Source organism: Azospirillum sp. UENF 112521, from assembly GCF_058780665.1.
On sequence record NZ_JBSNCI010000004.1, the window covers coordinates 7,501 to 230,447 of the forward strand.

Annotated in this window: 207 protein-coding genes, 4 tRNA genes, 6 pseudogenes and 1 riboswitch (2 of these 218 only partly in view); of the genes and pseudogenes, 77 read left to right on the top strand and 140 right to left on the bottom strand. The window is 68.2% G+C overall.

Features of this window, described 5'->3' with window-relative positions; translation table 11 throughout:
* Positions 1-3,190, top strand: partial view of an AAA family ATPase gene (locus tag ACWPN8_RS20690; RefSeq protein WP_492242112.1) — the 3' portion only. 596 nt of this gene lie to the left of the window's left edge; the window shows 3,190 of its 3,786 coding nt (coding positions 597-3,786); its start codon lies beyond the left edge, outside the window; its stop codon occupies positions 3,188-3,190.
* Between the two features lie 587 nt (positions 3,191-3,777).
* Positions 3,778-4,545, top strand: a complete 768-nt coding sequence (locus ACWPN8_RS20695; protein WP_492242113.1) for a phage tail protein — start codon at positions 3,778-3,780, stop codon at positions 4,543-4,545.
* Between the two features lie 168 nt (positions 4,546-4,713).
* Here the strand turns inward: ACWPN8_RS20695 and ACWPN8_RS20700 are convergent, their stop codons facing one another.
* From ACWPN8_RS20700 to ACWPN8_RS20760, 13 genes and pseudogenes are all read right to left on the bottom strand, one after another.
* The gene (locus ACWPN8_RS20700) at positions 4,714-5,556 is read right to left on the bottom strand and encodes an AAA family ATPase (protein WP_492242114.1); all 843 of its coding nucleotides are present in this window, start codon (positions 5,554-5,556) and stop codon (positions 4,714-4,716) included.
* A gap of 28 nt (positions 5,557-5,584) precedes the next feature.
* Positions 5,585-5,917: a DHCW motif cupin fold protein gene (locus ACWPN8_RS20705; protein ID WP_492242115.1), complete on the bottom strand. Its 333-nt coding sequence runs from the start codon at positions 5,915-5,917 to the stop codon at positions 5,585-5,587.
* A gap of 73 nt (positions 5,918-5,990) precedes the next feature.
* Positions 5,991-8,661: pseudogene (alaS, locus tag ACWPN8_RS20710) on the bottom strand (alanine--tRNA ligase).
* Positions 8,662-8,845: 184 nt separating this feature from the next.
* Positions 8,846-9,634: a twin-arginine translocase subunit TatC gene (gene tatC, locus ACWPN8_RS20715; RefSeq protein ID WP_492242116.1), complete on the bottom strand. Its 789-nt coding sequence runs from the start codon at positions 9,632-9,634 to the stop codon at positions 8,846-8,848.
* Between the two features lie 15 nt (positions 9,635-9,649).
* Positions 9,650-10,201, bottom strand: coding sequence for a Sec-independent protein translocase protein TatB (gene tatB, locus ACWPN8_RS20720; protein WP_492242117.1), 552 nt, complete (start codon positions 10,199-10,201; stop codon positions 9,650-9,652).
* Positions 10,202-10,276: 75 nt separating this feature from the next.
* Positions 10,277-10,531, bottom strand: coding sequence for a twin-arginine translocase TatA/TatE family subunit (locus ACWPN8_RS20725; protein WP_492242118.1), 255 nt, complete (start codon positions 10,529-10,531; stop codon positions 10,277-10,279).
* Between the two features lie 161 nt (positions 10,532-10,692).
* On the bottom strand, positions 10,693-11,310 hold the full coding sequence (gene scpB, locus ACWPN8_RS20730) for an SMC-Scp complex subunit ScpB (RefSeq protein ID WP_492242119.1): 618 nt from the start codon (positions 11,308-11,310) through the stop codon (positions 10,693-10,695).
* Entirely contained in the window at positions 11,303-12,136 is an 834-nt protein-coding gene (locus ACWPN8_RS20735; protein WP_492242120.1) for a segregation and condensation protein A, read from the bottom strand. Before ACWPN8_RS20735 ends, scpB begins: the two co-directional genes overlap by 8 nt.
* Positions 12,137-12,147: 11 nt before the next feature.
* Positions 12,148-12,825: a site-2 protease family protein gene (locus ACWPN8_RS20740; RefSeq protein ID WP_109449843.1), complete on the bottom strand. Its 678-nt coding sequence runs from the start codon at positions 12,823-12,825 to the stop codon at positions 12,148-12,150.
* 16 nt (positions 12,826-12,841) lie between these two features.
* Complete coding sequence (nagZ, locus tag ACWPN8_RS20745; protein ID WP_492242121.1) at positions 12,842-13,945, bottom strand: beta-N-acetylhexosaminidase; 1,104 nt, start codon at positions 13,943-13,945, stop codon at positions 12,842-12,844.
* Complete coding sequence (locus ACWPN8_RS20750; RefSeq protein ID WP_492242122.1) at positions 13,917-14,990, bottom strand: SPOR domain-containing protein; 1,074 nt, start codon at positions 14,988-14,990, stop codon at positions 13,917-13,919. Before ACWPN8_RS20750 ends, nagZ begins: the two co-directional genes overlap by 29 nt.
* The gene (argS, locus tag ACWPN8_RS20755; protein WP_492242123.1) at positions 14,987-16,747 is read right to left on the bottom strand and encodes an arginine--tRNA ligase; all 1,761 of its coding nucleotides are present in this window, start codon (positions 16,745-16,747) and stop codon (positions 14,987-14,989) included. Before argS ends, ACWPN8_RS20750 begins: the two co-directional genes overlap by 4 nt.
* A 58-nt stretch (positions 16,748-16,805) precedes the next feature.
* Entirely contained in the window at positions 16,806-18,005 is a 1,200-nt protein-coding gene (locus ACWPN8_RS20760; protein ID WP_109449839.1) for a deoxyguanosinetriphosphate triphosphohydrolase, read from the bottom strand.
* A 191-nt stretch (positions 18,006-18,196) separates the two neighbouring features.
* On the opposite strand from ACWPN8_RS20760, the gene erpA reads away from it, so the two are divergent.
* The 4 genes from erpA (at position 18,197) to ACWPN8_RS20780 (ending at position 20,252) form a co-directional block, all read left to right on the top strand.
* Positions 18,197-18,553, top strand: a complete 357-nt coding sequence (erpA, locus tag ACWPN8_RS20765) for an iron-sulfur cluster insertion protein ErpA (protein ID WP_492242124.1) — start codon at positions 18,197-18,199, stop codon at positions 18,551-18,553.
* Positions 18,554-18,615: 62 nt separating this feature from the next.
* The gene (gene xth / locus ACWPN8_RS20770) at positions 18,616-19,389 is read left to right on the top strand and encodes an exodeoxyribonuclease III (protein ID WP_492242125.1); all 774 of its coding nucleotides are present in this window, start codon (positions 18,616-18,618) and stop codon (positions 19,387-19,389) included.
* A gap of 129 nt (positions 19,390-19,518) precedes the next feature.
* A complete protein-coding gene (locus tag ACWPN8_RS20775; RefSeq protein ID WP_492242126.1) occupies positions 19,519-20,091 on the top strand; it encodes a hypothetical protein in 573 nt (190 codons plus the stop codon).
* Between the two features lie 71 nt (positions 20,092-20,162).
* Positions 20,163-20,252, top strand: a tRNA-Ser gene (locus tag ACWPN8_RS20780).
* Between the two features lie 40 nt (positions 20,253-20,292).
* On the opposite strand, the gene ACWPN8_RS20785 is transcribed toward ACWPN8_RS20780, so the two are convergent.
* Together ACWPN8_RS20785 and ACWPN8_RS20790 are read right to left on the bottom strand one after the other, a co-directional pair.
* Positions 20,293-21,063 (bottom strand): DUF8758 domain-containing protein, encoded by a 771-nt coding sequence (locus ACWPN8_RS20785; protein WP_492242127.1) that lies wholly within the window; start codon positions 21,061-21,063, stop codon positions 20,293-20,295.
* A 30-nt stretch (positions 21,064-21,093) separates the two neighbouring features.
* The gene (locus ACWPN8_RS20790) at positions 21,094-21,564 is read right to left on the bottom strand and encodes a DUF488 domain-containing protein (protein ID WP_492242128.1); all 471 of its coding nucleotides are present in this window, start codon (positions 21,562-21,564) and stop codon (positions 21,094-21,096) included.
* 376 nt (positions 21,565-21,940) lie between these two features.
* Between ACWPN8_RS20790 and pepN the strand changes: the two genes are divergently transcribed.
* Positions 21,941-24,598: an aminopeptidase N gene (gene pepN, locus ACWPN8_RS20795; RefSeq protein ID WP_492242129.1), complete on the top strand. Its 2,658-nt coding sequence runs from the start codon at positions 21,941-21,943 to the stop codon at positions 24,596-24,598.
* A gap of 136 nt (positions 24,599-24,734) precedes the next feature.
* Here pepN and ACWPN8_RS20800 read toward each other — a convergent pair whose 3' ends face one another.
* From ACWPN8_RS20800 to ACWPN8_RS20810, 3 genes are all read right to left on the bottom strand, one after another.
* On the bottom strand, positions 24,735-25,115 hold the full coding sequence (locus ACWPN8_RS20800) for a c-type cytochrome (protein WP_109048171.1): 381 nt from the start codon (positions 25,113-25,115) through the stop codon (positions 24,735-24,737).
* A gap of 129 nt (positions 25,116-25,244) precedes the next feature.
* Positions 25,245-25,946: an SRPBCC family protein gene (locus ACWPN8_RS20805; protein ID WP_492242130.1), complete on the bottom strand. Its 702-nt coding sequence runs from the start codon at positions 25,944-25,946 to the stop codon at positions 25,245-25,247.
* Positions 25,947-26,104: 158 nt separating this feature from the next.
* Positions 26,105-26,557 (bottom strand): hypothetical protein, encoded by a 453-nt coding sequence (locus tag ACWPN8_RS20810; RefSeq protein ID WP_109449828.1) that lies wholly within the window; start codon positions 26,555-26,557, stop codon positions 26,105-26,107.
* Between the two features lie 218 nt (positions 26,558-26,775).
* Between ACWPN8_RS20810 and folK the strand changes: the two genes are divergently transcribed.
* From folK to ACWPN8_RS20825, 3 genes are all read left to right on the top strand, one after another.
* Positions 26,776-27,309 carry a 2-amino-4-hydroxy-6-hydroxymethyldihydropteridine diphosphokinase gene (folK, locus tag ACWPN8_RS20815; protein WP_492242131.1) on the top strand — a complete coding sequence of 178 codons (534 nt, stop codon included), beginning with the start codon at positions 26,776-26,778 and terminating at the stop codon, positions 27,307-27,309.
* Positions 27,310-27,399: 90 nt separating this feature from the next.
* Positions 27,400-27,807, top strand: coding sequence for a hypothetical protein (locus ACWPN8_RS20820; RefSeq protein ID WP_492242132.1), 408 nt, complete (start codon positions 27,400-27,402; stop codon positions 27,805-27,807).
* 293 nt (positions 27,808-28,100) lie between these two features.
* Positions 28,101-28,259, top strand: a complete 159-nt coding sequence (locus tag ACWPN8_RS20825; RefSeq protein ID WP_167421726.1) for a hypothetical protein — start codon at positions 28,101-28,103, stop codon at positions 28,257-28,259.
* Positions 28,260-28,407: 148 nt separating this feature from the next.
* On the opposite strand, the gene ACWPN8_RS20830 is transcribed toward ACWPN8_RS20825, so the two are convergent.
* The 5 genes from ACWPN8_RS20830 to ACWPN8_RS20850 form a co-directional block, all read right to left on the bottom strand.
* Positions 28,408-28,788 carry a response regulator gene (locus tag ACWPN8_RS20830; RefSeq protein ID WP_109449822.1) on the bottom strand — a complete coding sequence of 127 codons (381 nt, stop codon included), beginning with the start codon at positions 28,786-28,788 and terminating at the stop codon, positions 28,408-28,410.
* A 14-nt stretch (positions 28,789-28,802) separates the two neighbouring features.
* A complete protein-coding gene (locus ACWPN8_RS20835; protein WP_492242133.1) occupies positions 28,803-31,949 on the bottom strand; it encodes an efflux RND transporter permease subunit in 3,147 nt (1,048 codons plus the stop codon).
* A gap of 6 nt (positions 31,950-31,955) precedes the next feature.
* Positions 31,956-33,107, bottom strand: a complete 1,152-nt coding sequence (locus ACWPN8_RS20840; RefSeq protein ID WP_492242134.1) for an efflux RND transporter periplasmic adaptor subunit — start codon at positions 33,105-33,107, stop codon at positions 31,956-31,958.
* A 103-nt stretch (positions 33,108-33,210) separates the two neighbouring features.
* Positions 33,211-33,582: a hypothetical protein gene (locus tag ACWPN8_RS20845; RefSeq protein WP_492242135.1), complete on the bottom strand. Its 372-nt coding sequence runs from the start codon at positions 33,580-33,582 to the stop codon at positions 33,211-33,213.
* Positions 33,583-33,678: 96 nt separating this feature from the next.
* On the bottom strand, positions 33,679-34,542 hold the full coding sequence (locus ACWPN8_RS20850) for a glycosyltransferase family 2 protein (protein ID WP_492242136.1): 864 nt from the start codon (positions 34,540-34,542) through the stop codon (positions 33,679-33,681).
* Positions 34,543-34,937: 395 nt separating this feature from the next.
* Here ACWPN8_RS20850 and ACWPN8_RS20855 point away from each other — a divergent pair, with 395 nt between their 5' ends.
* Entirely contained in the window at positions 34,938-35,564 is a 627-nt protein-coding gene (locus tag ACWPN8_RS20855; RefSeq protein WP_109048162.1) for an ATP-dependent Clp protease proteolytic subunit, read from the top strand.
* A 137-nt stretch (positions 35,565-35,701) separates the two neighbouring features.
* A complete protein-coding gene (locus tag ACWPN8_RS20860) occupies positions 35,702-36,139 on the top strand; it encodes a PRC-barrel domain-containing protein (RefSeq protein WP_109449816.1) in 438 nt (145 codons plus the stop codon).
* Between the two features lie 71 nt (positions 36,140-36,210).
* On the opposite strand, the gene ACWPN8_RS20865 is transcribed toward ACWPN8_RS20860, so the two are convergent.
* Together ACWPN8_RS20865 and ACWPN8_RS20870 are read right to left on the bottom strand one after the other, a co-directional pair.
* Positions 36,211-36,507, bottom strand: coding sequence for a hypothetical protein (locus ACWPN8_RS20865; protein WP_492242137.1), 297 nt, complete (start codon positions 36,505-36,507; stop codon positions 36,211-36,213).
* Between the two features lie 66 nt (positions 36,508-36,573).
* Entirely contained in the window at positions 36,574-37,734 is a 1,161-nt protein-coding gene (locus tag ACWPN8_RS20870; RefSeq protein WP_109449812.1) for an OpgC family protein, read from the bottom strand.
* Between the two features lie 597 nt (positions 37,735-38,331).
* On the opposite strand from ACWPN8_RS20870, the gene ACWPN8_RS20875 reads away from it, so the two are divergent.
* Entirely contained in the window at positions 38,332-38,784 is a 453-nt protein-coding gene (locus ACWPN8_RS20875) for a hypothetical protein (RefSeq protein WP_492242138.1), read from the top strand.
* The gene (locus ACWPN8_RS20880) at positions 38,768-38,986 is read left to right on the top strand and encodes a peptidoglycan-binding protein (protein ID WP_492242139.1); all 219 of its coding nucleotides are present in this window, start codon (positions 38,768-38,770) and stop codon (positions 38,984-38,986) included. Before ACWPN8_RS20875 ends, ACWPN8_RS20880 begins: the two co-directional genes overlap by 17 nt.
* Before the next feature lie 114 nt (positions 38,987-39,100).
* On the opposite strand, the gene ACWPN8_RS20885 is transcribed toward ACWPN8_RS20880, so the two are convergent.
* The 9 genes from ACWPN8_RS20885 to ACWPN8_RS20925 all read right to left on the bottom strand — a co-directional run bounded on the left by ACWPN8_RS20885 (position 39,101) and on the right by ACWPN8_RS20925 (position 48,616).
* Positions 39,101-39,649 (bottom strand): CBS domain-containing protein, encoded by a 549-nt coding sequence (locus ACWPN8_RS20885; protein ID WP_492242140.1) that lies wholly within the window; start codon positions 39,647-39,649, stop codon positions 39,101-39,103.
* On the bottom strand, positions 39,555-40,943 hold the full coding sequence (locus ACWPN8_RS20890) for a chloride channel protein (protein ID WP_492242141.1): 1,389 nt from the start codon (positions 40,941-40,943) through the stop codon (positions 39,555-39,557). Before ACWPN8_RS20890 ends, ACWPN8_RS20885 begins: the two co-directional genes overlap by 95 nt.
* Positions 40,944-41,004: 61 nt before the next feature.
* Positions 41,005-42,438 carry a hypothetical protein gene (locus tag ACWPN8_RS20895; RefSeq protein ID WP_492242142.1) on the bottom strand — a complete coding sequence of 478 codons (1,434 nt, stop codon included), beginning with the start codon at positions 42,436-42,438 and terminating at the stop codon, positions 41,005-41,007.
* Between the two features lie 126 nt (positions 42,439-42,564).
* Complete coding sequence (locus tag ACWPN8_RS20900) at positions 42,565-43,266, bottom strand: ABC transporter ATP-binding protein (RefSeq protein WP_492242143.1); 702 nt, start codon at positions 43,264-43,266, stop codon at positions 42,565-42,567.
* Positions 43,263-44,987, bottom strand: coding sequence for a branched-chain amino acid ABC transporter ATP-binding protein/permease (locus ACWPN8_RS20905; protein WP_492242144.1), 1,725 nt, complete (start codon positions 44,985-44,987; stop codon positions 43,263-43,265). The genes ACWPN8_RS20900 and ACWPN8_RS20905 overlap by 4 nt, the downstream gene beginning before the upstream one ends.
* The gene (locus ACWPN8_RS20910) at positions 44,980-45,852 is read right to left on the bottom strand and encodes a branched-chain amino acid ABC transporter permease (RefSeq protein WP_492242145.1); all 873 of its coding nucleotides are present in this window, start codon (positions 45,850-45,852) and stop codon (positions 44,980-44,982) included. Before ACWPN8_RS20910 ends, ACWPN8_RS20905 begins: the two co-directional genes overlap by 8 nt.
* Before the next feature lie 4 nt (positions 45,853-45,856).
* Entirely contained in the window at positions 45,857-47,008 is a 1,152-nt protein-coding gene (locus tag ACWPN8_RS20915) for an ABC transporter substrate-binding protein (protein WP_492242146.1), read from the bottom strand.
* 81 nt (positions 47,009-47,089) lie between these two features.
* Positions 47,090-47,204, bottom strand: a riboswitch (TPP riboswitch).
* 33 nt (positions 47,205-47,237) lie between these two features.
* Positions 47,238-48,152 (bottom strand): DMT family transporter, encoded by a 915-nt coding sequence (locus ACWPN8_RS20920; RefSeq protein ID WP_492242147.1) that lies wholly within the window; start codon positions 48,150-48,152, stop codon positions 47,238-47,240.
* A 131-nt stretch (positions 48,153-48,283) separates the two neighbouring features.
* Positions 48,284-48,616, bottom strand: coding sequence for a (2Fe-2S) ferredoxin domain-containing protein (locus ACWPN8_RS20925; RefSeq protein WP_492242148.1), 333 nt, complete (start codon positions 48,614-48,616; stop codon positions 48,284-48,286).
* A gap of 179 nt (positions 48,617-48,795) precedes the next feature.
* On the opposite strand from ACWPN8_RS20925, the gene ACWPN8_RS20930 reads away from it, so the two are divergent.
* From ACWPN8_RS20930 to deoA, 6 genes are read left to right on the top strand one after another with little or no spacing between them, the layout of a single operon-like run.
* Positions 48,796-49,941, top strand: coding sequence for an ABC transporter permease (locus tag ACWPN8_RS20930; RefSeq protein ID WP_492242149.1), 1,146 nt, complete (start codon positions 48,796-48,798; stop codon positions 49,939-49,941).
* Positions 49,942-49,944: 3 nt separating this feature from the next.
* On the top strand, positions 49,945-50,919 hold the full coding sequence (locus ACWPN8_RS20935) for an ABC transporter permease (RefSeq protein WP_109449794.1): 975 nt from the start codon (positions 49,945-49,947) through the stop codon (positions 50,917-50,919).
* Positions 50,920-50,923: 4 nt separating this feature from the next.
* Positions 50,924-51,343 (top strand): cytidine deaminase, encoded by a 420-nt coding sequence (gene cdd, locus ACWPN8_RS20940; RefSeq protein WP_492242150.1) that lies wholly within the window; start codon positions 50,924-50,926, stop codon positions 51,341-51,343.
* 15 nt (positions 51,344-51,358) lie between these two features.
* Positions 51,359-52,192 carry a purine-nucleoside phosphorylase gene (locus ACWPN8_RS20945; protein ID WP_492242151.1) on the top strand — a complete coding sequence of 278 codons (834 nt, stop codon included), beginning with the start codon at positions 51,359-51,361 and terminating at the stop codon, positions 52,190-52,192.
* Positions 52,189-53,028, top strand: a complete 840-nt coding sequence (deoC, locus tag ACWPN8_RS20950) for a deoxyribose-phosphate aldolase (RefSeq protein WP_109449788.1) — start codon at positions 52,189-52,191, stop codon at positions 53,026-53,028. The genes ACWPN8_RS20945 and deoC overlap by 4 nt, the downstream gene beginning before the upstream one ends.
* A gap of 3 nt (positions 53,029-53,031) precedes the next feature.
* On the top strand, positions 53,032-54,351 hold the full coding sequence (gene deoA, locus ACWPN8_RS20955; protein ID WP_109449786.1) for a thymidine phosphorylase: 1,320 nt from the start codon (positions 53,032-53,034) through the stop codon (positions 54,349-54,351).
* A gap of 143 nt (positions 54,352-54,494) precedes the next feature.
* On the opposite strand, the gene ACWPN8_RS20960 is transcribed toward deoA, so the two are convergent.
* Positions 54,495-55,688, bottom strand: a complete 1,194-nt coding sequence (locus ACWPN8_RS20960; protein WP_247873170.1) for a nicotinate phosphoribosyltransferase — start codon at positions 55,686-55,688, stop codon at positions 54,495-54,497.
* Between the two features lie 417 nt (positions 55,689-56,105).
* Here ACWPN8_RS20960 and ACWPN8_RS20965 point away from each other — a divergent pair, with 417 nt between their 5' ends.
* The 4 genes from ACWPN8_RS20965 to ACWPN8_RS20980 all read left to right on the top strand — a co-directional run bounded on the left by ACWPN8_RS20965 (position 56,106) and on the right by ACWPN8_RS20980 (position 59,972).
* Positions 56,106-56,615, top strand: a complete 510-nt coding sequence (locus tag ACWPN8_RS20965; RefSeq protein ID WP_109449784.1) for a flagellar basal body-associated FliL family protein — start codon at positions 56,106-56,108, stop codon at positions 56,613-56,615.
* Positions 56,616-56,747: 132 nt separating this feature from the next.
* Entirely contained in the window at positions 56,748-58,115 is a 1,368-nt protein-coding gene (gene gor, locus ACWPN8_RS20970) for a glutathione-disulfide reductase (protein ID WP_109453064.1), read from the top strand.
* 174 nt (positions 58,116-58,289) lie between these two features.
* Positions 58,290-58,772 carry a hypothetical protein gene (locus ACWPN8_RS20975; RefSeq protein ID WP_109449783.1) on the top strand — a complete coding sequence of 161 codons (483 nt, stop codon included), beginning with the start codon at positions 58,290-58,292 and terminating at the stop codon, positions 58,770-58,772.
* 303 nt (positions 58,773-59,075) lie between these two features.
* Entirely contained in the window at positions 59,076-59,972 is an 897-nt protein-coding gene (locus ACWPN8_RS20980; RefSeq protein WP_109449782.1) for a manganese catalase family protein, read from the top strand.
* A 49-nt stretch (positions 59,973-60,021) separates the two neighbouring features.
* Here the strand turns inward: ACWPN8_RS20980 and ACWPN8_RS20985 are convergent, their stop codons facing one another.
* Both ACWPN8_RS20985 and ACWPN8_RS20990 read right to left on the bottom strand, forming a co-directional pair.
* A complete protein-coding gene (locus tag ACWPN8_RS20985; RefSeq protein ID WP_492242152.1) occupies positions 60,022-61,005 on the bottom strand; it encodes an AmpG family muropeptide MFS transporter in 984 nt (327 codons plus the stop codon).
* A 106-nt stretch (positions 61,006-61,111) separates the two neighbouring features.
* A pseudogene (locus ACWPN8_RS20990) lies at positions 61,112-61,525 on the bottom strand (hypothetical protein); the annotation flags it as partial.
* Between the two features lie 183 nt (positions 61,526-61,708).
* On the opposite strand from ACWPN8_RS20990, the gene ACWPN8_RS20995 reads away from it, so the two are divergent.
* Positions 61,709-63,100: a class II 3-deoxy-7-phosphoheptulonate synthase gene (locus tag ACWPN8_RS20995; protein WP_109449780.1), complete on the top strand. Its 1,392-nt coding sequence runs from the start codon at positions 61,709-61,711 to the stop codon at positions 63,098-63,100.
* 57 nt (positions 63,101-63,157) lie between these two features.
* On the opposite strand, the gene ACWPN8_RS21000 is transcribed toward ACWPN8_RS20995, so the two are convergent.
* The 7 genes from ACWPN8_RS21000 to ACWPN8_RS21030 are packed head-to-tail and all read right to left on the bottom strand — an operon-like array spanning position 63,158 to position 69,894.
* Complete coding sequence (locus ACWPN8_RS21000) at positions 63,158-64,219, bottom strand: ABC transporter substrate-binding protein (RefSeq protein ID WP_492242153.1); 1,062 nt, start codon at positions 64,217-64,219, stop codon at positions 63,158-63,160.
* 45 nt (positions 64,220-64,264) lie between these two features.
* Positions 64,265-65,383, bottom strand: coding sequence for an NAD(P)/FAD-dependent oxidoreductase (locus ACWPN8_RS21005; RefSeq protein WP_492242154.1), 1,119 nt, complete (start codon positions 65,381-65,383; stop codon positions 64,265-64,267).
* The gene (locus ACWPN8_RS21010; protein ID WP_109449776.1) at positions 65,383-66,771 is read right to left on the bottom strand and encodes an FAD-dependent oxidoreductase; all 1,389 of its coding nucleotides are present in this window, start codon (positions 66,769-66,771) and stop codon (positions 65,383-65,385) included. The genes ACWPN8_RS21005 and ACWPN8_RS21010 overlap by 1 nt, the downstream gene beginning before the upstream one ends.
* Positions 66,768-67,058, bottom strand: coding sequence for a (2Fe-2S)-binding protein (locus ACWPN8_RS21015; RefSeq protein WP_492242155.1), 291 nt, complete (start codon positions 67,056-67,058; stop codon positions 66,768-66,770). Before ACWPN8_RS21015 ends, ACWPN8_RS21010 begins: the two co-directional genes overlap by 4 nt.
* 40 nt (positions 67,059-67,098) lie before the next feature.
* Positions 67,099-67,893, bottom strand: coding sequence for an ABC transporter permease (locus ACWPN8_RS21020; RefSeq protein WP_109449772.1), 795 nt, complete (start codon positions 67,891-67,893; stop codon positions 67,099-67,101).
* Positions 67,894-67,897: 4 nt separating this feature from the next.
* Positions 67,898-68,803, bottom strand: a complete 906-nt coding sequence (locus tag ACWPN8_RS21025; RefSeq protein WP_109449769.1) for an ABC transporter permease — start codon at positions 68,801-68,803, stop codon at positions 67,898-67,900.
* Complete coding sequence (locus ACWPN8_RS21030; RefSeq protein ID WP_492242156.1) at positions 68,800-69,894, bottom strand: ABC transporter ATP-binding protein; 1,095 nt, start codon at positions 69,892-69,894, stop codon at positions 68,800-68,802. The genes ACWPN8_RS21025 and ACWPN8_RS21030 overlap by 4 nt, the downstream gene beginning before the upstream one ends.
* A gap of 189 nt (positions 69,895-70,083) precedes the next feature.
* Between ACWPN8_RS21030 and ACWPN8_RS21035 the strand changes: the two genes are divergently transcribed.
* From ACWPN8_RS21035 to ACWPN8_RS21065, 7 genes are all read left to right on the top strand, one after another.
* Positions 70,084-70,971 (top strand): IclR family transcriptional regulator, encoded by an 888-nt coding sequence (locus ACWPN8_RS21035; protein ID WP_199237673.1) that lies wholly within the window; start codon positions 70,084-70,086, stop codon positions 70,969-70,971.
* Positions 70,968-71,147 carry a DUF2256 domain-containing protein gene (locus tag ACWPN8_RS21040; protein ID WP_492242157.1) on the top strand — a complete coding sequence of 60 codons (180 nt, stop codon included), beginning with the start codon at positions 70,968-70,970 and terminating at the stop codon, positions 71,145-71,147. Before ACWPN8_RS21035 ends, ACWPN8_RS21040 begins: the two co-directional genes overlap by 4 nt.
* Positions 71,148-71,434: 287 nt before the next feature.
* Complete coding sequence (locus ACWPN8_RS21045) at positions 71,435-72,460, top strand: BMP family protein (protein ID WP_492242158.1); 1,026 nt, start codon at positions 71,435-71,437, stop codon at positions 72,458-72,460.
* 28 nt (positions 72,461-72,488) lie between these two features.
* Entirely contained in the window at positions 72,489-74,045 is a 1,557-nt protein-coding gene (locus ACWPN8_RS21050) for an ABC transporter ATP-binding protein (RefSeq protein ID WP_492242159.1), read from the top strand.
* Positions 74,035-75,084, top strand: coding sequence for an ABC transporter permease (locus ACWPN8_RS21055; protein ID WP_492242160.1), 1,050 nt, complete (start codon positions 74,035-74,037; stop codon positions 75,082-75,084). The genes ACWPN8_RS21050 and ACWPN8_RS21055 overlap by 11 nt, the downstream gene beginning before the upstream one ends.
* Positions 75,085-75,090: 6 nt before the next feature.
* Positions 75,091-76,014, top strand: coding sequence for an ABC transporter permease (locus ACWPN8_RS21060; protein WP_109449759.1), 924 nt, complete (start codon positions 75,091-75,093; stop codon positions 76,012-76,014).
* On the top strand, positions 76,014-77,294 hold the full coding sequence (locus ACWPN8_RS21065; RefSeq protein ID WP_492242161.1) for an amidohydrolase family protein: 1,281 nt from the start codon (positions 76,014-76,016) through the stop codon (positions 77,292-77,294). Before ACWPN8_RS21060 ends, ACWPN8_RS21065 begins: the two co-directional genes overlap by 1 nt.
* A 64-nt stretch (positions 77,295-77,358) precedes the next feature.
* On the opposite strand, the gene hisC is transcribed toward ACWPN8_RS21065, so the two are convergent.
* Entirely contained in the window at positions 77,359-78,450 is a 1,092-nt protein-coding gene (hisC, locus tag ACWPN8_RS21070; protein WP_492242162.1) for a histidinol-phosphate transaminase, read from the bottom strand.
* Between the two features lie 151 nt (positions 78,451-78,601).
* Positions 78,602-79,498 (bottom strand): chorismate mutase, encoded by an 897-nt coding sequence (pheA, locus tag ACWPN8_RS21075; protein WP_492242163.1) that lies wholly within the window; start codon positions 79,496-79,498, stop codon positions 78,602-78,604.
* A gap of 177 nt (positions 79,499-79,675) precedes the next feature.
* On the opposite strand from pheA, the gene metX reads away from it, so the two are divergent.
* From metX to ACWPN8_RS21095, 4 genes are all read left to right on the top strand, one after another.
* Positions 79,676-80,890 (top strand): homoserine O-acetyltransferase MetX, encoded by a 1,215-nt coding sequence (gene metX, locus ACWPN8_RS21080; RefSeq protein WP_492242164.1) that lies wholly within the window; start codon positions 79,676-79,678, stop codon positions 80,888-80,890.
* Positions 80,891-80,910: 20 nt separating this feature from the next.
* Positions 80,911-81,519, top strand: coding sequence for a methionine biosynthesis protein MetW (gene metW / locus ACWPN8_RS21085; RefSeq protein WP_109449751.1), 609 nt, complete (start codon positions 80,911-80,913; stop codon positions 81,517-81,519).
* A gap of 77 nt (positions 81,520-81,596) precedes the next feature.
* Positions 81,597-81,851, top strand: a complete 255-nt coding sequence (locus tag ACWPN8_RS21090; RefSeq protein WP_109449749.1) for a DUF3072 domain-containing protein — start codon at positions 81,597-81,599, stop codon at positions 81,849-81,851.
* Between the two features lie 220 nt (positions 81,852-82,071).
* Positions 82,072-82,665 (top strand): PRC-barrel domain-containing protein, encoded by a 594-nt coding sequence (locus ACWPN8_RS21095; RefSeq protein WP_492242165.1) that lies wholly within the window; start codon positions 82,072-82,074, stop codon positions 82,663-82,665.
* Between the two features lie 4 nt (positions 82,666-82,669).
* Here ACWPN8_RS21095 and ACWPN8_RS21100 read toward each other — a convergent pair whose 3' ends face one another.
* On the bottom strand, positions 82,670-83,362 hold the full coding sequence (locus ACWPN8_RS21100) for an MFS transporter (protein WP_492242166.1): 693 nt from the start codon (positions 83,360-83,362) through the stop codon (positions 82,670-82,672).
* Positions 83,361-83,918: pseudogene (locus ACWPN8_RS21105) on the bottom strand (MFS transporter); the annotation flags it as partial. The pseudogene ACWPN8_RS21105 and the gene ACWPN8_RS21100, both read right to left, overlap by 2 nt.
* On the opposite strand from ACWPN8_RS21105, the gene ACWPN8_RS21110 reads away from it, so the two are divergent.
* Positions 83,860-83,991 (top strand): hypothetical protein, encoded by a 132-nt coding sequence (locus ACWPN8_RS21110; protein WP_492242167.1) that lies wholly within the window; start codon positions 83,860-83,862, stop codon positions 83,989-83,991. The pseudogene ACWPN8_RS21105 and the gene ACWPN8_RS21110 overlap by 59 nt on opposite strands.
* A gap of 256 nt (positions 83,992-84,247) precedes the next feature.
* Positions 84,248-84,433, top strand: coding sequence for a hypothetical protein (locus ACWPN8_RS21115; protein WP_492242168.1), 186 nt, complete (start codon positions 84,248-84,250; stop codon positions 84,431-84,433).
* A 254-nt stretch (positions 84,434-84,687) separates the two neighbouring features.
* Here the strand turns inward: ACWPN8_RS21115 and cueR are convergent, their stop codons facing one another.
* Both cueR and ACWPN8_RS21125 read right to left on the bottom strand, forming a co-directional pair.
* The gene (cueR, locus tag ACWPN8_RS21120) at positions 84,688-85,086 is read right to left on the bottom strand and encodes a Cu(I)-responsive transcriptional regulator (protein ID WP_492242169.1); all 399 of its coding nucleotides are present in this window, start codon (positions 85,084-85,086) and stop codon (positions 84,688-84,690) included.
* A complete protein-coding gene (locus ACWPN8_RS21125) occupies positions 85,086-87,524 on the bottom strand; it encodes a heavy metal translocating P-type ATPase (protein ID WP_492242170.1) in 2,439 nt (812 codons plus the stop codon). The genes cueR and ACWPN8_RS21125 overlap by 1 nt, the downstream gene beginning before the upstream one ends.
* A 163-nt stretch (positions 87,525-87,687) precedes the next feature.
* Here ACWPN8_RS21125 and ACWPN8_RS21130 point away from each other — a divergent pair, with 163 nt between their 5' ends.
* Together ACWPN8_RS21130 and ACWPN8_RS21135 are read left to right on the top strand one after the other, a co-directional pair.
* Positions 87,688-88,248: a hypothetical protein gene (locus tag ACWPN8_RS21130; protein WP_492242171.1), complete on the top strand. Its 561-nt coding sequence runs from the start codon at positions 87,688-87,690 to the stop codon at positions 88,246-88,248.
* A 73-nt stretch (positions 88,249-88,321) separates the two neighbouring features.
* On the top strand, positions 88,322-88,966 hold the full coding sequence (locus ACWPN8_RS21135) for a trimeric intracellular cation channel family protein (protein ID WP_492242172.1): 645 nt from the start codon (positions 88,322-88,324) through the stop codon (positions 88,964-88,966).
* Between the two features lie 66 nt (positions 88,967-89,032).
* Here the strand turns inward: ACWPN8_RS21135 and ACWPN8_RS21140 are convergent.
* Together ACWPN8_RS21140 and ACWPN8_RS21145 are read right to left on the bottom strand one after the other, a co-directional pair.
* Positions 89,033-89,790, bottom strand: a protein-coding gene (locus ACWPN8_RS21140) for an IS5 family transposase (protein ID WP_492241372.1) whose coding sequence is annotated in 2 segments (ribosomal slippage) — positions 89,033-89,466 and positions 89,466-89,790 — 759 coding nt in all. Because the reading frame shifts where the segments join, the coding sequence is not laid out codon by codon here.
* 184 nt (positions 89,791-89,974) lie between these two features.
* Entirely contained in the window at positions 89,975-91,237 is a 1,263-nt protein-coding gene (locus ACWPN8_RS21145) for an ABC transporter substrate-binding protein (RefSeq protein ID WP_492242173.1), read from the bottom strand.
* A 318-nt stretch (positions 91,238-91,555) separates the two neighbouring features.
* On the opposite strand from ACWPN8_RS21145, the gene ACWPN8_RS21150 reads away from it, so the two are divergent.
* The gene (locus ACWPN8_RS21150) at positions 91,556-92,344 is read left to right on the top strand and encodes a metallophosphoesterase family protein (RefSeq protein ID WP_492242174.1); all 789 of its coding nucleotides are present in this window, start codon (positions 91,556-91,558) and stop codon (positions 92,342-92,344) included.
* 90 nt (positions 92,345-92,434) lie between these two features.
* On the opposite strand, the gene ACWPN8_RS21155 is transcribed toward ACWPN8_RS21150, so the two are convergent.
* From ACWPN8_RS21155 to ACWPN8_RS21165, 3 genes are all read right to left on the bottom strand, one after another.
* Positions 92,435-92,511, bottom strand: a tRNA-Pro gene (locus ACWPN8_RS21155).
* A gap of 235 nt (positions 92,512-92,746) precedes the next feature.
* Positions 92,747-92,823: transfer RNA gene (locus ACWPN8_RS21160), tRNA-Pro, on the bottom strand.
* Between the two features lie 146 nt (positions 92,824-92,969).
* Entirely contained in the window at positions 92,970-93,986 is a 1,017-nt protein-coding gene (locus ACWPN8_RS21165) for a polyprenyl synthetase family protein (protein WP_492242175.1), read from the bottom strand.
* Between the two features lie 117 nt (positions 93,987-94,103).
* On the opposite strand from ACWPN8_RS21165, the gene ACWPN8_RS21170 reads away from it, so the two are divergent.
* The 3 genes from ACWPN8_RS21170 to ACWPN8_RS21180 all read left to right on the top strand — a co-directional run bounded on the left by ACWPN8_RS21170 (position 94,104) and on the right by ACWPN8_RS21180 (position 96,043).
* Positions 94,104-94,310, top strand: coding sequence for a putative signal transducing protein (locus tag ACWPN8_RS21170; RefSeq protein ID WP_109449728.1), 207 nt, complete (start codon positions 94,104-94,106; stop codon positions 94,308-94,310).
* A gap of 44 nt (positions 94,311-94,354) precedes the next feature.
* Complete coding sequence (locus ACWPN8_RS21175; protein WP_492242176.1) at positions 94,355-95,089, top strand: tRNA1(Val) (adenine(37)-N6)-methyltransferase; 735 nt, start codon at positions 94,355-94,357, stop codon at positions 95,087-95,089.
* Positions 95,090-95,152: 63 nt separating this feature from the next.
* Positions 95,153-96,043, top strand: coding sequence for a S49 family peptidase (locus tag ACWPN8_RS21180; RefSeq protein ID WP_109449724.1), 891 nt, complete (start codon positions 95,153-95,155; stop codon positions 96,041-96,043).
* A 13-nt stretch (positions 96,044-96,056) separates the two neighbouring features.
* Here the strand turns inward: ACWPN8_RS21180 and oxlT (ACWPN8_RS21185) are convergent, their stop codons facing one another.
* Positions 96,057-97,352 carry an oxalate/formate MFS antiporter gene (gene oxlT / locus ACWPN8_RS21185; RefSeq protein ID WP_492242177.1) on the bottom strand — a complete coding sequence of 432 codons (1,296 nt, stop codon included), beginning with the start codon at positions 97,350-97,352 and terminating at the stop codon, positions 96,057-96,059.
* A gap of 389 nt (positions 97,353-97,741) precedes the next feature.
* Between oxlT (ACWPN8_RS21185) and ACWPN8_RS21190 the strand changes: the two genes are divergently transcribed.
* The gene (locus ACWPN8_RS21190) at positions 97,742-97,954 is read left to right on the top strand and encodes a hypothetical protein (protein WP_492242178.1); all 213 of its coding nucleotides are present in this window, start codon (positions 97,742-97,744) and stop codon (positions 97,952-97,954) included.
* An 82-nt stretch (positions 97,955-98,036) separates the two neighbouring features.
* Here ACWPN8_RS21190 and ACWPN8_RS21195 read toward each other — a convergent pair whose 3' ends face one another.
* From ACWPN8_RS21195 to ACWPN8_RS21230, 8 genes are all read right to left on the bottom strand, one after another.
* Entirely contained in the window at positions 98,037-98,444 is a 408-nt protein-coding gene (locus tag ACWPN8_RS21195; RefSeq protein ID WP_455183455.1) for a hypothetical protein, read from the bottom strand.
* A 218-nt stretch (positions 98,445-98,662) separates the two neighbouring features.
* Positions 98,663-99,151: a YajQ family cyclic di-GMP-binding protein gene (locus ACWPN8_RS21200; protein WP_098737515.1), complete on the bottom strand. Its 489-nt coding sequence runs from the start codon at positions 99,149-99,151 to the stop codon at positions 98,663-98,665.
* Between the two features lie 111 nt (positions 99,152-99,262).
* Positions 99,263-99,964, bottom strand: coding sequence for a hypothetical protein (locus ACWPN8_RS21205; protein WP_492242179.1), 702 nt, complete (start codon positions 99,962-99,964; stop codon positions 99,263-99,265).
* Between the two features lie 116 nt (positions 99,965-100,080).
* Positions 100,081-101,106: a peptide ABC transporter ATP-binding protein gene (locus tag ACWPN8_RS21210; RefSeq protein ID WP_492242180.1), complete on the bottom strand. Its 1,026-nt coding sequence runs from the start codon at positions 101,104-101,106 to the stop codon at positions 100,081-100,083.
* Positions 101,106-102,095, bottom strand: coding sequence for an ABC transporter ATP-binding protein (locus ACWPN8_RS21215; RefSeq protein WP_098737512.1), 990 nt, complete (start codon positions 102,093-102,095; stop codon positions 101,106-101,108). Before ACWPN8_RS21215 ends, ACWPN8_RS21210 begins: the two co-directional genes overlap by 1 nt.
* A 4-nt stretch (positions 102,096-102,099) precedes the next feature.
* A complete protein-coding gene (locus ACWPN8_RS21220; protein WP_492242181.1) occupies positions 102,100-103,017 on the bottom strand; it encodes an ABC transporter permease subunit in 918 nt (305 codons plus the stop codon).
* Positions 103,018-103,026: 9 nt separating this feature from the next.
* Positions 103,027-104,037 (bottom strand): ABC transporter permease subunit, encoded by a 1,011-nt coding sequence (locus ACWPN8_RS21225; protein ID WP_109050116.1) that lies wholly within the window; start codon positions 104,035-104,037, stop codon positions 103,027-103,029.
* Positions 104,038-104,259: 222 nt separating this feature from the next.
* On the bottom strand, positions 104,260-105,858 hold the full coding sequence (locus tag ACWPN8_RS21230) for an ABC transporter substrate-binding protein (protein WP_109449711.1): 1,599 nt from the start codon (positions 105,856-105,858) through the stop codon (positions 104,260-104,262).
* Between the two features lie 398 nt (positions 105,859-106,256).
* On the opposite strand from ACWPN8_RS21230, the gene ACWPN8_RS21235 reads away from it, so the two are divergent.
* Both ACWPN8_RS21235 and ACWPN8_RS21240 read left to right on the top strand, forming a co-directional pair.
* Complete coding sequence (locus ACWPN8_RS21235) at positions 106,257-107,207, top strand: DMT family transporter (RefSeq protein ID WP_492242182.1); 951 nt, start codon at positions 106,257-106,259, stop codon at positions 107,205-107,207.
* A gap of 86 nt (positions 107,208-107,293) precedes the next feature.
* Positions 107,294-108,157, top strand: a complete 864-nt coding sequence (locus ACWPN8_RS21240; protein ID WP_492242183.1) for a ChbG/HpnK family deacetylase — start codon at positions 107,294-107,296, stop codon at positions 108,155-108,157.
* Between the two features lie 5 nt (positions 108,158-108,162).
* On the opposite strand, the gene ACWPN8_RS21245 is transcribed toward ACWPN8_RS21240, so the two are convergent.
* From ACWPN8_RS21245 to ACWPN8_RS21255, 3 genes are all read right to left on the bottom strand, one after another.
* Entirely contained in the window at positions 108,163-108,627 is a 465-nt protein-coding gene (locus ACWPN8_RS21245; protein WP_492242184.1) for an AMP-binding enzyme, read from the bottom strand.
* Positions 108,552-109,796: an AMP-binding protein gene (locus tag ACWPN8_RS21250; protein ID WP_492242185.1), complete on the bottom strand. Its 1,245-nt coding sequence runs from the start codon at positions 109,794-109,796 to the stop codon at positions 108,552-108,554. The genes ACWPN8_RS21245 and ACWPN8_RS21250 overlap by 76 nt, the downstream gene beginning before the upstream one ends.
* Positions 109,797-110,151: 355 nt before the next feature.
* On the bottom strand, positions 110,152-110,655 hold the full coding sequence (locus ACWPN8_RS21255) for a hypothetical protein (RefSeq protein ID WP_109449707.1): 504 nt from the start codon (positions 110,653-110,655) through the stop codon (positions 110,152-110,154).
* A 947-nt stretch (positions 110,656-111,602) separates the two neighbouring features.
* Here ACWPN8_RS21255 and ACWPN8_RS21260 point away from each other — a divergent pair.
* The gene (locus ACWPN8_RS21260) at positions 111,603-112,406 is read left to right on the top strand and encodes a response regulator (RefSeq protein ID WP_109449705.1); all 804 of its coding nucleotides are present in this window, start codon (positions 111,603-111,605) and stop codon (positions 112,404-112,406) included.
* A gap of 28 nt (positions 112,407-112,434) precedes the next feature.
* Here ACWPN8_RS21260 and purU read toward each other — a convergent pair whose 3' ends face one another.
* Positions 112,435-113,301, bottom strand: a complete 867-nt coding sequence (purU, locus tag ACWPN8_RS21265) for a formyltetrahydrofolate deformylase (protein WP_109449702.1) — start codon at positions 113,299-113,301, stop codon at positions 112,435-112,437.
* A gap of 223 nt (positions 113,302-113,524) precedes the next feature.
* Between purU and ACWPN8_RS21270 the strand changes: the two genes are divergently transcribed.
* On the top strand, positions 113,525-113,911 hold the full coding sequence (locus ACWPN8_RS21270; RefSeq protein ID WP_492242186.1) for a hypothetical protein: 387 nt from the start codon (positions 113,525-113,527) through the stop codon (positions 113,909-113,911).
* 155 nt (positions 113,912-114,066) lie between these two features.
* On the opposite strand, the gene ACWPN8_RS21275 is transcribed toward ACWPN8_RS21270, so the two are convergent.
* Entirely contained in the window at positions 114,067-114,234 is a 168-nt protein-coding gene (locus ACWPN8_RS21275) for a hypothetical protein (RefSeq protein WP_199235334.1), read from the bottom strand.
* A gap of 257 nt (positions 114,235-114,491) precedes the next feature.
* On the opposite strand from ACWPN8_RS21275, the gene ACWPN8_RS21280 reads away from it, so the two are divergent.
* The 3 genes from ACWPN8_RS21280 to ACWPN8_RS21290 all read left to right on the top strand — a co-directional run bounded on the left by ACWPN8_RS21280 (position 114,492) and on the right by ACWPN8_RS21290 (position 117,641).
* Positions 114,492-115,334, top strand: coding sequence for an N-acetylmuramoyl-L-alanine amidase family protein (locus ACWPN8_RS21280; protein WP_492242187.1), 843 nt, complete (start codon positions 114,492-114,494; stop codon positions 115,332-115,334).
* A gap of 222 nt (positions 115,335-115,556) precedes the next feature.
* Positions 115,557-116,162 carry a BON domain-containing protein gene (locus tag ACWPN8_RS21285; RefSeq protein WP_492242188.1) on the top strand — a complete coding sequence of 202 codons (606 nt, stop codon included), beginning with the start codon at positions 115,557-115,559 and terminating at the stop codon, positions 116,160-116,162.
* Positions 116,163-116,174: 12 nt separating this feature from the next.
* On the top strand, positions 116,175-117,641 hold the full coding sequence (locus tag ACWPN8_RS21290; protein WP_492242189.1) for a hypothetical protein: 1,467 nt from the start codon (positions 116,175-116,177) through the stop codon (positions 117,639-117,641).
* A gap of 75 nt (positions 117,642-117,716) precedes the next feature.
* On the opposite strand, the gene ACWPN8_RS21295 is transcribed toward ACWPN8_RS21290, so the two are convergent.
* The 7 genes from ACWPN8_RS21295 to ACWPN8_RS21325 all read right to left on the bottom strand — a co-directional run bounded on the left by ACWPN8_RS21295 (position 117,717) and on the right by ACWPN8_RS21325 (position 126,335).
* Positions 117,717-118,715 (bottom strand): NAD(P)H-quinone oxidoreductase, encoded by a 999-nt coding sequence (locus tag ACWPN8_RS21295; protein WP_492242190.1) that lies wholly within the window; start codon positions 118,713-118,715, stop codon positions 117,717-117,719.
* A 423-nt stretch (positions 118,716-119,138) separates the two neighbouring features.
* Entirely contained in the window at positions 119,139-120,056 is a 918-nt protein-coding gene (locus ACWPN8_RS21300; protein ID WP_098737493.1) for an IclR family transcriptional regulator, read from the bottom strand.
* 124 nt (positions 120,057-120,180) lie between these two features.
* Positions 120,181-121,056 (bottom strand): succinate--CoA ligase subunit alpha, encoded by an 876-nt coding sequence (gene sucD, locus ACWPN8_RS21305; protein ID WP_492242191.1) that lies wholly within the window; start codon positions 121,054-121,056, stop codon positions 120,181-120,183.
* A 1-nt stretch (position 121,057) separates the two neighbouring features.
* Positions 121,058-122,257, bottom strand: coding sequence for an ADP-forming succinate--CoA ligase subunit beta (gene sucC, locus ACWPN8_RS21310; protein ID WP_492242192.1), 1,200 nt, complete (start codon positions 122,255-122,257; stop codon positions 121,058-121,060).
* A 320-nt stretch (positions 122,258-122,577) separates the two neighbouring features.
* The gene (frc, locus tag ACWPN8_RS21315) at positions 122,578-123,792 is read right to left on the bottom strand and encodes a formyl-CoA transferase (protein WP_492242193.1); all 1,215 of its coding nucleotides are present in this window, start codon (positions 123,790-123,792) and stop codon (positions 122,578-122,580) included.
* 46 nt (positions 123,793-123,838) lie between these two features.
* Complete coding sequence (oxc, locus tag ACWPN8_RS21320; protein ID WP_492242194.1) at positions 123,839-125,602, bottom strand: oxalyl-CoA decarboxylase; 1,764 nt, start codon at positions 125,600-125,602, stop codon at positions 123,839-123,841.
* A gap of 43 nt (positions 125,603-125,645) precedes the next feature.
* Complete coding sequence (locus ACWPN8_RS21325; RefSeq protein WP_085083968.1) at positions 125,646-126,335, bottom strand: GntR family transcriptional regulator; 690 nt, start codon at positions 126,333-126,335, stop codon at positions 125,646-125,648.
* Between the two features lie 294 nt (positions 126,336-126,629).
* Here ACWPN8_RS21325 and ACWPN8_RS21330 point away from each other — a divergent pair, with 294 nt between their 5' ends.
* Positions 126,630-127,463 carry an IclR family transcriptional regulator gene (locus ACWPN8_RS21330; RefSeq protein ID WP_109451039.1) on the top strand — a complete coding sequence of 278 codons (834 nt, stop codon included), beginning with the start codon at positions 126,630-126,632 and terminating at the stop codon, positions 127,461-127,463.
* A gap of 3 nt (positions 127,464-127,466) precedes the next feature.
* Here ACWPN8_RS21330 and ACWPN8_RS21335 read toward each other — a convergent pair whose 3' ends face one another.
* From ACWPN8_RS21335 to uraH, 5 genes and pseudogenes are all read right to left on the bottom strand, one after another.
* Positions 127,467-129,182 carry a methyl-accepting chemotaxis protein gene (locus tag ACWPN8_RS21335; protein ID WP_492242195.1) on the bottom strand — a complete coding sequence of 572 codons (1,716 nt, stop codon included), beginning with the start codon at positions 129,180-129,182 and terminating at the stop codon, positions 127,467-127,469.
* A gap of 226 nt (positions 129,183-129,408) precedes the next feature.
* A complete protein-coding gene (locus ACWPN8_RS21340) occupies positions 129,409-129,720 on the bottom strand; it encodes a LysR substrate-binding domain-containing protein (RefSeq protein WP_492242196.1) in 312 nt (103 codons plus the stop codon).
* Positions 129,721-129,841: 121 nt separating this feature from the next.
* Positions 129,842-130,330: pseudogene (locus ACWPN8_RS21345) on the bottom strand (LysR family transcriptional regulator); the annotation flags it as partial.
* A 183-nt stretch (positions 130,331-130,513) separates the two neighbouring features.
* Positions 130,514-132,283: a glyoxylate carboligase gene (gene gcl / locus ACWPN8_RS21350; RefSeq protein ID WP_492242197.1), complete on the bottom strand. Its 1,770-nt coding sequence runs from the start codon at positions 132,281-132,283 to the stop codon at positions 130,514-130,516.
* Positions 132,284-132,406: 123 nt separating this feature from the next.
* Positions 132,407-132,769: a hydroxyisourate hydrolase gene (gene uraH / locus ACWPN8_RS21355; protein WP_492242198.1), complete on the bottom strand. Its 363-nt coding sequence runs from the start codon at positions 132,767-132,769 to the stop codon at positions 132,407-132,409.
* A 184-nt stretch (positions 132,770-132,953) separates the two neighbouring features.
* On the opposite strand from uraH, the gene puuE reads away from it, so the two are divergent.
* Together puuE and uraD are read left to right on the top strand one after the other, a co-directional pair.
* Positions 132,954-133,883: an allantoinase PuuE gene (gene puuE, locus ACWPN8_RS21360; RefSeq protein ID WP_492242199.1), complete on the top strand. Its 930-nt coding sequence runs from the start codon at positions 132,954-132,956 to the stop codon at positions 133,881-133,883.
* An 8-nt stretch (positions 133,884-133,891) separates the two neighbouring features.
* Positions 133,892-134,404, top strand: coding sequence for a 2-oxo-4-hydroxy-4-carboxy-5-ureidoimidazoline decarboxylase (gene uraD, locus ACWPN8_RS21365; protein WP_492242200.1), 513 nt, complete (start codon positions 133,892-133,894; stop codon positions 134,402-134,404).
* A 70-nt stretch (positions 134,405-134,474) separates the two neighbouring features.
* Here the strand turns inward: uraD and ACWPN8_RS21370 are convergent, their stop codons facing one another.
* From ACWPN8_RS21370 to oxlT (ACWPN8_RS21400), 7 genes are all read right to left on the bottom strand, one after another.
* The gene (locus ACWPN8_RS21370) at positions 134,475-135,869 is read right to left on the bottom strand and encodes an NAD(P)(+) transhydrogenase (Re/Si-specific) subunit beta (RefSeq protein ID WP_492242201.1); all 1,395 of its coding nucleotides are present in this window, start codon (positions 135,867-135,869) and stop codon (positions 134,475-134,477) included.
* 4 nt (positions 135,870-135,873) lie between these two features.
* Positions 135,874-136,293, bottom strand: a complete 420-nt coding sequence (locus tag ACWPN8_RS21375) for an NAD(P) transhydrogenase subunit alpha part 2 (RefSeq protein ID WP_042704241.1) — start codon at positions 136,291-136,293, stop codon at positions 135,874-135,876.
* A 13-nt stretch (positions 136,294-136,306) separates the two neighbouring features.
* The gene (locus ACWPN8_RS21380; protein WP_492242202.1) at positions 136,307-137,476 is read right to left on the bottom strand and encodes a Re/Si-specific NAD(P)(+) transhydrogenase subunit alpha; all 1,170 of its coding nucleotides are present in this window, start codon (positions 137,474-137,476) and stop codon (positions 136,307-136,309) included.
* A gap of 140 nt (positions 137,477-137,616) precedes the next feature.
* A complete protein-coding gene (locus ACWPN8_RS21385; RefSeq protein ID WP_109447008.1) occupies positions 137,617-138,114 on the bottom strand; it encodes a CBS domain-containing protein in 498 nt (165 codons plus the stop codon).
* An 88-nt stretch (positions 138,115-138,202) separates the two neighbouring features.
* The gene (locus tag ACWPN8_RS21390) at positions 138,203-139,231 is read right to left on the bottom strand and encodes a 2-dehydropantoate 2-reductase (RefSeq protein WP_109447006.1); all 1,029 of its coding nucleotides are present in this window, start codon (positions 139,229-139,231) and stop codon (positions 138,203-138,205) included.
* A 226-nt stretch (positions 139,232-139,457) separates the two neighbouring features.
* Positions 139,458-140,201: a sulfite exporter TauE/SafE family protein gene (locus ACWPN8_RS21395; RefSeq protein ID WP_492242203.1), complete on the bottom strand. Its 744-nt coding sequence runs from the start codon at positions 140,199-140,201 to the stop codon at positions 139,458-139,460.
* A gap of 287 nt (positions 140,202-140,488) precedes the next feature.
* Complete coding sequence (oxlT, locus tag ACWPN8_RS21400) at positions 140,489-141,793, bottom strand: oxalate/formate MFS antiporter (RefSeq protein ID WP_109447002.1); 1,305 nt, start codon at positions 141,791-141,793, stop codon at positions 140,489-140,491.
* Between the two features lie 475 nt (positions 141,794-142,268).
* Between oxlT (ACWPN8_RS21400) and ACWPN8_RS21405 the strand changes: the two genes are divergently transcribed.
* The gene (locus ACWPN8_RS21405; RefSeq protein ID WP_085084000.1) at positions 142,269-142,712 is read left to right on the top strand and encodes a GNAT family N-acetyltransferase; all 444 of its coding nucleotides are present in this window, start codon (positions 142,269-142,271) and stop codon (positions 142,710-142,712) included.
* An 89-nt stretch (positions 142,713-142,801) separates the two neighbouring features.
* Here ACWPN8_RS21405 and ACWPN8_RS21410 read toward each other — a convergent pair whose 3' ends face one another.
* Positions 142,802-143,023 carry a hypothetical protein gene (locus ACWPN8_RS21410; protein WP_109446998.1) on the bottom strand — a complete coding sequence of 74 codons (222 nt, stop codon included), beginning with the start codon at positions 143,021-143,023 and terminating at the stop codon, positions 142,802-142,804.
* Positions 143,024-143,450: 427 nt separating this feature from the next.
* Here ACWPN8_RS21410 and ACWPN8_RS21415 point away from each other — a divergent pair, with 427 nt between their 5' ends.
* Positions 143,451-143,906 (top strand): CBS domain-containing protein, encoded by a 456-nt coding sequence (locus ACWPN8_RS21415; RefSeq protein ID WP_492242204.1) that lies wholly within the window; start codon positions 143,451-143,453, stop codon positions 143,904-143,906.
* An 81-nt stretch (positions 143,907-143,987) separates the two neighbouring features.
* Entirely contained in the window at positions 143,988-144,917 is a 930-nt protein-coding gene (locus ACWPN8_RS21420) for a histone deacetylase family protein (protein ID WP_492242205.1), read from the top strand.
* A gap of 46 nt (positions 144,918-144,963) precedes the next feature.
* Here the strand turns inward: ACWPN8_RS21420 and ACWPN8_RS21425 are convergent, their stop codons facing one another.
* The 3 genes from ACWPN8_RS21425 to ACWPN8_RS21435 form a co-directional block, all read right to left on the bottom strand.
* On the bottom strand, positions 144,964-146,694 hold the full coding sequence (locus tag ACWPN8_RS21425; protein WP_492242206.1) for a pyruvate, phosphate dikinase: 1,731 nt from the start codon (positions 146,692-146,694) through the stop codon (positions 144,964-144,966).
* Positions 146,691-147,239: an NAD(P)-binding domain-containing protein gene (locus ACWPN8_RS21430; protein ID WP_492242207.1), complete on the bottom strand. Its 549-nt coding sequence runs from the start codon at positions 147,237-147,239 to the stop codon at positions 146,691-146,693. Before ACWPN8_RS21430 ends, ACWPN8_RS21425 begins: the two co-directional genes overlap by 4 nt.
* A gap of 184 nt (positions 147,240-147,423) precedes the next feature.
* Positions 147,424-148,206 carry an NUDIX hydrolase gene (locus ACWPN8_RS21435; RefSeq protein ID WP_492242208.1) on the bottom strand — a complete coding sequence of 261 codons (783 nt, stop codon included), beginning with the start codon at positions 148,204-148,206 and terminating at the stop codon, positions 147,424-147,426.
* Positions 148,207-148,406: 200 nt separating this feature from the next.
* Between ACWPN8_RS21435 and pyk the strand changes: the two genes are divergently transcribed.
* Positions 148,407-149,873, top strand: coding sequence for a pyruvate kinase (gene pyk / locus ACWPN8_RS21440; RefSeq protein WP_492242209.1), 1,467 nt, complete (start codon positions 148,407-148,409; stop codon positions 149,871-149,873).
* 60 nt (positions 149,874-149,933) lie between these two features.
* Here the strand turns inward: pyk and ACWPN8_RS21445 are convergent, their stop codons facing one another.
* Both ACWPN8_RS21445 and ACWPN8_RS21450 read right to left on the bottom strand, forming a co-directional pair.
* Positions 149,934-150,623: a GntR family transcriptional regulator gene (locus tag ACWPN8_RS21445; protein ID WP_109446984.1), complete on the bottom strand. Its 690-nt coding sequence runs from the start codon at positions 150,621-150,623 to the stop codon at positions 149,934-149,936.
* A 154-nt stretch (positions 150,624-150,777) separates the two neighbouring features.
* Entirely contained in the window at positions 150,778-151,422 is a 645-nt protein-coding gene (locus ACWPN8_RS21450) for a thiamine phosphate synthase (protein ID WP_492242210.1), read from the bottom strand.
* A 415-nt stretch (positions 151,423-151,837) separates the two neighbouring features.
* On the opposite strand from ACWPN8_RS21450, the gene oxlT (ACWPN8_RS21455) reads away from it, so the two are divergent.
* Positions 151,838-153,145 carry an oxalate/formate MFS antiporter gene (gene oxlT / locus ACWPN8_RS21455; RefSeq protein WP_492242211.1) on the top strand — a complete coding sequence of 436 codons (1,308 nt, stop codon included), beginning with the start codon at positions 151,838-151,840 and terminating at the stop codon, positions 153,143-153,145.
* Positions 153,146-153,224: 79 nt separating this feature from the next.
* On the opposite strand, the gene ACWPN8_RS21460 is transcribed toward oxlT (ACWPN8_RS21455), so the two are convergent.
* From ACWPN8_RS21460 to ACWPN8_RS21475, 4 genes are all read right to left on the bottom strand, one after another.
* Entirely contained in the window at positions 153,225-153,635 is a 411-nt protein-coding gene (locus tag ACWPN8_RS21460; RefSeq protein ID WP_109446978.1) for a flagellar basal body-associated FliL family protein, read from the bottom strand.
* 203 nt (positions 153,636-153,838) lie between these two features.
* Positions 153,839-154,747, bottom strand: a complete 909-nt coding sequence (gene panC, locus ACWPN8_RS21465; protein ID WP_492242212.1) for a pantoate--beta-alanine ligase — start codon at positions 154,745-154,747, stop codon at positions 153,839-153,841.
* Positions 154,748-154,943: 196 nt separating this feature from the next.
* Positions 154,944-155,108, bottom strand: coding sequence for a sugar tyrosine-protein kinase (locus ACWPN8_RS21470; RefSeq protein WP_098737443.1), 165 nt, complete (start codon positions 155,106-155,108; stop codon positions 154,944-154,946).
* 217 nt (positions 155,109-155,325) lie between these two features.
* Positions 155,326-155,400: transfer RNA gene (locus ACWPN8_RS21475), tRNA-Val, on the bottom strand.
* Between the two features lie 206 nt (positions 155,401-155,606).
* Between ACWPN8_RS21475 and ACWPN8_RS21480 the strand changes: the two genes are divergently transcribed.
* From ACWPN8_RS21480 to glmS, 4 genes are all read left to right on the top strand, one after another.
* Positions 155,607-156,512: a DUF3108 domain-containing protein gene (locus tag ACWPN8_RS21480; RefSeq protein ID WP_492242213.1), complete on the top strand. Its 906-nt coding sequence runs from the start codon at positions 155,607-155,609 to the stop codon at positions 156,510-156,512.
* Positions 156,513-157,226: 714 nt separating this feature from the next.
* Positions 157,227-157,637: a hypothetical protein gene (locus ACWPN8_RS21485; RefSeq protein ID WP_492242214.1), complete on the top strand. Its 411-nt coding sequence runs from the start codon at positions 157,227-157,229 to the stop codon at positions 157,635-157,637.
* Between the two features lie 685 nt (positions 157,638-158,322).
* The gene (gene glmU / locus ACWPN8_RS21490; RefSeq protein ID WP_109446968.1) at positions 158,323-159,675 is read left to right on the top strand and encodes a bifunctional UDP-N-acetylglucosamine diphosphorylase/glucosamine-1-phosphate N-acetyltransferase GlmU; all 1,353 of its coding nucleotides are present in this window, start codon (positions 158,323-158,325) and stop codon (positions 159,673-159,675) included.
* Between the two features lie 65 nt (positions 159,676-159,740).
* Entirely contained in the window at positions 159,741-161,567 is a 1,827-nt protein-coding gene (gene glmS / locus ACWPN8_RS21495) for a glutamine--fructose-6-phosphate transaminase (isomerizing) (RefSeq protein WP_492242215.1), read from the top strand.
* A 242-nt stretch (positions 161,568-161,809) separates the two neighbouring features.
* Here the strand turns inward: glmS and ACWPN8_RS21500 are convergent, their stop codons facing one another.
* The 10 genes from ACWPN8_RS21500 to ACWPN8_RS21545 form a co-directional block, all read right to left on the bottom strand.
* A complete protein-coding gene (locus ACWPN8_RS21500) occupies positions 161,810-162,418 on the bottom strand; it encodes an undecaprenyl-diphosphatase (RefSeq protein WP_492242216.1) in 609 nt (202 codons plus the stop codon).
* Positions 162,419-162,626: 208 nt separating this feature from the next.
* Positions 162,627-164,084, bottom strand: a complete 1,458-nt coding sequence (locus ACWPN8_RS21505) for a serine hydrolase (RefSeq protein ID WP_492242217.1) — start codon at positions 164,082-164,084, stop codon at positions 162,627-162,629.
* 197 nt (positions 164,085-164,281) lie between these two features.
* Positions 164,282-165,388 carry a LacI family DNA-binding transcriptional regulator gene (locus tag ACWPN8_RS21510; protein WP_492242218.1) on the bottom strand — a complete coding sequence of 369 codons (1,107 nt, stop codon included), beginning with the start codon at positions 165,386-165,388 and terminating at the stop codon, positions 164,282-164,284.
* Between the two features lie 43 nt (positions 165,389-165,431).
* A complete protein-coding gene (locus ACWPN8_RS21515) occupies positions 165,432-166,466 on the bottom strand; it encodes a M14 family metallopeptidase (protein ID WP_109446958.1) in 1,035 nt (344 codons plus the stop codon).
* 76 nt (positions 166,467-166,542) lie between these two features.
* Positions 166,543-166,887 carry a RidA family protein gene (locus tag ACWPN8_RS21520; RefSeq protein WP_109046903.1) on the bottom strand — a complete coding sequence of 115 codons (345 nt, stop codon included), beginning with the start codon at positions 166,885-166,887 and terminating at the stop codon, positions 166,543-166,545.
* 34 nt (positions 166,888-166,921) lie between these two features.
* Entirely contained in the window at positions 166,922-167,725 is an 804-nt protein-coding gene (locus ACWPN8_RS21525) for a transporter substrate-binding domain-containing protein (RefSeq protein WP_109446955.1), read from the bottom strand.
* Between the two features lie 81 nt (positions 167,726-167,806).
* Entirely contained in the window at positions 167,807-168,535 is a 729-nt protein-coding gene (locus tag ACWPN8_RS21530; protein ID WP_109446953.1) for an amino acid ABC transporter ATP-binding protein, read from the bottom strand.
* Positions 168,522-169,172 (bottom strand): amino acid ABC transporter permease, encoded by a 651-nt coding sequence (locus ACWPN8_RS21535; protein ID WP_109446951.1) that lies wholly within the window; start codon positions 169,170-169,172, stop codon positions 168,522-168,524. The genes ACWPN8_RS21530 and ACWPN8_RS21535 overlap by 14 nt, the downstream gene beginning before the upstream one ends.
* 14 nt (positions 169,173-169,186) lie before the next feature.
* The gene (locus tag ACWPN8_RS21540) at positions 169,187-169,855 is read right to left on the bottom strand and encodes an amino acid ABC transporter permease (RefSeq protein WP_109446949.1); all 669 of its coding nucleotides are present in this window, start codon (positions 169,853-169,855) and stop codon (positions 169,187-169,189) included.
* 21 nt (positions 169,856-169,876) lie between these two features.
* Positions 169,877-171,178 carry an alanine racemase gene (locus ACWPN8_RS21545; RefSeq protein WP_492242219.1) on the bottom strand — a complete coding sequence of 434 codons (1,302 nt, stop codon included), beginning with the start codon at positions 171,176-171,178 and terminating at the stop codon, positions 169,877-169,879.
* A gap of 233 nt (positions 171,179-171,411) precedes the next feature.
* Here ACWPN8_RS21545 and ACWPN8_RS21550 point away from each other — a divergent pair, with 233 nt between their 5' ends.
* Positions 171,412-172,209, top strand: coding sequence for a phosphodiesterase (locus ACWPN8_RS21550; protein WP_109446945.1), 798 nt, complete (start codon positions 171,412-171,414; stop codon positions 172,207-172,209).
* Between the two features lie 16 nt (positions 172,210-172,225).
* On the opposite strand, the gene ACWPN8_RS21555 is transcribed toward ACWPN8_RS21550, so the two are convergent.
* From ACWPN8_RS21555 to ACWPN8_RS21670, 24 genes and pseudogenes are all read right to left on the bottom strand, one after another.
* Positions 172,226-174,643, bottom strand: a complete 2,418-nt coding sequence (locus ACWPN8_RS21555; RefSeq protein ID WP_492242220.1) for a PAS domain S-box protein — start codon at positions 174,641-174,643, stop codon at positions 172,226-172,228.
* Between the two features lie 332 nt (positions 174,644-174,975).
* Positions 174,976-175,257 (bottom strand): DUF4167 domain-containing protein, encoded by a 282-nt coding sequence (locus tag ACWPN8_RS21560; RefSeq protein ID WP_492242221.1) that lies wholly within the window; start codon positions 175,255-175,257, stop codon positions 174,976-174,978.
* A gap of 124 nt (positions 175,258-175,381) precedes the next feature.
* A complete protein-coding gene (locus ACWPN8_RS21565) occupies positions 175,382-177,148 on the bottom strand; it encodes a nitric oxide reductase activation protein NorD (protein ID WP_492242222.1) in 1,767 nt (588 codons plus the stop codon).
* 41 nt (positions 177,149-177,189) lie between these two features.
* Positions 177,190-177,990, bottom strand: coding sequence for a CbbQ/NirQ/NorQ/GpvN family protein (locus ACWPN8_RS21570; protein ID WP_492242223.1), 801 nt, complete (start codon positions 177,988-177,990; stop codon positions 177,190-177,192).
* 83 nt (positions 177,991-178,073) lie between these two features.
* Positions 178,074-179,114, bottom strand: a complete 1,041-nt coding sequence (locus ACWPN8_RS21575; protein ID WP_492242224.1) for an aliphatic amidase — start codon at positions 179,112-179,114, stop codon at positions 178,074-178,076.
* Positions 179,115-179,229: 115 nt separating this feature from the next.
* On the bottom strand, positions 179,230-179,925 hold the full coding sequence (urtE, locus tag ACWPN8_RS21580) for an urea ABC transporter ATP-binding subunit UrtE (protein ID WP_492242225.1): 696 nt from the start codon (positions 179,923-179,925) through the stop codon (positions 179,230-179,232).
* Positions 179,918-180,667: an urea ABC transporter ATP-binding protein UrtD gene (gene urtD / locus ACWPN8_RS21585; RefSeq protein ID WP_109446932.1), complete on the bottom strand. Its 750-nt coding sequence runs from the start codon at positions 180,665-180,667 to the stop codon at positions 179,918-179,920. Before urtD ends, urtE begins: the two co-directional genes overlap by 8 nt.
* Positions 180,668-180,681: 14 nt before the next feature.
* Positions 180,682-181,818: an urea ABC transporter permease subunit UrtC gene (gene urtC, locus ACWPN8_RS21590; RefSeq protein WP_109446930.1), complete on the bottom strand. Its 1,137-nt coding sequence runs from the start codon at positions 181,816-181,818 to the stop codon at positions 180,682-180,684.
* A gap of 162 nt (positions 181,819-181,980) precedes the next feature.
* A complete protein-coding gene (gene urtB, locus ACWPN8_RS21595; protein ID WP_109446928.1) occupies positions 181,981-182,850 on the bottom strand; it encodes an urea ABC transporter permease subunit UrtB in 870 nt (289 codons plus the stop codon).
* Positions 182,851-182,905: 55 nt separating this feature from the next.
* On the bottom strand, positions 182,906-184,153 hold the full coding sequence (locus tag ACWPN8_RS21600) for a transporter substrate-binding protein (RefSeq protein ID WP_492242226.1): 1,248 nt from the start codon (positions 184,151-184,153) through the stop codon (positions 182,906-182,908).
* Positions 184,154-184,694: 541 nt separating this feature from the next.
* Complete coding sequence (locus ACWPN8_RS21605; protein ID WP_158285391.1) at positions 184,695-185,300, bottom strand: ANTAR domain-containing response regulator; 606 nt, start codon at positions 185,298-185,300, stop codon at positions 184,695-184,697.
* 22 nt (positions 185,301-185,322) lie between these two features.
* The gene (locus ACWPN8_RS21610; protein WP_109452788.1) at positions 185,323-186,492 is read right to left on the bottom strand and encodes a transporter substrate-binding domain-containing protein; all 1,170 of its coding nucleotides are present in this window, start codon (positions 186,490-186,492) and stop codon (positions 185,323-185,325) included.
* Positions 186,493-186,777: 285 nt separating this feature from the next.
* A complete protein-coding gene (locus tag ACWPN8_RS21615) occupies positions 186,778-187,305 on the bottom strand; it encodes a histidine phosphatase family protein (RefSeq protein WP_492242227.1) in 528 nt (175 codons plus the stop codon).
* The gene (gph, locus tag ACWPN8_RS21620) at positions 187,299-187,982 is read right to left on the bottom strand and encodes a phosphoglycolate phosphatase (protein WP_492242228.1); all 684 of its coding nucleotides are present in this window, start codon (positions 187,980-187,982) and stop codon (positions 187,299-187,301) included. The genes ACWPN8_RS21615 and gph overlap by 7 nt, the downstream gene beginning before the upstream one ends.
* Before the next feature lie 12 nt (positions 187,983-187,994).
* A complete protein-coding gene (locus ACWPN8_RS21625) occupies positions 187,995-189,116 on the bottom strand; it encodes an ABC transporter ATP-binding protein (protein WP_492242229.1) in 1,122 nt (373 codons plus the stop codon).
* Positions 189,117-189,130: 14 nt separating this feature from the next.
* Positions 189,131-190,843 (bottom strand): ABC transporter permease, encoded by a 1,713-nt coding sequence (locus ACWPN8_RS21630; protein WP_492242230.1) that lies wholly within the window; start codon positions 190,841-190,843, stop codon positions 189,131-189,133.
* Between the two features lie 87 nt (positions 190,844-190,930).
* On the bottom strand, positions 190,931-192,286 hold the full coding sequence (locus ACWPN8_RS21635) for an extracellular solute-binding protein (RefSeq protein WP_109446914.1): 1,356 nt from the start codon (positions 192,284-192,286) through the stop codon (positions 190,931-190,933).
* 164 nt (positions 192,287-192,450) lie between these two features.
* Complete coding sequence (locus ACWPN8_RS21640) at positions 192,451-193,719, bottom strand: sigma-54-dependent transcriptional regulator (RefSeq protein WP_492242231.1); 1,269 nt, start codon at positions 193,717-193,719, stop codon at positions 192,451-192,453.
* Between the two features lie 99 nt (positions 193,720-193,818).
* Positions 193,819-196,335, bottom strand: coding sequence for an ATP-binding protein (locus ACWPN8_RS21645; protein WP_492242232.1), 2,517 nt, complete (start codon positions 196,333-196,335; stop codon positions 193,819-193,821).
* A complete protein-coding gene (locus ACWPN8_RS21650) occupies positions 196,332-197,738 on the bottom strand; it encodes an ABC transporter substrate-binding protein (RefSeq protein ID WP_492242233.1) in 1,407 nt (468 codons plus the stop codon). Before ACWPN8_RS21650 ends, ACWPN8_RS21645 begins: the two co-directional genes overlap by 4 nt.
* A 91-nt stretch (positions 197,739-197,829) precedes the next feature.
* A complete protein-coding gene (locus ACWPN8_RS21655) occupies positions 197,830-198,330 on the bottom strand; it encodes a thioesterase family protein (protein WP_492242234.1) in 501 nt (166 codons plus the stop codon).
* Positions 198,327-199,836, bottom strand: a pseudogene (locus ACWPN8_RS21660) (malonate--CoA ligase). Before ACWPN8_RS21660 ends, ACWPN8_RS21655 begins: the two are co-directional and overlap by 4 nt.
* Positions 199,837-199,906: 70 nt before the next feature.
* Positions 199,907-200,833: a LysR substrate-binding domain-containing protein gene (locus tag ACWPN8_RS21665; protein WP_492242235.1), complete on the bottom strand. Its 927-nt coding sequence runs from the start codon at positions 200,831-200,833 to the stop codon at positions 199,907-199,909.
* Between the two features lie 122 nt (positions 200,834-200,955).
* Positions 200,956-202,158, bottom strand: a complete 1,203-nt coding sequence (locus ACWPN8_RS21670; RefSeq protein WP_492242236.1) for a CaiB/BaiF CoA transferase family protein — start codon at positions 202,156-202,158, stop codon at positions 200,956-200,958.
* 447 nt (positions 202,159-202,605) lie between these two features.
* On the opposite strand from ACWPN8_RS21670, the gene ACWPN8_RS21675 reads away from it, so the two are divergent.
* From ACWPN8_RS21675 to ACWPN8_RS21710, 8 genes are all read left to right on the top strand, one after another.
* Complete coding sequence (locus tag ACWPN8_RS21675; protein WP_492242237.1) at positions 202,606-203,775, top strand: thiolase C-terminal domain-containing protein; 1,170 nt, start codon at positions 202,606-202,608, stop codon at positions 203,773-203,775.
* A 10-nt stretch (positions 203,776-203,785) separates the two neighbouring features.
* A complete protein-coding gene (locus tag ACWPN8_RS21680; RefSeq protein ID WP_492242238.1) occupies positions 203,786-204,202 on the top strand; it encodes a Zn-ribbon domain-containing OB-fold protein in 417 nt (138 codons plus the stop codon).
* Positions 204,199-204,660, top strand: a complete 462-nt coding sequence (locus tag ACWPN8_RS21685) for a MaoC family dehydratase (RefSeq protein ID WP_492242239.1) — start codon at positions 204,199-204,201, stop codon at positions 204,658-204,660. The genes ACWPN8_RS21680 and ACWPN8_RS21685 overlap by 4 nt, the downstream gene beginning before the upstream one ends.
* 2 nt (positions 204,661-204,662) lie before the next feature.
* Positions 204,663-205,415, top strand: a complete 753-nt coding sequence (locus ACWPN8_RS21690) for an SDR family oxidoreductase (protein WP_492242240.1) — start codon at positions 204,663-204,665, stop codon at positions 205,413-205,415.
* 60 nt (positions 205,416-205,475) lie between these two features.
* A complete protein-coding gene (locus ACWPN8_RS21695; RefSeq protein WP_492242241.1) occupies positions 205,476-206,531 on the top strand; it encodes an ABC transporter substrate-binding protein in 1,056 nt (351 codons plus the stop codon).
* A 117-nt stretch (positions 206,532-206,648) separates the two neighbouring features.
* Positions 206,649-208,415: an ABC transporter permease gene (locus ACWPN8_RS21700; protein WP_492242242.1), complete on the top strand. Its 1,767-nt coding sequence runs from the start codon at positions 206,649-206,651 to the stop codon at positions 208,413-208,415.
* Positions 208,412-209,479, top strand: coding sequence for an ABC transporter ATP-binding protein (locus ACWPN8_RS21705; protein WP_492242243.1), 1,068 nt, complete (start codon positions 208,412-208,414; stop codon positions 209,477-209,479). Before ACWPN8_RS21700 ends, ACWPN8_RS21705 begins: the two co-directional genes overlap by 4 nt.
* A gap of 40 nt (positions 209,480-209,519) precedes the next feature.
* Entirely contained in the window at positions 209,520-210,353 is an 834-nt protein-coding gene (locus ACWPN8_RS21710; RefSeq protein ID WP_492242244.1) for an enoyl-CoA hydratase, read from the top strand.
* 21 nt (positions 210,354-210,374) lie between these two features.
* On the opposite strand, the gene ACWPN8_RS21715 is transcribed toward ACWPN8_RS21710, so the two are convergent.
* Positions 210,375-211,310: an AraC family transcriptional regulator gene (locus ACWPN8_RS21715; protein WP_492242245.1), complete on the bottom strand. Its 936-nt coding sequence runs from the start codon at positions 211,308-211,310 to the stop codon at positions 210,375-210,377.
* A gap of 97 nt (positions 211,311-211,407) precedes the next feature.
* Between ACWPN8_RS21715 and ACWPN8_RS21720 the strand changes: the two genes are divergently transcribed.
* Together ACWPN8_RS21720 and ACWPN8_RS21725 are read left to right on the top strand one after the other, a co-directional pair.
* Entirely contained in the window at positions 211,408-212,157 is a 750-nt protein-coding gene (locus ACWPN8_RS21720) for an SDR family oxidoreductase (RefSeq protein WP_492242246.1), read from the top strand.
* Positions 212,158-212,296: 139 nt separating this feature from the next.
* The gene (locus tag ACWPN8_RS21725; RefSeq protein ID WP_492242247.1) at positions 212,297-212,779 is read left to right on the top strand and encodes a hypothetical protein; all 483 of its coding nucleotides are present in this window, start codon (positions 212,297-212,299) and stop codon (positions 212,777-212,779) included.
* A 41-nt stretch (positions 212,780-212,820) separates the two neighbouring features.
* Here the strand turns inward: ACWPN8_RS21725 and ACWPN8_RS21730 are convergent, their stop codons facing one another.
* The 3 genes from ACWPN8_RS21730 to ACWPN8_RS21740 are packed head-to-tail and all read right to left on the bottom strand — an operon-like array spanning position 212,821 to position 216,079.
* Positions 212,821-213,705, bottom strand: coding sequence for an efflux RND transporter periplasmic adaptor subunit (locus tag ACWPN8_RS21730; protein WP_492242248.1), 885 nt, complete (start codon positions 213,703-213,705; stop codon positions 212,821-212,823).
* Positions 213,702-213,917, bottom strand: coding sequence for a DUF1656 domain-containing protein (locus ACWPN8_RS21735; protein ID WP_492242249.1), 216 nt, complete (start codon positions 213,915-213,917; stop codon positions 213,702-213,704). The genes ACWPN8_RS21730 and ACWPN8_RS21735 overlap by 4 nt, the downstream gene beginning before the upstream one ends.
* A complete protein-coding gene (locus tag ACWPN8_RS21740; RefSeq protein WP_492242250.1) occupies positions 213,914-216,079 on the bottom strand; it encodes an FUSC family protein in 2,166 nt (721 codons plus the stop codon). Before ACWPN8_RS21740 ends, ACWPN8_RS21735 begins: the two co-directional genes overlap by 4 nt.
* Between ACWPN8_RS21740 and ACWPN8_RS21745 the strand changes: the two genes are divergently transcribed.
* Positions 216,065-217,006 carry an AraC family transcriptional regulator gene (locus ACWPN8_RS21745; RefSeq protein ID WP_492242251.1) on the top strand — a complete coding sequence of 314 codons (942 nt, stop codon included), beginning with the start codon at positions 216,065-216,067 and terminating at the stop codon, positions 217,004-217,006. The genes ACWPN8_RS21740 and ACWPN8_RS21745 overlap by 15 nt on opposite strands.
* An 11-nt stretch (positions 217,007-217,017) precedes the next feature.
* Here ACWPN8_RS21745 and ACWPN8_RS21750 read toward each other — a convergent pair whose 3' ends face one another.
* Positions 217,018-218,448 (bottom strand): MATE family efflux transporter, encoded by a 1,431-nt coding sequence (locus ACWPN8_RS21750; protein WP_492242252.1) that lies wholly within the window; start codon positions 218,446-218,448, stop codon positions 217,018-217,020.
* Between the two features lie 53 nt (positions 218,449-218,501).
* Between ACWPN8_RS21750 and ACWPN8_RS21755 the strand changes: the two are divergent.
* Positions 218,502-218,753: pseudogene (locus ACWPN8_RS21755) on the top strand (DUF6537 domain-containing protein); the annotation flags it as partial.
* Positions 218,754-218,802: 49 nt separating this feature from the next.
* Here ACWPN8_RS21755 and ACWPN8_RS21760 read toward each other — a convergent pair.
* The 3 genes from ACWPN8_RS21760 to ACWPN8_RS21770 all read right to left on the bottom strand — a co-directional run.
* Complete coding sequence (locus ACWPN8_RS21760; protein WP_492242253.1) at positions 218,803-219,495, bottom strand: GntR family transcriptional regulator; 693 nt, start codon at positions 219,493-219,495, stop codon at positions 218,803-218,805.
* 121 nt (positions 219,496-219,616) lie between these two features.
* On the bottom strand, positions 219,617-220,345 hold the full coding sequence (locus ACWPN8_RS21765; protein WP_492242254.1) for an amino acid ABC transporter ATP-binding protein: 729 nt from the start codon (positions 220,343-220,345) through the stop codon (positions 219,617-219,619).
* A 60-nt stretch (positions 220,346-220,405) separates the two neighbouring features.
* Positions 220,406-222,947, bottom strand: the 3' portion of a protein-coding gene (locus tag ACWPN8_RS21770) for an FAD-dependent oxidoreductase (RefSeq protein WP_492242255.1). 416 nt of this gene lie beyond the right edge of the window; the window shows 2,542 of its 2,958 coding nt (coding positions 417-2,958); the start codon falls outside the window, past its right edge; the stop codon is at positions 220,406-220,408.

The following is a 222,947-nucleotide window of genomic DNA, read 5'->3' on the forward strand; positions in this document are numbered from 1 at the left end:
GCGCCTGTCGATTGCGGCGCATGAGCGGACGACTGCGGAGAAGCAGGCGCTCGACAGGCTGGTGGCGCAGGGCGGCGGCATCGGGGTGCTGAGCGATGACGACCGGACCGCCCTGCAAGCCGAGGCCGGCGAGGCGGCGGAGGCGGTGCGGAGCGGCGAGCAGGCGTTGGCGCTCGCCCAGGCGGCGCTGGCCTGGCATGAGCGCGACCGCCAGCTCGCGGCGGCGGAAAGCAAGGCGGTCGAGGCCGCAGACGCGGCGGAGCGCGCGTGGAGCGGCGCGGAGGAGCGGCGCGACGCCGCTCTCGCGCTGCGCGGGTTGCAGCCGCTGCGGCCGGTGCTGGCGGACGCCGACCGCGCGCGCGACGAGGCGGCGGAGGCCGCGGCGGCGGTCGAGCGGGCGGAGACGGGCCTGGCCGCGGCACGGCTGGCGGTGGATGAGGCGACCGGCCGCCATGGCGAGGCCCGGCGGCGCTTCGAGGCGGCCTGTGCCGAGCAGGCCAGGGCCGAGCCCGAGCTTGACCGCGCGGCCGACCTTGATGGACGGATCGCAACCCTGACCGGCGAGCAGGGGACCGCCGACGCGGCGGCGAAAATCGCGGTCCAGCGCAGCATCGCGCTGCGGAAGGCCATGCAGGACATCGACGCCACCCTGTCCTCGGCCCGCAGCGATGCCGCAAGGCTGGAGATCTGGCTGCGCGAGCAGGCTGGCTTCGCGGCGGTGGCCGGGCAGTGGGAGCGGTGGGACCGGCTGCTGGCGCGCATCGTCGCCGACGGACGGAGCGGAAAGGCTGCCGCGCAGGAGCGACAACGGCTGGAGCGGGAGCTTGCGGCGACCGAAGCCGCGGCACGCACCGTGGAAGGGCGGCTGGCCGAGGCGCGCGAGCGGTGCCGCTCGTCCGAACAGGCGCTGGACAGCTTGCGCGGCACGGCGGTGCCGTCGCTGGAAGAGGCGCGACAGGCGCGGTCGGAGGCCGGACGCCGCCGTGACGGGCTGCTGGCCCTGTTGGCTACCGGAGAGGCGCGGCAACGGCTGGAAGCCGAGCGCACCGCCGCGGACGGAGAGCGGCTGCGGCTGCTGGGCGAGGCGGAGCGCGACGGAACGGCGGCGCGGGAGCTTGCCGAAAGCCGGGCCGGACGGCAGGCCGCGGTGATGGAGGCGGAGCGTACCCTGCAACGGCTGTTGCTGGCCCAGCGCGAGGATGTCGAAAGCCTGCGCGGCCGGCTGGTCGACGGTGAGCCCTGCCCGGTCTGCGGATCGGCGGATCATCCCTGGGCGGGCGACGGGGCGACTCCGCTGGGCCGGGTGACGCGGGATCAGGAAGCGCATCTCGCCGGATTGCGCGAGGCCCTGGCCGCGACGGTGGCCCGGCATGCGGCACTGGAAGCGGCGGAACTGGCGGCGCGCAAGGGGGCCGAGGCGCTGACCGCGCGGCTGGCGGCAATGGCGCAGGAGGCCGACGGGCTTGAAGCGCGCTGGACAGCACAGGCGTCGGCCATCGATTGGGACACCGGAGGCGGAGCGCTCACCGAAACACACACGGACATCCACACGGACATCCGCGGGCAAGTTGAGGCGGTGGACCGCCGGATGGCCGCCATCGCGCAGGATGAGGAGCGGGCGCTCGACCATCGCCGGCGGCTGGATGCGGCGCAGCTGGAGCATCGGCGGCTGGAAACCGCGGCGGCCGGTCTGGCAAGCGAGTGCGAGGCGACCCGGCAGCGGCTGGCCGACGGCCGGCAGGCCCTGGCCCTGGCGGCGGCGGCGCTGGAGCGGGCGGAGGCCGACCGGGACTCCGCGCTGGCCGAGCTGGCTGACGGCCTGGCGGGAGAGGCCGGGTGGCAGGCACTGCTGGAGCAGGCCCCGGAGGACTACCGGGCCGCTTTGGCAAGGCGGGTGAGCGACCATCGCGAGAAGAGCGACGGGCTGGCCCGTGCCGCCCGCGAGGTCGAGCGCGCGAGCGGCGAACGGGCGGTGCAGAGCGCCGAACTCGAGGCTGCGCAGCGGGCAGAGGATGAGGCGCGCAATCGCGCAGGTGATCTCGCCGGGCGGCTGGCCGAGGCCCGGACGGCGCGCGGCGCGGTGCTGGGCGGACGGCCGGTGTCGGAGGTGCGGACGGCACTGGCCGCACGGAAGCATGAAGCCGAAGCCCTGGTCGAGAAGGCCACGTTCGCCCGGCAGGACGCCATCGCCCGACTGTCGGCCGCGGAGCAGGAGCGGGAAACCCGCGGCGAGGCGGCGAGACGCTGCGCCGACAAGGCCCGGACCGCCGGCGAGCGGCTGGGCCGCGCGGTCGCCGAGCGCAGGGTCGGGCTGGACGAGGTCCGCCGGCTGCTGGCTGCGCCCGAAAGCGAGCTGGAGGCGGAAGAGCTGGCGCTGGCGGTGCTGGAACGGGCGCGCGGCGATGCCGCTCTGGTGGTCGCCGAGCGGCGGCGTCAGCGCGGCGACCACCATGCCGCGGGTCGTCCGGCACAGAGCGTCGAGGAATCCGGGGCTGCGGCGGAGAGCATCCATGCGGTGCTGGAGCGCGACCGCGACCGGCTGGGCTCGGCCCGCGGCCGGCTGGAGGCGGACGATGCCAATCGGCAGCGGCTGACCGGGCTGATGGCGGCTATCGAGGCGCAGCAGGCGCGTTCCGCACTGTGGGGCAAGATGGCGCAGCTGATCGGTTCGTCGACCGGACAGAAGATGCGCAACTTCGCCCAGAGCCTGAGCCTGGACCTGCTGCTGACCCATGCCAATCGGCATCTGGAGGATCTCGCCCGCCGCTATCGGCTGGAACGGGTGACCGGGGCCGATCTGGAAATCCAGGTGGTCGACCGCGAGATGGGCGACGAGCGGCGCGGCGTCCACAGCCTGTCGGGCGGCGAGCTGTTCCTGGTGTCGCTGGCCCTGGCGCTCGGGCTTTCGGCGATGGCGGCGGGCACTGCCGGCGGGATCGGCACGCTGTTCATCGACGAGGGGTTCGGCACGCTGGATCCCGACAGCCTGGACGTGGCGCTGTCCTGCCTGGAAGCCTTGCAGGCCGGCGGGCGTCAGGTCGGCGTCATCAGCCACGTGCCGGCGATGGTCGAGCGCATCGGCACGCAGATCCGCGTGGTGCCGCTGGGCGGCGGGCGCAGCCGGGTGACGGTGCAGTCGGTGGCGGGAGTGGCGCTGGGATTGGCGATTGAGGAGGTGGAGGGGGTTTAAGGCGGAGTGGTCGCAGCGTCGTCCCTCCCTTCGGCGTCCCCTTCCCCTCGACGCGGTGATTTGAAGCGCTTCATCCGTCGCCCAGTGGGCGGGTCGGTTCGCGCGAGGCTTCAGCCCGGTTGTCGAGATAACGGCTTTGCCGATGCCGTCGTCATCCATGCACAGGCGGTGCATGGAAATGTGCGCGCGGCGAGATTCCGTTATTCTTGGCATGGACCGCTCCTCGGCCCGCGTCCGCTCTCGGGGTGCGGACGGGGTCTGTGGACAAGACATCTGTCCCACCCCGTTCTGTGGCGATTGGCGGCTGAGCAGCTCCAATTCGGCTATCGGCACCTGGGTTTCCCGCCGATGCGCGATGAGTTGAAGCTCAATGCCGGGAATGCGGATCCCAGCCTTCGGAATCACAGTCTTTGCGTGCAAAGGTCAGCCCGATGGCGAAGCGGTTCGATTGTGTAAAAATTTGCATTAAAATGTCTTTTTACCACCATCGCGATACATGATAAGATAAGTCCATAAAATAAGGATCGTTTGATCGTATTTTACCCTTGTACCGATATCCAGAACAACCCAGCCATCGGGGGCTCCTTATGCGCAAGACTCTCCTCTACGCCGCCTTTGCGATGACAAGCGGAATGGCACTGTTCAGCACGCCCGCCGCCGCCTGCAACGACGAGTCATACATCGGCACGATCTGCACCTTTGCATTCGACTGGTGCCCTCGCAACTACATCCCTGCCGATGGCCGGACATTGGCGATCCGTGAGTATCAGGCGCTGTTCGCGCTGGTCGGCTTCCGCTACGGCGGCGACAACGCCAATACCTTCGGTATTCCGGACCTGCGCGGCCGCGCCGCAATCGGTTCCGGCACCGGCCCCGGCTTGGTGAACGTTCCCATCGGCGCCAAGATCGGCCAGCAGGAGCTACTGCTGTCGGCGGCGCAGGTCCCGCTGCAACCGCACACCCACACCGCAACCTTCACCGGCACCGGCGGCGGGTCGGGGGGCTCGACCACCGTTCCCTTCACCGGCACCGTCAGCCTGCCCATCACAACCGGCGGCACCCCGGTGTCGGCCCCGACCTCGGGCACCGTCTATCTCGGCGGCACCGTCTTGGACGATGGCGGCAGTGGCATCACGCTGACGGGGCCGTACAACACCACCGGACCTGGCACCGGCGCCAAAGTGGCGGGCACGGCCAGCGGCTCCATCACGGTTCCCAACACCGGCATCACCGGCGGCACGGTGACGGTCGCCCCCGCCGCAGCCGGTGCGACCCAGAAGGTCAGCACCCAATCGCCGGCGATCGGACAAACCGTCTGCATCGTCGCCAACGGCCTGTACCCGAACCGCCCGTAACGGATCCCCGACATGCCCTGCCCGAAGGAATGGGCAGGGCATCGTCCCAGGGATTGCGGGATTCGATCATTGACTTGCGGCCGAAGTCTTCCTTGAGGGCGACGGGATCCGGCATTTCCTGCGGTGCGTCGGCGATCGGGAAGGGCAGTCGAATTTCGAAGGTCCCGGTCAGCGCCCTCGCTTCGCCAGGAATGCAAGCCGCTCCAGCGTGTGAACGTCCTGCTCGTTCTTCAGCAGTGCGCCGCACAGCGGCGGGATCAGCGTGCGGGCGTCCTTGGCGCGCAGGGTATCCGGATCGACATCCTCGACCATCAGCAGCTTGATCCAGTCCAGCAGCTCCGAGGTGGAAGGCTTTTTCTTCAACCCTGGAACCTCGCGCAGGTCATAGAAGAGATTCAGCGCCTCGCGCAGCAGGGCCGCCTTCAGGCCGGGATAATGGACCTCGACGATGCGCTCCATCGTCTCGCGCTCGGGGAAGCGGATATAGTGGAAGAAGCAGCGGCGCAGGAAGGCGTCCGGCAGCTCCTTCTCGTTGTTGGAGGTGACGATGACGATGGGGCGCTTGGCCGCCTTGATCGTCTGCCGGGTCTCGTAGACGTGGAACTCCATGCGGTCGAGTTCCAGCAGCAGGTCGTTGGGGAACTCGATGTCGGCCTTGTCGATCTCGTCGATCAGCAGGACCGGAGGCTCCGGCGCCTCGAAGGCTTCCCACAGCTTGCCGCGGACGATGTAGTTGGCGATGTCATGAACCTTCGCCTCGCCCAGCTGGCTGTCGCGCAGGCGGCTGACCGCGTCGTATTCATAGAGGCCCTGCTGCGCCTTGGTCGTCGACTTGACGTGCCAGGACAGCAGCGGCTTGTTCAGTGCGCGGGCGATCTCCACCGCCAGCACCGTCTTGCCGGTGCCCGGCTCGCCCTTCACCAGAAGCGGCCGCTCCAGTGTTATGGCGGCGTTGACCGCCACCATCAGATCGTCGGTGGCGACATAGCGGTCGGTACCGGTGAAGCGCATGGATTAGGCTCCCTCAAGCGAAGACGTTTCAGTCCACGATAAACAGGGTGGCGCCGATTTCGGTCGAGGAGCGGTGCGGATGGTCGCCGAAATCGGACACCTGATAGCTCATGCCCGCGGTCAGGACGAAGCGGCGGCCATCCTTCAGCTCGGTGATCAGCTCACCGCTGACCACGAACAGCACATGGCCGCGGTCGCACCAATGGTCGGCCAGATAGCCCGGCGTGTATTCGACCAGCCGAACCCGCAGATCCCCGGAATGGAAGCTGCGCCAGCGGGCAAGCCCGGTCTCGCCCGGATGTTCGGTGACGGGAACGGCTGACCAGTCGGTCACGGTGAAGGGAAGAGTCGGAAGTTCCATCGCCGGACCTTTGAAGACGGCACCAACAGAAAAACGGCCCCCGGAGCGAACCGGGGGCCGGGTGTCGATGGGATCAGGAAGCTTTCCTGGCCGCAATCGCCTTTTCGATGGCTTCGATGGCCGCCGGGGCCAGCGAGGCATCGGGGCCACCGGCCTGCGCCATGTCCGGCCGGCCGCCGCCACCCTTGCCGCCCAGCGCCTCGGCACCGACACGGACCAGATCGACGGCGCTGAGCGTCGCGGTCAGGTCGTCGGTCACGCCGATGACGATGGAGGCCTTGCCCTCGTTGGACGCGATCAGCACGACGACGCCCGAGCCGACCTGCTTCTTCAACTCGTCGGCCATCGGCTTGAGGTCCTTGGCCGGCAGGCCTTCGACCACGCGGGCGGCAACCTTGACGCCGGCCACATCCTTGGCCTCGTTGCCGCCGTCGGCCTTGGCGCCGCCTCCCATGGCAACCTGGCGGCGCAGGTCGGCCAGTTCGCGCTCCATCTTGCGGCGTTCCTCGACCAGGGCCGCCACGCGTGTCGGGACCTCGTCGGGCTTGACCTTGAGGACGCTCGCCGCCTCGGTCAGCAGATGGTCGCGCTCGGACAGCCACGCCTTGGCGCCGGTGCCGGTCAGCGCCTCGATGCGGCGGACGCCGGCGGCGACGGCGCCTTCGGAGACGATCTTGAACACGCCGATGTCGCCGGTGCGGCGGACATGGGTGCCACCGCACAGCTCAATGGAGTAGTCGCGGTCCTGCTCGCCATGCGGCCCGCCCATCGAGACGACGCGGACCTCATCGCCGTACTTCTCGCCGAACAGCGCCATGGCGCCCTGGGCGCGGGCCTCGTCCGGGGACATCAGGCGGGTGATGACCTCGCTGTTGGCGAGCACGCGGCGGTTCACCTCGTCCTCGATGGCGGCGATGTCGGCACCGCTCAGGCCGGTCGGCTGGCTGATGTCGAAGCGCAGACGCTCGGGTGCCACCAGCGAGCCCTTCTGGGTGACATGGTCGCCCAGGCGATGGCGCAGCGCCTCGTGCAGCAGGTGGGTGGCGGAGTGGTTGGCGCGGATGGCGGAGCGGCGCTCGGTGTCCACGCGCAGTTCGACCACATCGCCGACCTTGAGCGTGCCCTTGGTGACCGTGCCGATATGGGCCCACACGGCGCCCAGCTTCTTCAGCGTGTCGGACACCGCGACCTCGGCCCCGCCGGCGGAGAAAATCACGCCGGCATCGCCGACCTGACCGCCCGATTCGCCGTAGAAGGGAGTTCTGGTTGACGACGACCAGCACCTGATCGCCGAGATTGGCGGCCTCGACGCGGGCGTCGCCCTTGATAAGGGCGGTCACCTTGCCTTCGGCGACTTCGGTGTCGTAGCCGAAGAACTCGGTGGCGCCCAGCTCGTCCTTGATCTCGTACCACAGCTTCTCGGTGCCGACCTCGCCCGAGCCGGCCCAGGACTCGCGGGCCTTGCGGCGCTGCTCGTCCATCGCCGCCTTGAAGCCGGCCTCGTCGACGCCGCGGCCCTGGCCGCGCAGCACGTCCTGGGTCAGGTCGAGCGGGAAGCCATAGGTGTCGTACAGCTTGAAGGCGACGTCACCGGCCAGCGGCTGGCCTTCGCCCAGATGGCCGACCTCATCCTCCAGCAGGCGCAGGCCGCGTTCCAGCGTCTGCTTGAAGCGGGTCTCTTCCAGCTTCAGCGTCTCGACGATCAGCGCGCGGGCGCGGTTCAGCTCCGGATAGGCATCGCCCATCTGCTGGATCAGCGCCGGGACCAGACGGTGCATCAGCGGCTCGCGCGCGCCGATCATGTGGGCGTGGCGCATGGCGCGGCGCATGATGCGGCGCAGCACATAGCCGCGGCCTTCGTTCGACGGCAGCACGCCGTCGGCGATCAGGAAGGAGGTCGAGCGCAGATGGTCGGCGATGACGCGGTGCGACACGGCATGCGCGCCGTCCGGCGAAGTCTTGGTCGCTTCCGCCGACGCCATGATCAGCGCCCGCATCAGGTCGATGTCGTAATTGTCGTGCTTGCCCTGCAGGACGGCGGCCAGACGCTCCAGCCCCATGCCGGTGTCGATGGACGGCTTGGGCAGCGCCACCAGATTGTCCGGACCCAGCTGTTCATACTGCATGAACACGAGGTTCCAGATCTCGATGAAGCGGTCGCCGTCCTGATCCGGGCTGCCCGGCGGGCCACCGGCAATCGACGGGCCATGGTCGAAGAAGATCTCCGAGCAGGGACCGCAGGGGCCGGTGTCGCCCATGCGCCAGAAATTGTCGTCGGTCGGGATGCGGATGATGCGGTCGTCCGACAGGCCGGCGACCTTGCGCCAGATGCCCGCCGCATCCTCGTCGGAGGTGTGGACCGTCACCAGCAGCTTGTCGGCCGGCAGCCCGTATTCCTTGGTGATCAGGTTCCAGGCGAACGCGATGGCGTCGTCCTTGAAATAATCGCCGAAGGAGAAGTTGCCCAGCATCTCGAAGAAGGTATGGTGCCGCGCGGTGTAGCCGACGTTGTCGAGGTCGTTGTGCTTGCCGCCGGCGCGCACGCATTTCTGCGAGGTGGCCGCGCGCCGGTAAGGCCGCGTCTCGGCACCGGTGAAGACGTTCTTGAACTGGACCATGCCGGCGTTGGTGAACATCAGCGTCGGGTCGTTGCGCGGCACGAGCGGCGACGAATCGACCTTCTGATGGCCCTGCTTGGCGAAGAAATCCAGGAACGTGCGACGGATGTCGTTGGCGGTCTGCATACGGTCAAGGCTCCGGGTGCGCGGCTGAGGCCCTTTTGTTGGCCGAACCGTGCTTTTAGCGCGAGAATGGCGGCATGTCCATGACGGACGGATTATTACCCTAGGTCAAGGCAGGTAATTTGCCAGTGGCGAATCGCCACTGCATGCAGCCACTGGCAAAATGCTGCGGGCGCGTTGCCGCCGGTCACTCGGCTTCCGCGGCGGCCCGTACCTTTTCGATCCGGCGCCCGATGATGATCGCGATCTCGTAGAGCGCGATCAGCGGCAGCGCCAGGCTGACCTGGCTGATGACGTCGGGCGGGGTCAGCACGGCGGCGGCGATGAAGGCGCCGACGATGGCGTAGCGCCGCTTGGACGCCAGGGCGTCGGTGCTGATGATGCCGACGCGGACCAGCAGGGTCAGCAGCACCGGCAGTTGGAAGGCGATGCCGAAGGCGAAGATCAGCGACATCACCAGATGCAGGTATTCGCCGACGCGCGCCTCGAACTCGATGGGCAGGGCGTTGCTGCCGTCCGGGTGGAACTCGAAGCCCAGGAAGAAGCGCCAGGCCATCGGGAAGATGAAGTAATAGACGATGCCGGCGCCGGTCAGAAACATCACCGGGGTGGCGATCAGGAAGGGCAGGAACGCCTTGCGCTCATGCTTGTAGAGGCCGGGCGCCACGAACATCCAGATCTGGCTGGCGATCACCGGGAAGGAGATGAAGCAGCCGGCCCAGAACGCCACCTTCACATAGGTGAAGAAGGCTTCGGTCAGGCCGGTGTAGATCATCCGGCGCCCCTGCCCCGCCAGGATGTCGGCCAGCGGCTGGACCAGGAAATTGTAGATCTTGTCCGACACCGCATAGCACAGCAGGAAGGCGATCAGGATTGCGCCGATTGCCCACATCAGCCGGTTCCGCAGCTCGATCAGATGATCGATCAGCGGCATCTTGCTGTCTTCGAGTTCGTCCTGCTGCGTATCGCCGGTCATGGGCCGTCTTTGTCTTCAGGTCTGCTTGTCGGTCGGCTGGGCTGCGGCCACGGCGTCCGGCCGCGGGGCCGGAGCGGGCTGCGGCACCGGGGCCGGCGGAGCGGATTCGGTGGCGATCGGAGCGATCGTGATCGGCGACGTTGTGATCGGGGATGGCGCGCCGGCCGGCCCCACGCTGTCCGTCACGGCCGGAGCAGCCGGGGATGGAACCGGGGTCGGCGCCTGCGGCAGGTCCGGTTCCGGCGTGCTGCCGGCATGGCCGTTCAGACCCGTGTCGAATTCCTTGGCGTCGAAGGCCTTGCCCACCTCCCCCTTCGGGTCGATGGTGTCCTCCATCATCTTCTTGATGTTCAGGTCGCGGGTCTTCAGCGCTTCCTTGCGAAGCTCGTCCAACTCGGTTTCCCGCATCATGTCGTCGATGTGGGTCTGGAATTCGCGGGCGACGACCCGCGCCTTGCGCACCCATTTGCCGAGCGTGAAGATCGCCTTGGGCAGATCCTTGGGTCCAATGACCACAAGGGCGATGACGGCGATCACCATCAGTTCGGACCAAGCGATGTCGAACATGTTCTTCCGGCTTCACGAATGCGGTGGGCAGGATGGCGTGCGGCGCTCGGGAAGAGACGGCCGCGCGCCTGCCGGTCAGCTGCGGACCGCCTCGTCCTTCTTGGCCACGGCTTCGGCCGTGTTGGCCGGCTGGTTCGGGGCGGGCTGGTTCGGGATGGTCTTGGCGTTGGTGCCCGGAGTTGCATCGTCGCTGTCGTCCTGCAGCCCCGCCTTGAAGGACTTCACGCCCTTGGCGAGATCGCCCATCACCTTCGGCAACTTACCGGCGCCGAACAGCAGAAGAACGATCAGAAGAACGATGATCCAGTGCCAGATGCTGAAAGAACCCATGGCGCGCCTATCACGTTTGAACGGCCTTTGCGGCGGGCCGGCACTATGGCAGAAAGGCCGGGGTGCCGCAACGTTGCCCCCACCATCCTTAACCGGTTGTCATTGAGGTTTCACGGGAATTCGCTCAGGTGCCGGAGAAAAACCAAGCGGTCGCCTGCGGCTTACGTCTCGTCGCCCGTGTCCAGGGCACTGTCGTCGGCCGTCGCCCCCAGACCCAGCAGCACCGGACGGCTGTCGAGCAGGCCGGCGGCGCGCAACTCGTCGACGCTGGGCAGGTCACGCAAGCTCTCCAGCCCGAAATGATCGAGGAAATGGTCGGTGGTGATCCAGGTCAGCGGCCGGCCCGGCGTCTCCCGCCGCTTGCCCGGCCGGATCCAGCCATGCTCCATCAGCAGGTCCAGCGTGCCCTTGCTGGTCGCGACACCGCGGATGGATTCGATCTCGCCGCGGGTCACCGGCTGGTGGTAGGCAATGATCGCCAGCGTCTCGATGGCGGCGCGGGACAGCTTGCGCGACACCTCCTCCTCGCGCCGCAGCTCCGGCGCCAGATCGACCGCGGTGCGGAAGGCCCAGCCGCCGCCGGTGCACACCAGGGTGACGCCGCGCGGGGCGTAATGGGCGCGCAGTTCCTCCAGCAGCAGGCCGACCTCCGGCCCGATGCGGCCGGCCAGCGTCTCCTCGTCCAGCGGCTCGCTTGAGGCGAACAGCAGGGCTTCCAACAGGCGCAGCTTGCCGATGTGGGCCTCCGCCTCCTGGGCGTCGGTGACTTCCTTAATCATGCGATTGCGCTTCTTCCGAAATGTCGCCGTCCTGGGAACCGGCCGCCCGCCCGCGGACATAGAGCGGGGCGAAGGCGCCCTCCTGGCGCAGTTCGACCCGGCCGGCCTTGGCCAGCTCCAGCGTGGCGGCGAAATGTGCGGCGAGCGCCGAACGGGTCAGCAGCCCGCCGCCGCCCTCGCCGCCCGGCAGGAAGCTTGCCAGCGTCGCCCAGTCCGGCATGCGGCCGAGCAGGGATGACAGGCGCCGCACCGCCTCCTCCATCGAATAGAGGCGGACCGGGGCGATGTGCAGGACGCCGGATTCCTTGCGGGCGCGCTGCTGGCCATAGGCGCGCAGCAGGTCGAACAGCGTGACCTCGTAGACCGACTTGCGGCGCAGATCCAAATCCTCCGGCGCGCCTCGCGGATGGATTTCGATGCCCAGCCGTGGACGGGCAAACAGCTTTTCGGCGACGCCCTTCATCGCCTCCAGCCGCTGGAGCTGGAAGGCGAGTGCGGCGGCCATGTCCTCGCCGGACGGTTCCTCCCCCTCCGGCTCGGGCAGCAGCAGCCGCGACTTCAGGTAGGCCAGCCATGCCGCCATCACCAGATAGTCGGCGGCCAGCTCCAGCCTCACCTTCCGCGCCTCCGCCACGAAGCGGAGATACTGGTCGGCCAGTTCCAGGATCGAGATGCGCGTCAGGTCGACCTTCTGGTCGCGCCCCAGCGCCAGCAGCATGTCGAGCGGCCCCTCGAAGCCGTCCAGAACCAGCAACAGCTGTTCGGATGCCGACCCCTCCGCGATTGCTGAGGTGTCGGCCTCACGCCCGGCCAGCAGATCGGCCATCGATTACCCTATCAGTCGTTGCCGGTCAGGACGCGGATGAAATCGATCACCGCATCGACGGGCGGACCCAGCACCCAATGCATGACGCTGAGGTCCATGCCGATCTGGCGCCCCAGCATCGGCAGCAGGAAGAAGGCCGCCATCAGGATCAGCAGACCGACGCGCTCCAGCTTCGCCAGCGGCACCGCCAGGAAATCGGGCAGGATGCCGACCGCGACGCGCCCGCCGTCCAGCGGCGGCAGCGGGATCAGGTTGAACACCATCAGGATGACGTTGACCAGCACCGAGACCTCGGCGGCGGAGCGGATCCACAGCTCGATATAGCTGTTCTCGGGATTGACCAGCCGCCAGATCACCGCCGACGCCACCGCCAGCAGGAAGTTGGTCCCCGGACCGGCCAGCGCCACCCACACCATGTCGCGGCGCGGATGGTCCAGCCGGGCGAAATTGACCGGCACCGGCTTGGCCCAGCCGAAGACGAAGCCGGTGGTGAAATACATCAGCGCCGGCAGCAGCACGGTGCCGAACGGGTCGATGTGGCGGATCGGGTTGAAGGTGACGCGCCCCAGCCGATAGGCGGTGTCGTCACCCAGCCGCCAGGCGACGAAGCCGTGCGCCGCCTCGTGCAGTGTGATGGCGAGGATGGCCGGCAGGGCCACGGCCGTCACCTGGAAGATCCATTCCTCCATCGTCCGCTCCCGTCCGTCAGGTCTCAGCCGTGCCGAGAAGCTCGGCCAGCCGGTTGGTCAATGCAGCGATGTCCGCCGCCTCCGGCGCATGGCGCATCGCGTCCGCCCGCGCCCAGCGCTCCGCCGCCACCCCGCTCAAGAGCGGAACGGCGCCGAGGATCGACCGCATCTCGGCCAGATCGCCGTTGCAGTGGAGCACGACATCCATGCCGGCCGCCAGCACCGCTTCGGCCCGCGTCCTCGGGTCGCCCCGCAACGCGTTCATCGACAAATCGTCGCTGAACAGCAGGCCGGCGAAACCGATGGACGGCCCGCGCACCACTTCGCGCACCACGATGGCCGAGGTGCTGGCCGGGGCGGTCGGGTCGATGGCCTTCAGCACCACATGGGCCACCATCGCCAGCGGCAGGTCGGCCAGCGCGCGGAAGGGGGCGAAGTCGGTGGCCTCCAGCGCCGCGCGGCCGGCCTCGACCACCGGCAGCTCGGCATGGCTGTCGGTGAAGGCGCGGCCATGGCCGGGGATGTGCTTGATCACCGGCAGCACGCCGCCGGCCAGCAGCCCATTGGCGGTGGCGCGGGCGAGGTCGATCACCAAGGCCGGGTCGCGCGAGAAGGCACGGTCGCCGATGATGTCGTGTGCGCCCTCCACCGGAACGTCGCAGACCGGCGCGCAATCCACCGTGATGCCGACCTCCGTCAGCATATGGGCGAGCAGCCGGCCGTTGATCCAGGCTGCTTCATGCCCGGCGGCGGCATCGCGTTCGCCAAGCGCGCCGATCACGCCCATCGGCGGATGGGCCGGCCAGTGCGGCGGGCGCATGCGGGCGACCCGGCCACCCTCCTGGTCGATCAGGACCGGGGCGTCCGCCCGGCCGACGCTGGCGCGCAGATCGTCGACCAGCCGGCGCATCTGGTGGCGGCTGTCGCAATTGCGGCGGAACAGGATGAAGCCGAGCGGATCGGCATCGCGGAAGAAGGCGGCCTCGTCGGCCGTCACCTCCAGCCCGGCGCAGCCGAAGACGACCGCGCGCGGGTGGGAGACCTGGATGGAACTCACCGAATCGGAACCCAAAGAATCAGGGCCGGAAAAATCAGGGACGGACAACCACACACCCCACATTTTGCGCGCGCAGCTGGGCGCAGGCCGACTTGGCCCGCGCCTCGTCGGCGCCGGCGCCCTGCACCCGATAGAAGATGCCCTTCTCGCCCAGATCGACCTTGGCGACCTGCATCGACAACCCGCCGAGCGCGTCGGGGTGACGGCCGGCAAGGCGGCGCCATTCGGCCGCGGCCTCGCCCTCGCTGCGCACCGACGCCAGCTGGACACGCCAGCCGCTGCCGCCGCCGGCCGCAGGAGCGGAGGCGGTTGCGGGAGCGGGCTTCGCCGGCTGGGGAGCGGCCTTGGCCGGAGCGGCCGGCAGGGACGCGGCTTCCAGCTTGGCGATCAGCTGCCCCATCGACGGAGCGGCGTTCTGCTGGGCCGGCGCTGCTGCCGGCGGCGCCGGAGGCTTGGCGACCGACGCGACCTGCTGCTGCGGAGCGGGGGCCGGCTTGGCCGGGGCCTGTTGCGGCTTGGCGGCGACGCTGGGCGGAGTCTGGGCAGCCGGGGCCTGCACCGCCAGGGCCGGAACGGCCGCCGTCGGCGTGGCGGCGGGCAGAGCCGGCACCGGTTCCGGCGCTGCCAGCGGAGCAGCCGCCGCGACAGCCGCGGCGACGCTGTCGCGCGGGACGGTGGCGGTGGAGCCCGGCGGCAGCTGGGCCACCGACGGCACCGAGGGCAGCGGCACCACGGCCGGCATCTGCGGCGTCACCACCGGACGCGGCAGCGGCACCTCCGGCGGCGGCAGCAGCCGCTCCACCTGATTGCCGCGGCCGCCGTCATGGTCGCGCAGCCGCTCATAGGCCAGGATGTCCTGGTGCGGCACCTCCATCCCGCCCGGCTGGTCGGGACGGGCCTTGGACGGGACGGCTTCCGCGGTCAGCAGCGGCGGCCCGTCGCCGGACAGCCGCGACGGGCCGCGCAGCCCGACCACCGCCGCACCGGCGAACGTCACGACGCCGACCACGGCGAAGCCGAGCGCCAGCAGCCCGCGCCTGTTCGCGGACTGTCGGGGCGGCATCCCATAGGGATTGGCCGCGTAGTTGACGTCGCCGTCGTACTTCATGAACGCAATTCCTCCACCGGTTCCACGCCCATCACCGACAGGCCCGAGGCGATGACCGTCGCCACCGCGGCGATCAGCGCCAGACGGGCCGTCGTCAGCTCCGCATCGCCCTCGATCAGGAAGCGCAGCGAGGCATCGTCGCGGCCCCGGTTCCACAGAGCGTGGAAGTCGCTGGCGAGGTCGTAGAGGAAGAAGGCGATGCGGTGCGGCTCATGCGCTTCGGCCGCCGCCTCGACCACGCGCGGCCAGGTGGCCATACGCTTGGCGAGGGCCATCTCCTCTTCGCTGTCCAGCCGGGCGAGGTTGGCCGCGGCGGCGAGCGAGGCCGGCGTCTGGTCCAGCTGCGGCAGGGCGGTCGCGGCATGGCGCAGCACCGAGCGGCAGCGGGCGTGGGCGTACTGCACGTAGAAGACCGGGTTGTCCTTCGACTGCTCCGTCACCTTGGCGAAGTCGAAGTCCAGCGTCTGGTCGTTGCGGCGGGTCAGCATGATGAAGCGGACGACATCCCGGCCGACCTGATCAATGACGTCGCGCAGCGTCACGAAGGTGCCGGCGCGCTTGGACATCTTCACCGGCTGGCCGTTCTGCATCAGATGCACCAGCTGGCACAGCTTCACGTCCAGTGCGGCCTCGCCGCCGGAAATCGCCCGCGTCGCCGCCTGCATGCGCTTGACGTAGCCGCCATGGTCGGCGCCCAGCACGTCGATCAGCGACGCGGCACCGCGCCGGTACTTGTCGTAGTGATAGGCGATGTCGTTGGCGAAATAGGTGAAGGAGCCGTCGGACTTCTTCAGCGGCCGGTCGACGTCGTCGCCGAAGTCGCTGGACTTGAACAGGGTCTGCGGGCGCGGCTCCCAATCGTCGGGCTTCTTGCCCTTCGGCGGCTCCAGCACGCCGGTGTAGATCAGACCGCGTTCCTCCAGCGCCGCCAGCGCCGTCTGGACGGCCCCCGCCGTCACCAGGGCGCGCTCGCTGCTGTAGACGTCCATCGTGACGCCAAGGGCGCCCAGATCCTCGCGGATCCAGCCCATGATCATGCCGATGGCGAAGTCGCGGCAGGCCGGCAGCCATTCGGACTCGTCGGTGCCGACCCAGCGGTTGCCGTCGCGCTCGGCCAGCGCCTGGCCGACCTCCTTCAGGTACTCGCCGGGATAGAGGCCGGCCGGGATCTCGCCGACCTGCTCGCCCAGCACCTCGCGGTAGCGGATGAAGGTGGAGCGGCCCAGCACGTCGACCTGCGCGCCGGCATCGTTGATGTAGTATTCGCGGGTGACGGCATAGCCGGCCTTCTGCAGCAGTGCTGCCAGCGCGTCGCCGAACACGGCGCCGCGGCCATGGGCGGCATGCAGCGGGCCGGTCGGGTTGGCCGACACATACTCCACATTGACCGGAGTCCCGGCTCCCAGCTCGCTGTCGCCATAGGCGGTGCCGGCGGTCAGCACGTCGCGGATGCGGTCACGCCAGACGTCCGGCGTCAGGCGCAGGTTGACGAAGCCCGGACCGGCGATCTCGACCGACGCCACGTCGGCGCGGCCCTTCAGCTTGGCGACCAGCAGCTCCGCCAGGGCGCGCGGCGCCATCTTCGCCGGCTTCGCCAGGATCATCGCGGCGTTGGTGGACAGGTCGCCATGCGAGGCCTCGCGCGGCGGCTCGACCGTCAGACGGCTGCTGTCCAGCCCGGCGGGGATCGCACCCTCGGCGGCCAGCTCTTCCAGCAGCTTGCGAATATCGGTCTCGAAGGCCTTGAAAATATTCATCGTCTCAGGTCGTCTTTTCAGGAGGTCACAGGAGCCTGACGGCTCAGGTCTTCACGGTTCAGGTCTTTACATGCAGGTCGAACAGCCGGTCATGCTCGGCCAACGCGTAGCGGTCGGTCATGCCGGCGATATAGTCGGCCACATGACGGGCGCGCACCGCAAGATCGGCGTCACCCCCATTCTTGGCGATGTCGCGCTGCCATTCGGTCGGCAGGGTGTTGGGCTCGTCCATGAACAGCTGGAACAGGGCGCGCACCACGCGCTTGCACTTGCTCATCTCGCGGTTCACGCGATAGTGCCGGTACATGCGCTGGCGCAGGAAGGCGCGCAAGGGTCGCTGTGCCTCCAGCATCCCGTCGGAGAAGCTGACCATCGCCACCGGCAGGGCGCGCAGTTCGGCCGCACTGCCCGGCCGATGCTCCGCCAGCCGCCGCCGCGTTTCCGTCACCAGATCGACGACCATGGCGTTGATCATCCGCCGGATCGTCTCGTGGATCAGGCGCGAGCGTTCCAGCCCCGGATAGCGGTCGCAGACCTCGCGAACCAGCGGACCGACCAGCGGCAGCTCCGCCACCTCGTCCACCGTGAACAGGCCTGCGCGCAAGCCATCGTCGATGTCGTGGTTGTTGTAGGCGATGTCGTCGGCCAGCGCCGCCACCTGGGCTTCTGCCCCCGGATTGGTGTGCAGTTCCAGATCCCACTCGCCCTGGAAGGCCGCAATCGTCGTCGGCAGGCGGTGACCGGGCAGCAGCGGCAGCAGCGGGCCGTTGTGCTTGACCACGCCCTCCAGCGCTTCCCAGGTCAGGTTCAGCCCGTCGAACTCGGCATAGCGCCGCTCCAGCCGCGTCAGGATGCGCAGGGTCTGGTCGTTGTGGGCGAAACCGCCGAACGGCTCCATGCAGGCGTTCAGCGCCTCTTCCCCGGCATGGCCGAAGGGGGTGTGGCCAAGGTCGTGGGCCAGCGCCACCGCCTCCGCCAGATCCTCGTTCAGCCCCAGCGTCCGGCCGATCGAGCGGGCAATCTGCGCCACCTCCAGGCTGTGGGTCAGCCGGGTGCGGTAATAGTCGCCCTCGTGATAGACGAAGACCTGCGTCTTGTGCTTCAGCCGGCGGAAGGCCCCGGAATGCACGATGCGGTCGCGGTCGCGCTGGAAGCACGAGCGCGTCGGGCTTTCCGGCTCCGCCACCAGCCGCCCGCGCGTGTCCGCCGGGTTGCAGCCATAGGGAGCCAGCCGATCGTGGGAACAGTCCGCCGTCATGGGGCGGACACTACCGGCGGGGAAACGCAGGTGCAACGGCGAAGGCGTGCTATGCCCAGGCGCCCGGCCAGCCGGCGGCGGAGCGTGCCAGATGCGCAACGCTTTGGCGCAAACGTGCCCACACTTTGACGAAGCCGGCGATCCCCCTTACATTTGTGGCAACTCCCGCACCGCACCAGAGGGGCCACCCCATGCCCGACACCGCACTCCCCACCGACACCCGAATCCTCGGCGTCAGCGAAAGTGCTGCCAAGCGCGTCGCCTTCCTGATCGAGCAGGAGGGCAATCCCAACCTGATGCTGCGCCTGACCGTGTCCGGCGGCGGCTGCTCCGGCTTCCAGTACGGCTTCACCTTCGACGAGACCGCGACCGACGAGGACCATGTCTTCGAGAAGGACGGCACCAAGGTGGTCACCGACGACGCCTCGCTCGACCTGCTGGCCGGCGCGACGCTGGATTATGTCGAGGACCTGATGGGCGCCGCCTTCCAGATCAAGAACCCGAACGCCACCGCCTCCTGCGGCTGCGGCAACTCCTTCGCGGTTTAGGGCCGCGGTCTGAGGCCGCCGTCCGACCTCACAGAACCAAGAAAAGAAGGCAGGCCTTTTTCGTGAAGATCGCCACCTGGAACGTCAACTCGGCGAAAGCCCGCCTTCCGCTGATCACCGACTGGCTGCGCACGGCGTCCCCGGACGTCGTGCTCTTCCAGGAAATCAAATGCGAGACCGCCGCCTTCCCGACCGCGGCCTTCGAGGAGCTCGGCTACCACGTCAATGCCGTCGGGCAGAAGGCCTACAACGGCGTCGCTTTGCTGTCGAAGACCCCGGCGGAAGACGTGCTGACCCGCCTGCCGGGCGAGCCGGAGGACGAGCAGGCCCGCTATGTCGAGGCCACCGTGTCCGGCGTGCGCATCGCCTCGCTCTATTTGCCCAACGGCAACCCGGTGCCGGGCGAGAAGTTCGCCTACAAGCTGCGCTGGATGGACCGTCTGTACGACCATGCCAGCACGCTGCTGGCGCAGGAAATCCCGGTGGTGCTGGGCGGCGACTACAACATCATCCCTGAGGCGCGCGACGTCTACTCGCCGCAGGCCTTCGCCGGCGACGCGCTGTTCCGCCCGGAATCCAAGGCCAAGTTCCGCGCCCTGCTGAATCTCGGCCTGACCGAGGCCTACCGCGCCCTGCATGACGACGACCGCGCCTACACCTTCTGGGATTATCAGGCCGGCAGCTGGCCGCGCGACAACGGCCTTCGCATCGACCACTTCCTGCTGTCGCCGCAGGCCGCCGACCGTCTGGCCGGCTGCACCATCGACCGCGGCCCGCGCGGGCTGGAAAAGGCGTCCGACCACACCCCGGTGATCCTGGACCTGCGTGACGCCTGAGCGGCGCGGGTGTGCCGCCTGTATAAAGTCCGTGACAAAAGCATTTTGTTAAAAGTTTCGCTTCTACGATGAACGCGCCGCCCCGTCGAAAGCCGGGCTGGCGCAGTCATCAAGGAGTGTGGAGCGGGCATGGCGTGGAGGCGCGACAACGGTCGGGAGCGGGTGAAGTCTCTGCTGGCGGCATTGGAGCGTCAGGCGACCGAAGCTTCCCAGCTTGCCGAGCGGGCCCAGCGCGACATGGGCGACGACCGCTTCGCCTCCTTCCTCGACTTCCGCCGCAAACTGGAGGAGATCCGCGCCCTGTTCACCCTGACCGAGGAGCATCTCCAGGGGGTGGACGAGTCGCGCCTGACCGACCTGCGCGCCGAGTTCGAGCGGATGGATCTTCTGCTGACCCGCATGCTGGCCCGCGCGATGCGCAATTACTTTTCCAGCATGCGCGAGGACCAGGTCCTGCCCATCGGCGCCCGCGAGCTGTTCGAGCCCGAACTGCGCAGCATCGACCAGACCCGCACCCGCCTGCTGAGCCCCCGCTATGCCGACCGCGTGGCGCCGGAGATTCTCGACGATCTGGACGCCACGGCAGAGCTGATCCGCAAGACGATAGCCCGCGCGCCTGCCCTGCCCGACTTCTCCGACAGTCCCAGCCCGCCGAAACCGACCCGCCGCCTGCGCACGCTGGGCCGCCCGATCCGGAACTGAGGGGCAAAACGCAACAGCTTGCGCGCGACACTTGACCCACCGCGACGCATTCGCTACTCCCGTGGGCCGAGGGAAGAGTGGCCGAGTGGTTTAAGGCAACGGTCTTGAAAACCGTCGTAGGTGTGAGCCTACCGTGGGTTCGAATCCCACCTCTTCCGCCATTGCGCCGGAAAATGAGTATCCAAGAACACCGCACTGCATTCAAAGCAGACTCATTTGCTGTATATCACTTAAACGAATTACACCGTTAATGAGCCAGCGATCTGGATAAACAGAATGCGTCCCCATTGCTAAGAGCATTCCGTCCCGAGGATATATTTCACCAAATGTTTTCTGTATCTTCTCTAGAGTAGATTTTTCCCCGTACTTCCGAGACCAGTTATAATAAGTCGCCTCGAGTTCCCAATCTTGGCATGTTCCGTCACGACTCCCATCATCTGTTCTATATCGATATTTGAAGCGATACGGACAAGGTTCGTACGGGATCAGATCTTTACTATTAAACATATCTTTTTGCGCGCGAAGTTTGTCAAATTTCCCTTTTTCGATAGCTAGTTCCTCGGCAGTCTTTTTCTCATAACGAAAATCTCGAATTTCAGCTTTTAAAAGAGCAAGACTCCTTCCCGCTTCACGTTCACGGTCTAAGCTAGTTATTATCACGCGAGATAGAAATTTTTGACGCTCGGATGGCTTTAAACATCCAACAATAGACAAAGTATCTTGGTCAATCCTGCGTGATTCCAAGCGCCGATCATCATCCGGTAGACGCCAGCGAAAGCGAATTGTATCCCAGCGCGAAAACTTTTTCCCATCCTCTAAGTAACGAAATGAGACTGGATAGAGTCTTAGCCATCGCCCATAAATGTCTAATGCTGCACAGCAGACGGTCTCGCCATGCTTTTGACCGACTTGAGGTGAGGCTTTGATTAAAATAACGGCCTCTGCTTCCCCTGATTTTAAATCACTTTCCATCGTCAGCCTTCCCTAAATAGGACTCGGCTGTTACCTGCCCTCTGGCACTCCAATGTGCTTCAAGGTAAACGCTCCGAGCCTTTTCATCTCACCCGCCACAATGTTCCGGTGGCAGAAGCGGTGGTCCCGCTCGTAGCATAGTAGGCAGGAGATGCTATCGCTCGCAATCTTGATCGCTTCACCCAATGCATTCTGCGCGCTAAGCGTGCCAAGATGTGTTGAGAAGATTGAATGGAACTGTTCATATCGGCCTGCTCTCGCCGCCTCTCGCCCCTCTTTTGGATCTCCGAGAGGGCGTAGGTGAACATATGTCAGCCCTTGATCCACACAGTGTTGTGATAATGCAGACTTCGAGAATCCGCGACGACGGGATACGGGGATATCGCGAATATCAATGACAGTTTGAACGCCAACCTTAAGCAAGGTAGCTATGAAATCATCTACAACCGCACCCTCATAGCCGATCGTAAATAGTGTATTAGCTGTCACTTGCCCCACCATAATGGCCCTACACACTTCGCCGTCGTTACTGCGCGAACGCGCATGATCAAGAAACAGGAAATTTGCCGATATACGTTTTTAGACCAGATTGGGAGTTGGGGGGAATCGTTTTCCATCCATGGATCAACTGCAATACAAACCTGAGGAAATTAACGGTATATGAGCTTCAAAAGCGATATCAGAGCGGACGCGTCAAGCACGCTCCAATCACCAGCCGCTTCCAAACTTCGCTACGCACGCTGCCAGCCAGCCACCCCCATTCCCACCACCTTTCCTACGGAAGACAGCCCGCCCCCGCCTTGCTACAGTCCTTGTCCCTCGGACCTGTCCCGACCGGCTTGATCCGCAAGACAGACACTGACCAGAGACAAGGCACATGGACAAAGGCACGCCGAAGGCCATCCGGCTTCAGGACTATCGCCCGCCGGCGCATCTGATCGACACGGTCGACCTGTTCGTCGACCTGGGCGAGGATGTCACCACCGTCCGCGCGGTGCTCGCGATCCGCCGCAACCCCGACCGGCCGGAGGCGGCGACCGAGCCGCTGTCGCTCGACGGGCAGAGGCTGGATCTGGTGTCGGTGGCGCTGGACGGCCGCATTCTGGGGCCGGACGACTACACCGTCACCCCCGATCACCTGATCGTGCCGGAGGTGCCGGCCAGCTATACGCTGGAAACCATCGTCCGCATCAAGCCGCAGGAGAACACCGCGCTGGAAGGGCTCTACAAGTCCTCCGGCAACTTCTGCACCCAGTGCGAGGCGGAAGGCTTCCGCAAGATCACCTATTTCGCCGACCGGCCGGACGTGATGGCGCGCTACAGCACCACCATCACCGCCGACAAGGCGCGCTATCCGGTGCTGCTGTCCAACGGCAACCTCGCCGAATCCGGCGATCTGGAGGGCGGGCGCCACTGGGCGCGCTGGGAGGATCCCTTCCCCAAGCCCTGCTACCTGTTCGCGCTGGTCGCCGGCAGCCTCGTCCATGGCGAGGACCATTTCCGCACCGCGTCGGGCCGCGATGTGACGCTGCGCATCTATGTCGAGCCGGGGAACGAGGACAAGATCGACCACGCCATGCGCTCGCTGGTCAAGTCGATGCGCTGGGATGAGGAGGTCTATGGGCTGGAATACGACCTCGACATCTTCAACATCGTCGCGGTCGGCGACTTCAACATGGGGGCGATGGAAAACAAGTCGCTCAACGTCTTCAACACCAAATACATCCTGGCCAAGCCGGAAACCGCGACCGACACCGATTTCCTCAACATCGAGGCGGTGGTCGCGCACGAGTATTTCCACAACTGGACCGGCAACCGCGTCACCTGCCGCGACTGGTTCCAGCTGTCGCTGAAGGAAGGGCTGACCGTCTTCCGCGACCAGGAATTCTCGTCCGACATGCATTCGCGCGCGGTGAAGCGCATCGCCGACGTCCAGGGGCTGCGCACCGTGCAGTTCCAGGAGGATGCTGGCGCCATGGCCCATCCGGTGCGCCCGGACAGCTATGTCGAGATCAACAACTTCTACACCCCGACCGTCTACAACAAGGGTGCGGAAGTCATCCGCATGATCCACACCCTGCTGGGGCCGGAAAAGTACCGCAAGGGCACCGACCTCTACTTCCAGCGCCATGACGGGCAGGCGGTCACCTGCGACGATTTCGTCGCCGCCATGGCCGATGCCAGCGGCGTCGACCTGACCCAGTTCCAGCTGTGGTACCGGCAGGCCGGCACGCCGGAACTCGACATCGCCGGCAGCCATGATGCGGCGGCGAAGACCTTCACCCTGACGGTGAAACAGACGGTGCCGCCGACGCCGGGCCAGCCGACCAAGCAGCCGATGCACATCCCGCTGGTCGTCGGCCTGCTCGGGCCCGATGGCCAGGACCTGCCGCTGCGCCTGGACGGCGAGGAGGAGGCCGCCGGCACCAGCCGCATCCTGCACGTCACGGCGGAAAGCCAGAGCTTCACCTTCCGCGACATCGCGGCCCGGCCGGTGCCGTCGCTGCTGCGCGGCTTCTCCGCCCCGGTGAAGCTGAAGACCGACCTGACCGACGCCGACCTCACCTTCCTGATGGCGCACGACAGCGACGCCTTCAACCGGTGGGAGGCCGGGCAGATTCTCGGCACCCGCATCCTGCTCGGCCTCGTCGCCGACCAGCAGGCCGGACGCGAGCTGGTGCTGCCGGAGGGCTATGCCGACGCCTTCGCCAAGATCCTGGACGATGCCGAGCGCGATCCCGCCTTCGCCGCCCAGGCGCTGGTGCTGCCGACGGAGGCCTATCTCGGCACCCAGATGCCGGTGGTCGATCCCGACGCCATCCATGCGGTGCGGGAGTTCGCGCGCAAAACGATGGCCGGCCGCCTGCGGGCACGCTTCCTCGACCTCTACCGCCGTAACAGCAGCCAGGAGCCCTTCTCCGTCGATGCCGACGCCATCGGCAAGCGGGCGCTGAAGAACCTCTGCCTCGCCTATCTGATGGCGCTGGAGGACGACGAGGCGCTCGACCTCTGCCTGACGCAGTACCGCAGCGCCCAGGGCATGACCGACGAGATCGCCGCCCTGCAGTTCCTGTCCAACGCCGCCTCGCCGGAGGGGGAGACGGCGCTGGCCGATTTCTACGCCCGCTGGAAGGGCGAGGCGCTGGTGGTCGACAAGTGGTTCGGCGTGCAGGCGATGTCCAACCGCGCCGACACGCTGGCCCGCGTCACCGCCCTGCTCGGCCATCCGGCCTTCGAGATCCGGAACCCGAACAAGGTCTATGCGCTGATCGGCGGCTTCGCCAACGGCAACCCGGTCCGCTTCCATGACGCGAGCGGTGCCGGCTACCGCTTCCTCGCCGATCAGGTGCTGCGCCTGGACCCGATGAACCCGCAGGTTGCGGCCCGTCTGATGGGTCCCTTCTCCCGTCTGCGGCGCTATGACGCGGCCCGCCAGGGGCTGATGAAGGCCGAATTGCAGCGGATCGTCGCAACCTCGGGCCTGTCGCCGGACGTTTACGAGGTTGCGAGCAAGAGCTTGGCCGCCGCCGGCTGAGACTCGGAACCAAAGGACTATTCCCAAACGCAGGGGCGCTAAAGCAAAGGGCCGGTGGCAATGCCACCGGCCCTTTCGCCGTCCGGACCGTTCCCCGGCCGCCGGACCGGGGACCAGCCGTCTGGGGACAGCGGTCTTACTTCTGCTCGGACAGGAAGGCGATCAGGTCGGCGCGCTTGGCGTCGTCCTTCAGGCCGGCGAAGGCCATCGTGCCGCCCGGGACGATTTCCTTCGGCGCCTTGATGTAGGCGTCGAGGTTCTCCGCAGTCCAGACCAGACCGCCGGCGCCCTTTTCCTTCATCGGGGCGGAATACTTGAAGCCCTCGATCGAGGCGGCCGGACGACCGACGACGCCGAACAGCGACGGGCCGACCTTGTTCTTGCCCTGCTCGGCGGTGTGGCAGGCCATGCAGACCTTGAAGACATCCTTGCCGGCGGCGGCATCGGCCGCCTGGGCGGCACCGGCACCCATCACGACCGCGGCGATGGCGGCAACGCCCATCAACAGCTTCTTCATTCTTCGGCTTCCCTTCCGATGGATCCACCGGCCGACGGCGCCGACCGGAATCGCGCGGCAGCATACACATTCCGAAAGGGTGTCAAACCCCTTTGATGCAGCCGTACGACCAATGAACAATCTGCCACGTCAACTCATCCAGGCAAGCGATGCGAGCAGAACCACAACCACAAGAAGTGCAGCCCACGGCACGTAGAAATTGCCGCCGCCCACACCGATCCCGCGCCCGACCGGCAGCGGCAGCGGGATTTCCGGCGGCACCTCCGCCATGCGGGCGGCGGGCTTCGGCGTGGCGGAGGCCGGTGCGGGATCGGAATAGACCGCCGGACGGACAGCCGGCTGGGGCGTCGCTTCTGTCGGAGCCGTTTCGGCGGGGACAGTCTCGGCCGGGGCGGGGCCGACGATCTGGGTAAAGCGGGCGAAGAACTCCTCCGCCATCTTGCGGGCGGTGGCGTCGACCAACCGCGAGCCGATCTGCGCCAGCTTGCCGCCGACCTGGGCCTTGGCGGTGTAGCTCAGCAGCGTGGCGCCGTCCTCCTCGGCCAGCGTCACCGTGGCGCCGCCCTTGCCGAAGCCGGCGGCACCGCCGGACCCTTCGCCGGTGATGGTGTAGCCGTTGGGCGGGTCGAGGTCCGACAGGGTGACCTTGCCGGCGAATTTGGCGCTGACCGGGCCGACCTTGGCGACGACCTTGGCCGTCATCTCGGTGTCGGACTGCCGGACCACCTCCTCGCAGCCGGGAATGCACTGGCGCAGGATGTCCGGATCGTTCAGCGCCGCCCACACCGCGTCGCGGCTGGCCTCGATCCGGTGGCTTCCGCTCATGTCCATGGTTCGTGGTTCCTCCAACCCTGTTGGCAACCCTGATGCGGCCCTTTGCGGCCGTCTGTTCCCCGGCTTGCGGCCGGGGTTACGGTCGAGGATATGGCATAACCGGGCGCCGTGACAGCCCCGGCCGCCTCATCTCAAAGTCTTACTTGCCGGCATCCTCAGCCGCGCGGCGCCATGCAGTTGCTGACGATTGGCGTGCAGGACGACAGCGAGGCGCCGGCCGGATAGCTGACCTGCTCCACCGTGCCGCGCGGGCCGATGACCATCGTCGCCTCGCATCCCGGAGCGGTGCCGCCGCCGACCGGCACCCCGAAGCCGAGGCCGAGCCCGACGCCGCCGCTGCCGCCGAAGCTGCCGGCTCCGATGCCGATGCTGCTGCCGGGGCTGTAGGCCACCGCCGGATGGGCGACATAGGTGTAGTATTCGCGCCCCGACGCCGTTGCCTGCCGGTCCGGCACGCCGGCGCAGGCCAGCAGGTCGGCCTTCGGCATGCCGACCATGGCGGTCTGGGCGCGGCGCGCGATCTCCGGGTCGGGGCCGGTGGCGCAGCCGGCAAGGAGGACGGCGGTGCCGCCGAGAAGGATCATCGCAGCGCCAACCGTCCTTGCCATACCCCTGTCTCGGCCCATCTCTCGTCCTCCGCCAGAATATCGTGTCATCGCCGGGTTCTTCTCAACCGGTTGATACAGTGCTGAAACCCCGCCGCTGCCCGTCCGTTCCCGGACGGCGCCGGTCGATGCGGACTTGCGGGCCGGAAGTGACGGGCGGGCCCGGATTTGCTAGGAGTTCCGTCCCCAGCCCATACCAGCATATCGGGACCGCCGACGCCATGGCCGAGCTTACGCCCCCCTCCCCGCCCTCACCGACCTCCGCCGCGACGGTGTATCTGGCACTCGGCGGCAACATGGGCGACCGCGCCGCCAACCTCGCCGAGGCGATCCGGCGGCTGGGCGAAGCGGTGCGGATCGATGCGCAGTCCGCCCTCTACGAGACGGCGCCGATGTATGTGACCGACCAGCCGGCCTTCCTGAACATGGCGGTGCGCGGCACCACCAGCCTGGAGCCGGCGGCCCTGCTGCGCTTCCTGAAGGAGATCGAGGCGTCGCTGGGCCGCGACCTGGGCGGCCTGCGCTTCGGCCCGCGGCCCATCGACGTCGACATCCTGCTCTATGCCGACCGGGTGGTCGCGGAGCCGGAACTGGAGATCCCCCATCCCCGCATGGCGGAGCGCGCCTTCGTTCTCTGCCCGCTGGCCGACATCGCCGCCGGCATCCTCCACCCGCTGCTGAACCGGCGGATCGGCGACCTCTGCGACGAGGTGCCCGGCCGAGAGACCGTCGTCCGCATCGCCGAAGCGCTGTGACCGGGCTCGCCATGGCAAGCGGCGGCCGCACCGCCTATAGTGCCGGCCGGACTGCAATGCCGGCGTCCGCTCGCCGGCCGGGAGAGTGTGTTGTCGGACGATAGCGTGAAACGGACCATGCTGGTCCAGCCGGGCGGTGCGCCGCTCACCTACACCATCCTGGTGCGCGGCTTCGCCGCCGTGGTGGCGCTCGCCGGCCGCACCGACCGGCCGGAGGCCAGTTTCGACCTGACGTTGACCGTCACCCATCCCGGCCCCGGCTTTCCCGACGACATCGCCGCGGTGATGTCTTACGAGGATATTGTCGAAGACTTGCGTCGTCTTTGCGGCGAATCCAATGTACCCGGTGCCGATTATTTGGCGGACCGCGCCGCGGATTTGTGCCTGTCCCATGCCAAGGTGCGGCGGGTGCAGGTCGATGTCGCCATTCCTGCGGCCGACTCGGGCGGCCCGACCGCCGGCGCCAGCCTGACACGGGCAAGGCCTGGACAGGGCTGAGCGGGCGACCCCCTGCCGCGGGCCCTAATACTGGAATACACAAAGATATAGCGGCCGTTGACAAAAGGACGGGTGACAATACCACTCCGTCTGAGTTATGGTCGCCATATTGTATTTCAGACCCACAATCCGGACCGAAGGGGGTATATCCCCAGAGGCAATCCGGACACCGAAAGCCGAGACGAGCGCGCAGCAGGGATTAGGCCAATCGCCATTGCCGGCTTCGTCCGTCCGCCGATCCCCCTTCAGGGACGGCTACGGCACCCGGAGGCCGGACACAAAGGGAGGGACGCATGGACCGCAACACGACGCCGACCCTTTCCGAACTGCTCGAAGATCCGATCGTGATCGCCGTCATGGTGCGCGATGGGATCAGCCCCGACAGTGTCCAGCAGCTTTTCGAGCGCCTCCGCCGGAGCCGTCGAGTACAGGAAGAACGGTTAGCCGCCTGACTTGCGGGAATCCTGACCCGGGCGTCACAGACGCCCAGACATAGGCGCCGGATAAGGCCCGGTCAGGCAAATCGGCTGGAACCCCCGACAGCGAAGCGCCGCCCTCCTCCCCGGAGAGCGGCGCTTCGCATTTCGCGGGACAGGCACATCACCCCTCCAGAACCGCGCGCACGACATCCATCACCTCGGTCGGGGTGAAAGGCTTGCGCAGGGTGCGGTGCGCGCCCAGCGCCTCCGCCACCGGCAGCACGTCCAGCGACGCGCGGGCGCCGCCGCCGGAAATCGCGATGATCTTCAGCGACGGCGCCCCGCGCCGCAGTTCCATGATCGTCGCCAGACCTTCCTGGTTCGGCATGAAGATGTCGGTGATGACGAGGTCGAGCGGGCTGTCGGCCGGACGGCCGCGAAACCGCTCCATCCCCTCCAGCCCGTCGCTGGCACCGACAGCCTCATGGCCGGCCATCGTCAGCGTGCGCAGCAGAACCGCACGCGCAACGTCGTCGTCATCGATGATCAGAACATTCGCCACCACGCCGCTCCCTGTCACTCGGCCGGATGGGGCGTGCCGTGCCCGCCGCCCTGCCCGCCACCATGTCCCCCGCCAAACCCATTGCCCGCCTGCTCCGCCCCGGCAGCGTCATCCTGCATCGGCTTCTTGCGGGCAAGATAGCTGTAAACGGTCGGCACGACGAACAGGGTCAGCAGCGTGCCGAGAGTCATGCCGCCGACGATGACGGCGCCGATGGCCTGCCGGCTTTCGGCACCGGCCCCCTTGGCATAGGCCAGCGGCACCGCCCCCAGCACCATGGCGCCGGTGGTCATCAGGATCGGGCGCAGGCGCAGCACGGCCGCCTCCTCCACCGCCTTGCGGATGTCGGTCCCGGCGCGTTGGAGCTGGTTGGCAAACTCGACGATCAGGATGCCGTGCTTGGTGATCAGCCCGACCAGGGTGACGAGGCCGATCTGGCTGTAGACGTTCATCGTCCCGCCGCTCATCTGCAAGGCCGCCAGCGCGCCGGTCATCGACAGCGGCACGGTCAGCATGATGACGAAGGGATCGACGAAGCTCTCGAACTGCGCCGCCAGCACCAGATAGATGAAGGCCAGCGCCAGGATGAAGACGAAGTAGAGCCCGGTCGCCGATTCGCGGAACTCGCGGCTCTGCCCGGCATAGTCGGTCTGCGCGGTTGCGGGCAGCACCTTGTTCGCCGCCGCCTGCATCACCGCCAGCGCCTCGCCCAGCGAGGTTCCCGGTGCCAGCGTCGCGGTGATGGTGGCGGAGCGCAACTTGTTGAAGTGGTTCAGCTCCTTCGGCGCCACCCGCTCCTCGACCTTCACCAGATTGGCGAGCGAGATCATCTGACCCGCTCCCCCGGTTACACTGGTGCCGCCGCGCACATAGATGCCGGCGATGTCGTCCGGGTTGCGGCGGTCGACATTCGCCACCTGCACGATCACGTCATACTGCTTGCCGTCCTTCTTGAAGCGCGTCACCTGCCGGCCGCCCAGCAAGGTTTCCAGCGTGCGGCCGACCGTGTCGACATCCACCCCCAGGTCGGCTGCCTTGTCGCGGTCCAGCGACACCCGCAGCTCCGGCTTGTTCAGCTTCAGATCGGTGTCAAGGTTGGTCAGGCCGGGGAAGTTGCGCGCCTCCGCCATCATGGCGTTGACCATCGCCTGCAACTCCTCGAAGGGCAGCGAGGTCTGGATGACGAAGTTGACCGGCTTGTCGATCGGGCTCTGGCCCAGCGACGGCGGGTTGGTGACGAATCCGAGGATTCCGGGGATGCCGAACATCTTGGGGAACAGCTGGGCGGTGATCGCCTGCTGCTTCACCTCGCGCTCGTCCCAGTCGATCAGGCGGACGAAGGCGATGCCCTGGTTCACCACCGGGAAACCGACGACGACGAAGAACTTCTCCAGCACCGGGATCTGGCGGAACAGCGCCTCCATCCGCTGGGCATAGCCCATGGTGTAGTCCAGCGTGGAGCCTTCCGGCGCGATGGCGATGCCGACGATGGTGCCACGGTCCTCGACCGGCGACAGCTCGGACTTCAGGCCGGTGAACAGAAAATAGCTGGCGGCGGCGACGCCCAACCCGATCAGCAGCACCAGCGGCCGCGCCCGCAGCGACAGGCGCAGCAACCGGCGGTAGCCGTTGGTCATCCCCTCCAGGAAGCGCTCGATGGCGCGGTAGAGCAGCCCGTGCCTGGTCTCGTGCTTCAACAGCTTGGAGCACATCATCGGCGACAGGGTCAGCGCCACGAAGCCCGACACGATCACCGCCCCGGCCAGCGTCAGGGCGAATTCGGTGAACAGCCGGCCGGTGCGCCCGGTCATGAAGCCGATGGGGGCATACACCGCCGCCAGCGTGATGGTCATGGCGATGACGGCGAAGCCGATCTCGCGCGACCCTTTCAACGCCGCCTGGAAGGGGTTCATCCCCTCCTCCACGTAGCGGAAGATGTTCTCCAGCATGACGATGGCGTCATCGACGACGAGGCCGATGGCCAGCACCATCGACAGCAGGGTCAGCGTGTTGATCGAGAAGCCCAGCGCGTACATCAGGGCGAAGCCGCCGATCAGCGACACCGGGATGGTCACCAGCGGCACCAGCGTTGCCCGCAGCGAGCGCAGGAAGAAGAAGATGACCAGAACGACCAGGATGATCGCTTCGAAGATGGTGTGGAACACCGCGTCGATCGACTTGGCGATGAAGACGGAGCTGTCATACCCGACATCCACCCCCATGCCGTCCGGCACCGCCGCGCGGATCTTGGGCAGCGCGTCGTTGACCGCCTTCGACACGTCCAGCGGGTTGGCGGTGGATTGCTTCACCACGCCGATGGCGACGGCGCCGCGGCCGTTGAAACGGGCGCTGACCCGCTCGTCGAGCGCCCCCAGCTCCGCCCGGCCGACGTCGCGCAGACGGACCAGATATCCCGAATCGTCGCGCAGGATGATGGCTTCGAACTCGGCCGGGCTGCGCAGGTCGGTCTCCGAGACCACGGTGAACTCGCGCGCCACGCTTTCGACGCGGCCGGCCGGGATCTCGACATTCTGCCGGCGCAGCGCGGTCTCGACATCCTGCGGCGTCACCCGGTAGGCGGCCATCCGCTGCGGGTCGAGCCACAGCCGCATGGCGAAGCGGCGTTCGCCGAAGATGCGCACCTGCGCCACGCCGGGCAGGTTCTGCAGCCGGTCCTTGACGTAGCGGTCGGCGAAATCGGTCACCTCCAGCGGCGAATGCCGGTCGGAGGAGAAGGCGAGATAGATGATCGGCTGGGCGTCGGCCTCGACCTTGGCGATCACCGGTTCGTCGATCTCAGACGGCAGCGCGGCGCGGACGCGGCCCACCCGGTCGCGCACGTCGCTGGCGGCGACATCGACGTTGCGGTCCAGCCGGAAGCGCAGGGTGATCTGCGACTTTTCCGCCCGGCTGATCGAGGACATCACGTCGATGCCCTCGATGCCGGCGAGGCTGTCCTCCAGCGTCTGGGTGACCTGGCTTTCGATGATCTGGGCCGAGGCGCCCTTGTAGGTCGTCTCCACCGTGACGACCGGCTCGTCGATCTTGGGATATTCGCGCACCGACAGGCGCTGGTACGACACGATGCCGATCAGCATCAAAGCGAGGCTCATCACCGTCGCCAGGACGGGACGGCGGATGGAAATGTCGGAGAGGACCATGGCGTGTCAGCTCCCGGCTTTGGCCGGCAGCACCGTCACCGGCACGCCGTCGCGGATCTTCAGCTGGCCGGCGGTGACCACCATGTCGCCGGGGGCGAGGCCCTTGGCGATCTCCACCTCCGCATTGCGGCGTTCGCCCAGCACGACGCGGGTCTGGATCACCTTGCCGTCCACCAGCTTGAAGACGAACTGGTCCTTGCCGAAGGCGACGATGGCCTGCTCGGGGATCAGCACCGCGTCCGGCACCGTGGTCAGCGTCAGCGACACGCGGGCGAAAAGGCCGGGGCGCAGCGAGCCGTCGGGATTCGGCACGCGGGCGCGGATCGCCAGGGCGCGGCCGTTCACATCGACCAGCGGATCGATGGCATAGACGGTTCCGTCGAAGCTGCGCCCGCCGAAGGCATCCACCGCCACCTTCACCGTCTGGCCGACCTTCACCGCCGGCAGGAACATCTCCGGCACGCGGAAATCGAGCTTGAGGGTGTCGATGTCCTCCAGATTGACAATGTCCTTGCCGGCCTGGACGAAGTCGCCGACCGACGCCTTGCGCAGGCCCAGCACCCCGTCGAAGGGGGCGGCGATCACCTGCTTGTCGAGCTGCGCCTTGGCCAGTTGCACCGCCGCCTCGTCGGCCAGCAGCTTGGCCGAGGCCTGCTCCCGGTTGCGCAGCGGGCCGGTGTTCTGGCGCACCAGCTGGTCGGCACGCGACAGCTCGGCACGGGAGAAGGCGATGCTCGCCTGCGCCTGGGCCAGGGTGGCGCGGGCGATGGCGTCGTCCAGCCGGACCAGCACCGTGCCCTTGGCGACGCGCTGGCCTTCCTTGAAGGCGATCTCGCTGATGCGGCCGGCGATTTCCGGCCGGACGACCACCGATTCGTTGGACAGCAGCGAGCCGACGGCGGTCACCGTCCGCTCGACCGTGCCGACACGGACCTGGGCGGCCTCCACCGGCATCGGCGGGGCGCCGCCCGGCGGCTTGGCGGCCCCGGCGGCTCCACCGGAGGCGCCGCCCTGGGCAGGCGCGCCGCCAGACAGGACGCCGTTCACCATCGCGGTCAGACCGGCAACGGTCCCGCCCTGCTTCACGAAATACCAGTAGGCCCCGCCGGCGAGCGCCGCCAGGACGAGGAGTGCAGCAATGCGAAGCGTGTGGCGCATGGGGCCGGGATCCGGACGGGTTTCGCTTTGCCGCAGTGCAACCGACAGAGGCACCGGGCAAACTGAACTATATCGTTCAGTTCACATCCGGAGTCGAGAAGGTTCAGCGATCCGAACCGTCCCTATGCACCGCATCTCTATGACCGCCCGCATCCCTATGCCCGCCAGCTTCTTCGGGCTTTGCGGTTTCAAGCTTTCCCGCCCGCATCGCTACTGTCCGGCCGCCGCACAGCGTCACCCACAGATCGGCCGGGTCGCCCGCCATGAGGGGAGAATCTGCGTCCATCCGCCGCACCCCGCCACCGTCGAGGTCGAGTCCCGGCGCACAGCATGGCGACTCGCCCGCCGGCACCAGGGCGCGGACCCGGCCATGCTCGATCCGGATATCGCGCAAACCGTCGTGAACGCGCGCGTTCTTCAGCCAGAATTTTCCATTGGCGGGGATGCGGGCGAGGCAGCAGGTCGGGGCATTCATGGGGCTTTACCCGTGTCCGGTCCGGCGATGTGCGACGCAACAAAGCTGACACAGAATGGTAAAGCAAAACCAGCGGGAGCTTGGCCGCCCAGGTTTTTACCCCCACTCCAGCACCAGGAATTCCTGGAAATTGGCGCAGCGGCCGGCCTTGAAGGCAGCCTCATAGGCGGCGTTGCGGGCGCGCTTGGCGGCGATGGCCTGGGTGAAGCGCCGGCGAAGCCCGTCGTCCCGGATGCCCAGCCCGTCGCCGTCCAGCCGGTCCAGCACATGGCGGTAGCAGCGCTCCGCCCGCTCGCCGCTGTCGGCGGAGAAGGTGATGGAGCCGGCGCGCTGCCGGTATTCATAGAAGGGCGTCGCCACCAGCGGCACCGGGCCGGTGGCGTCGAGAACCCGGACGTTGAAGACCACGTCGTCGCAGAAATTCACATCGTCGTCCCAGCCCGGCACCAGATCGCGCCGCACCAGCGGGAACATCGGCACCGAGGTCGCCAGGAAGCCGGCGCCATCCAGCCGGGCCGGCGCCTGCCCATCCTCATAGAGGTGCTGCAACGGCGAGTCGTCCTCGTCGCGGACCACGGCGACATTGTCGAAGGCGGCGCCGTTGCCGAGCGCCAGCGGCACCAGGGCGGACAGCCGGCCGGGGCGGAAGCGGTCGTCGGCATCAAGCGGCGCCACCAGTTCCAGCCGCGCCGCCGCCAGCCCGGCATTGCGCGCCGCGGGCGCCCCGGCGCCCACCCGGCCGGTCCCGGTGAAGACCAGCCGCGGATCGTCGATCCCGGCGGCCCGCAGGGTCGGACGGTAATCGGTGCCGTCGTCGCTGACGATCACCGCCTCCCATGCCGTCCAGTCCTGCTCCAGCAGGCTCCGCACCGCGCGGGCGATGGTGTCGTGGGCGCGGTGGGCCGCGACGATGACGGAAACGCCGAAGGAGGGGTCCTGCCCTGTTCCAGTCCCGTCCATAGCACTGCACTCCAGGCCCGTTCTCGGCAGAATCTGGCGTTGCTAATCAAAGGTCGTCAATGGCCTGAACCGGATTTTGACCCTCCCCTTACCCGTGCCGCCGCCGCATGGTAGAAAGGACCGTCGTGCCTGCGATGTCGGAGGACAGCCTCGTGTTCGAGGGGTGGAACGGTGGAACATCGCCGGAAAACTGTTGCACCGCGTTGCAAACGTGCCATCCGGCCGCGGCCCGACCCATCGATTTTGACCCGCCGGACGTTGAACATGAAGCCCGGACGGGCTATGTGGTGAAGCAGGCAAGGCGCATGCGGTAGCGGGACAGCGGTCGGGGCATTCCTCCGGCGGCGAATCCCGGTCCCGATACCCCGCTTCCGATACCAGGGAGAAGAACATCAATGGCGCAGGTCGGATACACCCGGTTCGACGATGAACCCGAAAAGGAACCGGACGAGAAGTCGAAGGAAAGCGCCCAGCCGCAGTTCGCCGCCGTGCAGCAGAGCCTGTTCAAGGCGCGCACGGTCCTGATCTTCGGTCAGATCGACATGAAGCTGGCGCAGGTCGTGTCGGCCCAGCTGCTGGCGCTCGCGCATGAGAGCGACGACGACATCACCGTCGTGGTCAACTCGCCGGGCGGCCATGTCGAGGCGGGCGACACCATCCACGACATGATCCGCTTCATCAAGCCGCGGGTGAAGATGCTGGGCACGGGCTGGGTCGCCAGCGCCGGCTGCCACATCTATCTGGCGGCGAAGAAGGAAGACCGCTTCTGCCTGCCGAACACCCGCTTCCTGATCCACCAGCCGCTGGGCGGAACGGGCGGCCGGGCGACGGACATCGCCATCGAGGCGAAGGAAATCATCCGCATGCGCGAGCGTCTGAACAAGATCATCGCGCGTGAGACCGGGCAGACATTCGAGAAGGTCGCCAAGGATACGGACCGCAACTATTGGATGATGGCCGACGAGGCCAAGGAATACGGCATCGTCAGCCATGTCATCGACACGATGGACGAGCTGAAGTAAAAGTTCCGCTTTCTCCGGAAGAAAAAGGGCCTTTCTCCAAATGGGAGGAAGGCCCTTTTTCTTTTGGAAAATGGGAAACCTATCGGTCGGCAAGGGTGTTGATCCGCCACAACATCCACGAAAGATGGAGCCAACCGATGAAACGCTATCTCGTTCTGGGCTGCACCGCCGCGCTGCTCGCCGCCACGCCCGCGCTGGCCGCCTCGGACCACAGCGTGACCAAGTCGAACAACCCGTCGGTTGCGGCAATCGACGACAGCGTCGACCCGGCTCTGATGAAGCTGCATGTCGACCAGTTGAAGGGCAAGGACATCTACGGCGCCAAGGGCGAGAACATGGCGGAGATCGAAGACATCGTCCGCTACGACAACAAGCTCTACGCCGTGATCGACGTCGACCACACCATCGACGTCAGCGACAAGGACGTGGTCCTGCCGCTGAACAAGCTGCACATGAAGGGCGTCAAGCTCACCCTCGACATGACCGAACAGCAGCTCCAGGGCTTGGAGAAGTGGCAGAAGGGCCGTTACGAGACCGTCAAGGGCAAGGGTCCGCTGAGCGAACTGTCGCACTGAGTTTTCCAACAAGGAAAAGGCGGCGGAGGGAAAGCCCTCCGCCGCCTTTTCCTTGTTGGAGCGATCTTGGCTTAGACCGACAGGTTCAGCAGAGCCCCGCGCGGCTGGTAGCCCTGCGCATTCACCCGGGCGGCGAGCGTGCCGGCAGTGGTGTCGACCGCCTGATTGCCCTGGGTGGCGGTGCGGGCGTCGCGGGTCTGGTCGGACTTGCCGGCCGCCTGGGGAGCCGAGACGGTCTGCGTCCGCACCGCGGGGGCGGTCTGCTGCGCCGCCTGGACCGCCGGAGACATGGCGACCTGCGCCGCGGGCGTCAGCTGCGGGGTTGGCTTCAGCGTCTGGTAGGACGGTATGGCCGGGTTGACTTGCATGGTCGAATTATGCGCTCAGCGGGCGCAGGATTCAAGACGCCCGGCCGTAGCTGGCTCCCGCGGACTTTAAGGCGTTTCGGGCACCGCGGACGGCACCGCCGGCTTCGACGGCTGATGGCGGGTCCGCCGCCGCTCCAGCACCAGTGCCAGCGCCAGCAGCGCGGCGACCCCGACCAGATTGACCGCCAGCACCATCAGGGCACCATCCTCCGCCACCAGCAGGGCGGAGCCGGCGATAGACAGCACCACGCCGACGCAGAAGACCGGCAGCGAATGCCGGCCGCAGGCGACCAGCAGGCGGGCGGGGGCGGAGCGCAGCCATCCCGCATCCCGCGGCACCAGCAGGGCCGCCGCACAGGCAAGCGCCAGGAAATGCAGCAGCCGCATCGGCCCCAGCGTGTCCTTGTCGGCCCAGGGGATCGACTCCTCCGGCAGCCAGCCCCGGAACGCCGCCGGCGTCACGGCATGGCCGATGTCGGAGGCGGCGAACTTCCACACCGCCATGCCGCCGAGCAACGCCAGCACGGCCGTCAGCAGCCAGCGCGACTGCGGCAGCCGGACCCGCCCGCTGCGCACCACCAGCGCCAGGGCGGTGCCGAGGAAGAACACGCATTGCCAGGCCAGCGGGCTGAAGTTCCAGTCCTCGTCCCACAGGTTGGGCGGCACCAGCCCGGGGGCCGCCTGCGCCACCAGATAGAGGAGGACCGACAGCGCGACCGCCGCATAGCCGAAGCGGGCATAGCTCCACAGGAACAGCGGCGCCACCGCCACCAGCAGGATGTAGAGCGCCAGGATGTCGAAGGCGAAGGGCAGATACATCAGCACCAGGGTCCACGCCATCGCCGTGACGGGGGTGTCGAACAGCGGTGCGAAGCTTTCCAGCCGATTGGACGCCTCCATCGGCAGATCGCCGATATATACGGCGAAGGCCACCACCAGCGCGCTGACCAGCATGGTCAGGATGTTGGCGACCCAAAGCTGACGGCAACGGTCGAGGGCCTTGCGCTGGCAGGCCGCGAACCCGCGCTCCGCCAGCACCGGGCCATAGGCGAGCGCGATGGCATAGCCGGAGATGAAGACGAAGATCTCGGCCGAATCCGACGGTCCGAAACGGGCGGGCATCAGCTTCGCCAGCGGATTCCCGCCGACATGGTTGATGAAGATGATCAGAAGGGCCACGCCCTTGAAAAGATCGAGCCGGGCGTCGCGTGTCTGACGTTGCTGCATGCAGCCCTCGCCTCTCCTGCTGTCGCGGGCTCCAGCGCCCGTGTGGAAGCGGCCCCGGTGGGGGTCAGCAGACGAATCGCTACGGTGCCTGACTACCTTGGGTCCGGCACCGCCACGACGGATGTAGCCCAACCATGGTCAATTTCGCCGGCCGGGTGTCCAACGCGATGGGGGAATGCTTCCAACGCGGCGTCGGAGGGGAAAAGCGTTAAACCCTTCTCGGGAGGGGTGTGGAAACCAACCCGTTATCGGGGAGGCCGAATTGCGGGCGGATGAAGAGGACGACACACCTCGCCGCACCTCTTTCATCGTCATCGCGCCGGAAAGCCTGTCGCTGCAACGTCCAGAGCGATTCCCCGGCGCATGTCGGGCGAGCGGCCCCAGGCAGTGGCGGAGTATTACTCCGGCCGAGCCTCCGTTTGCGCCATGGTAAACGGCGTATGCGGAAAATCGTGACGCGACATCAGGGAACAAGAAGGCCCGCTGTTGATTGTTCTTCACATGACCCAGCTGTCGCTTGCCGTGCGGCAGGACAGTACAGGCCGCACCGGGCGGCGGGTCGCCAACATCGAATCGTAATCGAGAAGGATGGCAACCATGCGTGGGATTTCGAAGATCGTCATGACCGCCACTGCGGCCGGCGCCCTGTTCGCGCTCAGCGCCTGCGGCAGCACCGAAACCTCGCGGACGGCCACCGGCGCCGGCACGGGTGCCGTGGCCGGTGCCGTCGTCGGCGGTCCGGTCGGTGCGGTGGTCGGCGGCGTCGGCGGCGCGGTGGCCGGCAACACCATGGACGAGAGCCTGAGCAAGAAGACCGACCGCGTGACCGACCGCGCCACGGCCGAAGTGAAGGACGAGACCTCGGGCAGCTCCACGCGCCGGTCGTCGGCCCACCATTCCGGCAGCATGGCCTCCAGCACCCGGCTGAGCCACGATCAGGTCCGTGAACTCCAGCAGGCGCTGAACGACCGCAACGACGGCCGCGACATCGCCGTCGACGGAGTTCTGGGGCGCCGGCACCCGCAGCGCCCTGATGAAGTTCCAGCGTGACAACGGCCTGCGCGTCACCGGCCGTGCCGACCAGCAGACGATGTCCGCCCTGAACATGGGCAGCACCGGTCAGGCCACCTCGGGCAGCACGACCGGCACCACCACTGGCAACACCACGGGGACGACCGGCACGACGAACAACACGATGCCGGGTGCCACCACCACGCCGGGCGCCACCGGCACGACCGGCACCCAGCAGTAACCTCGTCTCCAGTACGGTACCCGCATCGCCGGTTCCGGGGCATCGCGACGGCAGGCAGCCGCCGCGGCGTCACAGGGCCGGCGATGTCGTTTTAGCGTTGCTGTCTTTTTCCGGTCAGTCCCGGCCCCAGAGCCCCCGCTCGCCCAGATCCTCGCCGCGCTGGCGTTCCAGCGCCTGGGAATAGCGGCGCAGCGCGAAGGACTCCGTCACATAGCCGATGATCCGCCGGTCGGTGGGGGAGGACAGCACCGGAAGGGCCTCCACCTCCTCGCTGCCGAAGCGGTTCAGCACGGTGCGGGCGTCATCGCCGGGCATCAGGACGGCGTCGGCCTTGTTGGCGAGCGACTCGACCCGGGTTTCGGTGGCGGCGGTGTCCTGTTCCGGATCGTGGACGACCGACATGTCGACCATCCCGGCATAGCGGCCCATCTCGTCCACGGCGAAGACCGCCTTGGTCGAGCCCAGCGGATAAAGGCGGCGCAGCGCCTCCACCGTCAGGGTGGCCGGCACCGTCTTGGCGTCCCGCCGCATCAGCCGGAAGGCCGTCAGCTCCGACAGCCAGCCGACATCATAAGCCCCGCGGATCGGCACGCCGCGCAGGTGGAAACGCCAGGTGGCGAAGGAGTAGCCGAAGGCCTGCCGCACCACGGTGGTCGACAGCACGACCCCGATCAGCACGCCCGACGCCGCCCACAGAATCCTGGGTCGTCTCCAGCACCAGCAGCACCATGGTGACCGGCGCGCCGACGACGCCGGCGGCGACCGACCCCATGCCGACCAGCAGCAGCAGGCCGCCGTCGATCCCCAGCCCCGGCAGAAAAGTTTCGATGGCCTGACCCAGCAGGCCGCCGAACAAACCGCCGATGAACAGCGAGGCGCTGAACAAGCCGCCGCGGAAGCCCGAGCCCAGCGACACCGCCGATGCCAGGATCTTCGCCGCGAGCGTCAGGGCCAGCGCCAGCGCGCCGCCCGCCAGTTCCGGCGGGACGGCACCGGGGCCGCTTCCCATCACCGCCGGAACCGCCAGCGCCAGCGCGCCCACCATCAGTCCGCCGATGGCCGGGCGCATCCAGCGCGGGACCGGCAGGCGGTTGAAGCCGCGTTCGGCCACCGTCACCGCCTGCATGGCGAGGATGCTGAGCCAGCCGGCCAGGAAGCCGACGACACCGCAGGCGGCGTAATCCCAGCCGGCGATCACCACCGGCCGGCCGAGCGCCAGCGGCACCTCGCCGCCGGTCAGCAGGGCCGACGCCGCCACCCCCAGCGCCGCCGCCGCTCCGACCGGGGCCAGCACGGCCAGGGTGTAGCCGCCCAACACCAGTTCAAAAGCGTAGAAGGCCCCAGCCAGCGGCGCATGGTAGGCCGCGGCGATGGCCGCCGCCGCCCCGCAGCCGACCATGGTGCGCAGATCGGCCCGGCGCAGCCGCAACCGCTGGCCCAGCGATGAGGCCAGCCCGGCGCCGGCCTGGGTATAGGCCGCCTCCATGCCGACCGATGCGCCCGACGCGTTGGACAGGGCGGTGGTCACCGTCAGGCGCAGGCTGTCGATCAGGGACATCTTGCCGCCGTAGAGCGCGTTCGCCTCCACCGCGTCGACGATGGCGTTGGGGCGCCAGCGCCGCACCAGCAGTGACAGGATGCCCAGCAGCAAACCGCCCACCACCGGCACGCCGAGTGTGCGCAGCAGGTCCGGCGCGCCCTGCCCCAGCCGCTCGCCATCGGGCAGGTCGAAGGCCAGTGTCTGCATCAACAGCACCGCTTCATGCAGCAGGCCGACCGCCAGCCCGACTACGCCGCCGACCAGTGCGGCCAGCACGACCACGGCGAGCGCGCTGTTGCGCACGCTCCAGCGCTCGGACACGGTGGTGGCGGCTGAGGCATCGAGCGCCGCATAGGGATCGCTTCCGGCGCGGGCGTTGTCGCCCACGCCGTCGGTGGACGCGGAGTTGTCAGGCATGGTCACGCTGATCGATGGCCCTTCCGTATAGGGTCAATGGGCCGGAAGGGCGTGAGTTCCGTCAGGGCTTCGACGGTTGCGGTTTCGATTGCGGCTTCACCGTCGGCGGAACGGGGGCCGCAGGGGTGGCCGCAGGGGTGGCCGCAGGGGCAGCGGGAGCCGGTGCGGGAGCTTGCACCGCCGGTGCCGGCGCAGTCTGGGCCGGTGCAGTCTGGGCCGGTGCGGGTTGGGCCGGTGCGGGTTGGGCCGGTGCACCCTGAGTGGGCGCAGGTTGGGCAGGCGTCGCGTCGGTGACGGCGGGAGCCGGGGCGAGGCCGGCACGGCGCAGCACTTGGGCGAGGTTGTCGCGCACCTTGTCGGCCAGTTGCACGTCGGGCTCGCCGGCCTCGTGGAAGATGACGGTGAACAGGCGGCGCTGCGACAGCAGGAAGTTCAACGTGACGTGCAGCTTGCCCTGCGGCATCGCGCAGTCGACCGATCCGGTGCGCAGCCAGACGGCCCCCGCCTGCTCGGACTGGTTCAGGACGACGGTCGGCGTGCCCTCGCAACGCTGCTTCATAGCCTCGGCGAAGCTGTCGGACAGCTCGTCGATCCTGGCGCCTTCGCCCACCGCGCGTTCGCGGATGCCGCCAACGATGGGGCCGAAGCGCCAGGCGACGTCGGCCGGGCGGCGGTCCTGCGGGACCTTGTCCATCGGCACCAGCTCGGCGTCATGGACGCCGGCGGCGGTCAGCAGGCTGTCCAGCCCTTCCGGCAGGCGGTTCTTGCGGTCCTTGTCCGCCGGGCGGCCGGCGGCGACCTTGATCGGCGGAACGTTGCCGCCCTTGTCGACGCAGGTCTTCAGGTCGCCCAGCACCTTCTTGGTGCCGGCCAGCTTGAAGACGATGCGGTCGCTGGCCGACGACACCACCAGCTCGTTGCCGCCCATCAGGGCGTTGATCAGCTCTTCGTCCTTGCCGTTGGAGACCACCAGCATGTCCGGCTGGGACGCGACGGCGGTCCGCTCCCGCTTCAGCTTCTTGTCGACCTCGATGGTCACCGGCCACTCGCCGCCCTTGGGCAGGTCGGCGCCGGGGATGCCGATGCCGATGTTGGTCTCGCCCTTCGGGCTGCGCGCGAACATCAGCACATGGCCGGTGGTGAATTCCCCCTCCGCCACGCAATAGGCGAAGCTGCCGTCCTTCTTCTTGGCGGCCCCGCCGTCCCAGCTCTCGATCAGCTCGCCCGGCCCGTCGGGCTTGGCCGGGGCCGGAGCGGACGGGTTGGCGGCCGGCTTGCCCGCTGCAGTGTTCGGGGCAGAGTTCGGCGCGCTGCCCGGCTTGGCGTCCTGCACCGGGCCGCCGGGAACGACGATCTCGGCCTCCGGCTCGGGCAGTCCGTAATAGGCGGCGGGAGGAATTGTCGGCTGCACCGGCACCAGTTCGGCCATCGCCGGAGCCGACGCCACCCCCAGCAGGAGAAGCGCGGACAGCGATGCGGCGAAGCGGGCGGTCATGACGAGGTAATCCATAGATGGTTGTGGCGGCGAAGCTATCCGCGCCTGCCCCCGTCCGCAAGTCCAACCGCCCGTCCTGTGGCACGAAACAGACACCTGTTGCACAGGACACGCATAGGCAGGCGCCTAGCCGCCGAAGAAGGTCTCGCGCAGCCTCTCGTCCGACAGCGCCGCCACCGGCCCGTCGCCGACGACGCGCCCCAGCCGCAGCAGCACGGCGCGCGGTGCGACCGCCAGAGCGCGGGCAGCACTCTGCTCGGCCAGCAGCACGGCCGTGCCGGTGTCGGCGATGCGGCGGACGGCGGCAAACAGCTCGTCGGCCAGCTTGGGCGACAGGCCGAGCGACGGCTCGTCCAGCAGAAGCAGGCGCGGCCGGCGCATCAGCGCGCGCCCCAGGCTCAGCATCTGCTGCTGGCCGCCGGACAGGCGCCAGGCGCTCTCACGGCTCTTCAGGGCAAGGTCGGGGAACAGGGCGAAGACGCGCTCGACATCCCGTGCGCGGTCGCGTCCGGCGGGCAGGCCGGCGACCTCCAGATTGTCGCGCACGCTCATTCCCGCAAAGACCCGCCGCCCTTCCGGCACATAGCCGATGCCGCGCCGGACCCGCGCCTCGGTGGCGAGGCCGCCGATGTCCGCCCCATCGAAGCGAAGCTCCCCCCGCGCCGGCACAAGGCCGAGCAGGGCCTTCAGCAGGGTCGACTTGCCCGCCCCGTTGGCGCCGAGCAGCGCCACCGTCTCCCCCGCCGCAAGGCTCAGCGACACCTCGTCGAGCGCGCTTGCCCCGCCATAGCCGGCGCTCAGGCCGCGGATGGACAGCAGCGCGCTCATGCCGGTACCGCCCGGCCGAGATAGGCAGCGGCCACCGCCGGATCCCGGCGTACGCCGCCGGCCGGCCCGTCATAGATGACCCGGCCGCGGTCGAGGCACAGCACCCGGCCGGCAAGCGGCAACAGGAAGCCCATGTCATGCTCCACCAGCAGGATCGCCACGCCCTCCTGCGCCAGTTCGCGCAGCAGGGCCGCCAGTTCCGCCTTCTCGCCGTCGGTCAGGCCGGCGGCGGGTTCGTCCAGCAGCAGCACCGCCGGCCGGCGGACCAGCGACCGGGCCAGTTCCACCCGCCGCCGCAGCGCCGCCGGCAGCCCGTCGCAGCCCTGGCCGGCGAGGCTGCCGACGCCCAGCCGGTCGAGCGCCCAGCGGGCATGCGCCGCCGCCGTACGGGCGTCGGGATCGATGGCAAGCCGCGCGGCGGCGACCGCCTCCAGCACGCCGGCACCAGTCGGCAAAGCCGCCGCCTGGAAGCTTCGGGCCAGTCCGGCGCGGGCCAGCCGGTCGGCACGCTGCCCGGTGACGTCGCGCCCGCCGAGCCGCACCCGCCCGGCATCCGGCCGTTCCAGTCCCGACAGCAGGTTAATCACCGTGGATTTCCCGGAGCCGTTCGGCCCGATCAGCCCGGTGATGCTGCCCGGCCGCAGCTCCAGCGACACGCCGTCCACCGCCCGCACACCGCCGAAGGACTTGCGCAGATCGTCGACTGCCAGCCCGTCCGGCGAGTTTTGCGGACGCGGCGGCTCCTTCGACTCGACCGAAGCCCGCGTCCGGCGGCTGAACAGGCGGGCCGCGATGCGGTCGAGCAGGCCGGTGAGACCGTCCGGCGCCAGCACCACGGTCGCCAGCAGCGCCACGCCGTAGACGACCAGATAGCCGCGCTCCAGGAAGCGGAACCATTCCGGCAGATGCAGCAACAGCACGGCGCCCAGCACCGCCCCGGCCATCCGTCCCCGCCCGCCGACGATGGCGATGGTGAGGATGGAGACCATGACCGGGAATTCCAGCACCTCCGGCGAGACGACGCGCTGGGTGTGGACGGCGAGCGCCCCGGCAGCCCCGGCGAACAGCGCACTGATGCCGAGGGCGATCAGCCGCAGCCGCCCGACATCGAGCCCCAGCGTTGCCGCCGCCAGCGGGTCGTCGCGCAGCATCGTCAACGACCGGCCAAGCCGACCCCGCGCCAGCCGCCAGCCGATCAGCCCGCCGAGAGCGACCAGCCCCCACACAAGCCCGGCCATCGGCAGCCCGCGCGGCACCGCCCAGCCGAACAGCACCGCGGCCGGCACCCCGGCCAGCCCATTGGAGCCGCCGGTCAGCTCCGGCAGGTTGACGGCCAGCAGATGAAGGACCTGGGCGATGCCGAGCGTCGCCAGGGCGAAGTAATGCGATTCCAGCCGCAGCACCGCCAGACCGACCGGCAGGGCCAGCAGCAGCGGCACCAGCATCGACAGCGGGAAGGTCACCTCGAAACGGAGCCCAAAGCGGCTGCCGAGGATACCAGTCACATAGGCGCCGACGCCGAAGAAGGCGCCCTGCGCCAGCGACAGCGCCCCGCCGAGCCCGAAGACGATCTGGAATCCGAAGGTCGCCAGCGCATAGACCCCGGCGACGGTCAGGACGCGCAGGCCATAGGGGGACGCGAAGGCCAGCGCATAGACCAGCAGGGCAAGCGCGCCAGCGATCAGCGCGACAGTCTCGGCCGGAGAGTGCCGTTCACCCACGGCGCCGCACCGCTTCGCCGAACAGCCCTTGCGGACGCAGCACCAGAATCGCCAGCAAGGTCAGATACAGCGCGCCCAACGCCGCCGGATATGAGAGCACCAACGATACTCCCACCTCGAACAGCGCGATCAACAGCGCCCCCACCACCGCGCCCGGCACGGAGCCCCAGCCCCCCACCGTCACCGCGATGTAGGCCTTGAGGATCAGGTCGCTGCCCGAGGTCGGCGTGACGAAATAGCGGTTGGCCAGCAGCAGCCCGGCCGCGCCGGCACAGGCCGCCCCGATGGCGAAGGTCACCAGGATCATCGTGGTGACCGGCACGCCGCAGGCGCGCGCCATCTCCGGATCCTGCGCCGTGGCGCGCAACCGGCGGCCCAACTGCGTGCGGGCAAACACCCATTGCTGCGCCCCGATCAGCAGCCCCGCCACCGCGACGATGGCAAGCGACTGCTCGGGCACCGCCAACCCGGCGATGTGCAGCGTATCGTCGCCGAACAGCGGCGGTGCGGCGCGCGGCTCCGGCCCGAACAGGATGGCGGCTCCGTTCTGCAGGATGATGCCGACCGCGATGGTGCTGATGAAGACCGAGACCGGCGGCCGGCGGCGCAGCGGCAGATAGGCCGCCAGCGCCAGCAGCAGCCCCAGCGCCGCCATCAGCACCAGAACGACCGGCAGCAGGACGATGCCCGGCAGCGGGATCAGCGGCGCCGCCGCCACCGCCAGCAGCCCGCCGGCCATCACCAGATCGCCCTGGGCGAAATTCACCGCCGAGGTGGCGTTCAGCACCAGAACGAAGCCCAGCGCCACCAGGGCGTAGGCCGCCCCCAGCGCCACCCCGTTGACCAGCAGTTGAAGCGCCGCCATCCGTTCACTTCGCCGCAAGCGTCGGGTCGTCGTACCGCTTCGCCAGCACCGGCACCCGGCTGGCCCCGTCATAGCAGACGATGACGGCGGAATGGGCCATGTTGCCCTTGCCGTCGGACTTGTAAGTCATGGCGAGACCCTGGAACGTCTCGGCGGACAGCGCCTTGCGGATGGCGTCCGGCGACCGGGCGCCGGCCTTCACCGCCTCCAGCACCATGGTCATGCCGTCATACTGGCCGAGCGCGAAAGCGTCCGGCTCTTTGCCAAAGGCGGCACGGTAGGCGTCGGTGAAGGCCTTGACCTCCGGCGTGCCGCCGGAAATCGGCGAGGCCGCGGTCTCTGCACAGACGCCCTTGAGTTCCGCCGGTTCCAGCAGGGCCGCGGTGCTCGGCTGGTGCATGGCGGAGCCGGCGACGATGGGCAGGGTCACGCCGCTGGACGCCGCCTGCCGCAGCAGCAGCGCGGTCGGTCCGGAATGCAGGTGCAGGACCAGCACGTCCGGTTTGGCGGCGAGCGCCTTGGTCAGCACCGGCAGCAGATCCTTGGCCGCCGGATCCACCCCCTCCTCGAAGACGGGCGTGACGCCCAGCGCCTTGAAGGCGGCGTCGAGATGGGCCTTGCCGCTCTGGCCGTAGGCGGTGGTCTGGTAGATGACGGCCGGCTGCCGCTTGCCCAGCTCCTCCACCACATAACGGGCATGGGCGGCCTTGGTGACCGCGTCGCCGGGGAAGAAGCGGAAGACCCAGGGATTGCCCTGCTCGGTGATCGAGGCGGTGCCCGACACGGTGACCAGAGGCAGCTTCAGCTCGCCCGCCAGCGGCAGCATCGCCAGCATCTGGGTGCCGAGCATGCTGGCGGCGACCGCCCCGACCGTGCCGCGGCCGGCCGCGCGTTCCAGCGCCGTCACCGCCGCCTCGGGCGAGGTGCCGGTATCGACGACCTCCGAGGCGATGGCGATTCCGGCCGGCGTCTGCTTCAGCGCTAGGACGGCGCCATTGCGCTGGCTGGTGCCCTCCAGCGACAGGAAGCCGGTCAGCGGCACCAGCACCGGGAAGGACAGCGTGTCGTCGGCACGGGCAGCGGACGACAGGCAGACGGACGACAGGCAGGAGGATGCGGCCAGCAGGCCGATCAGGAGGGGAAGCGCGCGCCGCATGACCGATACTCCTCAACACGCGCCGGCGGTTGGGGCGACGCGGAGGAGACGGGGCGCTTCGCAGCAGCTTTCAGCGGGTCCGTCGGGTTCCGGTCGGCTCCCTTCGCCGGCATGACCCGGATCAGGTTCGATGGGTGTTGTCTCAGCCCCTGCGATTGCCGAACCGGCATCCGCACGGGCACCCCAGCCGTGAACAGGCGGCGAGAGTGTCGCCGCCGGCCCCGTCCTGTCAAGAACCCAACCGGCGGCGCGCCACTATGGTTTCACGATGCAGGATGTAGAGCCCGCTGCCGATGATGACCATGGCGCCGGCCAGGACCGGCACGGTCGGCAGGTCGCCGAACGCCAGCCAGCCGAACAGGCTGGCCCAGACCATGCCGGTATATTCGAAGGGCGCCACCACCGCCGGCGGCGCGCGGCGGAAGGCCTGGGTCAGCAGCACCTGCGCCCCGGCGCCGATGGCCCCGACCAGCGCCATCAACCCCAGCGCGAAGGCGGTCGGCGCCGTCCAGACCGGCACGGCCAGAGCCCCGCTGACCACTGTCGTCGTCAGCAGCAGGTAGAGCACGATGGAGGCACTGGTTTCCGTCCGCGACAGGCCGCGCACGGCCAGGGCCGCCAGCGCATAGAACAGGGCGGCGCACAGCCCGACCAGCACCGGCACCAGCGGCGCCCCGGCCGACGGCTGCGCCATCACCACCACGCCGCCGAACCCGACAACCACGGCGGCCCAGCGGCGCCAGCCCACCGGTTCGCCCAGCAGCGGCGCCGACAGTGCAGTGATGAACAGCGGACCGGCGAAGCTCAGCACATAGACGTCGGCCAGCGGCAATTCGCGGAAGGCATAGAAGAAGCATCCCATGGAGATCAGCCCGGCGAAGGCGCGCCAGACATGCCCCAGGGGCCGCCGCGTCCGCATCGCCGCGATCCCGCCGCCGCAGGTCAGGGTGTAGCCGCCCACCAGCAGGAAGGCGACCAGCGAGCGCACGAACATCAGCTGCGGCACCGGGTAATCGGCGGTCAGGAACTTGATCAGCGTGTCCATCGCCGCGAACAGCAGGATCGCGCCCAGGAAGCAGCCGACGGCATAGGGAACCGAATCGGCCTCGGCAGGCAGCAGGTCGGCGGTTTCGGCGTCGGTCATGAAATCGGTTCGGAACGGCAATGGCGGGAGATGCCCACATTATGGGCAAATGCGCCTGTGTCCCAATGCCGCAACCGCAGGTCTGGTAGGCGCCGGCACTTTCAGGGAGTGGCGTGAAGCGCCCGCTCGCCTCACCGCGTCAGAACCATCACCAGCCGCTCGACCGGCTTATCCTTCACCAGATGCGAGTTGACGATCTCGTCGATGTCCTCAGGGGTTTCCGGCCGGTACCAGATGCCTTCCGGATACACCACCATCAGCGGCCCGGCGGAGCAAAAGCCGAGGCAGCCGGTCATCGCCATGCCGACGTCGGCCAGCCCCTTGCCCTGGATTTTCTGATCCAGCCGCTGCCACAGCGGATGCGCGCCCTTGGCGGCGCAGCTGCCGCGCGGATGGCCGGGCGGGCGCTGCTGGGCGCAGCAGAAGACGTGGTGGCGGAAGGTCTGCGGAATGTCGAGCGGCATCGGTCATGCTCCATAGCCATAAAAATTTTATGGGTAAGAAGCATGCCAGAATGCTGCGTTGCGGCAAGACTTTTGTGACGCTTCCAAGTCCCGGTGCCCATTGGCTTTCTCACATCACGAAACGCTTGGTCGGCAGAGCATTGGCGGTTAAGAATCCCCGGCAAGGGGCAATCCAGGAGATGCCGGTGCTGCTGAGCGGATCGGGGAAGGGCCAGCCGGGCGCGGTGCCGGGCTGGGTCGGGTATGCGCTGCTGCCGGTTCTCAACCTCGTCGCCGCCTTCGTGCTGTCGGGGCTGGTGATCCTGGTGATCGGCGAGAACCCGGTGGACGTGCTGTCGCTGCTGGTGTCGGAGGCCCTGGGATATCCCGAGGCCATCGGCTACACCCTCTATTACACCACCGACTACATCTTCACCGGACTGGCGGTCGCCATCGCCTTCCATTGCGGGCTGTTCAACATCGGCGGCGAGGGGCAGGCCTATCTGGGTGGGCTCGGCGCCGGGCTGGTGGCGCTGGCGCTGACCGGCTGGCCCTGGCCGGTGGTGGCCGTGCTGGCGGTGCTGGCTTCGGCCCTGTTCGGCGCCGCCTGGGCCTTCATCCCGGCGTGGCTCCAGGCCAAGCGCGGCAGCCACATCGTCATCACGACGATCATGTTCAACTTCATCGCCGCGTCGATCATGACCTGGCTGCTGGTGGACGTGCTGATCCGCCCCGGCAGCCAGTCGCCGGAAACCCGCGAGTTCGACCCCGGCGTCTGGCTGCCGTCGATGGACCGGGCGCTCGGCTGGTTCGGCATCGCGATTCCCGCCTCGCCGCTGAACCTGTCCTTCCTCTGGGCGCTGGCCTGCTGTCTGCTGTTCCACATCTTCCTGCGCCGGACCCGCTGGGGGTACGAGCTGCGGACGGTGGGCCGGAACGAACGGGCGGCGGTCTATGCCGGCATCTCGCCGGCGCGCAACATCGTCATCGCCATGCTGATCTCCGGCGCGCTCGCCGGCTTCGTCGGCGTGAACGAGATCCTGGGCGTGCAGCACCGGGTGATCCTGAACTTCACCGGCGGCGTCGGCTTTGTCGGCATCGCCGTGGCGCTGATGGGGCGCAACCATCCGGTCGGGATCATTCTGGCGGCCCTGCTGTTCGGGGTTCTGGCGCAGGGCGGCGGCCAGCTGTCCTTTGAATACCCCACGATCAACCGCGAGCTGGTGATGGTCATCCAGGGTCTGGTCATCCTGTTCGCCGGTGCGATGGAGAACCTGTTCAAGCCGCAGGTGGAGGCGCTGTTCCGCCGCCGCGGCACCGCCGCCGCCGAAACGGGGAGGAGCTGAGCGATGGAAGACGCGCTGCTTCTGGCGCTGCAGCTTCTGGGCGCCACCATCCGCGTGGCGACCCCGCTGGTGCTGGCCGCCTTCGCCGGCATGTATTGCGAGCGGGCCGGCGTGGTCGACATCGGGCTGGAAGGCAAGATGCTGGCCGGCGCCTTCTTCTCCGCCGCCGTCGCCTCAGCCACGCTGAACCCGTGGCTGGGGCTGCTGGCCGGCATCGCCGCCGGGGTGGCGCTGGCGATGGTCCACGGCTTCGCCTGCATCACCCACAACGGCAATCAGGTGGTGTCGGGCATGGCGATCAACATCCTGGTCGCCGGGCTGGCGCCGACGCTGGCCTATGCCTGGTTCAAGCAGGGCGGCCAGACTCCGCTGCTGCCCAACCAGGCGCGCATCCCCGCGGTGGAACTGCCGGGAGTGGAGGCGCTGTCCGGCATCCCGGTGCTGGGGCCGGTCTACCGCGAGCTGTTCAACGGCAACAACATCCTGATCTGGGTGACGCTGGTTCTGGTGATCGCCACCCATTGGGTGCTCTACCGCTCCCGCTTCGGGCTGCGGCTGCGGGCGGTGGGCGAGAACCCGGCGGCGGTCGACACCGCCGGCCTGTCGGTGGCGACGCTGCGCTATCAGGCGCTGCTGGTCACCGGCGTGTTGACCGGCATGGCCGGCTCCTATCTCTCCACCGGCCATGGCGCCGGTTTCGTCCGCGACATGACCGCCGGCAAGGGCTATCTGGCGCTGGCGGCTCTGATCTTCGGCAAATGGCGGCCGGGGCCGACCCTGTTCGCCTGCCTTCTGTTCGCCTTCACCGACGCGGTGCAGGTCCGCCTCCAGGGCGTGGTCCTGCCGGGCATCGGCGTCATCCCGGTTCAGTTCATCCAGATGCTGCCCTATGTGCTGACCGTCCTGCTGCTGGCCGGCTTCGTCGGCAAGGCCATCGCCCCCAAGGCGAGCGGCATCCCCTATGTGAAGGAACGCTGAGCCGATGGCCGACACCGCAGAGCTGCCGCAGCTGATCGAAGCGGCCCGCGCCGCGCGCGAGAACGCCCATGCCCCCTATTCCAAATTCAAGGTCGGTGCGGCGATCCTCGGCAACTCGGGCCGCATCTTCGCCGGCTGCAATGTGGAGAACGCGGCCTATCCGCAAGGACAATGCGCGGAATCGAGCGCCATCGGCGCCATGGTCACCGCCGGCGACCGCCGCATCCGCGCCATCGTCGTGATGGGTGGCGAGGCGGGGGCGGAGGAGATCTGCACCCCCTGCGGCGGCTGCCGCCAGCGCATCCGCGAATTTGCATCCCCGGACACGCCGATCCACATCTGCGACCCGGCCGGCCTGCGGCGGAGCTTTCCGCTGGAAACCCTGTTGCCCGAATCCTTCGGCCCCACCAATTTAGCCTTCTGAGCGGAGTTTCCCGACATGACCGCAGCCCGCGCCGCCGCGGACATCCTCCACCGTGCCTCCGGCCATCGGCCGCGGGTCGGCATCGTGCTGGGCTCCGGCCTGGGCGGCATCGCCGACCGCATCGCCAACGCGGTTGCCATTCCCTACACCGACATCGCCGGTTTCCCGATCCCCAGCGTGTCCGGCCATGCCGGTCGGCTGGTGGTGGGACAGCTCGGCGGGGTCGAGGTCGCCTGCATGCAGGGCCGCGTCCACGCCTATGAGGGCAACGGCTTCGATGCGCTGAAGACCGCGGTGCGGGCGCTGAAGCTGACGGGTTGCGACACACTGGTGCTGACCGCCGCCGTCGGCTCCCTGCGGCTGGAGGTCGGACCCGGCCGGCTGATGGCGATCAGCGACCATCTGAACCTGCTGGGCAGCAACCCGCTGACCGGTCCGAACGACGAGGCCTTCGGCGAACGCTTCCCCAGCATGACCGATGCCTGGAATCCGGAACTGCGCGGCCTGCTCAAGGATGTCGCCGCCGGCCTGTCCATCGATCTGGCGGAAGGCGTCTATGCCGCCTATCCCGGCCCGTCCTTCGAGACGCCGGCCGAGGTGCGGATGATGAAGCTGCTGGGCGCCGACGCGGTCGGCATGTCCACCGTTCCCGAATGCATCGTCGCGCGCCATTGCGGCCTGCGGGTCGTCGGCTGTGCCGTCGTCACCAATCTGGGCGTCGGGCTCGGCGACGGGCCGGTCGACCATCACCAGACCCTGACCGCCGCCTCGGCGGCAGCCGCCGACCTGGAGCGCCTGCTGGTCGGCTTCCTCGAACGCCTGCATGAGAAGGACGGGTCCCGGTCATGAAACTGTCTGCCGACCTGCAAAGCGCGCTGGACGCCAGCGCCAACGCCCCGTCCGACGCCGATCTGGCGCGCCGTGCCGTGGGCATGCTCGACCTCACCAGCCTGAACGGCGACGACAGCGACCGCGTGGTGCAGGATCTCTGCGCCCGCGCCGTCACGCCCGTGGGGCCGGTCGCCGCCGTCTGCGTCTGGCCGCGCTTCGTCCCCACCGCCCGCAAGGCGCTGGAGGGCACACCGGTGAAGATCGCCACCGTGGTCAATTTCCCGACCGGCGAGGCCGACGCCGCCTCGGTGGCAGCGGAGACCCGGCGGGCCATCGCCGACGGGGCCGACGAGATCGACGTGGTTCTGCCCTACAAGGCCTTCATCGACGGCGCCCGCACCCAGCCGATCAATGTCGTGAAGGCCTGCCGCGAGGCCTGCGGCGACAAGGTGCTGCTGAAGGTGATCCTGGAATCGGGCGCCTTCCCCGACGCCGACCTGCTGGCCTGGGCCTCGCGCGACGCCATCGCCGCCGGCGCCGACTTCCTGAAGACCTCCACCGGCAAGACTCAGCCGGCCGCGACCCTGCCGGCCGCGGCGGTGATGCTCGACAGCATCTATGAATCGGGAAAGAAGGTCGGTTTCAAGGCGTCCGGCGGCATCCGCGACGCGGCGGAGGCGGCGCGCTATCTGGCGTTGGCCGACCATATCCTGGGGGATGGCTGGGCGACGCCGCAGACCTTCCGCTTCGGAGCCTCCAGCCTGCTCGACGCGCTGCTGTCGGCCGCCGGTCATGGCGAGCAGGACGGCGAACGGGAGGGCGAACGCGAGCCTGCCCCGGCGGGAGGGTACTGAGGCATGCTTCCGCAGGAAATCGTCCGCGCCAAGCGCGACGGCCAGCCGCTGGACGCCGCCACCATCCAGGACTTCGTCCGCGGCCTCACCGACGGCCGCGTGTCGGAGGCCCAGGCATCGGCCTTCGCCATGGCCGTCTTCTTCCGCGGCATGAGCCTGGACGAACGGGTGGCGCTGACCCGCGCCATGCGCGATTCGGGCACGGTGATGGAGTGGAGGTCGCTCGACCTGCCCGGTCCGGTGATCGACAAGCATTCCACGGGGGGCGTCGGCGACAAGGTCAGCCTGATCCTGGCGCCGATGCTGGCCGCCTGCGGCGGTTTCGTGCCGATGGTGTCGGGCCGCGGCCTCGGCCACACCGGAGGCACGCTCGACAAGTTCGAGAGCATCCCCGGTTACCGCGCCAAGCCCGACAACGAGCTGCTGCGCCGGGTGGTGAAGGAGGTGGGCTGCGCCGTGATCGGCGCCACCGACGACATTGCCCCTGCCGACAAGCGGCTCTACGCCATCCGCGACGTGACGGCGACGGTCGAATCGCTCGACCTCATCACCGCCTCGATCCTGTCGAAGAAGCTGGCGGCCGGGCTGGACGCGCTGGTGATGGACGTGAAGTTCGGCAGCGGCGCCTTCATGCAGCGCTTCTCGGATGCCGAGGCGCTGGCCGATAGCATCGTCACGGTGTCGAAGGGAGCCGGCCTGCCGGCGGTGGCCCTGCTGACCGACATGAACGAGGTGCTGGGCCGCAGCGCCGGCAATGCGCTGGAGATGCTGGAATGCCTCGCCATCCTGCGCGGCGAACCGGCGGACCCGCGGCTCTACGAAGTGACGGCGGCGCTGGCCGCCGAACTGCTGGCGCTGGCCGGGCTGGCGCCGGACGCCGCGGCGGGCCGCGCGATGGCCGACCGCTCCATCGCCAGCGGTGAAGCGGCGGAGCGCTTCGCCCGCATGGTGGCGGCGCTGGGCGGGCCGGCCGACCTGCTGGAGCAGCCCGACCGCCATCTGGAACGCGCGCCCATCGTCCGCCCGCTGTTCGCCGAACAAGCTGGCTTCGTCGGCGCCATCGACACCCGCGGGGTCGGCATGGCGGTGGTTGCGCTGGGTGGCGGCCGGACCAAAACGACCGATGCCATCGACTTCGCCGTCGGCTTCGACGCGGTGGCCGGGCTGGGCGACGCGGTCGGACCGGGCGACCGTCCGCTGGCGATCCTGCACGCCCGCAGCGAGGCCCAGGCCGACGAGGCGGAACGCCGCCTGCGCGCGTCGGTCACGGTGACGGACACGGCGCCCGCGCGCGGGCCGCTGATCGCGAAGCGTCTGGGGTGAGGTGCACTTAACTCCTTCTCCCCCCTGGAGAGAAGGTCGGGATGAGGGGGGTCGGCGTAGCCGAAGAGAGCCACGAAGCGGATCCCCCTCACCCTAACCCTCTCCCCGGGGGGGAGAGGGGATCCGGGATGTGAGACAGGACCCTACCGCCGGAACAGGAACTCGCGGCCGACCTTCACGCGGCGCTCGCCGTCATACTCGATGATGTCGGCGGTCGCGTAGGTCTCGGTCCAGCGTTCGGGCAGGTAGCTGCCAGTGCCGATGATGTCCACCGGCGCGTTGGCTTCCGCCATCAGCCGGCACTTGGCCGGGCCGAAGCCGCTGCTGGCGACGATCTTCACCGCCGGGAAGCCGGCATCGTCCAGCCGTTCGCGAACGTAATGGATCGCCGCCGCCGACACGCCGGTGCCGATCAGGTAGCGCAGCTGCGTCTCGTCGCGATAGCCGCGGATGGCGTGCGGCGCATGTCGCTCCAGCACGGCGTAGGAGCCGGGCGGGTCCAGCCCCTCGACGAAGCGGCCGCCGGGGGTGTCGAGCCGCAGCGACAGCTTGCCCTGGGCGGCCAGTTGCGGGAAGCGGCGGCAGACCTCCAGCCCGTCGGTGATCTCGCGGCCGAAATAATCGACCAGCACGGTCAGGCCCAGGTCGGGGAAGGTCTCGTGGAACATCTCCGCCGCGCGCACGGTCGATCCGGCATAGCCGATCAGGGCGTGCGGCATGGTGCCCATGCCCTTCTCCTGACCGAAATAGGGGGCGGTGGCGTCGGTGGCGTTGCCGATGAAGCCCTTGGCGCCGACCTTGCGCTTCGCCCGGTCGGATCCGACGGAAGCGGCATAGGCCATCATCTCCGCCATCTCCGTCCCGGCACAGTGACGGGCGTCCATGGCGAGGAAGGCGACCTTCGGCAGGTCGGCGCACATGGTGAAGGCATTGTAGGCGGCGACGCTGGCCGGACCCAGCTTCTGCAACAGGATCGTCTCGCAATCGACCAGATGGTAGAAGGAGCCGGTGATGTACATGATCGGCTCGCCGGCGCCGACCCATTTGCCCTCGGGGTAGTTCAGCTCGATCTGGAAGCCGGTGTTGCGTTCGCGCGCCACCGCCTCCAGCCACTCCACCGCAAGGCGCGGGGCGCAGACCACGGGACGCCGCATGAAGATGGCGTAGGTCACGGTCTTGTCGCCGAACTTGCCCACCGCTTCCTTCGTGCGGCGGAAATAGGTGTCCGTCCAGTCGGGAACCGAGGCGGAGGGCGGGAGAAGAGCCGTCGGCCCATGTCCGGCCTTCCGGCTGCCGGCCGCTTGGTTGCCAGCTGAACGGTTGTCGGTGTCGCTCATACCCGTCACCCTCGCCTTTCGCCCCTGTCTGCACATGGCTCTGCACATGGTTCCACGCATCGGTCTGCGCATGGCGTTGCAGTGCTTCGTCGTCATGGTCCGGCCCCCGGACAGGGCAGCCGGCCGGTTGTGTTGGTATCCCAGCATTATACGTCCCGGCCGGACGGGGGAAGAGGCTTCCCATCCGGCCAACCCGTGGTGGATGGCTGCGTTGCATTTTCTGCGGGAAGCAGGATTGCGGCCGTCATTGAATACATCGACTGCCGCCGAAGGCTACACCGCAAGTCCGCAGTCGAAATCCGGCCGTCCTTCGACAATCAAAGGAAAAATCCACTAAAATACCTTTATTTGACCTACCACTTCCGCGCTTTTAAGGTTTCACGCACCGGTTCGTCGGCAACATCCAGGCAGAGCGGAATGAGCAAGGCAGCAATGTCCGCGGAATTGGAATTCGCCGAATCCAACCGGAGCGGCCTGCCCTCCTTCGATGGCACCGGGAACCGGATCGTCCTGGCCTTGCTGGGTCTGATGCTCGCCTTTGCCGGCGCCGGGGTCGGCGGTGTGCTGCTGCTGCGTCCGGCCCCCGCCCAGGGCGCCCATCCTCCGGCGCGGGTCGAGCTTTCGCCAGCCGTCTATGCCGCCCTGCCCACTTTGACCATCACGCTGAACGACGGCCGCCGCCTGCAGGAATTGCGGCTGCGTGCCGTGCTGGAATTCGATCCGGCAACCCCGATGGAGGCGGTGACGCCCCACCTGCCGCGCATCGCCGATGCCATGGGCCGGCGCCTGCTGGAGGTCGATCCGGCCGAACTGCGCGGGGCCGACGGGCAGGTCTACATCAAGGACGCGCTGCGCTACGTCGCCAACAAGACCATGCGCCCACTGAAGCTTCGACAAGTCCTGATCCAGGACATGCTGCTGCGCTGAGGGCGCGCTTCCCAACACCCCGCACCTCCCCATATGCTGCCGGTCCACAGTGAACAGGCCCCCGACCGTTCGCAGGAACCGTCCGGGGGAATTGTTTGCAGGATCAGGGTCCAGTTGCGGAAGGAGACGGCCGTGGCCGAGTTCGATTTCGACCTCTTCACCATCGGGGCGGGGTCCGGCGGCGTCGCCGCCAGCCGGCGCGCTGCGTCCTATGGCGCCAAGGTGGCGATCTGCGAAGGCAGCCGCGTCGGCGGCACCTGCGTGATCCGTGGCTGCGTGCCGAAGAAGCTGCTGGTCTACGCCGCCCAGTTCCGCGACGGCTTCGAGGACTCCGCCGGCTATGGCTGGAGCGCGCCCATGCCGTCCTTCGACTGGGAAACGCTGATCGCGCGCAAGGACAGCGAGATCGACCGGTTGAACGGCATCTACATCAATATGCTGAAGAATTCCGGCGTCACCCTGTATGAGGGGTTCGGCCGGATCGTCGACCGCCATACGGTGGAGGTCGACGGCAAGCGCTACACCGCCCGCAACATCCTGATCGCCACCGGCGGCTGGCCGACGCTGCCGCAGGTGGAGGGGATGGAGCATGCCGTGACCTCCAACGAGGCGCTGCATCTGGAAACGCTTCCCCACTCCGTCCTGATCGTCGGGGGCGGCTACATCGCGGTGGAGTTCGCCAGCATCTTCCGCGGTCTGGGTGCGGAAGTGACTTTGATGATCCGCGGCGACGATCTGCTGAACGGTTTCGACGACGACATCCGCGTCGCCCTGGCGCAGGAAATGAGCAAGCGCGGCATCAACATCATCTCGCGCTGCAAGCCGGCGAAGCTGGAAAAGGGCCCCGGCGGCTATACCCTGACCGACCATATGGGCCGTGAACATTCCGCCGGTCTGGTGATGGCCGCCACCGGCCGCCGGCCGAACACGAAGAATCTGGGCCTGGAAGAGGTCGGCATCGCCCTGGACGAGGCCGGTGCGATCCCGGTCGACGAGTGGTCGCGCACCTCCGTCGACAACATCTATGCCATCGGCGACGTCACCGACCGCATGGCGCTGACCCCCATCGCCATCGCCGAGGGCCGCGCCCTGGCCGAGACGCTGTTCAACGACAACCCGATGCACATCGGTTACGACAATGTGCCGACCGGCGTGTTCTCGCTGCCGCCGCTGGGCACCGTCGGCCTGACCGAGATGCAGGCACGGGAGAAGTACGCGAAGGTCGACATCTACAAGGCCGGCTTCCGTCCGATGAAGCACACCCTGTCCGGCCGCGACGAGCGGGTGCTGATGAAGTTGGTGGTGGACGGCGAAAGCCAGCGCGTGCTGGGCTGCCACATGATGGGCATGGACGCGCCCGAGATGATGCAGGCACTGGCGATCGCGCTGAACTGCGGTGCCACCAAGCGCGATTTCGACCGCACCATCGCGCTTCATCCCTCCACCGCGGAGGAATTCGTGCTGATGCGCGAGAAGGCGGAGCCGGAAAAGAAAATCTGAGCGGACAGCCCTGCCGCAAGGCATCGGCAAACCTTCCGCAACGGGGCCATGAGTGGAGTCTTCCGCTCATGGCACCCGGTGTATGCCAATAAGGACCGGAAATCCCTGGACCTTGGCCGATTGTGGTACCTACCATGGCGGCACGAACAATTTTTCCAGGGAATGGCTCCAAACATGCGTGGAATTTTTGCAGCGGCTGCCTGCGTTGCGGCGTTCGCCTCGGTCGGTGCGGCTCAGGCCCAGACCAAGATCGGCGTGTGGGACGTCAAGATCGACAAGGACTGCGCCATCACGCAGGAGTGGAAGACGGACTCGAAGGACACCGCGACCATCGCCCTGGCCTATACCAACAAGGGCCAGGCGATGGTTCTGATCTTCGGCGATTCGGCCTGGAAGCTGAAGGAGAAGGAAGATCTCTCGATCTCCCTGTCGGTCGACAAGAAGTGGAGCGACAAGGTTCCGGGTGCCGCCATCGACAAGACGATGGCCGTCGTCGGCATCCCGGCGACCTCCAAGGCGATCGACGCCCTGATGAACGGCCGCGAGCTTTACATGGAGATCGACGGCAAGGGCGACGATTACGCCTACACCTATTACCTCGACGACACCCGCAAGGCTATTTCTGCCCTGGAAGCCTGCCGCGCCCAGGCGCAGTAAGGTCTCCGCCGACACAGGCCGGTGTCTTCAGACACCGGTCGGCAAGGACGCCCACCCGGATGTGAAATCCGGCGTGGGCGTTTTGCTTCACGATCATGGCCTATACGGGCTTCCTCTATACGGAAGGCAATCGTTCCCGCCGCCATTGTGATCCATCCGGCATAGCACTCCGAAACAGGCATTCTTCCTGGAACGCTTCTAAAAATCCTGGGTTGAGGACATGAAGCGATCCGGTCCGGACCCGGTCGCCCCGATCCGCGGCCCCTGCAAGGCGGGCCATCTGACCCAGGAGGAATTCCTCGCATGTTCATGCACAACAAAAAGCTCATGTACACGGTCCGCGTGTCCGAGCCGAATCCGGTGCTCGCCAGCCTGATGCTTGAACAGTTCGGCGGCCCGCAGGGAGAGCTGGCTGCGGCCATGCGCTATTTCACGCAGGGTCTGGCCGATGAGGATCCGGGCCGCAAGGACCTGCTGATCGACATCGCGACCGAGGAATTGAGCCACCTTGAAATCATCGGGTCCATCGTGGCGATGCTGACCAAGGGCGCCAAGGGCAAGCTGGCCGAGGGTGCGGAGGCGACCGCCGACCTGTACGCCAACATCACCCAGGGCAATGGCAGCCACACCCTGTCGCTGCTGTATGGCGGCGGTCCGGCCCTGGTGAATTCGGCCGGGCATCTGTGGACCGGCGGCTATATCGACAGCATCGGCGAACCGACGGCCGATCTGCGCTCCAACGTCGCGGCGGAAGCGCGCGCGAAGATCATCTACGAGCGCCTGATCAACGTCACCGACGATCCCGGCGTGAAGGATGCACTGGGCTTCCTGATGACCCGCGAGATCGCCCATCAGAAGAGCTTCGAAAAAGCGCTCTACGCCATCGACAACAACTTCCCGCCGGGCAAACTGCCGGGCAAACCGGAATACACCGACAAGTATTACAACACCAGCCAGGGCGAGGGCGACATGCGCGGCCCCTGGAACCAGGGCGCCCAGTGGGAGTTCGTGGACGTCAAGATGGGCGACGCCCCGGTCAACGGCGGCGACGGCAACCCGACGGTCAAGCTCGCCGCGTCGGAACTGGCGGCAGTCAATGCCGTGGCCGCCCGCACCATGTCGAAGCCGGACTCCGATCCGCTGACCGGCGCCGACCTGGGCGCCGGGCCGGGCGCCGGCAAGACCAAGAGCACCACCTGAGGCTAATGGCGGAGGCTGATAACAGGCTCCTCCGGCATCGCCGTCCCCGTCACTGTGCGGGGACGGCGGCCTCTTCCTCGCGCCTGTGCAGGCCCATCAGCCAGGTCAGCAGGCACAGGGCCGGAATGGCGCCGGCCATCGACAGCAGGAAGAAGCTGACCCAGTCCATCCGCTCCGCCAGCCAGCCCGACGAGGCGCCGAACAGGTCCCCGCCCAGCTTGTACAGGCTGGACAGCAGCGCATACTGGGTCGCCGTGTAGGCAACGTTGCACAGGCTGGACAGGTAGGCGACGAAGGCCGAGGTGGCGATGCCGCCGCAGACATTCTCCACCGCCACGGTGACCGCCAGCATCGACACGTCGTTGCCGCTCCAGGCCAGCAGGACATAGCCGAAGTTCGACACCATCTGCAGGATGCCGCCGATCATCAGGCCGCGCAGTACGCCGACCTTCCCCACCAGCAAGCCGCCCAGCAGGCCGCCGGCGATGGTCGCCCACAGGCCGAACAGCTTGCTGACGTTGGCGATTTCCACCTTGGTGAAGCCCAGGCTGATGTAGAAGGTCGAGGACATCTGGCCGGCCAGAACCTCCCCCAGCTTGTAGCTGGCGATGAAGGCCAGGATCACCACCCAGCCGCGCCGCTCCGTGAACTGGGCGAAGGGCGCCACCACCGCACCGTAAATCCAGGCGAGAAGCACGGCGTTGCGGCCCGACAGATGCGGCCGGCGGCCCAGCCATTCGGCGATCAGTTTTTCGCGGGCGTTCGGCGGCGGCTCCTTCGGTTCGCGGCACAGCAGGACGGTCGCCATACCGACCAGGACCAGCCCGGCCATCACCTCGTAGGCCGTGCGCCAGCCGTGGAATTGCGCGATGTAGAGGGCGCCCGCCCCCGCCGCCATCATGCCGAAGCGATAGCCCAGCACCAGAACCGCCGCACCGGCGGCCTGCTGGTTCTCCTCCAGCACCTCGACGCGATAGGCATCGACCACGATGTCCTGGCTGGCCGAGCAGAAGGCGACCAGCACCGCGCACATGGCGGTCCACCACAGAATCCTGCCCCGGATCGGTGGTCCCAAGCCCCAGCAATGCCGCGATCAGCGCCGCCTGCGCCGTCAGCGCCCAGCCGCGACGACGCCCGAACAGCCGCGTCATCACCGGCAGGCGCAGCCGGTCGATCAGCGGCGCCCACAGGAATTTCAGCGCATAGGGCATGGTGACCAGCGCGAACAGCCCGATGTTGGTCCGGCTGACGCCCTGCTCGGTCAGCCAGACATTCAGCGTGGCGCCGGTCAGCGCCAGCGGCAGCCCTTCGGAGAAACCGAGGAACAGGATCGCCAGCACGCGCGGGTCGCGGTAGACCGCCAGGGCCTGCCCCCAGGAGGACAGGCGCGTTGTCCGCCAGGATGTCGGTTTCACCGGGAAGGCTCCTCTCGGGGGATGGTCCATTGCCCCCGATGTATAAAGGCCGCGGGCATCCGCCGCCAGCGGCCCCTGCCGATCCGGTCCCTGCCCATCGGGCAGGAGCGCAAGGGTCCGACGCGAATTTCCTTTCATCTGAAATCACCCCCGGTGGCAGGCGGCCTATGCCCGCGGCACAGCATTGCCGGCAAGGGAGCCGAAACTATGGAAAAGTTTCCTCGAGTCGCGCTATAGAGTACCTCCCACGGGTTCAGCCGCCGGTCGTTCGCCGCCCGCCCGGCCCCCGTTCCGCAATCGTCAAGGAAGAGCAGGCGCGTCATGGTCGAGCGTTGGACACCCGCCAGTTGGAGGACGAAACCGGCGAAGCAGTTGCCGACTTATCCCGACCTGTCCAAGGTCGAGGCGGTCGAACAGCGCCTGTCCTCCTATCCGCCGCTCGTCTTTGCCGGCGAGGCCCGCCGTCTGAAGGCCAAGCTGGCCGAGGCCGCCGCCGGCCAGGCCTTCCTGCTGCAGGGCGGCGATTGCGCCGAGAGCTTCGCTGAGTTCCACCCCAACAACATCCGCGACACCTTCCGCGTCCTGCTGCAGATGGCCGTGGTGCTGACCTTCGGCGCCTCGATCCCGGTCATCAAGGTGGGCCGCATGGCCGGCCAGTTCGCCAAGCCGCGCTCGGCCGACATGGAGACCATCGACGGGGTGGACCTGCCGTCCTACCGCGGCGACATCGTCAACGGCTTCGACTTCACCAGCGACGCCCGCGTTCCCGATCCGGAGCGCATGATGCAGGCCTACACCCAGGCCGCCGCGACGCTGAACCTGCTGCGCGCCTTCGCCCAGGGCGGCTATGCCGACCTGCACAAGGTCCATCAGTGGACGCTGAGCTTCGTCGAGAAGTCGCCGGCCGGCGAGCATTTCCAGGAGCTGGCCACCCGGCTCGACGAGACGCTGGCCTTCATGGCCGCGTGCGGCATCACCGCGGAGACCACCCCGCAGATCCGCGAGACCGACTTCTTCACCAGCCATGAGGCGCTGCTGCTGCCGTTCGAGCAGGCGCTGACCCGCGTCGACAGCACCACCGGCGACTGGTACGACGTGTCGGCCCACATGCTGTGGATCGGCGACCGCACCCGCCAGCCCGACGGCGCCCATGTCGAGTTCCTGCGCGGGGTGAAGAACCCCATCGGCCTGAAGTGCGGCCCGACCACCGACCCGGACGAGTTGATCCGCCTGATCGACATCCTGAACCCGACCAACGAGGCCGGGCGCCTGACGCTGATCGTGCGCATGGGCTCCGACAAGGTGGCGGAGAAGTTCCCGCCGCTGCTGCGCAAGGTCCAGCGCGAAGGCCGCACGGTGGTGTGGTCCTGCGACCCGATGCACGGCAACACGATCAAGTCGACCACCGGCTACAAGACCCGCCCCGTCGAGCGGGTTCTGGCCGAGGCGCGCGGCTTCTTCGAGGTGCATCAGGCCGAAGGCACCCATGCCGGCGGCGTGCATTTCGAGCTGACCGGCCAGGACGTGACGGAGTGCACGGGCGGCGCCCAGGCGATCACCGATCACAATCTGGCTCTGCGCTACCACACCGCCTGCGATCCGCGCCTAAACGCCAGCCAGTCGCTGGAACTGGCGTTCCTGCTGTCGGAGAAGCTGAAGGAAGGCCGCCAGTCCCGCGAGGCCCGGCGCCGCGCCGCGGTGGCGGCTGAGTAAGCATTGTTTCGGCAAAAAGAAAAGGGGGCGTTTCCGCCCCCTTTTTTCATGTCCCGATTACCGTTCGATTTCCTTGTTCCAGCGTTGGTTCCAATCCGGGCGCTTCTCGTTGATGACGTCCCAGTCCACCGTGACGGCGTTCTTCATGTAGCCCTGGAACTTGTTCATCTCGTCGGCGACGTCGGCCGGCGCGGTGACCTTGGTGTTGGACGGGATCTGCGCGCCGTACTGCAGGGCGGCGAGCTGCGCCTCCGGCCCGAGCAGGTAGGCGGCCAGCTTCTGCGCGGCCTCGTTGTCCGGGTTCTTGGCGACGACGCACTCGCCGACCATCAGGACGACCGAGCCTTCCTTGGGCTGGGCGTATTCCACCGGGATGCCCTTGGCCTTCAGGCTGCCGACGCCGGTCGGGGTCAGCGGGAAGATGGCCGCCTCGTTGGTCTGCACCATCTCGGCGATCTTGGCCGAGCTGGGGATGTATTCCAGCACGTTCGGGCCGATGGTCTTGCGCCAGGTGGTGAAGCCCGGATCGACATTGCCCTCGGTGCCGCCCTTGATGCGGTTGTACATCAGGAAGGCGTGCAGGCCGAAGGAGCTGCTGGCGGCCGACTGGACGACGATCTTGCCCTTGTACTTGGGATCAGCCAGATCCATCCAGCTGGTCGGCGGCGCCCAGCCCTTCTCGTCGAACATCGCCTTGTTATAGGCGAGACCGGTCATGCCCATGTTGACGCCGACCGCCATGTCGCCCTTCAGGCGCGCGGACTGGTAGACGTCGTTCAGCACCGGCGAGCTGTCCATCTTCTGGCACAGGCCCATGCCGATGGCGCGGTACATCAGCCCGTCGTCCAGGAAAACGACGTGCATCTGCGGATTGTCCTTCTGGGCCTGCAGCTTGGCCAGGATGTCGGACGAGGTGCCGGGAACCACCACCACCTTGATGCCGGTCGCCTTCTCGAAGGCGGGGAAGACGTTCTCGGTGTAGGTCTTCTCCATCGTGCCGCCATTCATGCCGATGTAGACCGTCTTGGTCTGGGCGGCAGCGGGGGTGGAGAGGGCGGCGGCGGCCGTGATGGCAACCGTGGCGAGACCGGTGAGCGACAGGGAACGCAAGGTGGGCATGCACGTCCTCCAATAGGCCAAGGGGAGAAGACTGGGGATGGGATCTTAGGCGGTCGGTTTGAAGCGGTCGATGCGGAAGGGCTCCAGCGGCATCGGCGTCCCGCCGGTCGTGACCAGTTCGGCCAGCGTCTGGCCGACGCCGGGGCCGATTTGGAACCCGGCGCCGGAGAAGCCGAAGGCGTGGAACAGGCCGGGCGTGGTTCGGCTGGGGCCGACGATCGGGTTGCGGTCGGGCGTATAGCCCTCCACCCCGGTCCAGCAGCGGATGACGTGGGCGTGGCGCAGCTGCGGGAACAGCTCCGCCGCGTCGCGCATCAGGGTCAGCACGGCGTCGCGCTGCGGCCGGGCGCGGTCGGCATCCAGCGCGAAGCCGCGCCCGCCGCCGACCACCATGTTGCCGCGCGGCACCTGCCGGCCATAGACGCCGCCGCCCTCCACCCCGATGTTGACGTCGAGGAAACGGGGCAGCGGCTCTGTCACCGCCATGTTGGGATGGAGCGATTCCAGCGGCACCGGCTCGCCGAAGGCTTCCGCCACCCGCCGGGACCAGGCTCCGGCGGTGTTCAGCAGGAAGCGGGCGCGCACCTCCAGAACGTCGCCGCTGAGCAGGACGAAGCGGTCGCCGTCCTTCTCGACCCGGTCGACCGGCGTCTGTTCGCGCACCACCGCACCCAGCCTGGCAGCGGCACGGGCGAAGGCGGGGGAGACGAGGCGCGGGTTGGCGTGACCGTCCTCCGGACAGAGCGAGCCGCCGATGGCCCGGTCGCCCAGCGCCGGCCAACGGCGGCGGAACTCCTCGCCCGTGACGATCTCCAGCCCGAGACCGAAACCCTGGCTGCGCTCGCGGTAGTCGATCAGGGAGGCAAGATCGGGTTCGCTGCGCGCCAGCTTCAGATGGCCGGAGCGGATATATTCGGCGTCGGTGCCCAGCAGCTCCGGCAGGCGGCCCCAGATGGCGTGGGCGCGCTGGGACAGCGGCAGTTGCTCCAGTGGGCGGCCCTGCCGGCGCACGCCGCCGAAATTGACGCCGCTGGCCTTGGCGCCGCACCAGTCGCGTTCCAGCAGCGTCACCGACAGGCCGGCCTGCCGCAGGAACAGCGCCGCCGACCCGCCGACGATCCCACCGCCGACGATGGCGACATCGCACTCGATCCGTTCCCGCATCACGCGACCTCCCGCCGCTCGGCACCGGCGGAGACCGGCAGCGGCTTGATCGGCGGCTGCGCCCGCAGGCGCCCCACCCCATCCGGCCCGGTGCCGAGCGTGCGGGACAGCAGCTCCACCGTGGTGGCGCTGCACATGCGGCCCTGGCAGCGGCCCATGCCGGCACGGGTCAGCGCCTTGGCGCGGTTCATCTCGCGGGCCTGTCCGCTGCGGGCGACCTCGCGCACCGCACCGGCGGTAATGCCTTCGCAGCGGCAGATCATCGTGTCGTCGGCAATAGCGTCCGCCCAGTCCGCCGGGAAGGGGAAGGCGGCCGACAGGCTGCGGCGGAAGGCGGCGATGCGGGCGAGACGACCGTCCAGCTCCTTGACCCTTGCGGCTTCGACCGGCAGCCCGCGATCCTCCAGCAGGGCCAGCGCCGCGCGCTCGCCCGCCAGTTCCGCCGCGTCGGCACCGGCAATGCCGCTGCCATCGCCGGCCAGATAGACGCCAGCAACCGAGCTGCGCCCTGCCCCGTCCCGCTCCGGCAGCCAGGCCCGGTCGGCCTCGTCGAAGCGGAAGCGGCAGCCGGCGAGGTCGGCCAGCTGGGTTTCCGACCGCAGACCAAGCCCGAAGGCGACGGCGTCGCAGGAGGTGCGCCGTTCCTGCCCACGGGCATCGCGCCAGACCAGCGCATCGACCCGCTCCGCACCCTCGGCACGCACCGGACGGACGCCGTTGTGGATCGGCACGCCGTGGGCGCGCAACCAGCCGACGAACAGCAGCCCCTTCGCCAGCGTCGCCGGGTCGCGCAGCATGCCGGCGGTGGCGCGGGCCTGGGCGGCGAAGGGCGTGGTGTCGAACACCCCCGCCACCTCGACGCCTGCCTTCAGATACTGGTAAGCGACCAGATAGAGCAGCGGCCCGGTGCCGAGGAAGGCCACCCGCCGGCCGACGGCGCAGCCCTGGAACTTCAGCGCGACCTGCGACCCGCCGAGCGTGAAGACGCCGGGCAGGGTCCAGCCGGGGAAGGGCAGCACGCGGTCGGTGGCGCCCGTCGCCAGGATCAGATGGCTGAAGGGCAGAGTCTCGCTCGCCCCATCGCTCAGCAGGTCGAGCGCGCCTGCCTCGCAGTTCCACACCAGCGTGCGTGGACGGTAGTCGACCCGGTCGCGGATCGCCGCCATGGCACGGTGAACCGCGTCGGCCTTACCGGCCTCGAACCCATACAGCGCGCTTTTCGGCCGGGTGAAGCCGCCATCCGGAGGCTGGCGGTAGATCTGGCCGCCCCAGCGCGCCGCCTCGTCGACCACCACCGGGCGCAGGCCGGCGGCGACCAGCCGTTCCGCCGCGCGGATGCCGGCCGGGCCGGCGCCGACGATGACGGGAGGGAGAAGAGATTCGCTCACTGCGTCCACTCCCCGCCGCTCAACAGGCGCATGCCGTCGGCGATGAAGGTGCCGCAGGCGCGCAGCCGCTCGCCCTCCTCCGTCCGCACCCAGCAATCCTGGCAGGCGCCCATCATGCAGAAGCCGGCGCGCGGGGTGTCGGCGAATTCCGTCCGGCGCAGCCGGTCGCCGTTGGTGAGCATGGCCGTCAGGATGGTGTCGCCCTCGAGCGCCTCCACCGGACGCCCGTCGAGGGTGAAGCGGACCACGCGCCGGCCCTGTTCGGCCACACGCTGCAGCAAAGCCATGATGACTGGTCTCCGAGGAGAGGACGGCCGGAGCGGACGCTCAGTGCTGGCCGACCAAGATGCGGTCCAACCCATAGACACGGTCGAGCAGAAGCACGGCGACCGCGGTGATGCCGATGATCAGCGCCGAAACCGCCGCCATCATCGGGTCGATGGATTCGGTGGCGTACATGTACATCCGCACCGGCAGCGTCACCGTGGACGGCGAGGTGATGAAGATGGACATGGTCAGCTCGTCGAAGCTGTTGATGAAGGCGATCAGCCAGCCGCCGGTGACGCCGGGCAGGATCATCGGCAGAGTGACGCGGCGGAACACGGTGGCCTCGCTGGCGCCGAGCGAGAAGGCGGCCTGTTCCACGCTACGGTCGAAGCCGGAGATGGCGGCGATCAGCAGGCGCATCACATAGGGGGTGACGATCACCATATGCGCCGCCACCAGCCAGCCGAAGCTGCCCGCGGCGCCGACGACGGCGAACAGCCGCAGCATGGCGACGCCCAGCACCAGATGCGGGATGATCAGCGGCGACAGGAACAGCGCATTGAGGAAGCCGCGGCCAGGAAACTCCCAGCGCGTGATGGCGAGCGAGGCCGGCACCGCCAGCGCCACCGCCAGCGTCGCCGACAGCACGGCGAGCCACAGGCTGTTCCAGAAGGACTGGACGAAGTCCGGATGGTGGAACACCGCCTCGAACCAGCGCAGCGAAAAGCCCCTGGTCGGCAGCGACAGGGTGTTTTCCGGCGTGAAGGCGACGAGGCAGACGATCACCAGCGGCGCCAGCATGAAAATGACGACGAGAGTGTGAAAGAACAGGGCGGCGGGTCCGTTGCGGGTCATGGCGTCACCCCAGCCGGCGGCGGTAGTGGCCTTCCACCATGCGGTGGTAGGTCAGCATGATGATCAGGTTGGCGGCGAGCAGGATGACGGCGACCGCCGCCCCCATCGGCCAGTTGAGGTCGCTCAGATACTGGTCGTAGACCACGGTCGCGACCATCTTCAGCCGCCGCCCGCCGAGCAACCCTGGGATGGCGAAGGCGCTGGCGCTGAGGCCGAAGACGATCAGGCTTCCAGACAGGATGCCAGGCAGGACCTGCGGCGCCACCACGCGGACGATGGCCGTGGCGCGCGAGGCGCCGAAGGACAGCGCCGCCTGCTCCACCGCCGGGTCCAGTTTCTGCAAGGAGGTCCAGACCGGGATGACCATGAAGGGCAGCATGACGTGGACCAGGGCCACCACCACCGTGCCCTCGCTGTAGAGCAGCTTCATCCGGCCGATGCCGAGCGCGATCAGCGCCCCGTTGACCGGCCCCTCCGGCCCCAGCAGCATGCTCCAGCCGAAGGCGCGGACGACGACCGACACCAGCAGCGGCGCCAGGATCACCAGCAGGAAGATGGAGCGCCAGGGGTTGCTCATCCGGCTGAGGATGTAGGCTTCCGGCACGCCGATCACCACGCAGATGGCGGTCGCCAGCGCCGAGATCCGGAAGGTGCGCAGGAAGATTTCCAGGTAATACTCGTCGGTCACCACCGCCAGATAATGCTCCAGCGTAAAGCCGCCGGTGCGCCCGGTCGCATAGTCGAACTGGTTGAAGGACAGCAGCGCCGTCAGGAACAGCGGGGTCAGCACCAGTGCTGCGAACAGCAGCGCCGCCGGGCCCGACAGGAACAGCGGGGCGGTCGGGAACCGACGTTCCGGCGTCTCCTCACCCGGCGAGGCCGGGGCGGCATCGGGAAGGGTTGCGCTCATCCCGTCACCTCAAGGGCAACATCCGGCGCCTCCGCCATGGCGCCGCGATGGACGCGGACGACCGACGGCGACCAGTCCAGCCCGACCGGGGCACCCTGCTCCGCCGGGGTGGAGCCATCGTTCGGCGTCACCACCATCAGCGTGCCGAGCGGCCCGTCGATGTGATAGAGCCACTGGCTGCCCAGGAAGTAGCGGTCGGCGACGCGGCCGGTCAGCAGCCCGCCCGCCGGTGCTGCCAGATGCAGCTTTTCCGGACGGATGCACAGCGTCACCGTCTCGCCCACCGACAGGCCGGGGGTTTCCACCGGCACGGCGATGCCGGCCAGCGACACCGTGGCGCCGGCGCCGGTCGCGGTGACGACCTTGCCCGGCAGCAGGTTGGTCTTGCCGACGAAACGGGAGATGAACTCCGTCTCCGGGTGCTCGTAGATGCGGTAGGGCTGGTCGATCTGGGTGATGCGCCCGGCCTCCATCACCACGACGCGGTCGCTGATCGAGAAGGCTTCCGCCTGATCGTGGGTGACCATGACCGTGGTGGTGCCGACCTTGCGCTGAATCTCGCGCAGTTCGAATTGCATCGCCTCGCGCAGCTTGGCGTCCAGGTTCGACAGCGGCTCGTCCAGCAGCAGGACCGGCGGGCGGATGACGAGCGCGCGGGCCAGCGCCACGCGCTGCCGCTGGCCGCCCGACAGCTCGCGCGGGTAACGCTTGGCGTAGGGGGAGAGGTGGACCAGCGACAGCGCCTCTTCCACCCGCGGCTTGCGCTCGCCCTTGGGCACGCGCTGCATCTCCAGGCCGAAGCTGACATTGTCGAACACGGTCATGTGCGGGAACAGCGCGTAGCTCTGGAACACGATGCCCAGCCCGCGGCTGTTCGCCTTGGCCCGCGTGATGTCGCGCCCGTCCAGCCGGATGGTGCCGGCCGACGGTTCGACGAAACCGGCGATCATCTGAAGGGTCGTGGTCTTGCCGCAGCCCGAAGGCCCGAGCAGCGAGACGAATTCGCCCTTCTCCACCGACAGCGACACGTCGCCGACCGCGGTCAGCGGGCCGTAACGCTTGGTGATGTTTTTCAATTCGAGGAACGACACGGGGGGAATTCTCCCTCTTGCGACAATTGGCCTCGGTCTCCGGGCCTCACCTGTTGCCCGAATGGTTCCGCCGCACCCCCTGTCGCGTCAATCCGCTTTTTCCACCAACAGAAAAGATTTTGCAAAAGCTTCCGATATCCGGAATAGATGGGGCGGCCAACATCACCGATTTTCAGAACGGAGCCAAACATGACCGCCGACCTCCGCCGCAGGGCAAAAGGGAGTGCGGGTGTCGAGAGCGCCGGCGCCGAAACTGCCGGCAGCGACGAGGCGGGCAGTAAGTCCAGCCTGCAACGCGGGCTGGCGATCCTGCGCCTGCTGGCCTCCTCCAACGAGGCGGGGGCGCGGCTGACCGACATCTCCCGCGCGCTCGACCTCACCCCGCCGACCGTCCACCGCCTGCTGAAGATCCTGGTGGAAGAGGGGATGGCGGAGGCGGACAAGGCGACCAAGCGCTACCGGCTGGGCATCGACCTGTTCGGGCTGGCGGCGCAGGCCGGCAACCCGAACAACCTGCGCGACATCTGCCGGCCGATCCTGCTGCGCCTGTCGGCGACCCTGCGCGACACCATCTTCCTGCTGGTGCGCAGCGGCTTCGATGCGGTGTGCCTGGACCGCAGCGAGGGGCCCTTCCCCATCCGCTCCTTCACCGGCGACATCGGCGGCCGGGTGACGCTGGGCGTCGGTCAGGGCAGCCTCGCCATCATGGCGTTCCTGCATGCGGAGGAGCGGGAGGAGGTCATCCGCTTCAACCTGCCGCGCATGCAGGGCGTCGGCATCATCGACGAGGTCTATCTGCGCACGGAAATCGCGCGGGTGCGCGATCTCGGCTATGCCAGCCGGTCCACCGGCCTGCTCCCCGGCATGTCGGGCGTGGCGGTTCCGGTGCTGGACCGCGACGGCTACGCGGTGGCGGCGCTCAGCGTCGGCACGATCAGCGAGCGTCTGAACGAGGAACGGCTGCCGGTGGTGGTCGACATCCTGAAACGCGAATCCGCTGCGATCAGCCGCCAGTTGAACCCCTTCGACCCCGTCCTGCGCCGTCCCGCCGCGATCCTGGGCGGCGGCCCGGCATGAAGGGCGTGAAGAAGGCCGATTTGCCGACCAAGACCTGCCCGGTCTGCAACCGTCCTTTCACCTGGCGGAAAAAATGGGAGCGGGTGTGGGACGAGGTGAAATATTGCTCCGACCGCTGCCGCGGCGACGCCCGCAAGCGCGACGGGACACGGCAGGACGACGCGCCGCGATCCTGACCGGATCGTCAGGAAGATTTGCCCTTTATTCAATCACATGCCAGCATTCTGACCATCCGGAGGCATCTGCCGGCGAGATGGGCGGCGCTCCCAGCAGATGGCATTTCCGTTGCATTCGAAATTGCGGCCGCACGGGTCCATGGATTTACGGGCACATTCCCGAGTATTCATGAGCTTGGCGGCTCGGCCATACTGCCGCCGGTGACGGCGGCCAACGATACGCGACCAACGATACTCAGCGACGAAGGGGACTCATGATGTCGGTTCGGGGGATGGGGGATCGGGCGATGAACGTCTTTGGCAAGGCGGCCGGGGGTATGACGCGCCGTGCGGTGCTGTGCGGTGTGGCCGCGGTTGCCTTCGCAGCGGCGGCCGGCGGCTCCCTGCCGGCATTTGCGCAAAGCAAGGTGAAGGTCGCCGGCATCTATACCGTGCCGATCGAGCAGCAGTGGGTCAGCCGCATCCATGTCGCGCTGAAGGCCGCCGCCGACCGCGGCGACATCGAGTATGTCTGGGCCGAGTCGGTCGCCAACACCGATTATGAGCGCGTGATGCGCCAGTATGCCGAAGCCGGCCAGCAGCTGGTCTTCGGCGAGGTGTTCGGGGTGGAGCGCGCCGCCCGCGCCGTCGCCAAGGACTATCCGAAGACCGCCTTCGTCATGGGCTCCAGCTTCAAGCCGCAGGAGCCGAACTTCTCGGTCTTCGACAACTACATCCAGGAGCCGGCCTACCTGTCCGGCATGGTCGCCGGCGGCATGACCAAGTCGAACGTCATCGGCATGGTCGGCGGCTATCCGATCCCCGAGGTGAACCGCCTGATGAACGCCTTCATGGAAGGCGCCAAGGAGGTCAACCCGCAGGTCAAGTTCTCGGTCAGCTTCATCGGCTCCTGGTTCGACCCGCCCAAGGCCAAGGAAGCCGCCTTCGCCATGATCGACCGCGGCGCCGACGTGATGTACGCCGAGCGCTTCGGCGTGTCCGACGCGGCCAAGGAGCGCAAGGTGCTCGCCATCGGCAACGTCATCGACACCCAGCCGCAATATCCCGACACCGTCGTCGCCAGCGCGCTCTGGCACATGGAGCCGTCGGTCGAACGCGCCATCGCCGCAGTGAAGGCCGGCAGCTACAAGGCCGAGGATTACGGCCCCTACAGCATGATGGCGCACAAGGGCTCCAGCCTGGCGCCGCTCGGCACCTTCGAGTCGAAGGTTCCCGACGCCATCAAGGCGAAGGTGAAGGAGCGCGAGCAGCAGATCCGCGACGGCAAGTTCACCGTGAAAGTCAACGATGCCGAGCCGAAGTCGACGATGTGACGCCCGGCGCATCCCGATGTCATCCCCTATGAAAGGTGGGCCGGAGGTCGTCCTCCGGCTCGCCGGCATCTCCAAGCGGTTCGGCCCGCTGCTCGCCAACGACGACATCTCGCTGACGCTCCGCGCCGGCGAGGTGCTGGCGCTCTTGGGCGAGAACGGCGCCGGCAAGACCACCCTGATGAACATCCTCTTCGGCCATTACGTCGCCGACGAGGGCACCATCGAGGCGTTCGGCCGCCCGCTGCCGCCGGGCTCCCCCCGCGCGGCGCTGGAGGCCGGCATCGGCATGGTCCACCAGCATTTCACGCTGGCGGACAATCTGTCGGTGCTGGACAACATCGCCGTCGGCACCGAATCGCTGTGGCGCTGGCGCTCCGACCGGGGTGCTGCCCGCCGCCGGCTGCTCGACCTGTCGCAGCGCTTCGGGCTGGAGGTGCGGCCGGACGCGCCGGTCGGCGAGCTGTCGGTCGGCGAGCGCCAGCGGGCGGAGATCCTGAAGGCGCTCTACCGCGACGCCCGCATCCTGATCCTGGACGAGCCGACCGCGGTGCTGACGCCGCAGGAATCGGCCGGGCTGTTCGAGACCCTGCGCAAGCTGACCGCCGACGGGCTCGCCGTCGTCTTCATCAGCCACAAGATGAACGAGGTTTTCGCCGCCAGCGACACCGTCGCCGTTCTGCGCGCCGGCAAGCTGGTCGCCACCCACGCCACCGCCTCCACCGACCGTGCGAAGCTGGCCGAGCTGATGGTCGGCCGCAGCGTCAAGCCGCCGGCCCCCGCCCCGCTCAGCCCCGGCGAGCCGGTGCTGGAGTTGGCGGGCGTCACGGTGGCTTCCGGCCATGGTCGTCCGCTGCTGGATCGGGTCGATCTGACGGTGCACCGTCGTCAGGTGGTCGGCATCGCCGGAGTGTCCGGCAACGGCCAGACGGCGCTGGCCGAACTGGTCAGCGGCCTGACCCGCCCCGACTCCGGCCGGCTGTCCCTGAAGGGCAGCGTGGTGGAACATGGCGACCCCGCCGACATGGTCCGGCGCGGCGTTGCCCGCATCCCGGAGGACCGGCACAGCGCCGGTCTGGTCGGCGCCATGGCGGTGTGGGAGAATTTGATCGCCGAACGCTACCACAACTCCGCCTTCTCACGCTTCGGCCTGCTGCGGCGCGGGGCGGCGCGGGCCTACGCCCGCGAGGTGATCGAGGAGTTCGACGTCCGCTGCCCCGGTCCCGATGCACGGACGCAGCTGCTGTCGGGCGGCAACATGCAGAAGCTGATCCTGGGCCGCACGCTGGCCCATGGGCCGGACCTGATCCTGGCGAGCCAGCCGACGCGCGGCCTCGACATCGGTGCGGTGTCCTACGTCCACAGCCGGCTGCTCGACGCCCGCACCGCCGGAGCCGGGGTCCTGCTGATCTCCGAGGATCTGGACGAGATCCTGGCGCTGGCCGACTGCGTCACTGTCGCCTATCACGGGCGGCTCACCCCGCTGCTGCCGCATGACCGGGTGTCGGTCAGCCAGCTCGGCCTGCTGATGGCCGGGCATTGGGACGTTTTGCGCGACATCTTGCCGGAGACTGTTGATGCGGCTTGAACCGCGCACCGATACCCCGCTCGCCCTGCGGCTGCTGGCGCCGGTGGGCGCCGTCGTGGCGGCGCTGGCGCTCTGCGCCTTGCTGGTCGCCTGGACCGGCGCGCCGGTACTGCGTGCCTACGGCCTGCTGTTCGAGGGCGCCGTCGGCTCCCGCTTCGCCCTGACCGAGACGCTGACCCGCGCCACCCCGCTGATCCTGACCGGGCTGGCCGCCGCCGTCGCCTTCCGCGCCAAGCTGTGGAACATCGGGGCGGAGGGCCAGCTCTACATGGGCGCGCTGGCCGCCGTGGTGGTCGGCGGCGGCATGCTCGACCTGCCGGCCTGGGCACTGATCCCGGTGGTGATGATCGCCGGCATGGCGGCGGGCGGCGTCACCCTGCTCGGTCCGGCGGTGCTGAAGGTCCGCTTCGGCGTCGATGAGGTGGTGACCACCCTGCTGCTGAACTTCGTCGTGCTACTGCTGGTGTCGCTGCTGCTGGAAGGGGCCTTGAAGGACCCGATGGGGATGGGCTGGCCGCAGTCGGCCCCTGTCACCGAAGCGGCGGAACTGCCCAAGCTGGTGGCGCGCACCCGCCTGCATGCCGGGCTCGCCATCGCGCTCGGCCTGTCGGTGCTGCTGTGGCTGATCGACACCCGCACCATCTGGGGCTACGAGAACCGCGCGGTCGGCGCCAACCCGCGCGCGGCCGCCTTCGCCGGCATGCCGGTGACGCGGGTCATGCTGCGCACCGCCCTGCTGTCGGGCGGGTTGGCCGGGCTGGCCGGCGCGGCGGAGGTCTGCGGGCTGAAAGGCTACTTGACGCTCGACCTGTCGCCGGGCTTCGGCTACAGCGGCATCGTCGTCGCCATGCTGGCCCAGTTGCACCCCATCGGGGTGGTCGGGGCCGCGCTGTTCATCGCCGGCATCTTCGTCGGCGCCGACGCCATGAGCCGGGCCATGCCGGTTCCCAACTACATCGCCGACGTCCTGGTCGCAACCAGCCTGCTCTGCATGCTGGTCGCCGGGCTGCTGGCGCGCTACCGGCTGCGGCGGGGGTAAGGGGTTATGGATTTCCTGTCGACCATCCTCGACATCCTGCTGTCGGCCGCCTTCTGGACCGCGGTGCTGCGCATCGCCACCCCCTATGTGCTGGGCACGCTGGGCGAGCTGGTGTGCGAGCGGGCCGGCGTGCTCAATCTCGGCATCGAAGGCATCATGACGCTGGGCGCCATGGCCGGCTGGATGGCGGTCTATCAGGGCGCAGACCTGTGGACCGGCGTGCTGGCCGCAGCTGCCTGCGGCGCGCTGCTCGGCCTGCTGCATGCGGCGCTGACCGTGCCGCTCGGCCTGTCGCAGCATGTGACCGGCATCGGCGTCACCCTGCTCGGCACCAGCCTGTCCTACTTCGTCTACCGCCTCGTCCTGCCGCAGGCCAGCACCCCGCCGACCGTCGAGCCGTTCCAGCCGCTGGCCCTGCCGGGCGCGCTCGCCCAGACGCCGCTGACCTACCTCGCCTTCCTGCTGGTCGCGGTGGTCGCCTATGTCCTCTACCGCACGCCGGTCGGGCTGGCGGTGCGGATGGTCGGCGAGAATCCGGCAGCCGCCGAGGCGCAGGGGCTGAACGTCACCGCCATCCGCATCGGCGCGGTGGTGGCGGGCAGCGCGCTGATGGCGCTGGCCGGCGCCTTCCTGACCCTGTCGGCCTTCAACGCCTTCTTCTTCAACATGGTCAACGGGCGCGGCTGGATCTGCATCGCGCTGGTGGTCTTCGCCTCCTGGCGGCCGGGCAAGGCTCTGCTCGGCGCCCTGCTGTTCGCGGTGTTCGACGCGCTGCAATTGCGGCTGCAGCAGGCGAGCGGCGGCGTCCTGCCCTACCAGCTGTTCCTGATGATGCCCTATTTGCTGAGCATCCTGGCGCTGGTGCTGGTGGCCCGCCGGGCCTCCTACCCGCGCGCCCTGATGATCCCGTACCGCAAAGGAGAACGCTGATGTTCGACCTGATCCTGCGCCGCGCCACCCTGCCGGATGGCCGCAGCGGCATCGACATCGGCATCAAGGACGGTCGCATCGCCGCAGTCGAAGCGAACTTGGCGGGCGAGGCAGCTGGTGAGATCGACGCCACCGGCCGGCTGGTCAGCCCGCCCTTCGTCGATGCCCACTTCCATATGGACAGCACGCTCAGCTACGGCCTGCCGCGGGTGAACCAAAGCGGCACCCTGCTGGAAGGCATCGCGCTGTGGGGCGAGCTGAAGCCGCAGCTGACCCAGGACGCCATCGTCGAGCGAGCGCTCGCCTACTGCGACTGGGCGGTCGGGCGCGGGCTGCTGGCGATCCGCAGCCATGTCGACATCTGCGATCCGCGCCTGCTGGCGACCGAAGCCCTGCTCGACGTCAAGAAGCGCGTCGCGCCCTACCTCGACCTTCAGCTGGTCGCCTTCCCGCAGGACGGTGTTCTCCGAGCGCCGGGTGCGAAGGAGCTGCTGGTCCGGGCGCTCGACATGGGCGTCGACGTGGTCGGCGGCATCCCGCATTTCGAGCGCACCATGGCCGACGGCGCCGCCTCGGTCCGGCTGCTCTGCGAGATCGCGGCGGAGCGCGGGCTGCTGGTCGACATGCATTGCGACGAGAGCGACGACCCGCTGTCCCGCCATGTCGAGACGCTGGCCTACGAGACGCAGCGGCTGGGGCTGCACGGCCGGGTGACGGGGTCGCACCTGACCTCGATGCATTCGATGGACAACTACTATGTTTCCAAGCTGATCCCGCTGATGGCGGAGGCGCGGCTGGGGGTGATCGCCAACCCGCTGATCAACATCGTTCTCCAGGGCCGCCACGACACCTACCCCAAGCGCCGGGGCATGACCCGCGTGCCGGAGCTGATGGCGGCAGGGCTGACCGTCGCCTTCGGGCATGACTGCGTGATGGACCCCTGGTATCCGCTGGGCTCCGGCGACATGCTGGAGGTGGCGCAGATGGGGCTGCATGTCGGGCAGATGACCGGCCAGGACGGCATCAAGGCCGCCTTCGACGCGGTGACGGTCAACCCGGCCAGGCTGCTGCATCTGGACGGCTACGGGCTGGAGCCGGGCTGCAACGCCGATCTGGTGGTGCTCCAGGCCGGCAACCCGGTGGAGGCGATCCGCACCCGCGCCGCCCGCCTGTTCGTGCTGCGCCGCGGCCGGATCGTCAGCCGCTGCGAACCGGTGCAGGCCAGGCTCGACCTGCCGGGGCGGCCGGAGATGGTCGATTTCCTGCTGAACCGGGGATAAGACCAGCACAAAAAAGCCCGCCGGAACAGCTGTTCCGGCGGGCTTTTCTTTGTTCGGAAAACCTTTACGCCTTCAGGAAGTCCCGCAGCGCGTCGGCAACCGCGTGCATCTCCTGCTCGGTGCCGATGGTGACGCGCAGGCAGCTCGGCAGGCCGTAGGACGGCATCTGGCGGACCAGGATGCCGCGGGCCTTCAGGAACTGGCGGGCGGCCTCGGCGTCGTCCTTGCCGGCGGGCTGGCCCTTGAAATCGACCAGCACGAAGTTGGTCACGCTGGGGTGCACCGTCAGCCCCAGCTCCCGCACGGTGGCGGAGAACCACTCGCGCCACTGCTCGTTGTGGCGGCGGGAGCGGTCGAGGAACTCGGCATCCTCAACCGCGGCGACGCCGGCGACATGGGCGGCGTTCGACACGTTGAAGGGGCCGCGCACCCGGTTCAGCACGTCAACGATCCCGGCCGGCCCATAGCACCAGCCGATGCGCAGCGAGCCCAGCGCGAAGATCTTCGAGAAGGTGCGGGTCATCACCACGTTGGGGAACCGCTCCACCAGCTCCTCGCCGGCGGTGTAGTCGTCCTTGTTCATGTACTCGGCATAGGCCGCGTCGATGACCAGGATGACGTCCGGCGGCAGGCCGGCATGCAGCCGCGCCACCTCCGACGCCGGCAGATAGGTGCCGGTCGGGTTGTTCGGGTTGGCGAGGAAGACCAGACGGGTGCGCGGGGTGACGCGGGCCAGCAAATTGTCGACGCTGGCGGTCAGCCCGTCCTCGGGTGCGGTCACCGGGGTGGCGCCGACCGACTTGGCGCCGATCGGGTACATCAGGAAGCCGTATTGCGAATACAGCACCTCGTCGCCCGGCCCGGCATAGGAGCGGATCAGCAGGCTGATGATCTCGTCCGACCCGGCGCCGCAGACGATGCGGTCGGCATCCAGGTTGAAGCGCTTGGCGATGGCGCCGCGCAGCGCCGCCGAGCCGCCGTCCGGATAGCGGTGCAGAGTCCCGGCCGCCGCCGCATAGGCCTCCATCGCCTTCGGGCTCGGCCCCAGCGCCCCTTCGTTGGAGGCGAGGCGGATATGACCCTGATGCTCGCCGCCGACATAGGCAGCGATGTCGAGAATCCCCGGACGCGGCTGCGGGCCGTTCGGCTGGGTCATGGTCTGCTTACCTTCCGACGCTGGTGGATGGGCGGTTCAAGGATGGGGTGGAACAGGATGGAACAGTTCCGGCGGCCCTGTTCCAACGTTCCACGGAGGGCCGGCAGGATAAGGCAGGAGCAGCCCCGGCGGCTCGCCTCATTCGCGCACATCAGCCCAGAGCGAGCGGCACGGCATAGCCGCCGACGACGTTGACCCGCACCGGGATGTCGCCCGAGCGTTCCAGCAGCTTGGCGAGGCGGGGGTCGCCCTGGCCGACGAAGTCGGCGATCTCGACCAGATGGACCGACGGGCCGCCGCCGCTCATCCCGGTGGCGTGGCCGGCCGGATGCCAGGTGCAGAAGCCGACCGGCGGCAGGCCGCAGGCCTCCAGCGAATCCTTCAGGCGGCCGCGGCTGAGGTCGCCGCCGATCTCGATGCTCAGCAGGGTGCGGTCGTCGCCGGTCGGCTCGTGCGGGACGGCGGCGATGGCGAGCGCGTCGCGGTTCTCGCCGCGGGCATTGCCGCGCCCGCCGAAGGGCAGACGCGCCACCACCTGCGGCCGGCCGGCGTCGGCCGACACCAGGAAGCGCCACCAGGGATCCGAATCGTCCTCGGCCGGATAGGGCACCACGGCGACCGTCGCCGTCCCCTCCGACACGGCGCGGAGCGCTGCGGCGGGAGTGTTGACGGCGGTCATCGGCACGAAGCCGCCGAAATGGTCGCGGGCGACGTCCCAGAAGCCGCGGCGGTCCTCCGGCGCATAGACGGCGACGGCGAAGGGGCCCTGCATGCGGGTGAAGGCGGTGATCATCTCCCGCCAGATGCGGACGACGACCTGGGCGGGGAAGGTGCCGGCATGGCGGGCCATCAGGCGGCGCAGGATCGTCGCCTCCCGCGCCGGGCGGAGGAAGATGGGCTGGGCGCCGGTTTCGGCCGCGCCATTGCCCTTGGCCGCCCCGATGCGTTCCACCACGGCGGCGCGTCGCATCAGCAGGTCATGGATCGCGTCGTCGATCTGGTCGATTTCGCGGCGCAAATCGTCGAGCGGGGTCCGGGCGGAAGCCATGGGTCAAAAAACCATCGAATGCAGAGCCGGTTAGTAGTAGTCCGCATGCGCCCTGAAATCAAAGAAAACATTGACACTCCGAAGGCCGGCTTCGTAGCTATACGCTCCCGTTCCGCCACAGCTCCCTGACGGTTCCCATCAAGGCGCCACAAGGCTTCCGACAAGGCACGAAACGAGATGTCCGCGGCCCTCGACAGCTCCGCCCCCAATGCCCCCGCCCCCGCTTCCAACGAACAGGTCATGCCGGGCAAGCGCGTGCGTCTGGCGGTGGACCGGCCGATGCGGCTGGACAGCGGGGTGGAGATCGGCGGCTTCCAGATCGCCTACCAGACCTACGGCACGCTGAACGCCGACAAGTCCAACGCGATCTTCATCTGCCACGCCCTGACCGGCGACCATTTCGTGGTGGAGAGGCATCCGGTCACCGGCAAGCCCGGCTGGTGGGAGATGCTGGTCGGCCCCGGCAAGCCGGTGGACACCGACCGCTATTTCGTCATCTGCTCCAACGTGCTGGGCGGCTGCCTGGGCAGCACCGGGCCGAAGGATCTCGATCCCGCCACCGGCCAGCCCTATGGCCTGTCCTTCCCCGTCGTGACCATCGGCGACATGGTGCGGGCGCAGAAGCTGCTGGTCGAGCATCTCGGCATCGAAAAGCTGTTCTGCGTCATCGGCGGCTCGATGGGCGGCATGCAGGTGCTGCAATGGGCGGTCGCCTACCCCGAATCGGTGTTCGCCGCGGTGCCCATCGCCACCGCCGCCCGCCATTCGGCGCAGAACATCGCCTTCCACGAGGTCGGACGCCAGGCGATCATGGCCGACCCGGAATGGCGCGGCGGCAATTACCTGCTGGAAGGCACCAAGCCGGAGGCCGGCCTGGCCGTCGCCCGCATGGCGGCGCACATCACCTACCTGTCGGAAACGGCCCTGCACCGCAAGTTCGGCCGCAATCTGCAGGACCGCAAGGCGATCACCTACGGCTTCGACGCCGATTTCCAGGTGGAAAGCTACCTGCGCTACCAGGGGGCGGCCTTCGTCGAACGCTTCGACGCCAACTCCTACCTCTACATCACCCGCGCGATGGATTACTTCGACCTCGCCGCCGATGCCGGGGGCACGCTGGCCAACGCCTTCCGGCCGGGGGGCAAGACCACGCCGGTGCGCTTCTGCCTTGCCAGCTTCTCCAGCGACTGGCTGTTCCCGACCTCGGAATCGCGGGCCATCGTGCATGCGCTGAACGCCGTCGCCGGGAATGTCAGCTTCGTCGAGATCGAGACCGACAAGGGCCACGACGCCTTCCTGCTGGACGAGCCGGAGTTCCATCAGGTCATCCACGGCTTCCTGGAGGGCTGCGCCGAGCATCGCGGCCTGTCCGTCCGCCGCCGCGCGCGCTGAGTGAGACAAGACAACCGACCATGGTGGACATTCGCGACGATTTGAAGCTGATCGCCGAGATGGTGGAGCCGAACAGCCGCGTGCTGGACGTCGGCTGCGGCGACGGCGCCCTGCTGGATTACCTGGCCCACACCAAGAATGTCGACGGGCGCGGCATCGAACTCAGCATGGACGGAGTGCGCCAGTGCGTGGCGCACGGCCTGTCGGTGATCCAGGGCGATGCCGAGACCGACCTGAAGGACTATCCGGCGGAAGCCTTCGACTATGTCATTCTGGGCCAGACGCTTCAGGCGATGAAGCAGCCGCGCGACGTGCTGGAGATGCTGTGCCGCATCGGCCGGCGCGCCATCGTCTCGGTGCCGAATTTCGGCTATTGGCGCGTCCGCATGCAGCTGATGCTGACCGGCCGCATGCCGGTGACGGAAAAGCTGGGCTACCAGTGGTGGGAAACGCCCAACATCCATTTCTGCACGCTGCGCGACTTCGTCGTGCTGACGGAGGAGATGAGCATCACCATCGAGCAGACGCGGATCATCGACCGCGCCGGCCGGGTGACCAGCCACGCCCATTCCGGCTTCGCCAACCTGCTGGGCGAACAGGGCGTCTTCCTGCTGCGGCGCAACGGCTGAGGGGGCCGGGCCAGGGGGCGGGAACCTTCCGCCTTCAGGTTTGTTCATGATGCGTTCCCTTTCGAGAGGCACGCATCATGACGACCAAGCACACCGCCGATACCCATGACCATGCCGGCCACGAGAATCCGAAGACCGGCGAAGACACGTCCAATCGCGACAAGAACCCCGACGACTGGACCACCGGCGACGAGCCGATGACCGGCGCCCAGGCCTCCTATCTGAAGACGCTGAGCGAGGAGGCCGGCGAATCCTTCGATGACGGCCTGACCAAGGCCGAGGCGTCGAAGCGCATCGACGCGTTGCAGGACAAGACCGGCCGCGGGAAGTGAGTGGGGAGGCAGCGGAAGATCCCCTCTCCCCCGGGGAAAGGGTTAGGGTGAGGGGGGCGCGCGGCGGCCCTCCAGCAAGAATCCAACATGTGCATCCACCTCACCCCGCCCCCCTCCCCGGGGGGAGAGGGAGACGAGCGCGGATTCATGTCGGCAACCCAACCCCACCTTCCGCTGTTAACCAGGGCGATACCTGAATCCGAACGGAAGGGTCGCCCTCATGCTCCGCCCCCTCATGCTTGTTCCGGCCGCGGCGCTGCTGCTGACCGGCACCGCCTTTGCCCAGACCGCGCCGGGCGTCGCCGCCTCGCCGCCGCTGATGACCGCGCCGCGGCCGGACGACCAACCGGCGACCGGGCAGATCGCCTCCCCGCCGGGGGTCAGCGGCGAAGCGCCGTCGCGTGAGGTGCAGAACCCCGCAGCGCCGGTGACGGGGCCGGTGACGGGATCGGTGACGGGCGCGCAGGGTTCCTCGCCGCCGGTGGCGGCATTGCCCTCCGCAGCGCTCAATCCCGAGCAGGCGCGGGCGATGGTGGGGACGGAGCTGCGCACCCGCGACGGGCAGATGGCCGGCCGCATCCTCGACTTCACCATGGACAGCAGCGGCGACCGGGTCGACCGCATCGTGATGGCGCCGAACGAGGTGCTGGGGCTGGGCGAGAAGCTGGTGGCGCTACCGGCCGGCGCGCTCGCCAACGGTCCCGACGGGCCGATGCTGGACATCGGGCAGGCCGACCTCGACAAGGCGCCGACCTTCGCCTATGGCGACGAGCCGACGCTGACCCGGCCGGAAAGCCAGCAGCCCAAGCCGTAACCGGTCAGGCGGCCGGGCGGCGGCGGAAGATGCCGGTCAGGCAGGCGAAGAGGCACAGCCCGGCGCCAAGCCACAGCACGACGACGCTGCCGTCCGCCTTGCCGATGGCGGTGAAGACCAGTCCGACCGTGGCGGCGCCCAGCGTCTGGCCCAGCAGCCGGCCGGTGGCCTGGATGCCGCTGGCGCCGCCGCTGCGCTCCTTCGGCGCGCTGCTGACCAGCACCTTGTTGTTCGGGGTCTGGAACAAGCCGAAGCCGAAGCCGGCCAGCGCCATCCGCCAGACCACATCCAGCGTCGACGGGTCGGACGGCAGCAGCGCCATCAGGGCGAGGCCGGCAGCGAAGGCCAGCAGGCCCGCCGCCGCCAGCCGCGTCGGCTCGTAGCGGTCGGCCAGCCGGCCGGAGATCGGGGCGACCAGCGCCACCACCAGCGGCCAGGGCGTCATCAGCAGGCCGGATTCCGTCAGCGACCGGTTCAGCACATCCTCGAAGAAGAAGGGCATCGCGACGAAGACGATGTTCTGCGCGGCGAAGGAACAGACCGAGGTGACGACCGTCAGGGCGAAGACCGGGCGGCGCAGCGAGATCCACCGGCAGCAGGGGGGCTGCCTGCGCCAGTTCGCGCCGCACCAGCGTCGCGCCGAGCGCCAGGGCCGCCAGCAGTTCCGCCGCGACAAGCCAATAAGGCTGGCTGCCATCCACCCCCTTGAAGCCGACGATCAGCAGGCCGAGCATGCCGGCGTTCAGCGCGGCGCTCAGCCAGTCGAAGCGGTGACCGGCCGGGTTGGACGCCGGCATCGCCCGCGCCGCCACCGCCAGCGCCGCCAGCCCCAGCGGCACATTGACGGCGAACAGCCAGGGCCAGGAGGCCACCGACAGGATCAGCGCCGCGAGGCTGGGGCCCGCCGCGGAGGACACCGCGACGATCATCGCGTTGTAGCCGACGCCGCGGCCGAGATGGGTGGAGGGGTAGATGTGGCGGACCAGCGCCAGATTGACGCTCATGATCCCGGCGCCGCCGATGCCCTGCACGACGCGGGCGGCGGTCAGCACCGGCAGGTTCGGCGACAGCGCGCAGGCCAGAGAGGCCACGGTGAAGAGCGCGAGCCCGAACCAGTAGACCTTGCGGTAGCCGATGATGTCGCCCAGCGACGCGAACGGGAACAGCGAGACGGTGACCGCCAGCTGATAGGCGTTGACCACCCAGATGGCGCTGGCGGCATCGACCGCGAACTCGCGCTGGATGGTCGGCAGGGCGATGTTGGCGACCACGCCGTCCAGCACCGCCATGATCAGCGCGACGGTCATCGCCGTCATCGCCCAATAGCGCTGCGGGATCGGCAGTCCGTCGGACGCCGTCACGGGCGGCTTGCGGGGTGCGGATTGGGCGGGGGCGAGAGGCTGGACGGGAAGATCTGGCATGGTGGGGATCAGCATAGAGTCCGATCCACTCTGCGCGGTCGCAGCAATTTCGCATGAAAGCATTGCGGAGGCCGGGCGCAGGGCTGGGTCTCTGTCCGGCCGGAACCCGTCCCACGCCCCTCTGTTGGAAGAGAACGCGAGCCAACAATAGGAGCGCCACCATGACCAAGCACATCCCGCCCGTCCCGCCCGAAGGCCGCAGCGACAAGGGTCCCGGCGAGCCGGCGACCAGCGCCTCGCCCGACGACGGCACCGGCAACCGCGCCGCGCCCAACACCAAGGAGCAGGGCCAGCAGGGCAACAGCCGGCAGAACACAACCCATCAAGGCTACCAGCAGGATCGGTGAGGCATGAGCAAGCGCATTGACGCGACCGACCGTCACTACACGCATGATCCGAAGACGAAGCGGTAGGCAACGCCCTTTCACCATGGGGATTTCCCCCTCTCCCTCCGGGGAGAGGGTCGGGGTGAGGGGGAGGCATGGGGTGGATATACTGGGGACCGGGACTGCGCGACCTTTGAAAATCCTTGCCGCGCATCCCCCTCACCCTAACCCTCTCCCCAGGGGGGAGAGGGGACAACGCGCGTGGGGAGTTTCTTTCACGACGCCAGATCCTTCAGGATCGGGCAGTCCGGCCGCTCGTCGCCGTGGCAGGCGTCGGCCAGCTCGTGCAGCGTGTCGCGCATCGCCTGCAATTCGGCGATCTTCGCCTCCAGCTCGTCGATGTGCTGGAGTGCGATCCGCTTGACCTCGGAACTGCAGCGCGAGCGGTCCTGCCACAGCCCGACCAGCTTCTGGATGCGCTCGATCCCGAAGCCCAGCGTCCGCGCCCGCTTGACGAAGCGCAGCACATTCACGTCACGGTCGCTGTAGACGCGATAGCCCGACGCCGTCCGCCCGGCCTCCGGGATCAGGCCGATGGATTCGTAATAGCGGATCAGCTTGGCGTTGACGCCCGATGCCTTGGCGGCGTCGCCGATGGTCATGCCGTCTTTCATCACGCATCCTCGCTTTTTGGCGGCGTCCAGCCGCGCAGGGTCAAGGCGTTCACCACCACGCTGACCGAACTGAGCGCCATCGCCGCACCCGCCAGCACCGGGCTGAGGTTGCCGGACGCCGCCAGCGGGATGCCGATCACATTGTAGGCGAAGGCCCAGAACAGCCCCTGGCGGATCTTCGCATAGGTCCGGCGCGACACGTCGATGGCGCCGGCGACCAGGCGCGGGTCGCCGCGCATCAGGGTGACGCCTGCGCTGTGCATCGCCACGTCGGTGCCGGTCGCCATGGCGATGCCGACATCGGCGGCGGCCAGCGCCGGCGCATCGTTGATGCCGTCCCCGACCATGCCGACAGTTTTGCCCTCCCCTTTCAGGGTCGCGACCACGGCAGCCTTGTCGCCGGGCAGCACCTCGGCGAACACCCGCTTGATGCCCAACGCCGCCGCGACGGAGCGGGCGGCCCCCTGGCCGTCGCCGGTCACCATCACCGGCTCCACCCCCTGTGCCTTCAGCGAGGCGATGGCCGTGACGGCACTGTCCTTCACCGTGTCGCCGAAGGCGACGAGGCCGAGCAGGCGCGGCGCCTCGCCGACCTCGAACAGCCAGGACAGGGTGCGGCCGGATGCGGCCAGCGCGTCGGCCGGTCCGGCCAGGGCGCCCGGCTGCAAGCCGGCCTCCGCCACCGCGCGGGCATTGCCGAGGTGCAGGCGCCGTCCCGCCACCGTGCCGCTGACGCCGCGGCCGGCCAGCGCGCGGAAATCGGTTGCGGCCCCCGGCGCCATGCCGGCGGCGGCAGCGCGATCGCGCAGAGCGTGGGCGAGCGGGTGCTCGCTGCCGGCCTGGAGGGCGGCGGCAAGGCGCAGCAGGGTTTCGCCACCGGTGCCGTCTGCCGGGATCAGGTCGGTGACGCGCGGCTTGCCTTCGGTCAGCGTGCCGGTCTTGTCGAAGGCGACGGCGGTCAGGGCATGGGCGCGCTCCAGCGCCTCGGCGTCCTTGATGAGGATGCCGTGGCGGGCGGCAACGCCGGTGCCGACCATGATCGCGGTCGGCGTCGCCAGACCCAGCGCGCAGGGGCAGGCGATGACCAGCACCGAGACGGCGGTGACGATGGCGGTTTCCAGATCGCCGCCGACGATCCACCAGCCGGCCAGCGTCAGCGCCGCCACCGCCAGCACCGCCGGGACGAACACGGCGCTGACCCGGTCGACCAGCCGCTGGATCGGCGCCTTTGATGCCTGGGCGCCCTCCACCATGCGGACGATCTGCGCCAGCATGGTCTCGGTGCCGACCGCCGTGGTCTCCACCACCAGCAGGCCGTCGCCGTTGATCGAGCCGCCGGTGACGCGCGCACCCGGCTCCTTGTCGACCGGCAGGCTCTCGCCGGTCAGCATCGATTCGTCGACACCGCCGCTGCCCTCGACCACCCGCCCGTCGACCGGCACCCGCTCGCCGGGGCGGACCGCCACATGGTCGCCGACACGGACGCGCTCCACCGGCACCTCGGTCTCGACGCCGTCGCGGCGCAGCCGGGCGGTCGCCGGGCGCAAATCCATCAGGGCTCGGATCGCCGCCGCCGTCTGGCCCTTGGCCCGCGCCTCCAGCCATTTGCCGAACAGCACGAAAGTGATGAGGACGGAAGAGGCTTCAAAATAGAGATGCGGCTCGTGCCCCGGATGCGCGGTCAGCATCAAATAGAGGCTGAGCCCCCAGGCCGCCGAGGTGCCGAGCGCCACCAGCAGGTCCATGTTGCCGGCTCCCGCCCGCAGCGCATTCCAGCCGGCGCGGTAGAAACGCGCGCCGAGCCAGAATTGCACGACGCTGGCCAGCACCAGCTGGACCGGACCGGGCAGCATCCAGTCCGCCCCGAACAGGTCGCCGGCCATGCCGGCCAGCAGCGGCAGCGACAGCGCCGCCGCGATCAGCACATGGTGCAGCTCGCGCCGGCTGCGGTCGGCCCGCAGCTCCTCTTCCGCCTGCTCGCCGCCTTGCGCGACCGGGGCGGCGCCATAGCCGGCCTTCTCCACCGCCGCGACCAGATCGGCGGTATCGAGGCTTCCGGCGAAGGCGACGACATGGGCGCGCTCGGTCGCCAGATTGACCGATGCCGAGTCGACGCCGGGCAAGCGGGTCAGCGCCTTTTCCACCCGGCCGGAACAGGAGGCGCAGGTCATCCCGGTGACCGACAGGTCGAACTCCCGCCGTTCGGCATGGAAACCGGCAGCCTCGACGGCGTCCGCCGCGGCCCTGGCGTCGGGCGTTCCGGCAAAGCTCAGCCGCGCCCGCTCCGTCGCCAGATTGACCGACACCGCGGTGACGCCCGGCACCCGGCCCAGCGCCTTCTCCACCCGGCGGACGCAGGAGGCGCAGGTCATGCCAGACACGCCGAGGTCGAGATCGGCGGTCGTCGCAGGGCTGCTGTCGTGCTGGGTCGTGGTCATGCCGGTTCTCCTTCGATTCCGCTCGGCATGACGGGATATGGGGCTTCCAGCAATTGGAAGGTCAAGGGGCGGATCGACGCAGATTGGCCGGTCCCTGAACAAAAGTCCGACCGGGGCGTTCGTCTCCTGACCGCTTTGCAACTTGCCCGAAGGGACCAGCCCCTTGACCCGCCTGACCATCGCCGAGGCGCAGAGCCGCGTTTCCCACATGCTGACCCATGACGTGGTCGAGGATCTGCGGGCCGTCGAGTATGAGACGCCGCCGCTGGCCGATGCCCCGTCCGCCACGCCGTTGAGCGAGTTGCGGCGGGCCGAGGTGACCTTCAGCCATGCCCCCGGCTCGCCCGACTGCCTCTATCGCATCGGCGCCTTTGGCGATTCGCTGCTGATGCGGCTTCAACTGAATGTCCGGCGCTTCGTCGCGCTCTATCAGGTGCCGGTGAAGGACCCCATCGACAGCAACACCATCGCCCCGCATTTCGAACGCTGGGCCATCGGCGCCGGCCATGCCGGCTGGACCATCGGCTGGCGCGACGGCGTCGATCCCTGGAAACAGGACATCAGGGTGGTGGAGACCTATTGCTACGCCATGCTGCCGGAAGACTTCCTGGACGAGCCGCTGACCCAGCTCTACTGGCGCACCGACCTGTTGCAGATGACCCGCGCCTTCATGCTGGAGGCGCGGCGGATGGGCATCCGGTTGTCGGTGCCCGACACGGTGTAGCGGAGGTTTCGCTTGGCGTGGCGGGCGCGGCTGTGCTCAATCGCTGGGCACACGACTTTGCCAGAGCCCGCCCATGCCGCCGCTTCCCATTCCGATGCCGACCGACCTCTCCGCCCTGCTGACGGTGATGGATTTCATCGGCGTGTTCGTCTTCGGCCTCAGCGGCGGCACGCTGGCGGTGCGCAAGCGGCTGGACCTGTTCGGGGTGATGGTGTTGTCGCTGGCGGCGGCGCTGGCCGGCGGCGTGGTGCGCGACCTGCTGATCGGCGCGCTGCCGCCGGCCAGCCTGCGCGACGACAGCTATCTGATGGTGGCGCTGGCCGCCGGGCTGACCGCCTTCCTGTTCCATGGCCCGATCAACCGGCTGGGCAAGCCGGTGATGGTGCTGGACGCCGCCGGCCTCGGGCTGTTCACCGTCGCCGGCTGCGGCAAGGCGCTGGCCTATGGGCTGAGCCCGCTGCCGGCCGCCCTTCTGGGAGTGATGACGGCCTGCGGCGGCGGGGCGATGCGCGACCTGCTGGTCGCTGAGGTGCCACGGGTGCTGCGCGAGGAGATCTATGCCATGGCCTCGCTGCTGGGGGCCGCGGTGGTGATCGCCGGCAACCGCCTGGACCTGCCGCCGGTGCCGGTCGCGGTGGTCGGTGCGCTCGCCGTGTTCACGCTGCGCGTTGTCAGCGTGCTGCGCAACTGGAGCGCACCGCGGGCGCCGGGGAGTTGAAAGACGCAGCAGGTTTCTTGTTGAAATCCTGCTGCGCATCCCCCTCACCCTAGGTCGGATCGACAATCACCTCAGCCAAATTGAGATGCTTGCGAGGCTGAGAAAGCCATTGAAGTGTATTTTCCTGCGGTCGTAGCGAGTGGCGAATCGCCTGAAGTGCTTGAGGCGGTTGAAACATCGCTCGATGCGGTTTCGATGTCTGTAGGCTTCGGCATCATGAGGAATGATGAGCTTGCGAGAGCGGTTGGAGGGGATGACGGCTTTGGCATTCATGGCGGCAATCGTCTCCCGCAAGGCATTGCTGTCATAGGCTTTGTCGGCGAGGACAGCGGCGCCGGACTGCCCTTCCAACAAGGCTTCGGCCTGAGTGATGTCGCCGACCTGTCCGGCGGTGACAATCAAGCGCAGAGGTCGGCCGAGCGCATCGGCCAGCATGTGGATCTTGGTGGTCAATCCTCCTCGGGAACGCCCCAGCGCCTGATCCTTGGCCCCCCTTTTCCGCTCGCCGCCTGCTGATGCGCACGCACGATCGTGCTATCGATCATCAGGTACTGGTTATCCCGGTCGGCAGTCAGCGCCTCGAACACCCGCTCCCAGACCCCGGCGTGGCACCAGCGGCTGAAACGGCGGTGGACCGTCTTCCACTTGCCATATCGTTCAGGCAGATCGCACCAGTGGGCGCCGGAACGGAGAACCCACAGGCAGCCATTGACGAACAGACGATTATCGCCACCCGAGCGGCCGGGATCGCCAACCTTGCCGGGCAGCAATCCTGAAATCCGTGCCCATTGGGAATCCGTCAGTTCGTAGCGTTTGATCCCCATCGACAGCTCCGCCTCAAAATAGCGGAAACCCATGAATCACAACTCAGTCCCGATGGGAACCATGAATGTCGATTGGGCCTAGCCCTCTCCCCGCTTTCGGCGGACCACAGGTCCGCCTGTCGCGTCAGCGCAAACGAAGTTTGCGCGTGAGCAGGGGGAGAGGGGATGGTCACATGAGGTCAAATCAAGCCCGCTTGCCCCAGCCCGGCATCGGGAACACCGGCTCTGCTTCGGCCGAGGCCTTCGGCAGCACCACGGTCGGGCGCAGCTTGTGGTTCTGGATGCAGGCGGAGATCAGGTTGGTGTTCTGGCCCTTGTCGTCGAAGGTGATCGCCGGGCCGACCATCAGCTTGTCAGACAGGTTGGTCTGGCGCAGGGCCGCCAGCATCGCCGACGCTTCCGCCGTGCCGGCGCGCTTGAAGGCGTCGGCGGCGATCAGGATCGCCTCGAAGGTGAAGGCGACGTTGAAGGCGTAGCCCTCGAAGCGGTCGTTCGGGAACTGCTTCTTGAAGGCCGCCTCGACCCGCTTGGTCATCGCCGCCTTGGGATCGTACCAGGGCAGGTTGGTGATGGCGAAGTCGGCGTATTTGCCCAGCACCTTGTAGAACTGCTCGTCATAGAGGCCGGGCGAGCCGGGGGAGACGATGCCCTTGGGCTCCCAGCGCTGCTTCACCATCTCGCGCACCATCATGATGGCGTCGTTGGCGCGGGTGGTGACGATGGCAAGCTCGGCCCCGGTGCCCTTGGCCTTCGCCACCTCGACCGCCAGATCCTGCGCCTTGGGATCGTAGGAGATCGACTCCACGATCTGGAACGGCATGTCCAGCTTGGGGAACAGCGCGTCGATGGCAGCCTTGTTCGCCATGCCGAAGGTGTCGTTGGCGTGCAGGAACACCGCCGTCTTCGGCGTGGTGCCGGTGGCGGCGAACAGATCCTTCATCAGCGACATCCCGTTCGTCACCAGCATGGTGGAGGTCGGGAAGTTGCGGAAGACGGTCTTGTAGCCCTGCTCGGTCAGCTTGTCGGCGGCGGCGATGTTCATCACCAGCGGCACGCCGCGCTGTTCGCAGACCTGGGCGGCGGCCGCGGTCTGGCCGCTGTCGAAGGCGCCGACGATGACATGGGCGCCGTCGTTGATCAGCTTTTCCGTGCGCGACCGGGCGACGTCGGCGTTCGATTCGGTATCGGCCGACATCACCTCGACCTTGTAGCCGAGTTCGGACAGCACCGCCGGCGCGATGTCGGCGCCGCGCTGGCAGGCCTGGCCCGCCTGGGCCAGCAGGCCGGAACGCGGCAGCAGCACGCCGACCTTGAGCGTGGTGTCCTGCGCGAAGACCGGCGCACGGCCGAAGCCGGCCAGCACGCCGCCGGCAATGGCGGCCTGCCCCAGCGTGCGGCGGGAAAGGGCGAATCCTCCGGTGGAGCGGTTCTTATGGTCGTTGGTCATGATGCTGCGGGGGCCTTTTTTGGCTGGACGCACTGCGGATCGGGTCCGCTCTGATCGACCGAAGAGTTCACCGCGTCCCCCCTCCATGTCAAAGTGGAATCGCCGAAGCCCTTCGTTTCGCAATGGCCCTACGTTTCGCAATGGATTGAAACCACATGCCCGTTACAGCGGCCGGACCGTCACCCTCGCCGAAGTGCTCGCCATCGCCTCGAATGGCGTGAATGCGGTGCAACAGAAGAAGCCCCGTCGCCCCCTTGAAGAGCCGGCGGCCCGGACACAGCTGAGTGGGTGCACTGTGACAAAAACGAGAACTGCCGCGTGTTGAGCTTGGCACGGAAACTGTGGGCTGATGCCACGTCGGGCGTTTCCTCGGCCGGGCGGACCGGACCGGCGACGGTGCCGCGCGGCATGCGCGTCTATGCGGTCGGCGACATCCATGGCCGGCTCGACCTCTTGGACCAGATGCTGGGCCAGATCGCCCGCGATGCCGACCAGGCGCCGAACCTGCTGAAATACCTCGTCTTCCTCGGCGATTACGTCGACCGCGGCCCGGATTCGCGGCTGGTGATCGAACGGCTGGCCTGCGGGCTGCCGCCGGCCTTCGGCGCCGTGTTCCTGCGCGGCAACCATGAGGACACGATGCTGGGCTTCCTGTCGGACCTGCGCGTCGCCCCCGGCTGGCTGACCTACGGCGGCGACGCGACCCTGGAGAGCTACGGCATCCCGGCCCCCGACCCCGATGCGCCGGTTGAACATCTGCAACAAGCGCAGCTGATGCTGAACAGCCTGCTGCCCGCCCATCACCGTGCCTTCCTGACGGGCCTGCGCAACCATCTGACCATCGGCGACTACCACTTCGTCCATGCCGGCGTCCGTCCCGGCGTCCCGCTCGACCGGCAGGAGGACCAGGACCGGCTGTGGATCCGCGAGGCCTTCCTGGCGTCGCGTGCCGACCATGGCAAAATGGTCGTCCATGGCCACACCATCGCGCCGGAACCGGAACTGCTGCCCAACCGCATCGGCATCGACACCGGCGCCTACGCCACCAACCGCCTGACCGCCCTGGTGCTGGAAGGGACGGAGCGGCGTTTCCTGTGCACGGTGTGAGGGTCTGGCGCGGCCCTGAAACGATGGCCCCAAGATGATGGCCCGAAATGACGAAGGGCTCCCGGATTTCTCCGGAAGCCCTTGTCCTTATGGTCGGAGAGAGAGGATTCGAACCTCCGGCCCCTGCCTCCCGAAAGCAGTGCTCTACCAGGCTGAGCTACTCTCCGGTCCTGTCACCGCCGGTCTGTCACTGTGGAGTGCGCCGTCCGTCGGTGGAGCGGGTGTATAAACGGTTCCGGCCGGCGACGCAATGCAAAGTCACAGCCTGCGCGCTGCATTTTTGCCATGCTGTTTTGTAGGGGCATTTTTTCCGGCTGTTCCGCCCCACCGGACCGCAGCCCTGAAACAATGGCCCTGAAACGACGAAGGGCTCCCGGATTTCTCCGGAAGCCCTTGTCCTTATGGTCGGAGAGAGAGGATTCGAACCTCCGGCCCCTGCCTCCCGAAAGCAGTGCTCTACCAGGCTGAGCTACTCTCCGGTCCTGTCACCGCCGGCCTGTCACTGTGGAGTGCGCCGTCCGTCGGTGGAGCGGGTGTATAAACGGTCCGGACCGGGTGCGCAACGCAAAAAATGCATCATCGTCAAAAAGATCAGGACCGTCGATCCACCCTCGCCGCAGCCTTGTCAGAAATCGCGATCGATCACGAAATCAATGACTTCCATCAGCGCCTGCTTGACCGGCCCGTCGGCGAACAGCCCCAGGCTGTCGCGGGCGATGGAGCCGTAATGGCGCGCACGCTCCACCGTGTCCTTCAGGGCATTGTGGCGGGCCATCAGCGCCTGGGCATGTTCGAGGTCGCCGTCCTTCTGGTCCAGCTCCTCCATCACCCGGCGCCAGAAGGCGCGTTCCTCGTCATTGCCGCGACGGAAGGCCAGCACCACCGGCAGGGTGATCTTGCCCTCGCGGAAATCGTCGCCGACCGTCTTGCCGAGCTTCGCCTGCAGGGCCGAATAATCCAGCACGTCGTCGACCAGCTGGAAGGCGATGCCGAGATTCATGCCGTAATCGTAGAGCGCCAGCTCCTCCGCCTGCGGGCGGTTGGCGACGACGGCGCCGACGCGGCAGGCGGCGGCGAACAGCTCCGCCGTCTTGCCCTTGATGACCTCGAGATAGGCCTGCTCGCTGGTCTCGGTGTCGTTGGTGGTGCGCAGCTGCAGCACCTCGCCCTCGGCGATGATGGCGGAGGCACCGGACAGGATGCGCAGCACGTCGAGCGACTGCACCTCCACCATCATCTCGAAGGCGCGGGAGAACAGGAAATCGCCGACCAGCACGCTGGCCTTGTTGCCGAACACCGCGTTGGCCGAGGCCATGCCGCGGCGCAGGTCGCTCTCGTCGACCACGTCGTCGTGCAGCAGGGTCGCGCTGTGGATGAACTCCACCACCGCGGCCAACAGCCGGTGATGCTCGCCCTGGTAGCCGCACAGGTTGGCGGCCGCCAGCGTCAGCACCGGACGCAGGCGCTTGCCGCCGGCGGCGATCAGATAGCCGGCCAGCTGGGGAATCATCTCGACCTGCGACTGCATGCGGTCGAGGATGATCTGGTTGACGGCGCTGAGGTCCTCGGCCACCAAAGCGGTCAGGTCGTCGAGCGGGGTAGACTTGCGCCGTTTCGGCTCGAAGTTGGTCACGACCGCCAAGGTCGACTCCACGGATGATTGACGCCAGAATTTGCGCTAGGGAGCATAACGGCCTAGGCTCTTCGGTCAAGTCCGCAGGGGGCCGTTATTTCGAGACGCCCGTCCTTTCGAGAAACCATGACCGAACTGCTGCGCACCACCGATCCCGTCCGCCTGTCCTGGCTGGTCGCCCTGCTTGCCGATGCCGGGATCGAGGCCATCGTGCTGGACAGCTACACCAGCATCCTCGAGGGGTCCATCGGTGCCATTCCGCGGCGGCTGATGGTCGATACGGACGACGCCGCACAGGCCGTCCGCATCCTGCGCGAGGCCGGCGAAGCGTGAACGGCACGATCCTTCCGGTTCCGGAACAAAGCATCGAAGCGCCAGTGGCTTTACCCGTGGATTTCCTGCTGAACGGCCGGGTCAGGCTGCTCCAGCCCGACGGCGGCTATCGCGCCGCCATCGATCCGGTCTTCCTCGCCGCCATCACCGCCGCCGGCGACGGCGAGCGGGTGCTGGATGTCGGCACCGGCACCGGGGCTGCGGCACTCTGCCTCGCCGTCCGGGTGCCGGGTGTGTCTGTTGTGGGGCTGGAACAGCGGGCCGATGCCTGCGCCTTCGCCCGCCGCAATGCCGCGCTCAGCGGTGTCGCGGAGCGGGTGACGGTGGTGGAAGGCGACCTGCTGGCACCGCCGGACGCGCTCGGCAGCGCCGGATTCGACCGGGTGATGATGAACCCGCCCTATCTGAAGGCCGGTGCCGCCAGCGTCCCGCCCGACGGCTGGAAGGCCGCCGCGAATGTCGAAGGGACGGCGCAACTGGCCGACTGGGTGCGCTTCGCCAACCGCATGCTGAAGCCGCGCGGCACCCTGACCATGGTCCACCGCGCCGACCGGATCGACGACATCCTGCAGGCACTGCGCGGCCGCTTCGGCAGCCTGGTCCTGGTGCCCCTGTGGCCCAAGCCGGGGGTGGAGGCCAAGCGGCTGCTGCTGGTCGCGCGCAAGGGCGGCAGGGCGCCGGCCCGCCTGACCGCCGGCCTGACGGTGCACAGGGCCGAAGGCGGCTATAGCCCGGAGGCGGAGCGGGTGCTGCGAGACGCGGAAGCGCTCACCATTTAGCGGGGCCAATTTAACGGGACCTGCGCCTTTCAATCGGGAGACTTCAATCCCATCTCTGCCGGCATGAGCCTGAAATCCCTCCTCGCCAAACTCCCCTTCGGCCCCTGGCGCAAGGCCGGGCCGCTGGTGTCCGTCGTCCGCCTGACCGGGGTCATCGGCCAGGGCGGCCCCTTGCGCTCCGGCCTGACGCTGGCCGGCGTCGCCCCGCTGCTGGAACGCGCCTTCGCGCCCAAGGACCAGAAGGCGGTGGCGCTGGTCGTCAACTCGCCGGGCGGGTCGCCGGTGCAGTCGGCGCTGATCGCCAAGCGGATCCGCGATCTGGCCGAGGAGAAGAAGGTGCCGGTCTTCGCCTTCTGCGAGGATGCCGCCGCCTCGGGCGGCTACTGGCTGGCCTGCGCGGCGGACGAGATCTGGGCCGACGAAAGCTCCATCGTCGGCTCCATCGGCGTGGTGTCGTCCGGCTTCGGGCTGCATGGGCTGATCGAGCGCCACGGCATCGAACGGCGCCTCTACACCGCCGGCGACAAGAAGGTGCTGCTCGACCCCTTCTCGCCGGAACGGGAGGACGGGGTCGCCCATCTGAAGGCCCTCCAGGCCGACGTGCACGAGGCGTTCAAGGCGATGGTGCGGGCCCGTCGCGGCACCCGCCTGACCGGGCCGGAGGAGGAGTTGTTCTCCGGTGCCTTCTGGGCCGGGCGCCGGGCGCTGGCGCTCGGGCTGATCGACGGGCTGGGCGACCTCCGCTCCGTCATGCGCGGCCGCTTCGGCGAGAAGGTCCGGCTGCGCGTGGTGCAGCAGGAGGGCGGCATGCTGCGGCGGCTGCGACTGCGCGCCGGATATGGCGACGCCCCGGCCTTGGAGGCCGGGGCGCAGGAAGCCTTTGCCGATGCCCTGGTCGCGGCCGCCCGCACCTCTCTCGACGATTGGGCGGCCTGGGCGAAGCTGGGGCGTTGAGGAGAACCCGCCCTCAGCGCTCGGCGGTGGCCGGTGCCGCCTGAAGCCCGTAGTCGTCGGCCTGGATGAAGGCCGCGCGCAGTGGCTTTAGGACGAACAGCGCCAGCACCGCGGCGACCAGATTGAAGCTGGCGGCGATGTAGAACACGGCGTGCCACCCGAAATGGCTGGCGATGATGCTGCTGAGCGGGACCAGCAGCGCCGCCGTGCCCTTGGCGGTGTAGAGCATGCCAGCGTTGGTCGCCGCGAACTTCGAGCCGAAGGTGTCGCCGGCGGTGGCCGGGAACAGGCTGTAGATCTCGCCGAAGACGCAGAAGAACATCGCCGTGAAGATCACGAACATCACCGGGTTGCGGCCGAGCTGCGTCACCAGGATGATGGCGAGTGCGGCGATGCCGAAGGCGATGAACATGGTGTTCTCGCGGCCGATGCGGTCGGACACCCAGCCGAAGAAGGGCCGGCCAGCGCCGTCGAGGATGCGGTCGATGGAGATCGCCAGCGTCAGCGCCGGCAGGACGAGGCCGAACATGTTGATCGGCGAATTGGCGACGTGGAAGTCATGGGCGATCGGCGCGATCTGGGCCGCCGCCATCAGTCCGCCGGAGGCCACCATCACGAACATGACGTAGAGCAGCCAGAAGACCGGGGTGCGGATGACGCGGGACGGCGGATGGTCGATCTTGGTCTGGGCAAGCCCGCTCTTGCGCACCGGGCCGCTCGACTTCGGCGCCTTGCGCAGGAAGAAGGACAGCACGAAGATCACCACGCCCTGCCCGATGCCGAAGACCAGGAAGGCCTGCTCGTAGCCTTGGCTGGCGATCATGTTGGCGATGGGAATGACCGTGGCGCCGGCACCGGCGCCGAAGCCGGCGGCGGTGACGCCGGCGGCGAGGCCGCGCTGTTGCGGGAACCATTTCAGCGCATTGCCGACGCAGGTGCCATAGACGCAGCCGGCGCCGATGCCGGAGATCACCGCCGCGGTGTAGAGCATCGGCAGCGACGTGGCCTGGCTGTCGATCACCCAGGAGCCGCCGACCAGCAGGCTGCCGACCAGAACCACCACCTGCGGGCCGTAGCGGTCGACGAACCAGCCCTCGACCGGGACCAGCCAGGTTTCGGTGAAGACGAAGATGGAAAAGGCGATCTGGATGGCCGCGCGTCCCCAGCCATGCTTGGCATCGATGGGATCGACGAACAGCGTCCAGCCATATTGCAGGTTCGCGATCATCGCCATGCACAGCAGGCCGACGCTGAGCTGGAACCATTTGTTGTGCAGAAGACCGCGGTCTTCGGTCGTCTCTGTGGTCATGCCCCAAAGTCCCATTGAGCGTGGGGGCGCAGGACCGGCGGGGTGTGGCTGTCCGCTGTGGCGGGCCACCCGCATCGCACCGCGTCCTGCGCCGTTCGGACATGACTGTGCGCCTCAACAATCCGTATTCCAAATACCGGATACCGAATGCGTTATTCTTTTCCACATCGTGGAATGCGTTGAAAAGTCTCGCTTTTTCACGGCAGCAGACATGCACCGATTGCTTGCCTTGCGAACAGAACTGTCAAGGCAGAGCCATGCGGCGCACACATATTTGAAATACGGTATCTGGTATACATAATATCTTGTTGCGGTGCAGAGAGAGGCGCATCATCGGTCCATGTTCACCGGCGCTGACGAGCTGAGCCGCAGCCAGGGGAAATCGCACGATGTCCAGCATCCTGACCCGCCTGTTCGCCGGTTCCGCCGCTCTGGCTCCCGCCGGCTTCGCCCCTGCGGGAGTTTATTGTCCCGCGGCATTCCCGCAGATCGCCCTGCCGGATCTGTTCGCCGGTTTCCGCACCCGCCATGGCGGCGGCAAGCGCAAGCCGGAGTCGCCGGACGTCGCGATGTCTTGGGCCGAGTTCGGCCGGGGGTTCTGAACGGAGATTTCTCGACGCGGCCGGACTCAGGCCGGAGAAATCTGGCCGCAGAGTACTGGCCGCAGAAATCAGGCAGCAGGAATCAGGCTGCGGAGTTCTGGGTCAGCAGGGTAGTGAGCCAGCGGAAATTGGCCCCATTGCCGGTCTGGATGGCGCTTTCCACCACCTGCATCGCGGTCGCGGGGTCCTGCGGGTCGGGCACCGGGGATGAGGCGGCCATGCCGGCCCCGCCCTGCCCGTCCTCCTGCGCGAACAGGGTGACAGCACCGACGCCGAGGCGGACGGAGGGCTGGGCGTTCGCCACCACTCCCGTGCCACCGGCACCGGAGGCGTCGCCCTCCCCGACCCCGTTCAGGGTTTCCAGCATCGCCGCGAACTGGCCGGCCAGCGCACCCGCCTGCCGGGACGCGGACGTCCCTTTGCGCTCCAGGACGTCTTCCGCCCTGATGCGCATGGCTTGCGTGGCCTCGCTGTTGGCCATCATCGACATGGGACCATCCCCGGCGGTTTGTGGCGAACCGCAGGGACACACGCAAAAATCACGCCATCACCACAACCGGCGATTCACAAGGGCCGGCGCCGCCCCTGCGACGATTTGACCGGCAAAAATTTCCCAGCCACCCGGCAGAAGATTCCCAGCCGCCCGGCAAGGCTTGCCTCGCCTTGCCGGGTCGGGCCGAACCGGGCCGGGACCAAGCCGGCTGGAGGTCAGTCGCGGAAGTTCTGGTACTGCAAGGGCTGCTCGATGCCCATCCGCTTGACCACGGCGATGGCGTCCTGCAGGTCGTCGCGCTTCTTGCCCGTCACCCGCAGCTCGTCGCCCTGGATCGAGACCTGGACCTTCATCTTGCTGTCCTTGATCCCTTTGACGATGGTCTTCGCCAGATCCTGCGCGATCCCCTGCTTGATCGTCACGGTGTGGCGCAGGGCATCACCCGCGGCGCGCTGCGGCTGCGCGGTGAAGTCCAGCGCCGCGGCGTCGAGCTTGCGGCGGGTCACATAGACGCGCAGCAGTTCCTGCATCTGCGCCAGCTTCGGCGCGTCGTCGGCCAGCAGAACGATCTCGTTCTCGGTCCGCTCCACCGTGCATTTGGAGCCCTTGAAGTCGAACCGGGTTTCGATCTCGCGGCGGACGCCGGCGAGAGCGTTGTCGATCTCGTGGACGTCCGTCTCGGACACGATGTCGAACGACGGCATGGCGGCACTCTCCCTGATAGGACTGCTGAGAAACGAATCGGGCCAACCGTAAAGAAGACGGCCGCCGCACTCAACAGCCGCTTTGCCCCCTCTGTTTCAGTGATGGGCATTTCACCGGACGGGCAGATGGAACGGCAGGGCGATTTCCCGCAACTCCTTGCCCGGCAGCAACAGGGTCGCCACCGCCCGGTCCGGCTCGAACCGCCAGCTGCGCGGATCCGTCAGGTCGGGGCCGTCGCACTCCGCCGCCAGATCGGGGCCGAGCGCCGCCCGGCAGGCGGAAATCGCAGTCGCCGGCCAGGAGGCGGTGCCGAACATCTGCGCCGGTGTCGGCACCTGCTCGCGCACAAGATCGACCGTCAGCGCCGCCGCGTAGCGGAAGCCGTTGCCCTGCACCCCTTCACCCAGGAACTGGACCGACAGCAGACCGGGGGCGACGACGTGGACATCGGCGGTCAGGACCAGCTCCGCCTCGATCCCCTCCGGCAGATCGGCCGAGCTTTCGCGGAACGAGCGGACTTCGCCCTCGACGAAACGGCGCACCGTCTCATTGAAGAACGCGGCTCCGGGCGTGGCCGGATCGGCGATCTCCGGCCGCTCGGCCCAGATATGGAGGCGGCTGCCCGGCTGCCCTTCGGTCTGCGGAACCATGCGCAGCCGTGCGCCGAGCGCCGGTGTCGAACAGATCGGCTTTCCCTCCGCCGCCCCTGTTCCGGCGCGGGCCCGGGCACAGTCGACGCTGGCCGCAGCGGCTGGATCGGCAAGGGCAAGGAGGAGCGGCAGGCAGAAGGCGGCAAGGCGGCGAAGGGCCATGATGCGGACTCCATCGCAGGGAGGCCGCTTCAGTGGAGCAAAGATAGCCCGGCCGCCGCAAGGGGGGCCGGGCTCATCGTCAGGGCAGACCGAAAGGGCACGTGTCCTGCCGCCGGTCAGTCCATCTTTTCGGCGTAGTGACAGGCCACCAGCCGCTCATCGACGGGGCGCAGCGGCGGAACCTCCGCCGAACAGCGCTCGGTGGCGAAGGGGCAGCGCTTGTGGAAGGCGCAGCCCGGCGGCGGGTTCAGCGGCGACGGCAGTTCGCCCTTCGGCACCACCCGGTCGAGGCGGAGATCCGGGTTCACCCGCGGCGTCGCCGCCAGCAGGATGCGGGTGTAGGGATGGCGCGGACGGGTGAACACCACGTCCTTGGCGCCATGCTCCACCGGCTTGCCCAGATACATCACCATCAGCGAGTTGGCGATGTGCCGCACCACGCTGAGATCGTGGGAGATGAACAGGTAGGCGAGGTTCAGCTCTTCCTGCAAATCCATCATCAGGTTCAGCACCTGCGCCTGGATCGACACGTCGAGCGCCGACACCGGCTCGTCGGCGACGACGACGCGCGGATTCAGCATCAGGGCGCGGGCGATGGCGATGCGCTGGCGCTGGCCGCCGGAGAACATGTGCGGATAGCGGTCGACCTGATCGGGGCGCAGGCCCACCTTCCCCATCATGGCCACCGCGCGGTCGCGCCGCTCGTGCTTGTCCATGGCGGTGTTGATGACCAGCGGCTCGGTCAGGATGGAGCCGACCGTCTTGCGCGGGTTCAGCGAGCCGTAGGGATTCTGGAAGACCATCTGCACCGTGCGGCGCAGCTCCTTCATCTCCGCGGCACTGCGCCCGACCACGTCGCGGCCGTCATAATGTAGTTCGCCGGAGGTCGGCGGCTCGATCATGGTGACGGAGCGGGCCAGCGTCGACTTGCCGCAGCCCGATTCGCCGACCACCGCCAGCGTCTTGCCGGCCTGGAGGCGGAAGGACACGCCGTCCAGAGCCTTCACCGTCGCCATCGGCTTGAAGGCGCCGCGCTTGACCGCATAGTGCTTGCGAAGGTCGCGGGCCTCCAGCACGACCGAATTGCCGGCCGAGGCCTCGAAGATATGGGGTTCGTTCTGGGTTTCGGTCCGGATGGTCATCACAGCGCCTCCCCGGCGGCGGGATGGCCGTCCGGCAGCGGGTAGAAACAGCGCGCGCGCCCGTCGTCCACATCGAACAGCGCCGGGCGCTCGGCCCGGCAGCGCGCGTCGGCGAAGCGGCAGCGCGGGCTGAACAGGCAGCCGGCCGGCCGGTCGGCGATGCCCGGCACCATGCCGGGAATCGTCGGCAGACGGCGCTTGCCGAGCGCCCGCTCCGGCAGCGCGTCCAGCAGGGCGCCGGTGTAGGGATGGCGCGGCCGCTCGAACAGGGACTGGACGGGCCTCGTCTCCGCCACCTGGCCGGCATACATGACGACGACGCGCTGGGCCGTCTCCGCCACCACGCCCATGTCATGGGTGATCAGGATCAGCGCCATGCCGCGTTCGCGCTGCAGCTGGACCAGCAGGTCGAGGATCTGCTTCTGGATGGTGACGTCCAGCGCCGTCGTCGGCTCGTCCGCCACCAGCAGGCGCGGGTTGCAGGCGATGGCGATGGCGATCATCACGCGCTGGTTCATGCCGCCCGACAGCTGGTGCGGGAAGGCCGACAGGCGTGTCTCCGGCGCGGGGATGCCGACCTGCTCCAGCAGCGCGATGGCGCGGTTGCGCAGCGCCTTGCCGGACAGCCCCTCATGCACCCGCAGGGTCTCCATGATCTGGAAACCGACGGTGAAGCAGGGGTTCAGGCTGGTCATCGGCTCCTGGAAGACCATGGCGACGTCCTTGCCGGTGATCTTCCGGCGCTGGGCGGCGGGCATGGTCAGCAGGTCGCGGCCGCCGAACATCATCCGGTCGGCGACGACGCGGCCGTTGGAGCCGAGCAGCCCCATCACCGCGAGAGAGGTGACGGACTTGCCGGAGCCGGATTCGCCGACGATGCCGACGACCTCGCCTTCGTCCACGGTCAGGTCGATGCCATCCACCGCGCGGAAGGTGCCGGCGCGGGTGGTGAACTCGACCGACAGGTTCTTGATGTCGAGAAGAGGCATGAGGTCAACGCTTCAGCTTGGGGTCGAGCGCGTCGCGAAGACCGTCGCCCAACAGATTGAAGGCCAGCACCGTCACCAGGATGGCGATGCCGGGCCAGGTCACGACCCAGGGGGCGCGCTGGAGGAACTGCAGCGAGGAGGCCAGCATGGTGCCCCATTCCGGCGTCGGCGGCTGCGCGCCGAGGCCGAGGAAGCCCAGCGCCGCGGCGTCCAGGATGGCGGTGGAGAAGCCCAGCGTCGCCTGCACGATCAGCGGAGCGACGCAGTTGGGCAGAACCACGATCAGCATCAGGCGCAGCGGCCCGGCCCCGGCGACGCGTGAGGCGACGACATAGTCCTTGTTCACCTCGGCCAGCACGGCGGCGCGGGTCAGGCGGGCATAGTGCGGGATCACCACCACCGACACCGCCAGCATGGCGTTCACCAGCCCCGGCCCGAGGATGGCGGCCACCACCACTGCCAGCAGCAGCGACGGCAGCGCCAACAGGATGTCCATGGCGCGCATGATCAGCACGTCGGCCATGCCGCCGAAGAAGCCGGCGACCAGCCCCAGCCCCAGCCCCAGCCCGACGGCCAGCGACAGGGTGACGACGATCAGGCCGATCATCATCGACAGCCGCGCGCCGTACATCAGGCGGGACATCATGTCGCGGCCGATGTCGTCGGTGCCCAGGATGTAGCTCCAGCTCCCGCCCTCCTGCCAGACCGGCGGGGTCAGGATGGCGTCGCGGTACTGGATGTCGGGGTGGTGCGGGGCGATGACGCCGGCGAAGATGGCGATCAGCGCGATCAGCGCGATCACCACCAGGCCGCCGAGCGCGCCCTTGTTCTGCTTGAAGTGATACCAGAACTCGGTCAGCGGGTGCGGCGGGCGCGACACTGTGACTGCGGATTCTGCGTTGGTCGAGGTTTCAGCGGACATGGATTGGCCTCACCGCGCGTGACGGATGCGGGGGTTGAGGACGCCGTACAGCACGTCCACCAGCAGATTGACCAGGATCACCGAGGTGGCGATCAGCAGGACGCCGCCCTGCAGGGCCGGATAGTCGCGGCGGTTGATCGACTCGATCAGCCATTTGCCGACGCCCGGCCAGGAGAAGATGGTCTCGGTCAGGATTGCGCCGCCCAGCAGCGTGCCGACCTGCAGGCCGATCACGGTCACGACCGGGATCAGCGCGTTGCGCAGCGCATGCATGCCGATGACCCGGCCGCTGTCCAGGCCCTTGGCACGGGCGGTGCGGATGTAATCCTCGCCCAGCACCTCCAGCATGGCCGAGCGCGTCATGCGCGCCACCACGGCCAGCGGCACGGTGCCCAGCACGATGGTCGGCAGGATCAGATGCGACAACGCCGAGCGGAACGCCTCGTAATCGCCGGCCATCAGCGTGTCGATCAGCATGAAGCCGGTCACCGGCTCCACGTAATAAACCAGATCCAGGCGCCCCGAGACCGGGGTCCAGCCCAGCGCGACCGAGAAGAACAGGATCAGCAGCAGGCCCCACCAGAAGATCGGCATGGAATAGCCGGTCAGGCTGGCGCCCATCACGCCATGGTCGAACAGCGACCCGCGCTTGACCGCCGCCAGGATGCCGGCCGGCAAGCCCACCAGCGTCGCGAACAGCATGGCGCAGAGCGCCAGTTCGAGCGTCGCCGGGAACAGGGTGATGAATTCGCTCAGCACCGAATTGTGGGTGACCAGCGACAGGCCGAAATCGCCGGACAGCACGTTGCCGACATAATCGAGGAACTGTTGCCAGAGCGATTGGTCGAGACCCAGTTCATGGCGGAGGGCGGCCAGCCGTTCGGGCGCGATACCCCGTTCGCCGACGCGCACCTCGATGGGGTCGCCGGGAACCAGCCGGATCAGGATGAAGGTCAGAAAGGTGATGCCGAGAAAAGTCGGAATCACCAAGCTTACCCGCGTCAGGATGAAGCGAAGCATCGACGGGTACTCGTTTTTTAAAACTACGGTGAAAACTGGAACGGAGCGCTGACTTGGCAACGCCCCGTTCCATCAGGGGCACCTGCCCCCACTCCGGCCCTTCCCCGCTTGCGCAGGGTTGGGAATGCCACTCTGTTCAAAGGGTTGGAGGCGCGGAACCCCAAGGCCTCCAACCCGGTACACCCGGCGCCGCACCCCCTTTTTGCAGGGGCGCGTCACGCATCACTTCAGGTCGACGCCTTCGAAGCGATGGATGCCGAACGGGTCCATCTTGTAGCCGACGACATTCTTGGCGAGGCCCATGTAAACCACCGAATGGGCGATGGTGTACCACGGGGCCTCTTCCTTGAAGATGACCTGCGCCTGCTCGTACAGCTTGGTGCGCGCGGCGATGTCGGTGGTGCGCTTGGCCTGGACGACGAGGTCGTCGAACTCCTTGTTGCACCACTTCGACAGGTTGTTGCCGCCCGGACGCGCAGCCTCGCAACCCAGAAGGGTGTAGAGGAAGTTGTCCGGATCGCCGTTGTCGCCGGTCCAGCCGAGCATGCCCATCTGGTGCTCGCCCTGCTGCATCCGCTTGCGGTACTCACCCCACTCGTACTGCACGATCTTCGCCTTGATGCCGACCTTGGCCAGATCGGCCTGCATCATCTCGGCGACGCGCTTGGCGTTGGGGTTGTACGGGCGCTGCACCGGCATCGCCCACAGGTCGGTCTCGAAGCCGTTGGGATAGCCCGCGTCGGCGAGCAGCTTCTTGGCGCGCTCGACGTCGTAGGGATAATCCTCGATGGCGTTGTTGTACGACCACATGGTCGGCGGGATCGGGTTCTTGGCCGGGACGCCGGCAGCCTGATAAACCGCGGCGACCGTCGCCTTCTTGTCGAGCGCCATGCTGACGGCGCGGCGGACCCGCACGTCGTCGAACGGCTTCTTCGTCACGTTGAAGGAGACGTAACCGACGTTCAGGCCTTCCTGCTCCTGGACGACGATGGAGGTGTCCTTCTTCATGCCGTCGATGTCGGCCGGATTCGGATACGGCATGATCTGGCATTCGTTGGCCTTCAGCTTGGCCAGACGAACCGCCGCATCGGGCGTGATCGCGAAGACGAGGTTGTCGAGCGGCTGCTTGCCGCCCCAATACTGCTCGAACGCCTTGTACCGGATGACGGCGTCCTTCTGGTAGGCGACGAACTGGAAGGGACCGGTGCCGACCGGAACCTGGTCCAGCTTCTCCGGCGTGCCCTTCTTCAGCAGCATCGCGCCATATTCGGCCGACATGATCGGGGCGAACGGCATGGCGAGGTTGGCCAGGAACGGCGCCTCGACCGCGTTCAGCGTGAACTTGACCGTCAGGTCGTCGACCTTCTCGATCGACTTCAACAACTTGGGCATCGCCATGTCGTTGAAGTAATCGTAGGCGCCGCCGGAGATCTTGTGGAAGGGATGATCCGGCTTCCACTGGCGCTCGAACGAGAAGATCACGTCTTCGGCGTTGGCATCGCGGGTCGGCTTGAAATCGCCGACGCTGTGCCACTTGGCACCGGCGCGCAGCTTGAAGGTGTAGACCAGCCCGTCGTCGGAGATGGTCCAGGATTCCGCCAGGCCGGGAACGACCTTGGTGCCGCCATGCTCGAACTGGACGAGATTGTTGTAGACCGGAAGAGCAACGTCGAAGCTGGTGCCGGTCGTGTTCAACATGGGGTTGAAGTTTTCGGGGCTACCCTCGGAGCAATAAACAAGGGTCTTCGCCGCCTGGGCCGGCGCCGACAGCGCCAGCGCCGCGGCCATACCAAGCCCGGCACCCAGCAGGATGCGCTTCATTCGTCTTGCCTCCCGATTCCGATTGGAGCGTATGGAAATTTGCCAGAACGCCTATGAAATAGCGCCGCCATTTGGCGCGTGCCCAAGGCGCCTGTCAACGCCTACATGCATACGTGGCTATACCGTGGCGCAGAGCACAATTCGTGGCGCCAATACGTCCGTATGGATACATTTTCGCCCCCGAAAACGAAACAGTTGCAAAGCCAACCATCCGGTTGACCGAACCGGCAGCCTCATGCCCCTGCGAATCAGGCCATGCGGGTGGGTCGCCGGGGAAATGCGCGCAGCCGATGGAGGCGGTCGGCTGCCATGCGCACCCGCCGTGAAGTCCGGCGGCAAGCCCCATGCTAGGCTGGGTTGCACCTGTGATGGAACCATTTTTCGGATACCGGTCCGGCATGCCCTTTCCGCTTCTGCCGTCCTCCCTGCGGTCCGGACCGCTGGCCGCCTACAGCCTCTACATCGTCGGGTCGGCACTGCTGGCCTCCAACCCGGTGGTCGGGCGGGCGGCGGCGCATGTGGTGCCGCCGATCGGGCTGGCCTTCTGGCGCTGGCTGATCGCCTTCCTGATCGTGCTGCCCTTCGCCCTGCCGGGCCTGCTGGCCCACCGCCACCGATTGAGGGCGCAATGGCGGCGCTATCTGCTGCTGGGCGTGCTGGGCCAGGGGATTTCGGGCGCCATCGTCTATTACGGGCTGGAGCGGACCAGCGCCACCAACGCCAGCCTGATCTATACCACCAGCCCGGCGATGATCCTGGCGCTGGCCGCGGTCTGGCTGGGCGACGCCATCCGGCTGCGGCAGATCCTCGGCATCCTGCTGGCGATGGCCGGCGTGCTGGTGATCCTGACCCGCGGCGATCTGGAGGCCTTGCGGCACCTGTCCTTCAACGGCGGCGACCTGCTGGTGCTGACCGGGGCGGTGTCCTGGTCGGTCTACACCATCCTGCTGCGGCAATCGGGCACACCCCTGCCGGTGGTCACCGCCTTCGCCGCCAATGCGCTGGCCGGCGTGCTGGTGCTGGCGCCCTTCTATGCGTGGGAGACGGTGGCGGTGCGGCCGGTCCCCGTCACCGTCTCCACCGTCCTGTCGATCGTCGCGGTGGCACTGTTCGCCTCGGTTCTGGCTCTGCTGGCCTATCAGAAGACCATCGTGATGATGGGGGCGGCGCGCGCCTCCACCGCGCTGTACGTGTCGCCGCTGTGGGCGGCGCTGGCCTCCTGGCTGATGCTGTCCGAGCCGTTGCAGGGCTTCCATCTGATGGGCGTGCTTCTGGTGCTGCCCGGCGTGATGCTCGCCACCCTGCAGGCCCGCAAGCCGGCGGCGGAACCAGCCGGCAAAGCGGCCTGAGCGGCATCGCCGGACCGGTATTGCTTGATCGCCACGGGCCGCCCTCCCATCTTGGCCGGACCTTCGCCACCCGCACCCGTCCGGCCATGACCGATACCGCCCCCACCCACTTGTTGCTCTGCGCCGACGATTACGGGCTGGCTCCCGGCGTCAACGCCTCCATCCGCGACCTGATCGCCCGGGGACGGCTGACCGCCACCTCGGTCATGAGCCTCTGCCCGCACTGGCGCAGCGGGGCGGATGCGTTGCGCGAGTTGAAGGGCAAGGCGGATGTCGGGCTGCATTTCACCCTGACCGACCAGCCGCCGCTGGGACCGATGCCGACGCTGGCGCCGGACGGGCGGCTGCCGCCGCTGGGGCGGCTGATGGGCTGGGCCTATCGCGGGAGGCTGAACGCGCCGGCGGCACGGGCGGAGATCCGTGACGAACTGTCGCGCCAGATCGCCGCCTTCACCGACGCCTGGGGCGGGCCGCCCGACTATATCGACGGCCACCAGCACATCCACCAGTTGCCGGTCGTCCGCGATGCGGTGGCGGAGGCGCTGGCCGCCTTGCCCGGCGCTTATGTCCGCCTGTGCGGCGAGCCGGTGGCGGCGGTATTGCGCCGGGGCGTGGCGGTGCCGAAGACGCTGCTGATCGGCGGGCTGGGCGGCGGGCTGAGGCGCATGGTGCGGGACCGCGGCATCCCGGCCAACGACCGCTTCGCCGGAGTCTACGACTTTGCCGGCAGCCACCCCTTCGCCGAGCTGATGTCCCGTTTTCTGGACGGGATCGGCGGCCGGACGCTGGTGATGGTGCACCCCGGCCTGCCCGACGATGAGCTGCGCCGCGTCGACACGCTGGTCGAACCGCGGCGCGCCGAATATGACTATCTGCGCGGGCCGGAGTTCGCCGCCCTGCTGGAGGCGCGCAACATCCGGCTGACCCGCTTCGCCGGCTTCTCCCGCTAGGAGCGCTACTCCGCCTCGTCCGGCTGCCAGGCGCGGCGGCGCAGCTTGAAGCGCTGGACCTTGCCGGTCTCCGTCCGCGGCAGGGCGTCGAGGAACTCCACCGCGCGGGGGTACTTGTAGGGCGCGATGTGGTCCTTGACGAAGCTTTGCAGCTCCTCCGCCAGACGCTCGTCGGGGCGGACATCGTCGCGCAGCACGACGAAGGCCTTGGGGATGGTGCCGCGCACCGGATCGGGCGCGGCGATCACCGCGCATTCCTGCACCGCGTCGTGGCTCAGCAGGATGTTCTCGACCTCCAGCCCGGAGATCTTGTAGCCGGCCGAGACGATCAGGTCGTCGGTGCGGGCGTGGTACCAGAAGAAGCCGTCCTCATCGACGTGGAAGGCGTCGCCGGTCAGGTTCCAGCCCTGCTGGACATAGCTTTCCTGGCGCGGGTCGTCGAGATAGAGGCAGCCGGTCGCCCCGCGCACCGCCAGCCGGCCGACCTGACCGGGGGAAGCCGGCGGAACTGGTCGTCCACCACCATCGCCTCATAGCCCGGCACCGGCTTGCCGGTGGAGCCCGGGCGCACATTGCCGGGCACGGCATGCAGCACGGCGTTCAGCAGCTCGGTGGTGCCCAGGCTGTCGAGGATTTCAAGCCCGGTGGCGTCGCGCCAGCCCTCGAAGGTCTGCTGCGGCAGCGGCTCTCCGGCCGAGATGCAGAGGCGCAGGCCGGACAGCCCCTTCGCCAGCGCCGGGTCGGCGGCCATGCGGCCGATCATGCCGCGATAGACGGTCGGCACGGTGAACATCACCGTCGCCTTGTGGCGGGTGGCAGCCTCGATCAGCCGGTCGGCGGTCCCGCGCTCCAGCAGGATCACCGAGGCGCCGATGCGCAGCGGGAACAGCAGCAGCCCGCCCAGCCCGTAGGCGAAGGCCAGCGTCGGCGAGCCGCAGAACACATCCTCGGCCGTCGTCCCCAGCACGGAGCGCGGCGACAGGTCGGAAATCGCCAGCAGATGGCGGTGCAGATGGGCGGCGGCCTTCGGCGTGCCGGTGGTGCCGGAGGTGAAGGCGATCAGCGCCACGTCGTCCTGCGCCGTGTCGGCGGCCTCGAAGCCGGGCGGCTTGGTGGCGATGCGGTGTTCCAGCTCGCCGTCGCGGAAGCCGACGATGCGCAGCGAGGGCAGCGCCGCCTCTTCCAGATCGTCGAGGAAATGCGTGTCGCACAGCGCCATGTCGATGGAGGCGCGCTTCAGCACGTCGGCCAGCTCGGGCGCGCGCAGCAGCGGCATGGTCGGCACCAGCACCCCGCCGGCCTTGATCACCGCCAGCCAGCAGGCGGCCAGCATCGGCGTGTTGGGGCCGCGCAGCAGGACGCGGTTGCCGGTGACCAGCCCGTAATCCTCGGTCAGCACGCGGGCGATGCGGTCGACGGTGTCGCGCATCCGGCCATAGCTCCAGACCTCGCCGTCGCCGCCGATCAGGCAGGGGCGGCCGTCCCAGCCGCGCTCGCGCCAGCCGTCGATCAGGACGGAGACCGCGTTGAGGCGCTGCGGATACTGGAGTTCCGGACGGTCGAGAATCAGGTCGGGGCGCTGTGACGGTGCCGGCAGCCGGTCACGGGTGAAGCTGTCCAAATGTCCGGATGGCGTCATGCGCTGCGTCATCTCCCCCCGTTGCAGGACGGGAAGAATGGGGCCGGCGTGATCGGTGGGCGGACCCGGCCGCCACACGCGCGGTTCAGACACGGCCATGCCATCGGCCGGCGCGAATGCGCATCCCTTCATGGGCAATGCTCCATCTCCCCCCGCAGAGGACGCATGAACACGCCTCCGTCTTATCTTTTATGATCCGACTATAGTGCCAGGGGGAGCAAGTGAGCCATGCAACGAACGAATGGTGGGTGCACCATCAATCGCCATTCGTGCCGGGGCAAGTGACTGAAAAGGCCAGTTTTTCGTTGGTAAGACGCATGATTTGGAACGAAAGTACGGGTCGGCGTACCGATCGTCAGCCGTTCTGCAGGTAAAGATCGATCTCGCCCTGCTCCATCACATGGGCGGTGCCGTGGATGATGCCGTTGGCGATCTGGATGATGCGGTGGATCATCGCGACGGAGGTCTGGCAGTCCACCCGCAGCTTGTCGGGATCGCCGCTGTCGATGTCGGTGCCGATCCGCTCCAGCGTGTGGGCGATCACCTGATGGGCCTGGGCGATGGTGTCCTCGAAAGGGCGGAGGAACTTGGACGGCACATGGCCGTAGGCCTCGATCGCCAGCTCCTTGTCGGAGAAGCCGCTGTCGCGGAAATGCTCGGCATAGCTCTTGGGCTGCCAGATGCGGCATTCCTCCAGCATGTCCGGCATGTCCGGGATCATCTCGATCAGCATCACGATTTCGTTGAAGTGATTGAGATAGTCGGTCGCCAGCAGCGTCTTTTCGGAAATGTTCGTGCCGCGCACGCGCTCCCGCCACCGGGCGAAGTCGGCCAGCTCATCCGGCGGAATGCCGTCCATCAGGGACCGATCCAACTCTTGGTCTTCCATGCACAAACCCGGACCCGATGCGGCAGCCCACGCGATACCCCGGCCGGCACAGGTCCGCCGGCCTTGAAACGGAGGGCGCGCCCAAAGACGCCATGCCCCAACCGTGTGCCGATGTCCTTAACGTTGGATTAAACGCGTTGCAAGCGCCGGCTTGTGAAAGTCCCCGATTGACAGAAGCGAGGCGGCGACATGGCCGTTATCTTGGCAGATAAAAATTCGCCGCCGGCGCCACCCGCGTGATGTCGCGGCGGCGCCCGGCGGCGACTAGGATTGGCGGTTCAGGGAGGAATCACACCATGCCGATCCCAACACCGCCGCTGACGGTTGGTTCCCAAGGGGGACGGTCGGCGGTTTGAATCGCTGCCTTGGCGAACAAGAAAAACGCGCCGGCCTGGGGGTTGGCCGGCGCGCACGAGGATCGGGAACACTCGCCTCGCCCTCGCACGGCAGCGGAAAGACCGATGCCGGAGGGCAAAGACAGAGTGGGCTTGTAAGCCTTTCCGAACGGTTAAGTCCGCCCCTCCGGCATCCCTAATGCCATGCCGGTCATAGGCCGCCCGCAAGGCCGGGCGGGCGACATCCGGCCTTGCTTCATATTATGCATACTGAGTAACCCGTTGTCGGTATCTCGAATAAATCTTTCGGGTTCACTCCCGTTAGGCCGCGGACTGCGCCATATGAACTCCACCGCTGCAGCTCGGGATGAGTCAGTCTGCTGATCGAAGCAGCGGCGATGGCGTCGTGATCCCCGGCAGGGCCGCCCAGGCGGTCCGGTCGCCGGATTTCAGCGCCGGACATGCGGACCGGGAACAGGCGCCCGGAAGAGATCGAGTTGCACCGGCCGTATCCGGGATCCCGGAAACGGCATATCGGGTGGATGCCAGGAACACGCGCCGCAGAAAGGCACGGGGAGAGAGATGGAGCAGTACACCGGTCACTTCATGCAGCATTTGCCCTACCTGCGCCGTTACGCCCGCGCGCTGACCGGGACGAACGGGCGGGGGGACGCCTTGGTGACCCGCACCCTGGAATGGTATCTGGAGGCGGACGAGGCTGAGAACGGCCGTGGCGACGACACGTCGCGCGGCCCGCTCTATCGCCATCTGCACAAACTGCAGGACGAAGACGGCTCGCCCCCCGCGGTCGCGCCCTATCATCCGGTGGAATCGGCGCTGATGACGCTGGCGGAGACCGACCGCCGGCTCTACCTGCTGGTCAATCTGGAGGATCTGCCGGTCGGCGAGGCCGCCGCCGTTCTGGGCATCGCCCCGGAAGATGCGATGGAGCGGCTGACCCACGCCCGCGAGCGTGTCCGTGCCCGGCTGACCGCCACCATCCTGATCGTCGAGGACGACGCCATCATCGCCTACGATCTGGCGGAAACGGTGCGCGGCATGGGCCACATCGTCTGCGGCAACGCGGCGACGATGGACGAGGCGCTGTCGCTGGCGGCGGAACACCGGCCGACGCTGGCCCTGATGGACATCCGGCTGGCCGACGGCGACAACGGGCTGGAAGTGGCGCGCGAGCTGCGGGCCCGCCGCTTCCTGCCGGTGATCTTCGTCACCGCCTTCCCGGACGATCTGGCCAAGCACGGGCTGGAGCATCTGGGCCCGGTGATTCCGAAGCCCTTCACCCGCGACCAGATCGAACAGGCGATCACGCGGGCCGTGTTCATGCCGCAGCCGGAAGATGCCCGCGAGGCGGCGCAGCCCCATTGAGGGGCGGCACCGCTTCACTCGGGAGGCTTTAGCGGAAGACCACCGTCTTGTTGCCGTTCAGCAGCACACGATGCTCCACGTGGTAGCGGACGGCACGGGCCAGCACGATGTTCTCGATATCACGCCCGATGGCCACCAGGTCGTCGGGCGTCATCGTATGGTCGACACGCTCCGCCTCCTGCTCGATGATCGGGCCTTCGTCGAGGTTGGACGTGACATAGTGCGCGGTGGCGCCGATCAGCTTCACGCCACGGGCATGGGCCTGGTGGTAGGGCTTGGCGCCCTTGAAGCTGGGCAGGAAGCTGTGGTGAATGTTGATCACCCGGCCGGCCATCCGCTCGCACAGCGCGCCGGACAGCACCTGCATGTAGCGGGCGAGCACCACGAGGTCGATTTTCTCCTCGTCGACGATCTCCAGCAGGCGGGCTTCCTGCTGCGCCTTGTTGTCGGACGCGACCGGCAGATGGTGGAACGGGATGTTGTGCCACGCCGCCAGCTGATAGAAATCGCGGTGGTTGGAGACGATGGCTGGGATCTCGATCGGCAGATAGCCGGTGCGGTAGCGGTACAGAAGGTCGTTCAGGCAGTGGCCGAACTTCGACACCATGATCAGCACGCGCGGGCGGCGCCGGGCGTCGTGGATCTTCCAGGTCATGCCGAAGCGCTCGGCCACCTGCGCCGCAAAGTCTGCTTCCAGCTGCGCCTTGGTCTGCCCGGCCGGGTTGCCGTTGAAGCTGACGCGCATGAAGAACAGGCCGGAAATGCGGTCGCCGAACTGCGCGCTGTCGATGATGTTGCAGCTCCGCTCCGCCAGGAAGCCGGACACCGCGAAGACGATGCCGACGGTGTCGGGGCAGGAAACGGTGAGGATATAGTCGGAGCCGGTCTCAGACATCGCGCGTCCACCATGGCGTACAGCAAGAAAAGGGGGAGGCTTCCCTAGCACGAACGCCGCGATGTTGCACCCGCTTCATGAGCGACTGTGCACATGGCTGTACCGTCAAGCGCGTGTGCCGCCGATGCCGGGCGGTCCACACCGCTCTGGAATCGCCGGACCGGCGGTGCGACAATCGGCGACGGCGGCCGGGCCAGGCCGGCGGAGGAAGACGGGGTCGACCATGGCATCCGGCGGCAAGATCATCGGTGAATACACCAAGGGCAAGGTCGACAAGCTGATGACGGCGGATGCCGCCGACAGCAGCCGCAGCCAGCGCATCCGCCATTTTCTGGAAAACATGGATGCCGCGATCCTGGAAGCCAACTGCGAGGTCATCGGCCGCGAATTGCCGAACCTCAACCGCGACTCCTTCCTGCGGATGGCGGTGCGGGTGGCGGAACTGCGCGCCGACTATATCCGTGCCGGCCTGAAGATGACGGAGTCCCGCCACCCGGACGCTGCCGCCGTCGCGGACCTCGCCCGCCTGCGCGCGGCCTACGAGCAGATGCTGGCGGTTTACGAGGCCGCGGAGCGGGTGATCGAACGCGGATACGCCAAGCTGGGGTAAGACGCCGGGGTTTCGCCCTTTTCCCTGGAAACAAGACTCGGAAACAAAAATCCCCTTCCCCGCGATCCGGCGGAGAAGGGGGCGCGACCCGTCGGTCACAAAATTCAGTGGCGACCTATCCAAAAGACGCCGGTCGGCCAAAGCCGTGGCCGGGGTCAGACGTCGTGGAAATGTTCCAACTCACGACGCAGGCTGGTGGCCTCCTGTTGCAGGCCGACGATCCGGCGGACGTCAGGACTCTGCTGCTGCTCTTCGCGTTCGAGCTTGTCCTCGATATCGCGCTGCTCTTGCCGGATGATGTTGAACAGTGCTTTCCTCAACATCGACACCTCCCGAGCTGATCGCTAAAATTTTAGCGCTTTTTCAATTCGCCTTCAAGCAACCAATGACCTCTGTCGAATCCTCGGCACGTCAAGTCTGCGCCGGTTACCGAATGCCCACAAATATTCAGAAACGGTAATCTGGCCGGCCTTGACAATACTTTTGCGCCGCCGCATTGGTTAATGATTCAGGCTAGATGAACGGATGGCACGGCTTGGTGCCGATGACTTCCCTCCTTTGCAGCACGGTATTTTTGGCCATGGATCGACGACAGCTGCTTGGGCTCGGGCTCAGCAAGCTTTGGTTAACCGCCTTCGGCGCCGCCGGCCTGGCGCTGGCCCAGCCGTTGGGTTCGGGCAGCGCCCAGGCGTCGGGCCGGCAGCCCGACCGCAAACCGGCCGGCGGCACATCGTCGCGGTCGCGGCTGGTGATGCTCGATCCCGGCCATGGCGGCAACGATCCCGGCGCCATCGGCACCCGCGGCACCTTCGAGAAGGAGGTGACGCTGGACATCGCCCGCGACGTGGCGCGCATCCTGGCGGAGCGGCATGGCGTCGCCGCCAGGCTGACGCGGCGGGACGACCGCTTCCTGGCGCTGGACGACCGGGTTGCGCTGACGCGCGAGGCCGGGGCCGACCTGTTCGTGTCGATCCACGCCGACAGCGCCCCCAATGCGGACGCCCGCGGCCTGTCCGCCTACATCCTGTCGGAAAAGGCATCGGACTCCTTCGCCTCCCGCCTCGCCCAGCAGGAGAACCAAGCCGACCGCTTCGGCAAGCCGGGGGCGGTCGGCGGCGGCCGGATCGTCAAGGACATCCTGATGGACCTGACGGCGCGCCACACCCGCCATGCCTCGCTGGCCGCCCGCCAGATCCTGGTGGAGGGGGCGGGCAAGGAGCTGCGCCTGCTCGAGAACCCGATGCGGGCGGCCAATTTCGCGGTGCTGAAGGCGCCGGACGTGCCGTCGGTTCTGGTGGAAACCGGTTTCCTGTCCAATCCCAGGGACGAGGAAATCCTGCGCGACGCGACCGCCCGGCGGGTGGTTTCCCGCGTCCTGGCCCGTGAAATCGCCGGCGTGCTTTCCAGCCCAGCTTTCGCCTGATTTCACACCGAAACTGCATGAGGCGCTGCGGCGGATTTTCTGCCGCGGCCACTCCTTCGCACTCGCAGCGACTGCAACATCCGTGCATCACATCGGGACAAAGTGACGATGACTGGTGAAAGCCTCGAATTTCCCCATTGCAAAGACCGTTCCGCCGTGACTTTTTCCGGCCGCGCGCCGATTCCGCCCGGCGCTGGCCACGCAGGCGAAGGGAGGCACACTGTGACGGGTTCGAGCCGCCTTTGGACAGTCTTCGCGCTCGCCTGCACCGCCGGTGTCTCGCTGGCCGGCTGCGGGCCGCTGGTGCTGGGTGCCGCGGGCGGGACCGCCGTCGTGGCAACGCAGGAGCGCGGCTTCGGCGGCTTCGTCAGCGACACGGAAATCCGCGCCCGCATCAACTCGCTGTGGCTGCAGCATTCCATCGACCTGACCAACCGCATCGGGCTGACCGTCGATCAGGGCCGCGTCCTGCTGACCGGCCGCGCCGCCGACGCGCAGATGCGGCTCGACGCGGTGCGCCTCGTCTGGCAGGCGCAGGGCGTGAAGGAAGTCATCAACGAAATCCAGATCGACAACGGGTCCAGCATCCTGGACACCGCCCGCGACACCTGGATTTCGACCCAGATCCGCAGCCGCATCACCTTCGATGCGGATATTCATAGCCAGAACTACAGCATCGATACCGTCGATGGCGTTGTCTATCTGATGGGTGTCGCGGCGTCACAGGAAGAGCTGGACCGCGCGCTCCAGCACGCCCGGTCGGTGCCCAACGTCCAACGCGTCGTCAGCTACGTCCGTCTGCTCCCGAACCCAAACATCCAGGGTTGAACCCCGACCGCCATGGCCTCCGCCCTATCCCGTGTCCTCGCCGTTCTCCGCACCGCAGCCGTCGCCGCAGCCTTGAGCCTGCCGGCGGCGTTCGCGGCCGGTCCCGCTCCGGCGCAGGACGCGGCGGTACAGGCCGCACAGGACATGGCCGGGCAACCGGATGGGGCGAAGCAGACCGTGCTGGCGCTGGACCAGGACGGCGGCGGGGCGGACAACCCGGCCGCCGGCACGCCGGGCCCGGCCAACCGCCTGTTCGTCCAGGCCTTGCAGCTGATCCGTCAGGCCGACAACACCTATGACGTCGCCGAGGAGGGCCGCCTGCTGAAGGAGGCGGACAAGCTGTTCAACGACATCGTGACGAAGTATCCCGACAGCCCGCTGGCGGTTCAGCTCGTCACCAACCAGTTCGTCGGCGATTTCGACTTCTACGAATTCCGCTCGCGCATCCGCGCGCTGGTCTGCAACGACCAGCTCAACAGCCTGTGCTTCCTCCACCGCATCGGCGAGATGCTGCCGCCGGTTGAGACGCCGATCAACGCGGCGCGCTGGGACTGGCTGTCGCTGGCCGTCGCCTACCAGCAGCTGGGCGACACCGGCCGCGCCAAGGAGATCATGGCGCCCTTCGTCAGCGCGGTCCGCCGCGGCGGCGTCGCCGACAGCTCCGGCCAGGATCTGTTCGTCGCCCGCGCCCTGTCGCTGATGGGGCAGTCGCCGCTGGCACTCGACATCACCCGGCAGATCAACGACTGCTCGACCCGCATCTACAACATCGCCGACATCGCCAAGGCGGCGGCGTGGCGCGGCGACAGCGGCCTGACCAACGCGCTGGCCGACGAGGCCAAGAGCTATGCCTCCAGCCACAATTGCGCCTGGGAGCTGGGGCTGGTCGCCCAGACGCTGCTGCGCGCCGGCAAGGAGGCGCAGGCCCGCACCCTGTTCCTGAACACGGTCGAGACGCAGTTCTCCAAGTTCAAGGAAACCCGCGGCGACTGCTGCCCGCCGGAACTGGCGGTGGCGGCAGCCGACATCGGCGAGCCGAAGCTGGCGCTGGGCCTGCTCAGCACCGTGCAGGACGAGAATCCCTGGACCATCCCGGCGGTGCTGGGGCGGCTGGCCAAGCGCGGCGAGGCGGGCATGGCGGTCGCCTACGCCGATCAGGTGGCGGACATCGACACCCGCGGCGAGGCCTATGCCGAGTTGATCGAGGCGGCGATGAAGCGCGGCGAGCCGGCCATCGCCAACGACCTCATGAACCGCCTGAACAAGCTGACTGACGAGGCCGCCGGCCGCCGCCCCGGCCTGCTGGCGCAGCGGGCCAAGGCGGAGAAGGCCTTCTACAACGACGACCGCTGGCGCCGGACCTTCCAGCTGGCGATCAACGCGGCGGAGAAGGCCAGCAACTTCGTCCGCCGCGACATCGGCGCCCCGCTGCTGGCCGCGCTGGTCCGCATCGAGACCGGACTGCCGATGCTGGATTGAGGGTGCAGCGACCTCTTGAGATTCCCCCTCTCCCCAGGGGGGAGAGGGGATTGCTGGATCTGAGAGAGCTTCCGCTCACCCCACCGCCAGCACCAGCTTGCCGACATGCTGGTTGCTTTCCATCAGCCGGTGGGCGTCGGCGGCTTGTGCGAGCGGGAAGACCTCGTGGACGACCGGCTTGACCGTGCCGGCGGCCACCAGCGGCCAGACGCGGGCCTTCAACTGTTCGGCCACCGCCTGCTTGTAGGCGATGGGCCGCGCCCGCAGGGTCGAGCCGGTCAGCACCAGCCGCTTGGTCATGACGGGGAAGAAGTTCACATTGGCCGTCGCCCCCCGGACGAAGCCGATGCAGACATAGCGGCCCTCGACCGCCAGAGCGTCGATGCTGCGGGCGACGTAATCGCCGCCGACGATGTCCAGCACCACATTGACGCCGACACCGCCGGTCACTTCCTTGACCACCGCGACGAAATCCTCCTCGGCATAGTCGATGGCGCGTTCGGCACCCAGCCGGACGCAGGCAGCGCATTTCTCCGCCCCGCGGGCGGTGGCGAAGACCCGCGCGCCGAAGGCCGCTCCCAACTGGATCGCCGTGGTGCCGATGCCCGACGTGCCGCCATGGACCAGCAGCGCCTCGCCGGGCTGGAGCGCGCCGCGCTCGAACACGTTCGACCAGACGGTGAAGAAGGTTTCCGGCAGGGCCGCCGCCTCGGCCATCGACAGGCCGTCGGGGATCGGCAGGCATTGCGCCGCCGGCACCACGCAATACTCGGCATAGCCGCCGCCGGCCAGCAGGGCGCAGACCGGATCGCCGATGCGCCAGCCCTCCACCCCCTCGCCCAGCGCATCGACAATGCCGGCGACCTCCAGGCCGGGGATGTCGGTGATGCCCGGCGGCGGGTTGTACTTGCCGAGCCGCTGGAGCACGTCCGGCCGGTTGACGCCGGCGGCCTGGACGGCGATGCGGATCTCGCCGGGTGCGGGATCGGGAACCGGGCGGCGCGCCGGGACCAGCACCTCCGGCTTGCCGGGCTGGCTCACCTCGATTGCCGTCATCAGTCTTGAGTTTGCCATTCGGATCACTCCCCTGCCCTGTTCTTGTGAAAGATTTGGGGGGCACTGTGTCGTCGCGGCGGACGGCCAGTCCACGCGGCGATGGATCCGATTTCGCCCTGCGGAAAAGTCAAAAAAATGGCCGTGCTGCACACAGCACGGCCAGTCTCCGAGAGAAGCGCGAACATGCAAAACAACACATCCGCCCGATGAGAAAGGAACGCCTTTCCCGAGACAGACAATCGCACGGGTCCCGCTGATTTTCCCGAGAAAAAAGACGCTTTTCCATTCCGTGGAAACGCCTCTTTTCTCAAGAAAAGGGCCGCATCCCGTGAGGAATGCGGCCCTGAGTGCGCCAGGGAGGAATGCCAACGTGCACCACCTGCCGTCAGCTCTTGGCGTTCTCTTGCTCTAGGCGTCTGCTTGCCCCTTGTGAGGAACGGGTCAGTTGGGAACCGGCACGCGGCCGCCCAGCTCCTGCGTCACCGCCGCGGCGGCGCGCTTGACCATCTCGCCCAGGGCGCGCAGCCGCGCGTCCTCGATGCGCCGGCTGGAGCCGGACAGCGACAGGGCCCCCATCACACGGGAATTCTCGTCGAAGATCGGAGCGGCGACACAGCGCAGGCCGGACACCCGCTCCTCCTGGTCCAGGGCATAGCCGCGGGTGCGGACCAGCGTCAGGTCGCGGTACAGCGCCGGCAGCGACGACAGGGTACTGCGGGTGAACTGGCGCATGCCGCGCTGGGTAACGATGGTCTGCACCTTGGTCTCGGGCATGCCGGCCAGCAGCGCCTTGCCGACGGCGGAACAGTGCAGCAGCGTGCGGTCGGCCTGCGGCACCGCGACCTGGGCGGCACGGGGACCGCCGACGCGGGCCAGATAGAGCGCCTCGCCATTCTCCTCGACCGCCAGATTGACGATCTCGCTGCTCTCCTCCATCAGGCGGCGCATGCGGGGGCGGGCGACATCGACCAGATTGCGGGTTTTCAGAAAGTTGGCGCCGGTCATGTAGGCCTGCACGCCGACCACCCAGCCGCGCGCGCTCTGGTCGAAGCGCACATAGCGCTCGTACTGCAGCGTCGTCAGCAGGCGGTGGGTGGTGGAGGGCGACAGGTTCGCGGCCTCCGACAGCTCGGTCAGCGTCATCGGACCGTCGTTGGAACCCAGGATCGTCAGGATGTTCAGGGCGCGGCACAGCGACTGGACCACTTGGCCGCGCTCGGCCTTGGCCTCCTTGCCGTTGTCGTTCTTCACCCGCGGCGTCTCGATGATCGCGGTCTTGATGATTGCCGCGGCGCCCTCGCTGGGGTCGTCGTGGATGATGCGGCGGGCCAGGATGCTGTTTTGGGCTTGCGCTTTCATGTCCCATCTCCCTCGGGGTCCGGCGCGTTGGTTGCGCCTGTCTGTTGCGGCTGATGGCGTGAGTGACAGAAGGCTTGGCTAAGGCCGCGGGACCGTCGCGGACGGCGGTCCCGCGGGGGACTGGTTACCCTTTGAAAATCGACTGCATGGTGGAGCCCAGGCTGGCGGGGCTGTCGGCGACGGCGATGCCGACCGACTTCATGAAGTCGATCTTGAAGTCGGCGGTGTCGTTGCCGCCGGAGATCACCGCACCGGCATGGCCCATGCGGCGGCCCGGAGGAGCCGTGCGGCCGGCGATGAAGCCGACGACCGGCTTCTTGGTGCCCGAGGCCTTGATGAACTCGGCGCCGCGGACTTCGGCGTCGCCGCCGATCTCGCCGATCATGATGATGCCCTCGGTCTCCGGGTCCTTCACGAACAGCTCCAGGCTGTCGACGAAGTTGGTGCCGTTGACCGGGTCGCCGCCGATGCCGATGCAGGTGGTCTGGCCGAGGCCGGCCGCCGTGGTCTGCGCCACCGCTTCATAGGTCAGCGTGCCGGAGCGCGAGACGATGCCGATCTTGCCGCGCTTGTGGATGTGGCCCGGCATGATGCCGATCTTGCACTCGTCCGGCGTGATGATGCCGGGGCAGTTCGGGCCGATCAGGCGGGTGGCCGAACCGCTGAGCGCGCGCTTGACGCGGACCATGTCCAGCACCGGGATGCCCTCGGTGATGCAGACCACCAGCGGGATCTCGGCGTCGATGGCTTCCAGGATCGCGTCGGCCGCAAACGGCGGCGGCACGTAGATCACGGAGGCGTTGGCGCCGGTCTTCTCGACCGCCTCGGCGACGGTGTCGAAGATCGGCAGGTCGAGGTGCTTGGCCCCGCCCTTACCCGGCGTGACGCCGCCGACCATCTTGGTGCCGTAGGCGATGGCCTGTTCGGAATGGAAGGTGCCCTGGGCTCCGGTGAAGCCCTGGCAGATCACCTTCGTGTTCTTGTCGACGAGAACAGCCATGTTACGCGGCCTCCTTCTTCACGGCGGCGACGATCTTCTTGGCTGCGTCGTCCAGATTGTCGGCGGACAGGATCGGCAGGCCGGATTCGGCCAGGATCTTCTTGCCGAGCGCGACATTGGTGCCTTCCAGGCGCACCACCAGCGGCACATGCAGCTTCACGTCGCGCGCCGCGGCGACCACACCCTCGGCGATCACGTCGCAGCGCATGATGCCGCCGAAGATGTTGACCAGGATGCCTTCGACCGCGCTGTCGGACAGGATCAGCTTGAAGGCCGCGGTGACGCGCTCCTTCGTGGCGCCGCCGCCGACATCGAGGAAGTTGGCCGGCTCGGCACCGTACAGCTTGATGATGTCCATGGTCGCCATCGCCAGGCCGGCGCCATTGACCATGCAGCCGATGTTGCCGTCGAGCTTGACGTAGTTCAGCTCGTGCTTGGCGGCTTCGATCTCCGCCGGGTCTTCTTCCGCCTCGTCGCGCAAGGCGGCCACGTCCTTGTGACGGAACAGGGCGTTGTCGTCGAAGTTCATCTTGGCGTCGAGCGCCAGGATGTCGCCCGAGCCGGTGACGATCAGCGGGTTGATCTCGACGATGGCGCAGTCAAGATCCACGAAGGCCTTGTAGGCGGCCTGGATGAACTTGGCGGCGGCGCCGACCTGCTTGCCTTCCAGGCCGAGCGCGAAGGCGACCTTGCGGGTGTGGTAGCCCTGGATGCCGGTGGCCGGGTCGACCGCGACCTTGACGATCTTCTCCGGCGTGTTGTGGGCGACCTCTTCGATCTCCATGCCGCCTTCGGTTGAGGCGATGATGGTGACGCGGCCGGTGCCGCGGTCGGTCAGCAGGCCGAGGTACAGCTCGCGCTTGATGTCGGCGCCTTCCTCGACATAGAGACGCTTGACCTCTTTGCCGGCCGGGCCGGTCTGCTTGGTCACCAGGACGCGATTGAGCATCTCGGCGGCATTGGAGGCGACCTCCTCGACCGACTTGACGACGCGGACGCCACCCTTGCCGCCCGGATTGTCCTGGAACCGGCCGGCGCCGCGGCCACCGGCATGGATCTGCGACTTCACCACCCAGACCGGACCGCCGAGTTCGCGGGCGACCGATGCAGCCTCTTCCGGGGTGAAGGCCACGCCGCCGCGCGGAACGGCGACGCCGTACCCCCGCAGCAGATCCTTGGCCTGATATTCGTGAATGTTCATGGTTTTCGTCTCTGTCCCAGTCGGGAATTGTCTTTTGGAGACCGCGGGGAGCCGGAAATTCTTCGGCTGACGGGCGGCGGATTTTTAAAAGTCCGGGCTTCGGCTCCCGCTTCGGCTCTTGAGCGACCGGGAAGGGGACGGTCGGGAAGAGGGGAAGCGGGTTTTTTAAAAATCGGCAGGCTTTTCAAACATCGGGTGCCGGTCCTCCCCCACCCTCTCCCGCCGAAGCGGAGAGGGTGGGGGAAGAAGGCGGAGACTGTTACTCCGCCGCCAGCCTCTCGACGACGCCGATGGCGCCGCTGTCACGGATCTCGACGATTTCACGCTCGCCGAACCCCAGGACGTCGCGCAGGATTTCGTCGGTGTGCTCGCCCAGCAGGGGGGAACGGGTGACTTCCGTCGGGCTGTCGGACAGCTTGATCGGGTTGCCGACCGTCAGGTAGCTGCCGCGGGTCGGATGCTCCACCTCGACCAGCGTGCCGGTTCTCGTAGAGCGACTTGTCCTCGGCGATTTCCTTCATCGACAGGATCGGGCCGCAGGGAATGTCGTATTTGTTGAGAAGGTCCATGACCTCGAACTTGGTCAGGGTCTTGGTCCACTCCTCGACGGTGCCGAAGATCTGCATCAGGCGCGGCAGGCGGGCCACCGGGGTGGCGTAGTCGGGATCGGTGATCCACTCTTCCTTGCCGATGACCTTGCAGATCGACTTCCAGACCGGGGCCTGGGCGATGAAGTAGATGTAGGCGTTGGGATCGGTCTCCCAGCCCTTGCACTTCAGGATCCAGCCCGGCTGGCCACCGCCCGACGCGTTGCCGGCACGCGGCACCGTGTCGCCGAACTCGCCGTTCGGGTATTGCGGGTATTCCTTCATCGGCCCGTGGGCCAGACGCTGTTGGTCGCGCAGCTTGACGCGGCACAGGTTCAGCACGGCGTCCTGCATGGCGGCCAGCACCTTCTGGCCGCGGCCGGTCTCCTTGCGCTGGTAGAGTGCGGTGACGATGCCGAGCGCCAGATGCAGGCCGGTGCCGCTGTCGCCGATCTGGGCGCCGGTGACCATGGGCGGGCCGTCGTCGAAACCGGTGGTCGAGGCCGCACCGCCCGCACATTGGGCGACATTCTCGTACACCTTGCAGTTCTCGAACGGCCCGGGGCCGAAGCCCTTCACCGACGCGACGATCATCGCGGGGTTCAGTTCCTGGATACGCTCCCAGGTGAACCCCATGCGATCGAGCACGCCGGGGGCGAAGTTTTCGACCATCACGTCGCAGGTCTTGATCAGCGCCTCCAGCACCTCCTTGCCCTTGGGCGTCTTGGTGTCGAGGGTGATGGACCGCTTGTTGTGGTTCAGCATGGTGAAATACAGGCTGTCGACGTCCGGCAGGTCGCGCAGCTGGCTGCGGGTGATGTCACCCTCGCCCGGCCGTTCGACCTTGATGACGTCGGCGCCGAACCAGGCGAGCAACTGGGTGCAGGTCGGTCCCGACTGCACATGCGTGAAGTCGAGAATCCGCACGCCCTGAAGTGCCTTGCCCATGTATTTCTCCCCCTGCTTCTTAAGTCGTGTCGGTCGGCGTTTGTTTTTAGGACGGCATCTTGCGGACCGAGCTGGTCGGATTGAGGCTGCCGATGTTGCCGCTTTCGGTGCCGGCGGCCGGGTCGATGACGGCGTTGATCAGGGTCGGACGGCCGCTGTCCATCGCCTCGTTGACAGCGCGGTACAGCTCGTCCGGGTTGGTGACATGGACGCCGACGCCGCCGAAGGCTTCCATCATCTTGTCGTAACGGGAGCCGGGGACGAAGACCATCGGCGACGGGTCGACGCCGCCGGTCGGGTTGACGTCGGTCCCGCGATAGATGCCGTTGTTGTTGAAGATGACGATGCAGACCGGCAGGTTGTAGCGGCAGATCGTCTCCACCTCCATGCCGGAGAAGCCGAAGGCACTGTCGCCCTCGACGGCCAGAACCGGCTTGCCGCTCTCCACCGCCGCGGCGACGGCATAGCCCATGCCGACGCCCATCACGCCCCAGGTACCGACGTCGAGGCGCTTGCGCGGCTCGTACATGTCGATGATGCCGCGGGCCAGATCGAGGGTGTTGGCGCCCTCGTTGACCAGCATGGCGTCGGGGCGCTCCTTGATGACGCGACGCAGGGCGCCCAGCGCACCGTGGAAGTTCATCGGCGACGCGTTGCTCATCAGCTTCGGCGCCATCTTGGCAACGTTCTGCTCACGCTTGGCCGCGACGGTGGCCATCCAGTCGGTCGGCGGGGTCAGGCCGCCGTCGATGCCCTTCAGCATCACTTCCATGACCGACGCGATGTCGCCGACCAGCGGAGCATGGATTTCGACGTTGCTGTCCATCTCCCGCGGCTCGATGTCGACCTGGATGAACTTCTTGGAGCCGGGCTTGCCCCAGGTCTTGCCCTTGCCGTGCGACAGCAGCCAGTTCAGCCGCGCGCCGACCAGCATGACCACGTCGGCTTCCTGCAGCACCAGCGAGCGGGCGGCACCGGCCGACTGCGGATGGGTGTCGGGCAGCAGGCCCTTGGCCATGCTCATCTGCAGGAACGGAATGCCGCTCTTCTCGACGAAGGAGCGGATGGTCTCGTCGGCCTGGGCATAGGCGGCACCCTTGCCGAAGATCACCAGCGGACGCTTGGCGCCCTTCAGCAGGTCGAGCGCGCGGTTGACCGCCTCGGCCGACGGATACTGCGCCGGGGTCGGATCGACCACCTTGACCAGCGACTTCGCACCTTCCGCGGCGTCCATCACCTGCGAGAACAGCTTGGCCGGCAGGTCGAGATAGACGCCGCCCGGACGGCCCGACACGGCGGCGCGGATGGCACGCGCCACGCCGATGCCGATGTCCTGGGCGTGCAGGATGCGGAAGGCGGCCTTGCACAGCGGCTTGGCGATGGCCAGCTGGTCCATCTCCTCATAGTCGCCCTGCTGGAGATCGACGATCTCGCGCTCCGACGAGCCGCTGATCAGGATCATCGGGAAGCAGTTGGTGGTGGCGTTCGCCAGCGCGGTCAGGCCGTTCAGGAAGCCCGGCGCCGACACCGTCATGCAGACGCCCGGCTTCTTCGTCATGAAGCCGGCGATGGCGGCGGCGTTGCCGGCATTCTGTTCGTGGCGGAACGAGACGACCCGCATGCCCTCGGCCTGCGCCATGCGCAGCAGGTCGGAGATCGGAATACCGGGGACGACATACAGGTTGTTGATGTCGTTGAGCTTGAGCGCGTCGATGACGAGCTGGAAGCCGTCGGTCAGCGCCGGCGCGTCTTCGACAACAGATGCTTCCGTGGCCTGGTTCTTAGTGATCGTTGCAGCCGCAGTAGACATATGGGTGACTCCTCCCCGAGGCTCCAAAAAGGTTCAAAGTTGGTTAGTCGAGGAAGGCGCAATGCCGTTCCACGTACTGTGCGAGACCGAGCGTGTGTTCCCGGACGCGGCGTTCCGCGAGATCGGCATCGCGGGCGGCAAGCGCCTCGATGATGTCCCGATGCTCGTGGATGGACTGGTCGGCACGGTCGCCGAGGCCCATCGTCGCGCGGCGGATCGCACGCATATGGATGAAGAAGCGGTCGGTCAGGTCCGAGATCAGCGCGGAGCCCGAAGCCTGGACGATGCTTTGATGGAAGACGATGTTGGCGTCGGAATACTCCGCGACATGTTCCGCCAACTCGGCTTTCGTGTATTTGTCGAACGCGGCGTGCAGGAGTTCCAGCTTCTCCGTGGTGGCGTTTTCGACGAACAGGCGTGCCGCCATGCCTTCCAGGGCGGCACACACCGTGATCATCTCCACCAGTTCGGCCTTCGTCTTGCGCACCACGAAGATCCCGCGCCGCGGTTGGGAGCGGATGAACCCCTCCTGTTCCAGCAGCGCCATCGCTTCGCGCACCGGGGTGCGGCTGACACCCAACGCCTCGCACAGACGGCGTTCGTCCAACCTGATCTCGTTGCTCTGGCCGTAGATGTTCATCTGCGTGATGGCCTGTCGCAGCGATTGGTAGGCCTTGGCCTTGAAGCTCATCCCCTGTTCGAGGGGTTCGACACTGAATCTTTCCCGGTTCATCACGTTTCCGACCCTTTGCGCGCCGACGCCATCGGCGCCGCTTGTTGTCGTGAGCGTTGTTCGTGCGAGCGTTCGGACGATCGCCCTTGGCCCTTGGTACTGAGTGGCGCGTCGTTTTTGAATTATCGATACGGTATACCAGATGCCAGACACCCGCAAGGCCAATTGCGGGCACCTCGAACTATTTCTGCTGCCGACGGAGTTGCGGTCGATTCTGTTCGATTTTTCTGGCTATTGCGCGGTAATCGCCCTAATTTGACCCTTCAGGATCGCTCATAGCGAAGGAACCCGCGCATGGCCGAAACCCAGCATCTGGCCGGGGCCGCAGACAAGTCACCCGCCGGCGCGGCGGAAGAGGCGTCGGATCCGAACTTCATGACCTCGCTGGCGCGGGGATTGTCTGTGATTCGCGCCTTCACCGAGCGCGAGCCGAACCTGACCATCGCCGACATCGCCAAGATCACCGGCCTGCCGCGGGCGGCGGCTCGGCGCTGCCTGCTGACGCTGATGCAGCTGGGCTATGCCGGGTCGGACGGCCGGACCTTCCATCTGAAGCCGAAGATCCTGGCGCTCGGCTATTCCTTCCTGTCGTCGGCCCCGCTGGCGACGATCCTGGATCCGCTGATCGAGCAGGTCAGCGGGGCGGTGCAGGAATCCTGCTCCGCCGCCGTCCTGGACGAGGACGACGTCGTCTACATCGCCCGTGCGGCGACCAAGCGGATCATGTCGGTCGGGCTGAATGTCGGCAGCCGCCTGCCGGCCTACTGCACCTCGATGGGGCGGGTCCTGCTGGCGGCGCTGCCGGAGGCGGAGCTGAACGCCTATCTGGCGCGGGTGCCGCTGAAGCCCTTCACCGAACGGACGATCACCGCTCCCGACGCGCTGAAGCGCGAGCTGGAGCGGGTGCGCGACCGCGGCTTCTCGCTGGTCGACCAGGAACTGGAGCTGGGGCTGCGCTCCATCGCCGTGCCGATCAGCACCGCCGCCGGCGGGGTGGTGGCGGCGATGAACATCAGCGCCCAGGCCGCCCGCGTCACCTGCCCGGAGATGGAGGTGCAGTTCCTGCCCCACCTGCACCGCGCAGCGGAGGAGGCGCGCGTGCTGCTGGTGCGCTCGCGCGGGGTGTGAGGCTCAGCGCGCCCGGATCAGCATCTCTTCCAGATTGCGGTTGATCGATTCGACGCCGCTCTGGGCCTGATGCATGTTGGACACCACGCCGTCGGTCAGGGCCATCTGTTCCTCGGCACCGGTCGCGACGCCGTGGACCGTGGATTTCACGCTGTCCACCGACCGGGCGATGCCGCCCAGCGCCTCGACCACCTGACGGACGACCTCCTGCATGGCGACGATCTCGACGCCGATCCGCTCGGTGGCGCCGGAGGTCTGTTCGGCCAGCGACTTCACCTCGGTCGCCACGACCGCGAAGCCGCGGCCGGCCTCGCCCGCCCGCGCCGCCTCGATGGTGGCGTTCAGCGACAGCAGCTTGATCTGCGAGGCGATGGCGTCGATGAATTTGGCAACACCGTCCATCGCCGCCGCCGCCTCGTTCAGACGGCCGGTGGCGCTGTCCGCCGCCGCCGTGCGCCGGTCGATCTCATCCACCACCTCGCGCGATTTCAGGATGTCGGCGGAAATCCGCGTCGCCGAGGCGCACATCTGCTCGACGGATCCGGCGACGTCGGTGACCTTCTGGACCGTCTGCTTGGAAAACTCGATGGCCTCCAGACGCGACCTGATCATGCCGGTCACGTCGGTGGCGAATTTCACCACCTTCAGCACCTCCCCCGTCTCGGACAGCACGGGATTGTAGCTGGCGTTGATCCACACGTCGGACCCGTTCCTGGCACGGCGGCGGTAGAGGGAGGTGTGGAATGTCCCGCTGCGCAGGATGTCCCAGAACTCGCGGTATTCGGCGCTGTTCTGCTGTTCCGGGGGGACGAACATGCGGTGGTTCTGCCCGACCACCTCATCCAGCCGGTATCCCATCGCCTTCAGGAAGTTGTCGTTGGCATCCAGGATCGTGCCGTCGGGCTTGAAGTGGATCACCGCCTGCGACCGGTTGATCGCTTCGATCTGGGCGCGGAAGTCGGCGTTGCGAATCCGCTGCTCCGTCACGTCGGTGGCGAACTTCACGATCTTCCACGGTTTCCCGGTCGGGTCGAGGATCGGCGTATAGGTGGCCTGGATCCAGACCTGCTCGCCGCTCTTGGTCAGGCGCCGGAATTCGCCGCTTTGATGCTCTCCCCGGCCAAGCTTCTCCCAGAAGGCGCTGTAGGCCGGATCGGCGGCATCCACACCATCGAGGAACAGCTTGTGATGCCGCCCCTGCACCTCCTCCAGCCGATAGCCCATCAGGTCGAGAAAGCGCCGGTTGGCCGTCAGGATGGTGCCGTCCAAACCGAACTCGATCACCGCCTGGGACAGCTCGATGGCGGCGAGCTTGCCGTTGGCATCGGCCTCCTTCAGCTTCGCCTCGGTGATGTCGGTGGCGAACTTCACCACGCCGACAACCCGCCCGCCGGCGCCGAGGATCGGGTTGTAGGTGGCCCGCAGCCAGATTTCCCGGCCCGACTTCGTGATCCGCCGGAACACCGCCGATTGGAAGCGGCCTGCCCGCAGTTCGCCCCAGAAATCGCAGTAGTCCGTGCTCTTTGCATAGTCGGGATCGACGAACATGCTGTGCGGACGCCCCTTCACCTCGTCCAGACGATAGCCCATCGCCTCCAGGAAATTCCTGTTCGCATCCACCACCGTGCCGTCCATTGCGAATTCGATGACGGCCTGCGACCGGTCGAGCGCGTCCAGCTTGGCCCGCTCGCAGCTAACACCCTTGGTGAACAGAAACATGGAGTCCTCCCTTCCTCGCGTCGCGCCGGACGGATGCGGAAGGGCCATGGTTTCCCATTTTACCACTTCATTCCCGAGGTGGACCACGAACGGATCCGTCTCGGGAAACAAAGTATCCTGGCGGCACGGCCTCAGCATACGGCAGCGCCAGGAAGGATAGATAAAGCATCCGACCCGGCCAGTCGGGATTATCCCTAGGGCCGGGCACCGCCGGTCACAGGGCCGATCACAGGATCGTCTCCGGCGATATTCCCAGCAGGGCCGACTTGATCTTCGGCACCATATGGTCTGCAAAGGCCCGCACCTTGGCCGGAACCAGCGCGCGATGGGGATAGAGCACGGCCAGCGTCACCGGTTCCGGCGGAAAATCGGGCAGCACCGGCACCAGGGCGCCGCTGGCGAGATGCTCCGCCACCTCCCACAGCGGTTTCATCGCGATCCCCCGCCCGTCGAGCGCCCAGCCGGTCAGCACGTCGCCGTCGTCGGCGTCGAAGCGGCCCGACACCGGCAGCTTCACCGGCTCGCCGCCCTCCAGCACGCTCCATTGATATTGCTGGGTGCCGGGAAAGCGCAGGAGCAGGCAGTTGTGGCCGGACAGAATCCGCCGGCCTTTCAGGCCGTCCGCGTTCCGACAGGTAGGAGGGGGCGGCGACCAGCACGCGGCGCACGTCGGCGATCTTGCGCACGACGAAGCTGGAATCCTTCAGCGCCGCCATCCGCACCGCCACATCGACCGCCTCGCGCAGCAGGTCGAGCAAATGGTCGGACAGGCGCAGCCGCACCTCCACCAGCGGGTGGGCGGCACAGAAGTCGGGGACCAGCGGCGACAGGATGCGGCGGCCGAAGCCCAGCGGCGCCGTTACCCGCACGCTGCCCGACGGCACGCCGGACCCGGCGGCGATGCTACTGTGGGCACGCTCCACCGCCTCCAGAACCTCAAGGCAGCTCTGGTAGAAATCCATGCCGGTCTCGGTCGCCTGCAACTGCCGCGTCGTGCGGTTCAGCAGCCGGACGCCGAGATGGGTTTCCAGCTGCTGGATGCGGTGGCTGACCATGGCCGGCGACATGCGCAGGTTCCGCCCGGCGGCCGACAGGCTGCCCAGTTCGACGACGCGGACGAAGATGCGCATGTTCTCAAGCAACGCCATGCTCGCGCGGACTCCCTGCCAGACGATTGGGCCGGACCGGTGGGTTCACGGGTCGGAAGGGACGCTAGCACGGGTGCCGCGGAGAGGGAATTTCCGCGACGCAGCAAGCCTGCCCAAACGAAAGCCGCCGGAGCGCGTCTGCGCCCCGGCGGCTTTCCGGTCGGACGGGATGGAAGCGGATCGTCAGACCAGAACGGTCTCGCTCTCGTCCACCGGCAGGTCCAGCGTCTCCTCGAACTCGGTGACGCTGTCGATGTCGGCGCCCATCGAGATGTTGGTCACCCGCTCCAGCACCAGCTCGACGACGACCGGCACCTGATACTGGTCCATCCAGGCCTGGGCCTGGGTGAACGCCTCCTGGATGCGGTCGGGCTCGGTGACGCGGATCGCCTTGCAGCCCAGCCCTTCGGCCACCGCGACATGGTCGACGCCATAGACGCCGATCTCCGGCGCGTTGATGTTCTCGAAGGACAGCTGGACCTGGAAGTCCATCTGGAAGGCGCGCTGCGCCTGCCGGATCAGGCCGAGATAGGCGTTGTTCACCAGCACATGGATGTAGGGCAGCTTGTGCTGGGCGCCGACCGCCAGTTCCTCGATCATGAACTGGAAGTCGTAGTCGCCGGACAGGGCGACGATGCGCCGCTTCGGATCGGCCACCCGCACGCCGAGCGCCGCCGGCAGGGTCCAGCCCAGTGGGCCGGCCTGGCCGCAGTTGATCCAGTGGCGCGGCTTGTAGACGTGCAGGAACTGAGCGCCGGCGATCTGCGACAGGCCGATGGTGGTGACGTAGGTGGTGTCCTGGCCGAAGGCGCTGTTCATCTCCTGATAGACGCGCTGCGGCTTCATCGGCACCTGATCGAAGTCGCTGCGGCGGTGCATCGACCGCTTGCGGCCCTGGCAATCCTTGACCCAGCCGGCGAGATCCTTGAAGCGGCCCTCGGCCTTCCACTCCTTCGCGACTTCGATGAACAGGTCGAGTGCCGCGCCGGCATCCGACACGATGCCGAGGTCGGGCATGAAGACGCGGCCGATCTGGGTCGGCTCGATGTCGACATGCACGAACTTGCGGCCCTTGGTGTAGACCTCGACCGAGCCGGTGTGGCGGTTGGCCCAGCGGTTGCCGATGCCCAGCACGAAGTCCGACTTCAGCATCGTCGCGTTGCCGTAGCGGTGGGCGGTCTGCAAGCCCACCATGCCGGCCATCAGCGGATGGTCGTCGGCGATGGTGCCCCAGCCCATCAGGGTCGGGATCACCGGCACGCCGAGCAGCTCGGCGAACTCCACCAGCTTGTCCGACGCGTCGGCGTTGATGATGCCGCCGCCGGCCACGACCAGCGGACGTTCCGCCGCCGCGAACATCGCCAGCGCCTTCTCGACCTGGGCACGGGTGGCGGACGGCTTGTAGACGGCCAGCGGCTCGTAGGTCTCGTCGTCGAACTCGATCTCGGCCATCTGGACGTCGATGGGCAGGTCGATCAGCACCGGGCCGGGACGGCCGCTGCGCATCAGGTGGAAGGCCTGCTGGAAGACGTAGGGCACCTGCGCCGGCTCCAGCACGGTCACCGCCCATTTGGCGACCGGCTTGGCGATGTCGGCGATGTTGATCGCCTGGAAATCCTCCTTGTGCAGGCGGGCACGCGGCGCCTGGCCGGTGATGCACAGGATCGGGATCGAGTCCGCGATGGCCGAGTAGAGGCCGGTGATCATATCGGTGCCGGCCGGGCCGGAGGTGCCGATGCACACGCCGATGTTGCCGGCCTTGGCCCGGGTGTAGCCTTCGGCCATGTGCGAGGCCCCCTCGACATGGCGGGCCAGCACATGGCGCATCGTGCCGCGCCGCTGCATCGCCGCATAGAAGGGGTTGATCGCGGCGCCCGGGACGCCGAAGCAGACGTCGATGCCCTCCCGCTCCAGCACCCGCACCGCCGCTTCCGCCGCCGTCATTCTCGCCATCGCTCGACTCCTCACCAAACGCGATTGTTGCTGAGGACAGCTAAGCGCGCGGATGGTGGGTACGGCAAATCAACGGGTTGCCTTTTCCACAGGCTGGAAAGCAGCGCCGAACGGGGAGGAGCGTCAGCTGCCGCGATATGTGGAGTAGGCCCAAGGCGAAACCAGCAGCGGCACATGGTAATGCTGGGACGCATCCTTGATGCCGAAGCGCAGCGGCACCTCGTCGATGAAGTCCGGGCCATCACCGTCAATGGCGCCCGAGATCGCGCCGATGCGGCGGAAATACTCGCCGGCCATGAACAGCAGCTCGTAGCGGCCGGACTTGAAATCCTCGCCCTGGAGCGCCGGGGCGTCGAGCCGGCCGTCGGCGTTCGTTGTGAACTCGCCGAGAACGGTGCCGGTGTCGAGCGAGGTCAGGCGGATGCGCATGCCCGGCGCCGGGCGGCCGGCGGCGATGTCGAGGACGTGGGTGGTCAGGCGGCCCATGGGGTACGGTCTCCGCAACGATGCATCTCTGGATGCCGCAGCTTAAGCCCAGTCCCCTCCCCTGCCCACCCGCGAAAATCCGGAAACTGTCTTCACCCCCGCGCCCAATCGGCCGATTGAACCCCCTGCCGCCAATGGCTTAGCGTAGGTTCCGCTTCGACCGCAGCGTGAAGGCGAGACGACGATGACCGACACCGCCCATCCCCAGGGCTATCCCCGCGACATGATCGGCTATGGCGCCACCCCGCCGCAGGCCAACTGGCCGGGCGGCGCCCGCGTGGCGGTGCAGTTCGTCATCAATTACGAGGAGGGCGGCGAGAATTGCGTCCTCCATGGCGACGCCGCGTCGGAGGCCTTCCTGTCGGAGATCGTCGGCGCGCAGCCGATCCCCGGCGCCCGCCACATGAACATGGAGTCGATCTACGAATACGGCTCCCGCGCCGGCTTCTGGCGGCTGCACCGCCTGTTCACCGAGCGCAACCTGCCGGTCACCGTCTATGGCGTCGCCATGGCGCTGGAGCGCAATCCCGAGGTGGTCGCCGCGATGAAGGCCGCCGGCTGGGAGATCGCCACCCATGGCTGGCGCTGGATCGACTACCAGCATCTGCCGGCCGAGGTGGAGCGCGAGCACATGCTGCGCGCCATCGAAATCCACACCCGCGTGACCGGCGAACGGCCGCTCGGCTGGTATCTCGGGCGGTGCAGCCCGAACACCTGGCGGCTGGTCGCCGAGGAGGGCGGCTTCGTCTACAACGCCGATTCCTATGCCGACGATCTGCCCTATTGGGACGACAGCCATGGCCGGCCGCAGCTGATCGTGCCCTATACGCTCGACGCCAACGACATGCGCTTCGCGACCAACCAGGGCTTCAACAGCGGCGACCAGTTCTTCGCCTATCTGAAGGACAGCTTCGACACGCTTTATGCGGAAGGCGAGACGGCGCCGAAGATGATGTCCATCGGCCTGCATTGCCGTCTGGTCGGGCGTCCCGGCCGCGCGGCGGCGCTGGCGCGTTTCCTCGACTATGTGCGCAGCCATGACAAGGCGTGGGTGGCGACCCGGCTCGACATCGCCCGCCACTGGATCGCCGAACACCCCTACACCGCGACGTGAGAACGCAGATGCCCTACAGCCTGGACGACCTGAACCGGATGGACCGCGCCGACTTCGTCGCGGCGCTGGGTGCGGTGTTCGAGGACAGCCCCTGGGTGGCGGACGCCGCCTGGGACAAGCGCCCCTTCGCCGATGCCGCGGCCTTGCGCGCGGCGATGACCGGCATCGTGCGCAGGGCGGGGACGGAGCGGCAGCATGCCTTGATCCTGTCCCACCCCGACCTTGCCGACCGCGCCAGCCGCCCGGCCAATCTGACCGCCTTCTCGCAGACCGAGCAGGCCAAAGCGGGCCTGAACGAGCTGACCGAGGCGGAGGCCCAGGAACAGCGCGACCTGAACCGGGCCTACCGGGAACGCTTCGGCTTCCCCTTCATCATGGCGGTGCGCTTCAGCAGCAAGCAGGAAATCCTGGCGGCGATGCGCGAGCGCGTGGCGAACGAGCCCGATGTCGAATTCGGCCGAGCGCTGGAGGAAATCTACAAGATCGCCGGCTTCCGGCTGGACGATCTGGTGAAGGGATAACACCCACTCCAGAAACGAAAAAGCGCGCCGCCCCAACCGGAGCGGCGCGCTTTTTCCGTCGCAGTGTCCGTTACGCTTCCATCGCCTTGACGACCTCTTCGGTGACCTTCTTGGCGTCGCCGAACAGCATCATGGTGTTGGGGCGGAAGAACAGCTCGTTCTCGACACCGGCATAGCCGGCGGCCATGCCGCGCTTGATGAAGAACACCGTCTTGGCCTTCTCCACGTCCAGGATCGGCATGCCGTAGATGGCGCTCGTCGGGTCGGTCTTGGCCGCCGGGTTGGTCACGTCGTTGGCGCCGATGACGAAGGCGACGTCCGCCGTGCCGAAGTCGCGGTTGATGTCCTCCAGCTCGAACACCTCGTCGTACGGCACGTTGGCCTCGGCCAGCAGCACGTTCATGTGACCGGGCATGCGGCCCGCCACCGGGTGGATGGCGTACTTCACGTCGACGCCCTCGTGCTTCAGCGCGTCGGACATTTCGCGGAGCGCATGCTGGGCCTGGGCCACCGCCATGCCATAGCCGGGCACCACGATCACCGACTGGGCATTCTTCATGATGTAGGCGGCGTCCTCGGCAGAGCCGGCCTTGACCGAACCCTGCGGACCCTTGGCACCGGCCGCGGCACCCGCCGCCTCGCCGCCGAAGCCGCCGAGGATGACGTTGAAGATCGAGCGGTTCATGCCCTTGCACATGATGTAGGACAGGATCGCGCCCGAGGATCCCACCAGAGCGCCGGTGATGATCAGCAGGTTGTTCTGCAGGGTGAAGCCGATGCCGCAGGCCGCCCAGCCGGAATAGCTGTTCAGCATCGAGATGACCACCGGCATGTCGGCGCCGCCGATCGGCAGGATCAGCAGGAAGCCCAGCGCCAGCGCCACGATGACGATCAGCCACATCGCGACATCGGCGTTCGACTGCACCAGCCAGCCGATCAGGATGACGGTCAGCACGCCGAGCGCCGCGTTCAGCGGATGCTGCATCGGGAAGACCAGCGGCTTGCCGGTGACCAGACCCTGGAGCTTGGCGAAGGCGACGATGGAGCCGGTGAAGGTGATGGCACCCACCGCGGTGCCCAGCGCCATCTCGATCAGCGAGCCCTTGGCGATGGCGCCGCGGAGGCCGATGCCGTAGGCCTCCGGCGAGTAGAAGGCGGCGAGCGCCACGAAGACGGCGGCCAGACCGACCAGCGAGTGGAAGGCGGCGACCAGCTGCGGCAGCGCCGTCATCTCGATCTTCTTGGCCACCACATAGCCGATGGCGCCGCCGATGGCGATGCCGAGCACGATCATCCAGTAGGACTGGACGATGGGCGAAGCCAGCGTGGTCAGGATGGCGATGGTCATGCCGACCATGCCGTAGATGTTGCCCTGGCGCGAGGTCTCCGGGCTGGACAGCCCGCGCAGCGCCATGATGAAGCAGATGGAGGCGACGAGATAGAGAAGGGCGGACAAGGTTTCCATGGTCTTACTTGCCCTTCTTCTTGAACATGGAGAGCATGCGCTGGGTCACGAGGAAGCCGCCGAAGATGTTGACGGATGCCAGGATGACGGCAAGGAATCCCAGGACCTTGGAGAAACCGAAGCCGGCCGGGCCGGCGGCGACGAGCGCGCCGACGATGATGACCGACGACACGGCGTTGGTGACGGCCATCAGCGGCGAATGCAGGGCCGGAGTGACGCGCCAGACGACGTAATAGCCGACGAAGCAGGCCAGAACGAGCACCGTCAGGCCGGTGACGAAGAAGCTGCCATGGCTTGCCGCCTCGGTCACCGGGACCGGCGACAGCTGCGCCACCTGCACGGCCAGCGCGTCGACCTGATTGGTCAGCGCCGCCAGGGTCTGGCGGAACGCGGCGATGTTGCTTGCGGGATCCGGGTGTTCCATGGGATCCGCCTCCTCACGCGGGTTGCGCTTCGCGGGCGTCCGCGAAGGCAGGATGCACGATGGCGCCGTCGCGGGTCAGCGCGATGGCCTTGACGATCTCGTCGTCCCAGTTGACGGAGACGCCCGTTTCCTTGCCGTGCAGCGACGTCAGCAGCGCCAGCAGGTTCTTGGCGTAGAGCAGCGAGGCGCTCTCGGCGATGCGGCTGGCATAGTTGGCGTGGCCGACGATCTTCACGCCGTTGGCCGTGGTCACCACCTCGCCCAGCTTGGCGCCCTCGACGTTGCCGCCCTGCTCCACCGCCAGATCGACGATCACCGAACCCGGCTTCATCGACGCCACATGCTCCGCCGTCACCAGGATCGGCGCCTTGCGGCCGGGGATCAGTGCTGTGGTGATGACGAGGTCCTGCTTCTTGATGTGCTCGGCGACCAGGGCTGCCTGCTGGCGCTTGTAGTCGTCCGACATCTCCTTGGCATAGCCGCCGGCGGTCTCGGCCTGCTTGAACTCGTCGTTCTCCACTGCGACGAAGCTGCCGCCCAGCGACTGAACCTGCTCCTTCACCGCCGGGCGCACGTCGGTGGCCGAGACGATGGCGCCGAGGCGCTTGGCGGTGGCGATGGCCTGGAGGCCGGCGACACCGACGCCCATGATGAAGGCTCTCGCCGGCGGCACGGTGCCGGCGGCGGTCATCATCATCGGAAAGGCGCGGCCATATTCCGAGGCGGCATCGACGACGGCCTTGTAGCCGGCGAGGTTGGCCTGGGAGGACAGCACGTCCATGACCTGGGCACGGGTGATGCGCGGCATGAACTCCATGGCGAAGGCGTTGACGCCGGCATCGGCGTAGGCCTTCACATGGTCGCGGCTGTTGTAGGGATTGAGGATGGCGAACAGCAGCGCGCCCTTGCGGATCAGCGCCAGTTCGTCCTCACCACCTTCCGCAGCGATGAGCGGGCGCTGGACCTTCAGCACGATGTCGGCATCGGCCAGCGCCGAAGCCTGGTCGGCGGCGATGGCGGCCCCCGCCGCCTCAAAGGCTGCGTCAGGAAGGCTGGAACCGAGGCCGGCCCCGCTCTCCACCACCACATCCAGACCGAGGGCTTTGAATTTCTTGACGGTTTCGGGAGACGCGGCGACGCGGCGCTCGCCCGGGCGGCGCTCCCTGGGTATCGCGATCTTCATGTCGTTTTGCTTTCGAAGGCCGGCCTTGGCGGCGGGCAATAATCGGCCCGCGTCCGGGCCAGGGCCGGATCAGGGCGGGCAAGCGCCGAAGCGGCAACTCGGGTGGGGCGGCGGACATGCGCCGGCCCCACCCGCAACACTCACTGGTTGGCAACGACCGGGAAGTCCCAGCCCTCGGCGGCCGTGGCGGCGGCCGTGGCGGCAGCCGTTGCAGCGGCGACCGGAACGCCCTCGCCCGACAGCTCTTCCAACTGGCGGCGGATCAGGTCGCGGACGCTGACGACGCCGACCAGGGTCGAGCCTTCCAGAACCGGAACATGGCGGATGCCATGCTCGTCCATCAGGCTCAGCACATGGCGCACGGAGTCCGACGGGCTGCAGCAGTAGGGATCGCGCGTCATCAGCGCCGACACCGCCTGCTCCAGGATGGCGGGACCGCGGTCGACCAGAGCGCGGACGACGTCGCGTTCGGAAATGACGCCGACCACCGTGTTGCCTTCGGTGCGGCAGACGTCCTTGACCACCAGCGCGCCGGTGTTCTCCGCCTTCATCAGGCGCAGCGCGGTGGAGACCGTTTCATTGATGCGCACCATTCCGATGCGCGTGCCCTTCTTGCGGAGAATGTCCTCGACCTTCATGACGCTCCACCCCCCTTGAGGCGGCCGGCGCGGACCCTGTCCGGGTTTGCGCCGGCCGCGTCGCCTGACTTTGGTTGCCCTGACTTGGTTATTGGGCCGCCACCGCTTCCGGCGTGCGGGCGGGAGCAGCGGGCTGCGGCCGGCTGTAGCAGCCGGCGGTCTCGCCGCGCTGCTTCACCAGCGCCAGCACCACGTCGATGGTCGGCGTCGGCACGCCCACCATGCGGCCCATCTCCTGCACCACCGACAGCAGCGGGTCGATCTCCATCGGCCGGCCGCGCTCCAGATCCTGGAGCATCGAGGTCTTGTGCGCGCCCACCGCGGCAGCGCCGTTGATGCGGCGCTCCACATCGACGCGGAAATGGACGCCCAGCTTGTCGCCGATGTCCTTGGCCTCCAGCATCATCGCCTTGGCGACGGCGCGGGTGTCGGCGTCGCCGCAGATGACTTCCAGCGTGCCGTGGGTCAGCGCACTGATCGGGTTGAAGCAGAGGTTGCCCCACAGCTTCAGCCAGATCTCGTCGCGGATGCGGTCCAGCACCGGCGCGCGCAGGCCGCCGGCCTCCATCGCCTTCGACAGGGCGACGACGCGGTCCGACTTCGACCCGTCCGGCTCGCCGAGGGAGAATTTGTCGCCATAGACATGCTGGATGACGCCCGGTTCCACCACTTCGGTCGCCGGATAGACGACGCAGCCGATGGCGCGCTGCGGACCCAGGCCGTTCCATTGGACCGAGCCCGGATCGACGGTTTCCAGCGTGCGGCCGTCGAACTCGCCGCCGGTGCCGTAGAAATACCAATAGGGAATGCCGTTGACCGCGGTGACGACGGCGGTGTGGTCACCGAGCAGCGGTTGCATCGCGGGCACGACACCGGGGACGGAGTGGGCCTTCAACGCGACGATCACATAATCCTGCGGGCCGAGTTCGGCCGGGTTGTCGGTGCAGCGGGGGTGGACGACGGTCTTCTCCTCCCCCATCAGCAAGGTGACGCCGTTCTCGCGCATCGCCGCCAGATGCGCGCCACGCGCCACCAGACTGACTTCGGCACCTGCCTGATGCAGGCGAACGCCGAGGTAGCCGCCGATGGCCCCGGATCCGTAGATGCAGATCTTCATGCCGGATTCCCCTCTCCCCCGATTTCACTTTTTGAATGCTGTGGGGCTGGACGACGCCAGCCTGCCCACACCGGCCGCATCCATCGGCTGACCGGTTGCTTTGCAGCGGCATCCAACAGTCTGTCGCGCAAACTGTGTCTGGAGTTTGGTATACCACATACCGTATGTCAATGCGGAATGTGGGGGCACGGTTGAGATTGCGGACGCCGTCCACACCCGGTCCGGATCAGGCTCCATTCGCAAAAAAGTACAGGGTCAGCACCGTTCCGATGATGACCACGAAGGTCTTCAGAAGCTTGGGATCGACCCGCTTCGCCCCCATGGCGCCGGCATAGCCGCCAACCACCGCCGCCAGGGCCATCGCCACGGTTTCCGGCCAGGACACGGCGCCCGCGACGATGAAGGTGCCGACCGCCGCCGCGTTCATCAACATCGCCAGCAAAAGCCGCAACCCGTTCATGGCGTGGATGTCGCGCAGCCCGAACAGGGTCAGCGCCGCCAGCATCAGGAAGCCGATGCCGCCGCCGAAATAACCGCCATAGATCGAGATCAGGAACTGCACCACCAGCACGCTGCGCCCGCCCAGCCGCAGCCGGGACACGATGCCCGGCGCATAGGCGCCGATGGCGAAGACGGAGGTGGCGAACAGCAGAAGCCAGGGCACGAAGCGGGCGAAGGTCGCGTTCGGCGTCACCAGCAGAAGCAGCGCGCCCACCAGCCCGCCGACAAGGCTGAGGGCGGCGAAGACCGGGACATTGACCTGGCCGCCGGCGGCGATCTCCCGGCGATAGGCCCAGCTGCTGGCCGCCTGCCCAGGAAACAGCGCCACGGTGCTGGAGGCGTTGGCGGCCACCGGCGGCACGCCGGCGAACAGCAGGGCCGGAAAGGTGATGAAGGCGCCACCCCCGGCGACGGCGTTGAGCGCGCCGGAACAGAAGGCCGCCAGCATCAGGACAAGAATACCCAACATGACCGACCCACCCCTTTCGATCCGTGTTGACGATGCAACCCGTATTCTGTATACAGAATATCAGTCTCCCAGCGTTCTCTGCCGGGACCTGTCAGTCGGAGGTGCGGGTCGTGGATGCGGTTCACGGCCTGCCCCCCAAAACGCGACAAACCGACACCGGGACCAATGCGGTGGTCCCGATGCCGGTTTGTCGTTTTTTTTCGGCGGTAACTGTTCCGCCCTTATTGAGAGTTCCGGCTGGCCCCCCGGTCAACGGGAACTCTCTCGGCGGACGGTCCGCGGTGCTTTCAGTCGGCGCCCTCGGCCGCCAGCTTGCCGACCGGCTGGGTGGTGTCCTCGGCGATCTGGCGGGCACGCATCGGCTTCAGGACGAACAGGGCCATGAAGGCGGCGATGGCGTTGACCGCGGCGGCGAAGAAGAACACCGCCTGCCAGCTGCCGGTGGAGGACACGATCACGTTGGCGAAGGGAACGACCAGCGACGCGGTGCCCTTGGCGGTGTAGAGCAGGCCGGCGTTGGTGGTGGCGAACTTCGAGCCGAAGCTGTCGGCGCAGCAGGACGGGAACAGGCTGTAGATCTCGCCCCAGGCGAAGAACACCAGACCGGTCAGGATGACGAAGGCGACCGGGTTGTGACCCCACTGGTTCAGCGCCAGGATGCCGACCGCTTCGATGGCGAAGGCGACGAACATCGTGTTTTCACGGCCGATATGATCGGACACCCAGCCGAAGAACGGACGGGTCACGCCGTTCAGCACGCGGTCGATGGTCAGGGCGAAGGTCAGCGCCGGCAGGGTCAGGCCCATGATGCTGACGGGCATGCCGTCGAGGTGGAAGTCCTTGGCGATCGGGCCGAGCTGGGCGGTGGCCATCAGACCGCCGGCGGCGACCATGACGAACATCAGGTACATCACCCAGAAGACCGGCGACTTCAGCGTCTCCTGCGGGGTGTAGTTGCGGCGGCTCTGAACGATGTTGCTCTTGGTCTTCGGCAGCAGGGCCGGGTCGGCTTCCTTCAGGAACCAGGCCAGCGCGAAGACGATCAGGCCCTGGCCCAGACCGAACACCAGGAAGGTCTGCTCGAAGCCGGAGGTCTGGATCATGTTGGCGATCGGAACGACCGTCAGGGCGGAACCGGCGCCGAAGCCGGCGGCGGTCAGGCCGGCGGCCAGGCCGCGGCGATCCGGGAACCACTTCAGCGCGTTGCCGACGCAGGTGCCGTACACGGCGCCGGCACCGACGCCGCCCACGGCCGCACCGATGTAGAGCAGCGCCAGCGAGTCGGCGAACGAATTGATGACCCAGGCCAGGGCGCACAGGATGCCACCGACCACGACGACGATGCGGGGACCGAACTTGTCGACGAACCAGCCCTCGACCGGCACCAGCCAGGTTTCGGTCACGACGAAAATGGTGAAGGCGATCTGAATGGCGGCACGGCCCCAATGATACTTTTCATCGATGGGGTTGACGAACAGCGTCCAGCCATATTGCAGGTTCGCAATCATCGACATGCAGATCACGCCGATGACCAACTGCATCCAGCGGCCGCCGAGCGGTGCTCCCTGCGCCTCCGAATTCGTATGCTGCATCTTCTATCTCCTCCTAGGAAGCGGTTCTCTGCCGATTCGGGCGTCGCTTCTGTTTTGATGCTTTAGGCGTTTTCTTTGGGTGTCTTCTGAGATGCTTCGGAATTTGATGCTGTTGTTTGCTCTGAGTGACAGCGCGGCGGGGATGCGGCCCCGGGGCGCTGCACTGCTGTGGGAGGCGGATTTTCGCCCCCCGCCAAATCGGTGCGGTCCTGATCCGATCTGGAATTATCAATATGGTATACCAGATGCCGAATGCCGCGCAAGCGATTAGTGGAAGGCACGAACTGTTTCCGCAGGCTGCATTCGTGTCGCTGCGGGGCCTGCTGCCGGCTATTGGTTTTCCGGCACGCGGAAAGTGTGGCAGGCCAGCTTTCGGCCGGACAATCTACTGGCATATGGTATGCCAGCGCCAGGGACGGACCGCCGGCGCCGATGCCATCCGGGCAGAACCCATATTGATAAGGAGTCGACCGCCATGGACCAGCAGCAGAACATTGAGATCGTCGTGGCGCGTGACGATGCCGATATCGCCGCCAGCTACCCGATCATGAAGGAGCTGCGGACCCACATGACCGACCCCGAAGCCTACCGCGCGCAGATCCGCCGCCAGATGGACGACGGCTACAACCTCGCCCTGCTGCGGCTGGATGGCGAAATCGCCGGCTGTGGCGGCTTCCGCGTCCACGAGACGCTGTCGCGCGGTCGCTATATGTATGTCGAGGATCTGGTGACCAGCTCGGCCAAGCGCTCCTACGGGCTGGGCGACAAGCTGTTCGACTGGCTTGCCGGCGAGGCGCGGGAGCGCGGCTGCGCCCAGATGGAGATCATCTCCGGCATCCAGCGCGGCGAGGCCCACCGCTTCTACCACCGCAAGCGGATGACCATCAAAAGCTTCCAGCTGGTGCTGCCGCTCGCCTGACCGGGGAAAGACACCCGAAGACCGGAAACGAAAAAGACGGCCCTTGGGAGGCCGTCTTTCTCACGATGACAGGAAGGAAGAGGCGCGGATCAGAAGGCGCGCGGGAAGCTCGCCCAGGCCGGACCCGGCGGCAGTTCGTCTTCGGGTTCCTTGAGATCGGCTTCGGTCGGATTGGCGAGGCGAAGGGGGGCTGAGGAGAAATCGCGCTGCGTCTTGCCCGCATTGGCGATCTGCATCGACAGAATGTAATGGACCGTGCCGCCGAAGACGGACAGCACAAGCGCCAGAACCAGCATTTCCAACATGTTCATCGCTCCAGTGTCTCGGTGGGGTGCTTTTTTGTTTGGTCGGCTTCGGCGTGACCGTTCCGTTATGACGCAGCGCAGCAATTGGTTCAAGTTTTTTGGTATACAAGGTACATGATGCCGGACATGCGCATACCGCATGCCTCCGTCCATTTGCATGCGCAACAAACATATCGCATTACCAACTGTTGCGCTGTGCTGCGTTGGTATCATGAGCCAACAGAGCGCAGCCCGTTGCGCTGCACCATCGTATGAGACGGCCTGAAAATTAGGGCCGCCGCCAACATTGGCCATCGAAATTGTTTGATTGGCGTACAGTATTTGGCATACCATATTCAAAGCAAGACGCCCGGCCGGGCGCCCTGCCGGCCCTGAAGACGGGCCGCCCCACAGATGGCTTTCCCGCCAGCCGCAGCCGATCAGGAGTCCCGCCATGAAGGTCGAACACATCCTGCGCACCAAGCAAGCCCGCGTCGTCGCCGTGCGGACCAGTGCGACGGTCGCCGACGCCATCCGCCTGATGAAGGCGGAGAACATCAGCGCCCTGGTCGTCAAGGACGTCTGCCGCACCGAAGGCAACACGCTGGCCGGCGTCCTGTCGGAGCGCGACATCGTGCACGCCCTGCTGGAGCGCGGCAGCTCGCTGATGGCGATGCCGGTGTCGCAGCTGATGACGCGCCAGCCGGTGACCTGCGCCCCGTCCGACAGCGTGCGGCAGGCCTTGCAGCTGATGGAGCAGCACCACATCCGCCATCTTCCGGTTCTGGAGGACGGTCATCTGGTCGGCGTCGTCAGCGCCCGCGACTTCACCCGGCTGCAATTGCAGGAGCTGGACGGCACCGTCACCGCGGTCGCGGAGCCGCCGTCCGCGGCCACCTACGCCCACTGATCCGTCTTACCCACCCCACCCGACCGCGGCGCCGCCGGCACATCCAGTCCGGCGGCGCCTTTGCCATGGGAGTGACCCTCCGTGACCACCCTGATCTTCACCCATCACGACTGCTTCGCGCACGACACCGGCCCCGGCCACCCGGAGGCGCCGGAACGGCTGGCCGTGGTGTGGCAGGTGCTCGATCGGCCGGAGTTCCGCGACCTGGAGCGCCGGTCCGCTCCCGAAGCGGATGTGGAACAGCTGTCGCGCGTCCATGAACGCGCTTACGTCGATGCGGTTCTGGCCGCGGTCCCGGCCGACGGCTATCAGCGGCTGGACGGCGACACGCTGCTGTCGCCAGGGTCGCGCGGCGCGATCCTGCGGGCGGCCGGGTCGGTCTGCGCCGCGGTCGATGCCGTGCTGGCCGGCGAGGCGACCAACGCCTTCTGCGCGGTGCGCCCCTGCGGCCACCATGCCGAACCCGCCCGCGCCATGGGGTTCTGCGTCTTCAACAACATCGCCGTCGGGGCGGAGCATGCCCGCAAAATCCATGGGCTGACCCGCGTCGCGGTGGTCGATTTCGACGTGCATCACGGCAACGGCACGCAGGCGATGTTCGCCGACGACCCCAACCTGTTCTTCGCCTCGACCCACCAGTCGCCGCTCTATCCCGGCACCGGCAATTCCTGGGAGCGCGGCGTCGACGGCAACATCCTGAATCTGCCGCTGGAGCCCTACAGCGGCTCCGTCGAGTTCCGCCAGGCGGTGGAGCGCGTCATCCTGCCGGCGCTGGAGGCGTTCCAGCCGGAACTGCTGCTGATCTCCGCCGGCTTCGACGCCCACAAGCGCGATCCGCTGGCGCAGCTCGGCCTCACCAACGAGGATTTTGAATGGGTGACGCGCAAGCTGGTCGAGCTTGCCGACCGCGTCTGCGGCGGCCGCGTGGTGTCGGCGCTGGAGGGCGGCTATGACGCCACCGGTCTGGCGGAAGGCTGCGCTGCCCATCTGACGGCGCTGATGCGCGCCTAAGGAGCGCTGGATGGGGAGCAGGCGCGCAAGCCTGCCCCCTGTCCTCTCAATCCGTCGCCTGCCCCACCCCGCAGGCGCGCGCCCAGTCCAGCAGCCGGGCGGTCGCGCCGTCCGGGGCCGGCCGCTGCAACGGGGCCGCCCCCAGCACCACGGCGCCGTTGCTGCCGTCGATGGTCAGCAGGTCGCCGGTGCGGATGGTCACCTCGCCGACCCGCATCACCCCCTCCTCGACATCGATGCGGAGCATGCGGGCGCCGCAGACGCAGGGCCGGCCCATGCCGCGGGCGACCGTTGCGGCGTGGCTGGTGAAGCCGCCGCGGGCGGTGACGACGCCAACCGCGGCCTGCATGCCGTGGATGTCCTCCGGCGAGGTTTCCGGCCGGCACAGGATCACCGGTGCCCCGCCGCGCGACAGCCGCACCGCCTCGTCGGTGGTGAAGGCGGCCCGGCCGGTGGCCGCTCCGGGCGAGGCCGGCAGGCCGGTGGCGATGGCCGCCGCCAGCGCATCGGCCGTCAGGGTCGGGCGCAGCAGCTCGTCCAGCGCCTGCGGATCGACGCGGCGCACCGCCTCGTCGCGGGCGATGATCCCCTCCTCCGCCAGATCGACGGCGATGCGGACCGCCGCCTCGGACGACCGCTTGCCGCTGCGCGATTGCAGGATGAACAGGCGCCCGCCCTCCACCGTGAACTCGATGTCCTGCATGTCGGCGAAGGCACGCTCCAGCCGGTCCGCCACCGCGCAAAGCTCGGCATAGGCCGACGGCAGGCGGCATTCCATGGAGCGGCCGGGATTCGCTTGGCTGGCGCTCAGCGGGTCGGGGTCGCAGGTACCGGACACCACATCCTCGCCCTGGGCGTCGGCGAGGAACTCGCCGCACAGGCCGGGGGCGCCGGTCGAGGGGTCGCGGGTGAACAGCACGCCGGTGCCGGAATCAGGCCCGCGGTTGCCGAACACCATGGCCTGCACCGTCACCGCCGTTCCCAGATCCTCCGGAACGTCGTGCAGGGCGCGGAAGGCCACCGCCCGCGGGTTCATCCAGGACCGGAACACCGCCGCCACCGCCAGACGCAGCTGTTCGGCGGGATCCTGGGGGAAGGGCCGGCCGCAACGGGTCTCCACCAGCCGCAGGAAGGACGGCAGCAGGGTGCGCCAGTCCTCCGCCGTCAGGTCGCCGTCGCGCTGGAGCGCCCGCTCCTCCTTGTGCTCGTCCAGCAGCGCCTCGAACCGGTGGCCGGGCACGCCCATCACCACGCAGCCGAAGGACTGGACCAGCCGGCGATAGCAGTCATAGGCGAAGCGCGCGTCGCCCGACGTCGCCGCCAGCCCCTCGACGCTGCGGTCGTTGAGGCCGAGATTGAGGATGCTGTCCATCATGCCGGGCATCGACACCGCCGCACCGGAGCGGACCGACAGCAGCAGCGGACGCTCGGCATCGCCGAAACGCCCCCCGGCCTGCCGTTCCAGCGCCAAAACGGCGCCGTCGATCCGCTCGATCAGGCCGACCGGCAGCGCATCCTGCGCCCCCAGCCCGCGCCCGGCCTCCGCGGCGATGACGAAGCCCGGCGGCACCGGAATGCCCAGCGCCGCCATCTCCACCAGACGCGCGCCCTTGTTGCCCAGCCGCCCGACATCGGCCCGGCCATCGCCCGGTCCGGCGCCCAGCCCAGCCCCGAAGGGCACGATCACGTCCGGTACGGCGGCCCGAACGAGAGCGGCCGGGACGAGCGCGGCGGGATGGCGGAGCGTGGCGATGTCGGGAGCGGTCAAGCTGTTCATGATGCACTCAACATGGGTTCGGCCGGCCCGTCGAAGGCCATCAGACGCAGCAGCCGGTGCAGTCCATCCGGATCGTCGTTCTTCCTGTCCGCAGTCCGGGCAAGATGCGCCCGCTGCCCGTCACCGGGTCCTCCGGCACGGACGACGCCATCGCTCAACAGCCGCAGCAGCGGTTCGGCCCGCGCGCAGGCCGCATCGCTGCCGCCCAGATCGATGGCAAAGCCGGGGATAAAACCGGGAGGGAGCGGCGCATCGGCGGTCAGCACCCCCATGCCGGACAGCCGCGCGGCGTTGGCCGAAGCCTCGGCGGGCGGGATGCGGGACAGGTCGATCACCAGCGTGCCCGGCGGCAGTGCGCCGGCAAAGCCGTCGTTCGCGAAACGGGCGTCGCCGAACAGGGCGGCCTCGACCGCGCGGACATCGGGCAACAGCATCATCACGACGTCGCACATCCCGGCCTGGTGACGGAACGCGCCGCGGCCATGGCGGTCGTGATGCAGCCGGTGCCCGGCCTGCCGCAGCCTATCCATGATCGCATCGGCCATCTCCCCGTTTCCGACGAACCCGACATCCATTGCGCGATCCTCCTGCCTCCGCCCCTGCCGCCATTCCCCTCAGCGGGATCCGGCACCGTGCGTCAGTCTGGAGATTGATTGCGCATTCCGCGTCGCACAATAGCACCATCGCGCAATTTTCACATCGCGGAAACCGGTTCCGACTTACCTAATCTTACCCAAGCCTAACATTTTCGGCCGGGGTCTCCAGTGGCGAAAAGCCGCAGCCCTCCGGAATGCGGAGCACCGGACCGGTCGGGGTTTCAACCAGACGCGGCATGATCGGCGGCGGAAAGTCGGGCCCGGGACGGCCAAGGGCCATCGCCGCCGCCCTGTCGGCACAGTCCGCCAGCCGCAGCAGGGTCATCCGGGTGGCGTAGACCAGCCGCCGCTGTCCGGCCCCGGCCTCCGCCAGAAGGCGGCGCGGGCTCGCCCACAGGGTTCCGACCGCCTCGCCGCCGTCGCAGACCGGCTGCTGTCCCTCCGGTGCCGGAGCCAGATAGAACAGCGTGTCGAAGCGGCGCGGCAGCGTCTCCGGCGTCACCCAGCGTGCCAGCGGCGCCATCCGGTCGAGGGCGGGGACAGCCCCTGCCCGCGCCAGCGCCGCGGCGAATCCCTCCCCCGCCGCCAGCGCCCGGCGCAAATCGTCGAGAGCGCCGGACGCAAGCGGATCGCGGGACAGCAGCACGCCGCATTCCTCCGCGCACTCCCGCAAGGCGGCGACGCGATGCGCCAGATCGGCCGGCGGGTCTCCATCCGGCCAGAACCGACGCCACTGCGGATCATGGTCCATCGCCTCCAGCCGGCCGCCGGGGAAGACGGTGGCGCCGGCGGCGAAGCGCAGGCCGGCATGGCGTTCCATCACCAGCAGTTCCAGCCCCTCAAGCCCGTCCCGCAACAGGATCAGCGTGGCGGCGGGATGGGGTGGAACGGGGCTTTGCGGCGCGGTCTCGGGCATGCCCCAGTGTCGCCGACGGGCCGGCCGGCTGTCCATGTGCGGCAGGTGGAACCACTCTCACGATGCGGAATAAGGATCGGGCGCCGTTTGACCGTCCGGCCTAGGACTTCCAGCATCGGGCCAACACCGACCCTCAACTCATCATCGTTCGCCAGTCCCGCCCCTTTTCGCAAAGGGCCGGGCGGAGGAAGGCTGTCGTCATGCCGTTTCACCGCAGCACAAAGATCGTCGCCACGCTGGGCCCCGCCAGCTCGTCGGAAAGCCAGATCACGGCGCTCGCCCGGGCGGGCGTGAATGTCTTCCGCCTGAACGCCAGCCACGGCACCCAGGCCGAACATGCGGAGCGCTTCGCCCGCATCCGCGCCGCCGAAAAGGCCATGGGCCGGCCGATCGGCGTCCTGCTCGACCTCCAGGGGCCGAAGCTGCGGGTCGGCACCTTCGGCTTCGGGCCGGTGGATCTCGCCATCGGCGACCGTTTCCGCCTGGATCTCGACCGCCGGCCGGGCGACAGCCGCCGCGTTTGCCTGCCCCACCCGGAGGTGTTCGCCAGCCTGGAGGCCGGCCTGGACCTGCTGCTGAACGACGGCCGCATCCGTCTGCGCGTTCTGGACTGCGGCCCCGACTTCGCGGAGACCGAGGTGGTGGCCGGCGGCACCCTGTCCGACCGCAAGGGCGTCAATGTGCCGGGTGCGGCGCTGGCGCTGAGCGCCCTGTCGGAGAAGGACCGCAGCGACCTCGCCTTCGGGCTCGACCTCGGGGTCGACTGGATCGGCCTCAGCTTCGTCCAGCGGCCGGAGGACATCCTGGAAGCGCGCGAGCTGATCTGCAACCGCGCGCATGTGATGACCAAGATCGAGAAGCCGGCAGCGTTGCCGACACTCGACCGCATCATCGAGCTGTCGGACGCGGTGATGGTGGCGCGCGGCGACCTCGGCGTTGAACTGCCGCCGGAGGACGTGCCGGGCCTGCAGAAGAAGATGATCCGGCTCAGCCGCGCCATGGGCAAGCCGGTGATCGTCGCCACCCAGATGCTGGAATCGATGGTGTCGGAGCCGACCCCGACCCGCGCCGAGGCCTCCGACGTCGCCAACGCCGTCTATGACGGGGCCGATGCGGTGATGCTGAGTGCGGAGTCCGCCTCCGGCCGCTATCCGGTCGAGGCGGTCGCGATGATGGAGCGCATCGTCCGCCGGGTGGAGGGCGACCCGCTCTACCGCCGCATCATGGATGCCGACCATCCCAGCCCGGAGGCGACCGCCCCCGACGCGCTGACCGCCGCCGCGCGACAGGTGGCGGAAACCATCAGCGCCGCCGCCATCGTCACCTACACCACCACCGGCTCGACCACGCTGCGCGCCTCACGCGAGCGGCCCAGCGTGCCGATCCTCGGCCTCAGCGCCAACGAGGCGACGGCGCGGCGGCTGTCGCTGGCCTGGGGCGTCCATGCCGTGCTGACCGACGACGTGGCGAATTTCTCGGAGATGGTCGGCCGTGCGCTGACGGCGGCGGCGGAGACCGGCATCGGCAAGTCCGGCCAGTCGCTGGTGATCACCGCCGGCGTTCCCTTCGGCACGCCGGGCAAGACGAACTCGCTGCGGGTGGTGACCATCGACGGCGACGATGTGCCGAAGCTGGAAACGGCGCAGAAGGAGGCGGTGCCCGCTTGAAGGCGAGCTGCGGCCAGGGCGGCGGGAACCGCCCTGGGCCCGGTCCTCACTCCCAAACAGTCATTCCAGGAAGTCGCAGTGCTTCTCCACATGCGCGGCCAGACCCATGGTGTGCTCGCGCACTAGCCGTTCGGCGAGGTTGGCGTCGCGGTCCTCCAGCGCCTTGATGATGGCGCGGTGGTCGTGGATGGAGCGCTCGGCCCGGTCCTCCTGGCCGATGGTCAGCTTGCGGATCGCCCGCATGTGGATGAACAGGTTGTCGGTGACGTCCTGGATCAGCTTCGACCCGCTCAGCTGGATGATGCTCTTGTGGAAGGCGATGTTGGCGTCGGAATATTCGCCGACATGGTCCTTCGGGCTGCGCTGCTCGAAGCTGCCGAACAGGTCCCACAGCTTGTGGATCTCGGCGGCCGGGGCATGGTCGGCGGCCATGCGGGCGGCCATGCTCTCCAGTGCAGCCCAGACCTGGATCATCTCGACGATCTCGGTCTTGGTCTTGCGGACGACGAAGATGCCGCGGCGCGGCTGCAGGCGGATGAAGCCCTCCTGCTCCAGCAGGGTCAGCGCCTCGCGGATCGGGGTGCGGCTGACGCCGAGCTTGTCGCTGAGCTGCCGCTCGTCCAGCCGGATCTCGCGGTCATGGTCATAGATGTCCATCTCCGTGATCGCCTGCTTCAGCGCGTGATAGACCTGACTGCGGAAGGTGGTTCCGGTGTCGAGGGGCTGGACGTTGAGAGCGGGAAAGGTCATGGAGTGGATGTCCTCATGTCTCGCCGGACGTTGCGGCGCCGCCAGGCGGGTCCCCGGTTCGGGACCTTCGGCGTTTTCGTATCCTACATACCAGATGCATGCAAGGCGCTGAAATGTCCAGGGGGACAGGCGTGAAGCGCGCCGACGGCCGGCCTCAGCGCGGCAGATCGTCCCCCGCCGCCGCCAGCGCCGCCAGCAGAGGCTTGAGCGCCTGCGCGTCGCGCATCGCCAGCCCCATCACCGCAACGCCCGCGGCCCCGGCCGCCCGGCATCCGGCCACCGCATCCGCCCGGTCGAGACCACCCAGCCCGATCACCGGCACGCCGCAGCGCGCCCCGAGATCCACCCATCGCCGCACACCCGCCTCGCCCAGGCAGGGCCCGTAGCCCGGCTTGCTGGCGGAGGGGAAAACCGGCGAGACGGTCACATAATCGACCTGCCCGGCCGCCCGCTCCATCGCCGCCGCACCGTCCGAGTCGTGGAGAGACAGCCCGATCAGGGCCCCGGCCCCGAGCAGCGCGCGCGCCGCCGCCGGATCGCCGAGGGCTGGCAGATGCACCCCGTCCACGCCGGCCGCGGCGGCCAGCGCCGGATCGCCATGCAGGGTGACGCGGGCTCCCCACGGACGGGCGCATGCAATCAGTGCGCGAGCCAAATCCAGCCTTTCCCTATCCGGCAAGTCCTTGTCCCGCAAGGAGAGCCAGCGCACGCCACAGGCGAACAGACGCTCCGCCACCTGCGGCATCGGCCGGTCGGCCAGCCGGCGGTCGGTGATCGCCAGCAGCGGCGGCTCGGGCAATGACAGGGGATGTGAGACGGGAGGTGAAATGGCACCGCGTCCTTCCGTTGGGCCGGTCATCATCGCAGGGCCCGTCTCTTTCGGCCAGTTCCGAGACGGTCATTTTCCCACTCTGCGGAAATCCAATGGATACAAATCGACAATCCGCATGCCCGTTGTCCGTCCGGCAAATGGTTCGTATTGACATCATCCGTCAAACTGATGATCGTAGGGGCGGGCATGGGGCATTTGGCATGCCAGCAACCCTAAGTTGGTGGTAGAGAGCCCCAGCCCGTCACCTTTTTTCCGGACCGGACCTCAGAACGCAACGATGCGGCCACACCAACACTGCGGCCACGCGGGAGCCCGGGGTCCGGCAATCCGAACGAAACATGTCGCCGAACAGAACATGTCGGGTGCAATGGGGAGGAAGGACATGGTGCGTGACACGCACGGCAATACGGCCCAGGTCGCACCCTGGGGCGGGCGCTGGATGCAGCTGGCCATTGGCATCGTCTGCATGTCGATGATCGCCAACCTGCAATATGGCTGGACCCTGTTCGTCGAGCCGATCGACGACAAGCATGGCTGGGGCCGCACCGCGATCCAGGTGGCCTTCACCATCTTCATCGTCACCGAAACCTGGCTGGTGCCGGTCGAGGGCTGGTTCGTCGACAGGTTCGGTCCGCGCATCGTCGTGCTGGTGGGCGGCGCGCTGTGCGCCCTGTCCTGGGCCTTGAACGCGGTGGCGGATTCGCTGACCCTGCTCTATCTCGCCGCGGTGATCGGCGGCATCGGCGCCGGCGGCGTCTATGGCACCTGCGTCGGCAATGCGCTGAAATGGTTCCCCGACCGCCGCGGTCTGGCCGCCGGCCTGACCGCCGCCGGCTTCGGCGCCGGCTCCGCCCTCACCGTCGTGCCGATCGCCACCATGATCGAGACCTCGGGCTTCGAGAACACCTTCATGACCTTCGGGCTTGGCCAGGGGATGGTCATCCTGGTGCTGGCCTGGTTCATGGCCGACCCGCCAAAGCACGGCTACGGGCAGGCGCGCGGCGGCTCCGCCCCGCAGCGCCGCCACTACACCCCGCAGGAGATGCTGCGGACGCCGGTCTTCTGGATCATGTACGGCATGTTCACCATGGTCGCCGCCGGCGGCCTGATGGTGACGGCCCAGCTCGGCCCCATCGCCACCGACATGGGGCTGATCGATGCCCCGGTCAGCATCCTGGGCCTGACCCTGCCGGCGCTGACCTTCGCGCTGTCCATCGACCGGGTGATGAACGGCATCACGCGGCCCTTCTTCGGCTGGGTGTCCGACCATATCGGGCGCGAGAACACCATGTTCATCGCCTTCACCATCGAGGCGGTGGGCGTGATGGCGCTCAGCGCATACGGTGCCGACCCGGTCGCCTTCGTCATCCTGACCGGCCTGGTGTTCTTCGCCTGGGGTGAGATCTTCAGCCTGTTTCCGGCCTGCTGCGGCGACACCTTCGGGTCGCGCTTCGCCGCCACCAACGCCGGCCTTCTCTACACCGCCAAGGGCGTGGCCGCGCTGCTGGTGCCCGTCGGCAACCTGATGGTCGAGGCGACCGGCAGCTGGCAGACCGTCTTCTACAGCGTCGCCATCGTCAACGCGCTGGCCGCCTTCCTCGCCCTGTTCGTCCTGAAGCCGCTGCGCGCCCGCTATGTCGCGGCGGCCAGCAACACCGCCCCGCGCCTGACCACCCGGCTGGCCGACTGAAAACCAAACGAACGGCTGCACGAGCCGCCCGGCCTCTGCGGACAGTCCGCGGGGGCCGGGCTTCTTTTTTGGGGAGTTGCTACCTGACCACCATCCGGTCGAGCAGGATTTCCCTCACCCGCACCCCGCGCAGTTCGCGGTCGAGGACCCCGGCAATCGTGCTTTTCATCAGCATCGCCCCGTCGGCGCCGGTCAGCTGCTGCGGGTCGAGCTGGCGCATGCGGTCGGACAGCCGGTCGGTGATGCGGGGGACATAGGGGTCGGCCACCTTGCCGTCCACCGACGGGTCGATCTCCAGCAGCACCTTGACGTCCACCATCCGGGCATCGTTGCCGCCCAGGCTGAAGGTCATCAGCGGCAGCGCCGCGTATTTCTTGTCGGGTCCCAGCTGTGTCTGGGAAGCCGGGGCGCGGTTGCGGGTGGCGACCAAAGCGGCGGTGCCCCCCAACGCCGCCAGCACCAGCAGCAGGCCGGTCAGAAGGATTGGCATCAGGGAAACCGTTTCCCCCTGCCGGTTGCGACGAACGAGCCGCAAAGTGGCCTTTCCGCCCCCATCGCGGGGGCCACGAAACCCATCGGGGATCCTGCCCGTCCGGGAATGCTAGGCGCACAACAAATGCCGGTCAAATGCCGATCATGCCGGCAACGGCCAATGTTCAGGCCCCCAATGTTGGGGGCCTAATCTTCGGCCGGTCAGCCGGCGGGGATCACCGGCACATTGTCGATCAGCCGGGCCTTGCCCATCCAGGCGGCGGCCAGCAGGCGGGCCGGCCGGGTGACGGCGCTCACCGGCTCCAGCGTTTCGGCGTCGCGCAGCTCGACATAGTCGATGGTGCCGAAGCCGGCCTCGGCGATGCGGCCGCGGATGCCGGTCAGCGCACCGTCGACCTCCGCCCCACCCGCCAGCGCGGCGGCGGCGGCGGTCAGCGCCCGGTTCAGTTCGGGCGCGCGGGCACGCTCGTCGGCGCTGAGATAGGCGTTGCGCGAGGACATGGCGAGCCCGTCGGCCTCGCGCACCGTCGGCAGCCCTTCGACCCGGACGGGAATGTCGAGGTCGCGGGTGAAGCGGCGGATCACCATCAGCTGCTGATAGTCCTTCTCGCCGAACACCGCCACGTCGGGCAGGGCCTGGAGGAACAGCTTGGTCACCACCAGCGCCACGCCGCCGAACATCTGCGGCCGGAAGGTGCCGCACAGCCCCTCCGCCGGACCGCCGACCGAAATGGCGGTGGCGAAGCCCTGGGGATACATGGCGCGCACGGTCGGCGCATAGAGCGCATGGCAGCCGGCCGAGGCCAGCTTGGCGGCATCGCCGTCCTCATCGCGCGGGTAGCGGTCGAAATCCTCGTGCGGGGCGAACTGGGTCGGGTTGACGAAGACGCTGGCCACCACCCGGTCGGCCAATTCGCGACCGCGCCGGATAAGGCCCAGATGGCCATCATGCAGGGCGCCCATGGTCGGCACCAGTGCAACGGTCAGCCCCTCCCGGCGCCAGGCGGCGACCTGCGACCGCAGATCCTCGACCGTCCGCAGGACCGGCAGGGTGCCGGCGGACAGGGTGCCGATCGGATTGGAAGACGACGGGGCGGCGGTCGGTGTCATGGCGTCGGTCCTTGGCACAGCGAAACGGGCGCTGGATACCCCGACGGACCGTTCCTGTCCAGAAAAGCTTTCCGCAGGACAGACTGTTGCCGAACCGTCATGGTTCGGCAGCCGCGGCGGAGAGGGCGGCCTCCCTCTCCGCCGCGGTTCCGGATCGGCTACCGGCTATCGGCGCTTGGCCATCAGCGCTTGGCCATCAGCGCTTGAAGGTGATGCCGACCAGATAGGCTAGATTCGCCCAGGCGAGCAGAGTCGCCAGCAGCGCGGTGAAGGACGGCACCAGGATCACCGAACCGATGATGACGGCCAGGACGGCGACCAGCAGGGCGAGAGACAGCAAAGCGATACGGGTATCGTCCATGTGAGTTGGCTTTCCGAAGCGGGTGACAGGAATGATGCCCTGTCTAGCCTATTGCAGCGCAAAAGGGGCTGATCTGCGTCAATCGACCGCGGGATCGCCCATTACATAAGGATTTTGCGATGTTGGCTGTGCCGGTCCGCGCCAGCGCACGCAACTGCGGTCAGACAGGAGCGGAAAGCAAAAAAGGCTCCGGACTATTGTCCGGAGCCTTTTTTAATGGTGGGCGCGACAGGGATTGAACCTGTGACCCTTCGCGTGTGAAGCGAATGCTCTCCCGCTGAGCTACGCGCCCGAACCCTGAAACTCTGTACCGAACTCTTTTGCGCCGCGACCGTCTTTCGTCGGCCCCGCCGCTGCGGTGGGCGGGTTTCTACGGCCTTCCCCAACGGGTGTCAAGCGTCAGATTCATCCCCATCTTAAAAAAGATTGCCCACCCGAAACGACACCCCCGAAAACGTCGCCCCCGAACCGACACGACGACCGCAGGAGCTTTGGACCGTGCCCCAGCCCAGCCCCCGCCGCCTTCCCCGCCATCTCCTCTGCCATCTCCTCTGCCCTGCCCGGACGGCCCTGATTGCGGCCGGCCTCTCACTGCCCCTGCTTCCGCTGGCAACGGCCGTGGCGTCGGCGGAGCCGGTGAAGGCGACCTACCGGGTCTTCGTCGGCGGGGTGACCGCGCTGGACGTGAATGCGACGCTGGACGTGGCCGGCGACCGCTACCGCATCGCCGTGTCGGCGGTCACCGGCGGCACCATCGGCCGGCTGTTCAGCTGGCGCACCGACTCCGAGAGCGACGGCCATGTCCGCGGCGACGATCTGCGGCCGGACAGCCACCGCCAGACCAGCCAGCTGCGCGGCGAACCGCGCAACGTCACGCTGACCTACGGACCGCAGGGCGAGATTTCCACCAGCGTCACGCCGCCGGCGGACAAGGACGACCGCGAGACGGTGCCGCCGGACCTGCAGCGCGGCACGCTGGATCCGCTGACCGCCGTGCTCGACCTGCTGTTCGCGGTGGGCGCGAGCGAGGGCTGCGACCGGTCGCTGCCGGTGTTCGACGGCCGCCGCCGCTACGACATGGTGTTCAGCGAGGTGGGGCGGCGGATCGTCGACCCGTCGCGCTACTCGATCTTCTCCGGCGTCGCCCAGCAATGCCGCGTGAGCTACAAGCCGGTGGCCGGCTATGCCCGGTCATCGTCGGGCGGCCGCTTCTGGCAGCGCAACAATCCTGCCGACCGGCCGCCGGTCAATCTGTGGCTGGCCCCGGTCGCCGCCGGCTATCCGCCGCTGCCGGTCCGGCTGGAGACGGACAGCGATTTCGGCAGCGTGGTGGTCCATCTGACCGGCGTCACGCCGCCAGCGGCAGACCGCCGGGCCGGAGCCTCGCCGCAGACCGTGCGCTGACCGCGGCAGCCGGCCCGGCCGGTCCCGTTGTGGATCGGGTGTCCAGGACCAGATCGGACAGCGCAATGCCGGCCCGCCGCCCCGCGTCGCTCAGCGCCGTGGCCGACGGCCAGAGGAAACAGCCTTCCAGCTCGAGCATCCTGCCGTCCAGCAACGCCGCAAAGCCGCCAAGTTTGCCCATATGAACGATCCGAGCCATGCGAGAGGCCATGGTGGAGTTCCTTCCCATCGGCTGCCGCCATGACGCTGGCCGGACGGCCGCGAAACACGCCGCCGTCCGACCCGCACCCGGCAGGTTTTTGATTGATTGTCGTGCCTGCCGGCTGCGGCCAACGTCAGCAGCAGAACGGTGAAAGCCAGCGAGCCGGCTGTCAGGGCATCGTCCTGCATCATGGCGCGTCCTCCCCCGGATCGGCGTCCCGTCGCCCGGCAGCGCCGGATCGACCCTTGCCAGTCTAGGGGCTTTGCGGTTCCGGCACGCGGGTCCTGAGGGATACCCCTTCCGTTCAAAGGGATAGTATCGGTGTATGTACCCGTCGCTATCCGAACCCGGATCGCCCCGCGGTCGGTGGACATCGCGCCTCGAACCTACTGTCGGTTGAAGCCATCACAGGTTAATGACAAAGTTGAGACCGTATGCAATGTCCACCCAGGCCCCCGAGTTACCGTCTCGGGAAATGTTCCGGACCACTCACGGCTGGAGGGCTTCGCACAGTGCCGGCAATCAAAGGGAACACCGTCGTTGTGTTGGAGCAGAACGCCGTTCTGCGCCTTGGCGTCGAAGCATTGCTGGAATCCTGGGGATGCCAAGTCGTTTCCGGCGACAACCTGGATGACATCATTGCCGACACCAGGGCAGACAATCTCCGTCCGACGGTGTTGCTTCTTCCTCCGACGAACGGCCAGGAAACCGGCGACCAGCTGGCCAGCCGCTTTGAAGCCGAAATCGGCTACCCCCTGCCATGGATCGGCATTACCGGGGATTCCAGCCTTCTGCAACGCTGGAAAGCCGGCGCCTTCAGCGGAATCCTGCTGGAGATGCCCTGCTCGCCCGAGACCCTCCGGGCTGCCCTGCTCAAGGCACTGCGGCAGAAGGACGGATCTTCCGGCCCTCCCACAGCCTGAAAGCTCCCTGCACCGCGCCATGGTGCCGGCAGCCGTGCATTGGCCAGACGTCATCGGACCTCGCCGGCCGGACGGCGGCATGACTATGACGGCTCTGCGGTCCTGGCTACTCGGAAAAAGACCGTGTAGCCGGCTGTGGGTACCGTGCCGCGCGGACCTAAAGGCCGAATTGACGCAGGGGAAGCGAAACGCTACTTCGGTGACAATACTGTTCAACGCCGCTCCCGGACACCTCGGGGACAGAATAGGATTTGGCGGCGCCCTGATCCTGGCAAGAAAAATCGGCCGGAACTGAAAGGAAACATTTCCGTGATCTGTGAAAGGAATCATCCTCTCTGCCGGCGGAATTCGGATGTCCTGCCCTGGAGATCACGACCGTCATCGGATACATGTCACTGAAGGATCACGAAACCCATGCGACCGGGCGAACCGACGGGAGTCATGGGGGAACCTGGCAGGTAACCCGTTGGAAACATTTGTTTATTGCAGATTGAAACAAAAGTTGACTTGGGCTTCCATGCTGTGCTGTGGCACACCATTCTCGGAAATGCGGATGGTGCGGCGCCCACTCCGGTAGAAGCGCCGTCCTTTCCAGCAGCGATGTCTTAACGTTTACCGGCTCAAGTACGGCGCCTTCATCGACCGGCTTTCCCTTCCACTTCAAGGCTCGACCAGGAACATCACCATGGCCCATCGTCCGCTCGCCTGCGTGATCCTCGCCGCCGGCAAGGGCACACGCATGAAATCCGATCTGCCCAAGGTGCTGCACCGGGTTGCCGGCCGGCCGATGGTCGGGCATGTGCTGGCCGCGGTGAAGACGCTCGACCCCGACCATGTCGTGGTCGTGGTCGGCCCCGGCATGGACAGCGTGGCCGCCGCCGTCGCCCCCTACCCCACCGCGGTCCAGCACGAGCAGCGCGGCACCGCCGACGCCGTGCGCGCAGCCTTCGGCCTGCTGGAGGGCTTCACCGGCGACGTCATCGTGCTGTACGGCGACACGCCGCTGGTGACGCCGGACACGCTGCGCGCGCTGGTGCAGGCGCGCCGGCAGGCGGCCGACCCGGCCGTGGTGGTGCTGGGCATGCGCCCCGACGATCCCGGCGCCTATGGCCGCCTGATCCTGAACGCCCGCGGCGGGCTGGAGAAGATCGTCGAATATCTCGACGCCAGCGAGGAGGAGCGCGCGGTCACCCTGTGCAACGCCGGGCTGATGGCGTTCGACGGCGCGCGCATGGTCGACCTGATCGGCAGCGTCGGCAACGACAATGCCAAGTCCGAATATTACCTGACCGACGTGGTCCAGATCGCGCGCCGCGCCGGCATGGCCTGCGCCGTGGTGGAGGCCGCTCCGGCCGAGGTGGTCGGCGTCAATTCCCGCGCCGAGCTGGCGGAGGTGGAGAAGCTGCTGCAGCGCCGCCTGCGCAAAGCCGCGATGGACAACGGCGCCACGCTGATCGACCCCGACAGCATCTTCCTCAGCGTCGACACCCGGCTCGGCCGTGACGTGGTGGTCGGCCCCGGCTGCTTCTTCGGTGCCGGCGTGACGGTCGCCGACCGGGTGGAAATCAAGCCCTACTGCCATCTGGAAGGCGTGCGCATCGACAGTGGCGCCGTCATCGGCCCCTATGCCCGGCTGCGCCCGGGTGCGGAGATCGGCCCGGACGCCCACATCGGCAATTTCGTCGAGGTGAAGAACGCGGTGATCGAAGCCGGGGCCAAGGCCAACCACCTGACCTACATCGGCGACGCCCGCGTCGGGGCCAAGGCCAACATCGGCGCCGGCACCATCACCTGCAATTACGACGGCTTCTCCAAGAGCCGGACGGAGATCGGCGCCGGGGCCTTCATCGGTTCCAACAGCGCCCTGGTCGCCCCGGTCGTCATCGGCGACGGTGCCATTGTCGGCGCCGGCAGCGTGGTGACGATGGCGGTGGAGGCCGACGCGCTGGTGGTCGCCCGCGGCAACCAGAAGGCGTACGCCGGCTGGGCAAAGCGTTTTCGCGAACGGAAGCAAAACGAGAAAGCAAAAAAGGCGTAGGATCGGTCCGGGATCCGTTTCTCTCCGGCTCGTCAGCCGGCACCTTTTTCAGGAGCATCAGGTCCATGTGCGGCATCATCGGCATCAACGGCATCCACGACGCGTCCCCCCGGTTGGTGGAGGGCCTGCGCCGGCTCGAATACCGCGGCTATGACAGCGCGGGCGTCGCCACCCTGGTGAACGGCCATATCGAGCGCCGCCGCGCCGAGGGCAAGCTGGCCAACCTGGACATGAAGCTGCGCGACCAGCCGCTGTCCGGGACGGTCGGCATCGGCCACACCCGCTGGGCCACCCACGGCGGCCCGACGGAGAACAACGCCCACCCGCACGCCACCAAGCGTGTCGCCGTCGTCCACAACGGCATCATCGAGAATTACCAGGAGCTGAAGGACGAGCTGACCGGCCACGGCTACGTCTTCGAAAGCGCCACCGATACCGAGGTGATCGTCCATCTCGTCACCTACTACCTGGACCGGCAGGGCATGACCCCGGTCCAGGCGTCGGCCGCCGCCTTCAAGCGCTTCACCGGCGCCTTCTCCCTGGTGCTGATCTTCGCCGGCGAGCATGAGCTGATGATCGGCGCCCGCCACGGCACGCCGCTGGCGATCGGCTATGGCGACGGCGAGATGTACCTGGCGTCGGACGCCTTCGCGCTGGCGCCGCTGACCAACCGCATCTGCTATCTGGAGGACGGCGACTGGGTCGAGGTCAGCCGCACCGCCGCCATCGTCCACGACGCATCGGATGCGGTGGTCGAGCGGCCGGTGAAGACCACGGCGGTGTCCGGCGCCCTGATCGGCAAGGACGGCTACCGCCACTACATGCTCAAGGAAATCTACGAGCAGCCGCAGGTCATCGGCGACACGCTGAACGCCTACATCAACCCGGAGACCGGCACTTTCACCCTGCCGGACTTCCCGTTCGATCTGGCCGGTGCGTCGAAGCTGACCATCGTCGCCTGCGGCACCGCCTATTACGCCGGCTTCGTCGCCAAATACTGGTTCGAGACGCTGGCCCGCATCCCGGTCGAGGTCGACATCGCGTCCGAGTTCCGTTACCGCGAGGCGCCGCTGCCGCCAGGCGGCATCGCCCTGTTCATCTCGCAGTCGGGCGAGACGCTGGATACGCTGGAGGCGCTGCGCTATTGCAAGCGCCAGGGCCAGAAGATCCTGTCGATCGTCAATGCCCCGGAAAGCACCATCGCGCGGGAATCCGACGCGGTGCTCTACACCATGGCGGGCCCGGAGATCGGTGTGGCCTCGACCAAGGCCTTCACCACCCAGCTGACCACGCTGGCCTGCCTTGCCGTCACCGTCGGCCGCGCCCGCGGCGCCATCGACCAGGAGCGGATGCAGCAGATCGCCCACGCGCTCCGCGAAGTGCCCGCCCGTGCCGCCGACGTGCTGGCCCATGACGAGCGGCTGAAGGAGCTGGCGCAGGAGGTGTCGGAAGCCCGCGACGTGCTGTATCTCGGTCGCGGTGCCATGTATCCGCTGGCCCTGGAAGGGGCGTTGAAGCTGAAGGAGATCAGCTACATCCACGCGGAAGGTTACGCCGCCGGCGAGTTGAAGCACGGTCCGATCGCGCTGATCGACGACAATGTCCCGGTGATCGTGCTGGTGCCGTCCGACGCCCTGTTCGAGAAGGTCGTGTCGAACGTGCAGGAGGTCTGCGCGCGGTCGGGCAAGGTGCTGCTGCTGGCCGACCGCAAGGGCATCGACAAGCTGAAGGACAAGGTGCGCTGGTCGGTCGAGCTGCCGGCCTGCGACCCGCTGGTCGCCCCGCTGCTCTACGCCATCCCGGTGCAGCTGCTGGCCTATCACACCGCCGTGCTGAAGGGCACCGACGTGGACCAGCCGCGCAATCTGGCAAAGAGCGTGACGGTGGAGTAAGCGGGCCATTCTCCGCGAACAAAGTGTCTGCGTATGCATGAGCGTCAGCGCTCCCGGGAAAGCGTTTCCCCATTTCTGGAAACGCCTCCACGGGAGCGCGCTCGGCCGTTTGGGATGATCCCCGTTTCCCCGACAGCGTGGCGACATAGCGAGGCTCGGCCCGGGTTCGAGCCCTGCCCCCGATGTCGGCAAGGGTCCGGCTCCCGATCCAGGCGGTTCGGGAGCACGATCCCATCAAACCATCACTTGCGGTCCAGCGGGAACAGGGCGGCGGGCAGATGCAGCAACCGCACGGTTCCCTCGTAAAGCCGGACGATGGCCGGCGTCAGCACTCCGTCAACGATGGGGCGTGCCGGAATGACCAGCAGGGACGCGGTGGCGGAAACCAGAAGCGCACCCGCCATGTCGAGGGGGAAGTGAACGCCAAGATAGATGCGCGCCCATGCGACGCCCATCCCGAAGGTCATCATCCCCCAGCCCAGCCGTTGCCAGGACCCCCGCAGCAGCAGGCTGATCCCGATCGTCCACATGAAGGTCGCATGATCGCTGGGGAAGGATGAATCCGCGGCATGCGGGATCAGCTGATGCCCCAACCCGAGCACGAAGGGGCGCGGATGATGCCAGAGCGCGCCAATCGCCGCGTTGACCAGCGCCGCCGTCAGCAGGGCGCATCCGGCACCGACCAGGACAGCGCGTCCGTTTTGCCGTCCCCACACCCACAGCGCCGCGACCAGGGCCGCGACCAGCACCACCACATCGTCCGCCAGAAAGCGCGCCAGCATGAGAAGCCCGGCCGGCGGATCGGATGGAGCGTTCAGCAGAAGGAACAGATGTTGGTTCAGAGCTTCCATAAGCGGGGTCCGATCGTTTCGATTCGATGACAGGCAGGGCAGACAGATAGGCCGTGGCGCTTGCACATGCCTGGGCGCGAACGGTCAGGACCGGGGCGTTCGGCTGAGTCCGGGAGAGCGATGAGGATAGCGAACGCTCCAATCGGCCCCCCCGATGAAAACGGTCGTCATTGACGCGGCGAGGCACAACCTCGGCACCGGCCGAACGTCAATCGATCCGCAGCCCCGTCTGGTCGATGCTCCCGGTCCGAAGAACCAGCGCCGTTGCAGGACCGGCGGCAGGCATACGAAAGGCGATCGTCGAAACATCGACTTTCAGGAAAAATTCGTCGGTGCCGGCAAGGGAAAACATCTCGACCTGATCGCTGCCGACCCGACCGTACAGGCGATTGCCATCGGCAATGACAGCGATCTCGAAATCGGGCAGGCGGTAGCGGCCAGCCAAACGGGCGTAGAATGCCGGGTCGGCGATACCGAGCCGGCGTTCGACCGGCCGGAACGCCGGCCAATCGTACTCCTCGGCAATCGCGCGCAGCAGGCCATGAGCGACAGCCCCGGCAGAGCCGTTGGTCATGATCACGGCTCCGTCCTGGCTGCCGCCCACGAAACCCGCCATCACGCACGAAAAGCCGGCATTGAGCCCGCTGTGGAAGAAGCAGGGGTCTGGTCCACCGCCCTTTCCGCCGCCATCGAGTCCAAACCCCAGGCCGAAGCCGCCAAGACCGGGCGTCAGCATTGTTTTGACCATGTCAGGCGACAGCACCTCATCGCGCCGGCCGGACCAGGCGCGCTGGAGCGCCATGATAACCAGCGCCAGGTCGGACGGTGTCGACCACAGCCCGGCGGCTGCCATCTCCGGATAGATGTGGGGACCGCCCTCGACCGGCTTTCCATCGAAACCGTAGGGTGTCGCCGCCTCGGCGACACGGTCGACGGGAAGAGGTTGTGCGAATGTGCTGTCGGTCATCGACAATGGACCCAGGACCGCCCGCTCCATGTGAACGGGGAACGCCTCGCCCGTGACATCGATCAACAGCTGCTGAAGCACCGTATATCCGCCGCCTGAATACCGCCATGCGGTGCCCGGCGGTTGGCCGACGCGGATCGGCGGCGAGTTCGCCGGGTCGATGCCATCGAGCACCTGACCCAGCGTCGGGACTGGCTGACCGGCCGGATAGCCGGCAAACCCGTGCACGGTCAGCCCCGCGCTATGGTTCAGCAATCCGCGGACAGTGACGGCGGTCGACCCGGCGGCAGGCGGGATGTGCCAGGAAACGAGGTGGCTGTCGACGTCGGCGTCAAGGCCAAGCCGACCGTCCTGAACCAGCCTCAGCACCGCCAGCGCAGTGATCGGCTTGCTGATCGACGCCGCCTGGAACAGCGTGTCGGCGGTCACCGGAGAGCCGCCGACCGTGACGTTCCCAAAACCGCGCGTCCAGGCCAGACGACCCTCATGGATGACCGCAACGCTGACACCAGGGACATGCAGCGCCGCCATGCGCGCAGCCAAACTCATGTGCGCAGCCAGACTGGGCCAGTCGGCCGGTTCACCGGCGACGATCACCGGCGGCGGAAGACCGGCTGCGATCCGCTGGATACGGGCTTCGAGCGCAGGGTCGGCCGGAGCGGCCGACACGACCGGGCCATTCGATGACAGGTGCGTCATGGCAGCGGTGCGCAGGCAATTCTTCTGACACCATGCCGGCATCGGTTCGCCATGCTTCCCCGCTCGCTCATCGGCCTGGCCTGCCGCGCTGACTGCCGATGAGCGGCGATGCAGCCAATCGGCAGGACTCGGCTTAAGAGCATCTCACGCAATCAGTGTCGGACAAAGTCTCGGGCACGCAGACCGGCGGCCCCGTCTCAGCTGCTGCCGCGATGGGTCAGCGTCAGTTCGACGGCACGGATCGGCTCCGGCGGCATGTCTCCGCGCATCCGTTGCAGGATCATCGCCCCGGCCTGCCGGCCGAGGTCGCGGCTGTCGATGCCGATGGTGGTCAGGCCGGGCGGCAGCTCCTCGGCCACGTCATTGTGGCCGAATCCCAGGATGGCGATGTCGTCGGGCAGGCGCATGCCCAGCCGGCGTGCCTCCAGCAGTGCGCCGGTCGCCAGCAGGTCGTTGGCGCAGAACACCGCCTCGACCGCCGCCTTGCGGGACAGCAGCTCGGCCAGCGCACGGCGGCCATCGACCATGCTGGTCACCCTGTCGACCGACAGCTCGGCGGCGATGTCGAGCCCGGCGGCGCGGGCACCCTCGCGGAAGCCGGTGAGGCGCAGAGCACCGCGGCCGCTGCGCCGGCCGATATAGGCGACGCGGCGGTAGCCCCGCCGGGCGAAATGCTCGGCCGCCAGACGGCCGCCGTCGATGTTGGAGAAGCCGACCAGCATGTCGATAGGGTCACGGGGATAGGCCCAGGTCTCCATGATCGGAATGCCGAGCGCCCGCAGCGCCCGCCGGTTCTCCTCGATCTCGATGACGCCGGTGAACATGACCGCCGCCGGCCGCATCTCGCGCAGCGACTGGATCATCGTCGTCTCCTTGGCGTAGGAGTAGGAGGTCTGCCCGATCATCAGCTGGTAGCCCTGCGGCTCCAGCACCTCGCCGCAGCCCTGCACGGCAAGGCAGAACTGCTGGCTTTGCAGGTTGGAGACGAAGGCGGCGACGATGTTCGACTGGCCCGACCGCAGGGCGCGGGCATGCGGGTTGGTGGCGTAGCCGGTGCGCTCGACGATCTCCAGGATCTTCCGGCGCTTGGCCTCGGCCACCTTCTCCGGCTGGCGCAGGGCGCGCGACACGGTGATCGGCGACACCCCGGCCAGCCGGGCGATCTCGACGATGCGCGTCGGAGCCGGCCCCCCAGCGGCGTCACCGGTGGCGTCCCCATCTGCCGACGGCACCGGTTCCGCCGCGCGGAGGCGGAGGACGTCGTCGATGGTCGGCGGACGTTTGGCCGCGCTGCTCTCACTCATGTCGCCCGTCTCCTTGGCCGCCTGTCCCTGCGATGCCGCCCGGTCAGGCCGCGCGCCCCAGGATGCCCGCCTCCTCCACCGGACGGGCCACCTGGATCAGGCAGTCGCCGGCCTCGCTGTCGCTGTGCAGGCGCCGCGAAATGACGATGCCCGCCTCCTCGAAGCGCAGTTCCTCCTCGGGCTGGTCGAGCCGCGTCAGGTCGTGGAACCAGCCGGCGAGATCGCCCGCGGCGACCCGCGCCCCGACATCGACCGCCGGCTCGAACCAGCCGCGCCGCAGCGCGTAGATCGCCTGCCGATGGCTGTCAAGCTGAAGCAGTTGCATCGGCGCCGGAACCGGTGCCGGAACCGAGAGAACCGGCGCGTCGGTCAACCCGACGGCGATCAGCAGATTGTCGATGGCGCGGGCGGTGTAGGCCATGGTCTCCGGCGTCACAGTGCCGCCGCCGCCGAACTCGCCGCTGATGCCGATGACGCCGGCCCGTGCGGCGGCGGCCATCGAGGTCGGCGCTGTCGCCCCGTTCTCCGCCACGAATCCGTAGGGCATGCCGAGCGCCCGCATCAGCTCCAGCGCGCGGCCGAGCCGGTCCGGCGTGCCCTGCCGTTCGATCAGGGCGCAGGGCAGGTGGGCCATCGAGGTGCCGCCGGAATGGATATCGAACACCACGTCGTGGCGCGGGAACAGCTCATGTTCGAGGAAATACGCCAGCCGGAAGGTGGGCGTGCCGGCGGGGTCGCCGGGGAAGGCGCGGTTGAGGTTGCCCTCGTCCAGCGGCGACCGGCGCCGCGCCGCCATCGCCGCCGGGGCGTTGGCGACCGGCAGGATCGTCACCTCGCCACGGATGCGCGCCGGATCGAGGCGGCGGAACAGCCGGCCCAGCAGCAGTTCGCCCTCATATTCGTCGCCGTGGTTGCCCGCCATCAGCAGCACGCGCGGACCCGTCCCGTTGCGCACGCGGCAGACCGGAACCTTCACCTGATAATAGGGGGAGCGGTCCACCGAGAACGGGATGCTGAGGAAATCCAGCGACTTGCCGTCGGCGGCGAAATCGAGCGCGTGGTAGAGGCCAGTGTGCATTCCAAAAACCTTCTGGCGGAGGGGCGCCTTGGCAGCGGTTGCCCGGCGCCCCTTCCGGTTCACCGAGGAAGCCCGCTTACAGGGCGGCGAGCGCCGTCATCTCGACGCGCAGGTCGGGGTCGGCCAGCCGCGCCTCGGTGCAGGCGCGGGCCGGCGGGTTGGCCGGGTCGATCCAGGCGTCATAGACTTCGTTCATGGCGTCGAAGTCGGTGATGTGCGGCAGGAAGACGTTGACGGCGACCAGCTTGGACTTGTCGCTGCCGGCCTCCTCCAGCAGGGCGTCGATCTTGGCCAGCACGTCGCGGGTCTGCTCGTGGATGGAGCCGGTGCGGTTGTTGGCGACCTGGCCCGCGATGTGGACCATGCCCTGGCAGACGACGGCCTGGCTCATGCGCGAACCGACCTGGAACCTGGTGATCATCGGAAAGAACCTCTCTTGGATGCCGAACGGCGGGTTACATCTGCGGAAGCGTCTGCTTTTCCTTGAACCACGTCATCTGCAGGGCGCCCAGCTTGCCGTTCAGGCGGTTGTAGAACAGGAAGGTGTTGATCCAGTTGACCAAATCCTGTTCGCCGTGGCGGACGGCGACATGGGCCGGCGACTGGCGGATCAGGAACTTCTGCTCGACCTCCTTGCCAGGATTGTCCTGCGCGACCTTCAGCGCGATGGCGCTGTTCTCGGCGAAGGTTTCGACCTGCCCGGCCAGATAGGCGGCGATGGCGCCGGGGGTGTCCTCGAAGCGCACCAGCTTGGCGCCGGGAGCGTTGTCGGTCAGCCAGATGTCGAGCGTCGAGCCCTTGGCGACGCCGATGCTGTGGCCCTTCAGACCCTCGGGATCGCTGGCGTTCGCCATCGACTTCGGCCCGTAGACGCCGAGATTGACCGCGGCGTAGGGCTGGGTGAAGGTCACCTGCTGGGCGCGCTCCGGCGTGGCCCCGGCGGCGGCGATCAGCACGTCGACCTTGTTGGCGAGCAGGCTGGGAATGCGGTTGGCGCCGGTCACCTGGACCAGATCCAGCTTCACGCCCATGTCGGCGGCCATCAGCTTGGCCAAGTCGATGTCGAGGCCGGCGGCCTCGCCCTTGGCGTCCTTGAAGCCCCAGGGGGCGGCGTCCATCAGAACGCCGACGCGCAGCTTGCCGGCCGACAGCACGTTCTGCAGGGCATCGGCCTTGGCGGCGGACGGCAGGGCGGCGGCGGAGAGCGCGACGGTGGCGCAGACCGCCACGGCGGCGGCGAGGGTCCGGAAGAGTCTCACGACATTGCTCCTCTGTTCTGGTGGTTGTCCGGTCCTCGGCAGGGAACCGGTGGTTGGTTCGGCGAATGGCACGGCAGCGCCTCAGCGGACGGAGGCGATGAAGCTCTGCAATTCGGGTGTGCGGGGGTTGGCGAAGAGTTCGGCCGGCGGCCCCTCTTCCCAGACGCGGCCCTGGTGCATGAAGACGATCTTGGAGGCGACGTTGCGGGCGAAGCCCATCTCGTGGGTGACCAGCACCATGGTCATGCCCTGGCGTGCCATGTCCTCCATCACCTTCAGCACCTCGCCGACCAGTTCGGGGTCGAGCGCCGAGGTCACCTCGTCGAACAGCATCAGGTGCGGCTTCATGGCGAGGCAGCGGGCGATGGCGACGCGCTGCTGCTGCCCGCCGGACAGCTGGGCCGGAAAGGCGTCGATCTTGTCGGCCAGCCCGACCCGCTCCAGCACGTCCAGCGCCAGCGCCCGGCCGTCGGCCTTGGCGATCCGCTTGTTGAGGACCGGCGCCAGCGTGATGTTGCGCTCCACCGTCATGTGGGGGAACAGGTTGAAGGCCTGGAAGACGATGCCGACGCGCTGGCGGAAGTCGCGCAGGTTCGGCATGTCGGTGCGCACCGGCTGGCCTTCCACCGTGATCTCGCCGCCGTCGATGCGCTCCAGCGCGTTGATGCAGCGCAGCAGGGTCGATTTGCCGGAGCCCGACTTGCCGATGATGGTGACGATCTCGCCTTCCTTGATGTCGAGCGACACCCCCTTGAGCACCTGGGTCGACCCATAGCTCTTGGTAACGTTTCGGATGTCAACGAGCGCCATTGAGACGGACCTCCAGGGAACGGGCCCACAGGGTGAGCGGCAGGCAGGCGGCGAAATAGATCGCCGCGACGATCGAGTAGACCAGCAGGGGCTGGAAGGTGGCGGCGCTGACCAGCTGGCCGGCACGGGCAAGCTCGACGAAGCCGACGATGGAGGCCAGCGAGGTGCCCTTGATCAGCTGGACGAGGAAGCCGACGGTCGGCGGCAGCGCCATGCGGAAGGCCTGCGGCGCGATGACGTAGCGGAACTGGTGCCAGGTCGACAGGCCGAGACAGGCGGCGGCCTCCCACTGCTCGTGCTTCACCGCCTCGATGCCGCCGCGCCAGATCTCGCCGAGGAAGGAGGCGGTGTATACGGTCATGGCGATGCCGACGGCGACCAGCGGCGGCATCTCGATGCCGAGGAAGACCGGCATGCCGAAATAGAAGAACATCAGCAGGCCGAGCAGCGGCACGCCCTGCACCAGTTGCAGGAAGGCGGTGGCGGTCCAGCGCAGCGCGCGGCTGGCACTGGTCCGCATCAGGGCGAGCGCCAGCGCCAGCGGCGCGCCGAAACCGAGTGCGATGAGGACGAGGACGGCCGTCCATTGCAGGGCGCTGAGCAGCGACAGCAGGTCGCCGAGGGAGAAGGAACGCATGGCCGGTGTCTCCGTCAGCGCCGAACCGGCCAGCGGAAGGCGAGGTGCCCCACCGCGGCGAACAGCAGTTTGAAGGTCATCACCAGGGCGAAGTAGATGCCGCAGATCACGGCATAGACCTCGAAGCTGCGGTAGGTGCGCGTCTCGATGAAGCCGCCGGTGTGGAACAGCTCCTCCGCCGAGATCTGCGAGGCCAGCGAGGTGCCGAGCAGCAGCAGGACGAACTGGCTGGTGAAGGCGGGATAGACGCTGCGCAGGGCGGGCGGCAGCACGATGTACCGGAACACCTGCCAGCGCGAGAGCCCCAGGCACTGGCCCGCTTCCACCTGGCTGCCGGGGATGGCATCGAGCCCGGCACGGACGATCTCGGTGCAGTAGGCGCCGAAATAGAGACCGAGCGCGATGGACGCCGCCTCGAAGGCCCCCATCCGCAGGCCGAAGCCCGGCAGCACGAAGAAGACCACGAACAGCTGGATCAGCGACGGCGTGTTGCGGATCAGCTCGACATAGCCGCGGATCGCCCAGCGCACCGGACGCGGCCCGCTGCGCACCGCCGCCGCCGCGGCGACACCGATGGCGGTGCCGAGGACCGCGGCCACCAGGGTCAGCAGCAGCGTGTGCAGCGTGCCGTCGATCAGCTGGTCCTGATAGCGCCAGAGCTGCTGGAAATTCAATGTCTGCATGGGGAATCTGGCCGTCTCGGGTCAGCCGAAGAAGGTGCGGTAGGCACGGCACACCCGCCCGTCGGCATCGAGGCCGAACAGCACCCGCCAGCGGTCGATGCAGGTGCAGGGGTGGGAGATGCCGAACTCGACGATGTCGCCGACTGCCAGATCGTGACCGGCAAGATCGGTGCCGGCCGGCACGGCGACGAAGGCGTGCTGGTCGTTCAGCCGCGTCACCCGCAGCCCGTCCGCCGGCAGCGCCACGCCGTCGCGGTGGATGCGCAGCGGGCGGGGCAAATCCTGGTCGAAGGAGGAATCGCGCATGCCGAAGCCGCAGATCGCCAGCCCCGGCTCCGGCCGGGTCAGCACCTCCGCCCACAGGCGCAGGGCCGGGCGGAAATCGGCGGCCGTCGCCCCGCCGCAGGCGAAACCCTGCCGGGCGTCCAGCGCGCCGAGCGCGCGTTCGTAGGTGCCGTGGTCGTGGAAGAAGATGGCACCGCTGCGCAGCACCAGCGTGGCGTTGCCGTCGGCTTTCGCAACCGGCGCCAGGGCGGCGACCACCATGTCGAAGAAGGCCGATCCGCCGGCGGTGAGCAGCAGCGGCCGCTCCGGCGCCAGCGCGCGCACCAGGGCGAAGGCCTCCGCCGTCCGCTCCATCAGGGCGGCGATGTTGGCGGCGGTCTGGGCCGGATCGGAGGTCGCGACAGCCCCCTCATAGGTGGCGACGCCGTCGAGAACCAGCAGGCCGGGATGCAGCAGCACCGCGGTGAGGATCGCGTCCACCGCCGTGCGGTCGCGGGCGCCGCCGCGGCCGGCGCCGACTTCGACCAGGACGGCCAGCGGACGGCTGGCGGCTTTGGCGGCGGCGGCAAGCGTCTCAACCGCCGCCGGGGAGTCGGCGAAGGCGCGCAGGTCGGCGTCGGGGTGGGCGGCGAGCAGAGCGCCCAGCCGTCTGCCGCTGGCGATGCCGCCGATCTCGTTGCCGAGGATCAGCCGGGTCACGCCGGCGCGCAGCAGCACGGCGGCCTGCTGCAGATTGGCGACGGTGGCGCCCCAGGCCCCGGCCTCCACCAGTCCCGACGCGATCTGCGGCGCCATCGGCGTCTTGGCATGCGGGGCGAGTGCCACACCGTGCTGTCGCGCATAGGCAAGGATCAGGTCGCGGTTGGCGGCAAACGCGTCCTCGTCGAGCGTCAGGACCGGCAGCGCCATGTCGCCGGCAGCCGGCCGCCAGTTCTGGGCGCCGACATCGCGCAGCTGCAGCGGCGCCGTCCCCGGCGGCACCCCGCGGATGGTGTCGTCCAAACCGCTGTCGAGCAGCGCATCGAGAAACAGGCTCATGGGCGGCAATCCTGATCAGCCAGATGAGGACGAAGCGTCGAACGTCCGATGACAACGTTATCATAGCGCCGCATGGATGCAATGACAACGTTGTCATCATGCATTCGGAAAGAATCTGGCTTTGTGTCCGGCGGGATAACCGTGACGGGCCCTACCGCGAAGCCGGCTCATCGGCTTTTGAAAACGGTCCCGACCCTCTAGGCTGACCGAAACCACGACCGGGGACCGCCGCCTTGCTGATCGCCCATCTGTCCGATCCCCACATCCGCCCGCGGGGCGAGCTGTACCAGGGGCTGGTCGACTCGAACGCGATGTTCGACGCCGCAGTTCGTCAGCTGAACGCGCTCGATCCGGCACCCGACCTCGTGATCGTCACCGGCGACATCGTCGACCGCGGCACCGCGGCCGAGTACGGGCAGGCGCGCGCCGCACTGCGGTCCATTCGCCAGCCGGTCCTGCTGCTGCCGGGCAATCACGATGACCGGGACGCGTTCCGGACGGCCTTCGCGGATCACTCATACCTGCCGGCAACGGGGCCTCTCCACTTCGCTGTGGGCGACAAAGGGCCGCTGCGCATCCTCGGCCTCGATGTGACCGTTCCCCGCGAGCATCATGGGGAGGCAAGCGAGGAGGCCTGCGCCTGGCTCGCAGCGCGCCTGTCGGAGGAGCCGGAGCGGCCGACGCTCGTCATGCTGCATCAGCCGCCCCTTGAAAGCGGCATCGCCTGCATCGACGCGTACAATTGCCGGAACGGCATGGGTCTGGCGGCGGTGCTGGCCGCCCATCCCCAGGTCGAGCGGCTTCTGTGCGGGCATGTCCACCGCTTCATGCTGGCCCGCTTTGCCGGGACGGTGCTGGTCACGGCCCCCAGCACGACGACGGCCATCGCGTTGCGGCTCGCACCGGATGCCGAGCCGGCCTCCTACGTCGAGCCGCCGGCCTTCCTGCTTCACCGCTGGCAGGAGGGCGCGGGGCTGGTCACACACCTCGTGCCCGTCGGCAACTTTCCCGGCCCCCTGCCGTTCTTTTGAAAATAGGCGGCTTGCTCTAAAGTTTAGCGTTCCGGTCGATCTCCTGGCGCAGGGTCAGCGCCAGATCCTCGATCCGGTAGGGCTTCGACAGCACCGGGAAGCCTTTCAACCCGGCCCGGTCCTCGCTGTAGCCGGTGGTCAGAACCACCGCCAGCCGGGGCAGCAGGGCCCGCGCCGCCGCCGCCAGGGCCGGGCCGTCGATCTCGCCCGGCATCACCACGTCGCTGAACAGCAGGTCCGGCCTTTCCCCGTCCCGCAACAGGCGCAACGCCTCTTCCCCGTTCGCGGCGCGGCTGACCCGATACCCCATTTCCTCCAGCGCCGCGACGATCACCAGCGCCACCACCGGGTCGTCTTCGACCAGCAGCACGCTGGCGCCGCCGCCATCGACCACGGGCCGCTGGGCATCGACCGCCACCGCGGGCATCGTCTCGGCACGCGGCAGCAGCAGCGTCACGACGGTGCCCTGCCCCTCCGCGCTGTCGACGGTCGCGATCCCGCCGGATTGCCGGCAGAAGCCGTAGACCTGCGCCAGCCCCAGCCCGGTGCCCTGGCCCACCGCCTTGGTGGTGAAGAAGGGTTCGAAGATCCGCTCCAGCGTTGCCGGCGCCATGCCATGGCCGCTGTCCCGCACCCAGATCCGCAGGAAGGAGCCGTACAGGCCATGCTCGCCGCACTGCTCGACGTTGCCGGCACCGATCAGCAGATGGCCGGCTCCGGCGATGGCATCGCGGGCGTTGGTGGCGAGGTTCAGGATCGCCAGTTCGAACTGCACCGGGTCGGCCATCGCCGGCCACAAGCCGGCTTCCAGATCGAACTCCAGCCGGATGTCCGCGCGCAGCGCCCGGTCGAGGAAACTGCGCATCCCCAGCAGGCGGTCGCGGACGTCGAAGGCTTCGGGTTCGAGGTTCTGGCGGCGCGAGAAGGCCATCAGCTGCCGGATCATGCTGGCGCCGCGGTCCACCGCCTGATGGCCGGACTCAAGGACCTTCTGTACCCCGGCGACATGGCCGGCGCGCCGCCCGACCAGTTGAAGGCAGCCCGACATCGCCTGGAGCAGATTGTTGAAGTCGTGCGCCATGCCGCCGGTCAGCTGGCCGACCGCCTCCATCTTCTGCGATTGCCGCAGCGTCTCCTCGGCCTGCATCAGCTCGGCCGTGCGCTCGGCGACGCGCTGTTCCAGGGTGTCGTTGAGGGCGCGCAGCTCCGCAATCGCCCGGTCGCGCTCCGCTATGATCGTGCGCCGCTCCTCGACATCGATGAGCACGCCGGGAAAGCCCAGCGGCGTCCCGTCGGCGCCGTGATCGACGCGCCCGTTGGCCTCGATCCAGTAATAGCGTCCGTCATGCCGGCGGACGCGGTACTGGTGGGCATAGCGGCCACCCCGCGCAACCGCTTCGCCGACCGCCTTGGCCAGACCGGCCCGGTCGTCCGGATGCACGGTCTCGACCATCTGCGCCAGGCTGATGCCCTCGCGCCCGAGCGCCGGATCGACCCCGAAGGCCTTGGCGAACGCCTCGTCGATGGTGAAGCGGTCGGTCGCGATGTCCCAGAACCAGGTGCCGATGATCGCGCCGGCCGACAGGGCCAGCTGGACCCGTTCGGCATCGGTGCGGGCGGTCTCCAGGGCGCGCTTGCGATGGTCGATGTCTTCCAGCATCGCGATGGCGCCGGTGACCTGTCCGGCGCCGTCCGTCAGCGGCACGCTGCTGACGGCGAACCAGCGCTCGGTTCCATCCGTCTTTCGGTGGAGGAATTCGATGCCGGGAGAGACCAATTCGCCGCGCAGGGAGCGTGCGGCGGGATAACGGCTGGGCGGAAGGCGCTCCCCGTTGGCGTCGAAGCTGCGCCAGCGGTCGGCCTCCTCCTGCTTCGTCATTCTGGAGGGGATGGGTTGATCGGGCAGGAGTTCGCGATAGAGCGGGCTGGACAGCAGCGCCCGCCCATCGGCGTCGAACAGGCACACCGCGACCGGAAGATGCTGAATGAGGGTGGAGAACCGGTTGCCGGCTTCGGTGCGGGCGGCCACCTCCTGCTCCAGCGCCACGTTGCGCGCCCGCAGTTCCGCCTCGACGGCGTCGCGCTGCCTGGCCGCCATGACCCCTGCCGTCGTTTCCGTCGCGATGTCGAGCATGCCGACGACCCGTCCGCGATCGCGCAGCGGGCTGTAGGCGAAGGTCCACCATGTGTCCTCCTCGCTGCCGTTGCGGGTCATCACGAGGTGCATGTCGGTGACGCTGACCGACTGGCCCTCCAGCACACGCGCGATGAGCGGGCCGATCGTGTCCCACACCTCGGACCAGACGACGGCAATCGGCTGCCCCAGCGCCGCCGGGTGGCGCTTGCCCAGGAAGGGAACATAGGCGGCGTTGTAGAGCAGCGTCTGTTCCGGTCCCCAGGTCGCGCACATGGCGAAGGGGGATCCGAGCATCATGGTGAAGATCGCCTCGAGGGCGGGACTCCAGCTCTCACGCGGTCCGAGCGGGGTTGCGCTCCAATCGCACGCCTCGAGGTCCGGCAAATGGGTGCTCATGCGGTCGCTGACCCTCTGCCCTGCCTGCGCGTCCGGCTCTCAGCCGGCAGTCGTCCGGCAACGGCTCGGCGTTCGGAACCGGGTGGGGCTGGAGCAGTCTTCCGCTGAGGCATGCCCGTTTATAGACGGTGGGACTGTCCCGGACAAGGTCGGCTCACGCTGCGGGGAAGACGGCGGCGACCGCCTCTGCCTGGTGGAAACGTCGATTCGCTCGCCTTGGCGACAGGCTGCTTTCAATCCTGGCCGCGTGAGACGCGAAACCAATGCTCGGCATACTGCCGGCAAAGCTCCGCTTCCACACTGTCGCCCGTGCGTTCGGCATCGGTGGCGCGGGCGAGCCACTGGGTCTGTTTTTGCAGCGCCGATCCGTTCACACGGGCGGGCGCCGGCCGGACCCCGGTCGATGCGCCGGTGTTGGAGCGGGACTTGCTGAAGTTCGGTCGCGGCACTGGTACGCGGGGCCTGGAGGGTGGCATGGGTCTTACGGACTTCCTTGAGGGGACAGGGAGGGGCATCCTCCGATCCGGCGGAGTCTACGCTGCCCATCGCCGCGATGCGCGAAAATTCTGTGGCGTCTCGGCAATGACGACATCCGCCGTCACGCCGTTCGGCCCGGTTCCGCCGGCCCGGCCGAACCCATCACGTCGACAGGCGCAGATAGAAGGTCGGCAGCACCTCCGGCAGCTTGTCGGCGCGGTCGATCACCATGACGTTGCGGGCCCCGAACATCCGGGTCAGGTAGTCGCGGCCCTGGGGGTCGAGCCCGATCACGAAGCAGTCGATCCCCCGCGCCGCCAGCCCCAGCACGGCGCGACGGGCGTCGTCCAGCAGATAGCGGCGGTCGGCGACGTCGATGTCCGACGGCTCGCCGTCGGTCACCACCAGCAGCAGGCGGCGATGGGTCGCCTGCCGTTCCAGCAGCCGCCCGGCATGGCGCAGCGCGGTGCCGAGCCGGGTGGACAGACCGGCCTTCAATCCGGCCAGCCGCCCCCTGGCCGCGTCGTCGTAGGGCTGGTGGAACGCCTTGATCCGGTAATAGCTGACGTCCTGCCGCCCGTTGGAGCGGAAGGCATGGATGGCGAAGGGATCGCCCAGCCCGTCCAGCGCCTGGGCGAACAGGGTCGCGGCCTCCCGCTCCACCGACAGCACGCTGCGCCCGCCCCCGGCAACCGGATCGCCGGTCGAGGCGGACACGTCGAGCAGCAGCAGGACCGACAGGTCGCGGTTGCGGCGGACCAGCACCTCATGCACCCGCGGATCGGGAGCCTCGCCGCGGCGGTGGCTGACCATCGCGTCGATGCAGGCGTCCAGATCCATGCGGTCGCCCTCCGGCTGGCGGCGCAGCCGCACCGGACGGCTGACCTTGGCCGAGCGGACCAGCGCGGTCAGCCGGTCGGCGGTCGCCTGATGGCGTTCGACGATGCGGGCGATGGCGGCGGGGTCGCCGGGTTCGCTCCGCCGTTCGTTCAGCACCACCCAGTCGGGACGGTCGATGCCGACGCGGTAGTCCCATTCCGGGTAACGTACCGGCGGGGCGGTGATCTCCTCCTCCCCCACCGCGCGGGCGGGGACATCGGCGGCGGACAGCCGCGCCGGGGTGGCGCCCTCCCCGACCTGATCGTCGGGGCGGCCGCGGTCGCGCTCCTCCTGCTCGGTGCGGAAGGCCTCGAACACCGTCTCGGCGTCGCTGGGCGGGGTGGGCGGCGCCTCGCCATGGTCCCACAGGCCGATGTTGTCGTCGCGGTAGGCCGGCTCGACGACATGATCCTTGGAATTGAACTGCACCCGCATCTGGCCGAGATCGTTGCCGAGCAGCCCGCCGATCCGGCGGCTGAGCGCCGGGCTGTGCCAGTCGGACTCCGCCGCGAAGAACAGCCGCCTGCCCTTGGCGACCCAGGCGTCGTCGTCGCGGTAGTCAGGGTCGATCAGCGCGCGGGCCAGCCGCGCCATCAGGGCGGGGGCCGTGCCGGCGCCGTCCGGCTCGGCGACGTGGAAGGGCCGCCAGACCCGCAGCAGTCCGGGATGCTCGCGCATCGCCAGCTGCTCGACGCGGGCATCCTCGATCAGCGAGACGAGCGCCAGCTGCAACGGCTTCAGCCCGGCGGCGGGAAAGCGCGGGCCGGTGAAGCGCAGATGCGCCCCGGCATGGACCAGGGCGGCGCGAAACAACGCGCCGGAGCGGTGGCCATCGACGCCGCGGAAGGTGCCGGGCATCCAGATCAGCCCGTCCGACAGGCTGACCCGCCGCGGCGGGTTGCCGGCGGCATCCGGCTTGGCATGGCGGATCGGCACCCGCAACCGCCACAGCGCGACCAGATAGGCGACCAGCCGGCGCTCAACGGAGGAAAAGGCGGTGTCGGCGGGAAACTGGTCCGCGGGAAATTGACGCGACTGGTCGTCGGGCATCTGGTCTCCGGTCTTGGTCTCTCTCTCCAACGAGGGACGTCTCAGGCAATCGCCGCCGACACGGCGGCGGAGAAGGCGTCCCGCACGTCGGCGTCGTCGGTGATCGGCAGCACCAGCGCGATCCGGCAGGCGGTCTCCAGCGCGATCCCCTGCGCGACCAGCCGGCCGGCATGGATCAACATGCGGGTGGACACCCCTTCCTGAAGCCCATGGCCCTTCAGGTTGCGCGAGCTTGCGGCGATGCGGACCAGCAGCTCCGCGGTACCGGCGGCGACACCCGATTCATGGGCGACGATCTCCGCCTCCACCGTGGCGTCGGGGTAGCCGAACTCGATGGCGGCGAAGCGCTGCTTGGTCGATTCCTTCAGATCCTTCAGGACGCTCTGGTAGCCGGGGTTGTAGGAGATCACCAGTTGGAAGTCCGGATGGGCCTGGACCAGCTCGTTGCGCTTCTCCAGCGGCAGGATCCGGCGGGCGTCGGTCAGCGGGTGGATGACGACGGTGGTGTCCTGGCGGGCCTCGACGATCTCGTCGAGATAGCAGATGGCGCCATGGCGTACCGCCTGGGTCAGCGGCCCGTCGTGCCAGACCGTGCCGCCGGGATCGAGCAGGAAGCGCCCGACCAGATCCGACGCGGTCATGTCCTCGTGGCAGGCCACCGTCACCAGCGGCCGGCCGAGCCGCCATGCCATATGCTCGATGAAGCGGGTCTTGCCGCAGCCGGTGGGGCCCTTCAGCATCATCGGCATGCGCGCCGCATAGGCGGCCTCGAACAGTGCCACCTCCCCGGCGACCGGCCGGTAATAGGGCTCCTCCGGAATCCGGTGTGCATCCAGCGCCATCGGCACGTCTCCTCATGATTGGTCCCGCTTCGGAGAGAGGCGGCGGGCGTCTCCCGACACCCGCCGCGACCCAGCCCGACCCCTCAACGATGCAGGGCGGTTTCCAGGTTGGGGATGCCGTCGATTGGGCATTCCTCGGTGCCGACGGTGCCGCGGGTCATCGCCTCGACCCGCGCGCGGGTGCCTTCCGGATCGTTGATCCAGTCATGGTAGAAGCTGTAGGCGCAGGCCGCCTCGCCCTTGGAATCCTCGCCGGAGTTGATCTTGCCGGTGTAGCCGCGGTGGACCAGCTTGAAGAGGTGGTTCTGCGACTGCATGTTCTTGCGCGCGTCGCGGATCAGCGAGGTGGAGAGCTGGGCGTACTGGATGCCGTTCTCCTCGGTGCCGCACTCGCCCAGCGTCCGGCCGTCGAAGCCGATGATGGCGGAATGGCCGAAGTAGGAATAGACCCCGTCGAAGCCGGCGGCGTTCGCCACCGCGACATAGGTGTTGTTGGCCCAGGCCATCGCCTTGGACATGATGACCTGCTGCTCCTTGGCCGGATACATGTAGCCCTGGCAGCGGACGATCAGCTCCGCACCCTTCATGGCGCAGTCGCGCCAGATCTCCGGATAGTTGCCGTCGTCGCAGATGATCAGGCTGATCTTCAGCCCCTTTGGCCCGTCGGTGACGAAGGTGCAGTTGCCGGGATACCAGCCTTCGATGGGAACCCACGGCATGATCTTGCGGTATTTCTGGACGATCTCGCCCTTGTCGTTCATCAGGATCAGCGTGTTGTAGGGCGCCTTGTGCGGATGCTCCTCATGCCGCTCGCCGGTCAGGGAGAAAACGCCCCAGACCTTCGCCTTGCGGCAGGCGTCGGCGAAGATCTGGGTCTCGTCGCCGGGGATGGCCGAGGCCGTTTCGTACATCTCCTTGGAATCGTACATGATCCCGTGGGTCGAATATTCCGGGAAGATCACCAGATCCATGCCGGGCAGGCCGACCTTCATGCCCTGGACCATCTCCGCGATCTTGCGGGCATTGTCGAGAACTTCGGCCTTGGTGTGCAGGCGCGGCATCTTGTAGTTCACGACCGCGACGCCGACGGTGTCCTTGCTGCTGGAAATATCGCCGTGCAACATGGTGCATTCCCTTTCTGGTCTGTGGATCGATAAGGAAGGGGCGTCCCGTCCCGGCGCGAGGCTGGACGGCGAACCCGTGTTTCGGGGGTGGCGGGAGTGGGACCGGAACTGCGGCCTAGACCGCCATGTGCCGGTGCACCAGATCGTCGGTCAGGCTTTCCGTCGGCCCGTGGGCGGCGACCCGCCCCTTGTCGAGCATCAGGAAGAGGTCGGAGGCCTGCCGCGCGAACCTCACATTCTGTTCGACCAGCACGACGGTGATGCCGTGCTGGCGGTTCAGGGTCATGATGACGTTTTGGATCTGCTCGACGATGTTGGGCTGGATGCCCTCGGTCGGCTCGTCCAGCAGCAGGATCTGCGGCTTCGCCGCCAGCGACCGCGCGATCGCCAGCTGCTGCTGCTGGCCGCCGGACAGGTCGCCGCCCTTCCGGTTCAGGTTGTCGCGCAGATAGGGGAACATCTCGAACACCAGCGGCGGGATCTCGCGCTTGCCGTCCGGTCGGGCGAAGCTGCCCATCAGGATGTTCTCGCGGATGGTGAATTTGCCGACGATGCCGCGCCCCTGCGGGACATAGCCGATGCCGAGACCGGCGCGGCGGTGGGTCGGCTCACCCCGGATGTCGCTGCCGCCCAGCCCGATCCGGCCGGTGACCCGGTCGGTCAGCCCCATGACGGTCCGCATCAGCGTGGTCTTCCCCACCCCGTTGCGGCCCAGCACGCTGAGCAGGCTGCCCCTGGGCACCGCGAAGCTGACATTCTGCAACACCGGGCTGCTGCCGTAGAAGGAATAGACGTCGGTCATGTCAAGCATGGGAGATGCCCCCGCTTCCAAGATAGGCCTCGCGCACCTTGGGATCCTCCTCCACCTGCCGGATCGATCCTTCGGACAGGCGCTTGCCCTGGTGCAGCACGGTGATGGTCTCGGCGATCTCGCGCACGAAGCCCATGTCGTGCTCGACCACGATCAGCGTGTGCCGGCCGCGCAGCCGCTGGAAGATGCGCGAGGTCTTGCCGGTCTCCTGGATGGTCATGCCGGCGGTCGGCTCGTCCATCAGGATCAGGGCGCTGTCCTGGACCAGCAGCATGGCGATCTCCAGCCATTGCGTTTGGCCGTGCGACAGGAAGGCGGCCCGGGTGTCCAACTCGTCGGCCAGCTCGACGATCTCCAGCACCTCGGCGATGCGCCGGTCGAGGCGGATGCCGGGGAACAGGCGGATCGTCCGCGCCGGGCCGGGATGCCGGGAGTGCGCGACCTCCAGATTTTCGCGCACCGTCAGTTCCCTGAACACGCTGGGCACCTGGAACTTGCGGCCCACCCCATGGCGGGCGCGCCGGTATTCCGGCGCACTGGTGATGTCCTGCCCGTCGAGCAGGATGCGCCCGCCGGTCGGCTGGGTCCGGCCGCAGATCAGGTCCAGCGTGGTGGACTTGCCGGCCCCGTTGGCGCCCAGCAGGCAGCGCAGCTCGCCGCGCTCGACCGCCAGATCCAGGCCGTTGACCGCCTTGAAGCCGTCGAAGCTGACTTCCAGCCCGTGGAGTTCGAGATAGGCCATGAGGATCGTCTCCTTCAACTCGGCGTGCGGCCGGCACGCGGCGCCTCGGAAAGGGCGGCAAGGGCGGTGTCCGGCGTCTGCCGCGCTGGGCGGGTCAGGCGGTCGGCCAGGATGCCGATCAGGCTCGACAGGCCGTTGGGCAGGAAGACCACGACCAGGATGAACATGCCGCCGAGGATCAGCTGCCAGGTGTCGAGGAAACTCTCGGACAGGCTGCCCTGCATGAAGTTGACCAGAATGGCGCCGATGGCGGCCCCCAAGAGCGAGCCGCGCCCGCCGACCGCCGCCCAGATCACCATCGACAGGCTGAGCGGCACCCCCATGAAGGTGGGCGAGGCGAATTCCAGCACCATGGCGTAGAGCATGCCCGCCAGCCCGGCCATGCCGGCCGACACCGCGAAGGCGAGCGACTGGTAGGCGGCGACGTCGTAGCCGAAGAAGCGCACCCGGTCGGCGTCGTTGCGGATCGCCTGGAGGATCAGCCCGGCCTTGCTGCGGGTGAAGGCGAGGCCGAGCAGCAGGCACAGCGACAGCGCCCCGGCGGACAGATAGTAGAAGGCCGGGCTGTAGGGATCGAAGGTGACGCTGCCGGCCTCCAGCCACGCCAGATCGGTGATGCCGTTGAAGCCGCCGGTGTAGGCCTGCTGGTCGATGAACAGCAGATTGACCACCGCCAGCATGGCGAGCGTGATGATGGCGACATAGACCCCGGCGATCCGCGCCCGGAACATGAAGGAGCCCAGCAGCAGCGCCACCACCACCGGCGCCAGGATGCCGGCCGCCACCGCGAACAGGCTGGAATGGAAGGGCTGCCAGAACCAGGGCAGGTGGTCGAGGTTGTTCCACACCATGAAGTCCGGCAGCCCGGCCGACCCGGTGTGGACCGGGCTGGTCTTCAGCTTCAGATGCATGGCGATGGCATAGGCGCCGATGCCGAAGCTGACCCCCTGCCCCAGGTTGAGGATGCCGGCATAGCCCCAGCTCAAGGCCAGCGCGGCGGCGGCCAGGCCGAGCGCCAGATAGCGGGCGAACTTGTTCAGGAGGAAGGCGTCGGTGACGAAACTGGGAACCGCCAGGATGACGGCGCAGAACAGCAGATAGGCGGCGAGCTGGGCGTAGGGCTTGCTGCGCGACAGGGTCGATTTCGACATGAGCGGGCTCCGGACGACGGGACCGACCGGGGAACCGGCCCGGCTTTGAAGATCGGGTTGGCGGAGATTTGGCTGGCTGGGAGTCGATTGACCGAGGGTGGCGGGCCGGTCGTGGGGGAGGTCGTCGGGGAACGGGAGGATGGTCATCGCCTTCGGCCCCCCTCACCGGCGCCGCTGGTCGACGAACAGGCCCTGCGGACGGAAGCGGACCAGCACCACCACCGCCAGGAAGACCAGCGCCTTTGCCAGCGTGTCGTTCAGCAGGAAGGCGATGCCGGCGGTGCCGCTGCCGAGCAGGCCGGAACTGACCACCGTGCCGATCAGGCTGCCCACCCCGCCGACCACCACCACCATGAAGGCATCGACCACGAAGTTGGTGCCCATGTCCGGCGCCACGCTCTTGATCGGCGCCACCAGCGCCCCGGCCAGCCCGGCGAGGCCGGAACCGAAGGCGAAGGTCAGGCTGTAGATCCTGGCGCTGTTGATGCCGTAGCAGCTGGCCATCTCGCGGTTCTGGGTGACGGCGCGCAGCTTCATGCCGAACTCGGTGCGCTGGATGACGAACCAGGTCAGCGCCAGCAGGGCGGCGGTCAGTGCCAGGATGAACAGGCGGTAGCTGGGGATGCCGACCCCGGCAATGTCGATGCTGCCGGACAGGAACTCCGGCGTCTGGACATAGCGCAGCTCGGCCCCGGCGGACAGGCGCACCGCCTGTTGCAGCATGATGCCGATGCCCCAGGTCGCCAGGATGGTGTCGAGCGGCCGGTGGTAGAGGAAGCGGACCACCGTGCTCTCGACCACCCAGCCGGCCGCCGCCACCATGAAGAACACCAGCAGCAGGCAGGGGATCAGCGGCAGGCCGAACTGCGACTGGAGGAACCAGGTGCCGTAGGCGCCCAGCATGACGAACTCGCCATGGGCGAGGTTGATCACCCCCATCGCGCCGTAGATGATCGCAAGCCCGAGCGCCACCAGCAGCAGGATCGACGCGATGCTGAGCCCGGTGAAGAGTTGACCGAAGAAAATATCCATAAGCCCCTCCGACGGGGAGAGCGTCGGGCGACGCCCTCCCCTGGCCGTTCATTGCTCACGCACCCTTCAGGCCGTCCTTGGTGCAGCTCTGGCCCGGATAGGCCCAGTAGGGTTCCGGCTTCACCCAGTCCGACGATTGCTGGATGACCTTGAACTGGCCGTCGGCCTGGGCCTGGCCGATCTTCGGCCACAGGTAGCAATGCAGGTTGTCGCCATCGACCTTCACCTTGCCCTGCGGCGCCATGATCTCCAGCCCGGCGGTGGCGTCGCGGACGGCGATGGGGCTGATGTCGCCCTTGCCGATCTTCTCCACCGCCTTGCGGAACAGGTGCATCTGGAAATAGGCCGCCTCAGACACGAAGTGCGTCACCGAGTCCTTGCCGAAGCGCTTGCGGTAATTCTCGACGAAGACCTCGTTCTCCTTGGACTGGTGGCCCATGAAATAGGGGGCGGAGGTGAAGTGGCCGGCGGCATACTCGCCGCCCATCGCCGCGATCTCCACCTCCGACGTGGTCAGGCTCGCCATCGGCATCCTGTCCGGGCTGAACCCCGCCGCCTTGTACTGCTTGTGCAGCGCGATCACGCTGTCGCCGACCACGGTGGAGAAGATCACGTCCGGCTTGGTCTCGCGGAATTTGTTCAGCACCGAGCCGAATTCAGAATGGCCGAGCGGCACGTATTCCTCGCCGACCACCTCGCCGCCCAGCTCCTTCAGCAGGATCTTGCAGACGTTGTTCTCTTCCTTGGGATAGATGTAGTTGGAGCCGATCAGGTAGAATTTCTTGCCGAACGTCTTGACCAGCCAGGGAATGAAGTCCTTCTGCTGCTGGTTGGGCACCGCACCGGTGTACATGACGTTCTTCGAGCACTCGCGGCCTTCGTAAAGCGTCGGATACCAGTAGAGGTTCTTGCGCTTCTCGAAGACCGGCAGCACCGCCTTGCGCGAGGCGGAGGTGTAGGAGCCGAAGACGCTGACGCATTTGTCGTTCAGCACCAGCTTGTTGGACTTGTCGGCGAAGGTGGCGGGGTCGGAGGCCGGATCCTCGACGATTGCGGTCAGCTTCATCCCGTTGATGCCGCCGGCGGCGTTGATCTCGTCGATGGCCATCATGGTGGCGTTGTGCATCGACTTCTCGACGACCGCGGTGGTGCCGGTCAGCGAGAAGAGGACGCCGACCTTGATCTCGCCGTTCGCCGCCCAGGCGGCGCCGCTGTCCTTGATCCAGATGTGCGGGAAGCCGACCGATCCGGCTACCCCGGCGACGGCCGTCGATTTCAGAAAATTACGCCGTGTGAAGGTCATGACGCGTTTCCTCCTCGTTTGCCTGTTTTGGGCAGTTCTTCGGCACGGACAGGAGAGCGCACAAAAAAAGCCCCACCCAGGCCGGCGGCCTGCTGGGGCTTCATTGCCTCGGCACGAGCTCCCGGCGTCATCGGCGGGGGTGTGCCTGGTGCGGTCTCAAGTCGTGTCAGCTGATTTTAAAATACTCAACGAATGGTGGCGTCGATCATGCAGTGTTGTTCTTGCCGACAGCCAATGAATGAGGCGCCGGGCAAAACAATCCGTTGCGCGACAAGCTGATCGCCGCGTCAATCCGCAAAGACTGAACAGTCGAACTTATCCCTGCACAAACCCATCCATCGGCGTCCCTCGCATCTGTGGTGCCGGAGTGAGCGTCGGTACGTCAGGTTCAAGCACAAAAAAAGCCCCGGCAAGGCTGTGACACCTTCAGGGGCTTCATCGCCTGCCCGTCGATCCGACATCATTGGCGGACGCGGGCGATTTGCTTCACTTGCTTAGTAAGATGCACAGTGCGCTGCCTCACCGTCAACATCAAAAATGGTCAGCGGCTCGGATTTTCTGCCATGAGCATTTCGCTGGCGTCGATGATGGCGGCGGCGACCGCCTCGATGGTCGTCCGCCGGGCCATGGCGCGCTCGCGGATGAAGCGATAGGCCTCCTCCTCGGTGATGCGGCGCTGCTCGATCAGGATCGCCTTGGCCTTGCTGACCTTCTTGATGCCGTCCAGCCGCTGCTCGACCTTGTGCAGGCGCTTGCGCATGCCGCGCTCGCCCTCCGCGGCACGGTGGGCCATGAACATGGTGGTCAGCAGGCCGAAGGCGCGGATCGGCTTGCTGACGAAGCCGCGCACTCCGTAATCGACCAGAGCCTTCAGCACGGTCGGGCTTTCGTAATCCAGCACGGCGACGATGGGCGGCCCGTCGTCGGCGCTGGACCAGGACAGCCGTCCCTGCCCCGACAGCAGTTGGGTCATGTCGAGGAAGATCAGGTCGACGCCGCTGGGGCGGTCCTTGGGCGGCGGCCATTCGGACCGGGCTTGGCAGCCGATGCGGTGGAGCTGGCGCAGCAGCTCCTCCGCCTCGGCGTCCTGCGGGTGGATGACCACCACGCGAAAGGAACGGATGTCGCGGAGCAGGTTGATCGACATGCGGCGTTCGCCCCGTTTGCGGTCAGACCGTGGCCTGCCGCCGCCAGCGGATGTCCGCATCGCCGGCAGCGTTGTGATCCACCAGATATGGATCGGGCTTCATCGCCACCGGCGACTCCGCGACGATCTCGAACCGGCCATCCGCATCGACCCGGCCGACGCGCGGCCACAGGTAGGTGTGGTTGTTGTCGGGATCGATCCGCACCCGCCCCTGCGGCGCATCGAATTCCTGCCCGAAGATGGCGTCGCGCAGCCGGTCGGTGTCCATGCAGTTGGCGATGCGCAGGGCCTGGGCGAACAGATGGACCTGGAAATAGGCGGCCTCGCACGACGCGTTGGTCCGCTCATGCTCCCCGAACCGCTCGCGGTAGCGGGCGACGAAGCGGCGGTTGGCCTCGCTGTCGATGGAATCGAAATAGGGAGCGGCGGTGACATGCCCGCGCGAGGCGGCGACGCCGATGTCGCTGATTTCCGCCTCGCTGGTGGTCAGGCTGGCAATCGGCATCCGCGCCGGGTCGAACCCGGCCTCGGCATAGGCGTGGTAGAGATGGGCGGTGGCGGCGCCGACCACCGTGGAGAAGATGAAGTCCGGCTCCTTGCGCCGGATGTCGCGGATGACCGGGGCGAATGCCTTCTGCGTCGCATTCAGCGGCAGATATTTCTCCGCCAGGATCTTGCCCGACCGCTGGAGCACCAGATCCCGCATGATCCGGCTGGATTCATAGGGATAGATGTAGTCCGATCCCACCATGTAGACACGGCTGCCATACTCCCGCGTCAGATAGTCGGCCAGCTGCCGACCATTCTGGTTGGGGGCGGCGCCGGTGTAGATGACATTGCGCGAGCACTCGAACCCCTCATAGAGGGTCGAATAGAGCAGCAGCCCGTTGCGCCGCTCCACCACCGGCAGGATCGCCTTGCGCGTGCTCGACATGTAGCAGCCGAACAGGACGCCGACCCGCTCCTCGGTCATCAGCCGCTCGGCGAGTGCCGCGAACAGCGCCGGGTCGGACCGCGGATCCTCGACGATGGGCAGGATCTCCCGGCCGTTGACCCCGCCGCCGGCATTGATCTCCTCGATCGCCATCAGCGTGCCCTGGAGCTGGGTGCGTTCGATTCCCGCCGTGACCCCGGTCTGCGAGAACAGCACGCCGACCCGCCATGGTTCACCGCTCTTGGGGGTACACTCCATCTGCATCCACCTCTTCGTCGAACTCGCAGCCGTAATCCACACCCAGGCCAACCGGCAGCTGTCCGGTTGAAAATAAAACAAAAAAAGCCCCAATCAGGGCGGTCGGCCCGGATTGGAGCGCCATTGCTCCGGCCCGCTCCATCACGTCGGGACCCGCTGAAACCCAGCTGCGGCCCCCTGGCGTGACGTCGGACAGATATGTGCGTCCATACTATGACAAGGACGGATTGCTTGGCGACTCCTGTTTTGCCCGGCATCCGCTCGCAGGGCCGCTCACACGGTCGCTCACAGGGCCGCCACCCCCTCCCGCGTCAGGGTGACGGGCGATGCGTTGGGCGGCCACAGCAGGTCGGACTCGACCCCCATCCAGCGGCAGAGCACCGGCCAGGTGCCGGCATGGGCGACGACCAGCAGCGGGCCGCCGTCGCCGGGCACCGGCAGCCCGTCGAGCGCCTCGGTGACGCGGGCGCGGAAGCCGGTCAGGCTTTCGCCGTTCGGAACCTCCTCCCGCAGCAGGTCGGCCGGGATGGCGCCGCCTTCGAGATCGCCCCAGCGCCGCTCCTCCAGCCCAGCCACGGGAATCACCGGAACGCCCAGCGCCTCCGCCAGGATGCCCGCCGTCTCCAGCGCCCGGCGCTGCGGGCTGCTGTGGACCGCAGCCACCGACTGTCCTCCGGCGCGCAGGCTCGCGGCGGCCTCCTGCGCCTGCGCCCGGCCCCGCTCGGTCAGCGCCACGTCCTTGGAGCCGGCGAGCCAGCCGCCGAGATTGCTCTCCGTCTCGCCGTGCCGGCAGAAGATCACCGACCTCAGCATGACAGCCGCTCCGCCAGATCGGCGAAGCCGCCGAGGATGCCGTCATGCGGCAGGCCGTCGAGCGGGACGCGGGCGTAGCCGTAGGGCACCACCAGCACCCGCGCCACCCCAGCGGCGCGGGCGGCTGCCACGTCATGCTCGTTGTCGCCGACGAAGACGGTCTCCGCCGGTGTGACCTCCAGCCGCTCCAGCAGCCCCAGCACCGGCTCCGGCGACGGCTTGCGGGTCGGGTAGCTGTCGCCGCCGACCACCGCGGCGAAGCGGCCGGCGATGCCCAGATCGTCGAGCAGCCGCAGGGTCGCCGCCATCGGCTTGTTGGTGCAGACGCCGAGCCGCAGCCCGGCCTCCGCCAGCCGGCCCAGCGTTTCGGCGACGCCGGGGTAGAGCGTGCTGTGGGCGCTGGGGTCGGCCTCGTAGATCGCCAGGAAGCGCTTGACGCAGCGGGCGGTCTCGTCCGCAGCCGGAACCCCGCCGGTGGCGGCCAGCACGCGCTCGACCAGCTTGGGCGCTCCGTCGCCGACGAAGGAGCGCACCGCCGCCAGATCGACCGGCGGGCGCCCCAGCTCGGCCAGCAGGGCGTTGGAGGCATGCATCAGGTCGGCCACGCTGTCCACCAGCGTGCCGTCGAGGTCGAAGGCGACGGCGCGGATGGTGGGGCGGTTCACGGTATCGGTCACGGTTGCGGCACCTTACTGGCGGAGGAAGCGGGCCTTGTCGGCCGCGAGGTCGAGGATGATCGGGGCATCCGGGGGGAGCAGAGCATCGCCCGCCTGATGCGGCGCGTCCACCTGAACCAGCTGCCCGCCGACATCCACCGCATAGCGGATCGACGCGCCGAGGAATTCGCGGTGGCGGACGGTGCCGGTCAGCCGGGCATGTCCGGGCGCCGGCGGCTGGCCATCGGCGCGGATGGCGAGGTTCTGCGGCCGGAACATCAGCTTGCCCCCGGCCCCAGTCTCAACGCCCGCCGCCGGCAGCGCCACCGGGGTGAAGCCGGTGCCGACGAAGGCGCGGCCCCCGGCCCCGTCGTCCCGCACCGCGCCGTCCAGCACATTGGCGGTGCCGAGGAAGCCGGCGACGAACAGGTTGGCCGGATGGTCGTAGAGATCCTGCGGGGTGCCGACCTGCTGCACCCGCCCGTCCTCCATCACCGCGATGCGGTCGCAGATCGTGTTGGCCTCCTCCTGATCGTGGGTGACGAAGATGGTGGTCAGGCCGAGCTTGCGTTGCAGGCTCAGCAGCTCCTGGCGCATCTGCACGCGCAGCTTGGCGTCGAGGTTCGACAAAGGCTCGTCGAGCAGCAGGATCTTCGGCTCGATCACCACGGTGCGCGCCAGTGCCACGCGCTGCTGCTGGCCGCCCGACAACTGCGAGGGGCGGCGGTCGGCCAGATGCTTCAGCCCGACCAGCTCCAGCGCGGCGTCCACCCGCCGCTCGATCTCGGCGCGGGGGACACGGCGCTCCTCCAGCCCGAAGGCGACGTTGCGGCGGACGGTCATGTGCGGCCAGAGCGCGTAGCTCTGGAACACCATGCCGACGTCGCGCCGGTGCGGCGGCAGGCCGGAGATGTCGCGTCCGCCGATGCGGACCTCGCCGCGCTGGGCGGTGTTGAAGCCGGCGATCAGCCGCAAGAGCGTGGTCTTGCCGCAGCCGGACGGGCCGAGAAAGGCGAAGAACTCGCCCGGCTTGATGGCGAGGTTCACGTCCTTCAGCACATGGTTGCTGCCGTAGGACAGGTTGACGCCCTCGATGTCGACGCCGACGCTCTCGATCTGGGCGGCGAGCGCAGCCGGGGAAAACTGGTGGTTCATGACGATGGTTTCCCTCAGTGGTCCTGGCCGCGGTCGCGGCGGCCGCGCTCGATGACGACGTGCGACAGATAGGTGCCGAGCCCGACGATGATGACGGCGAAGATGCCGAGCGCCGCCCCCGGACCGCGGCCGGCCGCCGACTGCATGTAGACGTAGAGGCCGTAGGCCAGCGGCGCGTCGCTCTGCGAATGCACCAGCATGATGGTCGCCGACAGCTCGACCGCCGCGGTGGCGAAGCTGGTGACGAAGCCGGCCAGGATGCCGCCGGACATCAGCGGCACGACGATGCGCCCGACCGTCCGCAGCTTGGTGGCGCCGAGATTCTCGGCCGCCTCCTCCAGCGAGGAGCTGACCTGCTGCAAGGCGGCGGTGCAGGCGCGCAGCGCGTAGGGCAGGCGGCGGATCGCCAGCGCGAAGACCAGGATCAGCCAGAAGTTGGACAGCGGCTGGCCGGTGAAGGGCATCGGCAGGCCGTAGAAGCTGCGCAGATAGCCGATGCCCAGCACGACGCCCGGCACTGCCAGCGCCGCCATCGCGATGTAGTCCAGCCATTGTCGGCCCGGCAGCTTGGTGCGCAGGACCAGATAGGCAATGGCCGTGCCGATCACCACGTCGAGCAGTGCCGCCAGCGAGGCGTAGAGCAGCGTGTTGGTGATGTACTGCCCGCTCTCGGAAAAGACGGTGTGGTAGTGCTTCAGGGTGAAGGCGTCGGGCAGCGGACTGAAGGACCAGATGGTGGCGAAGGACAACAGGCCGAGCCCGACATGCGGCGCCAGCACCAGCACCAGGATCAGCAGCACGATGCCGTAGGCCGCCACCATCTCCAGCGGCTTCAGGCGCCGCTTGGCAAGACCGCCGCCGCCACGCTGCACGGTGGCGTAGTCCTTGCCGCGCATCGCCAGCGCCGACACCCACAAGGCCAGCAGCGAGCAGGCGATCAGCACGACCGAGATGACGTAGCCCATCGGATCGGCGATGCCGATGGAGGAGATGCGCAGGTAGGCCTGCGGCGCCAGCATGTCGTTGACGTTCAGCAGGAGCGGCGTGCCGAGATCGTCGAACACCTTGATGAAGACCAGCGAGGCGCCGGCGACGTAGCCCGGCATCGCAAGCGGGAAGACGATACGGCGGAACAGGCGGAAGCCGTGGCAGCCGAGATTCTGCGCCGATTCCTCCATCGCCCGGTCGATGTTCTTCAGGCTGGCCGACAGGTTGATCAGGATGAAGGGGAAATAATGGATGCTCTGGACGAAGATGACGCCGTTCAGCCCCTCCATGAAGGGGATCGAGAAGCCGAAATGGTCGCGCAGCAGCAGGTTGACCGAGCCGTTGCGCCCGAACAGCAGCTGCATCGCCACCGCGCCGATGAAGGGCGGCATGATCAGCGGGATGATGCCCAGGCTCTGGATCAGCACCGAGCCGCGGAACTCGAAGCGCGTGGTCAGGTAAGCCAGCGGCAGCGCCAGCAGGCTCGCCACCACCACCGACATCGCAGAGACGTAGAAGGAGTTCCCGAACGACCGCATGAACAGGTCGTTCTGGAAGAAGTCGGCGAAGTTCACCAGGGTGAAGGCCCCGGTCGTCTTGTCCTGGAAGGCGACGAAGATGACCTGGACGACCGGAACGACCAGGAACAGCAGCAGGAATGCGGCGATCAGCAGCGCGGCCAGCGCCGGCCCCGGCCGCACGCGCGCGATGCGGTCGCGCGTGAGCGCAAGTGACGTCATGGAAAGGCCTGTCGGCTGAGGAGAAAGGAGGGGACGCTCTTGGAGCGCCCCCCTAGGCTGGACGCAACCAGCGTCAGCGCATCAGGCTCAACGCGCCAGGGCAGCCGCCTCGTCGGCCTTCTTGCGGGCGTTGGCGTAGTTCTCCTTGGCGAAGGCGGCCCACTTCTGCTCGACCTGCGCTTGGCGCTCCGGCACAGCGTCCTTGGCCGACTTGCGTTCCACCGTGAAGGCGCCGGCCAGTTGCGGATCGGCGGCCTGCTCCGCCGTCACCGGCATGGCGGCGACGAGGTCGCGCGCCTCGCCCAGCAGGGCCTTGGCCTTGTCGTTCGGCTTCTTGGCGAGCGCCGCCTCGGCCTTGTGGATCGCCTGGGTCGCCGCCTTGAGGTCGTCGAGCTGGAAGGTGACGAGCTGGTCGAACAGCGCGTCCACCACGTTGTAGCGGGCCTGCGAGACGTTGACGTCGAAGTTCACCTGCGAGCCCAGCGACTTGTCCTTGAACGGGTTGGGATAGCCGGCGGGGGCCTTCTCGTAGGTGACCGGGTTGACCGGCAGGCGGCGGATCGCCGGTTCCAGCAGAACCTCCTGCCCCTTGGGCGACAGCAGGAAGTCGACGAAGCCTTCGGCGGCGGCCTTGTTGGGGGCGTTCTTCACGACGCCGACATTGGCCGGGACGATGGTGGTGACGGTCGGATAGACGAACTCCACCGGGAAGCCCGAGGCCTGCGACGACAACGCGAAGAAGTCGATGACGATGCCGACGCCGAAGGCGCCGGAATTCACCCCGTCCGGCACGCCGAAGCTGCGCTCGGTGATGGTGCGGTAGTTGCCGGCCATCTCCTTGTTGGTGCGCCAGCCCTTTTCCCAGCCCTCGCCCTGGAGGATCGTCTCGATGGTCAGGTGCGTCGTGCCGGAGCGCGACGGGGCGGAGATCGCGACATGGTCGTAATAGGCGGGCTTGGTCAGGTCGGCCCATTCCTTGGGGATCGGCAGATCGTTGGCCTTCATGTAGCGGCTGTTCCACATGATGCCGTAGCCGGACGCGGCGAAGCCGGCATACATGCCCTCGGGATCGTTGACCGGATAGGCGCCGACCTTCTCGGGGATCCCTTCCACCTTGGGCTTGTAGGGCTGGAGCAGCCCGGCGCCCTTCAGCACCTCGAAGGCGTCGGGGGCCGACGCCCAGAACAGGTCGACGCCGTTGTTGGACGCGGTTTCCTGCAGATACTTCACGCCCGCGTTGGTGTTGCGGTTCAGGATCTCGACCGTGACCTTGGGGTTGGCCTTCTGGTAGGCCTGTTGGAAGGCGGTCGTCATGTCCTTGGGGAAAGAGGTGACGATGACGAGCTTGCCGCTGGCATCCTGCGCGAAGGCGGCGGTGCCGGACAGCAGCAGGACGCCCAGGGCGGCGGCGGCGTTGCGCAGGTTGCGCGAGGTGCGAAGCATGGGTGTTGTCCCTCCCTTGATGTCTTATGCTCGCCCATTCAGCAATCGGCATGCCAGACGGTCAGCCCTTGCACGCTCTGGCTTCGCACATCATCGATGGGTCAGGACGGGAACATCGGCGGAGGCGACTGGGTAATGCGGGGAACATTCCAGCCCCTGCTTTTTCACTCCTCCGCGAAATCGTCCCGGCTCAGCCCGTGGTGGCGCATCTTCAGGTACAGCGTCTTGCGGGTGATCCCCAGCCGTTCCGCCGTCTCGCCGACCCGGCCGCCGCAACGGGCCAGCGCATCCTCGATCAGCTGCTTCTCGACGCGGTCAAGCTGGTCGGCCAGCGGCTCGATCTCCGCCGATTCCGTCATGCCGGCAGATGCGGCGGAAGCGCCGACCGTGGCCAGCCCGTCGCCCAGCCCGAGCGCCACCCGCTCGGCGACATTGCGCAGCTCGCGGACATTGCCGGGCCAGCCATGGGCGGCGAGGCGCGCCAGCAGGACAGGATCGAGCGGCGGCGGCGTCCGGCGCGACCGCGCCAGGGCCGCGTCGAGGAAATGGCGGAACAGCAGCGCCACGTCGCCGCGCCGTTCGCGCAAGGGCGGCAGCGGCACTGTGACGACGTTCAGGCGGTAATAGAGATCCTCGCGGAACTTCCCCTCCGCCGCCAGCCGCAGCAGATCCACCTTGGTCGCCGCCACCACCCGCAGGTCCAGCTGGATCGTCCGGTTGCCGCCGATCCGCTCGATGGCCCGCTCCTGCAACACGCGCAGCAGCTTGACCTGGAGATGCATCGGCATGCTCTCGATCTCGTCGAGGAACAGGGTGCCGCCCGCCGCATATTCCAGCTTGCCGATGCGCCGCCCCTGCGCCCCGGTGAAGGCGCCCGGCTCATGCCCGAACAGCTCGCTCTCGATGATGGTGTCGGGCATGGCGCCGCAGTTCAGCGCCACGAAATTGCCGGCGCGCCGCCGGCCGCCCTCGTGCAGGCTGCGGGCGACCAGCTCCTTCCCCGTCCCGGTCTCGCCGAACAGCAGGACATCGACCTCGGCGTCGGCGAGGTTCGCCACGGCGGCCCGCAGATGCTCGATGGCCGGGGACCGGCCGATGATCCGCCCCTCCGGCCCGCCCTCCGCCAGCTGCGCCCGCAGGCGGCGGTTCTCCAGCACCAGCCCGCGATGGGCGAGCGCGCGCCGCACCACCTCGACCAGATGGTCGGGCTCGGCCGGCTTCTCGATGAAGTCGTAGGCGCCCTCGCGGACCGCGCGCATCGCCATGGCGATGTCGCCATGGCCGGTGACCAGCACCACCGGCACCTCGGCATCCGCCGCGCGCACCCGCTCCAGCAGGGCGAAGCCGTCCATCCCCGGCATGCGCACGTCGGTCACCACCACGCCGGGCCAGGAGGCGCCGAGCCGGGCCAGCCCGGCCTCCGGCTCCGTCACCGCTTCGACGGCGAAGCCCTCCAGCTCCAGCGTTCTGGCGGCTGGAATCGAGCACTTCCGGGTCGTCGTCGATCAGCAGGACGGTCATGGGCAAGACTTTCACGCACGGGTCAGGGTGAGGACGAAGGCGGTTCCATCGGGGCCGCTCTCGGCCACCGACAGCACGCCGCCGAAGTCGCGGACGATGTTGTAGGAGATCGACAGGCCGAGACCCAGCCCCGTCCCCACCGGCTTGGTGGTGAAGAAGGGATCGAAGATCTGGGCGACCGGATCGGCGGCGATGCCGGAGCCGCTGTCCCGCACCTCGATGCGGACGGCGCCGCCCTCCTCGCCCCCGCTCTCCTCCCCCTCCTCCACGACCTCTGCGCGGATCAGGATGCGGCGCACCGGCGCGCCGGCCACGGCGTCCAGCGCGTTGCTCAGCAGATTGACCAGCACCTGCTCCAGCCGCACCTCCTCGGCGCGGACCCGCAAGGGCGTGCCGGAGGCGGGGTCGGCGTCCGGCAGCGCCAGCTCGACCGCGACCGCCTCCTCGCGCAGGCGGTTGCCGAACAGCGACAGGGCACCCTGGATCACCGGCGCCAACTCCACGGCCCCCAGCCGGCTGTCGGGACGGCGGGCGAAGCGCTTCAGGTGGTTGGTGATGTTCGCCATGCGGGCCGTCAGGTCGGCGATCTTGCCGAGATTGCCCTCGGCCTCCTCAACCCGGCCCAGCCCGATCAGCTTGCGGCCGTTGTGGGCGTAGGACCGGATGGCGGCGAGCGGCTGGTTCAGCTCGTGCCCGACCCCGGCGGCAAGCTGGCCGAGCGCCGCCAGCTTGCCGGCCTGCACCAGCTCCGCCTGCGCCTCGCGCAGCTCGCGTTCGGTGCGCTGGTGTTCGGCGATGGCGCGCTCCAGCCGGTCGTTGGTGGCGCGCAGGTCGGTGGTGCGCTCCTGCACCGTGCGCTCCAGCACATGCTGGGCCTCCAGCCGCTCGGTCATGTCGGTGAGCGTGACGATGAAGCGCTGCCGCTGGCGCCGCCAGAAGGGACGGACGCCGACCTGCACCGGAACCGCCCCGCCGTCCGGACGGCGCCCGGTCGCCAGGATCGACAGGGTGGGCGCCGGACCGCCTGCACCGTCGGGTGCTTGAGCGAACGGCGCCCGGGCGAAGAAGGCCGCAAGGCGGGCGGCGGCCTCCGCATCCAGCCGGTCGGCAAGGCGCCCGGCCTCCCCCTCCCCGGCCCGGACGCCGGGCGGCGGCGCGATCAGCGCTGCGGCGAGCGGGTTGACGAACTCGATCACGCCCTGCGCGTCGGTGATCGCCAGCCCGGCCTGGGCATTGTCGATGATCGCCTGGGCGTTCGCCTCCTCCACCGCGATGGCGGTGTCGCGGAAGACCAGCAGCGCCGCCGCCATGTCCGACAGCTCGTCGCCGCCGCCGAGCGGAATGTCGGCCTTGAGGTCGCCGGCGGCGATGGCGCGGGCGGCATCGCCCAGCCGGGTCAGGCGGGAGATCAGGTTGCGGTTGACGTAGAGCCAGGCCACCAGCACCGCCACCAGCAGGCTGACCAGCGCACTCGCCAGCAGGGCGGAGCGGCCGAACGCCACCGCCCCGGCGGAGCGGGCGGCGGCGGCGCGGGAATCCTGCTCCACCGCCTGGACCTGCCGGGCGATCAGCCCGTTCAGCCGGGCGACGATGTCGCGGTTCTCCGCCAGCAGGGCCTGTCCGCGCGCCGCCGTCTCCAGCTCCTCCCGGCGCAGCGCCGGCACGCTGCCGTCGGCCCCACGCGCGAGGTCGAGAAGCTGGCCCACCAGTTGCCGCAGCGAGACGCCGTCCGCCCAGCCGGCCAGCGCCGTCAGGTCGCGTTGCAGCCGGTCGGCGGTCTCGTCCAGGAAGCCGGCATTGTCGTCGAGCAGCTCCGCCGTGGCGAGCGTCGCCGCCCGCGCGACCAGCCCGACCGCGAGGTTTCCGTTGGCGCCGATCTGCAACAGCGCCTCGCTGCGCCGGTTCTCCTCGCGCAGGATGCGGACGGCATCGGCCGACGGCTTCCCGCTCTCCACCGTGGTGAGCGCGCTCTGGATGTTGAAGCGGGCGTCGGCGACCAGCGGATCGATCTCGTCGAGGAAATCGGCATGCAGCCAGCGCAGCCGCTCGATGGCCTCCTGGTTCCGGCGGCCGAGCGCCAGCCGCTGGCGCACCGTGCCGTCCAGCGCCGCCAGATTGCGGCCCAGCGAATCCACCACCGGGCGCAGGCCGGGAACGCCGCCCTCGATGGCGTCGGTCAGCGCCCTCAGGGTGGTCAGGCGGCGGCCGAGCGTGTCGCGGATCGCGTCCATCTCGTCCTCGGTCCGGCTGCCGGCCAGGATGGGGGCGGTGGCGATGATGGCGCCGCCCTCCTCCGCCAGCTTGGCCGCCACGCCCAGGGCCGGCAGATGGCTTTCGGCGAACTCGTCCAGCGTGCCGCCCAGCCGGTCGTAGGACAGCCAGCCGAGCGCGCAGGCCACCACCGACAGGGTGGCCACCGCGACGAAAGCGAGGAACAGCCGGACCCGGATGCCGAAGCGCAGCCTGCCCGCACCGTTGCCCGGCCGGCCGGACAAGCCACCGGACGAGGGCGTCGCCACGGCACTCACGGCCAGACCCCTTCGCCAGCCGCCGCGCGCAGGATCACCAGCGCGCGTTCCGCCGCCGACAGCGCCGTTTCCAACTGATTCTGCGAGAAGGCGCGCCACTCCTCCTCCAGATCGCCCTGCCGGGCGGACACCGGCATGCCGCGCGCCGGCCGGCGCAGGGCGGTGGAGAAGGCCGGGTCGATGGCCTGGGCGGCATCGACCGGGATCGTCGTCGCCGCCTCGCGGGCGGTGCGCAACAGGTCGCGCGCGGTCGGATCGGGGGTTGCCGCAAGACGGCTCTCGCCCTGATGGATCAGGTGCCAGACCCGGTTGAGCGTCTTCACGCGGAAGGTGATCAGCTCGTCGAACAGCAGGTTGACCAGCTCATAGCGGCGGCCGGACAAGGCGCGGTCGAAGAGGAACAGGTCGTCGCCGGTCTCCCGCGCATACGGGGCCGGATAGCCGGCGGGGGCGGCGGCATAGGCATCGGGCCGCACCGGCAGCCGCCCGATGTCGGGACGCAGCATCAGGGCCTGCCCGGCCGGCGACAGCAGGAAGTCGATGAACAGGTTCGCCCCCGCCGGATTGGGGGCGGTGCGCAGGACCGCCACGCTGGCCGGCAGGAACACGCCGTCGGCCGGATAGGCAAAGCGCAGAGTGCCCAACTCCCCGCTCTCGCGCGGCCCGGACTCCTGCCTTGTCCCCTGCCCGAGGAAATCGATGGCGAGCCCGATGCCGAAGCGCCCCTTGCCGACGCCTTCCACCACGCCATAGCTGCGCGCCGTCACCGTCGCCAGATTGCCGGCGATCTCCAGCCAGGTCGCCCAGCCGCGCTCCCAGCCATGCAGTTGCAGCACCGTCTCCACCATCAGATGCATGGTGCCGGAGCGCGACGGCGAGGTGATGCCGAGATGCCGGGCATAGCCGGGCCGGCGCAGATCCTCCCAGCGGCACGGGGCGGCGAGGCCATGCCGGTCCAGATAGGACTGGTCCCAGATCAGCCCGTATCCCGACAGCGCGAAGCCGAGATAGAGGCCGTCGGGGTCGTCGATGGGCTGGTTGCCGACGGTCGCCGGGGCGCCGGTCGGACGCGGCGCCACCGGCGCCAGCAGCCTGGCGGCCTTCAGCACCTCGAAGGCGTCGGGGGCCGATGCCCAGAAGACGTCGACGTCCTTCGCCACGCGATCCTGCAACTGGGTGATCGCCGCGGTGGTCTTGGTGTTGATCACATGCAGGCGCCGGTCGGGATAGGCCTGCTCGAACGCGTCGCGCACCGGCTCGTAGAAGGCGGCGGGAAAGGAGGTCAGGACGGTGATCGCCTCCGCCCCGCCCGGCATCTCCTGTCCGGAAGCCCCGGCACCCGGCAGCAGCAGGACCACGCCCGCCAGCGTCCGCACCACCCAAACGCCAAGACGACCGACCATGCTTGTGTCCACCGACAACGACTTCCCGATGTGGGACAGCTTGCATGCGGCAGTATTGTTTTGATAGCCAGCAAAATTCCTGCCGCCGGCCTCACCCCCGGCAGGTCAGCCGGCGCCGGTGACCGGCCGGCAGCGGCAGCGCGCCATGGACGGCCGCCAGATCGCGCAAGCGCTCCGCCACCGGCGGATCGAACGGGACGACCCGCCGCGTCGTCAGGTCGGCGTGGACGGACAGCTGCTCCATCGTCGCGGCCAGCGTGCCGTCGTCGCCGCGGCGCAGCTCCATCAGGCTGACCAGACGCTTGGTGTCGGCCTCCAGCAGCCGCAGCGCCAGCGTCAGCGGCGTGCCGGCGGTCAGCTCCCGCTTGTAGCTGACGGCGACGTCGACCACGAACAGCCCCTTCCGGGTCTCGCCGGTGTAGGTCTCCCCCAGCCCCCAGCGCTCTTGGAGCGCATAGCCGACCTCGTCGAACAGGGCGACATAGCGCGCCATGTTCATGTGGCCGTAGAGGTCGATCCATTCCTCCGCGACCCGCAAAGGCCCGGAGGTCAGGATTTCGGTGGGAAGAGGCGGCAGGACGGCGCCGCTCATCCGAACACCCCCGCGTGGGTATCGCGAAGCTGCGCCTTCTGCACCTTGCCCATGCTGTTGCGCGGCAGCTCGGCCACCACCACCACGCGCTTGGGCTGCTTGTAGCGGGCGAGCCGGTCCTTCAGGGCGGCGGCGACGGTGGCCTCGGTGACGGGTGCGGTGCCGTCCGCAACCACGACGGCGACGACGGCCTCGCCGAAATCGGGATGGGGGATGCCGATCACGGCGCTTTCCAGAACGCCGGGCAGCTCGTCGATCTCGCCCTCGACCTCCTTGGGATAGACGTTGAAGCCGCCGCTGATGATCAGGTCCTTGCCGCGCCCGACGATGTGGACATAGCCCCGGCCGTCGATGCGGCCGAGGTCGCCGGTGATGAAGAAGCCGTCCGGCCGGAACTCCGACGCCGTCTTCTCCGGCATGCGCCAGTAGCCCTTGAAGACGTTGGGACCGCGCACCTCGATGGCGCCGATGGCGTCGCCGGCAAGCGGCGCGCCGGTCGCCGGGTCGGCGATGCGCAGCTCGACGCCCGGCAGCGGGAAGCCGACGGTGCCGGCCACGCGGTCGCCGTCATACGGGTTGGAGGTCAGCATGCCGGTTCTCGGTCATGCCGTAGCGCTCCAGGATGCGGTGGCCGGTGCGCTCCTCCCAGGCGCGGTGGGTCTCGGCCAGCAGCGGGGCGGAGCCGGAGACGAACAGGCGGATCGACCGGCAGGCCTCGGGCGTCAGCCCCTCCTGGCCGAGCAGGCGGGTGTAGAAGGTCGGCACCCCCATCATCACCGTGGCGGCCGGCAGCCGGGCCAGCACGTCGGCCGGGTCGAAACGCGGCAGCAGGACCATCGAGGCGCCGGACAGCAGCACGAGGTTGCAGGCGACGAACAGCCCGTGGGTGTGGAAGATCGGCAGGGCGTGCAGCAGCACGTCGTCCGGCCCGAAGCGCCATTCGGTCTGGAGCACCCGCGCGTTGGACAGCAGGTTCTCCTGCGTCAGCATCGCCCCCTTCGACCGCCCGGTGGTGCCCGAGGTGTAGAGGATGGCGGCCAGATCGTCGGGCCCGCGCGCAACGGTGGCGAACTCGTCCGGCTGTCCGGCCGCCGTTTCGGTCAGGCTGCCCTGCCCGCGCGCGTCCAGCGTGCGCACCGCAACGGTCCCTGCCAGCGCCGTGGTGGCGTCGAGACGCGCCGGGTCGCAGACCACCAGGGCCGGCTCGGCGTCGCCGACGAAATAGCCCAGCTCCGCCGGGGTGTAGGCGGTGTTCAGCGGCAGATAGACCATCCCGGCCCGCAGGCAGGCGAGGTAGAGCACCAGCGCCTCGACCGACTTCTCGACCTGCACGGCGACGCGGTCGCCGGGGCGCACGCCGGCGGCGACCAGCGCGTTCGCCATGCGGCCGGTGGCGGCGCGCAGATCGCCATGGGTGAGACGCCCGCCGTCCGCGGTCTCGATGGCGAGGCGGGCCGGGTCGGTGGCCGGGTTCAGCAGTTGGTCGAACAGGGAGTGGTTGGGCATGGTCGGGTTCCGCGATGGCCGGGAGCCGGGCGGCGGCGCCCCGGATGGTGAAATTCAGGAGACCGGGCTGTCAGGAGATCGGTTCTGGCACCGATGGAGGGAAAACGTCGCGCAGCCATTGGCGGATCGCCGCGATCACCGGCGTGTTCCATTTCTGCGCCGGGGCGATCAGGTAATAGCCGCCGATGGTGACGTCGCTGCGCACCATCTCCACCAGCTCGCCGCTGGCGAGGGTGTCGATGACCAGCAGGTCGCTGACCAGCGCCACGCCACGCCCGAGCCGGGCGGCCTCGATGGTCAGATGGGCCTGCCACAGGCGCGGGCCGCGCAGCCGCGGCAGCTCGCCGACGCCTGCCTCCTCCAGCCACGCCTCCCACATGCCGGTGGACTGCTCGTGGATCAGCGGCAGACCGACCAGATCGGCGGGGGTCCGCACGTCGGGATAACGCGCCTTGAACTCCGGGCTGGCGATGGCGAGGATGCGCGGCTTTGCGAACATCTCGGCGCGCAGCCCCTCGGCAACGGCGGCGGCGCCATCCTCCAGATACATGATTTCGACATCGGCCTCGCCGCGGCTGAAGTCGGGACGGGCGGAGGTCGGTTGCAAAATCACCTCGCGCCCGTCCATCGCCGCTTCCAAATCCGGCAGCCGGCCGAGCAGGCGGCGCGAGGCCAGGCCGGCGAGGCAGCAGATGTGCACCGCCTCGATCCCGCCGTTGCGCAGCTCGTTGCTGGCGTCGGCGATCAGATCGAAGGCGCGGTGCATCTGGGCGGCGAAGCGGGTGCCCTCGCGGGTCAGGGACAGGCCGCGCCCCGACTTGGCCACCAGCTTGACGCCGACGGACTGCTCCAGGTTCTGGATGTGGCGGGACACCACTGTGTGCGACACCGCCAGCTCGTCGGCGGCGGCGCGCACGGTGCCCAGCCGGGCGAAGACGTCGAAGGCACGGAGTGCCAGGAGTGGAGGAAGGCGGCGCGCCATGCGGGGCTGGGTCATCGGGGCGATATGCGGCGGGGCGGTGTGCAACGGTGCGGATCCGATGCCATCATGAAGCATTTTCGCCAGCACCGCACGCGCCCCGTTTCCGCCCCCCTCCTTCGGCGTCCGCCCGTCCATCCTCACACCACCGCGGCGCTGCGCAACGCCTCGATTTCGGCGGCGGCGAAGCCCAACTCGGCCAGGATGGCGTCGGTGTGCTCGCCCAGCCGCGGCGCCGGGGCCTCGGCCGCCAGCGGAGCGCCCTGCATGTGGATCGGCACGGCGGCGAAGCGCTTGCCGGAGTTCGGCGGCACCTCCACCACCATGCCGCGGTGGACCACCTGCGGGTCGACCAGCGCGTCGGCCACGCTGTTGATCGGGCTGGACGGCACGTCCGCCGCCTCCAGCCGCTCCAGCCATTCGTCGCGGCTGCGGCCGGCGAAGACCGGAACGAGCAGCGGCTCAAGCTCGGCGTGATGGGCGTTGCGGAGGGAGCCGGTGAGGAAACGCGGGTCGGCGAGCAGATGTTGCAGCCCCATGGCGCCGACCAGCCGCTCCCACTGCTCGTTGGTGTCGACGCAGACGGCGATGGGCTTGTCGGCGGTGGGGAAGGACTGGAAGGGCGCGATCAGCGGATGGCGGCTGCCCAGCGCCCGCGGCACGTCGCCGGCATTCAGATAGCGGGCGATGGCGTTCTCCATCAGCGCCAGCTGGCAATCCAGCATCGCCACGTCGACGAAGCTGCCCTCCCCGGTGGCGGCCCGCTTCTGCAAGGCCGACAGGATGCCGATGGTGGCGAACAGGCTCGACCCGATGTCGCCGATGGAGGCGCCGACGCGGGCCGGCTGGCCGCCGGGCTCGCCGGTGATGCTCATCATGCCGGACATCGCCTGTGCCACCACGTCGAAGCAGGGCCGGTGGCGGTAGGGGCCATCCTGCCCGAAGCCGGAGATCGAGGCGTAAACCAGCTTCGGGTTAACCGGCTTCAGGTCGTCGTAGCCCAGCCCCAGCCGGTCCATCGTGCCGGCCCGGTTGTTCTCCACCAGCACGTCGCTGGTGGCGACGATGCGCCTGAAAATCTCCTTTCCCTTCTCCTCCTTCAAGTTGAGCGTAAGGCTCCGCTTGTTGCGGTTGACGCTCATGAAGTAAATGCTCTCGTCGTCGCTGAACGGGGCGATGACGCGGGTGAAATCGCCCTTGCCCGGACGCTCGATCTTGATGACGTCGGCGCCCAGCGCGCCGAGCAGCCAGGTGCTGTAGGGGCCGGCCAACATGTGGGTGAGATCGACAACGCGCACGCCGGCCAGCGGGCCGTCCCGGCGTTGGGTTTCCGTGTTGGTCATGAGCGGTCCTTCGGGGCTGCCGGGCACCGGTGGTCCGGGCCGGAGATGGCCGCGCCGCAAGGCGCCGACCGGAGTTTGGACGGGAAAGGCATGCCCAAAGGCTTGCGCCGCCGCGCTCCGAAAACAATCGCTTAGTTTGGCCCAATCCGGTGCAGCAAACGCACCGGACGGCCGCCGGTCATTGGTGCGCTCCATGCACCGGAGCGCACACTTTTTTCTGCTTGTGACACGGAGGGTGTCCGGTATTCTCGATCTTGCCGGCAGCGCACCGGCGGCGATCGAGTTCTATGATGGACGCCGGGACATCTTCGCGTTCCCCGTGCCGCCCCGTCGCCCTGTCTTCCAATACTTGTTCGACGAACCCCTCTTTGCACGCCGACGCCCCGCCGCCGGTGCCAGGGCTCCTGCAACCGTGAAAGCCTGCAACCATGAAAGGACGACCAGCGCGTGAAGCAGCTTTCGGGCAAGACCGCCATCGTCGGCGCCTATGAGTTCCCCCGCCGGGACGCGCCGCGGGTCCATCCCTTCGCCCTCCAGATGGAATGCATCCTGGGCGCGCTCGACGATGCCGGGCTGGCGCTGTCGGATGTGGACGGGCTTTGCGCGGCGTCCGGCGACTGGGCCGAGGGCGGCGGCACGATGGACGTCATCGAGCTGGCCGAATATATCGGCATCCAGCCGACCTATGTGAACAGCACCGACGTCGGCGGCTGCTCCTATATTTTGCAAGCCGGTCAGGCCGCCGCCGCCATCGCCACCGGGCTGGCCGAGGTCGTGGTCATCAGCTATGCCGCCTGTCCGCGCTGGTGGCCGCTCTCCACCCCGTCCTTCGACCCCTTCGTCTTCCCGGCCGGTCCGGGCCAGTACGAGATCCCCTATGCGCCGACGCTGATCTCGACCTACGGCCTGTTCGCCCGCCGCCATATGGACCTCTACGGCACGACGCCGGAACAGCTGGCCCAGGTCGCCGTCACCTTCCGCGGCCACGCCGCCGCCAATCCCCAGGCCCGGCTGCGCAAGCCGATCACGGTGGACGACGTGCTGGCCTCGCCGATGATCGCCTCGCCGCTGCACCGGCTGGACTGCTGCGTCGTCACCGACGGCGGCGGTGCCCTTGTGATGACCAGCCGCGAACGGGCGCGCGACCTGAAGCGCCGCCCGGTCTATCTCGCCGGCTATGGCGCCGCCGTCGCACGGACCCAGAACAGCCAGATCCCCGACGATCTCTCCACCCCCGCCGCCCTGTCCGGCCCGCGCGCCTTCGCCATGGCCGGGATGACCCCCGCCGACATCGATGTGGCGCAGATCTACGACGCCTTCACCATCACGCCGATGCTGGCGCTGGAGGATCTGGGCTTCTGCGGGCGCGGCGAGAGCGGCCCCTTCGTCGCGGCCGGCGCCCTGTCGGCCGATGGCGGCAGCCTGCCGACCAACACCGACGGTGGCGGGCTCTCCTCCAACCATCCGGGCAAGCGCGGCATCTTCACCCTGATCGAGAGCGTCCGCCAGCTGCGCGGCGACGCTCCGGGCATCCAGGTGCCGGACGCCAAGGTCGCGCTGGCCCACGGCTTGGGCGGCACCTTCTGCTCCGCCGCCACCGCCATCCTCGCCGTCTAAGGGGGCATCAATGACCGCCATGACGACCCTGCCGATCCTCGACGAGACCTCCGCCCCCTTCTGGGAAGCGGCGCGCGAGGGTCGCTTCCTGATCCAGCGCTGCCCGGAGACCGGGCTGTACCAGTGGTATCCCCGCGCCCACTCCATCCACGCGCCCCACGCCACCCCGGACTGGGTCGAGGCGAGCGGGCGCGGCGAGCTGCTGTCCTACTCGGTCGTCCATCGCGGCAACAGCCGCGGCGATCCCTACACCTGCGCCCTGGTCCGGCTGGAGGAGGGCGTCATCGTCTTCTCGCGGGTCGAGGGCATCGCCGAAGGGAGCTTGCGCACCGGCCTGCCGCTGGCCGTCGCCTTCCATCGCCTGGACGAGACCATCAGCCTGCCGATCTTCCGGCCCCCCGGCGACGCATCAGGGAGCGACGCATGACCGACCCCATCCACCTCGACGACATCGAACCGGGCGCCCGCGCGCTGTCCAGCCGCGTCACCGTGACCGAGGCGCACATCGTCTGGTTCGCCGGGCTGACCGGCGACTTCAACCCGCTGCACATGGACGCCGAGGCGGCAAAAGCGAACGGCTTCGGCCGCACCATCGCCCACGGCATGCTGACCCATTCGATGAGCACCGGATTGCGTTCCGCCATCGACGACTGGGCGATCCTGGCTTTTCTGGAGACCCGCCGCCGCTTCGTCGGCCCGGTCTTCGCCGGCGACACCATCCAGTACGAGGCCGAGGTGCTGGAGGTCCGCCCCAGCGCCTCGAAGCCCGACCGCGGCATCGTCCGCGTCGGCATCACCGTCCGCAACCAGACGGGCGACACGGTGCAGGAGGGCGAGGACGTCCTGTCCATCGCACGACAAGCCAAGGGGCGGGTGACGGAATGAGCATGCAGGATCGTCTGAAGGGCCGCACGGCCTTCGTGACCGGCGGCGGCGGCGGCATCGGCCGCGCGGTGTGCGAGCGGCTGGCGGCCGAGGGTGCTGCCGTCATCGTCGCCGACATCGGGCTGGACCCGGCGGAGCGGGTCGCCGCGGACTTGCGCGACGGCGGCGCCGACGCCTTCGCCGTGCAGCTCGACGTGGCCGACCGGGCGGGCTGGGAGGCGGCCGTCGCCGCCCTGCCCGAGCCGTTGCGCGCCGTCGACATCCTGGTCAACGTCGCCGGCATCGTCCGCGACCGCTCGCTGGTGAAGATGAGCGATGCGGAGTGGAGCGCCGTCCTCGACGTCAACCTGCGCGGCACGTGGCTCGGCTGCCAGACCGCCTTCAGGCTGGTCGGCGACCGCGGCTGGGGCCGCATCGTCAACATCGCCTCCACCGCCATGCTCGGCACCTTCGGGCAGGCCAACTACTCGGCGTCCAAGGCCGGCGTGGTCGGGCTGACGCGGACGGCGGCGCTGGAGGGCGCCCGGCGCGGCATCCTGGTCAACGCCGTCGCCCCCGGCGTGGTCGAGACCAGCATCGTCGAGGGCGTGCCCGACGCGATCCGCGCGCAATGGGTCGGCAAGACCCCCATCGGCCGGCTCGGCAAGCCGGAGGAGATCGCCGCCATCGTCGCCTTCCTGGCGTCGGACGATGCCTCCTACATCACCGGCCAGACCATCGTCGCCGACGGCGGCGCCACCACCGGCGACTACTGAGCACGAAAACCAACGAAGCCGAAAACGGCATCCACGCAACACCGAACAGGGACGACGAACATGACGGACATCTCTCGCCGCGGGCTTCTGAAGACGGGTGGACTGGCCGGGGCGGCGCTGCTGTCCGCCGGCCTCGCCGGAACCGGCTTCGCCCGGCTGGCGGCAGCGCAGGACGATCCGCTCTACGCCGCCGCCCGCAAGGAAGGCGCGCTGACGCTCTATTGGGGCTCCTACGAGCAGCAGACGATGGAGGCGATCCGCGACGCCTTCAAGGCGAAGTATCCGGGCATCGAGGTCCAGCTTCTCCGTCAGGCCTCGCAGACCGTCTACACCCGCCTGCGGCTGGAATTGCAGAACGGCGTCGCCGAATGCGACTCCCTGGGCACCACCAACCTGCTGCATTACACCGAATTGAAGAAGATCGGTGCGCTGGCCGCCTACGACCCGCCCGACGCGGCCATGCTGCCCACCGCCTTCAAGGGGCTGGACAAGGACGCCATGTACCATGTCGGCGCCATCAGCCTGACCAGCATCAACTACGCGCCGGGCAAGGTGTCCGCCCCGCCGACGAGCTGGACGGCGCTGCTGGAGGACCAGTGGAAGGGCAAGATCACCACCGGCAGCCCCGCCTTCTCCGGCGACGTGGCGAGCTGGGTGGTCGCCATCCGCCGCAAGTACGGCGACGACTACCTGCGCCGCTTCGGCCAGCAGAAGCCGAAGGTCGGCCAGTCCAACGTCGACACCGTCACCGACATCCTGGCCGGCGAGCGCGTGGTCGGATCCGGCGCGCCCTTCAGCTACACGCTGACCCAGAAGGCGGCGGGCAATCCCATCGACGTCAGCGTGCCCACCGACGACGCCATCCTCAACCTCGGCCTGACCGGCATCCCGGTGAAGGCTCCCCACCCCAACGCCGCCCGGCTGTTCACCAACTTCCTCTATTCCAAGGAGGTCTCCGACATCCTGTCGAAGAATTACTGGCCGACGCTGCGCACCGACGTCGCCTGGGCCGAGGGCCGCTCGCTGGACCAGTTGAAATGGTACCGAAACAGCGGCGACGACCTCGCCGCCGAAGTGGCCGAAGGCATCGCAAAGTGGAAGGAGCTGGTGCGTTAGCCTCCCCGAAAGGTTCCAAATCCCGGACCGGCGGCGGTTGCCACCCGGCCGCCGGTTCGGGAACACTCCATCATGCTGGGCCGCAGGGCCCATCCCTGGCAACGGGAGGCGGACCCAATGGGGGTCATTTCAACCAGTTCCCGCGACGCCGAAGCCCGTCCCGTCATGGCGCGGGTGCCGCTCGTCAAGGCGGCGGTCCTCGGCGCCGTCATCCTTCTCCTGGTGCTGCTGGTGGTCCAGCCCTTCGGCTGGGTGCTGTTCAACAGCCTGCACGACGACGCGACCGGCGCCTGGACCCTGAACAACTACGCGCGCGTCGTCCAGTCGGCCGAGCTGATCGAGCCGCTGGTCAATTCCCTGATCCTGGCCGCCGCCACGGCGGTGATCGCGGTCGGCATCGGCGTGCCGCTGGCCTGGCTGGTGTCGCGCACCGACCTGCCGTTGCGCCGCACCATCCGCGTCCTGACGCTGACCGCCTTCGTCACCCCGTCCTTCATCGGCGCCACCGGCTGGATCCTGCTGGCCGCGCCCAACTCGGGCTGGCTCAACACGGCATGGCGCTGGCTGGCCGGCGAGGGTGCCGGGACGCCGCTGAACATCTATTCGATGGCCGGCGCCATCTTCGTCTGCGGCATCTACACCGTCCCCTACAGCTTCACCATGGTGTCGAGCGCGCTCGACGAGATGGCGGTGGAGCTGGAGGACGCGGCGACGACGCTGGGCTGCGGGGTGCTGCGGACGATGGCCAGCATCACCATCCCGCTGGCCGCACCGGCGGTGATCGCCAGCTTCATCCTGTCCTTCATCCAGGGGCTGACGCTGTTCGGCGTCCCGGCCTTCCTGCTGACGCCGACCGGCATCCCGGTGGTCACCACCAAGCTGGCCGAGTTCTACCAGCTGTTCCCGCCGGAGATTTATCTGGCCGCCGCCTACTGCATGCCGCTGCTGCTGGTCACCGGTACCTTGTTCTGGATGCGCCGCCGCTATCTCGGCCGCAAGCAGTACGTCACCATCTCCGGCAAGACGCGCGCCGGGCGGCAGATCCGGCTCGGCGGCTGGCGCTGGCCCGCGCTGTTCCTTGCCCTGCTGGTGCCGCTGCTGTCGGTCTTCCTGCCCTACGCGGCATTGCTGACGGTGTCGCTGACCCGCGCCTGGGGCCAGGGGCTGAGCTGGGAGAACCTGTCCCTCTACTGGTACTGGTGGGCGGTCTTCGGCAATTCTGAAACCCACACCGCCATCGTCAATTCGCTGGTCTATTCGACGCTGGGAGCGACGCTGTGCGTGGCGCTCGGCACGCTGGTCGCCTACATCGTCGAGCGGCGGCTGATGGTCGGCGCCTCCCTGCTGGGGGCGGTGGCGACGGTGCCCATCGTCATCCCCGGCATCGTCCTGTCGGTCGGCTTCTTCGCCGCCTACACCCGCGCCCCCCTCAACCTCTACGGCACGCCGCTGCTGCTGATCGCCGCCTTCGCCGCCACCTTCCTGCCGATCGCCTATTCCCATGGCGGCTCGATCCTGAAGGGCATCGGGCCAGAGCTGGAGCGCGCCGCCCGCAGCCTGGGCGCCGGCGAGGCGCGGACCTTCCTGTCGATCACCCTGCCGCTGATGGGCGGCGGGCTGGTGTCGGGCTGGTTCCTGGTCTTCATCCCGATCATCCGCGAGCTGTCGGTCGCCGTCTTCCTGATCACACCGAAGACCAACGTGATGACCACGCTGATCTACAACGCCAAGGACGGCGGCAATTACGAAGCCGTCTGCGCGATGAGCGTCCTTCTCCTCCTGATCACGCTGTTCCTCGTGGCGGTGGCCCGCCCGCTGGCCGGGTTGACCGGCGCCCGGCGCACCTCCCGCAAGACCGCCACGGCGGCCGGAGTTCCCTCATGAGCGGCATCCGCATCACCAATCTGCGCAAGTCCTTCGGCAGCTACACCGCGCTGCGCGGCATTGACCTCCAGGTTCCCAACGGCACGCTGCTGGCGCTGCTGGGACCGTCGGGCTGCGGGAAATCGACCACCCTGCAATTGCTGGCCGGCTTCGAGGCCCCGACCGAGGGCGAGATCTGGGCCGACGACGTGCTGCTCTCCTCGCCGCGCGGGGTGCTGCCGCCGGAGCGGCGCGGCATCTCGCTGGTCTTCCAGAACTATGCGGTCTGGCCGCACAAGACGGTGGCCGAGAATGTCGCCTTCGGGCTCAGCATCCGCCGCCTGCCCAAGGCCGAGATCGCCGAGCGGCTGACCCGCGCGCTGCGCACCGTCCGGTTGGAGAGCCTGCGCGACCGCTACCCGTCCGAGCTGTCGGGCGGCCAGCAGCAGCGCGTGGCGCTGGCCCGGGCGCTGGTGGTGGAGCCCTCCATCCTGCTGCTCGACGAGCCGCTGTCCAACCTCGACGCCCATCTGCGCGAGGAGATGCGCTTCGAGATCCGCCAGGTCCACGACCTCCTGGGCATCACCACCGTCTACGTCACCCACGACCAGTCGGAGGCGCTGGTCACCGCCGACCGCATCGCCGTGATGCAGGCGGGGGCGGTCCAGCAGTTCGGCACGCCCGAGGATGTGTTCGAGCGGCCGGCCAACGCCTTCGTCGCCCGCTTCATCGGCTCGAACAACGAGCTGGCCGGCACCGGCGAGGGCGAGGGCAGCATCCGCATCGGCGGCCGCGTGCTGACCGCTCCCGACCGCAGCGGGGTGGCGCGCGGCGGGTCCGTCTCGCTCTGCGTGCGCCCCTCCAAGGTGCGGCTGGACGATGACGGCGGCCTGTCCTGCAACAGCCTGCCCGGCACGATCGTCCGCTCCGCCTATCTCGGCGAGCATCGCGACGTGCTGGTCGACATCGGCGAAGGGCGGACGATCCGCGCCTTCGTGCCGCCGGAACGGCGTTACGGACCGGGTGCGGCGACGACGGTCCATCTCCCCATCGACGCCTGCCAGATCCTGGCCCCCTCCGCCTGACGGCCTTCCCCCTGGCGGCCTTTCAAGGAAATCCTCGATCATGACCGATCCGACGACCGGCGCCCCGACGGGCGCCGCCCCCGAACCTGCACCCGAAATCCTGACGGAGCGGCGCGGTGCCGTGGAATGGGTGATCTTCAACCGCCCGCGCGCCCGCAACGCCATGACCCCCTGGATGGAGGACCGGCTGATCGAGATCTGCCGGGCGGTCGATGCAGATCCCACTGTGAAGGCGCTTGCCCTCACCGGTGCGGCCGGCGACAAGCCGGCCTTCATGGCCGGGGCCGATCTGTCCTGCCTGCAAAGCGTCTCCTCGCCCGAGGATTTCACCATCCTGGAAACCCGTGCCGAGGCGGCGGCGATGGCCCTGGAGGCGGTGCGCGTGCCGACGGTCGCCGTCCTCTCGGGCCCCTGCATCGGCGAGGGGGCGCTGCTGGCCTCCTGCTGCGACGTGCGCATCGCCTCGCCGTCGGTGCGCTTCGGCTTCCCCATCGCCCGCACGGTGGGGAATTGCCTGAGCGTCAAGAATTTGGCGAGGCTGTCGGCGCTGCTCGGCACCGTGCGGACACGGGAGATGATCTTCAGCGCCCGCCTGCTGGGCGCTGACGATCTGGCGGCGGCCGGGGCGGTGCGCACCGTCGTCGCCGGCGAGGACGAGCTGACCGCCCATGGCCAGCAGGTGGCCGAGGAGCTGGCCGCGCTGGCCCCCCTGACCCTCTGGGCGACGCGCGAGGGGCTGCGCCGGCTGCGCGACAACAGCCTGCCGCGGGACATCGACGGCGACCTGCTGCGCCGCTGCTACCTGTCGGCCGACTATCAGGAGGGCATCGCCGCGTTCCTGGAAAAGCGCCCCCCGGTCTGGAGCGGGAGATGAGTGCCGCGCGGATTTGAAAACTCAGCGCCAATCCTTCGCAGACGCCGGGCCTTCGCTGGCCTCGGCCAACCGTGAGTAGCGTGCCGGCGAAACGCCCTGGAAGCGCGTGAAGGCGACGGTGAACGTGTTGGCCGAGCTGTAGCCGACACGCTCCGCAACCTCCTCGACCCCGAATTCGCTGTCGCGCAAAAGCTGTTTGGCCAGCGCCATGCGCCAGGAGAGCAGATATTCCATCGGCGCCACGCCGACGACCCGGTTGAAGCGGGCAAAGAAGGCGGATCTCGACATGCCCGCTTCGGCGGCGAGGTCGGCCACCGTCCAGCCGCGGCCCGGCTCGGCGTGCATTGCGCCCAACGCCTCGGCCAGCCGCGGATCCGCAAGCCCGCTCGCCAGGCCCGGTGCGCCCTCCACACTGCCGGCGCAGCGGAACGCTTCGATCAGCAGCACCTCCAGCAACCGCTCCAGGACGAGGTCGCGGGCCGACCTGCGCGCCCGCGATTCATCGCTGACGAGTTGCATCACCGTCAGAAGACGGGGTTCGCCGCGGACGATTACCGTGCGGGGCAGCAGGGGCACCAGAAGCGGGGCGTCGGGCGAATCGAAAACGCAGTGCCCGATCTGCATGCGCAGATCCGGCGACCCCTCCGCACATCCTGCCCGAAAATGGCCGGGCCCGATCTCCGCCGGCCTTTCGAACACACCGGGCGGAGGCGGCACCGGACTCTCGTTGATGAGTTCCTGCATGGCCGGGACCATCACGAAATCCCCGGCTTCAAGCACCGCCGGCGTGTGTCCGTTCACCATCATCCGGCACTTGCCTTCCAGGATCGCGCAATAGAACGGCTCGCCGGTGCCCTCGCGCCGGATGCGCCAGGACCCGGCGCACTCCACGAATTTGGAAAACCGTGCGGCGGGTTTCAGGAGGCTGACGACTTCGGCAAGCGGATCGACGCGCAAATCAGGACCATCTGCTTAGAAATAAGGACGTCCGACCGTATACCGTCCTGCCTCCTCTGGCTAGCATGCAGGCCACACCCCTGAAACGAGGCCTCGTATGTCCACCATCCTCATCACCGGCTGCTCATCCGGCTTCGGCCTTGAGACCGTCCGGCTCTTCCTCGACCGCGGCTGGACTGTCGTCGCGACGACGCGCAACGGGCGCGCCGACATGCTGCCCGCGTCCGAGCGTCTGCGCGTCCTGCCGCTCGACATCACCGACCGGAGCAGCATCGATCGGGTGATCGGCGATGCCGGTCCAATCGACGTGCTGGTCAACAATGCCGGTTTCGGCGCACCCGTCCCGGTGGAGCTGACGAGCCCGGAAACGGCGAAATCCCTCTTCGAGACCAACACGCTCGGCACGCTGGCGATGCTCCAGGCCGCGCTGCCGCAGTTCCGCGAACGCCGTGCCGGCGTGGTGATCAACGTCACCTCGGCCGCCCTCCTCAAGCCGCTGCCGCTGATCGGCGTCTATCGCGCGAGCAAGGCCGCGGTGGATGCGTACACCGAATCCCTGGCGGTCGAACTGGAGCCCTTCGGTATCCGGGTGCATCTGGTGATGCCCGGCCGTTCGCCCGAAACGAAGTTCGGCGACAGCGCGCGCCGGCATCTGCGCGGCCTCGACGACCCCGATTACCAGCCGCTGATCGAGCGCATGCTGACGGGAATGCGCAACAGCGCGGGTCCGGTGACCCATGCCGGGGATGTCGCCCAGGCGATCTGGCGCACTGCGACCGATCCCTCGGTGCCCCTGCGCATCCCCGCAGGCGCCGATGCCGAAGCATGGATGGCCGAGGCCGGCTGAACTCCGGAACACCGCGATGCGGCGGTGGCTGCGCGAAGCCGCCGCTTGACGGTCGGGGGCCGGGCTGTCCCTGGAGGCTTGCAAGGCCGGAGCGGCGATGGCTGAATCGGCGACCGGTCGATCATGGAAGGAGATGCGGATGGACGGAGCGCAGGTCATGCCGGTGTCGCTGTCTCCGCCCACCGATCCGGCCATCCGCTGGGCCGGCCGCCTGCTCGCCATGGTGGGCGAGCTTCACAAGGTCGGGTATCAGCGTCTCAGGATCGCCCCCGGCATGGCCCCGTCGGGATGCCATTGGCGCTGCCACGTCACGCCGGCGGGCAATGTCGCCGCGAACGGATGGGAGCCGCTCGATTGGAGCCGGCAGGTCGCCAGCTACAGCACCGGCCAGAAGGACCGCTATTTCGGATGGGAGGATTCGGCGCAGGAGTCCGCCCGTCACCTCGCCGCGAAGTTCGTCGAGCGGTTTCCCGAGATCGCCCGCGACGGCCAGGGTGCGGACTGGGCCTATGCCGGCTGGTATGTCGCCATGCTCGGGCACGCCGAGCATGGGGCCTTTCCGGTCTTCTTCGCCGATTACCCGGTCGAAATCGCCTGCGACCGGCTGCCCCCGCCGCCCTGAGTGGCAGTCGCGACGCCTGACGCGACTGCCGATGCGGCCGGTCACAGCGCGTCGGGGTCCGTTGTGGACCCGATGGCGACGGTCGCCGTCATGCCCGCCGCCAGCTCGACGCCGGGCGGCACCCGGTCGATGTGGATGCGCACCGGGATGCGCTGGGCGAGGCGGACCCAGCTGAAGGTCGGCTCGACGTTCGGCAGGCCGAGGTGTCCCGGCGTTCCGTTGCTGTCCTCGATGCCGCGGCCGATGCTGTCGACATGGCCGGACAGCGGCTCGTCGAAGCCCATCAGCATGATCCGCGCCGGGCTGCCGACACGGATCCGCCGCAGCTTGGTTTCCTCGAAATAGCTGGTGATCCAGAAGCTGGTGGCGTCGAGGATGGCGATCTTCGTCACGCCGGCCGTGGCATAGTCGCCGGGCCGCAGCCGCAGATTGGTGACATACCCGTCGACCGGTGCCCGGATCGTCGCCCGCGCGAGGTTGAGCCTGGCGAGATCGAGCGCCGCCACCGCGCCGTCATAGGTCGCCGCCGCCTGTGCCGCGGCGCCGGCCGTCTGCTGCACATCCTCCTGCGAGATGACCTCGCGGAGCTGGCTTCGCCGCCGCGCCGCCGCCTGCCGGACAAGCATGTCCTGGCGCCGGCCCTCCGCCTCGGCCTGTGCGGACGCCACCGCGAGCGAGAACCGCGCGGCGTCGATCGCATAGAGGACATCGCCGCGATGCACATACTGGTTGTCGGCGACGGAGACGGCGCCCACGGTCCCGGAGACCTCCGGCGCGATCTGGACCACCTCCGCGCTCACCCGGGCATCCCGCGTCCACGGCGTCTGCTCGTGGCGGTTCCACACCTGCAAAGCCACGACGGCGGCAGCCGTGCCGAAGCACAGGGTCAGGGCATAGCGCCCGAGCAGGGACAGCACAGCTTTCATTGGAATGTTCCGCTGGAGGGCAGAGCCTGCAAAAGCAGGCCGTAGAGAAGGGCGAAAATGGCGAGTTCGACGAGCGGCCGGCTGGCGGTCAGGCGGAAGAGCCCCGCAGCCGCGAAGAGACGGACCAGCGCGACGGTTCCGGCGAGCGCCGCCACGGCAAGCACCAGCAGACCGGGGAGGAAGACTCCCCCGAAATCGAGATCGGGGATCATCGGTCGGTCTCCCAAGACACCGCCCCGCCCGGACCGAGGGCGAACCGGAGGTCGATGAGCAGGTCGAGCAGCAAAGCACGGTCGGCAACAGGGCTGTCGGCAGGCGGGCCATCAGCAGGCGGGCTGTCGGCAATCCGCGCCGCCAGCGCTTCGATGCGCCGGTGCAGGGCCGTGGCATCCGACGGCCCCGCCCGGTATCCGGGGCCGAAGCGCAGGGCAATCGCGGTGAGAAGCTCGAACCCGTCATGAGCGATCTCCCCGTCATTCGCGCCGAGATGCCGGATCGCCCGATGAAGCCGGCCGGCGGCGTGACCGACGCGCAGATGGTGCAGCGTGTCGTCGAGCACATCCGGGTGGGACGTCCCGGACAGCCGGAGCCTCGGCAGCAGCAGCGCCGTCCGGTCGATCATCAGGCTCGTCCACAGCGCCTCGTCGGGTGCGCCGCCCAGGGCCCGTCGCCTGACATCCCGCCGGTTCAGCCGAAGCAGCCGACCGATTGCCGCATCGACCGGGATGGTCTGGAACAGGCTCATGCTGGCGACGGCAAATCCTGTTGCCGCGAACAGCGCGACAACGCTGTTGAGCGACCCGGCGAAGTCGCCGGCATAGCTGGCGCCCAGTCCCGACAGGATCGGGATCGTCAACGTGATGCCGAGCGCCATGTAGGCCGTCGGCGGCCGGGCTTGCAGCGAGCCGGCGACCAGGAAGGCTGGTGCCAGCACCGCGGCGAGACCGGCGAAATCCGTCACGCGGGGCAGGATGGCGAAGCTGTAGACCAGGCTGACCGCCACCCCGACGACCGAGCCGGTCATGTATTTGACGACATTCGGCGCCGGCGTGTCGACATTGCCGAACAGGGCGCAGCAGACGCCCAGGATCGACACCGCCAGCCCACCCTCCGGCCAGGCCGACCAGATCCAGAACGCACAGCCGATGACGATGCCGGCGACCGCGCCCAGCGCGCTCCGGGCGGCCATCCAGGGGTCGCGGTGATAGACGTAGCCCGTCGCGCGCCCGGCGCGCCGGTGCGATGCGGCGTCCGGCGGCCGGGTGGCGGCAAGGGCGGTCCGGGCACTGCTCCGTCCGACGATCCGTCCGAGCCGGTCGCACTCGTGAAGCAGGCCGATCATCTCGGCGAGGTGGCCGACGAGGTTGGCCGCCAGCCTGTCGCCGGCCGTCGCGGCCTCCGCGGCGAGGCGTGTCCGCAGCGTGCGGGCACGATCGATCAGACGGATCGCGACGGCATCCCGCCCGGCCGCATCGGCGGCGGCGAGCCAATCCCCCGCACCATCCAGCAGCGCGGCCAGCTCGTCGGCCAGTTCGTTTGGCCGCTCGTTGCGCAAACTGCGGTCTCCGCTGCGCAGCGCATGGATGCGGTCCCCGACCTCCGTGGCGAGCGGAAGCAGCCGCGCAAGCCGGTCATGGATCAGGTGCAGCGTCTCCAGGCTCGGCGTCACCGGCACCGGATCGTAGGGCAGGTGAGCGGCCAGCCCTTGCAGGGCGAGAAGATCGCCGGCGAGCCGGTCGCGGTCGCGGCGGAACCCCTGCCCGGAGCGTCCATGCAGCGCATCGCCCGCCAGCCGGCGGGCGTCCCGCAGCGTCGCCGACAGCTTGGCGGTGAATTGGCCGGTCATGCGCTTCGGCAGGACGAAGCGATGGACCAGGACGGCGCAGAGGATGCCGATGGAGATCTCCTGGACCCGCACCGACGCCGTGTCGAAGATGGCGGCGGGATGGAACACGCCGGGGAAGCCGATCAGGCTGGCGGTGTAGCCGGACAGCACGAAGGCATAGGCCCGCGCGGTGCGGTCGAGCAGCGAGAAATAGAGGCACAGGCCGATCCAGCCGGCGAGGACCACGCTGCACACAAGCGGATCGTTCACGAAACAGGGGACGATCGCCACGGTCGCCACCGCCCCGACAATCGTGCCCGCGAAGCGGTAGACGCCGCGGCCGAGCGACGCGCCGGCCGAATTCTGCGACACGATGTAGACGGTGACGATGGCCCAGGAGGGTTTCGGCACCCCTGCGCGCAGCGCGATGTAATAGGCCAGCATCGCCGCGGCGAAGCTTTTCGCCGAGAAGAGCAGCGCGTCGGCATCGCTCCGCAGCAGCGCGATCGTGGCGGTCAGGAGCCGGTCCGAAGGATGGTGGGTTCTCATGCCCCCGAGTATCGGCGCGTTGCGCAGCCAGATAAATTAGGTATCCTGTCAAAAAATCCTTTAATCCTGCCAAAACCGATCATGCCGAATGCGATGTCCGGGTCACGGTCCGCCGTTTCCGTCTTCGACCCCGATCTCGCGGACCGGCCTGCCGTCGCACGCCTGCTCGACTTCGCGGACTACGAGGCGGAAGTGCCGGTGCACGTGCATCGGCGGGGACAGTTGATTCTGGCGCTGCATGGCGCCGTCACCTGCACCGCGGACGACGAGATCTGGATCGTGCCGCCCGATTGCGGGGTGTGGATTCCGGGCGGCATGCCGCACAGCGTCAGGACGACGGCGAATGCCCGGCTCAGCTATTTGTTCGTCGAGCCGGGAGCGGCAAACCTGCCCGAGCTCTGCTGCACCCTGTCGATCTCTCCGCTGGTGCGGGAGCTGGTCAACCGGCTGACCGGCGAGGTTCTGGACTATCTGCCGGACAGCCATGCCGCCCGGCTTGCACGGGTGACGCTGGACGAGCTGGCCGCGATGCCGCGCGAACACTTCAACCTGCCCATCTCCAACGATCCGAAGATCCGGACGATCGCCGATGCCCTGACGGTCGAACCGTCCGACCGCAGCACCCTGGCAGAGTGGGCCAAACGCGTCGCCATGAGCGAACGGTCGCTGGCCCGTCTGATGCTGCGCGAGACCGGCCTGACCTTCGGGCGCTGGCGGCAGCAGCTTCACCTTGTCGTGGCGCTTCGCGAACTGGCCGGCGGGGCCGCGGTGCAGACGGTGGCGGACACGCTCGGCTACGAATTGGTCAACGCCTTCATCACGATGTTCAAGAAGGCCCTGGGAAGCACGCCGGCACAATATTTTACCCAGCGCAGGGCGAGGCTGCCGGGGTCACGGACAGGGAAGAGCAAGCCGGGTGTCAGGTAAGCGATGCCGCCTCACGGCCGGTTGACCTGCACGGCCAGCGCGACCGCCGCCTTGCCGGACAGCGGAACGTCGGCCGGCACCGCCACCGCCTCCGGTGCCGGGCCGCCTCCGCTCCGGCCGAGCCGCCCGGTCACCCGGAACGCCACCAGGACCGCCGCGATGCCGAACAGCACCGATCCCGCCGCCTGTCCGATCAGCACCCCCGGCGCCCCGCCCAGCCAGCCGCCAACCGCAACGAACGGCATGGTCCCCAGCGTCGCCCTGCCCCAGTTGAACCCGGTCGCCAGCAGGGGGAAGCCCAGATTGTTGAAGGCGGCGTTGCCGACGAACAGGAAGCCGACGAACAGGAACCCGCCGGCCACCACAGTGCAGAACAGGCGGACCAGATCAGCCGACACGCCCTCGGCGGAAAAGGCGCCCACCACCAGATCGCGGGCAAGGAACAGACCCAGCCAGACCGCCAGCACCCAGACGACGATCAGCGCCAGGCTGGCCCGCAGGGTCGCGCGCACCCGGTCGGGGCGGCCGGCCCCCAGATTCTGCGCAAGGATCGGGCCGACGGCACCGGTCAGGGCGAAGATGGTGCCGAAGGCGACCGGAACCAGGCGGTCGACGATGGCCGCCCCGGCGATGGCCGCATCGCCGAAACGCGCCATGCTGGTGGTGACATAGACGCCGGCGACCGGGGTGGCGAGGTTGGTGAGGACCGCCGGACCGGCGATGCCGGCCAGCGTCCCGGCATCCGTCAGCAGGCCGGTCCAGCCCGGTGCGGCGACCAGCCGGTGCACCCGCGCCACGCCGTGCCAGCCGACGGCGGCGAGCAGGCAGCGCGACAGCACGACCGTCACCGCCGCACCGGTCAGGTCCAGCCGCAGGCCGAAGATCAGGATCGGGTTCAGCGCCGCGGTGAACAGCGCCGCATAGAGCGTGACGGTCATGGCGCGGCGCGCATCGCCCTGCGCCCGCAGCATCGCCGAACAGCCCATGCCAAGGCCGAGCAGCGGCAGGGTCGGCGACAGGATGGTCAGGTAGCCGACGGCAAGCTCCCTGGTGGCTCCCCTGGCGCCCAGCAGATCCATCGCCGACCCCAGCAGCGGCAGGGTCAGCAGGCCGACCGCTGCGGCGACCAGTGCGGTCAGAATCAGGCTGGATCCCGCCAGCCTCGCCGCCTCCACGCGCCGGCCGCCGCCGATGGCGCGTGCGACCAGCGCTCCGGCGCCGATCGACAGCCCGATGCACAGCGACGATTGCAGGAACAGGACGGTGCCGGCGAAGCCGACCGCCGCCGCCAGCTCGCGTTCGCCCAGCAGTGAAATGTAGAACAGGTTCAGCAGATCGACGGCGAACACCGCGATCAGCCCGACCGAGCCGGTGGCGGTCATCACCATCACATGGCGCATCGGCGAACCGGTGGTGAAGCGCCCTACGGCGGTTTCGGCCATTGCAGCGGTCTCCTCTTGGGCGGCACTGGGATGGCGACCTCTGGGGTCAGAGATTGGTTCGCCGCCTTTCCCATCAAGTCGTCCCTGGCCACACTGCCGCAAGCGGAGACCGCCGGCAAACCGCTTCGCCCGCCGGCTTCCGCCTGCGCTTCCATCCGGCTCCTCCCCTGCTTGCGGGCCGCGACGAGCGGACAGGCCACGTGAGGAAGAGTGCCTATCGTCCCTGGATGCCGACCATGTTCAAAGTGCCGGCGAAACTCAAAGGACTGCGCGGAATGCCGGTTGATCCGTTCGGGCGCACCGCGGAACGCCGGCGTCGCGGACCGGCTCCGCGGGCCGCTCAGAGCGACCCGCTCAACTCTTGGCGATCTCGCCCAGCACGTCCTTGGCGAGGCTGCGGATGTGCCGCTCCATGGCGGCCCGCGCCTCCGCCGCATCGCCGCTCTCCAGCGCCGCGATCACGTCGAGATGCTCGTCGCAGTCGGGACGGATGCGCGACGGCAGGCCGGACAGTTCGAACAGGCGCGTCGTCACCCGCAGGTCGCGGATGATCTGCGCCAGCACCGCGTTGCCGGAGGCCTCGGCGATCAGGGTGTGCAGCTCCTCGTCGGCCGCCCAATGGTCCTCGAAGCGGATCTTGGGCTCGTCGCGCAGCCGCAGCATCTCGGCCTTCATCGCCTGCAGGCGGACCGGATCGACCCTGGACGCGGCGGCGGCGATGGCCTCCCCCTCCAGGATCTCGCGCAGGCGCATGCTCTGGAAATATTCGCGGTTGGAGACCTCGCGCACCCGGTAGGGGCGGTTGAACTCCTTGCGGATCAGCCCTTCGCTCGCCAGCCGCACCAGCGCCTCGCGGATCGGCGTGCGCGAGATGCTGAGTGCGGTGGCCAGCCGGTCTTCGACGATCACCTCGCCGCTCGGGATGCGGCGGTCGAGGATCATCTCCAGGATGGTGCGGTAGGCCATGCTCGCCAGGTTGACGCCGGCGGTGGCCGGCGTCGCGGCCTTGGGGCCTTCGGCTTTTGAAGCCTCCATGTCCATGCTCATACCAAGTCCTGCCACCTGACGCTGATCTTCTCCCCTAACAAAGCAGACGAACCGTTGTCCTGCAAAGGTTCTGATCGGCCCGGCCGGGGGGATGGGGGGCGGTGCCGCGCCCGGGCGGGGATCAGTGCTGCAAAATCTTGGCGAGGAACTGGGCGGCGCGCTCCGACCGCTGGGTCTCGAAGAACTCGGTCTTGGTGCAGTCCTCGATGATGCTGCCATGGTCCATGAAGATCACCCGGTGGGCGACCTTGCGGGCGAAGCCCATCTCGTGGGTGACGCAGATCATCGTCATGCCCTCGTTCGCCAGCTCGACCATCACGTCGAGCACCTCGTTGATCATCTCGGGGTCGAGCGCCGAGGTCGGCTCGTCGAACAGGATGGCGATGGGGTCCATCGCCAGGGCGCGGGCGATGGCGACGCGCTGCTGCTGGCCGCCGGACAGCTGGCCGGGGAACTTGTGCGCCTGGCTCGCCAGCCCGACCCGCGCCAGCAGCGCCTCGCCCTTCGCCACGGCCTCGTCCGTCTGGCGGCCCAGCACCTTGCGCTGCGACAGGGTCAGGTTCTGCATGATGGTCAGGTGGGGGAAAAGCTCGAAATTCTGGAACACCATGCCGACGCGGGCCCGCAGCGCCGACATCTTCGTGCCCGGTGCGCCGACATCCATGCCGTCCACCTCGATGCGGCCCGACTGGAAGGGTTCCAGCCCGTTGACGCACTTGATCAGCGTCGACTTGCCCGACCCGGAGGGGCCGCAGACCACCACCACCTCGCCCTTGCGCACGGTGGTCGTGCAGTCCTTCAGGACCTGGAAGGTGCCGTAGCTCTTGCTGACATTCTCGATGGCGATCATGGGGGCTTCTCTTGGCGATGGGGGCGTTGGACGGATGAGCGGGGCGGATGAGAGGACGGTTCAGCCGAACCGGTCGATCAGGAAGGGCGTCGGGTCGATGTCGGTGCGGCCGTCGAGCAGCAGGTCGGCGGTCATGCGGGCGACGACCGGCGCCAGGGTGAAGCCGTTGGACGTCACCGTGTTGAAGAAGCCCGGCAGTCCCGGCACCGGGCCGAGGATCGGCGCGCCGTCGATGTTGATGTTCATCGCCGCCCAGGCGCGCACCACATGCAGCCCGGCGATCTGCGGCAGCACATGGCGGGCGACCCACAGATTGCCCTCGATGCTGGAGCGCGACACCGTGTTGAAGCGGCGCGCCGGGTCGAAAACGGCGGTCCAGGCGCCACCGATGATCAAGCCCCCGGTGACCGCCTGCTTCAGGCTGAGATGGCGGTCGGCATGGGCGACCAGTTGCCCGACCAGCTTGGGCGCCGGCTCGGTGACGATCATCTGCAGGGGCGCGCTGTGCACCGGCACGTCAATGCCGACCAGCCGCCCGGTCTCGCGCGCCCACGGGCCGCTGGCGTTGACGATCTGCTTGGCGCGGATGCGGCAGCGCGAGGTCTCGACCCGCCAGCCGCCGCCCTCGACGGACGGCAAAGCGGCGATGCCCGTGACATTCACCCCGCGCAGGAAGCGGGCGCCCTGGCGGCGCGCCTGCTCCAGCACGGCGTAGGTCGCGCGCAGCGGGTTGATCTTGCCCTCCTGCGGGGCGTATTCGGCGCCGATCAGCCCGTCGGACAAGGCGGGGGCGAGGCGGCGCAGCTCGGCCGCGTCGATGATGGCGTTCTCGACGCCGTAGCGCCGCTCCAGCGCCGCCTTGGCGCGGAGGAACTCCATGCCGGCCGGGCTGTCCGCCACCATCAGCCCACCGGTGACGGCCAGTTCGAAGTCCGCCCCGCAGGCCGTCTCCAGTTCCCGCCACAAGGCGATGGAGCGCGGGCCGAGCGTCAGCGTCGCCGCCGCCGGTCCGCCCCCCGCCTCGGCCTTGGCGCCGAAATCGAAGGACAGCAGCTGGACATGCAGGCTGCCGGCATTGGCGCCCGAGGCCTGCAAATTGGTGTCGCCGCGCTCGACCACCAGCACGTCGCGCCCGGCCTGGGTCAGGTAATAGGCGAGGCAGGATCCCACCACGCCGCCGCCGACGATCAGGATCTCCGCCTCCTGGTCGGGCAGCGGCCCATCCTCCAGCGGACGGGCGAGGTTGGGCGTGATGGCGCGCTGGTGGCCGCCCCATTCCGGCTTCTCGAAGGCGAAGGCGCCGGCCGGCGTCGGCTTGGCCGGCAGGCGCGGCGCCAGATACTGCTCGGGCGCCCGCTTCCTGCCGGTCGCCTGCTCCAGCAGCAGGGCGGCGGTCGCCGCGCAGTAGCGGCCCTGGCAGCGCCCCATGCCGAGCCGGGTGTTGCGCTTCAGCGCCGCGAGGCTGTCATGGCCGGCGGCGATCTCGGTGCGGACTTGGCCGAAAGTGACTTCCTCGCAACGGCACAGCATGGCGTCGTCGGGCACAATGTCGAGCCGCGGCGGCGGCGCTTGGTAGATCGACCACAGCGCCGCCTGGAAGCCCTCGGCCCGCCGCAGATCGGCCAGCACCCGCCGGCCCTCCTCCGGGTCGCTGTCGCTCAGGCCGAGCTGGGCGGCGGCGGCGATGCCGGCGAGGCGTCCGCGCGCCTGCGCCACCCTGGACCCGCCGAGATCGACGCCGTCGCCGACTGCGAACACACCCGGCACGCTGGTGGCGCCGTCCACCGCGATCTCGGTGGCGAGATAGCCGAGATGGCGGTCCTCGACCAGCCGATGGGCGCAGCCGAGCGCGCGGGCGATCTCGGTCGAGGGGATGAAGCCGTATCCCAGGCACAGGGCATCGGCGGCAACGGTGACGGCCTCTTCCAGCCGGGCAGCGCCGTTGGCGCCAAGCGGGGCATAGCGCACCTGTGCCAGCCTGCCCTCCCCCTCCGCCGCGACCACCCCATGCCCCCACAGCACCGGAACCCCGGCGCGCCGCAGCGTCAGCATATAGCGGGCGCCGTCGCCGATCAGGCCGGGGGCGGCGCGCAGCGCGGTCAGCATCTGCCGCCATTGGGCGGGCGACGGGCGCGGCGCGCTTTCCAGCACGGCGGCCACCGCGACGCCGCCCTCCACCAGCTCGCAGGCCAGCTGCAAATTGAGCGGGCCGTTGCCGGCGACCACAACCTTTCGCCCGGGCGCGACACGGTAGGCGCGCGCCAGGGTCTGGCCGGCTCCGGTCGTCATCACGCCGGGCAGCGTCCAGCCTGCGAAAGGCGCCGGCCGCTCATAGGCGCCGCCGGCGATCACCAGCCGGCGCGGCCGGTAGACGGTCTCGCGCCCGTCGACGACGGCGACAACCTCGTCGGGGGCATGGGCACCCCACACCGTCGCCTCCTGGACGATGGCAGCACCCGCCGCCTTCGCCGCGTCGAGCAGGGCGAGGCCGGCCCGGAACTGGCGGTCGGTCGGCCGGTCGGCACGGTGCGAGGGGGCGAGCGGCTTGAAATACTGGCCGCCGCTCTGCGGCCGCTCGTCCAGCACCACCACCCCGGCACCG

What these genes read in the sequence shown, in the direction of transcription:
- ACWPN8_RS20695 (WP_492242113.1), top strand. Translation starts at nt 3,778, where the DNA reads ATGCGCAAGACTCTCCTCTACGCCGCCTTTGCGATGACAAGCGGAATG.
- ACWPN8_RS20700 (WP_492242114.1), bottom strand. Translation starts at nt 5,556, where the DNA reads ATGCGCTTCACCGGTACCGACCGCTATGTCGCCACCGACGATCTGATG.
- ACWPN8_RS20705 (WP_492242115.1), bottom strand. Translation starts at nt 5,917, where the DNA reads ATGGAACTTCCGACTCTTCCCTTCACCGTGACCGACTGGTCAGCCGTT.
- tatC (WP_492242116.1), bottom strand. Translation starts at nt 9,634, where the DNA reads ATGACCGGCGATACGCAGCAGGACGAACTCGAAGACAGCAAGATGCCG.
- tatB (WP_492242117.1), bottom strand. Translation starts at nt 10,201, where the DNA reads ATGTTCGACATCGCTTGGTCCGAACTGATGGTGATCGCCGTCATCGCC.
- ACWPN8_RS20725 (WP_492242118.1), bottom strand. Translation starts at nt 10,531, where the DNA reads ATGGGTTCTTTCAGCATCTGGCACTGGATCATCGTTCTTCTGATCGTT.
- scpB (WP_492242119.1), bottom strand. Translation starts at nt 11,310, where the DNA reads ATGATTAAGGAAGTCACCGACGCCCAGGAGGCGGAGGCCCACATCGGC.
- ACWPN8_RS20735 (WP_492242120.1), bottom strand. Translation starts at nt 12,136, where the DNA reads ATGGCCGATCTGCTGGCCGGGCGTGAGGCCGACACCTCAGCAATCGCG.
- ACWPN8_RS20740 (WP_109449843.1), bottom strand. Translation starts at nt 12,825, where the DNA reads ATGGAGGAATGGATCTTCCAGGTGACGGCCGTGGCCCTGCCGGCCATC.
- nagZ (WP_492242121.1), bottom strand. Translation starts at nt 13,945, where the DNA reads ATGTGGGGTGTGTGGTTGTCCGTCCCTGATTTTTCCGGCCCTGATTCT.
- ACWPN8_RS20750 (WP_492242122.1), bottom strand. Translation starts at nt 14,990, where the DNA reads ATGAAGTACGACGGCGACGTCAACTACGCGGCCAATCCCTATGGGATG.
- argS (WP_492242123.1), bottom strand. Translation starts at nt 16,747, where the DNA reads ATGAATATTTTCAAGGCCTTCGAGACCGATATTCGCAAGCTGCTGGAA.
- ACWPN8_RS20760 (WP_109449839.1), bottom strand. Translation starts at nt 18,005, where the DNA reads ATGACGGCGGACTGTTCCCACGATCGGCTGGCTCCCTATGGCTGCAAC.
- erpA (WP_492242124.1), top strand. Translation starts at nt 18,197, where the DNA reads ATGCCCGACACCGCACTCCCCACCGACACCCGAATCCTCGGCGTCAGC.
- ACWPN8_RS20775 (WP_492242126.1), top strand. Translation starts at nt 19,519, where the DNA reads ATGGCGTGGAGGCGCGACAACGGTCGGGAGCGGGTGAAGTCTCTGCTG.
- ACWPN8_RS20785 (WP_492242127.1), bottom strand. Translation starts at nt 21,063, where the DNA reads ATGGAAAGTGATTTAAAATCAGGGGAAGCAGAGGCCGTTATTTTAATC.
- ACWPN8_RS20790 (WP_492242128.1), bottom strand. Translation starts at nt 21,564, where the DNA reads ATGGTGGGGCAAGTGACAGCTAATACACTATTTACGATCGGCTATGAG.
- pepN (WP_492242129.1), top strand. Translation starts at nt 21,941, where the DNA reads ATGGACAAAGGCACGCCGAAGGCCATCCGGCTTCAGGACTATCGCCCG.
- ACWPN8_RS20800 (WP_109048171.1), bottom strand. Translation starts at nt 25,115, where the DNA reads ATGAAGAAGCTGTTGATGGGCGTTGCCGCCATCGCCGCGGTCGTGATG.
- ACWPN8_RS20805 (WP_492242130.1), bottom strand. Translation starts at nt 25,946, where the DNA reads ATGGACATGAGCGGAAGCCACCGGATCGAGGCCAGCCGCGACGCGGTG.
- ACWPN8_RS20810 (WP_109449828.1), bottom strand. Translation starts at nt 26,557, where the DNA reads ATGGCAAGGACGGTTGGCGCTGCGATGATCCTTCTCGGCGGCACCGCC.
- folK (WP_492242131.1), top strand. Translation starts at nt 26,776, where the DNA reads ATGGCCGAGCTTACGCCCCCCTCCCCGCCCTCACCGACCTCCGCCGCG.
- ACWPN8_RS20825 (WP_167421726.1), top strand. Translation starts at nt 28,101, where the DNA reads ATGGACCGCAACACGACGCCGACCCTTTCCGAACTGCTCGAAGATCCG.
- ACWPN8_RS20835 (WP_492242133.1), bottom strand. Translation starts at nt 31,949, where the DNA reads ATGGTCCTCTCCGACATTTCCATCCGCCGTCCCGTCCTGGCGACGGTG.
- ACWPN8_RS20840 (WP_492242134.1), bottom strand. Translation starts at nt 33,107, where the DNA reads ATGCGCCACACGCTTCGCATTGCTGCACTCCTCGTCCTGGCGGCGCTC.
- ACWPN8_RS20845 (WP_492242135.1), bottom strand. Translation starts at nt 33,582, where the DNA reads ATGAATGCCCCGACCTGCTGCCTCGCCCGCATCCCCGCCAATGGAAAA.
- ACWPN8_RS20850 (WP_492242136.1), bottom strand. Translation starts at nt 34,542, where the DNA reads ATGGACGGGACTGGAACAGGGCAGGACCCCTCCTTCGGCGTTTCCGTC.
- ACWPN8_RS20855 (WP_109048162.1), top strand. Translation starts at nt 34,938, where the DNA reads ATGGCGCAGGTCGGATACACCCGGTTCGACGATGAACCCGAAAAGGAA.
- ACWPN8_RS20860 (WP_109449816.1), top strand. Translation starts at nt 35,702, where the DNA reads ATGAAACGCTATCTCGTTCTGGGCTGCACCGCCGCGCTGCTCGCCGCC.
- ACWPN8_RS20865 (WP_492242137.1), bottom strand. Translation starts at nt 36,507, where the DNA reads ATGCAAGTCAACCCGGCCATACCGTCCTACCAGACGCTGAAGCCAACC.
- ACWPN8_RS20870 (WP_109449812.1), bottom strand. Translation starts at nt 37,734, where the DNA reads ATGCAGCAACGTCAGACACGCGACGCCCGGCTCGATCTTTTCAAGGGC.
- ACWPN8_RS20875 (WP_492242138.1), top strand. Translation starts at nt 38,332, where the DNA reads ATGCGTGGGATTTCGAAGATCGTCATGACCGCCACTGCGGCCGGCGCC.
- ACWPN8_RS20880 (WP_492242139.1), top strand. Translation starts at nt 38,768, where the DNA reads ATGAAGTTCCAGCGTGACAACGGCCTGCGCGTCACCGGCCGTGCCGAC.
- ACWPN8_RS20890 (WP_492242141.1), bottom strand. Translation starts at nt 40,943, where the DNA reads ATGCCTGACAACTCCGCGTCCACCGACGGCGTGGGCGACAACGCCCGC.
- ACWPN8_RS20895 (WP_492242142.1), bottom strand. Translation starts at nt 42,438, where the DNA reads ATGACCGCCCGCTTCGCCGCATCGCTGTCCGCGCTTCTCCTGCTGGGG.
- ACWPN8_RS20900 (WP_492242143.1), bottom strand. Translation starts at nt 43,266, where the DNA reads ATGAGCGCGCTGCTGTCCATCCGCGGCCTGAGCGCCGGCTATGGCGGG.
- ACWPN8_RS20910 (WP_492242145.1), bottom strand. Translation starts at nt 45,852, where the DNA reads ATGGCGGCGCTTCAACTGCTGGTCAACGGGGTGGCGCTGGGGGCGGCC.
- ACWPN8_RS20915 (WP_492242146.1), bottom strand. Translation starts at nt 47,008, where the DNA reads ATGCGGCGCGCGCTTCCCCTCCTGATCGGCCTGCTGGCCGCATCCTCC.
- ACWPN8_RS20920 (WP_492242147.1), bottom strand. Translation starts at nt 48,152, where the DNA reads ATGACCGACGCCGAAACCGCCGACCTGCTGCCTGCCGAGGCCGATTCG.
- ACWPN8_RS20925 (WP_492242148.1), bottom strand. Translation starts at nt 48,616, where the DNA reads ATGCCGCTCGACATTCCGCAGACCTTCCGCCACCACGTCTTCTGCTGC.
- ACWPN8_RS20930 (WP_492242149.1), top strand. Translation starts at nt 48,796, where the DNA reads ATGCCGGTGCTGCTGAGCGGATCGGGGAAGGGCCAGCCGGGCGCGGTG.
- ACWPN8_RS20935 (WP_109449794.1), top strand. Translation starts at nt 49,945, where the DNA reads ATGGAAGACGCGCTGCTTCTGGCGCTGCAGCTTCTGGGCGCCACCATC.
- cdd (WP_492242150.1), top strand. Translation starts at nt 50,924, where the DNA reads ATGGCCGACACCGCAGAGCTGCCGCAGCTGATCGAAGCGGCCCGCGCC.
- ACWPN8_RS20945 (WP_492242151.1), top strand. Translation starts at nt 51,359, where the DNA reads ATGACCGCAGCCCGCGCCGCCGCGGACATCCTCCACCGTGCCTCCGGC.
- deoC (WP_109449788.1), top strand. Translation starts at nt 52,189, where the DNA reads ATGAAACTGTCTGCCGACCTGCAAAGCGCGCTGGACGCCAGCGCCAAC.
- deoA (WP_109449786.1), top strand. Translation starts at nt 53,032, where the DNA reads ATGCTTCCGCAGGAAATCGTCCGCGCCAAGCGCGACGGCCAGCCGCTG.
- ACWPN8_RS20960 (WP_247873170.1), bottom strand. Translation starts at nt 55,688, where the DNA reads ATGAGCGACACCGACAACCGTTCAGCTGGCAACCAAGCGGCCGGCAGC.
- ACWPN8_RS20965 (WP_109449784.1), top strand. Translation starts at nt 56,106, where the DNA reads ATGAGCAAGGCAGCAATGTCCGCGGAATTGGAATTCGCCGAATCCAAC.
- ACWPN8_RS20975 (WP_109449783.1), top strand. Translation starts at nt 58,290, where the DNA reads ATGCGTGGAATTTTTGCAGCGGCTGCCTGCGTTGCGGCGTTCGCCTCG.
- ACWPN8_RS20980 (WP_109449782.1), top strand. Translation starts at nt 59,076, where the DNA reads ATGTTCATGCACAACAAAAAGCTCATGTACACGGTCCGCGTGTCCGAG.
- ACWPN8_RS20985 (WP_492242152.1), bottom strand. Translation starts at nt 61,005, where the DNA reads ATGTGCGCGGTGCTGGTCGCCTTCTGCTCGGCCAGCCAGGACATCGTG.
- ACWPN8_RS20995 (WP_109449780.1), top strand. Translation starts at nt 61,709, where the DNA reads ATGGTCGAGCGTTGGACACCCGCCAGTTGGAGGACGAAACCGGCGAAG.
- ACWPN8_RS21000 (WP_492242153.1), bottom strand. Translation starts at nt 64,219, where the DNA reads ATGCCCACCTTGCGTTCCCTGTCGCTCACCGGTCTCGCCACGGTTGCC.
- ACWPN8_RS21005 (WP_492242154.1), bottom strand. Translation starts at nt 65,383, where the DNA reads ATGCGGGAACGGATCGAGTGCGATGTCGCCATCGTCGGCGGTGGGATC.
- ACWPN8_RS21015 (WP_492242155.1), bottom strand. Translation starts at nt 67,058, where the DNA reads ATGGCTTTGCTGCAGCGTGTGGCCGAACAGGGCCGGCGCGTGGTCCGC.
- ACWPN8_RS21020 (WP_109449772.1), bottom strand. Translation starts at nt 67,893, where the DNA reads ATGACCCGCAACGGACCCGCCGCCCTGTTCTTTCACACTCTCGTCGTC.
- ACWPN8_RS21025 (WP_109449769.1), bottom strand. Translation starts at nt 68,803, where the DNA reads ATGAGCGCAACCCTTCCCGATGCCGCCCCGGCCTCGCCGGGTGAGGAG.
- ACWPN8_RS21035 (WP_199237673.1), top strand. Translation starts at nt 70,084, where the DNA reads ATGACCGCCGACCTCCGCCGCAGGGCAAAAGGGAGTGCGGGTGTCGAG.
- ACWPN8_RS21040 (WP_492242157.1), top strand. Translation starts at nt 70,968, where the DNA reads ATGAAGGGCGTGAAGAAGGCCGATTTGCCGACCAAGACCTGCCCGGTC.
- ACWPN8_RS21045 (WP_492242158.1), top strand. Translation starts at nt 71,435, where the DNA reads ATGAACGTCTTTGGCAAGGCGGCCGGGGGTATGACGCGCCGTGCGGTG.
- ACWPN8_RS21050 (WP_492242159.1), top strand. Translation starts at nt 72,489, where the DNA reads ATGAAAGGTGGGCCGGAGGTCGTCCTCCGGCTCGCCGGCATCTCCAAG.
- ACWPN8_RS21055 (WP_492242160.1), top strand. Translation starts at nt 74,035, where the DNA reads ATGCGGCTTGAACCGCGCACCGATACCCCGCTCGCCCTGCGGCTGCTG.
- ACWPN8_RS21060 (WP_109449759.1), top strand. Translation starts at nt 75,091, where the DNA reads ATGGATTTCCTGTCGACCATCCTCGACATCCTGCTGTCGGCCGCCTTC.
- ACWPN8_RS21065 (WP_492242161.1), top strand. Translation starts at nt 76,014, where the DNA reads ATGTTCGACCTGATCCTGCGCCGCGCCACCCTGCCGGATGGCCGCAGC.
- hisC (WP_492242162.1), bottom strand. Translation starts at nt 78,450, where the DNA reads ATGACCCAGCCGAACGGCCCGCAGCCGCGTCCGGGGATTCTCGACATC.
- pheA (WP_492242163.1), bottom strand. Translation starts at nt 79,498, where the DNA reads ATGGCTTCCGCCCGGACCCCGCTCGACGATTTGCGCCGCGAAATCGAC.
- metX (WP_492242164.1), top strand. Translation starts at nt 79,676, where the DNA reads ATGTCCGCGGCCCTCGACAGCTCCGCCCCCAATGCCCCCGCCCCCGCT.
- metW (WP_109449751.1), top strand. Translation starts at nt 80,911, where the DNA reads ATGGTGGACATTCGCGACGATTTGAAGCTGATCGCCGAGATGGTGGAG.
- ACWPN8_RS21090 (WP_109449749.1), top strand. Translation starts at nt 81,597, where the DNA reads ATGACGACCAAGCACACCGCCGATACCCATGACCATGCCGGCCACGAG.
- ACWPN8_RS21095 (WP_492242165.1), top strand. Translation starts at nt 82,072, where the DNA reads ATGCTCCGCCCCCTCATGCTTGTTCCGGCCGCGGCGCTGCTGCTGACC.
- ACWPN8_RS21100 (WP_492242166.1), bottom strand. Translation starts at nt 83,362, where the DNA reads ATGGCAGCCAGCCTTATTGGCTTGTCGCGGCGGAACTGCTGGCGGCCC.
- ACWPN8_RS21115 (WP_492242168.1), top strand. Translation starts at nt 84,248, where the DNA reads ATGACCAAGCACATCCCGCCCGTCCCGCCCGAAGGCCGCAGCGACAAG.
- cueR (WP_492242169.1), bottom strand. Translation starts at nt 85,086, where the DNA reads ATGAAAGACGGCATGACCATCGGCGACGCCGCCAAGGCATCGGGCGTC.
- ACWPN8_RS21125 (WP_492242170.1), bottom strand. Translation starts at nt 87,524, where the DNA reads ATGACCACGACCCAGCACGACAGCAGCCCTGCGACGACCGCCGATCTC.
- ACWPN8_RS21135 (WP_492242172.1), top strand. Translation starts at nt 88,322, where the DNA reads ATGCCGCCGCTTCCCATTCCGATGCCGACCGACCTCTCCGCCCTGCTG.
- ACWPN8_RS21145 (WP_492242173.1), bottom strand. Translation starts at nt 91,237, where the DNA reads ATGACCAACGACCATAAGAACCGCTCCACCGGAGGATTCGCCCTTTCC.
- ACWPN8_RS21170 (WP_109449728.1), top strand. Translation starts at nt 94,104, where the DNA reads ATGACCGAACTGCTGCGCACCACCGATCCCGTCCGCCTGTCCTGGCTG.
- ACWPN8_RS21180 (WP_109449724.1), top strand. Translation starts at nt 95,153, where the DNA reads ATGAGCCTGAAATCCCTCCTCGCCAAACTCCCCTTCGGCCCCTGGCGC.
- oxlT (WP_492242177.1), bottom strand. Translation starts at nt 97,352, where the DNA reads ATGACCACAGAGACGACCGAAGACCGCGGTCTTCTGCACAACAAATGG.
- ACWPN8_RS21190 (WP_492242178.1), top strand. Translation starts at nt 97,742, where the DNA reads ATGTCCAGCATCCTGACCCGCCTGTTCGCCGGTTCCGCCGCTCTGGCT.
- ACWPN8_RS21195 (WP_455183455.1), bottom strand. Translation starts at nt 98,444, where the DNA reads ATGTCGATGATGGCCAACAGCGAGGCCACGCAAGCCATGCGCATCAGG.
- ACWPN8_RS21200 (WP_098737515.1), bottom strand. Translation starts at nt 99,151, where the DNA reads ATGCCGTCGTTCGACATCGTGTCCGAGACGGACGTCCACGAGATCGAC.
- ACWPN8_RS21205 (WP_492242179.1), bottom strand. Translation starts at nt 99,964, where the DNA reads ATGGCCCTTCGCCGCCTTGCCGCCTTCTGCCTGCCGCTCCTCCTTGCC.
- ACWPN8_RS21210 (WP_492242180.1), bottom strand. Translation starts at nt 101,106, where the DNA reads ATGACCATCCGGACCGAAACCCAGAACGAACCCCATATCTTCGAGGCC.
- ACWPN8_RS21215 (WP_098737512.1), bottom strand. Translation starts at nt 102,095, where the DNA reads ATGCCTCTTCTCGACATCAAGAACCTGTCGGTCGAGTTCACCACCCGC.
- ACWPN8_RS21220 (WP_492242181.1), bottom strand. Translation starts at nt 103,017, where the DNA reads ATGTCCGCTGAAACCTCGACCAACGCAGAATCCGCAGTCACAGTGTCG.
- ACWPN8_RS21225 (WP_109050116.1), bottom strand. Translation starts at nt 104,037, where the DNA reads ATGCTTCGCTTCATCCTGACGCGGGTAAGCTTGGTGATTCCGACTTTT.
- ACWPN8_RS21230 (WP_109449711.1), bottom strand. Translation starts at nt 105,858, where the DNA reads ATGAAGCGCATCCTGCTGGGTGCCGGGCTTGGTATGGCCGCGGCGCTG.
- ACWPN8_RS21235 (WP_492242182.1), top strand. Translation starts at nt 106,257, where the DNA reads ATGCCCTTTCCGCTTCTGCCGTCCTCCCTGCGGTCCGGACCGCTGGCC.
- ACWPN8_RS21240 (WP_492242183.1), top strand. Translation starts at nt 107,294, where the DNA reads ATGACCGATACCGCCCCCACCCACTTGTTGCTCTGCGCCGACGATTAC.
- ACWPN8_RS21250 (WP_492242185.1), bottom strand. Translation starts at nt 109,796, where the DNA reads ATGACGCCATCCGGACATTTGGACAGCTTCACCCGTGACCGGCTGCCG.
- ACWPN8_RS21255 (WP_109449707.1), bottom strand. Translation starts at nt 110,655, where the DNA reads ATGGACGGCATTCCGCCGGATGAGCTGGCCGACTTCGCCCGGTGGCGG.
- ACWPN8_RS21260 (WP_109449705.1), top strand. Translation starts at nt 111,603, where the DNA reads ATGGAGCAGTACACCGGTCACTTCATGCAGCATTTGCCCTACCTGCGC.
- purU (WP_109449702.1), bottom strand. Translation starts at nt 113,301, where the DNA reads ATGTCTGAGACCGGCTCCGACTATATCCTCACCGTTTCCTGCCCCGAC.
- ACWPN8_RS21270 (WP_492242186.1), top strand. Translation starts at nt 113,525, where the DNA reads ATGGCATCCGGCGGCAAGATCATCGGTGAATACACCAAGGGCAAGGTC.
- ACWPN8_RS21275 (WP_199235334.1), bottom strand. Translation starts at nt 114,234, where the DNA reads ATGTTGAGGAAAGCACTGTTCAACATCATCCGGCAAGAGCAGCGCGAT.
- ACWPN8_RS21280 (WP_492242187.1), top strand. Translation starts at nt 114,492, where the DNA reads ATGGATCGACGACAGCTGCTTGGGCTCGGGCTCAGCAAGCTTTGGTTA.
- ACWPN8_RS21290 (WP_492242189.1), top strand. Translation starts at nt 116,175, where the DNA reads ATGGCCTCCGCCCTATCCCGTGTCCTCGCCGTTCTCCGCACCGCAGCC.
- ACWPN8_RS21295 (WP_492242190.1), bottom strand. Translation starts at nt 118,715, where the DNA reads ATGGCAAACTCAAGACTGATGACGGCAATCGAGGTGAGCCAGCCCGGC.
- ACWPN8_RS21300 (WP_098737493.1), bottom strand. Translation starts at nt 120,056, where the DNA reads ATGAAAGCGCAAGCCCAAAACAGCATCCTGGCCCGCCGCATCATCCAC.
- sucD (WP_492242191.1), bottom strand. Translation starts at nt 121,056, where the DNA reads ATGGCTGTTCTCGTCGACAAGAACACGAAGGTGATCTGCCAGGGCTTC.
- sucC (WP_492242192.1), bottom strand. Translation starts at nt 122,257, where the DNA reads ATGAACATTCACGAATATCAGGCCAAGGATCTGCTGCGGGGGTACGGC.
- frc (WP_492242193.1), bottom strand. Translation starts at nt 123,792, where the DNA reads ATGGGCAAGGCACTTCAGGGCGTGCGGATTCTCGACTTCACGCATGTG.
- oxc (WP_492242194.1), bottom strand. Translation starts at nt 125,602, where the DNA reads ATGTCTACTGCGGCTGCAACGATCACTAAGAACCAGGCCACGGAAGCA.
- ACWPN8_RS21325 (WP_085083968.1), bottom strand. Translation starts at nt 126,335, where the DNA reads ATGAACCGGGAAAGATTCAGTGTCGAACCCCTCGAACAGGGGATGAGC.
- ACWPN8_RS21330 (WP_109451039.1), top strand. Translation starts at nt 126,630, where the DNA reads ATGGCCGAAACCCAGCATCTGGCCGGGGCCGCAGACAAGTCACCCGCC.
- ACWPN8_RS21335 (WP_492242195.1), bottom strand. Translation starts at nt 129,182, where the DNA reads ATGTTTCTGTTCACCAAGGGTGTTAGCTGCGAGCGGGCCAAGCTGGAC.
- gcl (WP_492242197.1), bottom strand. Translation starts at nt 132,283, where the DNA reads ATGGCGAGAATGACGGCGGCGGAAGCGGCGGTGCGGGTGCTGGAGCGG.
- uraH (WP_492242198.1), bottom strand. Translation starts at nt 132,769, where the DNA reads ATGGGCCGCCTGACCACCCACGTCCTCGACATCGCCGCCGGCCGCCCG.
- puuE (WP_492242199.1), top strand. Translation starts at nt 132,954, where the DNA reads ATGACCGACACCGCCCATCCCCAGGGCTATCCCCGCGACATGATCGGC.
- uraD (WP_492242200.1), top strand. Translation starts at nt 133,892, where the DNA reads ATGCCCTACAGCCTGGACGACCTGAACCGGATGGACCGCGCCGACTTC.
- ACWPN8_RS21370 (WP_492242201.1), bottom strand. Translation starts at nt 135,869, where the DNA reads ATGGAAACCTTGTCCGCCCTTCTCTATCTCGTCGCCTCCATCTGCTTC.
- ACWPN8_RS21375 (WP_042704241.1), bottom strand. Translation starts at nt 136,293, where the DNA reads ATGGAACACCCGGATCCCGCAAGCAACATCGCCGCGTTCCGCCAGACC.
- ACWPN8_RS21380 (WP_492242202.1), bottom strand. Translation starts at nt 137,476, where the DNA reads ATGAAGATCGCGATACCCAGGGAGCGCCGCCCGGGCGAGCGCCGCGTC.
- ACWPN8_RS21385 (WP_109447008.1), bottom strand. Translation starts at nt 138,114, where the DNA reads ATGAAGGTCGAGGACATTCTCCGCAAGAAGGGCACGCGCATCGGAATG.
- ACWPN8_RS21390 (WP_109447006.1), bottom strand. Translation starts at nt 139,231, where the DNA reads ATGAAGATCTGCATCTACGGATCCGGGGCCATCGGCGGCTACCTCGGC.
- ACWPN8_RS21395 (WP_492242203.1), bottom strand. Translation starts at nt 140,201, where the DNA reads ATGTTGGGTATTCTTGTCCTGATGCTGGCGGCCTTCTGTTCCGGCGCG.
- oxlT (WP_109447002.1), bottom strand. Translation starts at nt 141,793, where the DNA reads ATGCAGCATACGAATTCGGAGGCGCAGGGAGCACCGCTCGGCGGCCGC.
- ACWPN8_RS21405 (WP_085084000.1), top strand. Translation starts at nt 142,269, where the DNA reads ATGGACCAGCAGCAGAACATTGAGATCGTCGTGGCGCGTGACGATGCC.
- ACWPN8_RS21410 (WP_109446998.1), bottom strand. Translation starts at nt 143,023, where the DNA reads ATGAACATGTTGGAAATGCTGGTTCTGGCGCTTGTGCTGTCCGTCTTC.
- ACWPN8_RS21415 (WP_492242204.1), top strand. Translation starts at nt 143,451, where the DNA reads ATGAAGGTCGAACACATCCTGCGCACCAAGCAAGCCCGCGTCGTCGCC.
- ACWPN8_RS21425 (WP_492242206.1), bottom strand. Translation starts at nt 146,694, where the DNA reads ATGAACAGCTTGACCGCTCCCGACATCGCCACGCTCCGCCATCCCGCC.
- ACWPN8_RS21430 (WP_492242207.1), bottom strand. Translation starts at nt 147,239, where the DNA reads ATGGCCGATGCGATCATGGATAGGCTGCGGCAGGCCGGGCACCGGCTG.
- ACWPN8_RS21435 (WP_492242208.1), bottom strand. Translation starts at nt 148,206, where the DNA reads ATGCCCGAGACCGCGCCGCAAAGCCCCGTTCCACCCCATCCCGCCGCC.
- pyk (WP_492242209.1), top strand. Translation starts at nt 148,407, where the DNA reads ATGCCGTTTCACCGCAGCACAAAGATCGTCGCCACGCTGGGCCCCGCC.
- ACWPN8_RS21445 (WP_109446984.1), bottom strand. Translation starts at nt 150,623, where the DNA reads ATGACCTTTCCCGCTCTCAACGTCCAGCCCCTCGACACCGGAACCACC.
- oxlT (WP_492242211.1), top strand. Translation starts at nt 151,838, where the DNA reads ATGGTGCGTGACACGCACGGCAATACGGCCCAGGTCGCACCCTGGGGC.
- ACWPN8_RS21460 (WP_109446978.1), bottom strand. Translation starts at nt 153,635, where the DNA reads ATGCCAATCCTTCTGACCGGCCTGCTGCTGGTGCTGGCGGCGTTGGGG.
- panC (WP_492242212.1), bottom strand. Translation starts at nt 154,747, where the DNA reads ATGACACCGACCGCCGCCCCGTCGTCTTCCAATCCGATCGGCACCCTG.
- ACWPN8_RS21470 (WP_098737443.1), bottom strand. Translation starts at nt 155,108, where the DNA reads ATGGACGATACCCGTATCGCTTTGCTGTCTCTCGCCCTGCTGGTCGCC.
- glmU (WP_109446968.1), top strand. Translation starts at nt 158,323, where the DNA reads ATGGCCCATCGTCCGCTCGCCTGCGTGATCCTCGCCGCCGGCAAGGGC.
- glmS (WP_492242215.1), top strand. Translation starts at nt 159,741, where the DNA reads ATGTGCGGCATCATCGGCATCAACGGCATCCACGACGCGTCCCCCCGG.
- ACWPN8_RS21500 (WP_492242216.1), bottom strand. Translation starts at nt 162,418, where the DNA reads ATGGAAGCTCTGAACCAACATCTGTTCCTTCTGCTGAACGCTCCATCC.
- ACWPN8_RS21505 (WP_492242217.1), bottom strand. Translation starts at nt 164,084, where the DNA reads ATGACGCACCTGTCATCGAATGGCCCGGTCGTGTCGGCCGCTCCGGCC.
- ACWPN8_RS21510 (WP_492242218.1), bottom strand. Translation starts at nt 165,388, where the DNA reads ATGAGTGAGAGCAGCGCGGCCAAACGTCCGCCGACCATCGACGACGTC.
- ACWPN8_RS21515 (WP_109446958.1), bottom strand. Translation starts at nt 166,466, where the DNA reads ATGCACACTGGCCTCTACCACGCGCTCGATTTCGCCGCCGACGGCAAG.
- ACWPN8_RS21520 (WP_109046903.1), bottom strand. Translation starts at nt 166,887, where the DNA reads ATGATCACCAGGTTCCAGGTCGGTTCGCGCATGAGCCAGGCCGTCGTC.
- ACWPN8_RS21530 (WP_109446953.1), bottom strand. Translation starts at nt 168,535, where the DNA reads ATGGCGCTCGTTGACATCCGAAACGTTACCAAGAGCTATGGGTCGACC.
- ACWPN8_RS21535 (WP_109446951.1), bottom strand. Translation starts at nt 169,172, where the DNA reads ATGCGTTCCTTCTCCCTCGGCGACCTGCTGTCGCTGCTCAGCGCCCTG.
- ACWPN8_RS21540 (WP_109446949.1), bottom strand. Translation starts at nt 169,855, where the DNA reads ATGCAGACATTGAATTTCCAGCAGCTCTGGCGCTATCAGGACCAGCTG.
- ACWPN8_RS21545 (WP_492242219.1), bottom strand. Translation starts at nt 171,178, where the DNA reads ATGAGCCTGTTTCTCGATGCGCTGCTCGACAGCGGTTTGGACGACACC.
- ACWPN8_RS21555 (WP_492242220.1), bottom strand. Translation starts at nt 174,643, where the DNA reads ATGATGCTCGGATCCCCCTTCGCCATGTGCGCGACCTGGGGACCGGAA.
- ACWPN8_RS21560 (WP_492242221.1), bottom strand. Translation starts at nt 175,257, where the DNA reads ATGCCCCTCCCTGTCCCCTCAAGGAAGTCCGTAAGACCCATGCCACCC.
- ACWPN8_RS21565 (WP_492242222.1), bottom strand. Translation starts at nt 177,148, where the DNA reads ATGCCCGACGACCAGTCGCGTCAATTTCCCGCGGACCAGTTTCCCGCC.
- ACWPN8_RS21570 (WP_492242223.1), bottom strand. Translation starts at nt 177,990, where the DNA reads ATGGCGCTGGATGCACACCGGATTCCGGAGGAGCCCTATTACCGGCCG.
- ACWPN8_RS21575 (WP_492242224.1), bottom strand. Translation starts at nt 179,114, where the DNA reads ATGTTGCACGGCGATATTTCCAGCAGCAAGGACACCGTCGGCGTCGCG.
- urtE (WP_492242225.1), bottom strand. Translation starts at nt 179,925, where the DNA reads ATGCTTGACATGACCGACGTCTATTCCTTCTACGGCAGCAGCCCGGTG.
- urtD (WP_109446932.1), bottom strand. Translation starts at nt 180,667, where the DNA reads ATGGCCTATCTCGAACTCCACGGGCTGGAAGTCAGCTTCGACGGCTTC.
- urtC (WP_109446930.1), bottom strand. Translation starts at nt 181,818, where the DNA reads ATGTCGAAATCGACCCTGTCGCGCAGCAAGCCCTACGCCCAGCTCGCC.
- urtB (WP_109446928.1), bottom strand. Translation starts at nt 182,850, where the DNA reads ATGGATATTTTCTTCGGTCAACTCTTCACCGGGCTCAGCATCGCGTCG.
- ACWPN8_RS21600 (WP_492242226.1), bottom strand. Translation starts at nt 184,153, where the DNA reads ATGACCTTCACACGGCGTAATTTTCTGAAATCGACGGCCGTCGCCGGG.
- ACWPN8_RS21605 (WP_158285391.1), bottom strand. Translation starts at nt 185,300, where the DNA reads ATGTCGATCAACCTGCTCCGCGACATCCGTTCCTTTCGCGTGGTGGTC.
- ACWPN8_RS21610 (WP_109452788.1), bottom strand. Translation starts at nt 186,492, where the DNA reads ATGGAGTGTACCCCCAAGAGCGGTGAACCATGGCGGGTCGGCGTGCTG.
- ACWPN8_RS21615 (WP_492242227.1), bottom strand. Translation starts at nt 187,305, where the DNA reads ATGCTGAGGTCGGTGATCTTCTGCCGGCACGGCGAGACGGAGAGCAAT.
- ACWPN8_RS21625 (WP_492242229.1), bottom strand. Translation starts at nt 189,116, where the DNA reads ATGAACCACCAGTTTTCCCCGGCTGCGCTCGCCGCCCAGATCGAGAGC.
- ACWPN8_RS21630 (WP_492242230.1), bottom strand. Translation starts at nt 190,843, where the DNA reads ATGACGTCACTTGCGCTCACGCGCGACCGCATCGCGCGCGTGCGGCCG.
- ACWPN8_RS21635 (WP_109446914.1), bottom strand. Translation starts at nt 192,286, where the DNA reads ATGCTTCGCACCTCGCGCAACCTGCGCAACGCCGCCGCCGCCCTGGGC.
- ACWPN8_RS21650 (WP_492242233.1), bottom strand. Translation starts at nt 197,738, where the DNA reads ATGGTCGGTCGTCTTGGCGTTTGGGTGGTGCGGACGCTGGCGGGCGTG.
- ACWPN8_RS21655 (WP_492242234.1), bottom strand. Translation starts at nt 198,330, where the DNA reads ATGAGCGGCGCCGTCCTGCCGCCTCTTCCCACCGAAATCCTGACCTCC.
- ACWPN8_RS21665 (WP_492242235.1), bottom strand. Translation starts at nt 200,833, where the DNA reads ATGACCCAGCCCCGCATGGCGCGCCGCCTTCCTCCACTCCTGGCACTC.
- ACWPN8_RS21670 (WP_492242236.1), bottom strand. Translation starts at nt 202,158, where the DNA reads ATGACCAACACGGAAACCCAACGCCGGGACGGCCCGCTGGCCGGCGTG.
- ACWPN8_RS21680 (WP_492242238.1), top strand. Translation starts at nt 203,786, where the DNA reads ATGACCGCCATGACGACCCTGCCGATCCTCGACGAGACCTCCGCCCCC.
- ACWPN8_RS21685 (WP_492242239.1), top strand. Translation starts at nt 204,199, where the DNA reads ATGACCGACCCCATCCACCTCGACGACATCGAACCGGGCGCCCGCGCG.
- ACWPN8_RS21690 (WP_492242240.1), top strand. Translation starts at nt 204,663, where the DNA reads ATGCAGGATCGTCTGAAGGGCCGCACGGCCTTCGTGACCGGCGGCGGC.
- ACWPN8_RS21695 (WP_492242241.1), top strand. Translation starts at nt 205,476, where the DNA reads ATGACGGACATCTCTCGCCGCGGGCTTCTGAAGACGGGTGGACTGGCC.
- ACWPN8_RS21700 (WP_492242242.1), top strand. Translation starts at nt 206,649, where the DNA reads ATGGGGGTCATTTCAACCAGTTCCCGCGACGCCGAAGCCCGTCCCGTC.
- ACWPN8_RS21705 (WP_492242243.1), top strand. Translation starts at nt 208,412, where the DNA reads ATGAGCGGCATCCGCATCACCAATCTGCGCAAGTCCTTCGGCAGCTAC.
- ACWPN8_RS21710 (WP_492242244.1), top strand. Translation starts at nt 209,520, where the DNA reads ATGACCGATCCGACGACCGGCGCCCCGACGGGCGCCGCCCCCGAACCT.
- ACWPN8_RS21720 (WP_492242246.1), top strand. Translation starts at nt 211,408, where the DNA reads ATGTCCACCATCCTCATCACCGGCTGCTCATCCGGCTTCGGCCTTGAG.
- ACWPN8_RS21725 (WP_492242247.1), top strand. Translation starts at nt 212,297, where the DNA reads ATGGACGGAGCGCAGGTCATGCCGGTGTCGCTGTCTCCGCCCACCGAT.
- ACWPN8_RS21730 (WP_492242248.1), bottom strand. Translation starts at nt 213,705, where the DNA reads ATGAAAGCTGTGCTGTCCCTGCTCGGGCGCTATGCCCTGACCCTGTGC.
- ACWPN8_RS21735 (WP_492242249.1), bottom strand. Translation starts at nt 213,917, where the DNA reads ATGATCCCCGATCTCGATTTCGGGGGAGTCTTCCTCCCCGGTCTGCTG.
- ACWPN8_RS21745 (WP_492242251.1), top strand. Translation starts at nt 216,065, where the DNA reads ATGGTGGGTTCTCATGCCCCCGAGTATCGGCGCGTTGCGCAGCCAGAT.
- ACWPN8_RS21740 (WP_492242250.1), bottom strand. Translation starts at nt 216,079, where the DNA reads ATGAGAACCCACCATCCTTCGGACCGGCTCCTGACCGCCACGATCGCG.
- ACWPN8_RS21750 (WP_492242252.1), bottom strand. Translation starts at nt 218,448, where the DNA reads ATGGCCGAAACCGCCGTAGGGCGCTTCACCACCGGTTCGCCGATGCGC.
- ACWPN8_RS21760 (WP_492242253.1), bottom strand. Translation starts at nt 219,495, where the DNA reads ATGAGCATGGACATGGAGGCTTCAAAAGCCGAAGGCCCCAAGGCCGCG.
- ACWPN8_RS21765 (WP_492242254.1), bottom strand. Translation starts at nt 220,345, where the DNA reads ATGATCGCCATCGAGAATGTCAGCAAGAGCTACGGCACCTTCCAGGTC.